Source organism: Bacillus sp. UNC125MFCrub1.1, from assembly GCF_000701305.1.
Taxonomy (GTDB): Bacteria; Bacillota; Bacilli; order Bacillales; family Bacillaceae; genus Bacillus; species Bacillus altitudinis.
The window spans coordinates 805082-1015297 of record NZ_JNIG01000009.1; the positions used below are offsets into that span (position 1 = coordinate 805082).

195 protein-coding genes, 4 tRNA genes, 1 rRNA gene, 1 pseudogene, 3 riboswitches and 1 other annotated feature (1 of these 205 running past the window's edge) are annotated in these 210216 nt (G+C 40.6%); of the genes and pseudogenes, 66 read left to right on the forward strand and 135 right to left on the reverse strand.

Going from position 1 to position 210216, the window contains the following annotated elements:
• Nucleotides 1-849 carry the 5' portion of a BglG family transcription antiterminator gene (locus tag N521_RS04335; protein WP_035389950.1) on the reverse strand. 1110 nt of this gene lie to the left of the window's left edge, so 849 of the gene's 1959 nt are visible here — the first part of the coding sequence; it begins with the start codon at nucleotides 847-849; the stop codon falls past the left edge of the window.
• Nucleotides 850-986: 137 nt separating this feature from the next.
• Here N521_RS04335 and N521_RS04340 point away from each other — a divergent pair, with 137 nt between their 5' ends.
• Nucleotides 987-1184: a hypothetical protein gene (locus N521_RS04340; protein WP_017358669.1), complete on the forward strand. Its 198-nt coding sequence runs from the start codon at nucleotides 987-989 to the stop codon at nucleotides 1182-1184.
• Nucleotides 1185-1231: 47 nt separating this feature from the next.
• Here N521_RS04340 and N521_RS04345 read toward each other — a convergent pair whose 3' ends face one another.
• From N521_RS04345 to N521_RS04370, 6 genes are all read right to left on the reverse strand, one after another.
• Complete coding sequence (locus N521_RS04345; protein WP_007497950.1) at nucleotides 1232-1657, reverse strand: YwqH-like family protein; 426 nt, start codon at nucleotides 1655-1657, stop codon at nucleotides 1232-1234.
• A 284-nt stretch (nucleotides 1658-1941) separates the two neighbouring features.
• Nucleotides 1942-2208 carry a YwqI/YxiC family protein gene (locus N521_RS04350; protein ID WP_008345634.1) on the reverse strand — a complete coding sequence of 89 codons (267 nt, stop codon included), beginning with the start codon at nucleotides 2206-2208 and terminating at the stop codon, nucleotides 1942-1944.
• Between the two features lie 37 nt (nucleotides 2209-2245).
• Nucleotides 2246-2671: a YwqH-like family protein gene (locus tag N521_RS04355; RefSeq protein ID WP_017358667.1), complete on the reverse strand. Its 426-nt coding sequence runs from the start codon at nucleotides 2669-2671 to the stop codon at nucleotides 2246-2248.
• 295 nt (nucleotides 2672-2966) lie between these two features.
• Nucleotides 2967-4373, reverse strand: coding sequence for a Na+/H+ antiporter NhaC (gene nhaC / locus N521_RS04360; protein ID WP_017358666.1), 1407 nt, complete (start codon nucleotides 4371-4373; stop codon nucleotides 2967-2969).
• 143 nt (nucleotides 4374-4516) lie between these two features.
• Nucleotides 4517-5938: an aspartate ammonia-lyase gene (gene aspA / locus N521_RS04365; protein WP_007497957.1), complete on the reverse strand. Its 1422-nt coding sequence runs from the start codon at nucleotides 5936-5938 to the stop codon at nucleotides 4517-4519.
• Between the two features lie 28 nt (nucleotides 5939-5966).
• A complete protein-coding gene (locus tag N521_RS04370; protein WP_017358664.1) occupies nucleotides 5967-6956 on the reverse strand; it encodes an asparaginase in 990 nt (329 codons plus the stop codon).
• A gap of 206 nt (nucleotides 6957-7162) precedes the next feature.
• Between N521_RS04370 and N521_RS04375 the strand changes: the two genes are divergently transcribed.
• The gene (locus tag N521_RS04375; RefSeq protein ID WP_008345648.1) at nucleotides 7163-7510 is read left to right on the forward strand and encodes a helix-turn-helix domain-containing protein; all 348 of its coding nucleotides are present in this window, start codon (nucleotides 7163-7165) and stop codon (nucleotides 7508-7510) included.
• A 253-nt stretch (nucleotides 7511-7763) separates the two neighbouring features.
• Here N521_RS04375 and N521_RS04380 read toward each other — a convergent pair whose 3' ends face one another.
• The 5 genes from N521_RS04380 to N521_RS04400 form a co-directional block, all read right to left on the reverse strand.
• On the reverse strand, nucleotides 7764-8219 hold the full coding sequence (locus N521_RS04380; RefSeq protein ID WP_017368337.1) for a helix-turn-helix domain-containing protein: 456 nt from the start codon (nucleotides 8217-8219) through the stop codon (nucleotides 7764-7766).
• A 105-nt stretch (nucleotides 8220-8324) separates the two neighbouring features.
• Nucleotides 8325-8843, reverse strand: coding sequence for a YfjD family protein (locus N521_RS04385; protein WP_035389953.1), 519 nt, complete (start codon nucleotides 8841-8843; stop codon nucleotides 8325-8327).
• 21 nt (nucleotides 8844-8864) lie between these two features.
• Nucleotides 8865-9623, reverse strand: a complete 759-nt coding sequence (locus tag N521_RS04390; protein WP_035389955.1) for a hypothetical protein — start codon at nucleotides 9621-9623, stop codon at nucleotides 8865-8867.
• 12 nt (nucleotides 9624-9635) lie between these two features.
• The gene (locus N521_RS04395) at nucleotides 9636-10832 is read right to left on the reverse strand and encodes a DUF6861 domain-containing protein (RefSeq protein WP_017358662.1); all 1197 of its coding nucleotides are present in this window, start codon (nucleotides 10830-10832) and stop codon (nucleotides 9636-9638) included.
• 4 nt (nucleotides 10833-10836) lie between these two features.
• On the reverse strand, nucleotides 10837-11160 hold the full coding sequence (locus N521_RS04400; protein WP_008345659.1) for a WXG100 family type VII secretion target: 324 nt from the start codon (nucleotides 11158-11160) through the stop codon (nucleotides 10837-10839).
• A gap of 226 nt (nucleotides 11161-11386) precedes the next feature.
• Between N521_RS04400 and pepT the strand changes: the two genes are divergently transcribed.
• Nucleotides 11387-12619, forward strand: coding sequence for a peptidase T (gene pepT / locus N521_RS04405; protein WP_008345662.1), 1233 nt, complete (start codon nucleotides 11387-11389; stop codon nucleotides 12617-12619).
• A 289-nt stretch (nucleotides 12620-12908) separates the two neighbouring features.
• Nucleotides 12909-13088, forward strand: a complete 180-nt coding sequence (locus tag N521_RS04410) for a hypothetical protein (protein WP_035389957.1) — start codon at nucleotides 12909-12911, stop codon at nucleotides 13086-13088.
• A 78-nt stretch (nucleotides 13089-13166) separates the two neighbouring features.
• On the opposite strand, the gene N521_RS04415 is transcribed toward N521_RS04410, so the two are convergent.
• Complete coding sequence (locus N521_RS04415) at nucleotides 13167-13844, reverse strand: DUF3298 and DUF4163 domain-containing protein (protein WP_017368341.1); 678 nt, start codon at nucleotides 13842-13844, stop codon at nucleotides 13167-13169.
• Between the two features lie 161 nt (nucleotides 13845-14005).
• Between N521_RS04415 and N521_RS04420 the strand changes: the two genes are divergently transcribed.
• The 5 genes from N521_RS04420 (at nucleotide 14006) to N521_RS04440 (ending at nucleotide 20158) form a co-directional block, all read left to right on the forward strand.
• Entirely contained in the window at nucleotides 14006-14863 is an 858-nt protein-coding gene (locus N521_RS04420) for a MurR/RpiR family transcriptional regulator (RefSeq protein WP_017368342.1), read from the forward strand.
• Between the two features lie 200 nt (nucleotides 14864-15063).
• On the forward strand, nucleotides 15064-15957 hold the full coding sequence (garR, locus tag N521_RS04425) for a 2-hydroxy-3-oxopropionate reductase (protein WP_035389960.1): 894 nt from the start codon (nucleotides 15064-15066) through the stop codon (nucleotides 15955-15957).
• Between the two features lie 6 nt (nucleotides 15958-15963).
• Entirely contained in the window at nucleotides 15964-17385 is a 1422-nt protein-coding gene (locus tag N521_RS04430; protein WP_035389962.1) for a four-carbon acid sugar kinase family protein, read from the forward strand.
• A gap of 50 nt (nucleotides 17386-17435) precedes the next feature.
• Nucleotides 17436-18755 carry a gluconate:H+ symporter gene (locus tag N521_RS04435; protein ID WP_035389964.1) on the forward strand — a complete coding sequence of 440 codons (1320 nt, stop codon included), beginning with the start codon at nucleotides 17436-17438 and terminating at the stop codon, nucleotides 18753-18755.
• A gap of 81 nt (nucleotides 18756-18836) precedes the next feature.
• A riboswitch (SAM riboswitch) is annotated at nucleotides 18837-18949 on the forward strand.
• A gap of 87 nt (nucleotides 18950-19036) precedes the next feature.
• Entirely contained in the window at nucleotides 19037-20158 is a 1122-nt protein-coding gene (locus N521_RS04440; RefSeq protein WP_035389966.1) for a 5-methyltetrahydropteroyltriglutamate--homocysteine S-methyltransferase, read from the forward strand.
• A 66-nt stretch (nucleotides 20159-20224) separates the two neighbouring features.
• On the opposite strand, the gene N521_RS04445 is transcribed toward N521_RS04440, so the two are convergent.
• The 13 genes from N521_RS04445 to N521_RS04505 form a co-directional block, all read right to left on the reverse strand.
• Nucleotides 20225-21169 (reverse strand): hypothetical protein, encoded by a 945-nt coding sequence (locus N521_RS04445; protein WP_008345681.1) that lies wholly within the window; start codon nucleotides 21167-21169, stop codon nucleotides 20225-20227.
• A 167-nt stretch (nucleotides 21170-21336) separates the two neighbouring features.
• Entirely contained in the window at nucleotides 21337-22014 is a 678-nt protein-coding gene (locus N521_RS04450) for an ATP-binding cassette domain-containing protein (RefSeq protein ID WP_035389967.1), read from the reverse strand.
• Between the two features lie 335 nt (nucleotides 22015-22349).
• Complete coding sequence (locus N521_RS04455) at nucleotides 22350-23768, reverse strand: aryl-phospho-beta-d-glucosidase (protein WP_035389968.1); 1419 nt, start codon at nucleotides 23766-23768, stop codon at nucleotides 22350-22352.
• Nucleotides 23740-25647, reverse strand: coding sequence for a beta-glucoside-specific PTS transporter subunit IIABC (locus N521_RS04460; RefSeq protein WP_035389969.1), 1908 nt, complete (start codon nucleotides 25645-25647; stop codon nucleotides 23740-23742). The genes N521_RS04455 and N521_RS04460 overlap by 29 nt, the downstream gene beginning before the upstream one ends.
• A 325-nt stretch (nucleotides 25648-25972) precedes the next feature.
• The gene (gene licT / locus N521_RS04465) at nucleotides 25973-26806 is read right to left on the reverse strand and encodes a BglG family transcription antiterminator LicT (RefSeq protein WP_017358647.1); all 834 of its coding nucleotides are present in this window, start codon (nucleotides 26804-26806) and stop codon (nucleotides 25973-25975) included.
• Nucleotides 26807-27030: 224 nt separating this feature from the next.
• Nucleotides 27031-27846, reverse strand: coding sequence for a YwqG family protein (locus N521_RS04470; RefSeq protein ID WP_035389971.1), 816 nt, complete (start codon nucleotides 27844-27846; stop codon nucleotides 27031-27033).
• 173 nt (nucleotides 27847-28019) lie between these two features.
• Complete coding sequence (locus N521_RS04475) at nucleotides 28020-28859, reverse strand: methyl-accepting chemotaxis protein (RefSeq protein WP_035389972.1); 840 nt, start codon at nucleotides 28857-28859, stop codon at nucleotides 28020-28022.
• 149 nt (nucleotides 28860-29008) lie between these two features.
• Nucleotides 29009-29743 carry an energy-coupling factor transporter transmembrane component T family protein gene (locus tag N521_RS04480; protein WP_024719222.1) on the reverse strand — a complete coding sequence of 245 codons (735 nt, stop codon included), beginning with the start codon at nucleotides 29741-29743 and terminating at the stop codon, nucleotides 29009-29011.
• The gene (locus tag N521_RS04485) at nucleotides 29733-31325 is read right to left on the reverse strand and encodes an ABC transporter ATP-binding protein (RefSeq protein ID WP_035389974.1); all 1593 of its coding nucleotides are present in this window, start codon (nucleotides 31323-31325) and stop codon (nucleotides 29733-29735) included. Before N521_RS04485 ends, N521_RS04480 begins: the two co-directional genes overlap by 11 nt.
• Nucleotides 31300-31899 carry an ECF transporter S component gene (locus N521_RS04490; RefSeq protein WP_019743666.1) on the reverse strand — a complete coding sequence of 200 codons (600 nt, stop codon included), beginning with the start codon at nucleotides 31897-31899 and terminating at the stop codon, nucleotides 31300-31302. Before N521_RS04490 ends, N521_RS04485 begins: the two co-directional genes overlap by 26 nt.
• Nucleotides 31896-32582, reverse strand: a complete 687-nt coding sequence (gene tenA / locus N521_RS04495; protein ID WP_035389976.1) for a thiaminase II — start codon at nucleotides 32580-32582, stop codon at nucleotides 31896-31898. The genes N521_RS04490 and tenA overlap by 4 nt, the downstream gene beginning before the upstream one ends.
• A gap of 87 nt (nucleotides 32583-32669) precedes the next feature.
• A riboswitch (TPP riboswitch) is annotated at nucleotides 32670-32773 on the reverse strand.
• 56 nt (nucleotides 32774-32829) lie between these two features.
• Nucleotides 32830-33957, reverse strand: a complete 1128-nt coding sequence (locus N521_RS04500) for a hypothetical protein (RefSeq protein WP_035389978.1) — start codon at nucleotides 33955-33957, stop codon at nucleotides 32830-32832.
• 141 nt (nucleotides 33958-34098) lie between these two features.
• Nucleotides 34099-34755 (reverse strand): type 1 glutamine amidotransferase domain-containing protein, encoded by a 657-nt coding sequence (locus N521_RS04505; protein ID WP_017358640.1) that lies wholly within the window; start codon nucleotides 34753-34755, stop codon nucleotides 34099-34101.
• A gap of 227 nt (nucleotides 34756-34982) precedes the next feature.
• Between N521_RS04505 and N521_RS19545 the strand changes: the two are divergent.
• Nucleotides 34983-35174 (forward strand): annotated as a pseudogene (locus N521_RS19545) (hypothetical protein); the annotation flags it as partial.
• Nucleotides 35175-35317: 143 nt separating this feature from the next.
• Here the strand turns inward: N521_RS19545 and N521_RS04510 are convergent.
• The 11 genes from N521_RS04510 to N521_RS04560 all read right to left on the reverse strand — a co-directional run bounded on the left by N521_RS04510 (nucleotide 35318) and on the right by N521_RS04560 (nucleotide 46001).
• On the reverse strand, nucleotides 35318-35689 hold the full coding sequence (locus N521_RS04510) for a DUF1304 domain-containing protein (RefSeq protein WP_007498006.1): 372 nt from the start codon (nucleotides 35687-35689) through the stop codon (nucleotides 35318-35320).
• Entirely contained in the window at nucleotides 35686-35949 is a 264-nt protein-coding gene (locus N521_RS04515; RefSeq protein WP_008345710.1) for an ORF6C domain-containing protein, read from the reverse strand. Before N521_RS04515 ends, N521_RS04510 begins: the two co-directional genes overlap by 4 nt.
• Nucleotides 35950-36156: 207 nt before the next feature.
• Nucleotides 36157-38538, reverse strand: a complete 2382-nt coding sequence (locus tag N521_RS04520) for an immune inhibitor A domain-containing protein (RefSeq protein ID WP_035389980.1) — start codon at nucleotides 38536-38538, stop codon at nucleotides 36157-36159.
• A 189-nt stretch (nucleotides 38539-38727) separates the two neighbouring features.
• Nucleotides 38728-39021, reverse strand: a complete 294-nt coding sequence (locus N521_RS04525) for a putative quinol monooxygenase (protein ID WP_017368359.1) — start codon at nucleotides 39019-39021, stop codon at nucleotides 38728-38730.
• Between the two features lie 25 nt (nucleotides 39022-39046).
• The gene (locus N521_RS04530) at nucleotides 39047-39685 is read right to left on the reverse strand and encodes a nitroreductase family protein (RefSeq protein ID WP_035389982.1); all 639 of its coding nucleotides are present in this window, start codon (nucleotides 39683-39685) and stop codon (nucleotides 39047-39049) included.
• Between the two features lie 13 nt (nucleotides 39686-39698).
• Entirely contained in the window at nucleotides 39699-40142 is a 444-nt protein-coding gene (locus N521_RS04535) for a MarR family winged helix-turn-helix transcriptional regulator (protein WP_045033720.1), read from the reverse strand.
• A gap of 547 nt (nucleotides 40143-40689) precedes the next feature.
• Nucleotides 40690-41991 carry a pyrimidine-nucleoside phosphorylase gene (locus N521_RS04540; protein ID WP_035389984.1) on the reverse strand — a complete coding sequence of 434 codons (1302 nt, stop codon included), beginning with the start codon at nucleotides 41989-41991 and terminating at the stop codon, nucleotides 40690-40692.
• 24 nt (nucleotides 41992-42015) lie between these two features.
• A complete protein-coding gene (locus tag N521_RS04545) occupies nucleotides 42016-43197 on the reverse strand; it encodes a NupC/NupG family nucleoside CNT transporter (RefSeq protein WP_017358632.1) in 1182 nt (393 codons plus the stop codon).
• A gap of 167 nt (nucleotides 43198-43364) precedes the next feature.
• Nucleotides 43365-44036 (reverse strand): deoxyribose-phosphate aldolase, encoded by a 672-nt coding sequence (gene deoC, locus N521_RS04550; protein ID WP_007498018.1) that lies wholly within the window; start codon nucleotides 44034-44036, stop codon nucleotides 43365-43367.
• An 84-nt stretch (nucleotides 44037-44120) separates the two neighbouring features.
• Nucleotides 44121-45065: a sugar-binding transcriptional regulator gene (locus N521_RS04555; protein WP_035389986.1), complete on the reverse strand. Its 945-nt coding sequence runs from the start codon at nucleotides 45063-45065 to the stop codon at nucleotides 44121-44123.
• A gap of 60 nt (nucleotides 45066-45125) precedes the next feature.
• Complete coding sequence (locus tag N521_RS04560) at nucleotides 45126-46001, reverse strand: aldose 1-epimerase family protein (protein WP_035389988.1); 876 nt, start codon at nucleotides 45999-46001, stop codon at nucleotides 45126-45128.
• Between the two features lie 239 nt (nucleotides 46002-46240).
• On the opposite strand from N521_RS04560, the gene N521_RS04565 reads away from it, so the two are divergent.
• Nucleotides 46241-48064: an acyltransferase family protein gene (locus N521_RS04565; RefSeq protein WP_035389990.1), complete on the forward strand. Its 1824-nt coding sequence runs from the start codon at nucleotides 46241-46243 to the stop codon at nucleotides 48062-48064.
• A 95-nt stretch (nucleotides 48065-48159) separates the two neighbouring features.
• Here the strand turns inward: N521_RS04565 and N521_RS04570 are convergent, their stop codons facing one another.
• From N521_RS04570 to N521_RS04580, 3 genes are all read right to left on the reverse strand, one after another.
• Complete coding sequence (locus N521_RS04570) at nucleotides 48160-49431, reverse strand: MFS transporter (RefSeq protein WP_035389992.1); 1272 nt, start codon at nucleotides 49429-49431, stop codon at nucleotides 48160-48162.
• 182 nt (nucleotides 49432-49613) lie between these two features.
• Nucleotides 49614-50711 (reverse strand): saccharopine dehydrogenase family protein, encoded by a 1098-nt coding sequence (locus N521_RS04575; RefSeq protein ID WP_017358626.1) that lies wholly within the window; start codon nucleotides 50709-50711, stop codon nucleotides 49614-49616.
• Nucleotides 50708-51415 (reverse strand): class I SAM-dependent methyltransferase, encoded by a 708-nt coding sequence (locus N521_RS04580; RefSeq protein WP_025208246.1) that lies wholly within the window; start codon nucleotides 51413-51415, stop codon nucleotides 50708-50710. Before N521_RS04580 ends, N521_RS04575 begins: the two co-directional genes overlap by 4 nt.
• Before the next feature lie 125 nt (nucleotides 51416-51540).
• On the opposite strand from N521_RS04580, the gene N521_RS04585 reads away from it, so the two are divergent.
• Nucleotides 51541-52548, forward strand: coding sequence for a helix-turn-helix transcriptional regulator (locus tag N521_RS04585; protein ID WP_017358624.1), 1008 nt, complete (start codon nucleotides 51541-51543; stop codon nucleotides 52546-52548).
• A gap of 35 nt (nucleotides 52549-52583) precedes the next feature.
• Here the strand turns inward: N521_RS04585 and yidA are convergent, their stop codons facing one another.
• Nucleotides 52584-53396, reverse strand: a complete 813-nt coding sequence (yidA, locus tag N521_RS04590) for a sugar-phosphatase (RefSeq protein WP_007498032.1) — start codon at nucleotides 53394-53396, stop codon at nucleotides 52584-52586.
• A gap of 311 nt (nucleotides 53397-53707) precedes the next feature.
• Here yidA and N521_RS04595 point away from each other — a divergent pair, with 311 nt between their 5' ends.
• On the forward strand, nucleotides 53708-54067 hold the full coding sequence (locus tag N521_RS04595) for a MerR family transcriptional regulator (RefSeq protein ID WP_035389995.1): 360 nt from the start codon (nucleotides 53708-53710) through the stop codon (nucleotides 54065-54067).
• A 144-nt stretch (nucleotides 54068-54211) separates the two neighbouring features.
• Entirely contained in the window at nucleotides 54212-55195 is a 984-nt protein-coding gene (locus N521_RS04600) for a Gfo/Idh/MocA family protein (protein ID WP_035389997.1), read from the forward strand.
• 40 nt (nucleotides 55196-55235) lie between these two features.
• Here the strand turns inward: N521_RS04600 and N521_RS04605 are convergent, their stop codons facing one another.
• Entirely contained in the window at nucleotides 55236-56750 is a 1515-nt protein-coding gene (locus N521_RS04605) for a methyl-accepting chemotaxis protein (RefSeq protein ID WP_017368371.1), read from the reverse strand.
• A 318-nt stretch (nucleotides 56751-57068) separates the two neighbouring features.
• Here N521_RS04605 and N521_RS04610 point away from each other — a divergent pair, with 318 nt between their 5' ends.
• A complete protein-coding gene (locus tag N521_RS04610) occupies nucleotides 57069-58406 on the forward strand; it encodes an amino acid permease (protein WP_017368372.1) in 1338 nt (445 codons plus the stop codon).
• 20 nt (nucleotides 58407-58426) lie between these two features.
• On the opposite strand, the gene N521_RS04615 is transcribed toward N521_RS04610, so the two are convergent.
• From N521_RS04615 to N521_RS04650, 8 genes are all read right to left on the reverse strand, one after another.
• Complete coding sequence (locus N521_RS04615) at nucleotides 58427-59527, reverse strand: DNA alkylation repair protein (protein WP_407974763.1); 1101 nt, start codon at nucleotides 59525-59527, stop codon at nucleotides 58427-58429.
• Nucleotides 59528-59635: 108 nt separating this feature from the next.
• Nucleotides 59636-60964, reverse strand: coding sequence for a GntP family permease (locus N521_RS04620; RefSeq protein ID WP_035390001.1), 1329 nt, complete (start codon nucleotides 60962-60964; stop codon nucleotides 59636-59638).
• A gap of 24 nt (nucleotides 60965-60988) precedes the next feature.
• Entirely contained in the window at nucleotides 60989-62533 is a 1545-nt protein-coding gene (gntK, locus tag N521_RS04625) for a gluconokinase (protein WP_035390003.1), read from the reverse strand.
• A 185-nt stretch (nucleotides 62534-62718) separates the two neighbouring features.
• Nucleotides 62719-63552 (reverse strand): MurR/RpiR family transcriptional regulator, encoded by an 834-nt coding sequence (locus N521_RS04630; protein ID WP_034646848.1) that lies wholly within the window; start codon nucleotides 63550-63552, stop codon nucleotides 62719-62721.
• A 116-nt stretch (nucleotides 63553-63668) separates the two neighbouring features.
• Nucleotides 63669-64604, reverse strand: a complete 936-nt coding sequence (locus tag N521_RS04635) for a nucleoside hydrolase (protein WP_017368375.1) — start codon at nucleotides 64602-64604, stop codon at nucleotides 63669-63671.
• A gap of 99 nt (nucleotides 64605-64703) precedes the next feature.
• Nucleotides 64704-65189: a hypothetical protein gene (locus tag N521_RS04640; protein WP_017368376.1), complete on the reverse strand. Its 486-nt coding sequence runs from the start codon at nucleotides 65187-65189 to the stop codon at nucleotides 64704-64706.
• Nucleotides 65190-65265: 76 nt separating this feature from the next.
• Nucleotides 65266-65748 (reverse strand): DUF1433 domain-containing protein, encoded by a 483-nt coding sequence (locus N521_RS04645; protein ID WP_008347335.1) that lies wholly within the window; start codon nucleotides 65746-65748, stop codon nucleotides 65266-65268.
• Between the two features lie 84 nt (nucleotides 65749-65832).
• Nucleotides 65833-66333, reverse strand: coding sequence for a DUF1433 domain-containing protein (locus N521_RS04650; protein ID WP_035390005.1), 501 nt, complete (start codon nucleotides 66331-66333; stop codon nucleotides 65833-65835).
• Between the two features lie 99 nt (nucleotides 66334-66432).
• Here N521_RS04650 and N521_RS04655 point away from each other — a divergent pair, with 99 nt between their 5' ends.
• From N521_RS04655 to N521_RS04665, 3 genes are all read left to right on the forward strand, one after another.
• Entirely contained in the window at nucleotides 66433-67926 is a 1494-nt protein-coding gene (locus N521_RS04655) for a lipase family protein (RefSeq protein WP_231493284.1), read from the forward strand.
• Between the two features lie 12 nt (nucleotides 67927-67938).
• Complete coding sequence (locus N521_RS04660; RefSeq protein ID WP_024720438.1) at nucleotides 67939-68349, forward strand: hypothetical protein; 411 nt, start codon at nucleotides 67939-67941, stop codon at nucleotides 68347-68349.
• 82 nt (nucleotides 68350-68431) lie between these two features.
• Complete coding sequence (locus N521_RS04665) at nucleotides 68432-70108, forward strand: hypothetical protein (RefSeq protein ID WP_035390010.1); 1677 nt, start codon at nucleotides 68432-68434, stop codon at nucleotides 70106-70108.
• A gap of 16 nt (nucleotides 70109-70124) precedes the next feature.
• On the opposite strand, the gene N521_RS04670 is transcribed toward N521_RS04665, so the two are convergent.
• Nucleotides 70125-71024: a LysR family transcriptional regulator gene (locus N521_RS04670; RefSeq protein WP_035390012.1), complete on the reverse strand. Its 900-nt coding sequence runs from the start codon at nucleotides 71022-71024 to the stop codon at nucleotides 70125-70127.
• A 171-nt stretch (nucleotides 71025-71195) separates the two neighbouring features.
• Here N521_RS04670 and N521_RS04675 point away from each other — a divergent pair, with 171 nt between their 5' ends.
• The 7 genes from N521_RS04675 to N521_RS04705 all read left to right on the forward strand — a co-directional run bounded on the left by N521_RS04675 (nucleotide 71196) and on the right by N521_RS04705 (nucleotide 80790).
• Nucleotides 71196-72191, forward strand: coding sequence for a LacI family DNA-binding transcriptional regulator (locus N521_RS04675; RefSeq protein ID WP_035390014.1), 996 nt, complete (start codon nucleotides 71196-71198; stop codon nucleotides 72189-72191).
• A gap of 172 nt (nucleotides 72192-72363) precedes the next feature.
• Nucleotides 72364-73629 (forward strand): galactooligosaccharide ABC transporter substrate-binding protein GanS, encoded by a 1266-nt coding sequence (locus N521_RS04680; protein WP_035390016.1) that lies wholly within the window; start codon nucleotides 72364-72366, stop codon nucleotides 73627-73629.
• A gap of 145 nt (nucleotides 73630-73774) precedes the next feature.
• A complete protein-coding gene (locus N521_RS04685; protein ID WP_035390018.1) occupies nucleotides 73775-75013 on the forward strand; it encodes a carbohydrate ABC transporter permease in 1239 nt (412 codons plus the stop codon).
• A 1-nt stretch (nucleotide 75014) separates the two neighbouring features.
• A complete protein-coding gene (locus N521_RS04690) occupies nucleotides 75015-75857 on the forward strand; it encodes a galactooligosaccharide ABC transporter permease GanQ (protein WP_035390020.1) in 843 nt (280 codons plus the stop codon).
• Between the two features lie 11 nt (nucleotides 75858-75868).
• Nucleotides 75869-77077, forward strand: a complete 1209-nt coding sequence (locus N521_RS04695; protein ID WP_035390022.1) for a glycoside hydrolase family 53 protein — start codon at nucleotides 75869-75871, stop codon at nucleotides 77075-77077.
• Between the two features lie 23 nt (nucleotides 77078-77100).
• Nucleotides 77101-79167 (forward strand): beta-galactosidase, encoded by a 2067-nt coding sequence (locus N521_RS04700; protein ID WP_035390024.1) that lies wholly within the window; start codon nucleotides 77101-77103, stop codon nucleotides 79165-79167.
• 294 nt (nucleotides 79168-79461) lie between these two features.
• Nucleotides 79462-80790: a CitMHS family transporter gene (locus N521_RS04705; RefSeq protein ID WP_035390026.1), complete on the forward strand. Its 1329-nt coding sequence runs from the start codon at nucleotides 79462-79464 to the stop codon at nucleotides 80788-80790.
• A gap of 45 nt (nucleotides 80791-80835) precedes the next feature.
• Here the strand turns inward: N521_RS04705 and N521_RS04710 are convergent, their stop codons facing one another.
• The 7 genes from N521_RS04710 to N521_RS04740 all read right to left on the reverse strand — a co-directional run bounded on the left by N521_RS04710 (nucleotide 80836) and on the right by N521_RS04740 (nucleotide 87598).
• On the reverse strand, nucleotides 80836-81264 hold the full coding sequence (locus tag N521_RS04710; protein ID WP_007497283.1) for a DUF4064 domain-containing protein: 429 nt from the start codon (nucleotides 81262-81264) through the stop codon (nucleotides 80836-80838).
• Nucleotides 81265-81290: 26 nt separating this feature from the next.
• Nucleotides 81291-82241, reverse strand: a complete 951-nt coding sequence (locus N521_RS04715) for an ABC transporter permease subunit (protein ID WP_035390029.1) — start codon at nucleotides 82239-82241, stop codon at nucleotides 81291-81293.
• Nucleotides 82238-83167, reverse strand: coding sequence for an ABC transporter ATP-binding protein (locus N521_RS04720; protein WP_035390031.1), 930 nt, complete (start codon nucleotides 83165-83167; stop codon nucleotides 82238-82240). Before N521_RS04720 ends, N521_RS04715 begins: the two co-directional genes overlap by 4 nt.
• Nucleotides 83168-83495: 328 nt before the next feature.
• Complete coding sequence (locus tag N521_RS04725; protein WP_017359922.1) at nucleotides 83496-83834, reverse strand: zinc ribbon domain-containing protein YjdM; 339 nt, start codon at nucleotides 83832-83834, stop codon at nucleotides 83496-83498.
• A 93-nt stretch (nucleotides 83835-83927) separates the two neighbouring features.
• On the reverse strand, nucleotides 83928-85067 hold the full coding sequence (locus tag N521_RS04730) for a glycerate kinase (protein ID WP_035390033.1): 1140 nt from the start codon (nucleotides 85065-85067) through the stop codon (nucleotides 83928-83930).
• A gap of 29 nt (nucleotides 85068-85096) precedes the next feature.
• Nucleotides 85097-86368 carry a GntP family permease gene (locus N521_RS04735; protein ID WP_035390035.1) on the reverse strand — a complete coding sequence of 424 codons (1272 nt, stop codon included), beginning with the start codon at nucleotides 86366-86368 and terminating at the stop codon, nucleotides 85097-85099.
• A 117-nt stretch (nucleotides 86369-86485) separates the two neighbouring features.
• A complete protein-coding gene (locus tag N521_RS04740; protein WP_035390037.1) occupies nucleotides 86486-87598 on the reverse strand; it encodes a CdaR family transcriptional regulator in 1113 nt (370 codons plus the stop codon).
• A gap of 160 nt (nucleotides 87599-87758) precedes the next feature.
• Between N521_RS04740 and N521_RS04745 the strand changes: the two genes are divergently transcribed.
• The 5 genes from N521_RS04745 (at nucleotide 87759) to N521_RS04770 (ending at nucleotide 94668) form a co-directional block, all read left to right on the forward strand.
• The gene (locus N521_RS04745; protein WP_008347371.1) at nucleotides 87759-88409 is read left to right on the forward strand and encodes a TetR/AcrR family transcriptional regulator; all 651 of its coding nucleotides are present in this window, start codon (nucleotides 87759-87761) and stop codon (nucleotides 88407-88409) included.
• Between the two features lie 69 nt (nucleotides 88410-88478).
• Nucleotides 88479-89732, forward strand: a complete 1254-nt coding sequence (locus tag N521_RS04750) for an MFS transporter (protein ID WP_035390039.1) — start codon at nucleotides 88479-88481, stop codon at nucleotides 89730-89732.
• Entirely contained in the window at nucleotides 89729-92056 is a 2328-nt protein-coding gene (locus tag N521_RS04755; RefSeq protein WP_035390041.1) for an FtsX-like permease family protein, read from the forward strand. Before N521_RS04750 ends, N521_RS04755 begins: the two co-directional genes overlap by 4 nt.
• A gap of 13 nt (nucleotides 92057-92069) precedes the next feature.
• Complete coding sequence (locus N521_RS04760; protein ID WP_008347378.1) at nucleotides 92070-92831, forward strand: ABC transporter ATP-binding protein; 762 nt, start codon at nucleotides 92070-92072, stop codon at nucleotides 92829-92831.
• 658 nt (nucleotides 92832-93489) lie between these two features.
• On the forward strand, nucleotides 93490-94668 hold the full coding sequence (locus tag N521_RS04770; protein WP_017368395.1) for a response regulator aspartate phosphatase: 1179 nt from the start codon (nucleotides 93490-93492) through the stop codon (nucleotides 94666-94668).
• A gap of 93 nt (nucleotides 94669-94761) precedes the next feature.
• Here N521_RS04770 and N521_RS04775 read toward each other — a convergent pair whose 3' ends face one another.
• From N521_RS04775 to N521_RS04795, 5 genes are all read right to left on the reverse strand, one after another.
• On the reverse strand, nucleotides 94762-95610 hold the full coding sequence (locus N521_RS04775; protein ID WP_008347382.1) for a PRD domain-containing protein: 849 nt from the start codon (nucleotides 95608-95610) through the stop codon (nucleotides 94762-94764).
• 31 nt (nucleotides 95611-95641) lie between these two features.
• On the reverse strand, nucleotides 95642-97108 hold the full coding sequence (locus N521_RS04780) for a glycoside hydrolase family 1 protein (RefSeq protein ID WP_035390043.1): 1467 nt from the start codon (nucleotides 97106-97108) through the stop codon (nucleotides 95642-95644).
• A gap of 4 nt (nucleotides 97109-97112) precedes the next feature.
• Nucleotides 97113-98972 carry a beta-glucoside-specific PTS transporter subunit IIABC gene (locus N521_RS04785; RefSeq protein WP_017368397.1) on the reverse strand — a complete coding sequence of 620 codons (1860 nt, stop codon included), beginning with the start codon at nucleotides 98970-98972 and terminating at the stop codon, nucleotides 97113-97115.
• 330 nt (nucleotides 98973-99302) lie between these two features.
• A complete protein-coding gene (locus N521_RS04790) occupies nucleotides 99303-100256 on the reverse strand; it encodes a hypothetical protein (protein WP_035390045.1) in 954 nt (317 codons plus the stop codon).
• Nucleotides 100257-100367: 111 nt separating this feature from the next.
• The gene (locus N521_RS04795) at nucleotides 100368-101261 is read right to left on the reverse strand and encodes a hypothetical protein (RefSeq protein ID WP_035390047.1); all 894 of its coding nucleotides are present in this window, start codon (nucleotides 101259-101261) and stop codon (nucleotides 100368-100370) included.
• Nucleotides 101262-101444: 183 nt separating this feature from the next.
• Here N521_RS04795 and N521_RS04800 point away from each other — a divergent pair, with 183 nt between their 5' ends.
• Together N521_RS04800 and N521_RS04805 are read left to right on the forward strand one after the other, a co-directional pair.
• Nucleotides 101445-101996: a PadR family transcriptional regulator gene (locus N521_RS04800; RefSeq protein WP_035390049.1), complete on the forward strand. Its 552-nt coding sequence runs from the start codon at nucleotides 101445-101447 to the stop codon at nucleotides 101994-101996.
• A 4-nt stretch (nucleotides 101997-102000) separates the two neighbouring features.
• Nucleotides 102001-102489 (forward strand): DUF4188 domain-containing protein, encoded by a 489-nt coding sequence (locus N521_RS04805; RefSeq protein WP_035390052.1) that lies wholly within the window; start codon nucleotides 102001-102003, stop codon nucleotides 102487-102489.
• Between the two features lie 10 nt (nucleotides 102490-102499).
• Here the strand turns inward: N521_RS04805 and N521_RS04810 are convergent, their stop codons facing one another.
• The gene (locus tag N521_RS04810; RefSeq protein ID WP_008347394.1) at nucleotides 102500-103123 is read right to left on the reverse strand and encodes an NUDIX hydrolase; all 624 of its coding nucleotides are present in this window, start codon (nucleotides 103121-103123) and stop codon (nucleotides 102500-102502) included.
• Nucleotides 103124-103293: 170 nt separating this feature from the next.
• Here N521_RS04810 and N521_RS04815 point away from each other — a divergent pair, with 170 nt between their 5' ends.
• Together N521_RS04815 and N521_RS04820 are read left to right on the forward strand one after the other, a co-directional pair.
• Entirely contained in the window at nucleotides 103294-103500 is a 207-nt protein-coding gene (locus tag N521_RS04815) for a helix-turn-helix transcriptional regulator (protein ID WP_008347396.1), read from the forward strand.
• Entirely contained in the window at nucleotides 103497-104177 is a 681-nt protein-coding gene (locus N521_RS04820) for a DUF3169 family protein (RefSeq protein WP_035390054.1), read from the forward strand. Before N521_RS04815 ends, N521_RS04820 begins: the two co-directional genes overlap by 4 nt.
• A gap of 47 nt (nucleotides 104178-104224) precedes the next feature.
• On the opposite strand, the gene N521_RS04825 is transcribed toward N521_RS04820, so the two are convergent.
• The gene (locus N521_RS04825) at nucleotides 104225-105571 is read right to left on the reverse strand and encodes an amino acid permease (RefSeq protein ID WP_035390056.1); all 1347 of its coding nucleotides are present in this window, start codon (nucleotides 105569-105571) and stop codon (nucleotides 104225-104227) included.
• Nucleotides 105572-105733: 162 nt separating this feature from the next.
• Nucleotides 105734-105813: riboswitch (glycine riboswitch) on the reverse strand.
• Nucleotides 105814-106089: 276 nt separating this feature from the next.
• Between N521_RS04825 and N521_RS04830 the strand changes: the two genes are divergently transcribed.
• The 3 genes from N521_RS04830 to N521_RS04840 all read left to right on the forward strand — a co-directional run bounded on the left by N521_RS04830 (nucleotide 106090) and on the right by N521_RS04840 (nucleotide 109857).
• Nucleotides 106090-107106 carry a LacI family DNA-binding transcriptional regulator gene (locus N521_RS04830; protein WP_035390058.1) on the forward strand — a complete coding sequence of 339 codons (1017 nt, stop codon included), beginning with the start codon at nucleotides 106090-106092 and terminating at the stop codon, nucleotides 107104-107106.
• A 648-nt stretch (nucleotides 107107-107754) separates the two neighbouring features.
• Nucleotides 107755-108936: an MFS transporter gene (locus N521_RS04835; RefSeq protein ID WP_035390060.1), complete on the forward strand. Its 1182-nt coding sequence runs from the start codon at nucleotides 107755-107757 to the stop codon at nucleotides 108934-108936.
• 18 nt (nucleotides 108937-108954) lie between these two features.
• Nucleotides 108955-109857: a shikimate 5-dehydrogenase gene (locus tag N521_RS04840; RefSeq protein WP_008344408.1), complete on the forward strand. Its 903-nt coding sequence runs from the start codon at nucleotides 108955-108957 to the stop codon at nucleotides 109855-109857.
• Nucleotides 109858-109904: 47 nt separating this feature from the next.
• Here the strand turns inward: N521_RS04840 and N521_RS04845 are convergent, their stop codons facing one another.
• The 5 genes from N521_RS04845 to N521_RS04870 all read right to left on the reverse strand — a co-directional run bounded on the left by N521_RS04845 (nucleotide 109905) and on the right by N521_RS04870 (nucleotide 116208).
• Nucleotides 109905-111098, reverse strand: coding sequence for an MFS transporter (locus tag N521_RS04845; RefSeq protein WP_035390062.1), 1194 nt, complete (start codon nucleotides 111096-111098; stop codon nucleotides 109905-109907).
• A 282-nt stretch (nucleotides 111099-111380) separates the two neighbouring features.
• On the reverse strand, nucleotides 111381-111857 hold the full coding sequence (locus N521_RS04850; RefSeq protein WP_035390064.1) for a YxiF family protein: 477 nt from the start codon (nucleotides 111855-111857) through the stop codon (nucleotides 111381-111383).
• An 862-nt stretch (nucleotides 111858-112719) separates the two neighbouring features.
• Entirely contained in the window at nucleotides 112720-113082 is a 363-nt protein-coding gene (locus N521_RS04860) for a hypothetical protein (protein ID WP_035390066.1), read from the reverse strand.
• 30 nt (nucleotides 113083-113112) lie between these two features.
• Entirely contained in the window at nucleotides 113113-114771 is a 1659-nt protein-coding gene (locus tag N521_RS04865; protein ID WP_080688195.1) for a ribonuclease YeeF family protein, read from the reverse strand.
• A 201-nt stretch (nucleotides 114772-114972) separates the two neighbouring features.
• Entirely contained in the window at nucleotides 114973-116208 is a 1236-nt protein-coding gene (locus tag N521_RS04870) for a TerD family protein (RefSeq protein ID WP_035390067.1), read from the reverse strand.
• Nucleotides 116209-116369: 161 nt separating this feature from the next.
• On the opposite strand from N521_RS04870, the gene N521_RS19640 reads away from it, so the two are divergent.
• Nucleotides 116370-116531: a hypothetical protein gene (locus N521_RS19640; RefSeq protein WP_100218327.1), complete on the forward strand. Its 162-nt coding sequence runs from the start codon at nucleotides 116370-116372 to the stop codon at nucleotides 116529-116531.
• 5 nt (nucleotides 116532-116536) lie between these two features.
• Here the strand turns inward: N521_RS19640 and N521_RS04875 are convergent, their stop codons facing one another.
• The 3 genes from N521_RS04875 to N521_RS04885 all read right to left on the reverse strand — a co-directional run bounded on the left by N521_RS04875 (nucleotide 116537) and on the right by N521_RS04885 (nucleotide 121039).
• Nucleotides 116537-117517 (reverse strand): restriction endonuclease, encoded by a 981-nt coding sequence (locus N521_RS04875; protein WP_035390068.1) that lies wholly within the window; start codon nucleotides 117515-117517, stop codon nucleotides 116537-116539.
• A gap of 174 nt (nucleotides 117518-117691) precedes the next feature.
• A complete protein-coding gene (gene bglA / locus N521_RS04880; RefSeq protein ID WP_144716461.1) occupies nucleotides 117692-119131 on the reverse strand; it encodes a 6-phospho-beta-glucosidase BglA in 1440 nt (479 codons plus the stop codon).
• A 9-nt stretch (nucleotides 119132-119140) separates the two neighbouring features.
• Complete coding sequence (locus N521_RS04885) at nucleotides 119141-121039, reverse strand: beta-glucoside-specific PTS transporter subunit IIABC (protein WP_035390071.1); 1899 nt, start codon at nucleotides 121037-121039, stop codon at nucleotides 119141-119143.
• Between the two features lie 155 nt (nucleotides 121040-121194).
• Here N521_RS04885 and N521_RS04890 point away from each other — a divergent pair, with 155 nt between their 5' ends.
• On the forward strand, nucleotides 121195-121905 hold the full coding sequence (locus tag N521_RS04890; protein WP_017368418.1) for a GntR family transcriptional regulator: 711 nt from the start codon (nucleotides 121195-121197) through the stop codon (nucleotides 121903-121905).
• A 39-nt stretch (nucleotides 121906-121944) separates the two neighbouring features.
• On the opposite strand, the gene N521_RS04895 is transcribed toward N521_RS04890, so the two are convergent.
• The gene (locus N521_RS04895) at nucleotides 121945-122508 is read right to left on the reverse strand and encodes an Imm64 family immunity protein (protein ID WP_035390073.1); all 564 of its coding nucleotides are present in this window, start codon (nucleotides 122506-122508) and stop codon (nucleotides 121945-121947) included.
• Nucleotides 122509-122760: 252 nt separating this feature from the next.
• Between N521_RS04895 and N521_RS04900 the strand changes: the two genes are divergently transcribed.
• Nucleotides 122761-123657 carry a PhzF family phenazine biosynthesis protein gene (locus N521_RS04900; protein WP_035390075.1) on the forward strand — a complete coding sequence of 299 codons (897 nt, stop codon included), beginning with the start codon at nucleotides 122761-122763 and terminating at the stop codon, nucleotides 123655-123657.
• A 39-nt stretch (nucleotides 123658-123696) separates the two neighbouring features.
• Here the strand turns inward: N521_RS04900 and N521_RS04905 are convergent, their stop codons facing one another.
• From N521_RS04905 to N521_RS04925, 5 genes are all read right to left on the reverse strand, one after another.
• Complete coding sequence (locus N521_RS04905; protein ID WP_035390077.1) at nucleotides 123697-124557, reverse strand: LysR family transcriptional regulator; 861 nt, start codon at nucleotides 124555-124557, stop codon at nucleotides 123697-123699.
• 114 nt (nucleotides 124558-124671) lie between these two features.
• Entirely contained in the window at nucleotides 124672-126015 is a 1344-nt protein-coding gene (locus N521_RS04910) for a TcaA 3rd/4th domain-containing protein (protein ID WP_008347442.1), read from the reverse strand.
• A 180-nt stretch (nucleotides 126016-126195) separates the two neighbouring features.
• Nucleotides 126196-126699 (reverse strand): LURP-one-related/scramblase family protein, encoded by a 504-nt coding sequence (locus N521_RS04915; protein ID WP_017359960.1) that lies wholly within the window; start codon nucleotides 126697-126699, stop codon nucleotides 126196-126198.
• A 106-nt stretch (nucleotides 126700-126805) separates the two neighbouring features.
• Nucleotides 126806-127147: a darcynin family protein gene (locus N521_RS04920; protein WP_008347446.1), complete on the reverse strand. Its 342-nt coding sequence runs from the start codon at nucleotides 127145-127147 to the stop codon at nucleotides 126806-126808.
• Nucleotides 127148-127218: 71 nt separating this feature from the next.
• Nucleotides 127219-127809 (reverse strand): Crp/Fnr family transcriptional regulator, encoded by a 591-nt coding sequence (locus N521_RS04925; protein ID WP_017359961.1) that lies wholly within the window; start codon nucleotides 127807-127809, stop codon nucleotides 127219-127221.
• Nucleotides 127810-127909: 100 nt separating this feature from the next.
• Here N521_RS04925 and N521_RS04930 point away from each other — a divergent pair, with 100 nt between their 5' ends.
• The gene (locus N521_RS04930) at nucleotides 127910-128158 is read left to right on the forward strand and encodes a hypothetical protein (RefSeq protein ID WP_017359962.1); all 249 of its coding nucleotides are present in this window, start codon (nucleotides 127910-127912) and stop codon (nucleotides 128156-128158) included.
• Between the two features lie 14 nt (nucleotides 128159-128172).
• The gene (locus N521_RS04935; RefSeq protein WP_035390080.1) at nucleotides 128173-128415 is read left to right on the forward strand and encodes a hypothetical protein; all 243 of its coding nucleotides are present in this window, start codon (nucleotides 128173-128175) and stop codon (nucleotides 128413-128415) included.
• A gap of 69 nt (nucleotides 128416-128484) precedes the next feature.
• Here N521_RS04935 and N521_RS04940 read toward each other — a convergent pair whose 3' ends face one another.
• From N521_RS04940 to N521_RS04980, 10 genes are all read right to left on the reverse strand, one after another.
• A complete protein-coding gene (locus N521_RS04940) occupies nucleotides 128485-129333 on the reverse strand; it encodes an MBL fold metallo-hydrolase (protein WP_007497345.1) in 849 nt (282 codons plus the stop codon).
• Nucleotides 129334-129402: 69 nt separating this feature from the next.
• A complete protein-coding gene (locus tag N521_RS04945) occupies nucleotides 129403-131232 on the reverse strand; it encodes a hypothetical protein (RefSeq protein WP_035390082.1) in 1830 nt (609 codons plus the stop codon).
• Nucleotides 131233-131467: 235 nt separating this feature from the next.
• Nucleotides 131468-133246, reverse strand: coding sequence for an HNH endonuclease (locus tag N521_RS04950; protein WP_035390084.1), 1779 nt, complete (start codon nucleotides 133244-133246; stop codon nucleotides 131468-131470).
• Between the two features lie 178 nt (nucleotides 133247-133424).
• A complete protein-coding gene (locus tag N521_RS04955) occupies nucleotides 133425-137123 on the reverse strand; it encodes an ATP-binding protein (RefSeq protein WP_035390086.1) in 3699 nt (1232 codons plus the stop codon).
• A gap of 64 nt (nucleotides 137124-137187) precedes the next feature.
• Nucleotides 137188-137667 (reverse strand): 23S rRNA (pseudouridine(1915)-N(3))-methyltransferase RlmH, encoded by a 480-nt coding sequence (rlmH, locus tag N521_RS04960; RefSeq protein ID WP_035390089.1) that lies wholly within the window; start codon nucleotides 137665-137667, stop codon nucleotides 137188-137190.
• An 80-nt stretch (nucleotides 137668-137747) separates the two neighbouring features.
• Nucleotides 137748-137918 carry a CxxH/CxxC protein gene (locus N521_RS19070; RefSeq protein ID WP_008360116.1) on the reverse strand — a complete coding sequence of 57 codons (171 nt, stop codon included), beginning with the start codon at nucleotides 137916-137918 and terminating at the stop codon, nucleotides 137748-137750.
• A gap of 164 nt (nucleotides 137919-138082) precedes the next feature.
• Nucleotides 138083-138910, reverse strand: coding sequence for an energy-coupling factor transporter transmembrane component T family protein (locus tag N521_RS04965; RefSeq protein WP_035390091.1), 828 nt, complete (start codon nucleotides 138908-138910; stop codon nucleotides 138083-138085).
• Complete coding sequence (locus tag N521_RS04970) at nucleotides 138901-140616, reverse strand: ABC transporter ATP-binding protein (RefSeq protein ID WP_035390093.1); 1716 nt, start codon at nucleotides 140614-140616, stop codon at nucleotides 138901-138903. The genes N521_RS04965 and N521_RS04970 overlap by 10 nt, the downstream gene beginning before the upstream one ends.
• A 19-nt stretch (nucleotides 140617-140635) precedes the next feature.
• Entirely contained in the window at nucleotides 140636-141193 is a 558-nt protein-coding gene (locus N521_RS04975) for an ECF-type riboflavin transporter substrate-binding protein (RefSeq protein WP_012011871.1), read from the reverse strand.
• 14 nt (nucleotides 141194-141207) lie between these two features.
• Entirely contained in the window at nucleotides 141208-142068 is an 861-nt protein-coding gene (locus tag N521_RS04980) for an SAM hydrolase/SAM-dependent halogenase family protein (protein WP_007497378.1), read from the reverse strand.
• Nucleotides 142069-142179: 111 nt separating this feature from the next.
• Nucleotides 142180-142450: a binding site (T-box leader), on the reverse strand.
• A gap of 192 nt (nucleotides 142451-142642) precedes the next feature.
• On the opposite strand from N521_RS04980, the gene N521_RS04985 reads away from it, so the two are divergent.
• On the forward strand, nucleotides 142643-143332 hold the full coding sequence (locus N521_RS04985) for an ABC transporter permease (protein ID WP_008347476.1): 690 nt from the start codon (nucleotides 142643-142645) through the stop codon (nucleotides 143330-143332).
• Nucleotides 143333-144214: an ABC transporter ATP-binding protein gene (locus N521_RS04990; RefSeq protein WP_035390097.1), complete on the forward strand. Its 882-nt coding sequence runs from the start codon at nucleotides 143333-143335 to the stop codon at nucleotides 144212-144214.
• Between the two features lie 39 nt (nucleotides 144215-144253).
• Here N521_RS04990 and N521_RS04995 read toward each other — a convergent pair whose 3' ends face one another.
• The 11 genes from N521_RS04995 to N521_RS05045 all read right to left on the reverse strand — a co-directional run bounded on the left by N521_RS04995 (nucleotide 144254) and on the right by N521_RS05045 (nucleotide 152388).
• On the reverse strand, nucleotides 144254-144718 hold the full coding sequence (locus N521_RS04995) for a GNAT family N-acetyltransferase (protein WP_035390099.1): 465 nt from the start codon (nucleotides 144716-144718) through the stop codon (nucleotides 144254-144256).
• A 68-nt stretch (nucleotides 144719-144786) separates the two neighbouring features.
• Nucleotides 144787-145974 carry a S1C family serine protease gene (locus tag N521_RS05000; protein WP_025208320.1) on the reverse strand — a complete coding sequence of 396 codons (1188 nt, stop codon included), beginning with the start codon at nucleotides 145972-145974 and terminating at the stop codon, nucleotides 144787-144789.
• An 81-nt stretch (nucleotides 145975-146055) separates the two neighbouring features.
• The gene (locus tag N521_RS05005) at nucleotides 146056-146850 is read right to left on the reverse strand and encodes an MBL fold metallo-hydrolase (RefSeq protein WP_007497388.1); all 795 of its coding nucleotides are present in this window, start codon (nucleotides 146848-146850) and stop codon (nucleotides 146056-146058) included.
• 6 nt (nucleotides 146851-146856) lie between these two features.
• Nucleotides 146857-147720, reverse strand: coding sequence for a two-component system regulatory protein YycI (locus tag N521_RS05010; RefSeq protein ID WP_024718467.1), 864 nt, complete (start codon nucleotides 147718-147720; stop codon nucleotides 146857-146859).
• Nucleotides 147707-149086: a two-component system activity regulator YycH gene (gene yycH / locus N521_RS05015; RefSeq protein WP_035390105.1), complete on the reverse strand. Its 1380-nt coding sequence runs from the start codon at nucleotides 149084-149086 to the stop codon at nucleotides 147707-147709. The genes N521_RS05010 and yycH overlap by 14 nt, the downstream gene beginning before the upstream one ends.
• Complete coding sequence (walK, locus tag N521_RS05020; protein WP_007497390.1) at nucleotides 149076-150914, reverse strand: cell wall metabolism sensor histidine kinase WalK; 1839 nt, start codon at nucleotides 150912-150914, stop codon at nucleotides 149076-149078. The genes yycH and walK overlap by 11 nt, the downstream gene beginning before the upstream one ends.
• A 7-nt stretch (nucleotides 150915-150921) precedes the next feature.
• A complete protein-coding gene (yycF, locus tag N521_RS05025) occupies nucleotides 150922-151629 on the reverse strand; it encodes a response regulator YycF (protein ID WP_017359978.1) in 708 nt (235 codons plus the stop codon).
• Between the two features lie 348 nt (nucleotides 151630-151977).
• Nucleotides 151978-152050, reverse strand: a tRNA-Phe gene (locus N521_RS05030).
• A 26-nt stretch (nucleotides 152051-152076) separates the two neighbouring features.
• Nucleotides 152077-152153: transfer RNA gene (locus N521_RS05035), tRNA-Asp, on the reverse strand.
• 81 nt (nucleotides 152154-152234) lie between these two features.
• A tRNA-Glu gene (locus N521_RS05040) sits at nucleotides 152235-152306 on the reverse strand.
• Between the two features lie 6 nt (nucleotides 152307-152312).
• Nucleotides 152313-152388: transfer RNA gene (locus tag N521_RS05045), tRNA-Lys, on the reverse strand.
• 334 nt (nucleotides 152389-152722) lie between these two features.
• On the opposite strand from N521_RS05045, the gene N521_RS05050 reads away from it, so the two are divergent.
• Complete coding sequence (locus N521_RS05050) at nucleotides 152723-153247, forward strand: peroxiredoxin family protein (RefSeq protein WP_008347497.1); 525 nt, start codon at nucleotides 152723-152725, stop codon at nucleotides 153245-153247.
• A 230-nt stretch (nucleotides 153248-153477) separates the two neighbouring features.
• On the opposite strand, the gene N521_RS05055 is transcribed toward N521_RS05050, so the two are convergent.
• The 4 genes from N521_RS05055 to N521_RS05070 all read right to left on the reverse strand — a co-directional run bounded on the left by N521_RS05055 (nucleotide 153478) and on the right by N521_RS05070 (nucleotide 157082).
• Complete coding sequence (locus tag N521_RS05055; protein ID WP_035390108.1) at nucleotides 153478-153687, reverse strand: hypothetical protein; 210 nt, start codon at nucleotides 153685-153687, stop codon at nucleotides 153478-153480.
• 15 nt (nucleotides 153688-153702) lie between these two features.
• Nucleotides 153703-154836 carry a DUF418 domain-containing protein gene (locus N521_RS05060; protein WP_035390110.1) on the reverse strand — a complete coding sequence of 378 codons (1134 nt, stop codon included), beginning with the start codon at nucleotides 154834-154836 and terminating at the stop codon, nucleotides 153703-153705.
• A gap of 131 nt (nucleotides 154837-154967) precedes the next feature.
• Nucleotides 154968-156263 carry an adenylosuccinate synthase gene (locus N521_RS05065; RefSeq protein ID WP_007497400.1) on the reverse strand — a complete coding sequence of 432 codons (1296 nt, stop codon included), beginning with the start codon at nucleotides 156261-156263 and terminating at the stop codon, nucleotides 154968-154970.
• A 216-nt stretch (nucleotides 156264-156479) separates the two neighbouring features.
• On the reverse strand, nucleotides 156480-157082 hold the full coding sequence (locus N521_RS05070; RefSeq protein WP_231493294.1) for a TetR/AcrR family transcriptional regulator: 603 nt from the start codon (nucleotides 157080-157082) through the stop codon (nucleotides 156480-156482).
• A 115-nt stretch (nucleotides 157083-157197) separates the two neighbouring features.
• Here N521_RS05070 and N521_RS05075 point away from each other — a divergent pair, with 115 nt between their 5' ends.
• Entirely contained in the window at nucleotides 157198-158403 is a 1206-nt protein-coding gene (locus N521_RS05075; RefSeq protein ID WP_035390114.1) for a cytochrome P450, read from the forward strand.
• Between the two features lie 33 nt (nucleotides 158404-158436).
• On the opposite strand, the gene N521_RS05080 is transcribed toward N521_RS05075, so the two are convergent.
• From N521_RS05080 to N521_RS05090, 3 genes are all read right to left on the reverse strand, one after another.
• Complete coding sequence (locus N521_RS05080; protein WP_008347509.1) at nucleotides 158437-158850, reverse strand: VOC family protein; 414 nt, start codon at nucleotides 158848-158850, stop codon at nucleotides 158437-158439.
• 131 nt (nucleotides 158851-158981) lie between these two features.
• Nucleotides 158982-160346, reverse strand: coding sequence for a replicative DNA helicase (gene dnaB / locus N521_RS05085; protein WP_003214779.1), 1365 nt, complete (start codon nucleotides 160344-160346; stop codon nucleotides 158982-158984).
• 282 nt (nucleotides 160347-160628) lie between these two features.
• Nucleotides 160629-161585, reverse strand: a complete 957-nt coding sequence (locus N521_RS05090; protein WP_035390116.1) for a DUF4885 family protein — start codon at nucleotides 161583-161585, stop codon at nucleotides 160629-160631.
• A 109-nt stretch (nucleotides 161586-161694) separates the two neighbouring features.
• Here N521_RS05090 and N521_RS05095 point away from each other — a divergent pair, with 109 nt between their 5' ends.
• The 7 genes from N521_RS05095 to N521_RS05120 all read left to right on the forward strand — a co-directional run bounded on the left by N521_RS05095 (nucleotide 161695) and on the right by N521_RS05120 (nucleotide 169108).
• Nucleotides 161695-162552 (forward strand): hypothetical protein, encoded by an 858-nt coding sequence (locus N521_RS05095; RefSeq protein WP_035390118.1) that lies wholly within the window; start codon nucleotides 161695-161697, stop codon nucleotides 162550-162552.
• 498 nt (nucleotides 162553-163050) lie between these two features.
• On the forward strand, nucleotides 163051-163932 hold the full coding sequence (locus tag N521_RS05100; RefSeq protein ID WP_035390120.1) for an alpha/beta hydrolase: 882 nt from the start codon (nucleotides 163051-163053) through the stop codon (nucleotides 163930-163932).
• A gap of 209 nt (nucleotides 163933-164141) precedes the next feature.
• Nucleotides 164142-165767 carry an ABC transporter substrate-binding protein gene (locus N521_RS05105; RefSeq protein ID WP_035390123.1) on the forward strand — a complete coding sequence of 542 codons (1626 nt, stop codon included), beginning with the start codon at nucleotides 164142-164144 and terminating at the stop codon, nucleotides 165765-165767.
• A gap of 98 nt (nucleotides 165768-165865) precedes the next feature.
• Nucleotides 165866-166831: an iron-hydroxamate ABC transporter substrate-binding protein gene (locus N521_RS05110; protein ID WP_035390125.1), complete on the forward strand. Its 966-nt coding sequence runs from the start codon at nucleotides 165866-165868 to the stop codon at nucleotides 166829-166831.
• Between the two features lie 89 nt (nucleotides 166832-166920).
• The gene (locus tag N521_RS05115) at nucleotides 166921-167709 is read left to right on the forward strand and encodes an alpha/beta hydrolase (RefSeq protein ID WP_035390127.1); all 789 of its coding nucleotides are present in this window, start codon (nucleotides 166921-166923) and stop codon (nucleotides 167707-167709) included.
• 18 nt (nucleotides 167710-167727) lie between these two features.
• Nucleotides 167728-167871 (forward strand): YycC family protein, encoded by a 144-nt coding sequence (locus N521_RS19080; protein ID WP_080987766.1) that lies wholly within the window; start codon nucleotides 167728-167730, stop codon nucleotides 167869-167871.
• 22 nt (nucleotides 167872-167893) lie between these two features.
• A complete protein-coding gene (locus N521_RS05120; RefSeq protein WP_035390129.1) occupies nucleotides 167894-169108 on the forward strand; it encodes a CynX/NimT family MFS transporter in 1215 nt (404 codons plus the stop codon).
• 40 nt (nucleotides 169109-169148) lie between these two features.
• Here N521_RS05120 and rplI read toward each other — a convergent pair whose 3' ends face one another.
• From rplI to N521_RS05135, 3 genes are read right to left on the reverse strand one after another with little or no spacing between them, the layout of a single operon-like run.
• Nucleotides 169149-169598 carry a 50S ribosomal protein L9 gene (rplI, locus tag N521_RS05125; protein ID WP_007497423.1) on the reverse strand — a complete coding sequence of 150 codons (450 nt, stop codon included), beginning with the start codon at nucleotides 169596-169598 and terminating at the stop codon, nucleotides 169149-169151.
• The gene (locus tag N521_RS05130; RefSeq protein ID WP_017359884.1) at nucleotides 169595-171574 is read right to left on the reverse strand and encodes a DHH family phosphoesterase; all 1980 of its coding nucleotides are present in this window, start codon (nucleotides 171572-171574) and stop codon (nucleotides 169595-169597) included. The genes rplI and N521_RS05130 overlap by 4 nt, the downstream gene beginning before the upstream one ends.
• 20 nt (nucleotides 171575-171594) lie before the next feature.
• Nucleotides 171595-172542: a YybS family protein gene (locus N521_RS05135; RefSeq protein WP_008347532.1), complete on the reverse strand. Its 948-nt coding sequence runs from the start codon at nucleotides 172540-172542 to the stop codon at nucleotides 171595-171597.
• A 303-nt stretch (nucleotides 172543-172845) separates the two neighbouring features.
• Here N521_RS05135 and N521_RS05140 point away from each other — a divergent pair, with 303 nt between their 5' ends.
• Complete coding sequence (locus N521_RS05140; protein ID WP_035390131.1) at nucleotides 172846-173775, forward strand: manganese-dependent inorganic pyrophosphatase; 930 nt, start codon at nucleotides 172846-172848, stop codon at nucleotides 173773-173775.
• 44 nt (nucleotides 173776-173819) lie between these two features.
• On the opposite strand, the gene N521_RS05145 is transcribed toward N521_RS05140, so the two are convergent.
• From N521_RS05145 to N521_RS05155, 3 genes are all read right to left on the reverse strand, one after another.
• A complete protein-coding gene (locus N521_RS05145) occupies nucleotides 173820-174677 on the reverse strand; it encodes an anti-sigma-V factor RsiV (RefSeq protein ID WP_035390133.1) in 858 nt (285 codons plus the stop codon).
• A complete protein-coding gene (locus N521_RS05150; protein ID WP_035390135.1) occupies nucleotides 174678-175172 on the reverse strand; it encodes an RNA polymerase sigma factor in 495 nt (164 codons plus the stop codon).
• A 151-nt stretch (nucleotides 175173-175323) separates the two neighbouring features.
• Nucleotides 175324-175980, reverse strand: a complete 657-nt coding sequence (locus tag N521_RS05155) for a hypothetical protein (RefSeq protein ID WP_035390137.1) — start codon at nucleotides 175978-175980, stop codon at nucleotides 175324-175326.
• Between the two features lie 196 nt (nucleotides 175981-176176).
• Here N521_RS05155 and katX point away from each other — a divergent pair, with 196 nt between their 5' ends.
• Nucleotides 176177-177676, forward strand: coding sequence for a catalase KatX (gene katX / locus N521_RS05160; RefSeq protein ID WP_230677060.1), 1500 nt, complete (start codon nucleotides 176177-176179; stop codon nucleotides 177674-177676).
• Between the two features lie 48 nt (nucleotides 177677-177724).
• Here the strand turns inward: katX and wrbA are convergent, their stop codons facing one another.
• From wrbA to N521_RS05210, 10 genes are all read right to left on the reverse strand, one after another.
• Nucleotides 177725-178348, reverse strand: a complete 624-nt coding sequence (gene wrbA / locus N521_RS05165) for an NAD(P)H:quinone oxidoreductase (protein WP_045034926.1) — start codon at nucleotides 178346-178348, stop codon at nucleotides 177725-177727.
• A gap of 59 nt (nucleotides 178349-178407) precedes the next feature.
• The gene (locus tag N521_RS05170) at nucleotides 178408-179019 is read right to left on the reverse strand and encodes an alpha/beta hydrolase (protein WP_026050184.1); all 612 of its coding nucleotides are present in this window, start codon (nucleotides 179017-179019) and stop codon (nucleotides 178408-178410) included.
• Nucleotides 179016-179987 (reverse strand): ring-cleaving dioxygenase, encoded by a 972-nt coding sequence (locus N521_RS05175; RefSeq protein WP_007497450.1) that lies wholly within the window; start codon nucleotides 179985-179987, stop codon nucleotides 179016-179018. Before N521_RS05175 ends, N521_RS05170 begins: the two co-directional genes overlap by 4 nt.
• 189 nt (nucleotides 179988-180176) lie before the next feature.
• A complete protein-coding gene (locus N521_RS05180; RefSeq protein WP_008347552.1) occupies nucleotides 180177-181694 on the reverse strand; it encodes an ABC transporter permease/substrate-binding protein in 1518 nt (505 codons plus the stop codon).
• Nucleotides 181687-182652 (reverse strand): ABC transporter ATP-binding protein, encoded by a 966-nt coding sequence (locus tag N521_RS05185; protein WP_035390142.1) that lies wholly within the window; start codon nucleotides 182650-182652, stop codon nucleotides 181687-181689. The genes N521_RS05180 and N521_RS05185 overlap by 8 nt, the downstream gene beginning before the upstream one ends.
• Before the next feature lie 199 nt (nucleotides 182653-182851).
• A complete protein-coding gene (rpsR, locus tag N521_RS05190) occupies nucleotides 182852-183091 on the reverse strand; it encodes a 30S ribosomal protein S18 (protein ID WP_008347556.1) in 240 nt (79 codons plus the stop codon).
• Between the two features lie 41 nt (nucleotides 183092-183132).
• Nucleotides 183133-183675, reverse strand: a complete 543-nt coding sequence (gene ssbA, locus N521_RS05195; protein WP_007497456.1) for a single-stranded DNA-binding protein SsbA — start codon at nucleotides 183673-183675, stop codon at nucleotides 183133-183135.
• A gap of 36 nt (nucleotides 183676-183711) precedes the next feature.
• Nucleotides 183712-183999 carry a 30S ribosomal protein S6 gene (gene rpsF / locus N521_RS05200; protein WP_008347557.1) on the reverse strand — a complete coding sequence of 96 codons (288 nt, stop codon included), beginning with the start codon at nucleotides 183997-183999 and terminating at the stop codon, nucleotides 183712-183714.
• Nucleotides 184000-184107: 108 nt separating this feature from the next.
• A complete protein-coding gene (gene ychF, locus N521_RS05205; RefSeq protein WP_007497458.1) occupies nucleotides 184108-185208 on the reverse strand; it encodes a redox-regulated ATPase YchF in 1101 nt (366 codons plus the stop codon).
• 215 nt (nucleotides 185209-185423) lie between these two features.
• Nucleotides 185424-185630: a DUF951 domain-containing protein gene (locus tag N521_RS05210; RefSeq protein WP_008347561.1), complete on the reverse strand. Its 207-nt coding sequence runs from the start codon at nucleotides 185628-185630 to the stop codon at nucleotides 185424-185426.
• A 294-nt stretch (nucleotides 185631-185924) separates the two neighbouring features.
• On the opposite strand from N521_RS05210, the gene N521_RS05215 reads away from it, so the two are divergent.
• A complete protein-coding gene (locus tag N521_RS05215) occupies nucleotides 185925-187244 on the forward strand; it encodes a hypothetical protein (protein ID WP_025208341.1) in 1320 nt (439 codons plus the stop codon).
• A gap of 15 nt (nucleotides 187245-187259) precedes the next feature.
• Nucleotides 187260-187670: a hypothetical protein gene (locus tag N521_RS05220; RefSeq protein ID WP_035390143.1), complete on the forward strand. Its 411-nt coding sequence runs from the start codon at nucleotides 187260-187262 to the stop codon at nucleotides 187668-187670.
• Between the two features lie 25 nt (nucleotides 187671-187695).
• Here N521_RS05220 and N521_RS05225 read toward each other — a convergent pair whose 3' ends face one another.
• The gene (locus N521_RS05225) at nucleotides 187696-188751 is read right to left on the reverse strand and encodes a YkvI family membrane protein (RefSeq protein WP_079919768.1); all 1056 of its coding nucleotides are present in this window, start codon (nucleotides 188749-188751) and stop codon (nucleotides 187696-187698) included.
• 72 nt (nucleotides 188752-188823) lie between these two features.
• Here N521_RS05225 and yyaC point away from each other — a divergent pair, with 72 nt between their 5' ends.
• Nucleotides 188824-189450 (forward strand): spore protease YyaC, encoded by a 627-nt coding sequence (gene yyaC / locus N521_RS05230; protein WP_008347570.1) that lies wholly within the window; start codon nucleotides 188824-188826, stop codon nucleotides 189448-189450.
• A 25-nt stretch (nucleotides 189451-189475) separates the two neighbouring features.
• Here yyaC and N521_RS05235 read toward each other — a convergent pair whose 3' ends face one another.
• From N521_RS05235 to rpmH, 11 genes are all read right to left on the reverse strand, one after another.
• Complete coding sequence (locus N521_RS05235) at nucleotides 189476-190330, reverse strand: ParB/RepB/Spo0J family partition protein (RefSeq protein WP_035390144.1); 855 nt, start codon at nucleotides 190328-190330, stop codon at nucleotides 189476-189478.
• Complete coding sequence (gene soj, locus N521_RS05240) at nucleotides 190323-191084, reverse strand: sporulation initiation inhibitor protein Soj (protein ID WP_008360890.1); 762 nt, start codon at nucleotides 191082-191084, stop codon at nucleotides 190323-190325. The genes N521_RS05235 and soj overlap by 8 nt, the downstream gene beginning before the upstream one ends.
• 235 nt (nucleotides 191085-191319) lie before the next feature.
• Nucleotides 191320-192153 (reverse strand): YiiX/YebB-like N1pC/P60 family cysteine hydrolase, encoded by an 834-nt coding sequence (locus N521_RS05245; protein ID WP_017359870.1) that lies wholly within the window; start codon nucleotides 192151-192153, stop codon nucleotides 191320-191322.
• A 129-nt stretch (nucleotides 192154-192282) separates the two neighbouring features.
• On the reverse strand, nucleotides 192283-193158 hold the full coding sequence (gene noc / locus N521_RS05250; protein WP_008347579.1) for a nucleoid occlusion protein: 876 nt from the start codon (nucleotides 193156-193158) through the stop codon (nucleotides 192283-192285).
• A gap of 105 nt (nucleotides 193159-193263) precedes the next feature.
• A complete protein-coding gene (gene rsmG, locus N521_RS05255) occupies nucleotides 193264-193983 on the reverse strand; it encodes a 16S rRNA (guanine(527)-N(7))-methyltransferase RsmG (RefSeq protein WP_007497477.1) in 720 nt (239 codons plus the stop codon).
• A 13-nt stretch (nucleotides 193984-193996) separates the two neighbouring features.
• Nucleotides 193997-195883, reverse strand: coding sequence for a tRNA uridine-5-carboxymethylaminomethyl(34) synthesis enzyme MnmG (gene mnmG / locus N521_RS05260; RefSeq protein WP_035390146.1), 1887 nt, complete (start codon nucleotides 195881-195883; stop codon nucleotides 193997-193999).
• 17 nt (nucleotides 195884-195900) lie between these two features.
• Nucleotides 195901-197280, reverse strand: coding sequence for a tRNA uridine-5-carboxymethylaminomethyl(34) synthesis GTPase MnmE (gene mnmE, locus N521_RS05265; RefSeq protein ID WP_008347587.1), 1380 nt, complete (start codon nucleotides 197278-197280; stop codon nucleotides 195901-195903).
• Between the two features lie 402 nt (nucleotides 197281-197682).
• Nucleotides 197683-198306, reverse strand: coding sequence for an RNA-binding cell elongation regulator Jag/EloR (gene jag / locus N521_RS05270; protein ID WP_035390148.1), 624 nt, complete (start codon nucleotides 198304-198306; stop codon nucleotides 197683-197685).
• Entirely contained in the window at nucleotides 198303-199085 is a 783-nt protein-coding gene (spoIIIJ, locus tag N521_RS05275; protein WP_089374159.1) for a YidC family membrane integrase SpoIIIJ, read from the reverse strand. Before spoIIIJ ends, jag begins: the two co-directional genes overlap by 4 nt.
• A gap of 158 nt (nucleotides 199086-199243) precedes the next feature.
• Entirely contained in the window at nucleotides 199244-199603 is a 360-nt protein-coding gene (gene rnpA / locus N521_RS05280; protein WP_035390150.1) for a ribonuclease P protein component, read from the reverse strand.
• Nucleotides 199604-199681: 78 nt separating this feature from the next.
• Nucleotides 199682-199816 (reverse strand): 50S ribosomal protein L34, encoded by a 135-nt coding sequence (gene rpmH, locus N521_RS19085; RefSeq protein WP_008360908.1) that lies wholly within the window; start codon nucleotides 199814-199816, stop codon nucleotides 199682-199684.
• A gap of 620 nt (nucleotides 199817-200436) precedes the next feature.
• Between rpmH and dnaA the strand changes: the two genes are divergently transcribed.
• The 8 genes from dnaA to N521_RS05320 form a co-directional block, all read left to right on the forward strand.
• Nucleotides 200437-201777, forward strand: coding sequence for a chromosomal replication initiator protein DnaA (dnaA, locus tag N521_RS05285; RefSeq protein ID WP_008347594.1), 1341 nt, complete (start codon nucleotides 200437-200439; stop codon nucleotides 201775-201777).
• A gap of 196 nt (nucleotides 201778-201973) precedes the next feature.
• Nucleotides 201974-203110: a DNA polymerase III subunit beta gene (gene dnaN, locus N521_RS05290; RefSeq protein WP_008347596.1), complete on the forward strand. Its 1137-nt coding sequence runs from the start codon at nucleotides 201974-201976 to the stop codon at nucleotides 203108-203110.
• A 150-nt stretch (nucleotides 203111-203260) separates the two neighbouring features.
• Nucleotides 203261-203476: a S4 domain-containing protein YaaA gene (yaaA, locus tag N521_RS05295; protein ID WP_008347598.1), complete on the forward strand. Its 216-nt coding sequence runs from the start codon at nucleotides 203261-203263 to the stop codon at nucleotides 203474-203476.
• Nucleotides 203477-203492: 16 nt separating this feature from the next.
• Entirely contained in the window at nucleotides 203493-204605 is a 1113-nt protein-coding gene (gene recF, locus N521_RS05300) for a DNA replication/repair protein RecF (protein ID WP_035390152.1), read from the forward strand.
• A gap of 17 nt (nucleotides 204606-204622) precedes the next feature.
• Nucleotides 204623-204868, forward strand: a complete 246-nt coding sequence (gene remB, locus N521_RS05305; protein WP_008360920.1) for an extracellular matrix regulator RemB — start codon at nucleotides 204623-204625, stop codon at nucleotides 204866-204868.
• 57 nt (nucleotides 204869-204925) lie between these two features.
• Nucleotides 204926-206842 (forward strand): DNA topoisomerase (ATP-hydrolyzing) subunit B, encoded by a 1917-nt coding sequence (gene gyrB, locus N521_RS05310; protein ID WP_024718422.1) that lies wholly within the window; start codon nucleotides 204926-204928, stop codon nucleotides 206840-206842.
• Nucleotides 206843-207075: 233 nt separating this feature from the next.
• On the forward strand, nucleotides 207076-209571 hold the full coding sequence (gene gyrA, locus N521_RS05315) for a DNA gyrase subunit A (protein WP_035390155.1): 2496 nt from the start codon (nucleotides 207076-207078) through the stop codon (nucleotides 209569-209571).
• 362 nt (nucleotides 209572-209933) lie between these two features.
• A 16S ribosomal RNA gene (locus N521_RS05320) occupies nucleotides 209934-210216 on the forward strand; the annotation flags it as partial.

Sequence of the window (210216 nt, forward strand, 5' to 3'; positions counted from 1 at the left end):
CATCATTTTTGCACCCATTAAATGAATCGCAATATAGGCCATTTCAGATAATGGAAAATCTATACCGAGTACGTGACGCATATCTTCTGCCATTTGCCTCGCCACTTGAAAAGCGGGCTGTGTTTGAATGTCTTTGAGTTCTCCTTCCGGCATCATCACCAATTTTTTCTCTTCAATTCGTTTGCACGCAATGGCGATATGTGTCACTAAGTTGCTTAAACCGATCTCTGAGACATGAAGGCCGCTTGCCTTTGTACGTGAACGCACCATATCTTGAATCAATTGATACGTTTCTTCAGGTAAAAGGGCAGGGTTCGGATGCTCCTGCTGAAACACATGCTCAGCTAGACAATACCTTAATTTCATTTCATCTCCAGTCAGCCTCAGTCCATATTTAGGTCGGTGTGCAACAGAGAGTCCATGTAAAGAAAATAGATGCTTGACTGCTTTCAGGTCATTTTTCACAGTAGATTCACTCACAAATAATTCCTCGGCCAATTCATCTAATTTCTTATAGTCTTCGGACAACAAAAGCCTTCTCAATAAATAAGAGATACGATCCTCAGGCTGATTTGGAATAACTTGATTCTTTTTTTCATTTCTTTCTCTCATTGAGTTTTTCAAAAAAGTACGAAATGCTCCATAATCTTCGACAGTCAATGTATACCCTGCTCCACGTTTCATATGAAGTGTTGCCCCATGTGCTTCTAATATTGATTTAAGCGCTTTCATATCTGTTCGAACTGTTCGTGATGTGACGCCTATCAGGCGTGCAATTTCTTCACCTGTCAGCTCCTGCTCTGCCTGCATTAACCGCCTCAACAGCTCCTCCTGACGTAGAGATAACATAGACTCCCCTCCCTTGGTCAATTACTTTTGCCTATCATCATAAACGAAAATAGAACTCTTTGCCCAGTTTTTCTTTCCGACCGGGAACTTTGTTATGGCTCAAACGTATGAATATGAAACAAGAGGAGGGATACATCATGTTTGTTATCATCATCATACTAGCTTCTTTAGGCGCCATTACCGCCCACATGTTTACACCAAAAGATAAGCGTTCATCTTCTAAGCATTCTGCACATCACAGTTCAACAACCAGTAACTATACTGATTCGTATACACATCACGCTTCTGATGCCTCCTGCGGTGGTGATTCAGGTGGTAGCGGCGGATGTGACTAAACCAAAAAAAACAGCCGCTTGTTCAGCCGGCTGTTTCGTTTATTTTATTAAAGAGCTTTCCAGCCCCGTTCAATTAAATGTTTGACATCCTTTGCAAAATCCTCGCCTTTTTCCATCACATCTTGGGCTCTTCCTGCAAAATTACTAGCGACAGCGAGTTCCATTTTTTTTAACTCAAAGTGCATAATTTTTTGGTCTATCTCCGTAATATAGGTTTCATACTCATTGTTCACAATGTCGTGCAGCACGTGATAGGCTTCTTTCCGATGACGGTGAAAGTCCGTTCCTCTCTCACCTTTCCATGACGAATCTAGAGCAGGCTTCTTGATTTCCTTTATGTCAGACTGCGCAAGATCTTGTTCTGTTCGAATATTACTTTTGGCTGTCTTTAACCGAGAGATCATTTCGTCAAATTCTGCACGTTTGTTTTCAATCCCCATATGCAGATGATGCAGCATCTCGGATAAACTCATGTCATCCACCTCTATTAGACCTCATAAGAAAGCACGGCGTCAGCGTTTTTGAAACCGGGCAGATCATCTGCTTTTTCCAGTCCTGACATTTCTATCGTTCGCTTTCATTAAGTATAGTATAAGGTGAAAAGCCTTAGGCTTAAATAGGGAAAAGGTGTCCTTTTAACATGGTGTTTGGAAGAAAAACGGAATAATCTAAGGTCATAAATCCCGAATTATATATGAGTCTTTACGACTATATTTTACATCGTACTCAGCTACGCTATCAATAAAACGATTGGGGCTTATGATTTTGCCGCAATCGCTTCATCCTGTTCTTTTAGCGTCTTCACATTTGAGCGTGTATCCTGAACGTTTTTGATTAAGGCTTCTTTAAAGCTTGAGACCATTTCGCCCACCTCTGCTTCACGTGCCGTCCATTTGGTTACAAATTCAAGGCTGTTTTCACCAGCTTTATCTGCTGCTTTTTTCATTGTTAAAGCTTCAACTGCTTGGGAGACTTCATCTAGTTTATCCATCACTGTTTGGTAGTTTAACTTAATTTGTCCCATTATGATATCCTCCAGATTGGTTCAGCATGAAGCTCGCTTACAAGCTGCTCCATGCTTTTGAGATCAAGCGTTTTGCGTCTTCTACTGCGTCTTCTCCTTTTTCAGCCAAACGTGCGGCATCTCCAGCTAAAGAGCTGGCAAAGGATAAAGCAGCCTGCTCTGCTTCTAGTGTACTGATTTTGAATTCGATTCGGCTCACGTAGCGTGGATATTTATCGCTTACGATCGTTTGCAGCGCATCATGCGCTTCATTTCGTTCTGATTTGAAATCTTGGCTCCGCTCCCCTTTCCAAGAGGCCCCAAGCTTTGGCTGCTTGATTTGTTTTAGGTCTGTTTCTGCGGCATCTTGTTCACGTTCAATCTTACTTTTTGCCTTTTTGAGTCGAGCAATTTTCTCTTCGATCTCTGCCTTTTTATTTGAAATGCCACCGTTAAGGGCAGACAGCATATCCGATAAGCTCATATGGGTTCCTCCTCCTGTCAAAAATAAAAACGCTGCTTAGAGTCCCTCTAAACGAGCGTAATGGTGAATCGCACTTTTTCCAATATTGTTATTATAAGGTTCAAAGACTCATGTTTGAATAGGGATTTGTGCCCTTTTTATGGTATAAATATGCTTTCAATCTGCTTCACACCACACCTTAAGCCCTCTTTTATAGGGGGTCAAAATACACAACCACCCTTCTGGAAACACACATAGTCTTACGGTCCTAGGACAAACAAAAGCCGCCCGGGGGAGGGGCGGCTTTTGCAGTGGCTTATGATGCCGATTCTTCTGAGTCTTGTTGATTTTTCACGTACCAAATGAATTTCCCTGTATATCCGTAGATGATGGCAAGACCAATGGCAACAAAGCTCAGCCACATAAATGGTAAATAAGAGAATGTCGAGACGCCTAGAATCCCTGCCATGTAAATTCCGTTATCTGACCATGGAACCATACCAGACGTAAGTGTTCCACCAACCTCAGAGTTTCTAGATAACACACGTCTGTCTAATTTTAATTTGTCATAGCTTTTTTCCATGATTTTTGGTGTAAGAATTAATGAGACATACATTGCACAACCAAAGATATTCGCAAAGAATGCTACTACAAGTGTAGACAGTGTCACATTTCCTGCATTGTGCAATTTTTTCTCGAATGTTGCGACGATCACTTTTAACACGCCTAAGTATTCAAGAACTCCACCAAAACCAAGTCCAAGAATAATGACCACTAGAGATCCTAACATATTGACAATACCGCCACGGTTCAACAGTGTATTTAAGAAATCTACATCTGAATTAATAGAGAAGCCGTTATAAGCTGTACCAAGCGCATCAGCTGGGTTCATTCCTTGGAATGCCATCGCCCAGACTGCCCCAAGCAGTGCACCAATTGCGATAACAGGCATTGACGGTTTTTTCAATACAAGTAATAGGACAACAATGACTGCCGGAATGATCATCCAAATATTAATCGTGAATGTATCCTGCAATGCTTGTTTCAAAAACTCTACTTTATCTTGATCAATATTTCTTCCACCATACATAAATCCAGTAATTGTAAACATAATAGCCGTAATAACAAAGGCCGGTATGGATAAAACCATCATGGCTCTTACATGCGCCAGCACGTCCACTTTTGAAAGAGAGGAAGCGAGCACAGTACTATCAGATAGAGGAGATAATTTATCACCAAAATAAGCGCCAGATAAAACAGCCCCAGCTACGATCGGTAATGGGATACCCAATCCTTCACCAATCGCAATCATCGCAATACCTGCCGTTCCAACTGTACCCCAAGACGTACCAGTAGCAACAGACATAATAGAACAGATAATCAGTGTAGCTAATAAGAAGATATTAGGATGAATAAATTCCAGTCCGTAATAAATTAACGTGGGTACAACACCGCCAGCAATCCATGTACCAACAAGTGCACCTACTGCAATTAAGATTAAAACAGCCTCTAATCCATTCGATATCCCTTTTGTGATCGCATTTTGAAGGTCTTTGTACGAATGCCCTAAACGAATTCCTAAAGCAATAACCATAAACCATGAGATGAACAATGCTAGCTGAATATCTAATTTGAAGTAAAGAGTGAATGATAAAACAATTGCTAAAAATAAGCCAAGTACAGACACGACTTCTAAAATAGACGGTAGACGTGGTGTTTTCATTTTGTTTCCTCCCTTTGTGCGTGCGTTAAGCGTTTTCAAAATATTGTGAAAAAAGTGTGTCAATTCGAAAGAAAGTGAATTGCCTGTTTTTCTCTTTTTCACAGGCAATTCAACATATTAATAAAATAAAATTTTTGATATTATCATCGCTCTAGGAGCTCTGCACCCGCAATGCCAGGCTTTGTCATCTCGTAAGGATTCAAAATAATATCAAGTTCTTCTTCTGTTAACACATCATTTTGCAGGCAAAGATCTCTGATCGATTGTCCTGTTAAAATGGCTTCTCTTGCGATTCTAGCCGCGGCTTCATAGCCTAAGTGAGGGTTTACCGCAGTAATGACACCTGCACTTTTTTCGACATATTCTTTCAAACGTTTTTCATTTGCTTCGATGTCCGCTAAACAGTGATCTGTGAATGAGCGGAATCCGTTATTCATTATACTAATAGATTGAAGCAAGTTAAAGACCAGAACAGGCTCCATCACATTTAACTCAAGCTGGCCTGCTTCAGAAGCAAGACAGATGGTGTGGTCGTTCCCAATGACCTGGAATGCGATTTGGTTAATGAGCTCTGCCATGACTGGATTGACTTTCCCAGGCATAATGGATGATCCCGGCTGACGGGCTGGCAATGCAATCTCAGCAAGACCTGCACGTGGGCCAGATGCCATTAAGCGAAGGTCATTCGCAATTTTAGACATGTTCATCATGCATACTTTTAAGGCAGCAGATACTTCTGTGTATGCATCTGTATTTTGCGTCGCATCGACGAGGTGCTCTGCGCCTACTAATGGCAGTCCAGAAATATCAGCAAGCTTCTTCACTACGATTTCGATGTAGCGAGGATCTGCATTGAGGCCTGTCCCAACAGCTGTCGCACCCATATTTACTTCATATAAATGCTGTTTTGATTGGTTGATTCGTTTAATATCACGGCTGAGCACACGGCTGTATGCTTCAAACTCTTGTCCTAAACGGATCGGAACAGCGTCTTGTAAATGAGTACGCCCCATTTTGATGACATGATCGAATTCTTTTGCTTTCTTTTGAAATACGTCCTGCATGGCCTGCATCGTCTCAAGTAAAATGTCTAACTGCTTGAGCACTGCAATATGGATCGCCGTTGGGAACGAATCATTTGTCGATTGTGACATGTTCACATGTGTGTTTGGACTTAAATGAATGTATTCGCCCTTTTGATGTCCCATGATCTCGAGGGCTCTGTTTCCAATGACTTCATTGGCATTCATATTCATAGACGTTCCTGCGCCGCCTTGAATCGGGTCTACGATGAAATATTCATGGAATTTGCCTTCAATGACTTCATCTGAAGCTTGAACGATCGCATTTCCAATTCCTTCATATAAACGTCCGACTTCCATGTTGGCTTGAGCTGCTGCTTTTTTGACAATGGCAAATGCTCGAATGAGTTCCTCATGCATGCGATATCCTGTAATCGGGAAATTCTCTTTTGCACGAAGCGTTTGAACACCATAATACACGTCTGCGGGAATTTCTTTTTCACCTAGAAAATCCTTCTCGTAACGATAAGTTGCTTGAACCATCTCGTATGACCTGCTTTCTATAGAATAGTTAAATCACTAAATCTTCTGCGATTGGCGTTTCCATAATCTTTTTCACTTCTCGTGGATCTGTTGTTTTACCTAATGCCCACATGAGCTTTGGCACGATGGCTTCTGTGTTCATGTTTCTTGAACGAGCAACCAGTTCTTGATTGATTTTACGTCCTACTTCATACACACTCATGTCTTCTCCTTCTTCGAGACACTGAGTGGTGATCACAACAGAAATGCCTTCTTCCAGCAATTCGTTGATTTTTTCTAAAAGGTTTCTTCCTTCGAAAGGAATTCCGCCGCTGCCGTAGCTTTCAATGACGACTCCTTTGTACAACCCTTTGATTGAATCTAAAAACTCAGGCTTCAGTCCTGGATGCAGTTTTAGTAAACAAACGTCTGTGTTCAAGGATGCATCTAATTTAAGCGGTTTCATTGATGATCTTTTTACTTTGCTATTGTATTCAATTTGATGATTTTCAATCGATGCAATATATGGGTAGTTAATACTTTCAAATGCATCGTAGCTTTTCGTTCTTAGTTTGATTGCGCGAGTTCCTTGAATGACTCTGCCATCAAACACGACGTATACGCCGCCAACACCGTCACATGCAAAACGAATCGCATCTGTAATGTTTTTCTTCGCATCTGTTTTCTTAAACGTAATTGGGATTTGTGATCCTGTAATGACAATTGGCTTATCAGGATTTTGCAGCATATACGATAGTGCTGCTGATGTATAGGCCATTGTGTCCGTACCATGCGTGACGACAAATCCGTCATATTGATCATAATTTTCATAAATGGCTGTTGCGATATCAACCCAGTATTCAGGCTGCATATTGGTACTATCTATACTCATTAGGGACTTTGTGTCCATTGTGTAGTCTGCATTAATTTCGTTTAAATAGCTTAAAAGGTCCTCAGCTTTAACACCTGGAGCTAAACCATTTTCACTTTCTACAGATGCAATCGTCCCACCAGTGGTTAAAAGCAATAATTTCTTCAACAGGTCCACCTCTTTCAGTAAAATTACTTCGTTTGTCACACATATTATAAGCCAGCTTGTGCTATTCTATAATATACGCTTTACGCGTACCTTCATTGCCATTATAGTCACATAACGCGAATTAATCAAGAAATTATTACGCATAACGCGTACACTCTTTGTCAAAATATGATATACTGTTGTTGTATATAAAGGAGCGTTCATGTATGATACTCGATCGTTTAACCACCCTTAGAAAAAAGAAAAAATGGTCTCTCCAGCATACGGCAGATCGCCTAGGTATCGCCAAAAGCACCTATGCCGGTTACGAATCTGGGTACCGACGACCTTCGCTTGAAGCAGTGAAACTGCTGGCTGATTTGTATGATACGTCCATTGATTTTTTACTTGGTAGAACGGACGAGCCAGAGATACAACGCAAAATCTCTGATATCAAAGTTGAACTCACGGAAGCAAAAGAAGGAACCATCCATGTAGACGGCGTTCCACTAACAGATGAAGAAATCAAACAGCTTGTTGCCTTTATTCGGGCGAAAAACACTCTGAAAGTATAAACAACACAAAAAAGAGAGGTCCCTGTCATAGAGGGACCTCTCAGATTGTTGACAAAGGGCTAAAATGAACTTTATTTTAGCCCTTTGTCTTCTTTTCAGCGTGATAGAAAACCTTTGCAGTCTAGGAAGGACGAGCATCGGCGCGGAGCGAATTTGACATTCGTGAGCACCGAAGCGCAGGACTGACACCGAATGCGAGGGTTTGTCTACACGCTGAGAGGTCCCTGTCATAGAGGGACCTCTCTTTTTCTGCTTACGACAGCTCACTTAATTCCTCTAACCGCCGCTTCGCTTCTTCTTTATTAAAGGAACTATAATAGCGATAATTCTCATCATCTAAGATGCGGTAATGCTGGCTTAGTACATTCTGCTGAAGACGAAACGTACCTTTTTTCACAGACGTCCGCCACCAAACCTTTCCGCCAATCGTACGTTCAACAGATAAATGCAATTCATCGTGTGCGACGACTTCCAAAATCTCAAGCGGATCATCCCCAAGTGTCCCTTTTAAAATGTCACTATCCCTGAATAATGCACATACGGCCGCAGATTGCGTCCAGTTGAGGCGAAGACGATTCTTTTCTACCTGCTGCAAATGCCGTTTGGATAGCCCAAGCACCTCAGCCATGCGGTCCTGTGTATAGTCTTTTTCTTTTCGAATTCGTGCCATTTGTTCTGTGACGAGGTCAATTACCATTTCTTTGTCCATCTCTCATCACCTCTTGATTGTTCAGTCTTTACTGACATCATACACGATTTCTTAAAAAAAGTGGCGTCTCACCTCATGGAATGATGGCGAAAACATCTATTGATTCTACTTTTCACCATGACCATGCTGCTGTTTCCAATTTTCTTGGGCAGTCTCATGTAAATATGGATAAATGTTTTGTTTCACCGTTTGCTCAAATACTTCTTCATCTAAAATACTGTACGCCGGAATCTTGATCAATTTCCCATCCATTTTCCGAATGAGCACATCCATGAACAGAAATCCCCTGATACTGTAACGATGCCTGCGCATATCTATAGATTGAATGTCTTGAAAAGGGATTGTTTGTTGCCGGTATAAAACAGCACCATTCTCTCCACGCTGAATGCGAAAAATCACATTTCCCTTCTTCGTAAAAGCCGGAAGAATCATCAAAAAAGAGATCCACCCATAGACAATGCCTAATAATCCGCCTAAAAATAAAAACAACGTATAATTCGATTCAAATGTAAGAGCTTCCGAAAATAACCAAATACCGATGATGCCAAATCCGCCCGTTGCTAAGAATGCCCATACTCTTAGAAAGGGTCTGCTCCTCACTTCTATTACTTCACTTGGATTCAAGCGTCATTCTCCTTTTCTCCATTAGAATATAGAACGTAATCCGTCTCTATGAGCCGTCTCTATCCGAAATTCATTTTCCTTCATGCCCGACACTAGCCAAGAATGCTTCTGCCCCGGAATAACAAATATCATGGACTCTACATCCGGCGTATTATTTTTATCATAAGTGACCTTCATCAAAGAATCCATTTTTCCTTTTCTGACCCTTACATCAGAAGCAAATGCCCGCACAAGCTCTTGGTTCTCTGCTTTATTTAGAAAAGAAGGGCAATCCTCATTCCCTTGACTGGCTTGTTCTAACAGCAGTTCAAATTCTTCCGCCTGCAAATTGATGACTGGTGTAAGGTGTTCACTCATGTGTATGTTCAAAAAGGTTGTCACTTTCTCCACAGTCTGCTGATCGTCTTTTAGTTTGTGAATCTGATGCACTTGTTGATCAAAAAGCGTATGGTGTGAATACACACCTGCCTGAGTCGTATGAAAGGACGTACTGACCTCTTCATCTAATGCACCAAACCTTGAAGCTTTCACGGTATGTGATGCATCGTTCATGGCTTGAATGAAATGCCGGTATTTTTCTTTATAACGGTATTGTCTATTTCGGAATTCCAGCACGTCTTTTGCCAGCAAAGAGCGACATGCAATTTCAAATAAAAATCCAAGACGTTCATCCTCTACATCTGGATAATAGGCTTCCTTTAAAGACATCCCTTGCTCAAAATAGCCTTCACTGTAAAAACTAAAGATGAGTTCCTCGATACTTAGACTTAGCTGATCCAACTTGATCTCTCCTTATCCAAAAGAAAATGCGCCCTTCAAGAAATCACCTGCACCTTTCAACAGCGAATCTGCGGTTTCTTTTGTTTTTTCTATTCCTTTATGTATCACCTGATTTGCTTGATCAATGGTGTCATTGACTGCTTTAACACCTTGACCTGCCAGTTCAAATGCTTTTTTTCCTTTATCGACAACCGCATGAATTGGGTCTTTTAATTTCACTGCGACCTGTTCTGCAAAACCAGAAGTAAGCTTGGCGACTTTTTCACCAATAAAGCCACCTACTGCTGATCCTATCGCACCGCCAACCACTGTTCCAATCGGTCCTGCAAAGCTTCCAAGAGCGCCGCCCACAACGGCACCTGCAACAGAACCGCCTGCAATAAAGACCGTATTATTCACTGCATTTCCAACAGCCTTTGCATTTTCACGCTTGAGAACTTCTGGCTGATCCCCAAATTCCGCATAGTTCTCCGCAATTTTCAGACCGCAGCCAACCGTTTCTGTTGCACCTGTGACGACCGTTGCAATGATAGCATTTCCTTTCGCAAACCTTGCACCATTTTTCAGAACAGACTTGATGCCAGCTGTGTCCTTCCAATTGATACTTCCTTTTGTGAAATCACGTACACTGTTCGTGAACGCCACTGTATCGCTAGGATAAAATTTTGTAAATTTCTTATGGACCAGGTCAGCCATCGACCAATTCGATCGTTTTAATAATTCTTTTTTGCTCAGCCAAATCCTTGCCAGCCGGTCAAATCTCGTACCTTCTACCCGTCCGGTCACATCAAGAAGGAGCTTTGAATGCTGCGCAGCATATCGGCCATTTTCTTTAATAAAAGTCGTCATTCCAAGCCCATAGTATTTTGCCTGCATCATCACAATACCAGCTAGGCTCGTGAGTGTACCATATTGATCATACAGACTGTACATTTTCCTTAAAATATCATCAGCTTCGACCATTTTATCCGTTGCATGACGAATGGCAATGTCGTCACTGCTCAATTTGCTCATTAAGGCTTGTCCAGAACCCCATGCATCTCCTACTCCAGAAAAACAGCTTCGATAACGGGGATCACAGCCTAGGATGAGGCCATCCAGTTCACTATGTAAATCGTGGTGCTTTGTTTCGATGGCCGAAAGCTCTCCTACAAAATCATTCGCCAGCCCTGTCAGCTGATCTGGATCTACTACAATGTCACGCGCCATCACATCATCTCCCTTCTCGGTTTCTTTCTCTCCGTTCTTCTCGCCTTTTTCGCTCAAGCTCTTCCATTCTGGCGATTTCAGCTTTACGTTCCTCGATTTTGACAGCAGCATCCCGCAGTTCCTGACTTGTTTCAAGCAAGTCCTTTTCAAATTGATCATAGCGTGTCACTGTTTCCTCAAAGCTTTGATCAAATTTATCTCTTGCTTCCCCTTGCCAGCCTGATCCAACTGCCTTCAGCCGATTCTCAAGTAGCTGCTTCGACTGCCGAATGCCATCAGCGGCTTCTTGGAACTTTTGAGCGAGTGCAAGTGTTTGACTAGAATCCAACTTTCGCACCCCTTTCTCCCAAATTAACGTACAAATGGATGATTTTATATGTCCTCATTATAAATAAAAAGACACCCAAAAAAATCACCCTAAAGAACCATTCAGCACATCGCAAAATAAAAGTAGGTCTTTTTCCTCTCTAATTGTCAGAGAAAGCCTTTCTTGTTATGAAGCGCATTCAAGACATGATAAAATGAACATATTCTACAAAAGGAGTGACGTATTGATGAAAGAGGAAATGATCCAGCGATTCACAAGTTATGTAAAAGTGGATACACAGTCTGATGCAGACATAGAGAGCTGCCCATCCACTGAAGGACAGCTGAACCTAGCAAGGCAGCTAGTTGAAGAGATGAAATCCATCGGCATTCAAGAAGTGACAATGGATGAAAACGGTTATGTCATGGGCACGATCCCATCTAACACAGACAAAGAAGTGCCAACCATTGGCTTCCTGGCTCATATCGACACAGCCACTGACTTCACTGGCAAGAACGTGAAACCGCAGATTCACGAGAACTATCAAGGCGGGGACATCACGTTAAACGAAGATCTACATATCGTATTATCTCCAGCACAGTTTCCAAATTTACAAAAATACCAAGGACATACGCTCATCACGACTGATGGCACGACCCTGCTCGGTGCAGATAACAAAGCTGGTATCGCAGAAATTATGACCGCCATGCATTACCTGATTGAGCATCCAGAAATCAAGCATGGAAAAATTCGTGTCGCCTTCACACCAGATGAAGAGATCGGCAGAGGACCTCACAAATTCGATGTTGATGCCTTTGGCGCTTCCTATGCTTATACGATTGACGGTGGCCCGCTAGGAGAGCTTCAATATGAAAGCTTCAACGCCGCAGGTGCAAAAGTATCAATTAAAGGAAACAACGTCCATCCAGGGACAGCAAAAGACAAAATGGTCAGTGCTGCAAAGATCGGCATGCTCTTTCACAACAAACTTCCTTCAGATGAATCTCCAGAATACACAGAAGGATACGAAGGCTTTTTCCATCTCACAAGATTTGTAGGAGAAGTAGAAGAAGCAGAGCTGCAATATATTATTCGTGATTTTGATAAAGAGAAATTCAACAAGCGCAAAGCACTATTTGAAAAAATCGCAAACGACTTAAAAGCAGTCTACGGCGAAAACAGCATCACCCTTAGCATTCAGGATCAATATTACAATATGAGAGAAAAAATTGAGCCAGTCAAACATATCGTAGACATCGCTCATGAAGCCATGGAAAACCGCTCAGTGACACCTGTCATTGAACCAATCCGCGGCGGTACAGATGGCTCACAGCTTTCATATAAAGGACTTCCAACGCCAAACATCTTTACTGGCGGGGAAAACTTCCATGGTAAATATGAATTCATCTCTGTAGAGAACATGCTGAAAGCGTCAGAAGTGATCGTGGAAATTGCACGTTTATTTGAAGAAAAAGCATAAACATGTTTACAACCGTTCCTGTTCGGGAACGGTTTTTTAATAAAAGTTTACAATTTTCTGAAACTTTTATGACACTTATTCGTACTAATAGAGACAACCCCAGAAAAATTCTTCTTGACGAGTGAAATAACTGGAAATATAATAGTTAAAAACGACCAGTATTTTAGACCTAAAAAAAGCACCTAGAATAAACCTTTAGAACTAAACGCTATTTGCTAACTATTTTCAGTTATAAACATCACTCACCCTGTCTACACTTAAAGAATAGGATGAATTGGAGGAATGTCATATGATGATTTTATTGATTATCGCTTCACTTTGCTGCTACTTACTATTCTCTTTCAAAAAAGATAACCGCACCCAAAAACGAAAAAGCACAGAGCTTTCGGAGTTTGAAATCTTTCGTATGCGCCGCCACTACAACGGCAAACGCCGTCACCCACTAAACGATGCACCCAAACAAGTATAAATGTAAAAGAAGAGCCTCATCACCAGGGGCTCTTTTTATGTATAAAAAAACGACCAAATTCATGGCCGTTTCTCTTGTTTATTTATACACCTTCGCAGGTACTTGAATCATAGGAATTCCTACATAGTACGGTGAAATTTCATATGGCTGGAAGACAACAGCGATTCCCTTTTTCGTGAAGTAGTACTGCGTGTCGTAGCCGATTTGAATATCGCTTTTTTTCAGATTCGCATAGAATTTACTTTTATGCTTCTTTGTGTAGTTATAGATATAATCTCTTACTTTTGTACGCTTTTTCTTTGTTTTTACCACATCTGTAAAGTACAGTTGCTTTGTTTTTTTCTTTGTTAACACATAGTTCATGCTCGTAACCATCGTATCCCCGTGCATGCTACCGTCATTCATGTAATCATAGTTTAGGATACTTAGTTTCTTCCCATTGTTAAATTTCGTTTTAAACGATCTCTCGTATGTGATCTTCCCAATGCCTTCTTTTTTCGCTTCGTCCTTTAAGAACAAATACGTAGAGTAGGAAAATGCAATATCTTCTTTTAAATCATGGTTGATGGTTTTCATATGCGCTTTACTAAGGTTTTTCACCTGTGCATATTTAAACGTTTTTTTCTTTTTATAATAGTGTGTGCTTACTTTTGCTTTTTTCACTTGTTTGGCATCCGCAGATCCAACTGGCGCAAACAATGAAACAATCAGCGAAAAAATGAGCAGGCTGATCGTTAGGCCTTTTTTCATTGTCATAGTAAAAACCCCCATTTTTGTCTATTACCAATTGAGTATACCATGACAAAAGAACCAAAAGAAGTGTTTTCTTCCATATTATTCTTTATTTTTCATGTGAGGTTTGTTTACCGTTTTCATAAGTTCCTGTATGCTTAAGATAGAATGTTAGATGAAGTGTGGTGTTTATCATAGAAGAGAATATTTTTAGTCATATCCGGACAACATTTCATAGTTTGTCCCCTACCCAGAAAAAGATTGCCAATTACATTTTACAAAACCCTCAGAAAGTTGTGCTTCATTCGATTAGTGCACTCGCTGCTGAATGCAACACAAGTGAAACGACGATCTTTCGTTTTCTGCGAAAAATTGGCTATGAGTCCTATCAAGTGTTTCGTGTCCATGTCGCGCAGGATATTGCGACCAATACGCCTCAATCCATATACGGTGAGATCGAAGCATCTGATAGTGTCGCAGATATTAAACATAAGGTCATAGAGTTAACAACCAACTCTATTCAGGATATGAAACATATTTTAGAAGACCAAGCTGTGACACAATTTATTGAGCAAATGAAACAGGCTCATAAAACCGTCTTCTTTGGAGCAGGTGCCTCCAGTTTTATTGCCGGAGATGCCTATCATAAGTTTCTCCAGCTTGGCTTTGAAGTGAGTCTATGCAGCGATCCTCATATGATGAATATGATTGCAACACATGCAACAGAACATGATTTTATCGTCGCGATCTCACATTCAGGGGAAAGTAGAGAAATCCTTGATGCCGTACAATTTGCAAAGGAAAAAGGTGCAACGGTCGCCTCGATTACGAGCTATCCGAAATCAGAGCTCGCCAAGAAATCCGACTTTCATCTGCTCAGTTCATCGAGAGAAACAACCTATCGTTCTGACTCAATGATTTCTCGTATTAATCAGCTTGTGATTATTGATGTTTTGTACGTCGCAGCTGTTTTAGAATTAGGATCAAATGCGATCGACAACGTCAAACGTTCTCGATTAGCTGTAGCTAAAAATAAAACATAATCGACAATAGACCGGAGCTGTTTCCGGTCTTTTTTTTGTGACTTTTCTCATATTTTCCGTTGACACATTCCTATTTCGTCATGTACATTAAATGAATAATAGTTTATTTCCTACTATTAAATTAAAAAGATAGTATATATACTAACAAAAAGAAAAGAAAGCGCTTTTTGTAAGGGGTTTCTAAATAGGAGGCGGACAAAATGGCAAAGCAAATTGGATTCATTGGATTAGGCATTATGGGGAAACCTATGGCACTCAATCTATTAAAAGCCGGTCATACTGTGACTGTTTTCGATATTCATACAGAAGCTGTTCTAGCATTAAAAGAAGTGGGCGCAAATGCCGCTGCATCAGCTGCTGAGGCAGCATCTGTAAGCGATATCATCATCACGATGCTTCCAAAAGGTGAGCATGTAGAAGCAGTCGTAGCAGGTGAACAAGGCATATTGGCTACAGCAAAACCTGGCACGATCATTATAGATATGAGCTCTATTTCACCTGTTACTTCTAGAGCTTTAGCGGCACTGGCAAAACAGCATCAGGTCGAATTTATCGATGCTCCTGTCAGTGGCGGAGAGCCAAAGGCGATAGACGGGACACTTGCGATTATGGCGGGCGGAGAAGAAGAGATCTTTGAACAAGTAAAGGATGTCCTCTATGCCATGGGCACAGATGTCGTATTAGTTGGTTCAAATGGAAGCGGGACAACCGCTAAGCTTGCGAATCAAATCATCGTCAACTTAAATATCGCTGCCATGTCCGAGGCACTCGTTCTTGCCGCTAAGTCTGGCATTGCGATTGATAAAATGTATGAAGCCATCCGAGGTGGACTGGCAGGAAGTGCTGTACTCGATGCGAAGGTTCCTCTCATTTTAGAACGAAACTTTGAGCCTGGCGGACGTATTGACATCAACTTAAAGGATTTAACCAATGTCATGGAAACTGCCCACGATATCGGCGTTCCTCTCCCGCTTTCTAGTCAGCTGCTAGAAATCTTCCACGCCCTCAAAGCGGACGGAAAGTCTGGACTTGATCACGGCGGGATCGTTCAATATTACGAAAAAATGGCTCATGTTGAAGTGAAGAAAGGATGAGGTTCTATGAAACAAAGCATTGAGTTATTAAATGCCATTCCGAAAGCGGATTCAGACCGCATTCAATCAGCATACGAACAAGCACTAAACCATTTCCACCATAAAGTGATTGTATTAGACGATGACCCAACAGGCATTCAAACCGTACACGGCGTCTCTGTTTTCACCGATTGGTCAGAGAAAAGCATTGAAGCTGGTTTTCTTGAAGACAGCCGTATGTTCTTTATCTTAACCAACTCTCGCAGTATGACAGAGAAAGAAACGGCGGTTCTTCATGAAACGATCGCATCAACGATTGTGAAAACGGCTGAACAGCTTGATCAAGATTTCATCATTGTCAGCCGGGGGGATTCCACCCTGCGTGGACATTTCCCACTGGAGACTGAAATTCTCAGAACGACCATTGAACAGCAAAGCTCCCGCCAATTTGACGGCGAAATTCTTCTTCCCTTTTTTAAAGAAGGCGGCCGCTTTACGATTGGCAATATTCACTACGTACAGGAAGGTCACGAATTAATTCCTGCTGGTGACACAGAATTTGCATTGGATCGTACATTCGGATTTCAATCTTCTCACCTCGGAGAATGGATCGAAGAGAAATCAAACGGATCGTTCACTAAGGAAAACACTACTTATATTTCTTTAGAAGATATCCGGGCTTTACGTATTGAACAAATCAAGGATCAGCTGATGACCGTGAAGGATTTTCAAAAAGTAGTTGTAAATGCAGTGGACTATGACGATGTCAAAGTCTTTGTCGTTGCCCTCATAGATGCTATCAAAGCAGGTCAGCACTTTCTATTTAGAAGTGCGGCAGCTCTCACAAAAGTGCTTGGCGGTGTTGAGGATCAAGCACTATTAACTAGACAAGACTTAATACAGGAAGAAAGCAGGCACGGTGGCCTCATCATGGTCGGTTCCCATGTCAAAAAAACAACCGAACAATTGCGAGCGCTGCAGCAAAATAAAGACATTGCATTTATTGAATTTGATACACACCTCGTGTTAGAACCTGAAGCATTTCAAGAGGAAATTGACCGCGTGATTCAACAAACTGAAAGGCTTTTAACAACCGGACAATCGGTTGCTGTTTATACAAGGAGAGAACGGCTTGATCTTGGAGACAATCGCCGAGAGGAAGAATTGAAACTCTCTGTTCAGATTAGTGATGCGGTGACAAGCATTGTCCAGCGCCTCTCCATTCGCCCTAAGTACCTCATTGCCAAAGGTGGAATCACCTCAAGCGATATTGGAACAAGAGGACTCAGCGTCAAACGTGCGACCGTCGCAGGTCAAATCAAACCAGGTATTCCCGTTTGGCAAACAGGAGAAGAAAGCAAATTCCCATTTATGTCTTATGTGATTTTCCCGGGAAATGTTGGCTCAAAGGATACGTTAAAAGAAGCAGTAGACATACTTGAAGGATAAAGCAGAGGGGGCGTTCACGCTCCCTTATGCAGCACAAAGGAGGAAAGATCATGTCGTTAGTTTTTATCGGACTTGGCGTTTTGTTATTACTTTTACTCATGGTTGTCTTTAAGTTAAACGCTTTCATTTCGTTGATTATTGTCTCTTTAATCGTTGCCGTTTTAGAAGGCATGTCACCACTTGAAGCGATTGCTTCAGTCGAAAAAGGGCTTGGAAGTACACTCGGCCATCTGGCGTTGGTTCTTGGCTTTGGAGCGATGCTTGGTAAATTGATGGCTGATTCTGGCGGTGCTCAGCGTATTGCCATGACACTCATCGACCGCTTTGGTATCGGGAAAATCCAATGGGCGACGATGCTGACTGGATTTGTTATCGGAATTGCTCTATTTTATGAAACCGGATTCATTATTCTTATTCCATTAGTCTTTACCATTGCTCAAGCCGCAAGACTTCCTGTGTTGTATGTGGGAATGCCGCTCGTCGCTGCACTCATTACAACACATGGCTTCCTCCCTCCTCACCCAGGGCCGACAGCCATTGCCAATGTATTTCAAGCCAACATGGGACAAACCTTATTGGTTGGAATTATTTTAGCCATTCCTGCTGTTTTAGTAGGCGGACTTCTGTTTACGAAACTATTTAAGAAAGACCAACTGCATGCACACATTCCAAAGGACTTGTTTAATCCAAAGGAATTGACAGAAGAGGAAATGCCAAGCTTCGGCATTAGTATTTTCACCGCTATTTTACCTGTATTGCTCATGACATTCAGAGCATGTTTAGAAATTTTCTTCCCGTCCTCCCCGCTGCTACCGGCAGCTGAGTTTTTAGGCGAGCCGGCGATTGCCCTATTAATCTCTGTGCTGCTTGCCATCTACACATTTGGTCTTGGCAGAGGAAAGAGCATGCAGGACGTCATGAAGTCGATTACAGATTCAATTGGCTCCATTGCGATGATTTTATTGATCATTGCAGGCGGCGGCGCCTTTAAACAGGTGCTCATTGACAGCGGTGTTGATCAATACATTGCAGGGATTATGCAAGGAAGCACACTGTCTCCTCTGCTCCTCACTTGGCTGATTGCAGCTGTCCTTCGTGTCTCTTTAGGGTCAGCAACTGTCGCGGGTCTCACAGCAGCTGGCATTTCTGCACCGCTAATTGGTTTGACGGGAGTTAGCCCCGAACTAATGGTGATTGCAACAGGCGCCGGCAGTATAACATTCTCTCATGTGAATGATGCAGGTTTCTGGATTTACAAAGAATACTTTAATTTGTCGATGGCTCAAACTTTTAAAACTTGGACATTGATGGTGACTGTTCTATCACTTGTTGGATTAGCCGGTGTTCTCGTCGCTGATTTGTTTATGTAGGAAAATAAATAGGAAAAACCATTGACTTTTTCTCGAAAAGATTGAATAATTGTGTTTATTAAGAAAATTGAATCAAAGGTAACCTTATTAAGAGTGGTGGAGGGACTGGCCCTGTGAAACCCGGCAACCGCTGTTCCTAGGAACAGAATGGTGCTAATTCCTTAAGCAAGCTGATGCTTGTTTGAAGATAAGGCAGAGATCTCACAGTATATGATGCTCTTCCTTATCCAAGGAAGAGCTTTTTTATTTGATTTATAACCTGAAGAAAGAAGGGATTCAGCATGACACAAGTACAAACCATTGGTAAGAAAACAACAAAGCCGCCATTTCGCGCAGATCAAGTAGGGAGTTTACTTCGTTCTGAACGCATCAAAGAAGCACGTAAGCAAAAGGCAGACGGTACACTGACAGCAGAACAGCTCAGACAAATTGAAAACGAAGAAATCACTCGTATTGTAGAGAAGCAAAAAGAAATTGGATTAGAGGTTGTCACAGATGGAGAATTCAGACGTGCATGGTGGCATTTTGACTTTCTAGAAGGGCTTGATGGGGTCGAAGGATTTGAAGCAGACCAAGGCATTCAATTCCACAATACGACGACAAAAGCGAGAGGCATCAAAGTAACAGGTAAGATTGATTTTACTGATCATCCAATGCTAGAGGATTATCGCTTCCTTCACAGCATCGCGGGTGATCATACGGCTAAAATGACGATTCCAAGTCCGAATATGCTCTTTTTCCGTGGAAAGCTTGAAGAAGGTGTGTACGACAGCTTAGATGATTTTCACCATGACGTGGCACAAGCTTATAAAAAAGCCATCCGTGCTTTTTATGATGCAGGCTGCCGTTACTTACAGCTAGATGATACAGCTTGGGCTGTGTTCTTTTCTGAAAAAGGACATGAACAAATCAAAGCTTTTGGCCGCGAGGAAGATGAACTGCGTGAATCGTTTGCGAAAACAATCAATGAAGCGGTTGCCGATCGACCAGAGGATTTGGTGATCACTATGCACATTTGCCGTGGTAACTTTAAATCGACGTGGGCAGCTGAAGGCGGATATGAAGCAGCAGCAGAAACGATTTTTGCGGGTCTCGATTTGGATGGTCTCTTCTTAGAATTCGACGATGACCGTTCTGGCGGATTCGAACCCCTTCGTTATGTGAAAAATCCAAACCTTCAAATCGTACTAGGTCTTGTCACTTCAAAGTATGGGGAACTTGAACCCGTTGATCAGATCAAAAGAAGAATCGAGGAAGCGGCACAATATGTGGACATCAACCAAATCTGTTTGAGCCCACAATGCGGATTCGCCTCAACAGAGGAAGGCAATTTGTTAACAGAAGAACAGCAATGGGAAAAGCTGCGTCATGTGATTGAGGTTGCGGATCAAGTGTGGAAATAACACATCTAGTTCTAAGCTCTCAAAGCCTAGGGGTTAAAAAAAGAACTGCCAATAAGCAGTTCTTTTTTAGTTACGTAATCTTGATACGATATTTTCTTGTGACAGTTCTTTCTTCATACGTTTTGTGATAATGTATCGCACAAACCATTTATTTAATAGAACCAAGACAAGTAGAAGTCCAACAGCTGTTCCGCCAATCCATAGAATGATCTCTCCCGGTAATTGTCCTAGCAGAAAAGCACCCAAGACAGCAATGAATAGTAACGCAACAATATACACTTTTAGGTTCATCTTATCTATACTACGATAGAATTGCTTGATCATATCCTTTGATGACATCCCATTTAAATACAAGGACAACAAATCTCGATTCAAAATACTAATCAGTGTATGCATCTGACCTCGATAAATAAAAGTAATCACCACAAATAAAATGATCTGAAATACGACAAGCAGTAAAAATGACAATTTTGAATTAGCAACTAGTTTCTCTAGCCCTTGCGCTTGATAGTATACAAAAACATCTTCTTCATCAAACATTCGATCAAATTGGTTCACAAATTCATAAATATCCTCGGTTTTATTTAAATTTACAATGAGTGTTCTAACACCGTCGTAGTTCTCACCAATCTTAATTTGATTACTTAGCTTTTTATACAGATCAGGTGATAAGTAACTGTAATCTTTTAAGAAATAGTTCCCTTCTCCTTTGTAGTAATCAATATTCGCTTTTAATGGTTCCACTTCACCATCAAAAACTTTTATTTTTTTACCTTTAAATCTTTCTGGAAGCAGGATAGTGTTTTCTTTTAGATCTCCTTCATAACTCACAGCCTCTTTTGTTGTCGGATTGAATGATAAAGCCGACAATATATCCGTTTCTCCATTTGCTTCAATAGATAACGAGACGTCATATTCATAGACAATGTCTTTGACATTCGGCATACGCTTAATTTTATCTGTATCGTACTGATACTCACCAGTTTTCGAATATCCATTAATTAAAACCATTGATAGACGATCATTAGTCAATACGTTTTTATAAATATTATCGGCAGAAATCAAGATAGTAAATATGGAAAAAAAGATTAACATCAGTAAAACAAAATTCAAAACAGCTAATTTTCTCAGGGTCGGTCGATGTTTCTTTTTTAAATACTCAAAGACGAATGTTGTTTTCATATGGATTGGTCCTTTTTATTCAAGTCTTCAAATCGAAGGACGACATCAGCATGTTGCACAACGGTATCAGAATGTGTAACGACTAAAATGGTCCTCGTTTTCTTCAATTCAGATAACATACCAAGCATCATCTGAATATTATCTTTATCAAGGTTATTTGTTGGTTCATCTAATAGAATCAATGAATAATCAAACAGCATGATTTTCAAAAAAGCCGCGCGTTGCCTTTCTCCCCCTGATAAGTTGCTTACTGTGACATCAATTTTCTCGCTCATTTTGAGCTTCGCAGCCTGTTCTTCTAATCTTTCATTTGAGATTTCTTGTTCGTTAATTAATGAGATAACGTGTAGATTTTCTCTGACAGTTAAAGACTCAATCAAGTTCAAATCCTGAAAAAAATAGGCGATTTTTTTGCGGTAATTATCAATCTGTTCTTGATTTGTAAAATCAATGGGCTGATTGAACAACGTCATCTTCCCAGTACTCGGTTTTTGAATCAATGCAATAATATTAATAAATGTCGTCTTCCCACTACCACTTTCTCCATGAAGGGCATAAAGGCCAGAGCCTTGAATATGTAAAGACAAATTTTTTAAGATGGTTGCATTCCCATATTGCAAGCTAAGATTGTCGACCTTTAAAATCGACGTATCTCCCTTATTATCTAAGTTCACTAGCCATCTCAATCCCCTCTAATAAATTAAGTGTGTGATTTCCATAAACACCTAATTCAAAATCATAATTTCTTTTAGATGTGCAATAACCCACATTGTTACTCTAGTTTGATCATTTTTTACATTAAGTTATAGCACAATAGATTCATATGTATCTTGATAATATTGTAATAACTTTATCAACCAAATATACTAATTTATTCATTATACTCACCTACAATATCATACTTCATCAAGGTTGTTAATAAATTGTCAGATGAGCTAGCTCGCTTAAATAAATCATAAAAAAACAAAACCACTCCTAGAATTGAGTGGTTTTGTTAGATCTTTATTCTTCATGCATCTAAATGATCACCATTTGTCGCAATCACTTGTTTATACCAATCAAAGCTTTTCTTTTTCTTTCGATCTAATGTACCGTTGCCTTCATTGTCACGGTCGACATAAATGAAGCCGTAGCGTTTTTTCATTTCAGCTGTTGATGCACTGACAAGGTCAATTGGGCCCCAGCTTGTATAGCCGATCAGATCAACGCCGTCTGCGATCGCTTCTCTTGCCTCAAGCAAATGACTTCTGAGGTAATCAATTCGGTAATCGTCTTGAATGGAGCCGTCTTCTTCTACTTGATCCACAGCACCCAATCCATTTTCTACGATAAACAATGGTTTTTGGTAGCGGTCATATAGTTGGTTTAGTGTTGTACGAAGTCCTTTTGGATCAATTTGCCAGCCCCAATCACTTGCTTCTAGATAAGGGTTTTTCACGCCTTCAAATAGGTTACCACCAGTAACTTGTCCAAGAACCTCTGGATCTGTGCTTGTCACAAAACTCATATAATAGCTGAAGCCAATATAGTCGACTGTATGGTTTCTTAGAATGTCTTCGTCACCGTCTTGGAATTCAATGTTGATGTTATTTTCCAGGAAATAACGTTTCATGTATCCAGGGTAATAGCCTCTTGCCTGTACATCTGAGAAGAACAATGTTTTACGATCTTGATCAATCGCAGCAAACATATCTTCAGGTCTTGAGCTGTACGGATATGTGGTCATCGCTGCAATCATACAACCGATTTTAGCATCTGGAATGATTTCGTGTCCTGCTTTAACAGCTAGAGCACTTGCAACAAATTGGTGATGCGCTGCTTGATATTGAATGCTTTTCTCGTCTTCGCCTTTTTCAAATACAAGGCCACCCCCTGTGAAAGGAGCATGTAACACAACGTTGATTTCATTAAAAGTCATCCAATATTTCACTTTATCTTTAAAGCGAGTGAACAATGTTTTAGCGTATGTTTCATAAAGACCCACAAGCTTACGGTTTCTCCATCCGCCGTAGTTTTTCACAAGTGCAAGTGGCATTTCATAGTGAGAGATCGTGACAACTGGCTCAATTCCATGCTTATGCAGTTCATCAAATACTTTTTCATAGAAAGCGAGGCCCGCTTCATTCGGTTCCGCATCGTCGCCATTTGGGAAAATACGTGGCCAAGAAATGGATAGTCTGAAGCACTTGAATCCCATTTCTGCAAACAGGGCAATATCTTCTTTATAGCGATGATAGAAGTCGATCGCATCATGATATAAGTTAAGGTCTTTCATTGATTCGTCAAATGGGTGCATAATACCGTGTGGTGATATATCGGCTGTCGACAAGCCTTTTCCATCTTTGTTATAAGCGCCTTCAATTTGGTTGGCGGCTACTGCGCCGCCCCATAAGAAACCTTTAGGAAATGTTTTTTCTAAATTCGTCATGTTGAATGCCCTCCTCATTTTCTTCTACACTGACTGTAAGCAATGTCTCTTTTACTGTAATCGCCCCATCTGTTTTCGCATCAACTTGTGCAAAATCATTTGTGTTGGTGACGATAATTGGCGTTGTTACATCATAGCCATCTTGCTGAATGCCCTTGATATCAAATTCAACTAGCAGATCTCCTGCTTGAACGAGATCACCTGACTGCACATGACTTGTGAAATGTTTACCGCCAAGTTTTACTGTATCAATCCCCACATGGATGAGAAGTTCTGTGCCTTGATCACTCTTTAAACCAATGGCATGTTTTGTTTGGAAAATGGTTTCAACTTTGCCGTTGAACGGTGCTACTACACGTCCAACTGTTGGGACAATGGCTGTTCCTTTACCCATGATTTCATTAGAGAATGTTGCATCATTTACTTGATTGAGCGGCTTTAGTTGACCTTCAAGCGGGCTTTGTACCACTTCATTTTGAAGCGCTACTGTGTCTTTCTTTTCTTCTGGTTTGTCTGCTTTTGTATCATCTTTCACTGGTACATCTTTGAATCCTAGAACAAGTGTCATGATGGTTGCTACAACAAAGCCGATCACTAATCCAATGATGGAGTAAACAAATGTCGGTCCAATGAACGTTGGGAGACCTGGGAGACCTGCTGATCCTGATATCACATATGACTTTACTTTGAAGATAGACATGAACACGCCGCCTGCTGCTGCACCAATGAGGGCTGCAAGGAACGGTTTTTTCAATCGCATGTTCACACCATACATAGCAGGTTCAGTAATACCCATTAATGCAGTGATACTTGTAGACATCGCCAATGATTTGAATGTTTTGTTTTTTGATCTTAAGAAGACACCGAATGCTGCGCCTGCTTGTGCCATATTCGCTACAAACATCATTGGAAGAATGAAGTCAAAACCGTTTAATGTAATGTTGTTGATCATGATTGGAAGTAGTGCATAGTGCATGCCCGTAATGATCAATGGTGACATAAATCCACCGATTAAGAGTCCGGCCAAAATACCTGCATGTTTGAACAATAAATCAATTCCACCTGAAAGACCATTTCCGATAATCCCACCAAGCGGTCCAACTGCGATGAGCATAACTGGTACCACGACAAGAAGTGTAACTGTTGGAACAAGAATGATTTTTAGTGATTTCGGACTATATTTTTCTGCGAATCTTTCCACATATGAGCCAAGCCAGATAGTGAGTAGAATTGGAATCACCGATGAAGAGTACACAACGGCAACCACTGGCAAGCCTAGAAATTCTGTATTTCCTGCACCTAGTAAAGCGGTGAGCTGCGGGTGCAGTGCGGCTGCTGCAATGGCAGCGGCGATATACTGATTTGTGCCAATTTTTTTGGCTACGCTTACAGCAAGCAGAATCGGTAAGAAGTAAAAGGCTCCGTCTCCGATAGCTGTTAAAATCGCATATGTGCTGCTTTTATCTGAGATCCATTGAAACGTCAGCATTAATGCCAAGATCCCTTTGATCATACCAGCTCCAGCGATGGCTGGAAGAATCGGTGTGAAGACACCAGAGATAAAATCGAAAAGTTTTGAAATCACATTTTGTTTTGATGATTCATCTGAATCGCCTGACTTTACATCTGTTGATAACCCAGAATCAGCAATCATTGCTTGATAGACGTTTGATACGTCGTTGCCAATAATGACATGGTATTGACCGCCGCTTTGATTCACGCCCATGACGCCGTCTGTTGATTGCAGCTTCTCTTTATCCGCTTTGCTTTCATCGTATAAGTTGAAGCGGAGCCTTGTCATACAGTGCGTGACATGCTTAACATTCTTTTCACCGCCGACAAGCTCTAGAACTTCTTTTGCTGTTTGTTTGTGGTTCATTGTGTTACCCTCCAATCGTTGATTTCATCTTGATATAGAAAAAACCTAAACATCCATTAATGCCCGAAAAATAGCGATTCAGACATTAATCGATATTTAGGTTTTGCCTGCTTAACCAGTAACAATCCTTCATAGCGATTGATCGTTATTCAATTTTATAAGCCTTTAGATACAAAAAAACCTAAATCATGCCTTATCAAAGATAGGGACAATGATTTAGGTTTTGCCTGCTTGACCAGTAACAATCCTAAAAGATTGTGGGTTATTGAGTTTATAGTTATAAATTAGCATGTTAATTTTGATATGTCAACGCTTTCTTTTTGATTTATTTTCTTTTTATGACTCGATCGATGTGCAAAGTTAAGTATAACATCTCATCTTCTATGAGACTTCGGTTGTATTCTTTTTGAACATAGTCATTAATTTTCTCCGCACATTGAAAAGCGGCTGTATTTTTTTCCTTTACCACTTCATACAGAAACTCATTTTGATTTTCCATTTGTGTTTCGTTAAACAGACGCTGTCCAAAAAACTTCAAATGCGTGACAAAACGGAAATAATTTAATGATTCTTCGTCCAAATCAATTTGGAAATGATACTTTACGATGTTCAAAATATCTTGAATCAGTTTTGTAATTTGAATGACATTCGGCATTTCCTCATTCAGTTCTGCATTGACAATATGCATCGCAATAAAGCCTGCTTCATCCTCGGGAAGATGGATGTTGAGCTTGTCCTGTATGATCCGAATCGCTTCTACACCACACATGAATTCCTCTTTGTACAGCCGTTTGATTTCCCAAAGCAAGGCATTTTTTATGTCCATTCCTTTTTGATGACGTTCAATAGCAAAGGTAATATGATCCGTTAATGTGACATAGATGCTGTCATTTAAATTTTTGTTAAGGGTCGTTCTCGCGTAATCGATAATTGCCTCACACACTTGCATATACTCGATCGGAATATCATAAAGCAGGGTTTTGAATTTTTCTGATATATCTTTATTTTGAATGGAAAATACTTTTTCGATACGTTCTTCGTCAATCGGGTCTCCGCTTTTCTTTTGAAACGCAATCCCTCTACCCATAATGACCAGCTCATGCTGCTCGTCATCATACGCACTGACCACATTATTGTTGATTACTTTCGAAATGATCAATTGATCCCCCCCAGTACATTCCGCTTTTTCGAGCATTTCATTGTTGATTGATATGTCATTTTATTATTATTTTCAAAAAAGAGGACTTTAAGATGATTTTACATTTTTTTTTGATACGGTCAACTAGAAAGAATGACATATTACCTCTCAGAAATGACGATTTAGGGGCAAAAAGACTAAAAATAGACAAAAAACACTCTTCAAAAAGAGTGTTTTTTACAAAATTAGGAGCAATCCCAGTTATAGACGACATTTTCGAAATGTTTTCGTTTGAGGTCTTCTGGTTTGATAAAAAAGTTAGCAATGCCGCAATCTCCCCACAACATGTCCACTTCATCATCTGAGTCAATTTGCAATAATAGCACAGTATGTTCTTGGTCTACATAGGTACGCGGGTCTTCTTGTGTAAAACCTGGGTATCCGCCTACTTTGTGGCCAAAGCCACTTGCTGTCTCATAAAATTCATCTAGTAAAGTATCTGCTTCATCACCATCAATACCAACAGCATCTTCGAGTAGATCCCAGCTTCGCTTTCCTGTGACTTTTTCAAAGCGGAAATCTTCTACACTGATCGTTTCGCTTGATAATTCACCTGTAATCGCGCCTTCCTTCGTAACTGGAAAATAAAAATCGTCAGGAATTTTCACGAATGAAAAATCAGTCAATAAGTCTTCTTCAGCTAAGAAAGGTTCCTCAATAAATTTGATCCGAAAATCTTTTTGCTCTGTTTTATGGTCAATATTCATCCCATAAAGATCATCATGTACAGAAATAAACACTTGCAAAAGTCCTGTTTCTGGGTAATCTTTCAGCTTTGGCAGCTGGCCGAAATTGATTTGTGCCAGCAGCTTCATAGGATGGCCTTCTCCATCAACGGGATATTCGTCGTTTTTTGGGAAATAAGGATCACCTGCTATTTTGCTGTCATATGGTCCTGTTTTTCCTTGTTTTATCTGTAATTGAATCAGTGGTTTTTCAGTTTGATCTAACAATGGACGGTAAGGCGCAAGTACTTCTTGTAGCTTTGCTGATTGTGTCAAGATGGGCTTCCTCCTTATGTATAGGTCTAATGATCAAAACAGGTCTCTCTTTTTCTATCATACAGAAGTGTAACTTCCCTGTCAGTGAAAAACCCGTCAATATCATGACAAAAAACTCACTTCAACACGTTAAAAAACCTCCGATATGGCTGGAGGTTTTGTGATTCGTTTATTTATTTCACTTGATAATTCACTAAGTCTGTTGCCAATGATTTCATCGTTTCGTTCGTTTCGTGCAGCCCCTCAATAATTTTTGTGAAAGTGCCAACGAGTTCTGCTTGATGTTCAGAAGAAGCCACGATTTGTGCTATTTCTTCTTCCATTCCTTTGATAGAGCCTTGCACATCTTTTAGCGCTGTTTCAATATCAGTCGTTGCCTGCTTCGCGTGAGTAGACAGCTTTCTCACTTCTGTAGCAACCACCCCAAAGCCTGCTCCTGCTTCACCGACTCTTGCAGCCTCAATGGATGCATTGAGTCCAAGTAAGTTCGTTTGATCAGAGATACCTTTGATGAGATTAGACACTTGGTTGATTTTAGAGGAATTTTCGACAGTGGTTTTTGTATTTTGTAGAATTTGTTCACTTGTCGCTTGTAGTTCCTCTGAATGTGCAGCCACTTGCTGTACCATCGCGACTAGTTTTTCGGAAGCATCGTTACTTTCCGTCATAATGTGTTCTAATCGTTGTTGATTCGTTTGGTCATATGCTACACAGAAGGCAGCGATTACTTGACCATTGTCATCTTTAATCGGGACGGCGACGATGTCCATAGGAATTCCGTACACCTCTTTAGGAATCTGGATAAATGATGGCTCTCTCCCATTTTTCAACATCGAAAAGTTTTGGAACCCGGGAGCTACAACGTCGCCTGCTTTAAACCCTAAGTCAATGTTCCCGTGCTGCTGATAATAAAGAACCTTCTCTTTCCCTAATACAGAAAAGGTTAGCTGCTCTCTCATAGCTAGTCCAACGATTGGTAAAGCGCCTATTATGTTATCAATTCTCTGTGACATTCGCTCACGTTCATCCTCTCTTTTTCTCAGTACACTCTCTTTATCGGTTCTTTATATGATCTATTACAGCCTGCAATGTGTACTAATATCAACCAAATGACCTAAGACATATAAAACAGCCACATTCCATCAAGAGAATGTGGCTGTTTTTAAAAGAAGAAGATGCATATCAACACACTAATGACGATGAAAAAAAGATACATGCAGTCGATCCATGAAGTGCTGATGACATGATAATACGTTCTCTCCCTCGTCCCTGTGAAGCCTCTTGCTTCCATCGCAATGGCTAGTCGTTCAGATTTCCGTACGCCTTGCGTGAAAAGAGGGAGTGCATAACGTATAAACGCTTTCCAACTGTTTTTTTGCTTGTAACCTCTAATTTTATGTGCAGCCTTCATTTGCTTCAATTCACTTTGAAACAACGGGATAAACCGGAAGCCTGCCAGCATCCCATATGCCCATTTGGGTGACATTCGGCATTGATGGATTAAGCTCATCATAAAGGCCGTCAAATCAGTTGTTGATGTAAAAAGGAGACCAAATGTCACAAACCCAAGCATTCTAAAAGAAATGGTCAGCCCATTTCTTAAACTCTCCTCTGTGATATGAAACCATGCCCATTTCCAAACTGTATGATCTCCCTTGCCAAAGGCCGCTATCATCCAAAACACGAGAATGAAAAAGAGCAGATAAGGTACAAGTCTGGTGATGAGGTATTTCAAATTCCAGCCGCCTAGGACAAGTCCAATTCCAAGTGCAAACAGCCAGATGATGAACGTCGTTTTAGGATCAGAAATCGCCATCAGACAGCACATCGCAAGGAGATGGGCGAGTAATTTCATGACTGGATTTACAGTGGATAGAAAGGAGTGATTACTTTGCAATCGTCATCACTTCCTTTCTTTCAGCCATATAGCGATAATGTAACGGCACTCTCAGCTCACAGGAAGTGAAAAGTTCCTGATGAGAAAATAAATCAAAAGGCGTACCATCATAAACATGCTCCCCTTGATGAAAAACAAGCACTTGATCAGCGCACTCATCAACGAGTTCCATATCATGTGTGACCATGATAATAGTGGTGCCTTGTCGTTGACGTTCTTTTAAACGCCGGATTAACTCCCTCGCCGTTTTCTCATCCTGCCCGAAGGTCGGCTCATCTAAAATGAGTACATCCTGATCAAAAAGAAGCATCGTGGCAACACTTAATCTTCTTTTTTGTCCTAAGCTTAAGGTGAAAGGATGCGCGTCTCTATGCTTCTCTAGACCGAACTCTGCCAATAGCTGATTCGTTTTTTCTTGCACCACAGACTCTGGCCAATTTCGCTGTCTCCCACCAAATGCGATTTCATCAAACACTGTGTCCTGTATAAATTGAAGTTCTGGATTTTGAAATACAAAGCCTGCTTTTTCATATAATGTTCGGTCAGACCACTTTTTCAGGTGTTTTCCTTTTAAAAAAATGTGACCTTTCTTTATTGGTTCTAAACGGATGACATGTTTAAGAAACGTACTTTTTCCGCTTCCATTTTCACCGATGATCGCAACCCAATCTCCTGCTTTTATATCAAGGTGCAGGTCATCTATAATGCTTTTTTTCCCGTAGCTTAATTGTAGATGATCTGTGCGAATGATTGTCTCTCGATTTGTTGATGTCTCATGACGTTCTTTTCTCGCCTCAAAGGTTTGCAAGAGTGTTTGACTCAGTGGATGAAACGGATCTTGTACGATAGTGGACCATTTCTCGGGAAATATTTTCGGACGCCAAATGCCGGCTTCTTTCATTTCTCCCTCAAATGTGTTCATCACGTCTTTTGGCGTTCCATCTGCTATAATACAGCCTTGAAGATCTAACAAGATCACCCGATCCATCCACTCGATGACACCGTCTAACACATGCTCCACAAAAATCATCGTCTGATTCTGTTCAGCCGAAAGCTGCTGAAGCAATTGAAATATCTCCATTCTTCCTGCTGGATCAAGCTGTGCAGTCGGTTCATCAAAGAACAGGACATCTGGCTCTAATGCTAGTAAACAAGCAAGCGCCAACCGCTGCTTCATTCCGCCAGATAAGGTATGAATATCTGTATTTGGGTCAACATCCAGCTGTACCTTTTTCATGAGATGTTGAATCATGTCATCCATTTGTTCTCGAGGGACAGATCGATTCTCTAAGCTAAACGCAATTTCTTCATTGACTCGGTGCATACAAAACTGCGAATCTGGGTCTTGAAACATGACACCAGTATGCCTTTGCCGCATCACTTCTCCCTGTACTTCAGCTTCCATATGCTCTGGAATAATACCAGCAAGCACAGAAATCAGCGTAGATTTCCCGCTTCCACTTGGTCCTAATATCAGCACCTTTTCCCCCTTTTGAATAGAAAGAGATACTTGATGAAGAACGGGATTCGCCTGTTCATAAAAACGGACAGTGAGATTACTGCACGCGAGAAATGAATCCATGCTGGTCACCCTTACTTCGTTTTTCTTTCATGATGGCATATTGATTCAGCACACCCGTTTTAGATAAAGCATCCACCACAACCTTTGCCAAGCAACCGCCGAGTAACATACCGCTGATGACTTGAGTGACAAGAGTCATGAGTAACACTTGAGGCGTGTAATAGCCGAATCCATTGGCAATGAGGCTATATGCCATTGCCCCTACTGCTGCAAAGGCACCAGACAACATGAGTGTCCACATGCGATATCGCTTATAGCCAAATAGAGCGAAGGCGATTTCTGCTCCAAGTCCTTGGCATACACCAATCAAAAGCGCAGAAAGACCGAAGTGGCTACCTGTCAGTAATTCCACGGCAGCGGCAGCTGTTTCTGCGATGAGGGCAGCTCCTGGCTTTTGGATAATGTAAGCAACGATTGGACTGGCAATGACCCAAATTCCGAACATGATGTTGCCTCCTGCTGGACCGACAAGGGCTGTAATCGGTAAATAAAGCGTCGACCACCCTAAATAGATAACTCCGCATGCCACTGATAAAATGACAGCGAGAACGACTTCTTTCATCTTCCATGTCATGAAGAATGCACCTCCATTTGGACAGGCCACTCTTCGACAGTAAAGGCCATGTCCCAGAATTTATACTCAAGCTGACAGCTTAAGATGAAGTGCTGTTTCATTTTCTTCTTTTCCTTCTCACTTGCTCCTTCCGCCCACTGATCAAGCCGTTTGCAAAGCTCCACTGTAACAGAGTCCGTTAACCCGCCATAAAACGTGATCCACTCATAGAATGGATGGGCAGGGTCGGGCTCAACATCTTTAAGCATTCGTTTGCCTATTTCCCAATAGGTCCAAGGGCAAGGGAGCAAAACCGCAATGATTTCTCCTAGCGTCCCTTCCTCGGCGACTTGCAGCATGTGATGAATATAGTGATGAGCACTTGGCGCCAAAGATGCACCTTGCAGTTCATCATAAGCGACACCTGCCACCCGGCAAAGGTTTTGATGAGGATGTGTCTCACTATCAAGGACAAAAGCCATTTGTTGATGGAAAAAGGTAATGTCCTCTCTGTCTGTACATCTGCTGATGGCTGCCGCATAAATTTTAATAAAGGCATTTAAATATTCTGCATCCTGTTTGACATAATGAATGATCTGTTCCTTTTCGAGTTCTCCTGCTGCAAGTCCTCTCACAAACGGATGCTGATAAATCGCTTCAAATAATGGTTCTGCTTCTTGCCTTAATTGCGTTGAAAATGTCATAAAAAAAGCCTCCTCTTTTTCAGTTGAATAAATGAAAAAGCCACCCCAAATGGAGCGGCCTTCTTATCGATTCAATCATGAATAAGACAAGGTCCTGCTCCACTTCCCTCCGCTAGTACAAACTAGATCAGGTTCAAAGGGTCCAAGATTTTCTCTTGTCTCAGTCATACATGACTCCCCTAGTGGACTTTTGTCATTTAATTATCTTTACTCTACACATGTGGCGATTTGATGTCAACCGCCGATCTTAATTCAATGTATTGATCGTTGGCAGCTTCTCAATCCCTGCTGCATAGTAGAAATTAAGGACACTGAAGAAATCAATTGGCTTTCCTGTCTTTAAATTAACAGCCAAAATATGATCGCCGTAATTTGTCAGGTCATCAATGTCTAAACGCCTTGGCGTTGTCTTTCCGAGAGTATCAACAAAGCTGCTATGGTAGTACTGCCCACTAGCAAACGATGATTCATGATACATAAATAATGTCTCCACATCTAAGTAGACAAGAATGGCCTCAGAGGAACTCGCGTATGGAGCAGAGTACGATACTGGTGCCGAAATACTTTTCACTTTTACACTGTCAACAGAATGCGTTCTCTGTTGATATTTTCCATCATATGAGAAATAAAATACACGCTCCCATTTATAATCGGCGGTCTTAGATTGTTTGTTATACACTTTTGTACCATTTGCGAAAACATCCCCATTGGCATACGAAGCAACAAAGTATTGCAATGTTGATGACAGGGATTCAGCACCTGTGAAATTTGGTGGGTTTTTTGCATTCACCTGTAATGTATATGAGTCTCCAAAGTCTCCACCGCTAGTAATACCAAACGCATAATCACCCGCTGGTAAATTGCTTAACGCAAGCAGACTGCCTGCCGGTTGAATCAGATCCGTTGGATAAGCTTGTCCTTCTTCATAATCAATAACAAATAACTGAACGAAATAATCAGCATTTGGAGAGGTAATCCTGCTGATGAGCGCCTGAGGGGACGATGTACTTAAGAACCATAAATCAACTGGATCTTCCTCGTTTAAAACTGCCGATTGATTAATGGCTAGTCCATCAATAGAGCGAACGGCAGACGTGCGCATCTTTCCATCTGCAGCCGCTTTTCGTTTAATACTTATTCCCTTTTTCTTATCTACTTTAAATGATTTTTTTACTTCCTTCTGTTGAACCGCAGTCCCTTTATCCTGCTTTTCAAACGACTCTTGCACTTGCTGAATGGCTTTTTCAGTCAGTGACGATACTTTTTCACTTGATTTTGGTGCATCTTCTGCTTTGATTGCTGGTGAAAATAAACCTGTTGTGACCAATAAAATAGACAGTAAGGCGGCGGTGATTTTGACATAAAATGCTCTCACAGGAACATCCCCTTTTCCCTAATTTGGGTTTTTTACCCTGTGATTATTTTACCATTTTTCTAATACTTGTTTTGGACTTTTTTAGGAAATTTTTATAACAAAAAACCAGCCGTATGAGTCACGACTGGTTTTTTTGATGATTTATGCAATGGTTTTGACAAATAAGCGTGCTGTTTCTGCACTTGATCCTGGATTTTGTCCAGTAATGATTTGTCCATCTACAACAGCGAATGGCGCAAATGCATCGCCTTTTTCAAATGCTGCCCCTTGCTCGCGAAGTTTTGTTTCCAATAAAAATGGAACTTTAGATGTCAGCTGAACAGCATCCTCTTCCTCATTTGTGAATCCTGTTATTTTCTTGCCGTCGATAAATGATTTTCCATCACGATCCTTCACATCAACAAAGGCAGAAACGCCATGGCAAACTGCCCCAACGGCTCCATTTTTGTCTGAAATCGCTAAGATCGCATCGGCAACCAATTGATTGGATGCAAAGTCGATCATTGGGCCATGTCCTCCAGCAAAGAAAATGCCATCATACTCAGCTGGGTTTACATCTGTCAGTGCCTTTGTGTCTTGAAGTAATTCATACACATCTTGATATTGTGCTGGAACTCCTTCAGGAATTGAATTTTTATCGATCGGTACTGTTCCACCTTTTATTGAAACGATTTGCACGTTGAGTCCATTTTCTTTAAAAATATGAAATGGCTCGGCCAATTCTTCTAGCCATAAGCCTGTTGGGTGTCCGTTCATTTCTGAGCTGCTTGTTGATACTAATAAAACGTTCTTGCTCAACTTTATCATCCTTTCTATTTATCATGTGGCTATTTTATATTTTGCACAATTAAATATCAAGCAATCAGACTTGGATACAACTCTTTATGTTATACCCGATTTTTTAAAAAATATAGCCTCACTTCAAATCTAATCATTCTGTCACATTCTATTGACAGGGAATTTCATGTAAAATTGTGATGAAATGATATAATATGAGAAACAATTGACAGACCTCTTGCGCTAGAGGGAATTTAAAAGGAGTGGAAAAAGAGATGAAAACCTATTCGATTGTGATGATTATCATCACGCTCTGTATCATATTGGCTGTCTTTTTAATGAATCTTACGGGCGTCATGTATGGAAAAATCATATTGGCTGTCGCTGTTGCCCTTTGTCTTACGTCCATTATTCGTTTGATGGGAATGCGTAAAAGATAAAAGCCGCCCTCTGGGGCGGCTTTACTGTGTAGACAAACCCTCGCATTCGGTGTCAGTCCTGCGCTTCGGTGCTCACCAATGTCAAATTCGCTCCGATGCTCGTCCTTCCTAAACTGCAAAGGTTTTCTATCACGCTGATAGGATTATATAGCCAGGATAAGTGCAATTAATGCAAGAAAAGCTGGTAACCCTTGTTTGATGATAATCGATTTATTAGACGTCACCCCGCCAAATACTGCTGCGATGAACACACAAAGAACGAAAAATAGCTGAATCATATATCCTACGGTATTCGAACCAAGAATGAGCCCCCAAATGAGTCCAGCAGCTAGAAAGCCATTGTATAGCCCTTGATTAGCAAACATCACTTTCACATTTGGATCCTTTTGTAAGTGTTCAGGCAGATTGAAAGATCTTTTCGCCATTTTTGATTCCATAAAAAACATTTCTAGTAACATGATGACAATGTGCTCTAAAGCGACAATTCCTACTAAAATCATTGCTAAAATATTCAATTTAGTGAATTCCTTTCTGATAGACGGTCTCGTATTTGTATTTTGTCCGTGTATAAATCAAAGTCTTGGATTAGCTCTAACGCCTCATGAAAACGACTTTGTGGAATGTCTTTCATTTTTCTTACACCAAATTCCTTTTTAATAAAAGCCATGATGGTATTAATATGAAGCTTACCGTGGCCATCATACTCTAAATGGCTGCAAAAAGTCTGCATCGTCCCTCGAATCACCTTTAATTGCTTGGCAGTGACACAACTCATTGGTAACGCTCATCCTTTCTTGGTTTTTTAACAACTAAAAAGAACATTGAATGAAAGAAAAACCTTCCAACCTCTATTATATAATGGTTTCATTCGGATATCAAAATAAAAAAGAACAAACATTCGATCAAAGACGCGTCATACGCTAAAAATCCATGTCTTAACGTATCAAAAAGCCGGATTCATGGATAGAATCCGGCTTTTTGTTTAGTTGCTTTTAGAAATTAATACCTTTCCAACAGAACGGTCCTTACTTTGTCCGACGACTTTAAAGGATAGGCCGTATGTTGGCACATCACGTCCTGCATCCGGGTTATTTGGATTCACATAGTTCTTTTTATCACTAAATGTACGCGTTGGGCGGATATAGCGATCCTCTAAGGTTAAGCCTGTTGTCGCTGTATAATCAATATTCAGCTTCGTGCTTGGATTCAAAGAGAATGCTGCATCATGTACTTGGAAACCTGTCGCTGCAATAGAGCCGTCACTCCATTTCAACACTTGTTGATCTGCATCTACGACTCCAAGGAAGCCGTTCCCTGGATGTTTTCCAACCCAGTTATCACTGTACGATTGATCGACGTACCACACGACCAAACCGTTATTATAGCTCATCAGACTTGCTCCTCGTTTGATATGCTTTAAGCCTTTATCGACATCAGCATAAGAGCGCCATTCTAGTAAATAATACTGAGCGGCATATTGTTTTCCATTAGATTGAGAGAATCCATTAAAAGTGAACGTGGACGTTCCCTCGGCATCATCTGACCACACTTTTGATCCATCTGCTGTAATCTTTAGATCATCTACAAATAAACCTGGCAGTGAATATCCTGCATCGGTTGTATAGCGGAATTGCAGATCGATCTTCTTCCCTGCATAAGCAGAAAGATCAAAGGATGCATCTACCCATCCATCTGATTTTCCATCGATGCCATTGCCTTCATTCGCTCCTGCCTCATTTCGATCATTCGTAATATTACCAGCAATGGTTGTCCATTTGTCTGTCCCAGTTTCACGAACTTCTACATACGCATAGTCATAATCTTCTTCGATATCGTACCATGCTTTAAACGTAAGCTCGGCTTTGCTTCCCTTCGACAAATCAATCCCAGATGTCGTCATGGTAGCATTCAAATTGTCACCTGTTCCGCTGAAGTATGAATATTGCCCTTGTGCAGGCTGAGTGACCACAATCTCTTTATTTGGCAAATCGACTCGAACCGCATCATGGTTGGTTCCTTTTGTTGCTGCTTCATCGATTAAAACTGTTTTGCTTTTTGTTAATGTCTTACCATCAATGGTTTTTCCAGAAAGCCAGTTGCCGCCATGCAAGTTTTGAAGCATTTCTTTTGCATATGGACTAAAACCTGTTGGTTCCGTACCAGGTACTTTACCTGCCCAGCTTCCGCTTGACATGATAGACCAATAAGAAACGGGCTCTCCTCTGCCTGTGTATTGTGTATCGTATTCATCAGGCAGACCAAGATCATGTCCAAATTCATGTGTGAACACACCTGCTGCGCCATCTTCAGGCTCAATCGTATAATCTAGAGCGCCTAACTTTCCGCCTTGACCCACTTCTGATTCAGTGTTTGGAATCTCAAATACATCACCAAGTGACCAGCGATGCGACCAAATCGCGTCAGAGCCAAGCTGTCCGCCGCCAGCTTCTTCACCTACGCCAGCGTGTACAACCATGAGGTGGTCAATGATACCGTCCGGCTCATTATAAACACCGTCCCCATCCATATCATAGCGGTCCCATTGATCATATTCACCAAGGTCAATGTTTGGATCCTTTGCCGCTGCTTCGAGGGCTTCTTTCACCAATTCGCGCGGTCTGCCGTCACTGCCTGATTCGTCTGGTACGTTCCCGCCATAATATGCTGCTTCATGCTTGGCTGTATACCATCCAGCTACTGTTCCACTAATCGTGTAGCTTCCACCGGACTGCTTTTCATAATACTGCTTCATAGATACTTTTCTTTTACCATCTGGACCAATGTAGCCATTTTTTCCGAAAAGCATATCTTGGTAGTGCTGCTGATCGTACTTGTCATAGTACATATCAGTCTCTTCTTTTTTAATACTATTATGCTTATAATCTTTAAAATCTACTAATAAGACCAAAACTTTATCATTACGGACGTCGCCTTTATATTTTTCCTTTTTCACCGGCTTTACTTGATTGCCTTCTTTTCCTTTATGCTTCTTTAACTTTTTCTTTTTGGCTAGTTTATTATGTACATTTTGTTTGTATTCTTTTAGGAATTCAGGTTCTTCTGTTAAGGTACTTGCGCTTTGTTTCATCGCTGCTTCTTCTTTTTTCTTTAGGTAGTTCTTTAATGCTTTTTGGGTTTCTGCCTCATTGGCATTCTTTTTGATCTTTCCTTGTTTTTTCAAGGCTTTGATGAGACGGTCTTCATTGACAACACTTGCGTCGAATGGAATACCTGAATAATGACCACCATCTGAGGATGTTGACTTTTCTGAGGTGTGGGCAGATAGAGGGGTGCTGAAAGCTGTCAATGTGCCTAAACTGAGGACAGCTGTTAGTGCGATGCTCGTCCATTTCCCTTTTTTCATATTGGTTCCTCCCTAATTTGGTAATAAATAATATCTAATTCTAGCATATTCCAATATACTTAAGTCGAAAAACATTTTATTTTCAGAAATTTTGTGGAAAATGCACAATACGAGATTGAAATAGGTGAAACGAATCGTCGAAAATAAAAGAACCCTAGGCTATAAATGCCTAGGGTGTTTGTTGTTTTTCTATGATAGCTGCTCTCCTTGATATGCAACAACATCAAGTGGAGCGGCTAAAAATTCTTTTGCCTTTGCGACGAAAGCTTGGAAATGTGCACTTGCATTATGGCTTTGAACCGCTGCTTCATCTTTCCACACTTCTACCATTAAAAAGGTGTTTTCTTTCTCTGTATCCTTGAAAAGCTTGTAGGACACATTGCCTTCTTCTTCCTGTGAAGCTTTCATTAAACCGTTGATTTCTTCTAGAAATACGTTTTCTTTCTCTGGATGAATGGTCATCCCTGCATGAATAATAATCATATGATCGTCTCCCTTTTTTTAAAAATTATTTCCACTCTGTGATGCGATCGATCGGTAAACGGTAAGAAGCATACCCTTCGTCAGCCGCTTTCCCAATGGATAGAAGCATAACTGGTACATAGCGCTCTTTATCCCAGCCGAATGTTTCAGCGATGACTTCTTTGTCATATCCGCCAATTGGGTTTGTATCATAGCCATGCGCACGAGCAGCAAGCATCAGCTGCATTGACACAAGTCCACCGTCAATTAAGATCGTTTCACGATTCACTTGCTCTGGAAGAGCTTCAAAATGTGCAGTTAATGCAGCAATTTGTCTTTCTTTTACTTCCTGCGGCATGTAGCCATTTTCTACTGCTTTTGAATAAATTTCTTCTAAGTATTCATTGTTTTTCATATCTGCAAACACAGCGATGACAGCTGATGATGTAGCTACTTGTGTTTGGTTGAATTTTGCGAGTGGTGCAAGCTTTTCTTTTCCTTCTGGGCTGTCAATGACCATGAAGCGCCAAGGCTGTGCATTCACTGATGATGGTGCTGTGGTTGCCTCTTCTAAAATCTCTGTCATTTCTTCTCTGCTAATTTTCACTGCTGGATCATAGTTACGAATTGAGCGGCGCCCTTTCATAATATCCATAAAATCGTTTGTTTTTAATGTTGTAGCCATGTGTAACACTCCTTTAGGTTGTTTGAATCTTTTCGATGTTTTGTTGTATACGGATGAGCACATCAGTGAGAAGCTTTCGTTCTTCATCACTTACGTTTTCAAGCATTTCTGAGATAAATCGTTCTTTTTCTTTTTTAGAAGCTTCGATTCTTGTTCTGCCTTCATCTGTCAGACGAACAAGCGTGACTCGATTATCTTCCGGCTTTCTTCTGCGCGTGACCATTCCTTTTGTTTCTAACTGTTTTAAGTGACGCGTCACAGCCGCACTATCAATATTTACTTTTTTCTGCAAATCGGATTGGCTGATTTCGTCGGCTTGGAATAACAGTGATAGTAACTCCAGTCTTGATTGGCTGATGCCCGTGCATGCTTCGAACTTCACACCCATCATACGGTTCACGCACTGCAAACGATATAATACCTCTGCTTCTTCAGAGCAAAATGCAGTCAATGCCATCCCCTCTTTTCTATTCAGATCAATTAGTTGATATATCAATCATTGACTCGTCAACTAATATACACCCATTGTTTCATGATTGCAAGAGGTTTGTTTCATAAAGTGAAATTTTTTATTTCAATTAAAAAAGACGAGCTTTTGCTCGTCTCAGACAGTAGACAAAGGGCTAAAATGTAGTTTATTTTAGCCCTTTGTCTTCTTTTCAGCGTGAAAGAAAACCTTTGCAGTCTAGGAAGGACGAGCAATGGAGCGGAACGAATTTGACATTCGTGAGCACCAGCGCGCAGGACTGACACCGAATGCGAGGGTTTGTCTTCACGCTGGGACGAGCTTTTGCTAGCCTTAAGAACTTGGTGTTGTTGTTGGTCCCACATAGTAGCTGATAAATCCAATGATCATCAAGACAACAAAAATAAAGAGAATGAGTTTGAGCATTCTCATGGTTTATCCCCTCCCACTCATCTAACTTATCATATCTAGAAGAAGCACTACCTAAAATTTACATAAAAAAAGACAAAAGCGATTCTTCACTTTTGTCTTTTTCACTTTATTCTGTAATCACTGTATGAATCAAAGTCGGAGCATCGGCATGGTCATCAATGCGGATGTTGTCATAAATTTTCTCCATGACATTCTCAACATCCTCACGATTTGCATGCAGCGTCACGAGAGATTCGCCTTTTTCTACACGATCGCCTACTTTTTTGTTAAGCATGATGCCAACAGATAGGTCGATATCGTCTTCTTTTGTTGCGCGTCCTGCTCCAAGAATCATCGCTGCAACACCAATTTCGTCTGCGACGATTTCAGCGATCACACCTGATTCTTTTGCCGGCACTTCGATTTGATAAGGTGCTTGTGGCAGTTTTTCCGGTTGATCTACAATCGAGCCGTCTCCACCTTGGTTTTCTAAAAATTCCTTGAATTTCTCAAGTGCTTTGCCGTTTTTCATGACTTCAATTAGCTTTTCTCTTGCTTCATCAAGTGTCTCTGCTTTTTTCGCAAGAACGACCATTTGACTTCCTAATGTGAGCACAAGCTCGTTTAAGTCTTCAGGGCCTTCGCCTTTAAGCGTGTCAATCGCCTCTTTCACTTCAAGGGAATTTCCAATCGCTAATCCTAGCGGCTGAGACATGTCTGAGATGACAGCCATCGTTTGTCTGCCAACATTATTTCCGATACGAACCATTGCTTTTGCAAGCTTCTCAGAGTCTTCAGGTGTTTTCATGAAAGCACCTGCACCTGTTTTCACATCTAATACGATTGCATCTGCGCCAGCAGCGATTTTCTTACTCATAATCGAGCTTGCAATGAGCGGGATGGAGTTAACAGTCCCTGTTACATCACGAAGGGCATACAGTTTTTTATCAGCAGGTGTCAGGTTGCCTGATTGTCCAATGACCGCTACTTTATGACGGTTCACCAGCTCGATGAACTCGTCTTTTGTAATTTCAACGTGGAAGCCTTTGACTGCCTCTAGCTTGTCGACTGTTCCACCCGTATGTCCAAGACCACGCCCAGACATTTTTGCAACAGGTACATCAAGTGCTGCAACAAGAGGAGCGAGTACAAGCGTTGTTGTATCGCCTACACCGCCTGTTGAATGCTTGTCTACTTTAATGCCGTCGATAGCAGACAGGTCAATTGTGTCCCCTGAGTTTGCCATAGCGAGTGTTAAATCTGCACGTTCTTGGTCCGTCATATCTTGGAAGAAAATCGCCATCGCCAAGGCGCTTGCTTGGTAGTCAGGAATTGTTCCGTCCGTATAACCTTTGACAAAGAAAGAAATTTCCTCTGAAGATAATTCTTTTCCGTCACGTTTTTTCGCAATGATATCTACCATTCTCATTGTTTTCACCATTCCTTTTTTAGTTTAGTAAATCAAACCGACAACGCCTGCTGTTAAGAAGCTGACGAGTGTTGCACCGAATAACAGCTTTAATCCAAAGCGTGCGACAACGTTTCCTTGTTTTTCATTTAAGCCTTTCACTGCTCCAGCAATGATACCGATAGACGAGAAGTTCGCAAATGACACAAGGAATACAGAAATGATCGCTTCTGTACGAGCAGTGAAATGAAGACCGTCGCCAGATAGAGCAAGCATCGCTACAAATTCGTTAGATACCATTTTAGTCGCCATAATACTTCCTGCTTGTACCGCTTCACTCCAAGGTACACCAACAAGGAAAGCAAATGGTGCAAACACATATCCAAGTACATCTTGGAAAGAAACACCGATGGCAGCTGTGAAAATACCATTAATCATCGCAATTAATGCAACAAATCCAATCAACATCGCAGCCACAACAATGGCTACTTTGAAACCATCCATAATGTATTCGCCGAGCATTTCGAAGAAAGATTGTCTTTCTTCTTCTACGACTTCAAGCATGTCTTCGTCTTTAGACACTTCATAAGGATTGATGATAGACGCAATAATAAATCCACCAAATAGGTTCAGCACAAGTGCTGTAACAACGTACTCCGGTTTAATCATTTGCATATACGCACCGACAATGGACATTGATACAGTCGACATCGCAGATGCACACAATGTATAAAGACGCTGTTGAGGTAATAATCCAAGCTGCTTCTTAATGGAAATGAACACTTCGGATTGACCTAAAATCGCTGACGCTACGGCGTTGTAAGATTCTAGTTTCCCCATTCCATTGACTTTACTAAGCAAATACCCAATTCCGCGTACGATCAGCGGAAGGATACGCCAATGCTGCAGGATACCAATCAAGGCAGAAATGAAGACGATCGGGAGCAAGACATTGATAAAGAAAGTTGACGCATTATCATTCATTAAACCACCAAATACGAAGTTGATCCCTTCACCAGCATAGCCTAGAAGCATTTGGAATCCTTTTGCAAAGCCCCCGACTAGGAAGTTCCCAACACCTGTATTGAGCAGAATATAACCTAAAATAAATTGCAGTACAATCATGACAATGACTGGACGGAATTTCACTCGCTTTTTCCCGTTACTTGCCAGCCATGCAATGGCGAGAATCACCAGCAAACCGATAATACCAATGACGTATTTCATGTTTTTCCTCCTTGAATGAATTCGTTTACATTAATGTGCTTGTATGGAACAAACCCTATTTCGCAAACAAATTGCGGAAGAAAATCCCAGAAATGAGATCCTTCCGCATATGACTTTTTCATCATCTAATGAGTCATGATTGTTATCCTACCATAGGATCGTATGAATTAATAGTCTTTAGAAGGAGCTGATTGATCCCCTTTAATAATGGAAACGCCTGCACTGGCACCAATACGGGTTGCGCCTGCAGCTGTCATCGCTTCTACGTCTTCTTTTGTTCTCACGCCGCCTGATGCTTTGACACCGATGTCAGGTCCAACTGTTTTACGCATTAATGCGATGTCCTCAGCTGTTGCACCGCCTGTACTAAATCCAGTCGATGTTTTGACGAAATCAGCGCCAGCTTTTACAGAAAGTTCACAAGCTCGTACTTTCTCTTCATCTGTGAGTAAACAAGTTTCAATGATGACTTTCACTAAGGCTTTACCTTTTGCTGCATCTACAACGGCACGAATATCTTGTTCAACTGCATCATATTCGCCATCTTTCAATGCCGCAATATTGATGACCATGTCCACTTCAGTTGCACCGTTTTCAATGGCATCCTTTGTTTCAAATGCTTTCACTGCTGTGGTGTTTGCACCCAACGGGAAACCGATAACTGTACATACATCAACGCCTGTTCCTTCTAGTTCTTTCGCCGCAAGAGATACCCAAGTTGGGTTCACACAAACGGAAGCAAATTGATATGTCTTTGCTTCTTCTAGTAACTGCATGATCGCAGCTTTAGATGTATCTGGTTTTAGTGCTGTATGATCAATGAGCTTTGCTATTGTCATGGTTCACACTTCCTTTTAATTATGATACTTTCATCATAAATGACTGTTGAACAATTGTAAACATAGTTATGAAATTTTGTTCATCTATTTTGTGACATTTAAAAGAGCTCTTGCTGTGTGCTGATCGATCATCAATACGTTCGCATATTTTCCTCTCAGCGCCCCGTGGATAGAAGCAACCTTTCGATGTCCACCAGCAACAAGAATGGAGCGCTCTTTTGTTCTCAAATCATCAAGCTCCACCCCGATTGTGCGATTGTTAATCGCTTGACTGCAAATGCGTCCTTCTTGATCATAAAAACGCGAACAGATATCTCCAACACTGGATGTCTTGAGTAGCGCCTTTTCTTCTTCACGGAAATAACCGAGTCTAAACAAAAGCGCCTCATCTCTTACCGTCCCAACAGTAAACACAGCGATATTTGCCTGTTTGCCCATTTCAATAATGCGCTGAATATGTCTGTCCTGTTCGACCATCTCTTTAACGGCGGCACTATCGAACACAACAGGCAGTGGCAAATAGCGTGGTGCCGTTTGAAAAGCTGATGCAAACAGCTGAATCGTTTCCGCAGAATATGTATTCACATGTGAATGGCTGATTCCACCTTTCAGCTGAACAACTTCTACCCCTTTTACCTGTTTAGGTTGCATCTTTTGAGCAATTTGATACATCGTGGTGCCCCAGCTCACTCCAACGATATCGCCGTCTTTCACCGTATTCTGAAGATAATCTGCACCAAACCGGCTCAAGTAATCCGTAATCGTTGGATAATCATCCTTTGGTGAAAATACCACATGAGCCTCGAGCAGATCATATTTTTCTTTCAGCAAGGAGGACAGCTCATTTAAATCCTCAAATGGGTCCATCACTGTAATTTGGACGTACCCTTTTTCCTTCGCATACTGAAGCAGACGAGACACCGTTGGCCTCGACAGGTCAAGCTGCTTGGCGATTTCCTGCTGACTGTAATCAGATAAGTAATAGAGCCTTGCTGCTTCAATACTTAATTGCTGTTTCTCCCGATCCATTCGTACGCCTCCTTTTTTCCTCTATCATAACAAATTGTTCAATTCACCATGCACAAATGTTCATTTAAAGAAAATGGTGTAGGTTGCGTGAAAGGTCTCTTGCTTCTCTAAGGTTTGAATGCCGAATTTCTCCTTATACTGCCCATTTGTCCCTTCCATATCAGCAATCCCATACCAAGGCTCAATACAAACAAAAGGAGCCATTGTTCCCTTTTCTTGATCATATGGAGACCAAATACCAACGAACGGAAAACCACTGAGATCGATCTCAACGCCGTGACCTGCTTGAGAAGTCAATGATACTTGATCAATATGACTAAAGATCATTGCATCGTTCTGAAAAAGTTCTGGGCGAAGTTGAATCGGCTCAAACTCAACACCTTTCTCCTTCTCTCTCACAAGTGAATCATGAAGTTCATATTGGACTGGATCATGTTCGGTGGAAGGTGCCAATGTGAGTGAATAATCAGCTGTCTGCTCGCCTTCAACAAGCGGGACATGAAATGCCGGATGCCCGCCAATCGAGAAATACATCGTGCCATCTCCTTCATGAACAATTTCCCAGGAAATCGTTAGTCCATTTTCCGACAGTGCATAACTGATGCGCGCTGTAAATTCATACGGATATTGTGACGTGTGACGGCCATTTGATTGATATTGAAAAACCACCTGATCTTTTGCTTCTTCAAATAGTTCAAAATCAACATCACGCAAAAATCCATGCTGCGAGAGTTGATACGTTTGATCGTCTATCTTGTATTGATCATCCTTCAACCGTCCGACAATCGGAAATAAGACGGGCGACACCCTGCCCCAATAAGCAGGGTCACCAGACCACATATATTGACGTCCACTTTCTTTATGAAGCACCTCTCTCACCTCGGCACCTCTCTCATTGATTTGAACCAATAACAGATCATTTTCAATCGTTCTCATTCAACACATCCCCTTTCCTTCTTCTTTTATTATGACAGGGATTTTCGGTTTGAGTATAAAAATAAGAATCCCTCAAGCCTTAGAAAGTTTCTTCATATAAAAAAATTTTAAAAAAGACAGAAATTCGCCAACAAAATGTAATGCTGATTCGTCTAATCTTATATAAAATAAAAGAATCGTTGTTCTTTTGGAGTGACAACAAAAAAGACGCGTTTGACATTGATGGGGGATTCTTTTTCATGAACAGCAAGGAAAACCGTTTACGTTACATATTAGGATTAGATGGGCTGAGAGCTGTTGCCGTATTGGCGGTCATTGCTTATCACTTACATATTGAACCCGCAAGCGGCGGGTTTCTTGGCGTTGATTTGTTTTTTGTGATTTCTGGTTACTTGATTACAACCATCTTGCTGCATAAGCAGGATTTGGGCTATCAAGAGCTTCTGCCTTTTTGGATGGGCCGCATCAGAAGGCTGCTTCCAGCTGCCTACATCATGATTTTTTTAATCGTCAGCTGGTGCGCCATTGCTGGTTCAAATGCATTAATGTCCATTCGTGGCGATGCCTTATCGTCCTTTTTTTATGTGAGTAACTGGTGGTATATTTTTCATCAGCTCTCTTACTTTGACAGCTTCAATGCTGTATCTCCACTAAAAAATTTATGGTCTTTGGCGATTGAAGAGCAATTTTATCTCATTTGGCCGGTACTGTTGATTGCTGGACTGAAATGGGTGAAAAATAGATCCCATCTTCCTATGATTACCTTTGGTCTGGCACTTGTTTCTGCTTTATGGATGGCCATTCTCTATTCACCGGATACTGACCCGAGCAGGATCTATTATGGAACAGACACACGTGCGTTTGCACTCCTCATCGGGTGCAGTCTTGCATTTGTCTGGCCCATGCACAGACTTTCCAGCAGAAAATTACTTCCTGTCGGCAGACGTATGTTACAAATAGCCGGATTCGGTTCGATGGTCATTTTCCTCTTATGTGTTTATGCAGTCGACGAATTTGACGGCTTTCTCTACCAAGGCGGTATGCTTTTATTCTGTGTGAATGCAGCGATCTTAATTGCGTGTGTCTGCCATCCTGCCAGTCTTATTGGGAAATGGCTGTCTTTTCAACCACTCGTTTGGCTCGGAAAGCGGTCTTATGGCATCTACTTATGGCATTATCCAATTATCGTGCTGACCACACCGGTCATTGAGATTGGACAGCCTTCCATGGGACGTGTCACATTGCAGCTCATCGCAATTCTACTCATATCAGAGGCTTCCTATCGTTTGATCGAACAGCCGATTCGTAAACTCGGGTTTAGACACTATTTTGCCTCTTGGTCGATTTGGAAAACAGGAATCAAGCAATGGTCTATGTCCAATAAAGTGTTTCTTGGGATTGCCGCAGTCCTTTTGATTTTATTTACCATTGGCATGTCTAGCTCGTCTCATACATCCCCACATGCCAAGGAAGTAACACAAATTAAGACAGCGCCCCAAAAGGCAGGCGGTCAGACAGAATCAAAAGTGAAGAAAAAGAAAGACAAACATGAGAAAAAAGCAGCAGATCAGAAGCAGTTTCACCAAATTCTTGCTATTGGTGATTCCGTCATGCTAGACATAGCGCCGAATCTTGAAAAAGCATATGCACAAATCACCATCGATGCAAAGGTTGGCAGACAAATGAACGAAGCCGTCAACATCGCTCCTCAGTATGCTTCATTTAATCAATCTAATGCCGCTGTTATTATTGAGCTTGGCACAAATGGTTATTTTACAGAGGGGACTTTGACCTCATTCATTCAACATTTCTCGAAGGCTCATATTTTTCTTGTGAACACTCGCGTTCCAAGATCTTGGGAAAATGATGTGAATGCAGTCATTGAGCGTGTGGCCAATCAACATCACAATGTGAGCTTAGTCGATTGGCATTCAGCCGCTACCGGACAGCCATCCTATTTTCAGCCAGATGGTGTTCACCTTTCCACAAAAGGCTCTGACACATTGACTGAGCTCATTAAAGCCAGTATCAAGAAAAAAGGAGATGTGTCCTCGGCATCATAAGAAGACTAGCATCCTGTGAAGAGAGATTCAAAAAAGACATGCTTTCCTATGATTGGAGGCATGTGTTTTTTGTGATGGATGAGCACGGAGCTGCATTATGTTTTACTTTTAAAAGACCAAACGATGACAGGGATGAGAATTAACGATAAAATTCCTCCGCTTAAAGATAATGTAGCATAACTCGTATTCGCCACGACCATTCCTGAAAGGGCACCGCCAGAAGCACCTGCTAACGCAACAAAAACATCGAGTGTTCCTTGGGTTTTTGCCCGGGTTGATGGTTCTGTAGCATCCACTATTTGAGCAGTACCACTAATTAAACCAAAGTTCCATCCCAATCCAAGTAAAGACAAAGCAATGATTAATAGAATCATTGAATCACTTGGTGCGAATGCTGCTAATAAACCAGCAAGTAACAATGTGATGCCCGACGCTATGCTCATAGCTGTTCGTCCTAGTTTATCTACAAGTACACCCGTGATAGGTGAAGGAAGATACATGGCCCCTATATGAAAACCAATCACAATGCCCACTTCGGCTAATCCATGACCATGATGCTGCATATGCACCGGTGTCATGGTCATGAGTGCCACCATGACAATTTGAGTTAAGATCATCACTGTGGCACCTACTGTAAGCCCTTTTTTATCTGTTTTTTTATCAGCAGCATCTGCTTTATTTCCATGCCCATGTTCTGCTTTGTAAGTTGCTATTCTTCGGGCAATGTCTAATGGATCAGGACGCAGCAGAATAAAAAGAACAAGACCAGCTACAATAAATGCTGCTGCTGATAAAATAAAAGGACCGGCAAGTGCTGGAACACCAATGGACACTGCAAATTTACCCATCACTTCAACTAAATTCGGACCTGCTACTGCTCCAAATGTTGTCATGACCATTGTTGTACTAATGGCAGTTGCACGCTGTTTAGAATTCGCTAAGTCCGTCCCCGCATAACGCGCTTGTAAGTTCGTGGATGTTCCTGCTCCGTAAATGAAGAGCGATGCAAATAATAAAATGACACTATTCATCATAGCTGCCAGCACAACGCCAATTGCTCCGAGCCCTCCAGCAACAAAACCTGTCGATAAACCGATGCGTCGTCCATAACGTTGCGAAAGCTTTCCTACAATGAAAGCTGACCCAGCTGACCCCAAAGTAAATAAAGCGATTGGGACTCCTGCATAGGCTTCAGTTCCAAGCATTTGTTGCGCTAAAATGGCACCTACCGTAATTCCTGCAGCTATTCCAGCCCCTCCAAATATTTGCGATAGACTGACAACGAACAATACTCGTTTATATAATTTTTTCAATTTTTGGGGTGAATCTATATAATTCTTCACTACATCTTTTTCTGTATCTAGCACTTGTAAACACCCACTTGAGATTTATTTGCCCAATGTAACCATTATATCAGCTCCGACTACCATCTTTGATTGCCTCTCGGCCATTTACATGGAGAGCAAGCGGTTGTTTTCGGATCATGAATAGAGCGCCCACATGACTGACCTGTACTTTTGAGCTGATGCGTATCTCTTGTCGTTTTCTTTTATGCCGTTAAAAGGCTGGCTCTCAATGCTAATGCGTGCTTTTCCTTCGTTTTTTGATCCACCAACGCAAAATCACCATTCTCATACGCTAATGAAAATAATTCTTCGATATGAAAGACACCTGCCTGAAACTGCCTGCTCAATACATGCAGTGCCGCAGCACTGGCGACTTGAGCCGTTGCTTGAGACTCATCGCGACCTTTTATTCCAAGCGCTGCTTGATGAATTTCGTTACCCTTCATTCCTACCGCTTCCACTTTCACTGCATATTGATCTGTACCCATTTGAGCAGATTGAATCAGTGAAATGGCTCGTTCCTTGATTTTCGGCATCGTGAGAAGGGACGTCATTCCGAGTTTCCTTGTGAGAGCAAATGCACGTGTCGCTACACCAGAATCAAAACAGAGCCTTGTTGTCACAGAAGGCACATGGAGCGTTGAAGGCAATGTTTGCTGGTCAGAGAAAGGGAATTGATAGGCTTGCCGCTTTCCAAGCGTTTTGCCAAAATCAATGCGTTTCCCTCCAGTAAAACTTTTGACTTTCTTTCGCTGATGATTCTTCGTTAGCTCATAATCCGTATGCACATGATCAAGCGTCCATTCAATAGCTGCTTTTCCATGCTGGTCACCTAGCCCAAGCATGATACTAATATCAATTTGCTCCACAGAGGTCAGAATAGATGCCGCCTTCGCTGCAAGCAAATTGGTGAGACCAGGTGCAAGACCTACGCTCAGCACAGCCGTTGCGTTCAATTGCTGTTGATGGACCTTTGCTAGCTTCTCAATATAGGCTCCTTTTGCCGAAATATCGAGATAATCAATACCTGACCGTAAGCATGTTTCAGCAAATGACGTGTCATCTTGATCCAGACACATGATTACGAGTTTCGTTTCATCCATCCAGTCCGTATCCATTGGTTGTCTGACATCTATCTGAAATGGACGTACACGCCCATTCGTTTGGCGTGCAAATTGTTCAGCCTTCTCATAACTTCGGCCAGCCGCAAAGACTTGCCCAGGATACACGTCACTTAATTGAAGACATATTTGCTGCCCCACATGTCCATAACCGCCTATCACCATCACTTTTGACCTCATTTTCCAACCGCCTTTCTATCGCCTCTTTTACAAACAATCCCTTTGATCATGCCCGCTTGAAAATAAGGTCTGATGTCTTGAAATCCTGCTTCGGTTAATTGTGCTGTCATCTTTTCTTCAGACACGGGATATGTTGTGACACCCAGCCTTTCTCGGAAGGACGTAAACACTTCCTTTCCCAAGCCTTGACGATTCATGAATAGAGAAAGCATATGAAGCTCCTGCTGAAATGTCGGCGTTTCCAGGTCTCCTTGAATAAACGCCAACACGAGAGGAGCACCTGGTTGAAGCCGGCGGGCGATCTCCTGTAAAAAGGTCAGCTGATCTTTTACAAAATGAATGACAAGCAAACTTACTGCTGCATCGTACGACTTTTCAACCGGCACTTTGTCTAAGGCCATTTCATACCATGTGACGCGATCTTGCATATGAAGCTGTGCCACTCTGCGCTTGGCCATCTCAAGCATGGTTGGAGATGGATCAACCCCTGTGATATGCCAGTCTTTATTTCTTTGAAGCATGTTGATAATCTCTTCGCCCCCACCTGCTCCGACTGTTAACATGCGAGAAGCCGCTCCCATTAATTCGATTTCTACTCTATCCACTGTCAGCTCATGCAAAAGATGATAGCCCGGTACTTTATGTGCAATTGTCGCTGCATAGGATTCAGCAACAGGATCATGCCAATGTTGATTTACACTCATATGTCTTCTCCTCCAGTTTCCGCTTTGCTTCGTTCCCTTTACACTAACGGTATGTTATCTTCATTGTAAGAAGATAGATGAGAAAAAACGATCCCTAAAAGTGGGGATATTGAGGAGGAGATCAAATGAACAATCCAGCCGCTCATTTTCAGCAGCTGAGAAAAAGCATTCGAGATGAACTTGCTGCTATCTGTGATTTTGATGCTGCCTGTATCACAACTATTGATCCAGCTACTCTCCTCTCGACGGGTTCTTTTACAGATGAACCGATTGAAGCCATACATAACGAGCTGTTTCAAAATGAATATTTAAAAAAAGATGTGCACCAGCATGAAGATCTAGCGAAAGGTCCTGTCCACGTTGCCAGTCTCGTCCAAAGCGGAGAATACCTCAATAGTGGTCGATACCAGCACATTTTGTTGCCTAACGGATGGGCAGATGAATTGCGGGCAGCCCTTGTGATTCAAGGTGAATGCTGGGGAATCGCCAGCCTTTATCGGAAAAAGGAGAAGGAACCTTTTCATGAACAAGATATACAAGCGGTTAGTCGCCAAACACCAGCACTCGCAGCCAAGCTGAGAGATGAACTTTTTAAAAGAAGAGAAACGGAAGAAGATGAAACGGCGGAACACCAAGGCTTCCTCATTCTTTCACACGATTACCATCTTCTTTATGGAAATGAAACCGGTCTTCATTGGCTCCACACCTTCCAAACCTTTGAGCAAATTCATGACGGTGCCATCATGCCCCGTCCGTTTAGAGCATTAGGTGCTAAGCTTTTATATGGCGGCGGTGACCAAACAGCGGTCAGCATCACCAGAATGCCGACAGGGCGTTTTCTCTCTCTTCAAGCATTTCGTTTAGCACAAGCAGCCGGGCAGGAAGAGGCTGTCATGATTCATATTAAACGAGCTCAAACAAGTGACATCCTTCCTTATATAGCGAAAACATATCGGCTAACAGAAAGAGAAATGAACGTCCTTGACTGCTTAATAAAAGGACAATCCACAAAAGAAATTGCCAGTACGTTATTTATCTCGCCTCATACGGTGCATGATCATGTAAAGGCGATGCTCGAAAAAACAAATTTGAACAGCAGACGTATGCTTGTTTACTTTTTCTCACACATATAAAAAAGCGGCTACCTCATTGGTAGACCGCTCTTTCTTTATTTTCCGATGACTCGCTCATGCAAGATATGTGCGACTCCTGCTTCGTTATTGGATTTTGTCACAACATCCGCAACTGCTTTGACATCTTCAATGGCATTTCCCATCGCAACGCCACAGCCCGCAAATTCTAGCATCGACACGTCGTTCCCATTGTCACCAATCGCCATCACTTCTTCACGAGAAATCCCCAGTTCATGCGCTAGAAGCTTCACGGCATTCCCTTTGCTCACATCAGGATGAAGAATTTCTAGGAAGAAATCTGTGCTTTTTACCATCATGTACTGATCCTTCACTTCAGATGGAATGGCTTGTATCGTCTTTTCCAAACGTTCTGGCTGATCAATATACATCATCTTCGGAAGTCTCATGGATGGGTCTGCCTCTTCGACAGGTAAATACTTAAGCGGCAATTTCGTTAAGTACGATTCAAGTACCGTGTATTCACTAATATCCCGATTTGGTGTGTATAGATGAGCTGAATCGAAATAATGCATAGGTGTATCCAGCTGACGGCTCAGTTCATATAAAGAAGTCAAATCATCATAGGATAAAGTTAATTCTGATACGACTTCATTTGTATGGCTGTTTTGTACAAGCGCTCCATTATAGGCGATGACATAATCCCCCTCTTGATCAAGCTGCAGCTCTTTTAAATAGCGATGCACCCCGCCAATCGGCCGGCCTGTACATAAAACAATTTTAACGCCTTCTGCCTTCGCCTGTTGAATGGCTTCAAACACCTCATCCGGCACCATATGCTGATCATTTAATAACGTACCATCCATATCAATTGCGACTAATTTATACATTCACTGCTCCCCTTTTCTCAGCAAAACATGCTGTCACTATTTTGAGTGATCATCTACATGATCACATGCTGTTCATCATACTATGTACCTATTTTAGCCTATCGTTTTTTTCTCACACTGTCTACTTGTTCATATCTGTAACAAAAAATCACTTCATCCTCATCTATTATAACCTATTCTATGAAATCCGCTGTGAATAGGACAGACCTGTCATTTTAACAGTATGAAAAGGAACAAATGTTCATCGGAGAATATTTTGAAACTAGCAAATCTAATTGTATGATGGATAGCAAAGAAAGGAGGTGCAGGGAATGATTACATTTACGAGAGGAAAATTGTCAAAAATATCTGGTGTACATATTGAAACCATTCGTTTTTATGAAAATGAGGGTGTGCTCCCCGAGCCTAAGAGAGCACATAACGGCTATCGTTTATATGATAAAAAATATGTACTCATGCTATCCTTTATCACTGAAGCAAGAAAGCTAGATTTCTCACTCAAAGAAATTCGAGAAATTATCACGTCACTATTCGAGAAACAGTCGAAAACAGAAGCGGAACAGCTGCTCGAACAAAAAGTAGAAGATATTCAAAAATCCATTCAAGAGTTAAAAAAGAGGAAGGCGGCCATTCAACTGTTAACGAAACAAACATTAGCTAACATTAGTTAATTGTAGAGGCTGCCAAAGATGTGCCGGTATTTTTTACTGGCACCCCTCTGCGCCTAGCTGTTAAGTACACGTTGTATGAAAACATCAGGTATACTAGAGACAGCTTGACGTGACATCAATCGTATGGAAGGGGTTATGAATAGAATGAGAATAGCAACCATTGGAACAGGTGTGATTGTTGAAGGTTTCCTCCAGGCAATTGAACAGCTTGAAGGTGCTTCTTGCCACGCTGTCTATTCAAGAAAGGAAGCTACGGCAAAGAAACTCGCAGATCAATTTGGGGTGCAAACGACTTATACGGATTTAACCGCTATGTTAGAAGATCCCCACATAGAAGCGGTATATATCGCATCACCCAATCGTTTACATAGCGAGCATGCCACGGCTGCATTGAAACACGGAAAACATGTGATTTGCGAAAAGCCTTTTACCTCTAATGTGAAAGAGCTAGAAGCCTTAATCGCTCTCGCAAAGGAAAAGCAGCTCTTCCTATTTGAAGCCATTACGACCGTTCATATGCCCAACTATCATTTAATCAAAAAACACCTTCATCAATTAGGCAGAATCAAACTCGTTCAATGTAACTACAGTCAATATTCAAGTAAATATAATCAGCTGCTCGCCGGGGAAACGCCGAATGTCTTTAACCCAGAGTTTTCTGGCGGTGCCCTCATGGATATTAACATTTACAATGTTCATTTCATTATGAATCTATTTGGTTCACCGAAAGACGTTCGTTACCAGGCCAACCGCCATCCAAACGGCATCGACACATCTGGTGTATTAACTTTTACTTACAATGATTTCATCGCCACAAGTGTTGGCAGCAAAGATACAAGCAGTATGAATTTCGCTTTGATTCAAGGGGAAAAAGGGTTCCTGCATGTGAAAAATGGTGCGAATGGCTGTGAGGAAGTGTTGCTGCATATAGGAGACCAAGTCACTTCACTCAATGCACAAACCAATTCAAACCGCCTGTTTTATGAAGCAGAAGCATTTCAGCATATCATTGAAACAGGAAATGTCGAAAAGTGTTATGAATGGCTTGATGACAGTCTTTCTGTCATGAAGGTTCTTGAAGACGCTAGGAAAGACGCCGGTATTGTTTTCCCAGCAGATCATGCTTAAATAAAAAACCGCCTTCTGATGAAAAGGCGGTTTTTTGACATTAGATACTCTTTGAATATGCCACCAGACGCTGAGACATATGATTCACTTCATCAACTGAAGCGTTCACTTGCTCTGTTAAAGCAGCCTGTGTTTGCGTAAGAGCTGTCATATTGGAGATATTTTCAAGAATTTGATCGATTTGTGTTTTCATTTCAGTTAAACTAGATTCGATATTTTCTGTCGCATTGGCACTATGAAGCGCTAGCTTACGCACTTCATCGGCAACGACTGAGAAACCGCGTCCCTGCTCGCCTGCTCTTGCTGCTTCAATCGCGGCATTCAAACCAAGCAGATTCGTTTGGTTTGCCACTTCTTTGATTAAGTCTGAAATGTTCTTCGTCTCATCTGCACTGTTTTTCGCCAGATTAGCAGCAGACGTTGACTGCTCTTGAGCGACAGCAAGCTCTTGTGCTTGGTTTGTCACAGAACTGATGCCAGATACCATCTCACTAATAGAACTTGAAAGCTGTTCTACTTGGGAAGCCATTTCATTGGCTGTTTTTTCTTTATTTTTTTCTAACGTAATATCACGAATCGTTCCTGCAACACGTAAAGGGACACCCTTCTCATCACGAATGGTTTCACCGCCCGCATGATACCAGCGGTACTCGCCATTTTTACTCTGCAATCTATAATCAATGTCAAATGGCGTGCGCCCAGAGTGGTCATTTAAGTGATCCGAAAAGGCTTGGAGAGCCGATTCTTTATCTTCAGGATGCAAACGATCACTCCAGCTACTCAACACGTTCGGGAAATCTTTTTCATCTGTAAAACCAAGCGTTTTTCTAAACTGTGGAGACCACCAGAATTCATTGTTTGGATTGACAGAATCGCCAGCCTCTACAACCATATCCCAAGGCGCTTCCACAAGCGCACGGTTGATCAAGTCATATCTTGTCACGAATGCTTGCAGCTCTTCTTCTTTCAATTTCTGATCATGAATATCAAAAAGAGCCCCTGCCACACGAAGAGGTACCCCATTTCGATCTCGAATCGTCGTTCCAGTTGCTTTGAACCAACGATACTCGCCATTTTTCAACTTCAGACGATATTCGATATCATACGGTGTACGGCCAGAATGATCCAATAAATGCGTAGAGAATGCATTCAAAGTGTATTCCTGCTCATCTGGATGAATTCGAGATGCCCAGCTGTCTAAGACATTCGGAAAATCGTTTTCATTTTGAAAACCTAGCATTTTGCGGAAATCATCTGTCCATGTGAATTCGTTTTTTGGATTCACAGGATCTCCTGCTACAACCGTCATATCCCATAGACCCACTTGAATCGCTTTTGTCACTAAATTCATACGCATATGAATATCTTCTTGCGCTTCTTGCATCTTTTGTAACGCTTCATTTATTTGAGCCACAGCTTCTATTGTTTGACTAGAAGAGAATGCAGCAGTATCAATTCTGGCTGAAAAATCTCCCTTCTCAATTCGTTCAACTAATTGACTGCTTTCACTAAGAAGGGCCCCCGACGATGAATCACTTGCTTTTCTCATAAACATCTTCAATAACTCCTTTCATTCTTCCATACTTTTTTGAAATATTTTACAGTTATAAATAATTCTTTATTAGGACTTTAGTAATACAAAAGATATATCGACAAAAACTGAAAATTGTTTATGTCAGAATTAAGGCAAATGATCATTTTTTCACGAAGTTTCAGATTTTGGGGATGGGTCATGGAAAGGATTTATGGAAGAAAACGGCTCATTTGATAGAATCAACCGCCTATTTTGTCTGAAAAATCTCTTTTTTTATATTGACACTGACCGCTCGAAAAAAGAAAATGGAACATAAGCATTTTAAAAAAGGAGAACGTCATGAGCGCGAATCAGGAACAACACGAATTAAAAAAGCTTTTATCGCCGCGTCATATTCGCATGATTGCGATGGGCGGGGTCATTGGTACAGGAATCTTTAAAGGAAGTGCCGATACAATCGGCTTAGCAGGTCCTGGAGTTATCTTTTCCTATGTATTTGCTGGATTGCTTCTTCTCATTGTCATGGCGGCTTTAGCTGAAATGGCCATCGTCTACCCGGGGAATAACCTTCGCGACCTCATACAGATTGCGCTTGGTCAACGTTTTTCATTTGTTGTCGGATGGGTTTACTGTTTTATGTGGCTCACTGTATGTGTCATTGAAATCATTGCAGCGGGGAGTTTGCTTCAATATTGGATGCCAAACGTACCATTATGGTCTTTATGTTTACTTTGCTCGCTCTTAGTCATCGGAATTAATTTAAATAATGTAAAATACTTTGGTGAAATTGAGTTTTGGTTCGCTGGAATGAAGATTTTCGTTATTATTGTGTTTATTATTCTCGGTGCTGCATTATTATTTGGAATCATTCCGAGTGAACAAAGCACGCCTGTTCTCACCAATTACCAAAACTTTGTCCCGAACGGATGGGGCGCTGTTTTTGCTTCATTATTAGTGGTGATCTTCTCATATGGAGGCTCTGAATTGATCGGGCTGACCATTACAGAAACAAAGGATGCAGAAAAGGTGTTACCTAGTGTTGTCAAAAGTATGATGTGGCGTATCATCTTGTTTTACACACTGCCGATTTTGATTATTTGCGGACTCATTCCTTGGAATCAAATTGATCCGAATAACAGTCCTTTTGTCCAAGTCTTTTCAGCAGCTGGCATGCAGGGTGCCTCTCACTTCATTAATTTCGTCTTAATTACAGCTGTTCTATCTGCCGCCAACTCTGGTATTTACGGTACGACGAGAATGATTCATTCTCTATCTAAATCAGACGGCGGTCCAAAAAAGCTGGCACAGGTCAACAAAAGAGGTGTACCTATTTTAAGTTTATGGGTGACCGTTCTGTTTCTTTTAATCGGAACATTCTTTGCTTACTTGTACCCAGATCAAATTTTCAGCTATATGCTGGCTATTCCTGGTTTTGCGGTTTCTCTTATTTGGATCAGCATCTGTCTGGCACATTTGAAACTGCGTCCAAGATATCCACAGGAGCCGTATTTCAAAGTTTGGTTATTTCCGTATTTCACTTTATTTGCTGGTCTTGTACTCAGTGTCAGTTTTGTTCTGTTCCTATTCAGACCAGAGAACTTACCTAGCTCGATTATCAGTATCGGTTTCTTAGCAGCCGCCATCATTGCTTCATTCTTAATGAAAAAGAAAGCTTAGAAACGCAAGCAAAGCCCGCCTCAATGGCGGGTTTTTTCATGAGCAGCTGCTGCGACTTCGAAATCAACAGACGCTTTTGGGATGCCGTTGATGATGATGGTTAATGTATGAATGCCCTCATAGTGCTTTCTCGTTGTCATATTTTGAAACGACTGTGACCGGACAAATTCTCTATGCAGCGCCGATCCTGTTTCAAATTCTGTGATTTTAAATACCTTTTGATTGCGTGTACCACGAGCTTTCACGTAATCAACGGCATACTCTACGCGCAGCTTTAATGGCTTATCTGCCTGAAGAATAAAATGAAAGGTCAGCTTCTCTCCAATACGAACGGGGTCTTGCGTCACCTTCAAATCCGTTACTTGGATAGACGGATCATCTCCATAGCCAAATAAAGCCATGATATCTGGATCGCCTTTTTTCAATAACGTACGGGATGCATGTTTGACAATCCAGTTTGTATGTTCATTGGTTCCATACCAGCTTTTGACCATTTGCTTCATGAGGTCTGGCTGAATTGCAGAAATATCATTTAAATGATTCGCTACACTTTTTTGCACATACTTGGCCGAATCTGACTTCAAATTTTCTAAAATGGGCAGCGTGACAGAAGGGTCCTTTTTCAGCGCAGGGACGGATAATCCCCACGGCAAACGAGGCCTGCATCCTTCACTAGCGAGACGGCGAATATGTTCATTTTGATCCTGTGACCACACAAGCATCTGCGCCAGCATTTTCTCTTGATCTCGAATGAGAAAAGGTCGAACGGCAAATTCAGCAGTGGAAAACGGTGTAAAGAATTCAAGTGCTTTGATCGAGATATCCCAATGGTCAACACCATATGTCTCGACGTAGTCTGGAAATACAAGCGCACTGAGCCCTGTAAAATGCGGTGCTGTCTGACGCAGTACATCGATTGCCTTCTCATAATCCTCAGGCAGACAGGCGTGCATCGATTCAGTTACTCTTCTCATTCGTCCTTTCAACTCGAGCTGCTCCCAATCCTCTTGAAACACGAGCTGCTGAAAGTGATCAGCATCAAATACAGTTGACGCTTGCGCAAGTTTTTCTGCTAAATGTTGAATAAATGGTTCATTATATACATGTTTTAAAGGTTCGATCATGTCCGCCTCCCATAGCTCAATATCATTATTTTATCCTAAATTGTCAAAAGCGGCATAACAACAAGCTAAAACAGCCCAATTCCGAAGGATTGAGCTGTTGTCCCGTTATATAAACATATTAATGATCATAATAAATGCAATGGCGCTAACGGAAATGATGGTCTCCATAGCCGTCCAAGTCAAGAACGTCTCTTTAATGGTCATACCAAAATACTCTTTGATCAGCCAAAAACCAGAGTCATTGACATGAGACAAAATCAGTGAACCCGCTCCTGTTGCTAAAACAAGCAGCTCTCTGCTCACATCCGGCATGGATGCAGCGATTGGGGCTACAATTCCGGCTGCTGTCATCATGGATACTGTAGCTGATCCTGTTGCCACACGAATAACCGCAGCAATCAGCCAGCTAAGTAAAATCGGTGAGATTGGGGAGTGTTTGGCTAAATCAGCAATATAATCCCCAACGCCTGAATCGATCAGTACATTATTGAACGCTCCGCCTGCACCAATCACAAGCAGAATGGAAGCGATCGGTCCCAAACAATCGTTACTGAATGACAGCACTCGGTCACGGCTCATCCCTTGTATAAAGCCAAGACTAAAGAAAGAATACACTGTCGCAATCAATAAAGCTGTTATGGGATCTCCAATGTACTTAAACATCTGATACCACATACTATCCTCTGGCAAAATAATGTCCGCCAACGTGGCAAGCAACATAAGAATGACCGGCACCAAAATGGTAAACATCGTATTCGCAAAACCAGGAAGCTTCCGATCAGCATGTCGTTCCGTGAATTGCTTTCTGAGCAGCTCTGGAACTGGTTTATGTATTCGCTTTCCAATCCACTTACCATACAACGGTCCAGCAATAATAGCTGTTGGCAAACCGACGATGATTGAAAAGAAAATCGTTTTCCCCACGTTGGCATGATAGATGCCTACTGCTGCCATGGCAGCTGGGTGAGGCGGGACTAGCCCATGCACAACAGACAAGCCTGCGATTAATGAAATCCCAATCGTCACGAGCGAAATGCCCGTTTCAATCGCAATGGTAAAGAGTAAGGGAATGAGAAGAACAAATCCGACCTGGAAAAAGACAGGTATCCCCACGATAAAGGCTACAAACATCATCGCCCAATGCACATTCTTCGTCCCAAAACGACTGATGAGTGTTTGAGCGATCCGCTCAGCGCCCCCTGACTCAGCCATCATTTTCCCAAGCATGGTCCCAAGCGCTAGCACTATCGCGAGTAACGATAACGTGTTCCCTAATCCCGTTTTAATCGATTGAATGATTTCCTGTAAATCCATTCCTGTAGCAAAGCCTACTAGCATAGAGGTAATGATCAAACTCACAAACGGATTCAACTTAGCGACTGTAATGAGAATGAGTAAAAGGACAATCGCCGCAATCATAATGAATAAAAGCATGTTCTCCCACCTTTTCCCCGATGTTTAACGATTTTGTTTTAATTGCAACGCACTAATGACATCAAATTCATCCTTCAGTTTGTCATAGAGACGCTCATATAAATAAAATAGCTCTATGTATGTTTCGTTGTTCTTCATATTTGGTTCATGGCGGGCAGAAATACGAATCCATTCCTGCACCTCTTCTATCTCTTCCATATGACCTAAACTATGAAGTGCAAGGACAGCCGCCCCAAGTGCGGAAGCCTCGTAGCTTTCTGGTACGAGCACTTCTCTGCCCATCGTATCGGCCAAAATCTGTCGCCATAGAGGGGATCTCGCAAATCCACCAGAAGCCCTGACATCCTTCGCTGGACCTGTTAAATCTCTTAGTGCCACACCGATCGAGAAAACACTCATAATGACGCCTTCTAACACGGCTCTAATAAAGTGCTCGCGCTTATGCTGAAGACTGATCCCGAAGAACGTGCCTCTTGCGTTTGGATTCCAATAAGGTGCACGCTCACCTGTTAAAAATGGTAGAAACAGCAGCCCTTCTGAGCCAGCTGGAACCTTTTCTGCAATATCAATCATTAGATCGTAAGGGTCTACACCTAGACGCTTTGCTACCTCCACCTCGGAAGACCCAAATTCATCCTTGAGCCATCTCAGCATAATTCCGCCGTTATTGGTCGGTCCTCCGACGACCCAATGCTTGTCCGTCAATGCATAGCAAAATGTTCTTGATTGCTCATCTGTAATTGGCTGATCTACGACTGTACGTACTGCACCACTTGTCCCAATCGTGACTGCTACCTCACCTTTGCCAATCGCACCAACACCAAGATTCGCTAATACACCGTCATTTGCACCCACAACAAATGGTGTATCTTCTTCAATGCCCATTCGCAGCGCAATTTCTGGCTGAAGACCACGCAGCTGATGCGTCGTTGGAACAAGTTCAGACAGCTGATTCACCTGAATTCCTGCAATGCGTAGTGCCTCCTCGTCCCATTGAAGCGTTTCCAATCGGAACAGTCCTGTTGCTGATGCAATTGAATAATCGACCACATACTGACCGAAGAAATGATAAAGAACATACTCTTTGATGGAAATGAATTTTGCTGCCTGATTGAAGACGTCAGGTGTCATTTCCTTGATCCATCGTATTTTTGAAAGCGGTGACATTGGATGGATCGGTGTTCCGGTTCTTTTATAAATTTGAAAGCCATCTAAGTCCGTTATGATTCGTTTCGCTTGTTCTGCACTTCTGTTATCAGCCCAAATGATACTGTTTGTTAATGCTTTTCCATTCTCATCCATGACGATTAACGAATGCATCGCCGTACTAATTCCCACACCTATGAGGTTTTTTGCATCAAATGCTGCTTTCGTCAAGGCGCCTCTTACACTCGCAATCACAGCATCTAAAATATGTTCAGGGTTCTGCTCAACCCATGCTGGCTGGGGGTGAATGAGGTCATAAGGAACAGAATGTTTTGATATGACTTTCCCCTGTGGTCCAAATAGAACCGCCTTTGTACTTGTTGTTCCAATATCCAAACCAATTACCGCCTGGTTTCCCTTCATCTGTATCACGCCCAATCATTGATTTGAAATAAAGTGTCGTGGTGCTGGTGTACCTGATAAATCCCATTATAGGAATATTTTTTTCGACATTCAACGATCAAAAAGAAAATAATTTTCATTTAAAACCTTAGAATCGTTACCACAACAGCATTTTTCACTAATAGAAAAATTTATTTTTGAAACCATTACACTCTTTTTTGAGAAATGGTTTCTCTCATTTGCTTTAAGTTTGTTAATGTTTCCTGCTGCCTTAAATGTGCAAGCGCAAAATATAGCACATCAATCACAGTAAGCTGGGCAAGCCTAGCAGACATCGCTTCCGTTCGGAAAGCCGTTTCTTGCGTTGATGTATACAGCGTGACATCTGCAAGCTGACTCAATGGAGAACGCTGATAGCTTGTAATGCCTATGGTTTTCGCTCCTTTTTCCTTGGCTGTTTTCATCGCATCCAGCAAATCCTTATTTCGACCAGAATGAGATATACCAAGCACTGTGCTCTTTTGATCAAGCAGACCTGCCGACATCGCTTGAAAGTGAGAATCTGTATGAACAATACAGTTGATGCCTGTTCTCATAAATTTGTGAAAAGCATCTGTGGCGATGAGGCCAGACCCACCGCTGCCATAAAACTCTAAGCGCTCTGCTTCATGGATTAATTGTACGGCTTTTTCTACATCTTCTGGATTCAACAATTGAAAACTATCCTTTAATGCAGTGATGTTCGCCTGAAATACCTTTTGCATAAAAACGGCAGTATCATCGTCAAGACTCATCTCTTCATCTACATAATCAGGCTTCGTTTGGTCTATTTCCTGGGCAATAGCAATCTTCAAATCTTGATACCCCTCAAATCCAAGCCTTTTACAAAGACGAAAAATCGTTGCCTCTGAGCTCGCTGTCTTTTTGGCAAGCTCGACAATCGACAAATGGATGATGTCGCGGGGCTCACTTGTAATGTGCTCAGCAATTGCTTTCAGTTTTGGCGGCAATCCTCTGCTTGCTGCCCTTATCTTATCCATACTACTTAAACTGACAGAAGCCAATTGACTTCACTCCTTCCTCATTCATGTGAGCGCATACATTTCCTCATGTTCCCATCTTATAAAAAAGAAGCCTGTTTGCACAGACTTCTTTTTTAAGAATTCAAGACTTTGATCATTAAATCAAAAAACCCTTCAGCATCTACATCCATACACACTTGAAGATTGCGATCTTTTCCCCATTGATGCTGAAAATCACATATCATTTGACCATCGCAGAACTCACTCTTCGTCTCCACTTCTACATGAAAAGCCTGTGTATTCACAAGTTGTTTATCAATTGCAAGACTTACAGCAAGCGGATCATGCATGGCACATGCCCACACCCCATTCCGCTCAAAATAGCGCTGGCGGTAAATGCTTGTGCTCTCTCTGATATAACTGGCTAACGTTTCATTTTGAATGGCATCAATTCTCTCATCCGTTAACAAGACCTGTCTCGTGACATCCAGCCCTACTTGAGTCAATGAAGGGAAACCAGCCTCCAGCACCAATTTCGCCGCTTCTGGATCTGCATATGTATTAAATTCCGCAACCGGTGTGACATTCCCCTGTTCCTGCACGACACCCCCCATAAAAATGACTTCTTTTACGTGATGAATCAGCTCAGGGCATTTTTTTACTGCAAGGGCTAAATTCGTTAACGGCCCTGTCAACACAAGCGTAACCTGCTTCGAATACTTCAGTACTTGGTCAATGATAAAATCAGGCGCAAAACCTTCATCTGCGGTCTTCTTAGGCCGGGCGTCCTTTAAAGCGCCGCCAATTCCATCCTCCCCATGCACCCGATGTTCATAATGAGGGGCTCTCAAAAGAGGCGTTACTGCACCTTTGATGACAGGGATTTCCTCTGCCTCAACCAGCTCAAGCACTTTACACGTATTCAATGTCGCCGCTTCAACAGACACATTCCCGCACACCGTTGTGATCCCCAACATATCAAACCGCTTACTTTTCACTGCAAGCAAAATACCAATCGCATCATCAATTCCAGTGTCTACATCCAAGATCAATTTCTTTTTATTTGCCATGTTTGAAAGCTCTCCCTTGTTTGTAAGTCTTGTTAGGGGAATGATAGCATATTATTTTGGTCATCGTTTTTGAAAGAACATACGGCTAACGGATATTTTTCACTCTTTTTCTCCAATGTCTCTAAGATACTGTTCTCGTTCCTCCTTAGTAAAACTTTTAAGGTAATTTTCTTTCACTTCCGGCTCATCTTTATATTCTTCCCAATCTATAAAGCGGTCTGATAAGTCAGGGTCATAACTCATTGAACCGATTTTTTTAGCTCTATATTGTAAAGAAGCTGAGAAACCGTACTTTTCCGGTTCATCATTTATATATCCTCTAATTACGATGTAGCCCATTGGATCAATAGTTACCCTCTTCTTAAACGTTATGGTCTTAATAAAGTGATGGATGTCTTCTTTGCGTAAACATTCTTCTATTTTAGGCTTCATTTTTTCTGCGAGCTCTTCTGCTTTTTCTTGATCACTCTTTGCTTTTACCACATCATTTGATTTACTTTGCTTATTGTGCTGAGTGACTAACGAAGTCACTGAGACAATGATGATAACGACCAAAACAGATACAAGTTTTAAAGTATTTTTCATACAACGCAACACTCCTTACAATCAAAACTTCTCATAATGATAATAAAAAAATAAAACAGGTGGGTAGACACCTGCTTCACTCTTTTTCTCCAATGTCCTTTAGATATTGCTCTCGTTCTTTTTCAGAGAGTCGTTTAAGATAGTTTTCCTTTAATTCTGGTTCATCTTTAAATTTATCCCAATCTTTAAAACGATATGACAACTCAGGATCATAACTCATTGAACCTATTTTTTTAGCTCTATATTGTAAAGAAGCTGAAAATCCGAACTTCTCCGGTTCATTATTTATATAGCCATCGATTATAATATCCCCCATAGGATTGATGGTCACATCTTTTTCAAACGTTATGGTTTTGATAAAGTGATGAATGTCTCTTTTATGTAAATGCTCTTCTATCTTAGGCTTCATCTTCTCTGCGAGTTCTTCTGCTTTTTCTTCATCGCTCTTCTCTTCCACTACATCATCCGACAGACTCTGATTAATGTACTCTACAATGAAAGCAGTTACTGAGATGATGACGACCACAATTAATATAGAAAATTTCATTGTATTTCTCATAAAAAATAAAAACTCCTTTATGAACCTTTAATCAATCTACCAATGAAATTGACACAAATAAAAACAGGTAAGTGAGTACCTGCTTTACTCTTTTTCTCCAATGTCCTTTAGATATTGCTCCCGTTCTTTTTCAGAGAGTCTGTTAAGGTAGTTTTCTTTTATCTCAGGCTCATCTTTATATTTATTCCAGTCTTTAAAACGATATGACAACTCTGGGGAAAAGCTCATAGAACCAATTTCATTAGATTTATGCATTAAAGATGCTGAGAAATAAAATTTTTCAGGATCATCATTTATATAACCATCAACTGTTACATATCCCATTGGACTAATGGATACCTTTTTTTTGAATGTTATTTTTTCTATAAAATGATAGATATCCTTTTTATGTAATCTTTCTTCTATTTTTGGTTTCATTTTCTCTGCGAACTCTTCTGCTTTTTCTTGATCACTTTTCTCTTTCACAACAGTTTCCCCTCCTGAATCATTCGATTTTTCTTTCTTATCTTGTTGGATAATAAGAGAAACTATTAGAATAATAACGGTAGTAAATAATATAATCACAACTTTGATTGTGTTTTTCATTAGATAAATCCACCTTTGTTAATCTAGAGGATTTTAATCCTCTTTTTATAGATATCTATCATACAATATCCTATAATATATAAGATAAATATTACAGGAGTGACAATTTTGTCTAAAACCGTAGCCCAAAACGAACTTTCTGCTAAAGACTATAATCTTATTTCCAATGCAGCTTATAAAATAGATTACTATAGAATTTCTAGTGAAATAGACATTAGTAAAAATAAGACCATGTATGTCATTGATTATAAAGAAACAACTAAAGGTCTTAATGCACTAACTATCGTTTCCGAAGAAGATTTTGATCGCTCCGATGGCGGCAAAGACCTCACCAAAATCAAAAACGCCGTCATCGCCTACCGCGGGTCAGAACCAATTGGCGCAGGCCAATATAAAGATACCATTAAAAAACATGGAAAAAAAGAGTCAGATGATCTTCTTTCTACCATTTTGACAAAGTTGCCTCCTTTTAGCCAGTCAGAGACGTCAAAGGAAGTGACGACGAAGATGACGACAGGGACAACGGCCTATACAAATGAGATTGTACAAGATTGGTTGATTTCAGATACGAAGTATTTGATTAAAAATATCCCTTTTGAACACGGTGCAGAGAATCAAATGGTGCAGGCGGACCGGTATGCGAAAGAGATCCATAAGAAAATGCCGAATGCGAAGATGTATGTGACAGGGCATTCACTTGGCGGGTCAAATGCTTCTTATGTTCTTGTCAAAAATGATTTTATTCAAGGCGGGGTCACCTTTGAGAATCCGAATATTTACCCAAATCTATCGGATGGTCTGCAAGCCAAAGCATTAAAAGGTGATTACCGTAGTAGATTAACAGAATATATCAATCTCAATGACGGGCTTTCTCTCTTAAATCGTCATACGACAGAAATCGGTCGTGTGAAAGTGATGTATGATGCCGCTTTACCTGAAGGCGTCGATTACACTGAGGACTCCTCAAAGGCCGTCCAATTTATGAAAAATCTCCTCAATCGGGCAATGAGTGTGAATCCTTCACTTGATGCGAATTTATTTCTTGAAGCCCTCGCCGGCAGCCATGGCTTAGACCGGTATTCCTTTTCGTCAGATGGCTCCGTTCAAACCATTGATGATATGTTGAGAAAAAACCCTTCTCTCACTGCCGCCATGTTACATCAATTGAGCCAATCAAATGTTCACCCGCAAAGTGTGGTAGCGATTTTAATCAAGTCGCATGTTCTTATGAACACAGGTCGTAAATTCTCCACATATGCCGAGCACCATATGCAGCAAATCATTCGTAAAATTGAGAAACTCGATGACAAAGTGGATCAATCGGTGGAACGCGTCCGTTCAAGATACAAACAAATTGTCGGTTTTGGTTCGTATGACCAGCTGACGGCTTCAGATGTGGATGCTGTGATTCGCCACTTAAAAACAGAGGGTCTTGAAAATGAGTTCTATTCGGTCAAAAAATATGATGCAGCGATTGATCATGCGATGGATATGAAAAGGTGGATGGATTCAATATCAGATGATATGAGCCAGCTAGGAAAACAATACCACGATGCAGATACAACCCTTGCCAAGAATATGGGGATTTCTTAAGGAGTACGACAAATGGAATTTTCAAAGAAACAACCAACAGACGCAGATCGTTTTTTACAGAGAGTGACAGATACGCATACATCTAGCTCCATCTTCTCTCAAGCAAACTTTAACACGGAAGATATGACACCAGCAGAGCTGGCTGCTTTGAAGGCAAAGATCAAAGAAGAACAGAAAACAGCGCTGATTAGAGCCATCCGGCATCAACTTCAAAATGAATTTGCAGAGGATCGTCAAGAAGCCAAAAAAATAGTAGATCTGATTGATGACCTTCTGATTAACGTGTACAAACATCAAAGGAACATCCAAACCCATATGTCAGGTGAAGCCATTGACGCGTTAATAGAGAAAATCGAAAAAAGACTCACATTTTTTGAGCTGAAAGAAGATGTTCAATCAGCCATTGATTCGATCGGCATTTAAATGAACCTTCCATCCGGTGAATCTTTTCCCCGTCTCACTCGTATATACTAAAAGAGTGATTGATTTGAAAGGAGATCTGTTTGTGGGATATATGTTGTTATTTTCGGTTGTGATCGGTCTTGTCCTGACCCTTTTGCTCACACCACTCAGGTTAATCGTTAGAAAGAAAGGGACTGAACAACAGGTGCCGCTTATGTGGATTGCGGGACTGGCACTGCTGTTTATCATCGGGATTTTCGGCTTCTACTACATCACCAATTTAGACCGCAACCCATCATCACTGTGGCTCATTGGACTTGTTGTGACAGCAGCAGGTGCCTTTTTATCAGTGGGATTGGAGCGGAAGATCAAGGGCGTTTTATTTCTCATATTATTGCTGCTCGGTGTTTATATGGCAACCGCTTTTCTATTCAATGCAAATGAGAAATTCGACGTGTCTAAAATGGAGCAAAAAGTCGAAATCAAAGCGTTCGATGAGACAGAAACACCTGCGAGTGTACCACCGCAATTTGCTCGCAATAAGATGAAGAAATCGTTCGGACAGGTGCCAAACACGAGTTACTACGAGCTTGGCAGCTTGCAAATTCAGAAGGTCAATGGTGAGTATGTGTATATCGCACCCGTCGAGTTCTCCGATTTCTTTAAATGGATTCGTTCTGGTAGCACACCGGGTTACTTTACATTAAGTGCGACCGACTCATCTGCCAATCCAAAGTTTGTGAAAACCGAGATGGTCTATACGCCTTCTTCCTATTTCAATAAGGAAATTGAGCGGCATATCCGTCTTCAGTATCCAGACTTGATTTTCTATGGAGACACGCAGCTAGAGATCAATGATGATGGCAAGCCTTATTACATCCAAACATTTGGAGATTTCATCTCTGCACGAAACGGGTTTAAAGCTTCAGGTGTGGTTGTTGTGGATGCCAAAACGGGTGAAACGAAGAAATATTCCTTAGACAAAGTACCAGCCTTTATTGATGGCGCTGTTTCGCCAGAGGCCGTCAGTCTGCAAAATAGTTACTTCGGCAACTATGTACATGGTTTCTGGAACAGTCTTTTTGGAAAATCAGATGTGAAGCTGCCTTCAGACGAGGGAACGGAAGCCAATGTAAGTCCGGTGTTTGATTCAAAAGGGGATATGTATTACTTCACAGATTTCACCAGTCCAAAAGAGGGCGTTGATTCCATGCTCGGGTATGCACTAACAAATGCCCGAACAGGAAAAGCCACGTATTATACGGGTAATCTTGAAGAATCCTACATGGATTCACAGGGAGCTTTGCAAATTATTGAGAAACGATTTATCGAGAAGAAATGGAAGGGCCGCATGCCGATTCTTTATAATTTCTACGGGGAAGCCAGCTGGCTTACACCTGTTCTCGATTCAAACGGGTTCCTGCAAAACTACTTTATTGTTTCGGCAGCCAATCCTGAGATCGCCGCATACGCTTCTACACCAAATGAAGCACTAAGAGCCTATAAAACTGCTCTTCAAAAAGGCGGCGGTACCGTCAATAGTTCATCAAAGCAAGAAAAGAAAGAGTCAACAGGCAAAGTGAAGAGGGTGTATAAGGAAAAGACCGGTGATTATACAACCGTCACCTTCTTACTAGACGATGGGAAAAACTACACCATGTCATCTGAAAAAGAGCCTCTTATTATTTATTTAAAAGAAGGCGATCAAGTCAACATGAAGTACACAGATACAGGTGAGATTTTCCTCCCAGTCGATGAAATCAACATCAAAGGATTATAAAAAAAAGACGTTTCTCCTACTGCGGAGAAGCGTCTTTTCTCTCTTTTCTCAACAACTCGACAAGCAATTCCTTATTTTTATTCCCACCTGTCATCGGGGATTCGACATAGGAAAATGTCCGTTTAAAGTCCATTCCCCTCACAGAAATGACAGCCAATTCCCCGCCAATGCTGCCCCGCTGGAGGACATATTTAGATAAAACAGATAGCCCCATTCCATGAATGACAGCTTCTTTTATCGCTTGATTGCTGCTAAATGTCACAAAAGTCCGCGCTTTCAGGCCATTTGATTTCAGGACGTGCTGTAAGTATTCTCCTGTCCCAGATCCTTCTTCTCTTGTGATCCATGTTTCATTTTGTAATTGATCAATGGTGACATCCTTTTTCTTTGCAAACGGATGGTCTAATGGGGCAACGATATACAGTTCATCCTCTAGGAACGTTTCTACAGAGAGTTCTTTGTCATTGGTTTGTCCTTCGATCAGTCCGATGTCGACATGGAACAACCGAACATGTCTGGCAATCGCCTCTGTATTATCAATGACCACCTCAATATCAACATGCGGATAGAGCTGATGAAATTCTGCCAAGATTTGCGGCAGTACATACTCCCCAATGGTAAAACTCGCTCCAATCATGAGCTTCCCTCGTGCCAGATGATGATGCTCATAAATATCCTGCTTCGCCTGTTCATATAAACGGATGATTTGTTTTGATCGATGGTACAGCATATCCCCAGTTGGTGTCACCGTTAATTGCTTTGGCGAACGATTAAGCAGAACGGTCTGAAATTCCTGCTCCAAATTCTTAATATGAAGACTGACACTCGGTTGAGAAATCCGCAGCTTCTGTGCTGCTTTTGTAAAGTTTTTCTCCTCCACAACTGTCACAAATGTCTTCAGTGCATCATAATACATCTGTCCCTCTCCTATCAGAAATCTTAATCCTACATCTTCAATACATATATCTTACTAATTCCTTTCCAACTCGTAAAGAACAGCCTAAACCAATCAATTTAATAAAAATATTTACTAATTTTTTTAAAGACTCTATACTGAAAGGAGATATTTTCTATAGGAGGTGCTGACTTGGCAGCTAAAATAAAGGACATTGCGGAAAAAGCCGGATTATCCATCGCCACCGTGTCTCGCGTACTGAACCAAGATCCCAACCTATCGGTTACGGATCAAACACGTGAGAGAGTATATGCGGCAGCAGAAGCTTTGTCCTATCAAAAAAAGACATTCAAACATTCACTTAAAAAAATAGCCTTTCTCTATTGGATGACCGAAAAAGAAGAGCTTGAAGATATTTATTTTAAATCCATTCGTCTAGGCATCGAGGAACTCACCAATACCAGAAGCTTAAATGTTACCGCTTACAACCCATCTGATGGTCTTCAATCGATTGATCCTTCTACAGAAGGCATCATCGCCATCGGTCGATTTAAAAAAACTGAGCTTGATCAATTATATGCGATCACAAAACATATCGTCTTTATTGATACATCACCAGATGAAGACCGCTTTGATTCTGTGAAACCAAACCTGAAACGAATTGTAGAAAAGATTATCGATTCTTTTATCGAAAAACAGCACACATCCATCGGATTTATTGGCGGGACAGATCTTGATCTCAATACAAATAGGCGGATTCCAGATATTCGTGAAACGACTTTCCGCCAGTACATGACAGCACACAACAAACTGGATGAACAATTGGTCTATATCGGTCACCACTTCTCTGTAGATGAAGGCTATTCATTGATGATGAAGGCGATCGACGAGCTCGGCGATCACCTGCCAACCGCTTTTTGTGTCGCAAGTGATCCTCTTGCGATAGGCTGTTTACAAGCATTAAATGAACGCGGTTTTTCTTTACCAAATCGAGTGAGTGTCTTTAGTATCAACGATATTCACGTCTCTCAATATGTGTCACCACCGCTCACAACTTATCACATCCATACCTCTTTACTTTGCGAAACAGCTGTCGATTTACTTTTAGAAAGACTGGTTGATGGCAGAACATTAACAAAAACCGTGCTGATTGCCTCAGAACCTGTCTTTCGGAAAAGCACGATATAAACAGCTGGAAGGCCTGCCGTATATGGTGGGCTTCTTTTCTCTTTATTTCAGTAAAAAATTTTACTTAATAAATTTAATAAAATGTGTTTACTTTTTTTACTCAAGTTGATATTCTCACATTAAGAAAGCGTTTTCTTATCATCTGTGAAAAAAGAACGAGAGGGGATTACGAATGAAAAAGGGAAAATGGGCGACATTATCGGCAGTCGTTGGTACTGCTGTGCTGCTGCTGTCAGCATGCGGACCAGGAGATGACAATTCAAGCGGTACACAGCCGGCATCTACAGGTACAAAGACCTTGCTAGTGTGGGAGGATGTCAAAAAGTCTGATGGGATTCAAGACGCCGTCAAAGAATTTGAAAAACAAAACGACGTGAAAGTCAAAGTAGTCGAAAAAGCATATGCCGACCAAATTGAAGCGCTTCGTCTTGATGGCGCAGCCGGCACTGGTCCAGATGTCATCACCATGCCTCACGACCAAATTGGATCAGCTGTCACAGAGGGATTGTTACAAGAAATCAAACCAGATGAAAAAGTGATCAATTCCTTCACAGACGAATCGATTCAATCACAAACGATAGATGGCAAGCTATATGGCCTGCCAAAATCCGTTGAAACCACTGTGCTTTTCTATAACAAAGACCTTGTGAAAAAGGCACCAACGACACTCGATGGCTGGTATGACCTTTCGAAAAAGCTGACAAAGGACGGGAAATACGGTTTTGTTGCGAAGTGGGATGAAATTTATTACGCAGAAAGTGTATTAGGCGGTTCAGGTGGCTATATTTTCAAACAGAAAAACGATGGTTCTTATGACGTCAATGATATTGGTCTTAATAACGATGGTGCCATCGAAGGCGGAAAATACATTCAGACATTCTTTAGCGAAGGACTTTTCCCGAAAGGCATCATTGGTGAGCAAGGAATCAATGTCCTCAATTCCTTATTCACTGAGAAAAAGGCAGCGGCTGTGATTTCTGGTCCATGGTCATTTGGTCCTTATAAAGAAGCGGGTATCGACTATGGCGTGACGGAACTGCCAACACTCCCTAACGGAAAACATATGAGCTCGTTCTTAGGTGTAAAGAGCTACAACGTCTCCTCTTATTCTAAAAATAAAGAACTTGCCGAGAAATTTGTTGAGTTTATCACGAACGAAAAAAATTCGAAAAAGCGCTTTGAAGTCACAGAGGAAATTCCACCAGTGAAAAAGCTGATGAAAGACCCAGTCATTACTGAAAACGCTAATGCGGATGCTGTTTCAAAGCAAACGAAATATGCCACGCTGACACCGAACAATCCAGAGATGGCAGAGGTGTGGAAGCCGATTGACAGCGCATTAGGGCTGATTGCGACTGGCCGTACCGATGTGAAAAAGGCATTTGATGATGCGGTCAAACAAATCGACTCGCAAATTAAAGCGAATCACTCCAAATAAACACCAAGCGCAGGTAGCTGTTCATCTGTCATGCTGCCTGCACTTGATCTAATTTCATATGAAGTAGGTGTTAGACGTGACGGGTAACCTTGAACTAGACCGCACACACATAGTGGAATCAAAGACACACCGGAGACGGGCGCTAATGTTCTCTCTTATACCCGGGATGGGGCAAATATACAACAAACAGTATGGCAAAGGGGCACTCTTTTTCCTGTTTGGCGTTTCTTTTCTAGTAGTGTTTTATGATTTATTCAATATTGGCTTCTGGGGGCTGTTCACACTTGGTACGATGCTGCCTCGTGACAACTCTGTTTTCCTTTTAGCAAAAGGAATTATTGCACTTTTAACAGCTGGATTTGGCATCGGTTTTTATGTACTCATGATACGAGATGCATTTATGAACGGAAAGAAACTTGATCAAGGGGTTCCGCTTCATTCCATCCGTGCTCAATACCATCAGCTCATCGACCAAGGCTTTCCTTACTTAATGAGCACTCCTGCTTTCTTTTTACTTCTATTCTCTGTTGTCTTTCCTATTATGTTCAGCTTTGCGCTGGCCTTTACAAACTATGATTTATACCACTCGCCTCCTGCCAATCTCATTGATTGGGTAGGCATCAAAAACTTTCAAAATATCTTTTCAATCGATATTTGGAGAGACACATTTATTGATGTACTGGGCTGGACGGTCGTATGGACGTTGGCTGCATCGACCCTTCAATGTGCTGTCGGCATTTTCCTAGCGGTTCTGCTCAATCAAAAAGATTTAAAAGGAAAACGGTTTTTCAGAACGATTTTGATTCTGCCGTGGGCTGTTCCAGGATTTGTGACCATTTTGGTGTTTGCTGGATTGTTTAACGACACGTTTGGTGCGATTAACAATACCCTTTTTGCATCGATTGGAATTGATCCAAAACCATGGCTGACAGATCCATTTTGGAGCAAAATCGCTCTTATTGCGATGCAGACTTGGCTTGGTTTTCCTTTTGTGTTCATTATGACAACCGGCGTTTTACAGGCCATTCCTGAAGATTTATACGAGGCTGCAACCATTGATGGGGCAAATTTCTTTCAGAAATTCCGTTCCATTACATTACCGCTTGTCCTCTATTCAATTGCACCTATATTAATCACGCAATATACGTTTAACTTTAACAACTTTAATATCATCTACTTATTTAATGGCGGAGGACCGCCTGTGGCTGGCTCAACTGCTGGGGGAACGGACATCTTGGTGTCTTGGATTTACAAACTGACGATGCAATCTTCTCAATATGCACTCGCTGCCGCTGTTACGATCTTACTGTCAATCTTCGTCATTGCCATTGCACTTTGGCAGTTTAAGAGAACGAATTCATTCAAAGAGGAGGACATGATGTGATATGGGATCAAAACAAAATAAGCTCATTCGCCTGAGTATCACTTATTTCATCCTTTTCATCGCCTCCGTATGTATTCTATATCCACTCCTTTGGACGCTCGGTGCTTCCTTTAATCCTGGGAATAGCCTGATGAGCACAAGCATGTTTCCGAAGAATCCAACGTTCAGCCACTTTACAGAACTCTTCTTCGGTCAGGGAGCACTTTATGCAAAATGGTATTGGAACTCAATGAAAATCAGTATTGCGACTATGCTCTTAACGTTGATCCTTGTTAGCTTTACAGGTTATGCCTTTTCTAGGTTCCGATTCAAAGGACGCAAGAATGGACTGATGCTCTTTTTGCTGCTGCAAATGATTCCTCAATTTTCAGCGCTGATTGCCATTTTTGTATTGGCTCAAATGCTTGGACTCATTAACAGCCACCTCGCATTGATTTTGATTTATGCAGGCGGACAAATCCCGATGAATACGTATTTAATGAAAGGTTATCTTGATGCGATTCCAAAGGATCTCGATGAATCAGCCAGAATGGATGGCGCAGGGCATTTCCGGATTTTCATCCAAATTATTATGCCACTTGCCAAGCCGATTTTAGCCGTTGTTGCCATCAACTCATTTACAGGACCGCTGGGTGATTTCATCATCTCCAGTGTCATTGTCCGTTCACCCGAAATGTATACGCTCCCAATCGGTCTATACAATCTTGTATCAGACAAAATGGGTGCCAGCTACACGACCTTTGCAGCCGGGGCTTTACTCATTGCGATTCCAGTTGCTTTATTGTTTCTTGTTTTACAAAAACAATTTGTATCCGGCCTCACACAAGGCGGGACAAAAGGATAAGGGGAGATTTGATGAAGAAATGGTTGCTTGTCACTGTTGTCGTTTTCTTTCTGATGGGGTTAGGTATTCTGCCTGAAGCAAAGGCTGATTCGATTTCGGTGAAACCGATCAATGGATTGCAAGGTGATTTCATCAAAGGAGCCGATATCTCCATGCTCGCAGAAGTGGAGCGAAGCGGCGGCAAATACTACAACCAAAACTGGCAGCAGGTTGATCCGCTCAAGCTATTAAAAGAGAAAGGTGTCAACTATGTGCGCATCAGACTCTGGAACCATCCATACGACAACCAAGGCCGGGCCTATAACGGGGGGACAAACGATTTAAATACCGCCATTGCTCTATCGAAACGTGCAAAAGCACAAAATATGAAAGTGCTGCTTGATTTTCACTACAGTGATTTCTGGACCGATCCCGGAAAACAGTTCAAACCGAAAGCTTGGACAAATTTCTCCCAAAGCGATTTAGAAAAAGCTGTTGGCACTTACACAAGCGATGTACTTAAAGCGATGAAAGCACAAAATGCCCTGCCAAATATGGTACAGGTCGGGAATGAATTGAATTCAGGTATGCTTTGGCCGAACGGAAAGAGCTGGGGTGAAGGCGGCGGTGAATTTGACCGGCTCGCTGCTTTGCTAAAAGCGGGAACAAATGCTGTCCGCTCTGTCGATTCAAACATCAAAGTCATGCTTCATCTTGCACATGGGGGGGACAATGGTGCATCTCGCTGGTGGTTTGATGAAATCACCAAACGAGGCGTTTCCTTCGATACGATCGGTTTATCTTACTACCCGTATTGGGACGGGGGATTTAGCGGTCTTACTACCAATATGAATGATATTAGCGCCCGCTATAACAAAGATGTCATCGTGGTAGAAACCGCCTACGGCTTTACAACAGCAAATGGTGACAACCTCGATAACTCATTTAACCAAGATTCAGTCAATACGGCCGGTTATCCAGCATCACCACAAGGGCAGGCATCTTTTATACGAGATCTATCAGAAAAAATTTCACAAGTGAAAAACAATCGCGGGAAAGGGTTCTTTTATTGGGAGCCGCTTTGGATTCCAGCAAAAGGTGCTCCGTGGTCTAGTCAATACGGGCTCGCTTATATTCAAACAACCGGGACAGTCGGGAATGCTTGGGAAAATCAGACCATGTTTGATTTCAACGGAAAAGCCCTGCCTTCTCTTGATGTATTTAAACAAATGACACCGTAATTAAACAGATAGGACGTGACAAAATGGGAAAGCGTTACCCACTCGTTCACCCAAATGTGAAAGGCTTTTTGCATGGTGGCGACTATAATCCTGATCAATGGCTCCATATGCCGGAGATCATTGACGAAGATTTTCGATTAATGAAGCTTGCACACTGTCAAACATTCTCTATCAATATTTTCGCTTGGAGCAAGCTCGAGCCAAAAGAAGGGGAATATGATTTTGCCTGGCTGGATGATATCATGGACCGCTTGGCAGCGCAGGGAGCTCACGCCATTCTCGCCACGCCAAGCGGAGCAAGACCTGCTTGGCTCTCGCAAACATATCCAGAAGTCTTACGCGTTGAAGCAAACCGCCAGCGCAACTTACACGGACTTCGCCATAATCATTGCTTCACCTCACCGGTTTATCGAGAAAAAACGAATACACTCAATCGTTTGCTTGCTGAACGCTACAAAGATCATCCAGCGCTGATCATGTGGCACATTTCAAATGAATACGGCGGTGAATGTCATTGTGATCTTTGCCAAGAAGCATTTAGAGACTATTTGAAAGACAAATACAACCATGACCTTGAAGCTTTGAATCAAGCATGGTGGACGGGATTTTGGAGCCACACCTTTACCGATTGGTCGCAAATCGAGTCACCAGCCCCTCATGGCGAGCACATGATTCATGGCATGAACCTAGATTGGAAGCGTTTTGTCACAGCGCAAACGATCAATTTTTATCAAAATGAAATTGAACCGCTGAGAGAATTAACACCTCATGTGCCAGTAACCACCAATTTTATGGGCGACTATCCGCATATGCGTCCATTCCTTGGACTGGATTATCATCAATTTGCAAAAGAAGTCGACGTGATCTCATGGGATAGCTATCCAGCATGGCATAGCGGCAGAGAAACCACTGCAGAATTAGCGTCAAACGTCGCCTTCGTTCATGATTTATATCGGTCATTAAAGGATGGTCAGCCGTTTCTTGTGATGGAAAGCACACCAAGCCTCGTGAACTGGCATGAAGTGAATAAGGTGAAGCATAAAGGAATGGCACACCTCTCTGCCATGCAGGCGATTGCCCACGGGTCCGACTCCGTCCTTTATTTCCAGTGGAGACAAGGCCGAGGCGCCTCTGAAAAATTCCATGGAGCCGTTGTGGATCATTCAGGACATGAACACACGCGTGTGTTTCAAGAAGTCGCTGATTTAGGAAAACAGCTGGAGCAGCTTCAGCCGATTGCGGGTACATCCGTTCAACCAGAGGTCGCCATCATATATGATTGGGAAAACCATTGGGCAATTGATGATGCGCAAGGCTTAAATAATACCAACAAACGCTATGTAGAGGCTTGCCAAACTCACTATCGCAGTTTCTGGAAAAAGGGCATCCCTGTTGATATTGTCGGGATGGAAAAGGATTTCTCATCCTATCGAGTGCTTGTTGGACCAATGCTCTACATGATCAAACCAGGTGTAGCAGAAAAGATCGAAGCATTTGTCAAAGAGGGCGGCATTTTTGTGGCAACATACTGGAGCGGCATGGTCGATGAAAACGACCTCTGTTTCCTTGGTGGTTTCCCCGGTCCTCTCCGTCATGTACTTGGTATTTGGGCAGAGGAAATCAACACATTAATGCCCGATGAACACGTCTTAATGACCACAGGAAATGGACGCACCTACCATGTCGGGCAATATTGCGAATCCATTCACCCAGAATCAGCCTCTGTGTTAGGGCATTTTGAGAATGGCTGCTATGAAGGACAGCCCGCCCTTACTGTCCGTCCATTTGGCAAAGGGAAAGCATACTATATGGCTTCTGAAAATGAGCAGGCGTTTTATGATGATTTTTACGAAGACCTTATCACAGGAATAGGCATACAACCGATCCTATCCTCTTCGATTCCAGAGGGCGTCAGTGTCCAGAAACGAACAGATGGATCGCAGGACTTTGTGTTTATGATGAATTTTACAGAACAGCAACAGAACATTTCACTAGATTCAGCGGAAAGCTATGAAAATTTGCTGACTGGACAGCATACATCTCAACAGTTACAACTGAATCCTTACGAATATGTTATTTTGAAAAAATAGTGTGAAAGAAGCGTCCATCCACAGGACGCTTTTTACTTTTAAGTGAATCTAAATACCTATAAAACATCTCCAGGCAGTAGATTATCAATAGAAGTATTATTTTTTATCTAAATTTTTTGACATATTGAACACCGCACCATGATTGGCCCCGCCATCCTTTTTTACCATTGTATAGGTATGAAAGCGGTTGCCTAATACTCACATTTTTGATACTCTTTTTTTCAATGCAAATGTGGGATTGCATTGGTAAAAAAACAAACAAATGTAAACGGTTTATTGTAGGGGGAGGGGCTTATGTTAACGTTTGTTGGATTGTTGATTATTTTAACGATTGTTGTTTTGCTGATTTGGGGGAAAGCAAGTCCAATTGTCGCCATGGTCATGGTGCCTTTAATAGGGGCGCTCATCGCAGGATTTGGTATCAATGACATTCAAACTTTCTTTGAACAAGGGATTATCAAAGTTTTGCCAGTGGCGACCATGTTTATCTTCGCCATTTTATTTTTTGGCATTTTACAAGATACAGGGTTCTTTGAACCTGTAATTAAAGCGTTAATCAAGCTGACAAAAGGGAATGTTGTCACAGTTGCGATGGGAACTGCCTTGATTGGAGTCATCGCACACTTAGACGGAGCAGGCGCTACAACCTTTTTATTAACTGTACCTGCACTACTTCCACTTTATAAAAAATTACATATGAGTCCTTATTTATTGCTATTGTTAATCGGGACGAGTGCTGGATTAACCAATATGATTCCATGGGCAGGCCCCACAGGACGGGCAGCAAGTGTTCTAAATATGGACCCATCTGAACTGTGGGTACCGCTTATTCCCATTCAGCTGATCGGGGTCGTGCTCGTATTAGGAATGGCATTCATTTTAGGAAAAAGAGAAGAAAAACGAATTCGGGTGAAAATCGCCGCAAATGAAGTAGCCGCTGTCCAATTAGAAGGCGCCGATTGGGATCGTGCCATTCAATCGATCAGCGAAACAGGCGATGCGTCTTTAAAGCGTTATCACTTAATGTGGGTCAACCTCATTCTATTTTTAGCTGTTGTTGTCCTTCTTGTGCTTAACGTGATTCCTGCTAGCTATATGTTTATGATTGGTCTTTCACTAGCACTTCTGATTAACTTTCCAAATGTGAATTTACAAATGGAGCGAATAAAGGCACATGCCCCAAGTGCACTAATGATGGCAGCTGTAATTTTCTCCGCAGGTTCTTTTTTAGGAATTCTTGAAGGAACGGGCATGCTAAAGGCGATTGCAGTGGACAGTATTCACATTTTGCCAGCTTTCTTACTGCCATTTTTACATATCATTGTGGGGATATTTGGGGTTCCTCTTGATATGCTGACAAGTACAGATGCCTATTATTATGCACTCTTGCCGATTGTCGAATCGATTACATCAGAGGTTGGTGTGTCAGGAACATCTGCGGCATACGCCATGATGATTGGAAATATCATCGGCACCTTTGTCAGCCCCCTTGCACCTGCTGTATGGCTTGCCATCGGTCTTGCAGGGGTCGATATGGGGAAACATATCCGCTACTCCTTCTTTTGGATGTGGGGGTTCAGTATCGTTTTACTCATCATCGCCAAACTGATTGGCATCATATAAAAAAGAAAGACATGCGCAAAATCAGCGCATGTCTTTTTCTTTGAATTATGAAGGATATTCACTCGTGTGAATGTCTGTTTTCGGTTTTCTAATCAGTGACATCAATCCAACGATTAGCAACAAGATCATTGGAACGAAAGCAAGACCTACAGTTCCAATTAAAAGAGTCACAGCCGAAACCAAGAAAAGAATACCAGAAAGCACGGCACGGCGGTCTGTTTTCAAGACAATCACACCAACAAGGGCTAAGACAGCCGCAATTGCGGAAACAACCATAAACTGAACGCCAAAGGCATGAACCGAAGCTTCAAGTGTTTCAACTGGCAAGGCGCTGCCTTCCTCTTGTAAAATTTCATTCATTTCTTCATAAAATGCTGGGTCCACAGAGAGCATCAATGCCCCAAAACCAACACCAATTACGTTGAGGACAATACTGATAATCCCCATAATTTTTTCACCTTTACGCTTAATCATTGATAGAAACCTCCTAAAAAGTTAAATTAACCTGTTTTTACTTCTCGCTTTTGGAAGACGATTAAAGCAACCGCCAAGAAGATAGCCCAATAAATGACTAGGACCGTTAGTGAGAAACCTAGGGACATGTCTTCGATAAAAGTAGGTGTTTCTGCGAAATACTGTGCAGGATCGTTGGCAAACAATAAATATTTCGCCCAATCAAAGAAGAACATCAAAATGCTTGTGATGGATGCTCCCACAACATAGGCTAATACACTAATCGCTATGGAAATGGCCTCACTTCTAAACACCGTTGAGATGGCAAAAGAAAGTGTCCCTAATACAACAAACATAGCACAATGCGCCAAATAATAAGAGACCATATTTGCAAACTGAGACCGTTCAATGACTTCACCATTTTGATAAGCCAAATACACATAATCATTGTTTAGTCCAAAGAATATCGCACCTAAGATAAAGGATAAGATAAATAGGACAGCGATCAAGAAAAGTGAATATAGTTGAACGGTAAAGTATTTAGACAAAAGAACCTTCAACCTGGATGGTGGACGAATCAATAATAATTTAATTGTACCATGCTTATATTCAGCCGAGACAATTGTGGCTGCAATAATAATCACAAATACACCGACCAGCTGAAGCAAATTAGCATTTGTTTCCACATAAGTCCATGCATTTTTACCGAATTGATCGGCTGGAGGTAAATCATGTTTGATTCGATACTCATTGATCGCTATTTCGGTTTCAAGGGATCTCTTATAAAAGCTTATATTATCCTCTTTCAATTCTTGCTTCTTTGCTTTATTGATTTCTTGCAACTCAGTTTTCCAATCACCGGATGCTTGATCTCCGTCATTTGTCTTAACAGCAAAAATCAACGTCGCAATCATACCTAAAACAAGAAGCCCAACCATAATCCAAGTACCCACACGATAACTGATTTTCATCCACTCGTTTTGAATGAGGCGAATCATACGTCTGCCTCCTTTTTACCTGTTAAGCTTAAGAACTTATCTTCTAAGGTTTGTTTTTCTATTTTGATTTCGTACAAATGAATAGAAGCCTCGCTCAAATGACGAATCAATTGTGGCATTTTCTCTTCTAGGATGGAGAAGAATAAGTACTGCTCCTCTTCTCTAACTGTGATGCCTTCCTCAAATGCTTTAATGAGCTTTTGAGTTTCTTCTAGCTCACTTGATGCTACTTTCATACGATAGTTGACCAAATCATCCTGCTTCGTCTCTGCACGCTGATCCTCAATCGCAATCAGCTTTCCTTTTTGGATAATGGCGAAACGATCACACATCAATTCCATTTCTGACATGAGGTGACTTGAAACAATGACAGCAAGCCCTTCTTCCTTTGCCAGCCTTCTCAAGTAATCTCGTATCATACGAATTCCCTCTGGATCTAGTCCATTGGTCGGCTCATCTAAGATTAGCAGTTTCGGTTTATGTATCAATGCCTGAGCAATCCCCAAACGCTGCTTCATTCCTAATGAAAACGTACGGACACGCTTATGTTTCACATGCTGCAAACTAACTAGTTCTAGCAGTTCATCAATTCGACCCTCATCCACTTTTCCATTCATTCTGGCAAAATGAACAAGGTTTTGCCTTGCCGTTAAATGATTATACATTTCTGGATTTTCAATAATTGCACCGACATCTTGGATGGCATGCTGATATGAAGTTTGAATACTATGACCATTAATCAGAATGTCACCGGATGTAATGGGAGAAAGACCGACCATCATGCGAATGGTTGTCGTTTTTCCTGCGCCATTCGGCCCTAAGAAGCCAAAGACTTCGCCCGCTTGGACAGAGAAACTCAAGTCTTGAACAATCTTTTTCCCGCGAATATGCCTAGATACATGTTGCAGTTCTAAAACGTTCGTCACGTTACCTCTCCTTCTTTGTCTAAGTATCATCTATCATCTATTTCCTGATAAACACCATGATCCGTCAAAAATAGAAGAACACTTCCATATGGTACAGCAATGCCCAAAAGTTGTGAAGGGGATTAGGCAAAATTTAGAGAATCATCTGCCTTTTTTAAGGTAGAGTTAAGAAAAGCGTGAATTTTTATAAGAAAAGAGGCTTGATTTTTTAAAAAAAGAATGATTTTCAATAGGTACATATGTATGAAATGATGTTTAAGATTATACCTTTCACCTATAAATATCGAAATAAAAAAGAGGCTGATGATCGACAGCCTCTTTTCATATATTATACTTTCTTCACAAACTCCGATTTTAACTTCATTGCGCCAAAGCTAGGAATTTTACAATCAATGTTATGATCGCCTTCGACTAAACGAATCCCTTTGACCTTCGTCCCTATTTTTAAAACCGAAGAAGAGCCTTTGACTTTTAAATCTTTAATCACAGTGACCGTGTCACCATCACTTAATAGATTTCCATTCGCATCTTTGACAACTAGCTGCTCCTCTGCCGCTTGTTCTTGTTCTAGCGACCACTCATGCGCACATTCTGGACAAATAAGCATGCTGCCATCCTCGTATGTATAGGTTGAACTGCACGATGGACAATTCGGTAGATTAGACATTTGTGTTTCCTCCAACTTTCTTTTTCATTTAGAACCATTTTACCACATTTCTATAGAAAGGAATGTGATAGAAAAGGAAACATTTTTCATCATTTACTTATCTCTTCCAAATGTCATGACAGCCGCAATATTCCTTGCTGTTCTCTCTACATGCACACTAGCATCATGCATGGCTTCAGCCAGAGTCGTGACGCCAGGAACAATACTAAAAAGTGCATCAATGCCATGATCATGTACGACTGCACTGTCTTTTGAGAGGGACCCAGCGATGCCAATAACAGGGAGTCCATATTGTTTCGCAGCTTTGGCTACACCGATTGGCGTTTTGCCGTAAATGGTTTGCTGATCAATCCGCCCTTCCCCTGTGATGACTAGGTCAGCGTCCTTTAGTATGTCAGTAAAATGGACGGCTTTCAGTACAATATCGATTCCCTTTTGCAGATCAGCCTGTAAAAAGCCTAATAAACTCGCACCCAGTCCTCCTGCCGCTCCTGCACCTGCCGCATCCCCAAAAGAGACATGAAGATGCTGCTTAGCCACTTGTGCAAAATGAGATAAATTCTTGTCCAACAGTTGAACCATTTCTGTATCTGCTCCCTTTTGAGGACCGAACACAGCAGACGCTCCTCTTTCACCCGTTAAAGGATTATCCACATCACACGCCACTTCCAGACGGACTGATCGCAATCTTGGATCCAGTCGAGATAGATCAATAGAAGCTAATTGATTCAGTGATCCACCGCCCGGCGTGAGATCTTGGCCTGCTTTATCGAGAAAAGAAGCACCTAAACCTTGCATCATGCCAACGCCACCATCATTTGTTGCGCTTCCGCCAAGCCCAATGATTAAATGCTTCGCTCCTTTATCCAGCGCTGCAAGCATTAATTCTCCTGTCCCTCTAGACGTCGTGAACAAGGGGTTCCGTTTTTCTGGCGGGACAAGATGTAATCCTGATGCTGCTGCCATCTCTATGACAGCTGTCTGTCCATCTCCCAACATACCAAAAAAGGCATCCACAGGTTTGCCAAGCGGGCCTGTGACCACTTGCTGGACAATGGTTCCGCCTGTCGCATCCACTAACGATTGAACTGTGCCTTCTCCTCCATCTGCCATTGGGATTTTCATATATTCTGCATGTGGCAAAATAGAGCGAAATCCTCGTTCAATGGCACATGCTGTCTCATAAGCAGATAAACTTTCTTTAAATGAATCTGGTGCGATCACAATTTTCATCCAAAAACCCCTCGTTTCTCATTAAGTCCTCAGCCGAACAGCTGGAAAATACCAAAGATAATGGTCGATACAACGGTTAATGTCAAACCAATTAACGATTCAAAGGGCATTAATTTCAACCGTTCTTTTATCTCCATTTGAACACTTCCTGCCGTTGCATGGAAAAAGCTTCCGTGCGGCATATGGTCGAGCACAGTTGCGCCAGCGTGAATCATAGCTGCGCCTGAAAGGGCAGATACACCAAGACCAATAAGAGTTCCGCTAAATACACCACTTGCAACTGCCGTCCCTGCAGTTGTCGAAGCTGTGGCTGCCGACATAAAAATTCCAGACGTTGGTGCAAGCAAGTAAGGAGGTAATCCCGAAGCGTCAAGCACCTGAATAAATACCTCTTTCATGGAAGAATTCGATACAATTCCAGCTAACGTTCCTGTCCCTAGTAACATAATCGCTACACCTGACATTTTATGCAGCCCTGACATCGCATAATCATTGAGAAACTTCCCTTTTTTCATGAAAAGAGCGCCAACAATTCCTCCTATTGGTAAGGCAATCATTGGATCAATATTTATTTGAAACAACGGTCTCAAGGCTAACAAGAGAATGGTCACAAGCGGGCCGACAAGCGCTTGTAAAAAACCAGGTACTTGAACCTCGCCTTGGTCAGCTCCCTCTTCCAGAACAGGTGTCCCTTTATTCGCAAGCTTTTTGGCTAATACATATGTGACGGCTATCCCGAAAATAGCCGGTATGACACCTGCCGCCATCAGGGAAGTAAGCGGTACACCAAAAGCATCAGAGGCTGCAATGGCATTCGGATTCGGTGACATGATATTCCCCGCCTTCCCTCCTCCAATCATCGCAAGTAAAATCCCCGTTTTAGAAAGTTTTGCACGCTTGGCAATGGCAAGTGCGATTGGTGCTACTGTAATGACTGCTACATCTACAAAAACACCCACCGTTGTTAAAATCATTGTTGCAAGTGCAAGTGCTAAAAGTGCCCTCGCCTCTCCAAGCTTTTTGACGATGGCCTCAGCAATAGATAATGCTGCACCCGACTCGATTAAAACCCCTGCCAGTACACCTGCCGCCATGATTCGAAGAACAGCCGGAATCATGTCCTTTGCGCCTTCCATCATGACGTTCACGGTCTGCACAATATCTACACCGCCAACCAAACCGCCAATAAATGCGCCTGCCAGCATGCCATAAGCAGGTGATACTTTTTTTAAAATGAGAACAATAGCGATCACAAGCGCAGTCAATGCGCCTAATGTACTTACTGTCACATCTCCACCCATTCTCCATCCCTCCTGATTGTCTTTTCTTAATTGTAAGCGTTTACTCATTGGGATCGAGTTGTGAATCTAAATGAACTTCTTTTATTTATTTCTCAATCTAGTTGTGCAAATGCACAATTAAGACAGTTGATTGTCCAATTGTGCTATGTACAGCTCCATCAACTGTTTCACATGACGAGGGTCTTTTCCGGTCAATGCCTGGATTTTATCTAAACGATATCGCAGTGTATTACGGTGAATAAATAGACGATCAACGATTCTTTGTAAATCCCCGCCCTCTTCAATGTAAACCTTTAACGTTTGAACGAGCTCCATTTCTTGTATCAGCGGATGATAAAAATCACTCCACCGTTTGCCCTCTTTGGCGGCTCTCGCTTTTATAAACAAGCTTTCAAGCTGATAAGATTCAAAAACATATATGCTTTCCTCTGGATGGAGCACCTTTCCTAACCGCAGGGCTTCTCTCGCATGCTGAAAGGACACCGGTAATTGACTCATGACCTCAGCGACAGTTCCTACACCCACTAGCACTTGTCCATCAACTGCACCTGCCATTGTTTGCTGCAGCTGTTCGATCACATGCTTGAGTTGATGGTCACATATGGGCTGTCTTAACAGGATTAATTCATGACGGAAGGTCATGCCTAGTAAATCATCCGCATTCTTATCGTAATGAATGGCATGCATCATTTTGTGTACAGTATCCTCGGACGATGGAATCGGCTGAAAAACAATAGCCATTCGCCGCTTGTCTAGATCCATTCCAAGCCAGTCAGCACGGTGCTTCAGCTGATGATCACCCATGTCAGACTCGGAGATGAGCTGATTCACAATTTCACTCTCTATTCGCTGCCGCCACTGGAAGCGTTCAAGTAGAAAAGACTGCTCTAATACGAGTTCAGCTGCCATTTTCACCAGCTCGGCATGATGACGAATGTCCTCTGGCTCACCCGTAATCCCAATGACACCAACGACTTGTTCGCGAAAGCAAATAGGCAGATTGATTCCAGGTCTCACGCCTTTTAAGCGGCGGGACGTCTCCTGATCAATCTCCACACTATCTCCGCTTGACAGCACTAGACGTGCTCCATCATGTTTTTGTCCAATCCTTTTTCGTTCACCAGACCCAATAATGACACCATCTGCATTCATGACATTGATGTTTTGATGTAAAATATGCATCGTACGTTCAACCATCTCTTGCGCCAATTCACTGGTTAAAAATTGCATTCAGCATCTCTCCTGAAGGGGTTTTCATTCAATGTATCATAGTGTCATTGCACAATAAATGCAAAGCTGAAAAAAACAGCCGTTGACAAAGATACGCCAAAAAGTGTTTAATCAAATCAAGGGACCGACCGACAGTCTAGTCAAAAGAAAGGATGGCTTTATGAGAACCGTTAAACATCCTGAGGAACGCAAAAATGACATCTTAAATGCAGCAGAGAAGCTTTTTTCAACCAAAGGCTATCAGCAAACCACAATTATTGACATCCTCAAAGCCGTTGGCATTGCAAAAGGCACATTCTATTATTACTTTACTTCCAAAGAAGAAGTGATGGATGCAATCATTGACCGGATCATAAAAGCAGATATCATCGAGGCAAAGCGTATTGCCGCTGATCCAGATATCTCAGTGGTCGATAAATTATTTCGCATCATCATGGCACAATCTCCTAAACAGGGCAGCCATAAAGAAGGCATGATCGAACAATTTCATCAGCCTGCTAATGCAGAGATGCATCAAAAAAGCTTGATCAAAGCCATTACAGAGCTATCACCCGTTTTAGCAGAAGTCATTCAGCAAGGTGTAGAAGAAGGGATATTTCAAACGGATTACCCACAAGAAACTGTCGAATTTCTCCTCGCTTCTGCACAGGTTATCTTTGATGAGGGACTTTTCCAATGGACCACAGCGGAAAGCATACAACGAGCTCTAGCATTTATTGCAATCCTTGAAGCCTCATTACATGCAGAAAAGGGAAGTTTCTCCTTCCTTCTCCAACGTTTAACTGGAGAACCGGAAGACAATAATCAGTGATTGGTCACCTCAATACCAATCCTGCATACATTATAGACTGACGGTCGGTCTAAAAGGAGAGTGATTTTCATGTCGTCATCAGCCAAAAATGGTTCCACCCACTTTATCTACCTCGTTCTCGGGCAAATTATTTCCGTTTTCGGGTCTTCCTTGATTCGTTTTGTTCTATCTTTACACGTCTTGGATATGACACATCGTGTTGATTTATATGCCCTGCTTTTTGCTTTATCCAATATCCCGCTCCTCCTTTCGCCATTAGCAGGAGCAATTGCTGACCGGTTTAACAGAAGAAATTTGATGATTTTATTCGATGTTCTTACTGGCATTATGATTCTGGCTTTTTATTTCTGGTTATTTTCAGGTCATGATTCACTTTATATGATTGGAGCCGTCATGATTCTCCTTGGTGTCATGAGTACATTTTATGCTCCTGCTGTGATGTCGAGTATTCCTCAGCTAGTGAAAGAAGAAAAATTAGAACAAGCAAATGGCATCGTGAATGGCGTGCAGGCCCTTTCAGGTGTTGTCGCTCCTATCATTGGCGGCGTTTTATACGGACTCATTGGGAGCCAGGTCATCATAGGTGCTAGTAGCATTGTATTTTTTCTATCAGCATGCATGCTTTTACGGTTAAATATCTCTTTCTCACCTAGCCCACTCGCAGAACCGATGACCAAAGTACTCTTGAAAGATATGAAACAAGGATTTTCCTATATCGGAAGCCAGCCATTTTTAAAAAGAGCCATGCTGCTTGCAGCGCTGCTAAATTTCATCCTCACACCATTTTTTATCGTTGGAGGTCCCATTATTTTAAGGGTCACAATGAAAAGCAGTGACATCATGTATGGAATAGGAATGGGCATCATTGAATTTGCCGTCATCGCAGGCGCCCTGCTAGTTGGGCTTGTAGCGAAACATTGGCGCATTCCTACTTTGTATCGCTGGCTGCTCGTCATCGCAGTCATTTTGCTGCCTGTTGCTTTTTCAACATCCAAGATGGCTCTTCAATTTGGGACATTTCCAGCCTATTTTCTCTTTTTAGCAGGGTGTCTCCCAATTGCCATGCTGCTCACCATGATTTCGATCGTTGTCATCTCACATGTGCAAAAGAAAACACCCAATGCTCAATTAGGAAAAGTCATGGCCAATCTGACAATGGTCTCTCAATGTGCTGCACCGCTCGGTCAAATGATGTACGGGTTCTTGTTCAACACTTTTTCCGCCAGCATGTATGTGACCGTGTTAATCGTCAGTGCCTTGATGTTTGCACTTGCCTTCCTTACAAAAAATATGCTTCGACATGAAGGAGAATCAGCCTCATGAGATTGACGTTTATCAAGAAAGACCTAACCCGCCACCGTCTCATTTCAATCGGCTTAACCCTTTGCATCATGATGACATCATTTTTAGCAACAAGCGCTGCGCAAATGACAGTCCAGTTGAATGGTTCCATTTCTGATTTACTCCAATCAGCCAAAGCACCAGACTTTGTCCAAATGCACGATGGGAGCTTAGATGAAAAAGCGGTCGATACATTTTCAAGTAAACAGTCGATGGTGAAGGCACATCAAATTGTTCCAATGATTCCGATCGAACATGTCAGCATCAAGTTCGGGCAGAAGCCTGCTCAAGCGGGTGTGATGGATCATTTATTTGTAAAGCAAAATCGCTATTTTGATTTCCTTTTAAACGAACGAAATGAAAAGCTCACTGTAAATAAAGGAGAAGTAGCAGTCCCTATTTATTTTCAACAAAAATACCATTTAAAGATTGGCGAAAGGTTACTCATTACAAAAGGCTCTCATCAATTCTCTTTTCAAATCAAAACGTTCTTACGAGATGCCCAAATGAATCCAAGTCTTGTCAGTTCAAAGAGATTTCTTCTGCATGATGCGGACTGGGCGGCACTGAATCAAGTGTTTCAAAAAAAGGAGTACTTAATTGAATTTTTATTGCATGATGCTGGTCAAGCAGATGCTTTTCAATCACTCTATCAATCATCTGAGCTGCCACAACAGGGGCCTGCTGTCACATTACCCCTGCTTCGCATGCTGAATGCCCTAACAGATGGTATGGTGATCGCCATTCTCCTTCTTGTCTGCTTTCTGCTCATTAGCATTTCTCTCCTCTCTCTTCGTCTCGCTATGACCGCCGCTATAGAAGAGGATGAACGTGAAATTGGAATCTTAAAAGTACTTGGAATCCCTTTATCAAAAATCAAACAATTATACGTTGGGAAATATGCTGTGCTTGCCTGTATAGGGTGTATAGCAGGATATTTAATGACGCTCATGTTTGGTGATTTGTTTACAGCCAATATTCAGCAATATATGGGGAATCGCCTCTCTTTTATTCATCAGGTGATCCCGCTTTTGGTGTCAATTTTGACGGCAATGATCGTCATCTCATTCAGCTATGCTGTCCTAAGGAGATTTGGACAAATATCAGCCGCTCAAGCCATTCAAGGCGGCATAAGCTCACCAAGCCATAAAAAACAAATTCCTATGCACCTCCAGAAAAACAGATTCCTCCCAGTAAATTTTTGGTTTGGTTTGAAAGATCTGTTCTCGCGAATAAAGATGTATTCAACAATTACTTGTATTATCGCGCTTTGTACATTTTTAATGTTGATGCCGATTCAGTTATGGTACACATTACAATCACCAGATTTCATCACATATCTTGGCTCTGGAAAAAGTGACCTTCGAATTGATATTCGGCAGGGAAATCATTTAGAGAAAAGTACAAATAAAATAGAGTCTATGATTAGCGAAGACCAAGACATTCAAACATCTGCCGTCTATGAAACAACTTCTCTACAAGCCAAAACAATGGAGAATACATTAGAAACGCTCTATTTAGAAACAGGTGATCTATCAGCATTCCCTCTCACCTATTTACAAGGAAGGGAACCGTTGAAGGAGGAAGAGATTGCTTTATCGGTGTTGAGTGCTGACTCACTTCAGAAAAAGATAGGCGGAAAAGTCACTCTCGCCACAAATGGGCAGCAAGTTCAAAAAATGGTTACCGGCATTTATCAAGACGTCACCAACGGAGGGAAAACTGCTAAAGCATTATCTCAGCCTTTTCCTCAATCATCCCTTTGGAAAACCATTCAAATACAATTAAAACAAGGAATAGATATGGCAGGAAAAAAAGCAGCACTTGAAACAAATATGTCTCCTGCAAAAGTGACAGATATGAAAGAATATGTGCATCAAACAATAGGAAGCACCGCATCTCTAGTAAAAGTGATTGCATTATTTTCAACCATCGCAGCTTTTGGAACAGCCAGCCTCATGTTAATGATGTTTCTACACATGTTAAGGGCGAAAGATTTAAATCGTACTCACTTGTTAAGGACGATTGGTTTTTCTCAAAAAGATTTAACCTATCAGTACTTAACAAGTTTTATCGTCGTTCTCTCTATTGGTGCCTTCATTGGAGCAATCGCTGTTCATACTATTGGTCCGGCGTTAATGAGTGCAGGCGGAGCATCATTAGGAGCATCCAGCCTTCAGTGGTTAGCCCCGAAATGGGTTTGGATCGTGTATCCTCTCCTGCTGTTTATGGTGAATGTAACTGTCATCTCGTGGTTATTGAAGTCCTTTTTTTCTAGTAAAATCAGCCGTCATACACTTTCATAAGGAGATGTTTCACATGGAACAATTAATTGAAGCGAAACAATTGTCTTTACAAATTGATTCATTAAAAGGACAAAAACAGACCATTCTTAGAAATATTCACTTATCAATTAAACGTGGAGAATTTGTCACCATTATGGGACCTTCAGGATGTGGAAAAACCTCTTTGCTTTATCAACTTAGCGGTATAGAGACATCCTCCAGAGGGGAAATCAAATATAAAGGTCAACTGCTATCAGAAATGACAGACAAACAGTTAACAGCTTTGCGCTTATCAGAGATGGGATTCGTCTTTCAACACAGCCACTTACTAAAAAACCTCAATCTATTTGATAACATCATTGCTGCAGCTTACTTAGCGAAGAAAATGCCGAGAAAAGAAGTCAATGAACGAGCAAAATATCTAATGGAGAAACTTGATATTGATCATTTAGCTGATAGATATTTATCAGAAGTATCAGGAGGACAGCTCCAAAGAGCCTCTATCTGTCGAGCTCTTATGAATGAACCAAACATTCTTTTTGCAGATGAGCCCACAGGTGCTCTTAATTCAAGAACCACAAAGGAAGTCATGGATATTTTTTCACAAATCAATTCTGAAGGAACAACTCTGCTTCTCGTCACCCATGATCCAAAAGTGGCCCTTTGCTCTGAAAGAATTTTGTTTATGAATGACGGTGAAATTTCAGCTCATTTAAATTTAGGAAAATACGATCGCTTCACCGCTGAGAAACGAGAGGCCTTGTTAAACAAGTGGTTACAAAACTTAGGGTTTTAATTGGTGTCAAACAGGCAGAAAGCTGCCTGTTTTATTTTTTCTTACACTCAAAGGAGTAATCCATAGTCAAACTATTTGTTTCTAGTATGATTTTGCCGTCTTCTTGTTGACAAGATTCTGTCAGCAACTCAATTTCTTTGCTATAAAAGTATCTCTTTGAGATATAAAGAGTGACTAAAACAAGTAAAAGCGTCGTCATCACAATTGTCATTTGCCAGTTTAACATTTGAAATCTTTTTTTCATTTCAACATCCTTTCTGAAAGGTCAACACTTGTCTCGGATTTTCACCTTTCTCAGTAACTACCAGTTTCTTTCCCAAAATCATCTAGCAACATCATAACTGATTTTCCCTTCTAGATCGACCTTTCATTGTTCTTCTCTCATAGCTAAAATAGCTTTATTTCATATATTCAGATGGTATTTTCGACCATAAACTTAAAACTAATAGTATCTATCACGTTTTTAGACTTCCAAAAAAAGATTTTACTCATTTGAATAAACAATCAATGATCATTACAATAACGTACATCTCATGACATAAGGTCCTTTTTATTACCTCCTGTCAATCACCTCTCTGAAACGATTATATTTTACCAAAAATTGTGATATCGTTTTTTATTGAAACAGGCGAAAGGATGTTAAAGAGGTGAAATTTCCATGACGATCATTTCAGCTGAACAGGTGGGGAACCGTTTAAATGATTGGCGAATTGCCATTCGTAAGCATGATGTACACAATGCAAAGACAATCTACACAGAATTAAAGGAATTACTTCAAGAGATGGAAGAGAATCAGGAGGTCTTGACCTACTATTCATTGCTAGAAGGCAAGTTTAAGCTCATGTTATATGAACGAAGGGGTAAAAAACTGAATGAACCGACAGTGCTAGAATACCCTTCTAAAACAAACGACTTAATTGAATACTATTTTTACCTATATAAAGCCCTTTACGCTTCATATAACAGAGACTATGCATCAGCCATCGGACTGTTTAAAATTGCTGAGAAAAAACTGCAAAACATTCCTGATGAAATAGAAGTAGCAGAATTCCATACGAAGGTCGCAAACCTATATATGATGCTTCGCCAAAGCCTGATTTCACTTCATTATATTCAGAATGCCATCGATATTTTCAAAGGTCATGATGGCTATGAAAGAAGACTGGCAGCAGCTTTTGTGATCGCAGCCACCAACTTCATGGATATTGGCGATTTCAAAAGAGCTGAGAATTACTACACAAAAGCATTACACATCTCAAATCAATTAAACGATCATTTTTTAGCATCACAGCTTTATCACAATATCAGTATTCTATATGCCGAAGTTGGAGAATCAAAAAAATGTATTGATGCCCTAGAAAAGGCTCTTAGTGATGATGACTACCTTTCATCTTGTTATTTCGAACACTCCATGTTTATGTTACTAAAAGAGCTACTCTCCATTGATGAAAAGTCGCAAGCTCTCTATTATTTTGAATTAGTCAAACAAAAACAAGAAATAGACAGAAACCCCATCTATACAGCAAAAATGAATTTTCTCTATCACCTATATTTCACTGAAGACATATCCAAAAAAGCTCAAACCTGTTTCGATGACATCAGTATTCTGAAAGAATTAAAGGATGTTGAAGGTGCCCGTGAATTAAGTGCACTAGCTGCCAAACACTTTGAAGAGCTGGGTTCAATTCACCAAGCATACCTCTTTTTGAAGGATGCCTATCAATTGGATCACACTACACTTAATTGGAGGAATTATGATGAAAAAAGTGAGTTTACTCATTTTCGCTTTAGCCATCGTTGTTTTCGGACAAACGGTGTCTTACAATTCGTTAAATGATACAAATCTTGGCCCAACAGAACGACCTATCGGAACATAAACCGATACAATACAAATAACCACTTGCCTCATTACAAGGCAAGTGGTCCACATTTATTTTAGTTCTTGATAAGAAATGAGGCGGTGAATATGTACCGCCAGATACGTAAGTTCGTCATTTGGAATAACAATACTATGCACCTGTTTAATATAATCTTTGATTTTGAAAGCTACATCCATCGCTTGAGGATACAAGTGTGCAATTTGTTCAAACAACTCATTTTCTTGATCTGATAATAATTTATTTGCGTAAAATCTTTCAACAAAGAATTTCACATGTGTAATAAATCGGCTGTAATGAATATTCTCTTGATCCATTTTCATATTCAACGTATAGCGGACGAGATTCACAATACTTCCGATCATCTTGGCATACTTCATGCCATCTTTAGAATCGGACTCTTCACCTAACGCATTAATTAAATGGAAAGCGATATTGGCCGCTTCTTCCTTTGGTAATTGTATGCCCAATGTATTGTTGACTAACTCAAGCGCATAATTACCTACTTCAAATTCTTCGGTATAGTAGTTTTTGATTTCCCAGTATACTCGATTTGTAATATTAATATTCTTCTTGTGCCGTTCTACTGCAAAATTCAAGTGGTCCATCAAGGTAAAATAGACACCAGAATTCAGACTTGAGTTTAAGCGTTTTTCAGCATATTGAACAATATGCTGAGTTAAATCGATAAACTCTTGTGGCATTGAATCTAATAGTTGGAGAAATTCCTTCGCTCTCATGTTATCGACAGACATAAACACTTGATCTGCCTTCTTTTCTTCAATCATTTGACCTGGTTTTTGTCCATAACCAATCCCACGGCCGAATAGAACCATCTCCTGTTGGTTCTGATCTTCAGCCAGAACCACACTCGAGTTTAAAACTTTTTTGATTTTAAACATCGTCATCACCTGTTTTCATGATTGTGGTTTTTCAATCAAGCGATTCACCATTTGTTTCAATGACCTTTTTGTACCAATAAAATGAGTCTTTACGAGAACGTTTTAATGTACCGTTTCCATCGTCATCTTGATCTACATGAATGAACCCGTATCGTTTTGACATCTGTGATGTACCTGCACTAATAATATCAATTGAGCCCCAGCTCGTATATCCGAAGAGGTCAACGCCTTCTTCCACCGCTTCTCTCATTTGGCGGAAATGCTCTTTGAAATAGTTAATACGATAATCATCGTGAATTGATCCATCACTTTCAACAACATCTTTTGCACCCATGCCGTTTTCTACAATGATCAGTGGTTTTTGATAACGATCATATAATTCTATTAAAGAAATTTTCAGACCAACCGGATCAATTTGCCATCCCCAATCAGTAGATGGAAGGTAAGGATTTTTGACCCCACGGATGGTATTTCCATCCGTTTTTTCTAATCCTTCATCAGCTGATTCAGTTAAAGACATATAGTAGCTGAACGAGATAAAATCTACTGTATTTTCTTTTAAAATAGAAAGATCATCTGATTCCATTTGGATATGAATGTTTTTTCTCTCAAGCATGTGCTTGATAAGCGGCGGGTATTCACCAAATACCTGAACATCTGCATAGAAATAGTTTTCTAAGTTTTGTTTCAATGCCCGCTCCACATCATTCGGATGACAAGTGTGCGGATACGTTGTTAATTTTGTCAGCATACACCCTACTTGACTGCCTTGTATGATGCGATGACAATCTGCTGTTACGAGTGCAGAGGCAATGAATTGATGATGGAGTGCTTGATAAACCGTCTCTTCCTCTTTCCCTTCTGGGCAGCGATCAGGAATAATTCCTGCTGTAATAAAAGAGTGGCGGTGAATACTATCTATTTCATTAAAGGTCAGCCAATATTTCACATCATGTTTATAGCGTGCAAAACATACATTGGCGAACTTAACAAAGAGATCAACGACTTTTCTTTCAACCCAGCCATTATATTTCACGCTCAGTGCTAACGGCATTTCATAATGTGACAGCGTCACAATCGGTTCTATGTTGTGTTTTTTCATTTCTGCAAATACACGATCGTAAAATTGGAGTCCTTTTTCATTTGGTTCGTTCTCTTCTCCAGTTGGGAAGATACGGCTCCATGCAATAGAAATGCGAAGAGTTTTAAAACCCATTTCAGCAAATAGAGCCAAATCCTCTTTATAGTGATGATAGAAATCAACACCTCTGCGTTTTGGATACTTTTTATCATCTGGGTCTTTCATCGCTCGATCTATATTTTCAGAAGTAACAGCTAGATGCCCTTCATAATCTTCTACACTCAAATTAGACCGGTACATCGCAATATCAGCAACAGATGGGCCCTTTCCATCTACATTCCAAGCGCCTTCTGCTTGGTTGGCGGCAATGGCGCCGCCCCATAAAAATCCTTTTGGAAAACCTTTTATTGTCGTCATATGTTTAGCCTCCTAATTGGGTGATAACCATCAATGTATCTTGGCGATTGACCTCTTGTAATGGCTGTACCTTAATATCATATTGATCTGTATTCGTGATGACAGCAAGCGTAACTGGATCGTATCCTGCTTCCATGATTTTTTCTACATCAAATTCAATGAGTAAATCCCCTGCTTGTACACGATCTCCTGCCTGCACTTTTGGATAAAAATACTGTCCTTCCAACTGTACAGTATCAATGCCAATGTGGAATAATACTTCCACCCCTTTGTCCGTTTTCATACCAAGTGCATGGTTTGTTTCGAACAGCAAGGTGACCTCACCATCTACTGGTGCATATAACGCTCCTTCTGAAGGAATAATGGCAATTCCGTCTCCCATGACCTTTGAAGAGAAAATATCATCTTTTACTTCAGCTAGAGAGATCATTTGACCAATCACAGGGCTTTTGAAAGTTTCCCCTGCTCCAATTTGTTCAGCAAATGCATCTTGATCATTTGTCTTTTCTTCTACTTTTTTATCCTTACCTAATACAAAAGCAGCGATAAAAGCAACAACGAAGGAAATGACAGCTCCAATGACAGCAAACATTAGATTTCGTGGAAGCTCATCTGATATAAACATCGACATACTTGCTAATCCAGGACCAACAAGTACAAAAGCTTGTATACCAACTAATCCAATGAAGATCCCGCCAACAAACGAACCAATCATGACACTTCCAAGTACGCGTTTATTTTGAAGTGTCACACCATACAAAGCAGGCTCTGTGATGCCAAAAAATGCTGAAATTCCTGCCGAAATAGCTGTTGATCTGAGTACCTTGTCTTTCGTGCGTAGTGCCACTGCGAAACATGCTCCACTTTCCGCAATATTATGCGCAAGTGATGCTGGTAAATAAAGTGCTTCTTTCCCGAGGTTCCCCATCGTTGTCACTGCATAAGGGACCATTGCTTTGTGCATGCCTGATGCAACCATAAACGGGAGTACCGCTGCTAAAATTGCAACAGCTACCCAGCCTACTGTATTAAACATCGCAAGAATAACGGATGAAAACCCTTGTCCTGCTGTAAAACCAAGTGGTCCTAATAACAGTAACGTAACGGGTACAGTAATGACTAATGACATCATTGGGACAAAGAAAATCCGAATTGGTTTTGGTGAAAATCGTGTGAAGAATTTTTCCATTTGAGCGTAAAGCAATACAGAAAGGATTGCTGGAAACACTTGATACGCATAAGCTATATTTTTTACGTCGAATGACATTAATTGCGCACCTTCAGTAAGCATGGCTGTCATGTTCGGAAGAAGGAGTGCACCGACTGCTGATAATGCGACCAGTGGGTTTACCTTTAGTTTATTTGCCGTTGTGACAGCGACTAGTAATGGCAGGAAGTATAGTGGTGCGTCACCCACCATGTTCAGTATTTGATAGGTTTGGCCTTTTGCATCCACCCATCCTAATAAAGAGAAGAGGAGAAGAAATGATTTTAAAATCCCTCCGCCTGCGATAGCCGGAACAAGCGGCTGGAAGACACCCACAATGAAATCTAATAGAACTGTGCCTGCTTTTCTTTTTTCTTTTGGCTGATTGGATGGCATGCTTTGCCCAGACGAGCTGCCGCCCATTAAATTTGTTACCTGTTGATACACTTCAATCACGTCATTCCCAATGACCACTTGGCATTGTCCTGACATTCTGACAGCTATGACACCTGGTGTTTTTTCTAATGCTGGTACATCTGCTTTTTTCTGATCAATTAGTGTGAAGCGAAGTCTTGTTGAGCAGTGTTCAAGGTGCGCAATGTTTTCTTTACCACCTACATGCTGTAAAACATCTTTGGCGACTTGTGTGTAATCCATTTTTTCTCCTCCTTTTCTCATACATGAGACCTATATTTTGGCAATAAAAAAAGGATCTAAAACGACAAATTAAAGAAATTCATCGTTTTTAGATCCTGCCTGCATGACCAGTCACATGTCTAATTTATTTATATTGGATTTGTTTTCAGTATATATTGATTATATGAAAGCGTCAACATTTATTTTTCTGAAATTTATTAAGGTCTATATACCCAAAATACTTTTCTTTATTTACTTAAAGCAACTCTTTTGTTCCTTCTATCATCAATCAACAAAATGTTTCTCCATAAAAAACCAGATAAGTTGATTCACTCATCTGGTTTAAGATGCCTATTTTCTCTTTTCTTCTGCTTTCTTTTTAAATGCTTTCGCTTGTTTTTCATATTCCTTTTTCGTGACAGCTTTTAACTCTACTGAATCGCCTGTCATGATATATGGTCTAGGGAGTTTTTTAAATTCCTGATACGTGAAAGCTTTTATCTCTATAGTACCGTTAGTCTTTTTAATTGGCAGTTTGATTGATTTTGCATCTCGATCAGTCGAACCTATAATGACACCTCGTTCAATTATAGGATCGTAGCTCATGTCTAAATAGTCTCCACCATCAGTTTCGCCCCCGACCTCTAATTTCATTTCTTTATATGGCTTACAACCATCTTCAGAAACAGTTGTTATTAGAAAAGAGCCGAGCCATCCATTCTCAATATGCATGCTTTCAACTTGTAAAAATAGTTGTTTGTCCTCTGCCGTATATAGAAAACCATATACCTTCGCCACTTTATCCCTGAAGTGTCTCATATTGTCATAAAATCTAGTTTCTGAAGTATCAACTAGATGTTGATGTCGAACTTGAAGTTTTTTGTGATACGAATCTAGCTTTTTTCGATTGATTGCTTTATATATTCTGCTTTTCTTATCACCTTGTTTTTTCACAGATAGGTCTTTACCGGACATTTGAACTTCGTATATGATTGTTTCTTTGCCTTGTTTGACTCGAAATTCATAACCGTTTTCCTTTGAACTCCCGGACACTACATATTGTTTTTTATATATTTTGGGATCCCACCATATTTCTTCTATATACTTTTCATTCAAATGCCCCGTTACTTTGCCTTTATTCTCAGATATCTCAAACCAGCTCATTTTATCCTTCGTTTTATACGCAAATGCATAGGCATGATTCAATGAATTCTTTTGTGCGATTGCTTGATATGCTGTCCAGCCGCCTCCACCTAAGACGAGTACTGCCAGGATAGACACGACCCACATTTTCAATTTACTCATAGGTACCTCCACTAATATATGATTTAAAATATCTTCATTATCCCTATTTATTCAACTAAATTCTGATCGCCCTGAAATGCCATTCACAACAATCATCTGTTCCAACACGATCTACTTTTGCCATTCTTTCGCCTTCTTTTTGAATGCTTCCGTTTGTTCTTGATATTCCTCTTTCGTGACCGCTTTAAATTCTATAATCCCGCCTGCCATTTTAAAAGGAAATTTAATGTATGTTGCGTCTCGGTCAGTTTCCCCTAAAATAAAACCCTTTTCAATTGCAGGATAAGTACTCAAATCAAACATTATCCCATCTGAAACTCCACCTGCTGTATGTTTCGTTTCTTTATAAGGTTCACCACCATCTCCTGGAACCTTTCTCATTAGAAAAGAACCTGCCCATTCAGACTGCATATACATTCGTTTTACCTTTAGAAATAGTTGGTATGAACCATCCTCTGCTGTATACAGATAACCATAAGCGCCTGTTACTTTCTTAATGAAGTTTCGTACATAATCATGAAATCTATTTTCCGTGTCATCCATCAGTTTCTCATATCGAGTATGAATGTCCTGTTGAACAGCACGTAGGTTTTTTTGATCAACTGCTTTGTATGTGATGCTGTGCTTTTCACCTTGTTTTTTCACAGAAAGATCTTTTTCGGCAAGGTGAACTTCATATGTGATCGTTACTTTCCCTTGCTTCACATAAAATTCGTAACCGTTTTCAATTGATTTTCCGGTTAATTGATATTTGTTGATAAATAGATTGGGATCATAATGCCTTTTCGGATTTTCCTCTAAAATGGTTTCATTCAGATGACCTGTTACTTTTCCATTTCTCTCCGTTACCTTCAACCAGTTCACACGATCATTTGTTTTATATGCAAAGGCGTAGGGGTGATTCAAACCACTCTTTTTTGCGATTGCTTGATATGCTATAAAGCCGCCTCCACCAATCATTAGTACCGCCAGAATAGTCATGATCCAGATTTTCGATTTACTCATATGTCCCCCTCCAAACTATGATCGTTCAATCTATATGAAGGATTCATCTCATTGATTAACAAATCAGCGATCTCTTCACCTCCTTTCTAGCATTTATTTTTTTCTCATACCTCTTGTATCTGCAGTTATACATCGTTTATTATATATCTAAATGATATATCTTTTAGATAGGTGTGTTGATCAATGAAAAAATACAATGATACGACGTATGCGATTTTGGGGATTTTAACGACAGATTGTAAGTCTGGGTATGAAGTGAAGCAATTAATTGATAGGAGCTTGCATCACTTTTGGAAAATTAGTTATGGACAAATTTATCCAGCTTTAAAGTTAATAGTCGAGGAAGGGCTTGCGAAGGTTTCACCCACTTCTACAACTGGCCGCTCAGACAAGCGGGAATATCACCTAACTGAAAAAGGGCTGGACACGTTGAGGCAATGGCTGGCACAGCCGCTCCATCAAGTACCATCAGAACGAAATGAGGTGTTATTAAAGTTATTTTTTGGTCAATATCTTTCGTTTGAGAAAAAATTGGTGCTTTTACAAGATTATGAGAGGCAGCTCCGTATCCGTTATGAGACATATGTTGCGATTGAACAAAACATTCAAGAGCTGTATCCAGATGAAGCTGATGCGAAGTATTGGCTATATACATTAGATTACGGAAAGAAAGTGGCGCAGGCTGGAATTGATTGGTGCGTGGAGACCTGTGAATCGATGAAGAAAGAAGGATGAACAAATGAAAAAAAATATACGTGCTGGCAGGTATACAACAGACAATTCTGAGCCGATTGTTGTGTTCATTATCGGAATGAGAATCAATAAACGCTGGGCTGTTCATCAATGGCTGCCAGTATTTAAGGCGATGCCGGGGATGATCAAAGAACTTTATACACATCAAGAAGAACTTGGTTTTCTCGGGACAGAAAATTACTTCGGTTTACGCACCACCACCATGATCCAATATTGGAAATCAACAGAGGACCTCCTTGCCTACGCCAAGATGGAGAAGCATTTGACTGCTTGGAAAGGATTCAACCAAAGAGCACGACATAATGACGCGGTCGGAATTTATCATGAAACGTATCAAATTCAAGCCGGCTCATATGAATCTATCTACGTGAACATGCCTTCATATGGATTGAGCCAAGCTAAAGCGCCCATCCTAATTGGAAAAGGGAAAGGAAAAGAAACCGCAAAAGAACGCCTTTCTACAACAAATTCCTAGAGCTGATTCTCTAGGAATTTCTTTTTGCAACCATCACAAAATGTTTTAATATGCGGGCAGTTAATCCCCAAATGGTGTAACGATCGTAATCATAAAACCACTCCTCAATCGAACGACTCCCCCAGCTGTATTTTTCACCATTCATGATTTTTTCATAAGGAAAGTCCTCTCCTGGTGTTGGCTGCACCGATACATGGTGTAAGTACGGTTCGTATTGGCTGAGCCATGATAGAGGCACAGTAAAGGTCTCCTCTACTTCTTCTTGATTAAAGGAATGTTTGACCTGCTGTTCATCAATAATCCCGACAAATGGATATACCACAAAGGATGGTGAGGCAATATAAGGACTGAGCTGTCCTAACACCTTGACCGATTCGGGCGGAATCCCTAGTTCTTCATATGTTTCCCGCAGTGCAGCTTCTTGTGCAGTTTCGCCGCCGTCGAGTTTGCCTCCTGGAAAGCTAATATCGCCAGGTTGTTTTCTCATCGTCAGTGATCGCACTTCAAATAAAACATGCCATTCCCCGTCTACTTGCACCAAAGGGACAAGGACTGCCGCTTTGAACGCTGTCTCTTCTCCGATAAATAATGGCTGTGATTGATGTAAGTCACTTTTTAATTGATCAATGAACATGGGCATCACCTATTTTCCGTTTCTCTTTTCTTTAGCGTATCATTGATTCCCTTTTGAATAAAGGCGATCTTTCTGACAATTATTTTTATCATTTTGAAAACTATACTTGTCAAAATGAATATAATACTTTACAATCAAGATAACATTTTGATCAGAGTTGAGGTGACAGAATGAAAAATCGGCTAAAAGAGCTGCGGGCACGTGATGGTTTAAACCAAACGGAGCTTGCGAAACGGGCAAAGGTTTCCCGCCAGACGATCAGCTTAATGGAACGAGATGAATTAATGCCGTCTCTCTTACTTGCTATGAGGCTTTCACGTATTTTTCAAGAACCCATTGAACATATTTTTCTATTCGAGGAGGATGAACTCACATGAAAACTGTATACAAAATGCTCTTAGGTGCTCTCCTTGGTTTTCTCGGTGCTTACTGTTTGCTGGCATCCGAATTTGAGCTGACACTTCTGCAAGCTGCATTTGAAGCGACTCTTGTCATCACTGGCTTGACAGTTCTATTCATCATTTATTGTTTTTCAGGCATTTCACGCATGAAGAAAAGAGTCTCTCTTTCGGTATCTGGTGATGAGGAGGATGAACTCGAGGTAAAACAGTATCGAACCTTTACTGATGTAACGTTAGCTAATACGGTGAGTACCATTTTATCGATTATTGCAATTGGAATTTCCATCGTAACCGAGCAGCCACCTTGGCTGATTCTCGCAAATGCTGCCTTATTTTTGATCACCGTCATTCTTTCTTATGTGTCGACCTCTGTCCTAAAGCTCGTCTATCCTAATCGTCACCTACCTAGTCCAACCGATAAAGATTATGGCAAAAAACTGCTCGCCATTTCTGATGAAGGCGAAAAGCATGTGATGCTCGATGGGCTTTTTCACACTTTTCAAATGATGAATATTTTATTGACCGGTGCCATGTTTATTTTGATTGTCTATTCTCTTGGCGCCAATCACTCTCAGCTCTTCTCCATCATCGTCGTTGGAATTGTTCTGATCATTCTTAATGCATACTATATGTTGAAGATTAGAAATCGTTAAATAAGCAAAAGCACAGCCATTTAAAAAGGCTGTGCTTTTTCCGTTCATTATGCTGAACGGCGTTTCTTTCGTGCATAAATCAAAAATAGGAACCCAAACCATACGGGTGTCAATAATAGTGCTGGCCGTGTTGCATCAGCGAAAAGCATGATGACAAGAATGGAAGCAAAAAGCACAAGAACCGCTATATTCACAAAAGGTGTAAATGGCGCTTTAAAGGTAGACGCCTTATGCAGTTCAGGACGTGTCTTCTTATATTTCAGATGGCATATTAAAATAATACTCCATACCCAAATGAAACAAATGGCACTGATCGTTGTCACAATACCAAAGGCTTGTTCAGGAATCAGCTTGCTTAAAAGAGCCCCTACTGACACCACAATTGTCGAAACAAACAGGGCATTACTTGGAACAGCATGCTTATTTAGTCGGCCAAAAGATGCCGGTCCTTGTTTTTGATGACTGAGATTATACAAAATTCGGCTCGTTGAGAACATACCGCTATTACAAGCAGACGCCGCAGATGTCAGGACGACAAAGTTGATGAGTCCCGCCGCTACTGGTATCCCAATGAGCCCAAAGGTTTTCACAAAAGGACTTTCTGATGCACTGAGTTCTGTCCATGGGTTGATGCATAGTAATACAAAAATCGCACCTACATAGAAAAAGAGAATTCTTAATGGAATTTTATTAATCGCAGACGGGATATTTTTTTGCGGATTCGCTGTTTCTGCTGCTGACACACCGACAAGTTCCACGCCCACATACGCAAAAATCACCATCTGGAATGACAATAAGAAGCCTGTCACACCATTTGGAAATAATCCGCCGTGTGACCACAGATTCGTTACCGTCACGGGTCCTGCATCTGTTTGAAAACCAATGATTAACAGGACAATTCCAACGCCAATCAACAGTAATATCGTAATCACTTTAATAAGTGCAAACCAAAATTCCATTTCTCCAAAAAGCTTCACCGTTAATAAATTAAATCCTAGCAAAATCAATAAACAAATAATAGCAGGAATCCACTGCGGAATATCAAACCAGTACTGCACATACACCCCGACCGCAATAACATCCGCCATCGCTGTCATAATCCAGCAAAACCAATACGTCCATCCTGTCACAAAGGAAGCCCATGGTCCAAGATAATCCTCTGCTATATCCGTTAAAGACTGATAGCCCGTCTTAGATAAGAGCAATTCTCCAAGTGCCCTCATGACAAAAAAGATGGCCATTCCGACAATTAAGTACGCAAAAATGATCGATGGTCCTGCCAATTGAATAGCCTTTCCAGACCCTAAAAATAGCCCAGTTCCAATCGTTCCGCCAATGGCAATTAATTGAACATGACGGTTTGATAAATCTCGCTTTAACTCTTGTTGTGCCAATTTCAACACCCTCCTACGACACGATCCTATACTGAAATAATGAACTCACAAAAAGTCCATAAAAAAAGAGATTGGATGCGCTCCAATCTCACGGTCATAAAAGAATAGCAAAATAGAGAAAAGCAATACACAGTATGATCCATGCATCACAAATACAATATTTCGTACTCTTCTGTCCTTTTGCCTGAGATTGTGAACCCTTCGGCGCCGCACATACATGCGGTCTCTCCAGAAGCTGCTCCTGCCATAGTGTGACCCACAGCAATCATAGCCTTCGATATTTACTTTAAATGTTGCTATTTCTGAATAATTTTATATTTTACGCCTCTAAAAGAAAGCTGTCAATGGTAATCTTTTAAGATGTTGTTTCCTCCTTATCTGAAGCTGATATGACATCACTTCATCAACACCCCTTGATTAAGGTATAATGAAACAAAGAATGTTCGGCTCGTTTGGTGGAGACATCCATCTTGATGATGAACCATAGTTAGGCAATCCAATGAAGTTGGTGAAGACAAATGAAAAAAATGAACAAACAGCGTGTGACATTACAAGAAGTCGCTCGGCATGCCGGTGTATCGACTTCAACGGCCTCACTCGTTGTTCGCAACAACCCTAGGATCTCTGAAGCCACCCGGAAAAAAGTGCTGCAATCCATGGAGGATTTGGGATACGTGTACGATCGCGTCGCTGCCAATATGCGGTCGAAAAGTTCAAATATTGTAGGTGTGATCGTCACGGATATTTCAAACACCTTTATTTCTGAATTTTTAATCGGTGTGCAAACCACACTTGAATCACTTGGCTATACCGTTTTACTTGGGACAACCTTTGATAGTGTAGATAAGCAGGAGCGGCTCATCTCCACAATGGTAGAGCACCGAGTGGGTGGAATCATCTTAAATCCAGCATCGAAAAGTTCGACACGAACGGTGAAACAGTTAAACAACATTCGCACACCAAAAGTATTGGCAAACCGTGAATTAGCAGATGTCCATTGTGATTATGTCGGCGTTGATTATGAACAAGGCACTTGGATGGCGGTCCGTCATCTTCTTCAAAAAGGGCATCGCCGCATCGCCTTCTTAGGTGGAATCAAATCCTCCTCAACTTGGATTGAACGGATGAAAGGGTTCAAAAGAGCCCATGATGATGAAGACATAACGATGGATGAATCTCTTATTATTGATATGGTGCCTACCCGTGAAGGCGGGAAAGAAGCTCTTGCCCAAGTGATTGACCTTCCCGAACCACCTACTGCTATTTTTTGCTTCAGTGATTTAGTGGCGTTTGGGGTGATTCAAGAATTGGCAGCGCGTGACATCAAGCCTGGTGAAGACATTGATGTAGTTGGGTTCGATAACATCCCTGAAGCGGAGATGTATCACCCGCCGCTCACCACAGTCTCATCATTTCCACGATCCATTGGAGTCAAAGCAGCCAACCTTTTGTATCATAAAATGAACGAGCAGGATGAAGAACTGCAGCGATTGATATTAAAGCCTCAACTTCATATTCGAGAAACCTCGACATGATCATGAAAAGGAGAATTGCAAAGCGATTCTCCTTTCAGATTGTTGACAAAGGGCTAAAATGAACTTTATTTTAGCCCTTTGTCTTCTTTTCAGCGTGATAGAAAACCTTTGCAGTCTAGGAAGGACGAGCACCGGAGCAGAGCGAATTTGACATTCGTGAGCACCGGAGCGCAGGACTGACAAAGAATGCGAGGGTTTGTCTACACGCTGAAAGGAGAATTGCAAAGCGATTCTCCTTTTTTTATTGAGCAAGTCAACTATTTCTTTATTACATTTTTCTTTTTTTAAATCGCAAAGTCATAAACTTGACACATTTTATACACAGGAGTATATTTATCTCGTTGCTTCTTTTAGTATATCGTTATACCTTTTGTGAACATATCGTTATTTATGATATCAACTACAGTTAAAGATGGATTTTTTGATTCTGATCAAATCGAGGAAGTCCATCAACTTATGATAACTGTTATTATTTTTAATTATTTAGTAGAACGATGTACTTATTTGAAGAACAGATGAATATTCATTATTTTTTCATCAATCACACAAGGGGTGTTGTGATGGACTTAATATTATTTACGTTTAAGGAAATAACAAAGGGTAACAAGAATTTGGCCCGAACAGGGTTTCAAATATAGGAGTGGGAACATGAAAAATCCATACATTAAATCATCACTTGGCATGTACTTAAACTATTTCATGCTAGGCATGATCAATATTATTGTGGCATCAAACATGGAAAGCTTATCTGAACGCTACCATGTAGATATTCCAAAAATCAGCTTGCTTGTATCAGCAATCGGTATCGGTAAATTAATTGCTCTCTTTTTCTCTGGCCGGCTGGCAGACAGCTGGGGGCGAAAACCTGTCATTATTACAGGTAACTTTCTCTACTTATTATTCTTAATTGGGATTCCAACGACGACCAATTATACATTGGCTTTCATTTTTGCCATTTCCGCAGGGATTGCAAACTCATTGCTTGATTCAGGGACATATCCTGCTTTGACAGAGTCATTTCCTAAAAAAGCAAGTTCAGCTTCTGTATTAGTGAAAGCGTCTGTATCAATTGGTGCGACTGTTCTTCCATTTATCTTGGCATTCCTTATTGCACATGACATCTTCTGGGGCTGGGCATTCTTTGGGCTAGGACTTCTTTATTTACTTGTAGGCATTTACTTGATCTTTATGCCGTTCCCAAATCATAAGCAAACGGCTTCTCATAACGATCTTCCCGTTCAAGAGCAAATGAAGGAAGAACCGAAAATGTTTGGTGAAGGTTTAGCTGTTGTACTTATGGGATTCACGTCTACTGCATTATTTGTCGTATGGCAAACTTGGCTTCCACAGCTCGGGTTGAAATTGATTGGGCTTGGCTCAGGACAAGCGACGCAGCTTCTTTCTTATTTTAGTATTGGTGCACTCGTATCTGTTCTATTGCTTTCAATCGTATTAGATAAATTCATTTCACCAATTATGGTCGCTATTATTTACCCAATCGGGGCATTCCTTGCCATGCTTTCACTATTTCAAATCGAAACATACGGCATTGTCATTGTTAGTACCTTTTTCTTAGGATTATTTACAGCCGGCATTTTCCAGTTGGCGATGAGTATTATGATGAAATTATTCCCTACAAACAAAGCAACGGCTTCATCATATGTCAACATTGCGGCAAGCTCAGCGTTTATCCTTGTTCCGCTGATTACAAGCGGACTCGTTAGCACGTACGATATTAAAATGACTTTATTCTTCGATATGATCATTGCGGTCATCAGCGTATTGTTAGCAGTCTTTGTTTTACGACGCATGAAAAAATTGTTTAGATAATTAAAGGAGATGTCAATCATGACAAACATACATGAACGTAATATTGATGGAAAAACAAAATTAGTCGGTCTTCTTGCAACACCAATCGGGCACAGCCTGTCACCACGGATGCACAACCTTGGCTATACACTAACAGGAATCAACTATGCTTACCTTGCTTTTGAGGTAGGAAATGATGAACTAGAAGCAGCAGTAAACGGGATGAAAGCGATGGGTGCAGCTGGATTTAACGTATCCATGCCGAACAAAATGAAAGTACTTGATTACTTAGATGAACTAGATGATTCTGCAAAATATACTCGCGCAAGCAACACAGTTGTGAACAAAGATGGCAAGCTGGTTGGTTACAACACAGATGGTCTTGGTTACGTAAGAAACTTAATTGAACACGGCGTTGAATTAGCTGGACAAAAGGTTACACTCGTTGGATCTGGCGGCGCTGCAACTCCGATTGCCATTCAGCTTGCACAATCAGGTATTCGTGAAATTAGTATTTTTGCTCGTAATGACCAATACTTTGTTCAAGCAGAAGAAAATGTAAATTACATCAACAACGAAATGAAATCATTCGGTGTCAAAGCGAATATCTTCCCACTTGAAGACAAAGACGCTTTCCGTCGTGAAGTAGCTGAAAGTGCGATCTTAGCAAACGGGACAAGCCTTGGCATGAAACCATTAGATGAGCTCAGCATTATTGACGATACCCTTGATGTATTACGCAAAGACTTAATCGTGACAGATGTCGTCTACAACCCGCAAAAAACAAAACTTCTTGCTCAAGCACAAGAAGCTGGTGCCAAAACGATTAACGGTCTTGGCATGATGCTATGGCAAGGTGCCCTTGCGTACAAACTGTTTACTGGCGAGGATATGCCAGTTGAACAAGTGAAACAAATTCTATTTGAAAATGACCGTTTCTAAACGAAACATAGAAAAAAGACGACCTCCGCTTTGGAAGTCGTCTTTTTTTATTCGTGTATCATAATCCGGCGATATCGATTGAGGATATACATCGCGCCGATGATCGCAACAACAGCGACACCCGCATCAAATATAAAGATTTGCAAAATCGTCGAGTGGGTTTCGATCAAACCAGTGACGACCGGAATCACAATGGCGGACACTCCGCCTGCTGTTGAGATAATTCCTGTCATCGTCCCTTTGTTTTTCCAGAAGAACTCAGCCATTACGGTTAACGTCAGCTGAAAGACACCAGCTGTTGAAAAGCCCAATACAAATGCATTGACGGTCCCGATGACTGGAGACTTCACGACCAATAGCACACAGATAGAGGCTAATGTAATAATCGGATAGAGTAGCAGCACGGTGACCGGACGAACAATACGGCGCAAAAGAAATGCGAGCAATAAGACAGACAGCAAACCACCCATGCTATAGTAACTAAGCAGCTTCACAGCACTGCCAGAAGCCATTCCCAATATTTCCTCACCGTACGTAGGCAGCCAAATTTGTGGCAAGGCGTACAGACCATTTGATGTAAAACTGATCACAATCAGTGCGACCCCTTCTCTCCAAAACGTAGGCTCTGATGAGAAGCGTGGAAGTCCATCATGCTCCGTCACCTGAACTTGCTCCACCTTGCGATGATTCGGAAATGGCAATGTCCACAACATCATCACATTCACTAAATAGATAAAAGCAGGTACAAAAAACGCAAATCCATAAAACAGATCATGCTCTGCTAAAAAGAAAATAGCGAGCGGCAGAATGGTCGCTCCAATCGAAATAAACGCCTTCACCATCACATTTGCAGATCCCGAGTTTTGAGGAAAAGCTTCCATTAAAGCCGGATACGTCCCTGCATCCATCGCCGAATTCGCCACCCCTGCCAAAATCGCAAACGCAAACGCGATTTGATAATTCGGAGACAATGGGATTCCAATGAGGAACACCGCCATCAGCACCCCCGAAACCAAAATGACCGGCTTTCGTCCAAAACGATCTGACAGTACGCCCGATAAACCATACGTGAGCACCCTGCCAATACCGAGTGCAGATATCATATAACTTATCCCCGCACTATTTGTATCTAATTGTTTGATCAAAAATGGCATATTAGAAGCCAAAATAATATTGACCATACCTAATAAAAAATAATTGATATAAAGACTAGAAGCCGTTCTCAAATACGGATTCCTCATGCTGACACACCCCTCAACACATTGCAATGAAGTGACAAATAATGGTTACGCTTACAAGATTCATGCGTGAGGAGAAACAGCTTTGCAACCTTCACGTACTTGAAACATCTCATCATTTCATACAGCTTACATGCCCTTCATTTATCAAGCATCTCTTCAAATTTTCACTAGCTCTTATTTTATATGAATGTGAAAGGTAATGATAGTGAATTGCTTAAATTTGAGGGAAATGGTGATAGAGAAAAATCCCTGTCATTTTTTGAAATGAAGCTTGATCTAAACTCACATCCCCCAAAAACTAAACTCATAAAAATATTCTGTACGCTCTATGCATAATCCAAAATGAAAATCCTCTGCTATTAAAATGAAATCTCCGTATCCACTTAAAAATTTGGTTTGCTCAAGAAGTTGATTTAAATGATGAAACACTTCATCCACATTCACTAAAAGCGCTTCAATTTCATGATCTCGGAAAAAAAGCAATCTCCCTTGTTTAGGAATCTCTTTTATCCTCCCGACCATTTCATTTAACATTTGTGTAGACTTTTCAATATGCTCTAGATAGTTGTCTCCATGTATTTGACTTTTATGTTCTCTCGATTGCAGGAAAGTAAATACCTTCTGACAAAAAAATTGATTCTCTTCGACCTCCAAAAAAGGGGGTTCTGGAAGTGTCATATAGCTTAATTCGTTTATTAAGTGCTTTCTTCTGCTTTTTCTTTTTAAGGTTTCGATTTTTGTTTTTCCTTTATTATTCATAGGAGCACCTCCACAAGGCGTATAAACATTGCTCTCTAGACATCTCCCCCTTGAAAATTCCACCAGGCTACACGGTGGAATGAACTGATTTCTAGATAACTATGCTTTTTTTCAAAATTTCCGGATATAAATCTAGGAAATCAATATAAATGGGGACTTTGTATAATTACATGTACGTAATAATGAATCTTATGTTGTTTAAAATCCCGAATAAATACATTCCTACTTACTCTTTTTACAATGTGACATTTTTCATCAGTGTAAATTAAATAATCTTGATCAGTATAAAACCAATCAAGATCTTATTTCATCATTAAATTTCAGCAATAACGGACTAATTTGAATGTATTTTTGAAATGAAATCTCGAAGAACTGTCTTTGCTGGTAGGTTCGCAGTAGTAGTCAACATTTGATTTATACGTTCTGTAATCTGAGGATGTTTCAGTACTATTTTTTTACCCTCTTCAATAGGATAACTTCTTAATGTATCAATACAAATCTCAAATAATTCCGCATCATTAGTATTCAGCAAATCCAATAAAATATGAAACTCATATTCATTGCACTCATTATCGAGACAGTACGCAATTTTTCGCTGCCACTCTATTAGTTTATTGAGTACCTGTTTTGATAGTTCTTCCCAATCGTTTAGGCTAAAATACAAGAGTATCTCACTTACTAGTATTTATCAGCGGATAAAATTTTATCCAGTTCTATATACATTTTTAATGCTCCAATGATGGTTCCACATATTTTTCTTTTTAAGCATTGTTTGGTTTTTATTCATTATAAGACCACCACCATAGAAACGGCAAAACAGAGAAGCACTAGCCTTATTAACCTCGTAGAAATACATACAGTTTTATTTCCACCAGTTAGATGTAATTTCTTTTAAATGAAATTCTATAAAATCTATCACTTTGCTATAGTCATCAGAGCTAAACTCCTGAATAGGATTGTCCCAATCTGTATTTTTAACTATTAGAACAAGATAGTTGCCATCTGAAGATAAATCGGGATACCAACCTAAGTCCAATGTTATTGATGATTTCTCATGATAAAGCTGTAACAAACTTTCAGTGAACATAAACCATCTTTCATCTTCTGTTTCTAACTTTCTAGGGTCAATTTCCCAAAAATGATTATAACGGACATTCCAACCTTCAGTTATCCTCAAGGGATGAATGTTTACTTCCGGAATATCAAGTTTCACATGCTTTCTCATCTTTATCCGACCTCTTTGTTAATTTTATAGTTATTTTATTCCTAATTTGTTTAAATACTTATTTAATCTATCACCAGCTATTGGATGACCGTGATACACATTACCACTCGTTAGTTCTCCTCTAATCCAACTAGTAGATTTTCCATTATCATAACCAACAACTTTACCAGTATCATAAATGAAGTAAAAATTATTATTGCCATTATCAATGATATGCCCTCTTTGAAGAGCTTCTTTTTCTATCACTTTATTATTTATTTCAGGTAGGTATTGAGCATTTCGTCTTCCGGTTTCACTAAAACGTTTCGCTTCTTCGGCAGTTCTAGCCTTTAAATGCTTATTATCATGATGAGAATATACTGCACTATTTATCTTTATTCTAAAATCTTTTCTACCATAATAACTTTTATGAGCAATTTCATCATGCCTTTTTGAAATATTAGGTATACCTGAACTCTTTACACCCATCTTCCCATGAAACCCTTTTGCCCCAAACGGCAAAAGCATCCCAAGCGCCGCATTCATACTCGCTTCCTGCTGTTCTTTCGAGACTTTATTTCCAAACATATCTCGACCCGTAATCGCTTCGCTGAAGCCGTTAGTTGCGGTGAGTCCATATAAGCCTTTTTGAGATGTTTTCAGGGCGTCAAAAGACTTCTGTGATGTCTTGTAAATGTCGACCGCTCTTACTGCGGCGGACGTGGCTTGAGTCGTTTTATAAACGGCTTTACCGCCTTTGAAAATGCGTCCTGCCCAACCGACGATCGGGATGTATCCTGCTGCTGCCATGCCGCCTGCGGCGACTCGCTGGCCTGCGGTGAGTTCTTCACCTGTGATCGGATCGACACCTGTTGCAGCACGTTTTGCATCGTTCACGCCTGTCAATTCATTGACAATATTTCCTCCGTAATCAAGAGCTTTTTCATACCACGGACGGTTGGCGAGCGCTTCTTGTTCCTTTGCGATCTTGCGGGCTTCTTCTTGATCTTTTTTGATTTTTAGATATTCAGAAGTTTGCTTCTCAATATCGCTTTTTGCCTTGTAGATTTCGCTATTTTGATACGCTTTCTTGTCAAAATTCATAGGCGAAATGGATTTTCCGTCATTTGTGGCATTGATCATTTCTGCGTACAATGCCATTGTAGCCTTCTCCTCAGTCTCTGACAAAGCATATTCATCTTTTAGATTTTGATCAAGTTCTATTAAATCTTTAACCGTTTTCTTGCGTTCATCTTCCGCATCTGCAATCTTTTCGTCAAAGGTTTTACTATCAAATACCTCCAGAGAAATGAGGTCATCAATATCTTGAAAAATCGTTTTGAGTGCCTTTTTTTGATCCTTTACAATGCTTTTGGCGTTTTTGATGCCCATATGTACAGCGTTGTCTAAAAAGTGTTCTTCTACAAAGGTATCGCCGCCAAAGTTTGTATCATCAAGCGTTCCAGAAACACCTTCATGAAAGGCTTTTTGTTTATCAATGAAGCTAATAAACATGTCCACATTTCCTGCGAGCTCTTTGTAGAAGCTTTTAATGTTATCGGCACCTTTTCCAGTGAAGTCGTCACCGAGGTTGGCAACACCTTGTAATGCCTTTTTTAAATCTATCATTTGTTCGCGGAGTTCCTGATAGTGTTTTGCCCTTGTATCCATGGCACTGGTTAGTGCTTTTGCATCAAGTATCTTGCCCAGAAGAAGCCACTCCCTCCATTATTGATCATAAAGTCTATTTTACCGTGACCTCCAAAACTGAAAAATAGGCTAAATGACATAAAAAATGGAATGGACTTTCTATTCAATTTACCCTCTCATTTGGATAAACGAGTTTATCCATTGTAGAGATATAGAAAAGGCCAGACAGTTCATTATACTCTGTCTAGCCACATGTTCACGTCACTTATAGTCATTGATTGGTCCTTTATCCATCAAAACATCAATTTCATTTGAAGACTTCATTTTTAATTTAGGTCTGCGCTCGGAATTCGGCTTGCTGTAAAGCTCTAGTGGACGGATGATCACGCCATCATTTGTGTTTTGAAGTATACCAGGAACACAAGAATAAATTCGATCATTGTCATTTGCATGTTTTGCATAAATCGTGACAGACGTTCCTTGATGATTATCGATACTCATAGACACTCTATATCTATAGAAAGAACCTGTTCCATTTGATTGAGCAGAGTAAACAACGGGTACCACCGCAAGGATATCATCATTTAACCTTAGTTTAATGACTTCTGTTTTCATTGATTCACGATCTCTACCGACATCTCCCATATGCTCAACAGCCCCGTTACCGTAACTTTTGAGAGCGGGAACACCTTTTGCGCCAAACATGGCCACATCTATTTGTTTTCCTGACTTCGTATAGATCAACGCGTAAATATCATAATCGGTACCAGACTCCCAAGATACTGTAGCCGTAATCTCTGGTGTTTTGTCAATGATGATCGGTTTATGACCTTTGTCTAGACTAATTTTACCTTGAACTTTCTCTAAGCTAATAGGTGCAGAGACTTTCTCTTTAGCGGCTGTGTTCATTGGAGCAGGCTCATTAATTTGTTTTTCAGAAACCATTTGAGGAGGTGTAGAAACATCCTGTTCATCAGGTTCAACCTCCACCCCATAAAGCTTGCATAGCCCTTCCAATCCAGAATCGAAGCCACGCCAGATGGATCGTGCTTTCGTTTCACTATTTCTTATGTATAGCTCTACTACGACAATACCCTTTTCATTTGTAAAGCTTACTGGTGTTAGGTATAGCACCTCATCACCTGTTCGAATTTCTGCTTGCAGATTCTTCACATGAGAAAAGCCGATTCCTCGATCCTCTGTTAGTGTAATAGCCATCTTTGTGATTCCGACAGGCACTTTGCTCATATCAAAATTCAATTGATGTCTTTTCAACTGATCTGATATCTCTGCTGGTAAAAGTGTCGCGACACCCGTAGTACTCTCCGGCTGATTGTAAAAAATAATGCCATTATCTCCTTGAACTAGATCTGAATCTGTTAAGAGAAACGCCGTTAAAGAAATATCAATTGCAGATGACACTTCATAACTGATGAATAATTGCCCCTTTGGAGAGTTTAGTACGGTATTGGCACCCATTTGCAGAGTTTGATTCATTTCAACAACTCCTATTCTTTATCTACCATTTATCGTTTTTATAGACCAATTATACCGAATTATGTGATAGAACCTATTAAAACCTTTACCTCTTTTCAACCTCTACAATGATATGAGACAATGCCAACTAAAACCGCACTACTCTAGAAGGGAGAACCATTGTGTATAAATTAATTATTCCTGCTGTTATGGTGGTATTCAGTCTGTGGATTCTTCTTCAATTATCAATGAACATCAATATCTTTCAGAATCCAATGAACTATTTTACCGTCATTACCCTCTTTTTTCTTTGTATTCAGGAGTTATTGAAACATAGACAATAAAAAGATCACTCAGGTACATACACTTTTTTCAGAGGTAATAAGGATCTTGTCTCAGCTGGCATATATTCATACCAATGTACAATAAGATTTACGAGCTCTTCTAAGTCCACTAGATGAACCTCATTATGTTTAGCAACAGCTTTGGCATTAGAGGTGAACCCACCAGTTGAAACGAATAAACTGTTAGCATTCATTGGATTCGCCCCTAATAATTGTTGTACCTCTGGAGAAGTGGCTGAGGATTCCCGGTGTTTTACTTGCACTTTGATCATGGGCTTTTCAAATCCAAATGCATCTTTATACGCTAATACATCCACACCACCGTCAGGACCTTTTGGACTCACACGGACATTGTATGACATTGCTTGTAGTAGACCCCCTACTAAATCTTGCATCTGCCAAGGATCCAATTTATCTACTTTATCTACAATCATAACAGTTGCTTTGCTAACTAAATCCTCAATAATTTCATCTTCTTCTGTTTCATCTACTTGTGCTGGAATCGAAGTAGGGTTTTTGAGTAAATGTTCAATCTCTTTTCCCCATTCGTCTACACGAAAAACCGTTGATATAGAACCGAGACTGTTTTTCGCTGATTGGCTAAGAGAATCTCGTTTCACTGCTATCGGTTCCCAATTCACTTGAATATGATTTGGATACATCTTATCCCCGGCTGCTTCATCAAAAAAATGAGGAGCAATTACTGTTCCTACTCGATACTCACGACTTTCTTTTATGTAAGTAATGATTCGATCACCCTTTTTAATTTCATTACTAAATCTCCATACCTGACTGACCCAGCTCTTTCTCGTAAAAGGTTTGTTCTCAGGAAATACTAAATCAGCCCGCTCAATCATCTCTTGTTTAGTTCGATATTGCTTTGGATTACCTAATTTAGGCCACCCTATCGATGCAATTCCATTCTTTTCCCAGATAGGAATTAACTCATTTTGGTCACCTGCACGAATCATCCACCATTTTGTCATTTACGATCTCCCCTATTCCATCTATTCACTATATTTTTCATTATCAAATATCACTCTCAATAAATTATAAGTCTTCTCGTTTGTTAACAAAAGGATATATGCACCATTTTAGTGAAACAACTCAAAAACCCGAACAAGCGCATTCCACGCTCATCCGGGCCAGTCATTTCTGTCTTACACTTCTTCACCATTCGTTGCAATGACGTTTTGGTACCAAGTAAATGAATCTTTTTTGAGTCTCTTCATTGAACCATTACCTTCGTTATCGCGGTCAACATAGATCATGCCGTAGCGTTTTTTCATTTCACCGGTTGTGAATGAAACGATATCAATGATGCCCCAAGGTGTGTAGCCGATGAGGTCCACACCGTCATATTCAATCGCTTTTTTCAGTGCTTGAATATGAGAAGCGAGATATTGAATTCGCTCTGGGTCATGAATAGAGCCGTCTTCTTCCACTTGATCAATGGCACCAAAGCCATTTTCCACAATGAATAGCGGGATTTGATAGCGATCGTAAAAACGATTCAATGTATATCTTAAGCCTGTCGGATCAATGGACCAGCCCCAGTCACTTGATTTGATATACGGATTTTCTACACCATGTGGCAGTGCTCCATTGACAATGTCTCCATTGTGATCAGATACCGCATCGCTTTTGACCGTTGTTGACATGTAGTAGCTAAAGCCAAGGTAATCTACTTTTCCTTTTCTTAAACTTTCTTCATCGCCTTCTTCAAATGGAATGTGATAGCCTTCGCGCTCAAATTCTTTTAATGCGTAGCTTGGATAGTAGCCACGCACCTGGACATCTGGGAAGAAATAGCGTTGTCTCATATATTCCTCTGCCAGCATGACATCCTCTGGGTTTGAGGAATATGGATAAATTGGCACGTGGGACACCATCGCTCCAATTTGAAAGGACGGATTGATCTCTTTGCCTTTTGCCACTGCCCATGCACTTGCAAGCAATTCATGATGGCCCGCTTGATACATGACTTCTTTGGCATTTTCGCCTTCTTTGACAGATACCCCTGAATTTGTCCAAAGGAACAACGGGTTGTTGACGTCCATTTTGTTATTGATTTCATTAAATGTCATCCAGTACGTGACCTTGTTCTTGTAACGATTGAAGCATACTTCCGCGAATTTCGCGAAATATTCAGCGACTTTTCTGCTTCGGAATCCGCCGTATTCTCTTGCCAAATGAAGGGGCATTTCAAAGTGAGACAACGTAATGACAGGCTCGATTCCATGTTTAATCAGTTCATCAAACACATCATCATAAAACTGTAAGCCTGCTTCATTCGGCTCTTCTTCATCTCCTTTAGGGAAAATTCGGCTCCAGCCGATCGATGTTCGCAAGCATTTTAATCCCATTTCAGCAAACATGGCGATATCTTCTTTGTAACGATGGTAGAAATCAATGGCTTCATGGTTTGGATAAAAAGTTCCTTCTTCTATCGTTTCCGTGATCTGTCTTGGAACACCATGAGCACCTGCTGTCATGACATCTACAACACTCGGCCCTTTGCCAGCTGCATTCCATCCACCTTCGAATTGATGAGCGGCTAATGCCCCGCCCCATAAGAAATCTTTTGGTAAAGTCATTATCTATTCCTCCTATTTCACAATTGTCATCATGACGTCAGTTGGCTGACATGTCGAACGTTCCTCTACAATCACATCTTCGTATGCTTGGGTATTGGTAATGATAACAGGTGTGATTGTTTGTAATCCTTTGCTTTCAATTGCTTCCTGATCAAATGTCATCAACAAGTCACCCTTTTTCACCTTGTCGCCTTCTTTGATATTGAGTGTAAATGCCGATCCATCTAGAGAGACCGTATCAATTCCTACATGAACAAGTAACTCTACACCAAATTCAGAACGCAGACCAATCGCATGTTTTGTTGGTGCAAGCATGACGACACTGCCGTCAAACGGTGCAAACAGTTTGTTATCGGTCGGATGAACGGCAAAGCCTTTCCCCATCGCACCAGAGCTAAATACGGCATCTGGTACTTCAGATAACGAAAGCACCTTTCCTGTAAGTGGAGCCGTAATCATTTCTTCATTGTTCATAGAAGCTTGTGTCGTTTCTCCGTCTTGATCTTTAACAGATGTTTCACCAGCTGGCTGGTCTACCGTATCTTCCCCATAACCGAACAATTGAATAAGCACAACTGGTAAAATCAGCGCAATGGCCACACCAATCAAAATACCAATAATAGACGTTGGATAATCTGCACTGATTCCGTTCACAATGGTCAGCGGGCCAGGCAGCCCTGCATATGCAAAGTAATAAGGCGTAAAGAAGCTGGCCACTACGGCACCGACCGCTCCAGAAATACACCCGAAAATAAACGGCTTTTTAAAACGTAAGGTGACACCGTAAATCGCAGGCTCCGTAATACCGAAGAATCCTGTGATTCCAGCTGAAACCCCTACTTTCCGTGTTTCCCGATTTCTTGCTTTTAAAATAACTCCCAACACCGCACCGACTTGAGCGATAACAGCGATGGTTTGATATGCCTGAAAGGAGTCACGTCCATATTGTTCAAAGTTCGCAAGTACCATTGGCGTGATGCCCCAGTGAACACCGAAAATCACGAGTACTTGCCAGAAACCGCCGATAATAGCCCCTGCCAGAGCTGGTACATTTTCAGCTAAGAAATTGTATCCGTTTGCAATCCCATTTGCACCTGCTGTCGAAAGAGGACCGATTAATAGAATGGTTAACGGAACCATGACGACCATACATAGAAATGGAACAAATAGCGGTTTGACAACCTCATGAATTCGTTTGTTTAAGAATTTTTCTACATAAGAAAGAATCCATACTAAGAAAAGCGGTGGCAAGACAGATGATGTATAAACCGTTTCAGATAACGCAATCCCTAAAAAGGTCACACCTTCCCCTGATGCTACACGTCCAGCAATCTCTGTCCAAGAAGGACTGACAAGCGCTGCTGTACAAGCAACCGCGATATACATATTCGTTTTAAAATGCTTGGCTGCAGTGATCGCAATAAAAATGGGCAAGAACGTAAACGGTGCCCAAGAAATAAAGCTAAACACTTCATAAGTGCCTGTTTTCGAGAAGCTTGGAAATATCAAATTTATTAAGATAAGTGCACCTTGCAAAATACCAGCTGCGGCTAAAATATACACAAATGGCGCAAACACAGCGGACATGGTCGCAATGACCCGATTCAGTATCGTTCCTTTGTTTTCATTCGACTGGTCATCATCCAACGTTTGGAGCTGAACAAGGTTGGAAAAATGCTCATATACCTCACCCACATGCTGACCGATCACAACCTGAAACTGACCACCGTTTTCCACCACTGTAATGACGCCAGGCATGGCGTTGACTGCTTCTTTTGCCTTTGGATTAGAACGCTTCAGCACCAAACGCAGCCTCGTGGCGCATCTTGCGGCACTCACCACATTTTCTTCTCCGCCAACTGCTTCTAAGATGTCTTCTGCAAGCTTTTGATAATCCCTCACTTTTGACATATAAAACCCCCCTTTACCACTACTAGTATATGTACATTATAATTATACCGGTACAATTTATCAATACATATATAATTTGAGTTTGCATATCAAAGAGAAATCGGGATGTGCTATAATACAAAGACAATAAATCGTGAAAACAAAGAGGAATGGCTATGTTAAAGTATCAACAAATTGCGAGCGATATTGAAAAATATATTGTCACACATGAGCTGCAGCAAGGAGACAAACTCCCTGTGCTTGAGACGCTCATGAATCAATTTGCTGTGAGCAAAAGTACAATTATCAAATCATTAGATTTACTCGAAAGAAAAGGGATTGTCTATCAGGTGAGGGGCAGCGGCATCTTTGTGAGAAGGCATAGGCGCAAAGGCTATATTAGCCTATTATCCAACCAAGGGTTTAAAAAAGATTTAGAGGAATTTCAACTGACATCAGAAGTTCTCACGTTAGATACCGTCAAACCGCCAGAAGAAGCTGCGCTGAATTTAAACATTGAACTAGATGAGGATGTTTTCTACCTTAAACGCATTCGTTACATCAATGGACAAACTTTATGTTTAGAAGAGTCCTATTACCGGAAAACCATTATTCCTTACCTCAACACAGAAATTGCAGCCGATTCTGTATTTAAATTTATTAGTGAAGGCCTTGGTCTTAAAGTGGGCTTTTCTGACATGTACCTGCAAGTTGGCAAACTAAACGAAACTGAAGCGAAGCACCTCGGACTTAAGCAAAATGATCCTGCTCTTCGCGTCGAAACCGTCTTTCATCTCACAAACGGCCAGCCCTTCGACTTCTCGAAAATCACATATAACTACATGCAATCCCAATTTTTTATTCAGGCGAATAATTATTATGGGTGATGGATGGAAAAAGCCTCCTGAGACATTCAGGAGGCTTTTCTACTGTTCTCTTTTAACCTTTAAATATTTCTTCCCTCTCTCTTGAGTAGTTAGCCCGTCAATGGCAGTATCACCATAAAAAGTGACTAAATAATCCCCTTTACCTATAAGAACAACTGGAAAAGCATGATGTTCTTGCAGACTCTTTTCAACATCATCTGGATGAAGCTCGACTTCCATTTCATGACCAATGAATGCATACTCGAACGTAAGAGTAGGATAAAGTTCTACAAGACACTGTACGATCTCCTGTTGAATACGAACGACATCATGTGAAACAACCTCTGTCCAATTTAAACACAGAACGAACCCAACAAAACCAGCTTCTTTTTGTATGTTCATGGTTGTATGTTTTAGACATGTTCCCGTCAATTCAAATTCTGTATAATAGGCTTCCAAGTAATTGTTTTTGATTTTATTCTCTTTTACATCATGTTCGATCCATGCTTCGCCATTAGCGTCTTGACTAAACTTTACTTTCGTTATTGAAATGCCTTTCTTTGTTAAATAGTCAATCAGTTGGTGGAAAGTGGTTGTTAAATGAATGTCATCATAGAATACCAATCCAATATTGATATATCCTCCTAAAGCGATGCTGACCCCCTCGCTTTCTTTTTGTTTTGTTCAAGCATACTACAAAAAGCAGATTCTCTTTGAACCTGCCTTTTGAACTATCATTATTTTTTTCAGCCTTACCGCCTAGTTGTTTGATATTACATGAACAATTCCAATTCATCACATTCAAAAGATTCATTTTACGAATGCATCATACAAACTTATGATGAACATAACAACATGTTTAGGAGGATTCGTCAGATGAAAGATATTAGGGTGTATCATGTCGATGCGTTTACAACTGAGAAATTTGGAGGTAATGCCGCTGGGGTGGTGTTGGATGCGGAATGGTTAACGGAGGATGAGATGCAGAATATCGCCAAGGAGTTGAACTTACCCGAGTCCGTTTTCTTGCTACCGGCACATGATGAGAAAGCCGATTATCGAGTGAAGTATTTCACTCCAACGGAAGAGGTCAATTTCTGCGGGCATGCGACGGTTGGGTTGACTTGGCTTTTAGCGACGGAGCTAGGGATGGCTAAAGAAAAATCAGGGGTGGTGTTAGAAACAAAGATTGGCCATGTTCCCGTTGTATGGCACGAAGAGAATGGCAAAGTTGTGGATGTGGAGATGACACAGGTCACGCCAAAGACGCGAGATTTTATCATCGATGTAGAAGAGCTTAGTGATATTCTCGGTATAAGCAGTGACAGGATTGATCCATCCTATCCTATAAAATTAGCAAACACCGGAAACTGGCATCTCCTTGTTCCGCTGAAACACCAGAATGACATTGATCAAGCGGCACCAAACTTAGCAGCTTTAGGGAAAATGAATAAAGCGCAGGGTATCACAACGACTCATCTTTATACGTTTCAATCCATAAAGGACTGTGATCTTTATACAAGGGATTTTGCACCTGGCATTGGTATACCCGAAGATCCTGTAACGGGAGCAGCCAACGGGGCATTGGCCGGATATCTGTATTTGGAAGGGATCATTTCTCAGCAAGAAACCACTCATCTACGCATTGCTCAAGGTGATGCAATCAGCAGACCAGGATTGCTTCGTATCACGGTCATTCCGAATGAAGCAAAGCCGGTCATTAAAGTAGCAGGTGCAGCGGTTATTACCATTCGCGGGGTGGTCACGCTATAAATTGATCAGCTTGAATAGAGACTCTCGTTCAAGCTGAATCTATTTAAAATGATCTTTGACTGCTTCAATCCATCTTTTAGTAGAAGGAGAGGCTGCGTTAAAAGATTTAAACGCCATATTGATTTCGCGATAAACACGGGTCTCAAGTGGAATTACGTTCGCATGAGGCACCTGAGACGGCAACATCAACTTCGGAATGATCGTGAGCCCAAGGCCTTCCTGAACCATAGAGATGAGCGTATTGTTGTCCCCAATCTCAAATAAAACATGGGGTTTTACGCCTCTTTCTTTTAATATTTTCTTAATGAGTTGATCACAGCCCGCTTTTGGCATAATAAATGGTTCATCTTGGAACAAAGCCACTTCCATCACCTTCTTTGTATGGAAACGATGACTCTCTTGCATGAGCACCACCAATTCATCTTGAAACAGTGGAACAGTTTCCAAATCTCTAGATGGCTGTGTTAAAAATCCAAGATCAACTGTGCCAGATGCGATCCACTCTTCAATCTCTTCATAGCCGCCTTCGTATAACTCCAATTGGATATTGGGATAACTTTTCGTAAAACGATGAATGAGCTGCGGAAGCATTTTTGAAGAAAAACTAGAAAACGTGCCGATCTTGATACTCCCCACTTCCATCCCTTGAATCAACGCCGCCTCCTGCTCAAGCAATGACGCATGATGAATGATTTGGCGAATATGGGGCATCACTCGCTCACCTGCATCTGTCAGCGACAGCCCGTTTCGATTCCGATGAAGCAGCACAATCCCAAGCTCTGACTCAAGCTTCGCCATATTATGACTCACCCCAGACTGCGTCAGCCCAAGCTTCTCTCCAGCTTTTGTAAAGCTGCCGCATTCGACAACTGTTTGAAATACTTTGTATGGGAATGTCATTCGTTTGCTCACCTCTTTTGCTTTCTGGCCATTAGTATTGGAACGCAGAAAGTACAATTTCCTTTTAAAAGAAATTGTACTTTCTGTAAAAATTATCTCATTTCTTTTGCTAAATTAAAAACTTGTTTTTTCTACCTCTGTGCTCGTCATATAATCATCACTATACGAGTAATCGTCTTCAACACTGCTAATTATCCATGATTTTTTATCTTCAATATATTCGAGAGTAAGCTCAACTTCTGAAAATCCTTCTTCGCTTTCACTGTCGACGTATTCAAGAACTTCTCTTTCTTTATCATGAAACTCTACTGGAATATGTATTAGATGTGATCCTCCACTTCCAATTTCATAGGTAGCCTTCGAAAAATCAATTCTTGTGCCTAGTGCCTTTCCCTCATAATAATTCTTTGAATCATACCCAGCAATCACTTCTATAAACTCTTTCTTAAGATTATCAGACACTTGTTTTAACTTATTTGCATCCTTAGAATTTTTAGCCTCGACCCTCTGCTTTGCGAAATCATTTATCACCTGTTTCATATTTTCTTTAAAAGCTTTATCAATGATTGGATTAGGTGTTAAATCATACTGATTTGTTGATCCTCCGAAAACAGAAGACGTATCTGTATCTTCTTCAACTTTCACTTCATATTCTTTGCTTTTGCCTTCTCCCCATGGGAATTTAGCCTTGCCTTGTAGAGTGATCCCTTCTTTCACAGGACCAAAAGTCGTACCTTCTTCTATTTTCTCTCCAGTTCCTTTTCCATTCACTACTATTTCTGTATTAGGTATCGATGATGAAACATCTACATTATTACCTGAAAAATTAAGACTGACTGTTTTTTCAAAAGAATCAGCATCAAAAAGAGTGAATTCCTCCTCATCATTTACTGTTGTATAATTAAATTTTTTTTCTCCTTTTATATCATATACACCTGGTCCGTAATAGCCCAGCATTTTAGAACTACTGTCTTTTAAGTTGATTTTTTCTCCATTAAAAGAAATTTCAGCACCCTTGGCGGCTTCCACTTCTACCTTATAAGCTCTCGCTTTAATCGTATATTTCTCTCTCCCTAAAAAACCTTTCTCTTTATCTATAAAGAATGGTCCCATAGACAAAAAGGCTTTTCCAAATAGACTCTCAGTAAATGTACTATCCTTACCGTCTGAATTATAATACTTTGCTTGATACTCTAATAACTCAACCTGATTTTCAAATTCTTTACTTTCATTTTTTAGATAGTTAATAATGCTTTCAGCATCATTTTTATCCCATGACATCTCTTTATTTTGAAGCTTCACTAATTTAACTAGGCCCTTTGCATCCCCATTTTCCACTTTTTCCTTAAATTCTTTTGCCAAATCTGCTGGATTTGCTGAACGTCCAGCTACCAAAAAGATAATAATAAATAACAGAACTACACTACTACCAATAATAAATAACGTCTTTTTTTTCATTTTCATACTCCTTAATCAATTTATTTGATTATTATAACACTAAAGTTAAATAATAGAGTATGACCCAAAAAATTCATAATATATGAATCATAAGAATTAGCAATTAAAACTCAATTTACAAAAACACCTCGAAAAGCTTTAAGCTCTTTGAGGTGTTTTATGGATGACTATATTCTTTTTCTAGTTAGTCGTCGTCGACGAAGACCTAGACGCCGCTTCATCCGCTTTCACACAATCAATCGCAACAACCAATGCAATCATCACAGGCTCCATCTCTTCTTTCAAAATATCCACCTTGTAGCTATCCCCCCAAGTAAACCATTCCTTCTTTACCTGGCCGATCACTTCGCCGCTTTGCAGCACTTGGAAATTCATATCCCACCAGTTCCCTTGTACTTCGATACCAGCAGCATCAATTGAATATTTTGCTTTGAAGAACGTAAACTCTTTTTTGATCGTCAATACCTCTTGCCCACCGACTTCTACTAAAAACTTTGGTAAAAAGCTAAACATTTTCTTCGTAATTACAGCGATGATGTCTCGTTCTGTATTCAAAATGGTGAACGTCTTTGGCACCTTCATAAAGCTGCCTTCGACCACATATACATCATTCTCCTGTTGATCTTTTACGGTAAACCTACCGCTCAGACTAAATACTTTCTGTTTCATATAAAGTTGTTTCATATGTACCTCCGATTAAGTTCAAAAATTTATCCGAATCTTACCTTACCCCTGATTATACCAAAAAATAGAATGTGCAAAAAACCACCTGATAGTAGGTGGTTTTCGATTACTGATCCATTTTCAGAGATTCTTTTTCATATGTTTGAAAAGCATCTTCCATTCCCATGATGACCTCTTTAATTTTGACATAACCACTTGTGTAAGGAATAGAATCTCTAATCTCTTCCCACATAAAATGATAGAACTTCAGGTCATCCGTTTCACACATCACAAAATCTGTGTAATCCTTACCTGGAAGAGCTTCAGCATCAAAAAAGCGCACCGTCACATGTTCCTCATATTTCTGCATCAATTCTTGCAGCGAAGCCGCATGGGTTCTGCGCTCCTCTCGTGGTAAAGCAAGCCAAGATGGATAGAACTCTAATAAAACAACCATCATATATTTCATCATCAAGCCCCTCGATTCTTCTATGATGTGATGATTGTACGCCAGATCTAGAGAATGTGCATTAACATAGGTTAATGTTCAGCAGGATGCAGCAGCCTGCTCAGCGAAACTGGAGAAATACCGATATATGAGGCAATATGATATTGAGCGATACGTTGATGTAACCCGGGATATTTCAATAAAAACGCCTGATATCGCTCAATGGCTGGCAAATAGAGCAGTTCCCTCTCACGCTCTTCCTTTCTCGTATACAGCCTTTCTACACTCACCCGAACAAACCGCTCCCACATATGACTGCTGTCCATCAATATTTGAAGTAGATCATACGGAATTTCAATCACGATAGAATCCTCCATCGCTTCAATCGAATAAGGAGAAGGCTGCCCGTTGATCATACTTGCATAAGAAGTAGCAAAATCATCTTCCAACGTAAAAGCCACGTTGTACTCCCTTCCATCCGGTAACAAATAGAAGAGACGGAAGAGACCTGTTATGCAGAAGTAGGCATGCTTCACTGGATCGCCAGCCTTGATCATGCATGTACCTGCTTTTAATTGTTTAATCGTTGTTCCATCTTTGAAGACTTGCCAATGATTTTGTTCAATTGGATATTTCGATATTTTGGTTTTGAACGTGTCGTATGGGTTAGTTATTTTGTCCATCTGTAAGTAACCTCTCTATTAATAGAAGAATTGATAAAAAATGGTGTCAGAAAATACTCAGGTTATAATGGAAATATAAGCGAAGATGAGGGGAGAAACAATGAAAAAAATCACTTTTTTTGACTGGACCATCCATTTACAAGCGGACTTAACAGCGATTACAGATCATTATGAAAAGAAAATGGTCATTTTAGAATCATCAATTGAATTAAACGGTGTGATCTGGATGGATGACAACAACGAGCTACAAATCAAACCTACTTGGGATTGTGTCATTTCAATTGATCCAACCAACAAATCTCTGACAATCCGGCAAACAAAAGAAGTATTCGGAGATGTGTACGAATGAAAATAGGAGGAACTATGAAGAAAACCGCTTTTTATGATTGGACGATTCACTATCCTGAACATGTAACAGCCGTCAAAGATGATACAGAAAAGAAAATGGTCTTTCTAGAACAGACTGTTGAATTTAAAGGAATTATTCGTATTGATGAGAATGATGAACTGCAAATAAAACCCACTTGGGATTGTGTCATTATTATGAATGCAAAACAGATGTCTGTCACAGTTCGTGATGCAGAAGACTTTGTAGGTTTACCATAGAAATAAAAAAGTCTCGTTTGAGGAAAATCACTCAAATGAGACTTTTTCTGTTTTAGTCACCATAATTATTTAATAACCATTTACAAAATAAGCGATTGTCTCTAACTCATCTTCTTTTAGCTCTCTGTTCACATGTGTTTGATATTCACTCTTGATTCTCTCCTGATCTCCACCATAAAGATCCGTGTATTTCGCCATCATTCGAAGCTTATCTGTTTCCTGACGAAACTCCTCTTTTGTCCATGGTCTTTGGTGTGAAGGAATATACGTTTCAGCATCAAATGCATCTAACTCATCTAAAAGACGCAAGATTTCTTTTACCGTATAATGTACTTTTTCAGCATACATTTTCGGATAAATGCAATCAGCAAGAAACAGGATTTTTTCCTCTTTCACATACACGATCACTGAATCTGCGGCATGATCGCCTCCAACATGCTGCACAACACAAGTGACCCCGCCAAGATCAATCTCCATCCGACGATCAAACGTCACATCCGGTAAAACGACCTGAATCTCTCGATGATTCTTATATTCTTCTTTGATGGCCTTCGCGCAAAAATCAATCTCCGTTCCTTCCCTCACCCGCTCATCAATCGCCTCATCTGACCAAGAAAACGGAAGAAGCTTCTCCATTTCCTTTCTGGTTTTTGCCGAAGCAATTGCAACCGAATCAGGAAGCGCAGGCAGACCAAAAATATGATCCCAATGCCAATGAGTGAGGACCACCATATCCGGCGTGGCGTTCTCTTGTTTTAAGGTCTTTTGGATAAAATAGTTCGCATGATCTTCTGAATTACCGGCATCGATCATTAATGTTTTGTTATCGCCTTCGACCATGCCTAGGATGGGGCGGTCGGTGAGTGATACTGGTGTGATGTAGGAGAAGGTTTTGCCTATTTTTTTGATTGTGTGCATGGTGTGCCTGCTTTCTAATATTTTTAAGTTTTATCCCCGTTGAATTGTTATGCGCTACTTAATCAAATATTATTTCTTTAACAAATGTTTGGCTAACTTTCGATCTTCTTTATCCTTTGTCTTCACAGCAATATGTTCAATCAATTCTCTTGTGGCCGCTTGCTGAGAATACGAAGGAGACCATTCTTTTAATACACTTAAAGCATGATACTGTAAATTTCCATCATCTGATCTAAGTGCAGCTTGAATCAATGGCAATCCTACACCGTCGTGTGCATATAAATCTTGCACAATATATTGTAGACAAGCCACTTCATCATCTGAGAGGTTAGATAACGATAAATGTGTTTCTGAAAATTTACAAAGCTCTCTAATATGCTGGTGATGATTTGTGTCCATCACAGCAAAGTATATTTCACTATTTGCCGGATCTTTCTCAAGTAAAGCAAATAGATGCTCAATCACATCTAAACGATAAAAGAGAGCGATTTCAAGTGCTTGGGAGCTAAAACCCTGTTGTAACGAATCGATTGCAAGCTTTGGCCATCTACTGTCATTGATAAACGGTTGAACAGCTTCCTGGATAGCCTTATAATCGTCCTGTTTCCATGAAGCATTCAATCGGTCGTCCCAAATCTCTTGTTCATCATTTAAAAACTCATTTATTTTCAATATTGGATAAAAGTCCTCAATTGCTTGGCAGTGCTTATGAGCATGGTGAATAAATCGGCAGAGAACTGAGCTTGCATTTGAATACTCATCGATTCCGTAGATAGAAACCTCATCTTCTAATAATGCTTGAATGATGAGACTCGCTCCATCGTATAATTCTTTGGAAATTTCATCTTCTGATAAAGCTGTTTCCAGATCACCATTAAGAGCACAAGTATAAGCTAAGTATTCATTCATGATTGTATTTTCGCAGCCCTTTGTTAGGAGCCATCGTTTTATTTCTGGCGTCGATGCTTCCAATTGCTCAACAGCCGAAATCTTCCCCCATCCATCGACGGACTTTGCAAGACGCCAAACATGTTCGTTTCCTTGAATTGTGCCATTCTTCAATGCAATCACGACATAAGAAGTAAATTCTTCATGCATACCTATTGTGAATAAAAGCTCTTTGTATTTTTCACAGTTTGTACATCTCAGTATCATGACTGCAAATTTGACGACCTCCCGATGTGCCGCATGTTCAAGAAGCCATAACGCTTCTTGCTGTACACGGGATTCATCCCATTGTGTTTGCTGAAATCGTTCAATTAGCTCACTGTTGCGACTCGCCATATTGTTAGAAATGATTTTTTCATATGTTTTTTTTCTAGTTTCGTTTGTAGGATGATTCAGTTGTATTTCAAAAAGCTTCAATAGTTTCTTCACATAAAAAGGAGCAGGTGGTTCATCTACATAATAATCAGATAAACCGGGAGCCAATCGTGGTTCATTTTCGTCAAATAAAAAGTCTTCATCTGGTAAACGGTCGTCTACTATTTTATGATGTGATTGAATTTGTTGTTGAATAAAGGGGACGATTCTCTCTTTATGATCCCATGGTAGAAGGTCTATCTTCATTGATTCATCTAAAACCGTTTCATGATCTACCTTCACCATACAACGAAATCGTACATACCCACCAAGTTTAACGGACACCTTGTGTTTTGTACCATCTTGAAGTTCCAATATCCCTGACAATTTTGAATAAGGGATCATATGAGTCAATAAACTTTTTCGTTGTTTTTTATCAACTGTCACACCATCAATGATTAGTTGCTCTTCTTTTATTTGGTTTGTAATTTCTATAGAATGCCCTTTATATTCAATTTTCCATGTTTTATTTATTTCTATTTCTACGTCTTTTATTACGTTACGCATTTCTCGTTTAAAGTCGCCTTTGAAACCCATGGATGTCTCCTTTTTTCTATTTATCTATGTTACTCTGCGTTATGAGTAACTATATTTCCTAAATTATAGGATATAGGAATCAATAACTCTCCATAACCTTCAAATATAAAAATTTGGAGGAAAATAGCCCTACAAAGTTCCATTCAATTTTTTATTGTCTCTAAACTAAGAAGTGATTGCGGGAATTGCATATCCTCATGAAAATTAATTCTTCTCCATTAAGAATCTGTGCAATTTATTTGTAGCATTTTACTAACTTATTTGTATTATAATCATTTATATACCAATCAATTGACTCTAAATATTCTCTTATATCTTCTAATTCTAAATCAATTTTTAATTCCTTTAAATTAGAAGATAGAACTCTAAAAAGAAGATCTAATTGATAAGAATAAATTTTTAATAAACCTAATTCATTTTCTATTAAATTATTGTAGTAATCTATTTTATTTATTAAGAAGTTCTCTATATCAACTTTATTATTTGTAAATGGAGTTATATTAAGTGTTGAACATAGATAATGGTAATTTAACTTATTATTTGCTTTAGTACTAGCTAAAATCGCTCTATAAAGATTGATTATTTCAGTTTTATTTGTACATACATATCTACTTATTGAATAAAATAATTGTATTTCATTTACTAAACTTACAAGTTGAGTTGCGTTAACAATGTACATTGAAGAAAAATATCTATGTTCACCATCACTGTAATAATTACCAACTTGTATATTATTAATTTTTTCTTTCTTTTCAAATATTCTTTTTGATTTTACAGTACTATTTTCGCGAATTATTTTCGGTAACAATTCTCTAGTTAGCCACTTATAAGTATGTTTAACAGTCCAGTAATCTTTAACCCCATACTCTTTTGATAAATTCATGTCATTCCATAGTAACCATACATAATTTGAGGGAGCCAAACTATAATAGTTATCTATAAAACTATGTATTATACATTTATGACCTTTATTGTAATTTTCATCATCTTCCTTAATGTAAACTTTCAGCATATTATCTCCGGAAGCATCAAATATGTGCCATTTAGAGCTTCCTTTCTCGTAATCATGTTCACTAGAAAACTCGAGAATTTCCTTCCAAAGGTTCATATTCACTTTTATTAAGTGGTATTTAGATAAATCATAGTGATTAGGAAAAAAGTCTTTACAGTCAATAATCTCTTCTAGTTCTATTATTGCCTCTATATATGCTGAAATAAATTTATCAATAACAATACAAAGATTAAAAACCTCTTCATAACTCAAGTTGAATCTTGAATTTCCTAATTGAACAATATAATTATTTTCATCTAATTTTGCTACAATATATCGTCTCATTTCAAAATGTATGGGTGTGTTATTTCCAGGATATAATTCGCTTAATATTTCTTTATGTCCCAAACTGATATTAGTCCCTCGAATATAAAAACTATTAAAGGTAAATAAACATGAACCTCTATTTTCATTTATAACTGGAAGATAGCCTTCTAAGATCACGCTTTTATTTTTATACTTTAAAAACTTTCCATCAGTTGAAAAATTTTTAATATCTGCTTCCCCAAAATCTGCCATGTGATTATTTAGACGGTCTGCATATTCTTCCGTTGTAATTTTCCCTTCATTTAATTGCTTCCTAATAACTTCGAGGCTAAGTGCATATTTTGCTTCTTCTTCGAATTTCTTAATATGTTTTTTTACTTCTTTTATTTTTCCTTTTGCCCGGCGCAATAATCGTGAAGAGATCTCTTCTGGCAAATCGTTATTTCTTTTATCATTATTACACTTATGATGAGCTGGTCTTAAATTTTCTAAACCATTAAAATCAAAATCCAAAGTTAGCTTAAAATCATTTATTACTTTTTTTACTTTTTTATTATCTTTAAATGTTGCTTCAGGTATTATATGGTCTACTTGTAAATCTGAATAATTGAATAAATCCTCCAAACATATAGTGCAGCGTCTTTGATGAGCTTGCCAAAGAGCGTATCTAACTTCTGGTTTATCTTTTAAGGCCAATAGTATCTCCCTTTCTGTAATAAAAACATTACAATTTTATGAAAACTAATAGTGAATTTATCCCTTTATATACTTTTCAAATTTCCTCCTCACTATCACTTATGAAGATTCTCCCACATATTATCTAAATGAAGGTTATTACCTATTTGAGTTTATTTATAAAAATTTAATTTCTAAATTAATAATCTTCCATATATTCTTTTATTTTAACTTTTTTTATTCTTTCTTTATAACCTTCAATATTCTCTTGAATCCATCTTTTATGTCGCAAAAGTTTGATGCCTGTTAGGCTTTTATCAATAAGTTTCAATAACTCAATTTTCTCTTCTAATACCGGAACTTCACTTCCACTCCAAGATTCAACGGGCGGGAAGAATGGTATTTTGCAAAACAAGTCAATTGAATCGTTGCTTTCCAATAAATGAACTAGATATTTCACCTTGTTTTCTTTATCGAAACTAGCTATAGCATAGAACAACAACCTAATATTCTCTTCATCAAAGCTCCATAAAGAAATTTTCCCTCTTAACCACGAATCGCGTCTTTCAATAGTTACTTCTTCCTTTGGGCCTAATAATAAATTTTTTATTATCGATACTGTATCAAAAAAGGTATATTTCGACTGATTAAATAAAAAAGAGATTACTCTATCAATTAATATATTCCAATTATCCCCTTCCCATATAAAAGACAGATCAATATCTCTTAAGGTTTTATTTTGACTTTTTAATGTTTGTTCCAGAAAGTGTTCTATTACATTTATTTCAAAATCAATAAATTGTTTTAAGATTAATAAATTCCTATCTATATTAGTGTCAATTTCTAATAATTTGAGGTAAGCACTTTTTAATGTATTTAAATCATTTCGAAATAAGAAAAATAACTCCTTATTAATTTCAGAGAATGGATTAAATAACCTGTTTAAAGTTCTTTGAATAATGATATCTTTATGTCTCAATATGCTTTTAGTCACATTCACAAATACATCTTCATCAATTTCTAAATAGCTTTTTAAAAAGTCCAAATCTATTAGATATCCAGTCACTTCTATTTGCTCTTCATTAAAGTAATCATATATTTTATTAAGATTATCTAAATTAGGTTTTTCCTCAGATATAACTCTAAGAAAACAATACATCCAATAACTTTTCCCATAGAATTTATTTTCATTTAATAACATTACTATGTCATTATCATCTATCGTACATCTTAATTTATTTATAATTGGAATTGGATTTAAATTCACATGGTAATTTCGAGAAATGTACGTTCTAATGATGTTCACCATTAGATCCTCTTTAGCATTTTCTAAAAGAGTACTGAAGTTATTAAAAATTGGATATATTTCATTATGGAAAATTTCATTTTCTACAACACTATCTAAAATTTGAAAAACACCATTGATTTCTGTAGTATCGAACCCTTTTGCCATATCAACTAACATTTGTTTTTTTTTCAATTCTCTTTCTCGATAATCAGGTCCAAAAATATCTTGTGCTAATATTTTATAAACCTTATATTTTTCAGGATTTAATTTATTTCTTAGATAACTCTCTAATTCTAAGTCTTGTTTTAATAAAAAATCACTTATCCTATTTAATATAATACTTTCTTTTAATGTTACTTCTGATAAACTTTCTATAAGTTTTGAGATAAATTTAATATCTTGTATTAAAATATCCTTATTTATTTTTCCTGATTCCTGACTTCCGAATCCAAAAAGTACCTTGCTTACTTCTTCCTCATTTTGGTTATATAAATCGCTTAATTTGCTCCATGCAATTTCTCTAATTTCAAGAACATCTGGAGTACACTTTAAAGTCATGTCATAAAACTCTACAGTTTTTCTATCTGACATTTCAGTAATATGATGACTGAACTTCAAAAAATAATCAATTATCTTAATCAATAGCATTTCAAAAACAATTGATTTTTCTTGTTCATAATAAGTTATTAGTAAATTAATTAAATCTTTTTGTATGATGAAATTTTGTCTTTCAGAAATTTCTTTGAAGCCAAAAGCTTGCGTTAAAACAGAATAAACAGCAGAAAATTCAGTGGGCTTTTTCTGTAGATAATTCATTATTAACTCTAGCGATTCATTATAATACTCAGTTTGACTGAAGTTAGAAAGTGTAGAAAGAGTTTCTGAAGTGTTAGAGTTTTGCTTAGAGATATCATAATTTATTTGGTTATCCTCTTCCTTAGACAGTTGATCAATATCCTCTTGTATATAAACTAGAGTTTCTACTTCTAATGCAAACCAAAAAGTGTATAAAAAATCTTCTAACTTATCATCTGATTTTTCTTTTAAATCATGATAGACTTTTATGATTTCTTCTTTTATTAATTCATAATTTTCTTTTTGATAATAATATGAAAAAACACCATTTAAGTTTTCAATAATTCTGTTTTTTAGTTTCGGAAAATATATTCCTATCAATTCTGAATATTTTAAGAGATTTTTATCAAAAATCGCTAGATAAAAAATATATGTACTCAAGATTTGGTCAGATACTTTAGCTACTTCTCCCTCATAGATATCTAGTATTTCCATTGAATGTAGCTTTTCAGTCATTCTTAGAAAATCATTTTTTTCTAAATTTGCTAATTGAGCCATTAAAATTAAATTTTCATCATCCTTAAGATTTACAACTGTTAAAAAGCTATATATAGCAGCAGTTCTTAGAAGCCCACTATTTTCTAGTTCGCTTTCAAAATCTTTTTTTATACCTTTGTAATACTCTTCCACTAGCTCTGTAACGTTAGCTATACTTTCTAAAGTATTTTCTCTTATTGCAGTCTCGCAGGCCATAATAGCTAACCTAGCATTTCCTTTAGAAATCTTACATATTCTCTCTATATATAAATGATTTTTTATATCATATTCTTCTTTACATAAAGTTTCGATATCTTTATCTTGTAAGATTTCAATTTTAATTAAATGATTATTAAGTTTTGATATCTTTTCTAAAATCTTTCTTTCTGCATACTCTCTTACAGACACAATTAATCTGAAATCAATTCCTTCTTCTTCTAAACCTAAATAATCTAATATTAAATTTAACTGAGTAAGTTGGTTAACATCGTCAATAAACAATAAATATTTTCCAGGATTGCTAAAGTGTAATTTTAAGTCTGAATACAAATTTTGACCATTATTTCTAAGACATTTAATTTCATATTCAAGGTTATTTTCTTTATATCTTCTAAGACATTCTAAAGCTAGTCTAGTTTTCCCAACTCCTGGTTTTCCAGACAATATAGTGATTTGGCTCCTATTTATCGATTCTATAATTAAATCTATTTCTGATTCTCTTGCATACAAAGCTGTATTTAGTGTCGTTGCTAATTTACCTCGATTATAAGCTTTCACAAAATCATCAATATCTAAAATTTGCTCTGTATCTAAAGTTATATTTAAAAAATCAGATGCTATTGAAGGAAAATCGAAAATTTTAAAAGAAATAGAATCAATAGTTAGTAACTCTAGTCTTATATTATAGCTACTAACTTTTGTAGTTAACTTACTAATTTCTTCTGTAGAAAGCCTTCCTGTACAGCAACAGATAATTTTTTCAATTTCATTAATTGGAATATTTGTTTTTGATTTATCCAAACATTTTTCCAAATCATCTTCAAACTTCTTATAAAGATTACTTTTTTGAACAGTGTATTCGATAAAAATATATTTATTTTCTACTGTTTTTATTAATGTGTCTGGTGTTCCAGTTTTCGTATTATTGTTTCCTATAACAGATCCAATAGAATAGACTTCCCCATTGATTATCTTAGAAAAATAAACATCCATCATTTTTTGAAACTCTCCACCATTTAATTCATGAATTTTATTTTGAATTTCATTTAATTTAGACAATTACTTTCCCTCTATTCTAATCATTTATTATTTTGTATATTCGATTTTAAATACAAAAAACTGCTCACTTATGATATGGCTCCCCCCGCACAATCCGAAACGCCCGATAAATCTGCTCCACCAACACCAATCTCATCAACTGATGCGGGAACGTCATTTTCGAAAACGACAGTTTCTCATTCGCACGCTGCATGACAGCATCACTTAATCCAAGGGATCCCCCTATGACAAAACACACTTTGCTTTTTCCGTATGTTGCCAGCTTATCTATTGTATCGGCTAATTCTTCGGAACTTTTCATTTTTCCTTCGATGGCGAGGGCGATGACGTGGGCGTCTGGGTTGATTTTGCTTAGGATGCGTTCGCCTTCTTTGTCTTTGATGATTTTCATGTCTTGCTCGCTGAGATTCTCGGGTGCTTTTTCGTCTGCGAGCTCAATGATCTCGATTTTTGCGTATGCTTGTAATCGTTTTGTGTATTCGGCTATGCCTTGCTTTAAATATTTCTCTTTTAATTTTCCTACTGTGATAATTGATATATTCACAGGTCATCCCCACCTTAAGAACAAGTTATTCATATAAGTTATCAACAATTGTGGATAAAATTTGTGTATTTTGTGTCCGATCATTCGTTCCCCACTATATATATTGCAGGTTCATCGCACAATTCACAGGTTGTGGATAAGCTGTGTGTATGTTCGATTTTTCTGAATTCTGGCGGTGTTTCGTGATCATCTATGTACATGTCTAGTACGGTTTCTATATGTTCTGCACAAGCATAAAGTGATTTGTTCATAAGTTTCTAATTCCTCCAATATGTTGTCTGGTTATTCACAAGTATTTCGCTCATTGTTCAATATAACCGATTTATTCACATGTTAATAGTCTTTTACCATTTTCCACACCTTTTATCCACAAACCAAATAAAAAAGCCTCCACTCCTGTGAAGGCTTCCTTCTATCAAAACGGATTGTAAAATCTCGTTCCTCTAACAAATGTAATCACTAGCGACACGATCAATACCACACCAACAAACAATAACGCCGCATAATCTGCTTTTTGAAAGTCTTTCGCCGTAAACCATGTGCGCTTTTTATGCTTTCCAAACCCGCGCAGTTCCATCGCATTGCTGATCGTTTCAATCCGCTCTAGGCTGGAGAAAATCAACGGCATCACAATAGACAGCGCATTTTTAATCCGTTTTCCCAGTTTTTCATTCTTTGATAAATCAATGCCTCTTGCTTGCTGAGAAATGGCAATCGTGCGAAAATCACGCTGAATATCTGGAATATAGCGCAAAGCAATCGCTACCGCATAGGAAATCCGGTAGCTGACCCCAATTCGGCTGAGCGATGAGGCGAATTCGCTTGGATTTGTTGTCACGATAAATAAAAGCGCCGCTGGCATCACGGTCACGTATTTCAGTGTAATGTTCAATTGATAGAAAAGCTGTTCAAGTGTGACATTGTACCAGCCTGCAATATGAAACAGCTCGTGCTTCGCTCCATAGATGGCGACACCTTGCTGAGGCGCAAAGACGTAAATGGCGATGTTATTGATGACAAGAAAAATCGCCAAGACGATCACCACGAAGGAGATATCACGAAATCGCACATTCGACAGTTGAAAGAACACGATACTGGCAACTAGCATAAACACTAAAACGCCTGTATCATACGTGAGCATCGCTGCGGATGACCAGAGGATAAAGCAAATGAGTTTGGTTGCCCCTGTCAGCCGGTGAATCGGCGACGGGCGATCGATATAGGACAGCATGTCTACAGCCATGTCATTCGTTCCTTTCTGTCAACCTTAATGAAGCGATCCACGAGTTCATTTGGATTTGGCCAATCTGCTTTCAGCGCCAGTTCATACAGCGACGTTTCCTTTAAGCTCGCCTTTTGAACAAGCAGCTGATCTGTCAGTACTTTAGCTGGTGTATCATCTGCGATTTTTTCTCCATCTGAAATGACGATGGTTCTTGTTGTGTATTCGAGCATGAGATGCATATCATGGGTGATCATCAAGATCGTGACGCCCTGCTGATTTAATTGCTCTAAAAATGTCATCATTTCTGTGTAATGTCTAAAATCTTGACCGGCCGTTGGCTCATCTAAAATGATGATTTCTGGCTCTAACACAAGAATGGATGCAATGGTGACGCGTTTTTTCTGTCCAAAACTGAGTGCTGAGATCGGCCAATTTCGAAATGGATACAGCCCGCACACTTTTAAAACCCGCTCTACACGAGCCTTGATGTCGTCTTCCTTTACGCCCCTTAAAACAAGACCTAGTGCGACTTCATCAAAAATCATTTGTTTAGAAATCATTTGATTTGGGTTTTGCATGACGACACCGATTCGTTCGGAGCGCTGTTTGATGGTGTCTCCTGTGATGTCATCGCCATTTAAAAGGATTGTCCCTTTTGTTGGCTTTTCAAATGCACAAAGCACCTTGGATAGTGTCGTCTTGCCTGCGCCATTGGCACCGGCGATGCTGATCATTTCTCCTTTTTTGACGGTAAAAGAGATGTTGTTCAGTGTGTTTGGTCTTGTCGGATAATCAAAACTCAGCTCGCGCACTTCTAGTAAATCGGGCGCTGCATTCTGCTCGACTGACGGCTCAGATGCTTCCATCCATTGCTCGATTTTCTCTTTTGCCTCGTCATTTAAGGTGAGATGCTGTAAATCAGCGATCTGATCTCCTGCTTCAATCTGAATGCCCGCATATTTCATCGCTCTCACATATAAAGGCTCACGTAAATACGCCGCTTCTAATACATTTGAGGCGAGCAATTCATCTGGTGTCATATCCGCTGCAATCGTGCCGTCATTGACAACGATGATGCGGTCGACATGGCGGAAGAGGACGTCTTCCAATCGATGTTCCACCATCACGACCGTTTTTTTCGTTTCTTTTTGCAGACGGTCAATGAGATCGATCACTTCTTTGCCTGTTGCGGGATCAAGGCTTGCCAGTGGTTCATCGAATAGCAAAATATCAACATCGTTGACAAGTACGCCTGCGATGGCGACACGTTGTTTTTGACCGCCTGACAGCTCATGTACGGACGATGCGAGTTTGCCGTCTACCTCTGTTAATTTTGCCGCTTTTTCGACACGTGTTTTCATTTCTTTGCGTGTGACTTGATCATTTTCAAGTGTAAATGCGATGTCTTCTCCTACGGTTAGCCCGATAAATTGTCCATCAGGGTCTTGCAGTACCGTCCCGACGAGCTGTGAGAGGGAGAAAATGTTCTCTTTCTCTGCATTTTTCCCGCCGATGTGAAGACTTCCTTCCATAGAACCTTTATAAGACGCAGGAACTAGCCCATTGATACAATGGGCTAGTGTGCTTTTTCCCGATCCAGACGGGCCTGCGATGAGGACTTTTTCTCCTTCATAGATGGTCAGGTTGATATCTTTCAATGTTGGTTCTGCCTGACTGCGATACTTGAATCCGAAATGTTCGAATTGAATCATCGGTTTCTTCATTTATGTGTTCCACCTTGCTTCATGATGTTTCTTTCGATAGACTGCCGCTTTTGCTTCTTGTTTTCGCATAAGCCGCAATGATGATGGTGCCTAGTACACCGACTGTGATGATGTTTGAGATTCCTGCTACGATTCCTTGAACAAACACTTTATTTGCAGGTTCTGCATAGATCACAATGTCGAGTACCGGCGCAATGACAAACCAGCCTAATGCTTGTGCGCCGGCTTGGACGGCGTTGAAGAGCGTGATTTTTTTCCAGCCAAAGTCGCCCTCTTCTACTTTTAAACGGTTCGAAATGAAGCCGATCAATAAACCAACAACACCCGAAACGATAATCCAGCTCCACCAAGGTCCAAATGTGGTGGCATCTTTAATGAGATGACCAATAAATCCAATCAATGCGCCTGCAACAGGACCAAATAGCACGGCCATTAACGCAAGGAACGCGTACGATGTTTCAATTTGTGTATTCGGAATCCCAGTTGGAATGGAGACGAAGCGTCCTAAAATGACAAAGACGGCTGCGCCAATTCCGATGGCAACGACAGTTTTCGTTGAAAGTTGTTTACCTGCCATGATGTTTCCTCCTCTTATTCGTATATAATGCGCGGAGCTTTGCGAATCGAAAGGCGCCAGCCTGTGCCTGTACCGATGTTATAAGCCTTTGCAAATGACCCTTGATTGATCGCCACGCCTAAATGATCGAGTGAATTGACATATACGAGTGGTTCGCCTACCTTTAAATCGGCAAAAGATCGTCCATAGGTCATGATATTTTTATACACATTTTTTGGCCCGTTGGCAATGGTAACTTCTATTGCATCCCCATAATTGATTGAAAGCTGTTCAAATAACGTATGATGAATGTTTGTCCATAGGTTTCCGAACCGCACATCTAAAATATCAATCGTCCCTGTGATCACTTCTTCTTCCGCATAAGCTTGTACGACTGGAAGGTGAATAATGTCCTCTATATTCGCCTTTGGCCCGACCTCTTCAAAAGAAATCACACCTGAAGCAATTCTCGCGCCTGTATAGGCGTAAATGTCTCTACCATGGAAAGTATGTGATTTTCCTGACTTCGGCAGACGGTTGATGGTTTCATCTAAATACCGAGCCTCCACGATACCAATATCCTGTGCGACATGCGTAAGTGTCCCATTATCAGGTGTGATGATGTAGTGTGAGCTTGTTGTTTTGACGACGAGGCTCTTTCGCTCTGATCCAACGCCTGGATCAACAACGGAGACAAATACCGTTTCTTCCGGCCAATATGTGACCGTCTGAAGCAAGCGATAAGACGCTTCCCAAATGTCGTATTGGGGAATGTTGTGAGTTAAATCAAAAATGCGGATGCCGCTGCTCACTGTATTGGCTACGCCGTACATTGCGCTGACCGCTCCATCATCAATACCGAAATCTGATTGTAAAACCAATGCATGTTCACTCATGTTAATCTCCCTTTCATTTGAAAAAATGGTAGTGGTGTTTCACGTGGAACATTTGAACATTTGTATGAAAAAAAGTGGACAATAAAAAATACCCCATCCTTATCTATGAATCATAAGGACGAGGTATTTGTCTCGTGGTACCACCTTTATTTACTGTTTGCTCGCGCTAAACAGCCTCTACAAGTACAAAGCTCCAATTTGGCTCATATACTGTGGTTTTGATAACGAGTACCAACTCTCGTCGTCACCTACTAATATCATGGATATGTTCAGCACGAGGCTCAGAGACCATTTTTCGAATCATTATTTTTGCTTCTTTTCAGCTACCGAAGCTCTCTGTGGAAAAATTGATGATTGTACTTTCTCTCGTCATTGCCTGTTTAACTATCTTGAATTAAAGCTATCATACATGATGTTTTTTGATAAATCAAGATATTTTTCTGAACATTTTTAAAAATGAGTTAACTGTTCTGGAAGAGTCTTCTTTTTTATAAAATTTAAGCAAATGTTAAAGAGCGAGATATGGTGTCTTTCTTTTCTAGGGGTATAATAAAGATGAAGGGAGGTACAGTGTGTGTGGACCATCTGTATGAATGAATTTAAGCAGCTCTTCAAAAGCACAAAATCCATCTTAACTATTGTTATTATTTTCATTTTATCTACTTTTGTATCAAGTCTTCCATTTATAGCTGCTTATCAAGGGAAGTGGGAACAGGCAAAGGACCCTTATTCCATTGGGAATGAACTAGTGATTTCGTTATTTGGTTTCTTCCTTATTTTTTTATTATCTCATGATATTTTGAGCCGCGAAATTCATTTGAAAACCATTCGTTTTCTCGTCAGCAAAACGACCCGTTTAAACATTGTCATCGGGAAATATCTTGGGCTGATGCTGTTTTGGCTCAGTTGCATTATGACCACATATATATTAAATATGGTGATTTCACATCGTTTTCTGTTCTCTGATGCCTTAAAAATATTAACGTTTATCAGTGTCGGCATCTCCTGTGCTTTGTTTTTGTCCATGCTCTTTCCAACACCACAGAAATCGATGTTTGTTGGCATGTTGTTTTCCTTTCTATTTCCAATCATGAGCATGATGTCTGTTCTTTCTTCAGAACGGTTGATTCACTGGTTCCAATACGTGACGCCTTATTATTATGCGCGCTGGAGTGAACCGCTGACCTATGTGCTGATGAATGCCGCATTGACTGTTGTCTTACTCGTTGGAACGGCACTACTGTTTCAGAGGAGGGATGTCTAAGTGCTTCACACAAAAGGGCTGACAAAAAAATATCGGACAAAAGTCGCAATAAATCATATTGATCTTGATATCCATCAAGGGGATATCTTCGGCCTCATTGGACCGAAGGGTGCTGGTAAGACGACCTTTTTTAATATCATTACAGGGATCTCCCGCCCCACCTCTGGCACATTTATCATGATGAACATGACGTCGTTAAAAAAAGTACGTCATCATATCGGTGTTCTGCCTGAATATACAGATTTATATGAAGGGCTGACTGCTATTGAGCATATTGCCTATTTATCGAAAATTACGGGTACTCGCCAGAAAACGAGCTATTATGAAGAATTACTCGAATTTGTTGGCTTACATCGTTATCATCAAGAGAAAGTCGGTGCCTTTACACCTGGGATGAAGAAGCGGCTCGGAATGGCTCAGGCCATCGCTCATCAGCCTGACTTTATTTTACTTGATGAGCCTTTTGCGGATATTGATGCAGATTCTATCTTACATATCCAGCGGGTGATTGAATCGTTAAAATTTGAAGGAAAAACTGTCTTTTTAACAGCAGACGAGCCAAGGTTCACCCAGCCTATTTGTACCAAAACAGCTTTCATATCTGAAGGAAAAATCGTGTCCTCAAGTACTCATCCTCAAGAGAAAACCATCACGTCCTCAACCATTCGTGCCACCTTCAAGCATGCATGGATTGATGATGAGGTGAAGCCTGTTCTCACGCAGTACTTACAAAGTGTGGGAACAGACCTTGTGATCAGAGATGACGAGACCTCATTGTTGATTCGTTCAGAAGCTCAAGTCCCAGCCATCATCCGTGCGTTTGTGAAATGCAAAGTCGATCTATACCGAGTCACGGCGCAAGATGCCATGATGTCCACATAAAAAAGTACCGTACGCTCGCCGCACGGTACTTCTCTTTTTTTATAAAGGCTTGCTCATGTAAATCCCAGTCTCAGCAAACCCCGTTTTCTCATAAAGTGAGCGGGCGATTTGATTATGGGCAAAGACATGCAGCGATAGTTTTTTCACACCTAATGACTTTGCCTGCTCTTCTAATGCAGTCATGGCCTGTTTTGCCAAGCCTTTTCCTCGATACGCTTCAAACAAAATAAAATTATAAATAAAGCCTTCATGTTGGGGATGATCTGGATCATAGCAAAGCCATACCCATCCGATGGCTTCTTCTCCATGTAAGATGTTCCACAACTCATGATCCTCTGTCTGAAGGCCTTCAGGAAGCAACCGGTCAAATTGTTCCTCTGCGTTCTTTTGCGCTTCTTCCTGACCCCACGTCCCTGCGAGTACCTTTTCTTCTGCGTACCGCTTAATAGCCTTCTCTATCAAGACGTCATAATCCGTTTGTGACATTGGCTGTAATGTGACCAATCGTATCTCCCCCTTTCCTTTATCATATGCCGGGCATATAAAAAAAGCCAGTCCCTTATAGGAACTGGCTAGCCACCGAACCGATCGGTTTGGGAGAGTTTGATCTCGACTGATTTTTTCTTTCCGCTTCGGTAAAATTGCACCTTTACCTTGTCGCCTACTTTCTTTTGATAAAGATATTTACGCAGATCGACGATATTTTGTACTTCCTTGCCGTCAAACGACGTCACGACATCCAGCTCTTTTAACCCTGCTTTCCCTGCTGGAGACAAAGGCTCGACACTCATCACGACGACTCCGGTTGTGACCTTTGATGGCAGCTTTAACGTTTCCTGCCAATGATAGCTCGCAATATCTGCTAGTGATTTCATCCCAACACCAAGGTACGGACGCTTCACCTCTCCATAGCGCTCTAAATCCTCTATGACAGGGATCACCAGATTCGCAGGAATAGACAGCCCAATCCCTTCCACCTCTGACTCAGCAATCTTCATTGAATTGATGCCGATTACTTTGCCGTCCATATTAATCAAGGCTCCGCCGCTGTTCCCAGGATTAATGGCGGCATCCGTTTGCAAAACTTCCGCATTCCAATCCGTCTGTCCATCCCCATTAGAATCAACAGGGATCGCACGCTCCGTTCCAGAAATCACACCTTGTGTGACGGAGCCAGCAAATTCAAGGCCTAATGGATTTCCAATGGCGATGACAGGCTCACCTGGTTTGACATGGTCTGAATTGCCGAAGGCGGCGGTTTTCTTGATCTTATCACTTTTGACCGTGAGTACCGCTAAATCCATAAGCTGATCACTGCCGACAAGATTTGCCCCGATCCTTGTCCCGTCCTGAAGGCTCACTTCAAGCTGGTTTGCGCCTTTGATGACATGATGGTTGGTCACAATATAAAAGGTGTCACCCTTTTTTTTATAAATCACACCTGACCCGCTGCCTGCTTCACCGCCTTCTTCCCAAAAGCTCGACTTTTGAATGTTAATGACGCCGACAACCGTATCCGACATACTCGATACCACTTTTGTGACCGCATCATTCACGTTCACATTGACGGTCTTTAAAGGGCCATCTGATGCCTGTTGATCTCCAGCTGACTGCCAGCCAAAGGGGCTGCCGCTTTGTCCAGACACATAGGGGAAAAAGAATCCCATTAAAAAAGCTCCTACCAATACACCGATCAGACCAGATAGGAAATATCCTTTTCTGCTTCGTCTCGGCTTCCACTCTACATCGCGATAATCCACTATGTTTCCTTCCTTTCAGTGAATAGATGATGTATATAGTGTTGGTAAGAAGCTCTTATCTTAATCATACGATTGTAAAAATCATACGGCGCAAAGCGGGGTTGCTTTTTTCGGGTCCGTATCATATAAATCAAAGCCGTCCCCTACAACAAAGCCCTTCATTTCAAGCGTCTGCTGGACCGCCATACGGGCTAAGTCCTTCATGTTGTTGTCTTGACTCAAGTGGGCCAAATAAATGCGTGAGGTGGCGTCTCCAATCACGTCTGTCATAGCAAGAGCTGCATCTTCATTGGATACGTGTCCGACATCGCTCAAAATTCTGCGTTTAATACTCCATGGGTAGCGCCCCATTTGCAGCATGCCGACATCATGGTTGCTCTCAAATACGAACGTATTGGCTGATTTAATAATCCCCTTCATCCGGTCACTCACATAGCCTGTATCCGTCATAAGGGCAAGTTTACGCCCGCCATAATGGAATACGTAAAACATGGGCTCTGCCGCATCATGTGATACGCCAAATGATTCAACATCGAGTCCGCCGAATGATTGAACCGTCTCCATATCAAAGTGGAATTTCTGCTCCGTATCCACTTTCCCTATATGTGACTCCATCGCCTTCCATGTTTTCGCATTTGCATAGACAGGAAGCTTGTACTTTCTTGCCATCACACCGAGTCCTTTAATATGATCTGAGTGCTCGTGTGTGACAAAAATTCCGTCCAAGTCTTCTGGCTTTCGGTCGATTTGACCAAGCAGCTCTACCATCTGTTTGCCGCTTAAGCCCGCATCTACTAAAAAAGCATGCTCGTCTGTTTCTAAATAAAAAGCGTTCCCCGTACTTCCGCTCGCTAGTACACTGAACTGCAAGCTCATGTTCTCTCACTCCAATGAAGATTTGTCTTCTTTCTCTATATGATCAAGGGTTGAGCCATCAATGGCATTGATCAAATATTCTTCCTCTGTCTTTTTCTTTGAACCAGTTGCCACGCCTTCAATCTCTACTCGCCATACAGGAACCATGACTTGAGTGCTTGCACCTGGGTATTGCGTGTAGTAGCCAAGCTCCACTTTTTTCACTGTCGTGTTTTGGCTCAGCATATTTTGTGTATATAAGTCCTTCACCGTTTCAAGCGCTGGGACAAGGGTTTCTTTTCTCACTTCATTAATCGATGTCACCATCGACTGCCGATACGAGACGACCTCGTTTTGATCGTTCACATCCAATGTGATCTTCCCGATGGTTTCGGTGTCATCAAGACCTTCTTGGAAGATGTATTTTCCTTTATACGTTTGGAAAAAGACGATTTCACCTGTTTCTTCATCGATGCTCCAGAGCTTATAATTCTTGCCATCCAGCAAACGCTGGCTCACAAGATTGGTCGCTGCTGTTTTCATATCTTTTTTCGGCAATGCAACTGGTTTATTGAAGGTCATTTCAAGCAGGGTGACAGGATCATCTTTCTCGGTTTTCGGGAATGTGCTTTTCGTCTTTTGATCAGCTAATCCGTCGACATCCTTTTTCGTATATTGCTTTTTCTCAGCTGTAATGCGGTATCCAATCTTCGCTTCATCTGATAGATTGCCATATTTGATTCCGTCTGCCTTCATTTCTTCCAGCGTATCTGTTTTTTCGATAATCGCAAAATGATCGGTCGATCGCTTTTCAAAGTATTGAAAACCTAGAAAGATATCGAGAACGAGAAAGGCTAGGATAAAGATCGTTTTGGTCTTATTCCACTCCATGATTCTCGCTCCCCTCTGTCAGCAAATCATTCGTTAAAATGACGGTTTTTCCGTTATATTTCATACACCATACTGGCTCTAGCCAGACAAACATCGCTTGATCTTGATCTGATGCCGTGGATGTCGCTTGATAGGCAGGGAAAATCTGTTCAATTTTCTCTAAATCATCATACTTCGTCTGCTTGATGATCAAGTTTTTCAGCTCTGTCCCATTCATCAGTTTGACCTGTTCACTCTGACTCGCTTTGTTGCCGAGAATGTAGTTTGGACGCTTATAACTCAAGATGTCATCATTCGCCCATTGTACTTCAAGTGATGTCATACCAAATGGATGCTTTGTGCTGTTGACGATCGGCAGTCCATCCATAAACATATTAAAGGACAGCTGCTGGTTGCTGTTAATGCCGAAGTATTGATAATTATCGGTAAAACTTCCGGTATCATTGAAATATTTCACGCTTCGCTTGATCAAATCTCCCGTTTGGAATACGGTACTAGAATTGATATTACGATGCTGATATTGGATGCGGTGGTCTTTTTGATTTGCTTCAAGACGACTCGTTCCATCCGTATACACCGTCCGGTTTAAATTAGATTCCTCCCCAACTAGACTTGGGTCTGTAAACAAAGCGTCCTTGAATTTGCTTGTCTTAATCGTTTCGATAAAGAACATTTTCGCTTCAAGCTGCTTTTGCTTCTGCGGCAGAAGGAACTCTCGTTTTGAATTCGTAGAGAAAGTATATAGATCATAGCGCGGCATCTCGTTTTGAGCGGCTGCAATACTATCCATCAGATTACGATAGTTGGCTGATTCAATCGTCAGCTCAAGCACCGTTTCCTTGCTGTATGAAACCAAATAGACTTTCTTATTGGCCTTATCCGGCTGAGCGAACGGCACAATCATCCGGTCAAATGAGTTGTATTCAATGGATTTATTCGGCCATTTAAACAGCGCTTGGAAAATATCAATTGGAATCGGATCATTGAACACAAGATCCAATGTTTTGCCTTGCCCCTCGCGTCCATAGAAGAAATTCTTAAATTTCTGCTCGGAATATTGGTCCGACACATCGGCAATCTCTTTGACATCCCACAGGCTCACATCATTCCAAAAGTTTTGGAAGAGTTCCTTTTGATCCACTTTGAAATGCTCTCCATTGGAATGGATGAACATCTCACGCGGTTTCACGACATCAATGAGACTCCGAGGCTCGTCGCTTGAAATCTTCTTCGTTTCCACGACCTGTGTACCGGCATCCGCCTGATCCTGCATGACGGGCTGGAACATCCAAATATTCCACGTAAACACAAGACTGATCGCAATTAGGATTGTCAATATAATGGTTTTAAAGGTCTCACGCTTCATCCCAATCATCCTCTTGTTCTTCATTGTACGGAAGGGTAAAGGTTACCGTTGTTCCTTTTCCTTCAATGCTGTCAGCCCAAATATCTCCGCCATGAGCCTGAACCATTTCTTTTGCAATCGCAAGACCTAGGCCGGTTCCGCCAAGTTTTCTTGTTCTTGCCTTATCCACTCGATAAAAACGTTCAAAGATTTTATCCATATCCTTCTTCGGAATACCGATTCCTTCATCTTTGACACTGAATAACACAAGACCTTGCTCCTCATCCAAATCGACAGTGAACGTAATGTGTCCACCCTCTGGCGAGTATTTCATAGCATTGGAAATGATATTATCGAGCACCTGAGTGATTTTATCTTGATCAATTTCCACATATATTTCACGCTGCGGCAAGTTGCGGATGAAATCGACATGCTGCTCCTTCGTCATTTCAAAACGATCAATGACGAGCGAGATAAACCTGATAAAATTCGTCCACTCACGATTGAATTGATAATCCTTGCTGTCGAACTTAGACAGCTGGAGCAGGTCATTCACAAGTCTAATCATGCGCTCTGTTTCATTTTGCGTGACACTGAGGAACCTTGGCGCAAGCTCTTTATCACCAATCGCACCTTCAGCGAGTGCCTCAAGATAGCTTCGCATCGTCGTAAGCGGTGTGCGCAGCTCATGCGATACGTTCGCCACGAATTCACGACGTTCCGCATCAATTTTTTCCTGCTCGGTTACGTCATAAATGACCGCGATCAAGCCATCAATCTTCCCATGCTCTTTCTGAATCACTGAGAAATTGACACGCAAAACAGACAGTTGATCTTCACGTTCAATTTCTAGCAGCATGGAGTCTTGATTTTCGACTAAATCTTCAAATGTATGAGTTTCTTCTAAGCCAAGCAAGGATGTGATCGGCATCTCTAGAGCTGTTTCACGTGAAACATTCAAAAGCTCTAGTGCCGGGCTGTTTAATAGAATAATGGCCCCGTTTTGATTCGTGGCAATGACGCCATCGGTCATATAGGCGATAACAGAAGAAAGCTTTTTCCTCTCACCCTCTGTCATCAGCTGCGCTTCCTCCAGCTCTCTCGTCAGATGGTTAAATGTCGTTGCTAGTTGACCAATCTCATCATGTCCATACTTTCGGACCTTTCTGGAAAAGTTCCCTTTGGCGAGCTCGATCGCTTGCTTTCTCATATCCGAAATTGGGTGTGTAATGGTTCTGAATATGAATATACCAAGTAGAGCGGTCGTCCCAAGTGCGATGAGTGTACCCGTCGCCAAAATGGTGTTGATCGTTCGCATTTGGTTAAAAACACTTTCCATGGATGAGACCACATAAATGACACCAACAGTTTCTTGGTTCTCATTTTTCACGGCTGTTGCTGATATGCGGACTCGTTTATTCGATTCTGGGTCATAGAATTTTTTCTCGTAGTCTTTGCCAACCGCAAAAATACGGCTAATGATTTGATCTGTGATTTTCTTCCCGGCAATCTCTTGACTGCCGTTATTCACAGAGGCAATGACTTCTCTGCTTTCATCAATATAGCTGACTTCAGAAATTTCATTAGACTCATCTTTGTTGTTAAAATCGTTTAAGATCTTTTGAGCATCCTCTTTTAATTCTGCCTTGCTTTTCGATGAATCTTGTTCCAGGTAATACGATAACGAGTAGATTCGCTGATTCAAGGAATTATCATATGAATTAATTAAGGACTGCTCTAGCTGCTTCACAAAGTACACGCCAATAATCTGCATGGCGACAATGATCAGCAGCACATAAATCAAGGTCAATTTAAAGTGAATCGAGCGAAAAAAACCTACTTTACTCATAAGAATCTTAGTCCTGCTCTGGGTTTCTTAAATAGTAGCCGACGCCTCGTCTTGTTACGATCCAGCTCGGGTGGCTAGGGTTGTCTTCAATTTTTTCACGAAGACGGCGGACTGTCACGTCTACTGTACGGACATCTCCAAAGTAATCGTAGCCCCAAACCGTTTGCAGTAAGTGCTCACGTGTCATGACTTGTCCAATATGTTTCGCTAAGTAATGAAGCAATTCGAACTCACGATGCGTTAATTCAATCGTTTCGTCACGCTTAGACACGACATACGCATCTGGGTAGATCACAAGTGAACCAATCTCGATATCATTTGATTCAGATTCTTCCTCTGATTGCGGAGCAGCCGTCTGTCTTCTTAAATTTGCTTTTACACGTGCAAGCAGCTCGCGTGTACTGAATGGCTTTGTGACATAATCGTCCGCGCCAAGCTCAAGACCAATGACTTTATCGATTTCAGAGTCTTTTGCTGTCAGCATGATAATCGGCATATCATATTTCTTTCTCACTTCACGGCATACTTCAACGCCATCTTTGTTCGGCAGCATAATGTCGAGCAAAATGATGTCTGGCTTAATTTCTTCTACCATTTCAAGGGCTTCATTTCCGTCATACGCACAATGAACCTCGTAGCCCTCTTTTCTTAAGTTAAATTCCAATATATCCGCAATCGGCTTTTCATCATCTACGACAAGAATCTTTTTTTCCATTGTGATTTCCTCCTGCATTTTTAGCATCTATGTCATTCCATTTTGCATGTCTCATTACGCCTTTTTCATTTACGAAAAAAAAGGCTCACTGTCTATTATAACGTTTTAAGAGGCAAAGATAAAAATAATAACGGCTTTCTTTGCTAGTAAACGTTGGATAGAAGAACTTCACCCAAAAGATTTGATGACTTTTTCCTTTTTTATTGAAACTTTTCCAGTCACCAAACGTCTATATACATGTAACGTCTTCTTCTTATGGAGCCGGGCCCTACCTAGGTCCGGCTTCTCCCTTTTTATGCCTTCTTTTCATAATAAAAACGCACCTGCGATTGCAGATGCGTTTGGAAGTGGCTCGGGACGGAATCGAACCGCCGACACACGGATTTTCAGTCCGTTGCTCTACCAACTGAGCTACCGAGCCATCATCAAAAGATGAATATGTATAAATGGCGGTCCGGACGGGACTCGAACCCGCGACCTCCTGCGTGACAGGCAGGCATTCTAACCAACTGAACTACCGGACCTCAGTAACTTGCCCGAAAAAGCAATCGTGGTGCTCCTTCAAGCAAGTGAGGAAAAATTAGCTTAACGCTAAAGTAAATCAATGACCCGTACGGGATTCGAACCCGTGTTACCGCCGTGAAAGGGCGGTGTCTTAACCGCTTGACCAACGGGCCAAAACATGGTGAGCCATGAAGGACTCGAACCTTCGACCCTCTGATTAAAAGTCAGATGCTCTACCAACTGAGCTAATGGCTCTCGGTTTGTGAAAAGTAATTCTGAAGAAGTTGTACTGCGTCAAACCAATCGCTTTAAAAAAGCTGGAACATCGCATCCTAACAAGTTTCAGAGACCTTTGCAACAACGAGATTTATAATATCATAGAGTAATTACATATGGCAATACGTTTTTCGACATTTTTTTAAAAAAAGTGTCGGATTTGATATCTTCTGTTAAACCGCCTAATCCTGCAAGCGCCTTCATTCAATCAATGGCTACTGCCCAATCCAGCACACAGAAACGTTTGATTCCGACCAATATTGGTTATACAAGAAACAAACAGCATGGTGATTGAAAAAGGAGGAAGCATAGGATGAGTTCATTTAAATTAGGAGATAAAATGCCCGATTTTTCACTGCCAACAGTGCAGGGCGATCACATTGAGTTTTACAAACATTTAGAGGAGCATCAAAGCTGGCACCTCCTCGTTTTCTTTAGAGGATCATGGTGCCCAGTATGTGTCGAGGAATTAAAAGAGCTGGAAAAACAGCAATCCTATTTTCAAGAAAAGGATATTCACTTAATGACGATTTCAACGGATAACCCTGAAGACTTGAAAGAATTTGCAGACAAAGAGGGACTTTCTTTCCCCATCATGTCTGACCAAAACCTCACATCATTGAAAGCCTATGAAGTCTTCTATCACGGGGAAGATGCCCCATACGAAGACCACGGGGTGCACGGAGAACCTGCCTATTTCTTATTAAATGAAAAAGGCCAAGTCCTCTATCAGCAAAGACAAACAAGTCCATTTGGCAGACCACATGCCAACGAACTGCGCAAAATCATTCAATACATTCGTAAAAATTTAAAAGGCCAATATAAAAGCCTAAAATAAAAAAGAAGCTCTCGTCAGAGGGCTTCTTCAATTGATGACAAAGGGATAAAATGAACTTTATTTTATCCCTTTATCTTCTTTTCAGCGTAGTTGAAAACCTTTGAAGTCTAGGAAAGACGAGTACCGGCGCGGAGCGAATTTGACATTCGTGAGCACCGGCACGCAGGACTGACAACGAATGCGAGGGTTTGTCTACACGCTGAGAAGCCCTCGTCAGAGGGCTTCTTTTTTTATGAATGTTTTTTATTGTATAGCCAATCTGCGGTGAAAAACACAAGGAGACCTGTCATTAAAATCACAAAAGTGACGGGTGGTCTGTCATCTTGGAAAAACGCATACAACGCATGTCCTCCTAATGCTAGAAGATAAAAAACAAACGCCGATCCTGCTGCTTTTTGTGCATTGGCTTGTTCTCTTTTCGTCGTTTTTTTGAAAAACATTGTATCTATTCCCCTTTAAGATGCTTTCTTCATTGTCACCCGGCGAAGTGCCTGTGATCGGATATACTCCATTGGTCCAATCCGCCAGACGTTTAAGCAAAGGGCTGAAATGGCAATTTGCAGAAGTGAAATGAACAGCCATGACAAGACGATAAGGGGGGCGTTGATTTGCCCGCCAAGACCCAATCCCCAGCTATAAAAAAGAAGCGAGCAGATGACATTTTGCAGGATATAGCAGCTAAGCGCCATTTTTCCTACATATTCAAACCAAGTCCACATGAACCATGATTCCGTCCGTTCTAAAAGCTTCGCCACAACAGCAATATAGAATATAGAGAGGAATGGTGAAAACACATAACGCACCACAAATTCTACTATGTCATTTGGTACGAAGACGAGCGCATTCAGCGGCAGTCCAATCCACAAACCCATTCTGAATAATGTTTTCCGCAGAGTTTGCCCACGCTCATTTGCATAAAATACACCGGCTCTCATCATCCGCACACCTAATAAAAACAAAAAGGTATTCATTGGGATAATAAAGATTGCTTCTTCTCGATACATCAAAAAGTGCTGTACTCGGTCTTGAACTTGAGATATCCATGTCTCCGGCAGTTGTTCTTCGTACGCTGGTTCACTGCTCCCGTCATAGGATTCAGTTTCCAATTCAGAGAAAGAAAATACAACGAGAAAAGCCGTCACCAACAAATGAATGACACCCGAGACAATCATGCCTTTTTTGATGCGCCGACTTCCTCCACGGACAATAAACGCCACAAGCAAACCCGTGACGGCGTAACTCATGAGCACATCATATTCCATCACTAGCGCAAAATGGACAAAGCCTTCAATCAATAAGAACAAAAGAATCCATAAATATGTACCCGGCCAAGTCGTATTTTTTCTTTTCGCCTGCTGGTATTTCAGCTCTAGCCCTACACCAAACATGATCGTAAGCAGCGATAGCATTTTGCCATAAACGAACATAGAGACAAGACTTTCAAGAAAACTGCCATTTTCATATTCATCCGCAATCTGATCTGTCGCAAAGGTATCCCCTGCGTACGCAAAAAACCAGACATTTGTACCCAATGTGCCTAATATCGCAAAACCTCGTAAAATATCTAATAATCGTATTCTTTCTTTCACTAGAACGCTCCTTCCCTTTTATACAGTTATCACATTTTGGTAATGACAGGAAGAGCGTTCCGTAGAAATTAAGGAATATTTAAACAAAAAAACACCAGTAAAATGTGTGATTTTACTGGTGTCTGATCAGTCTATAATGATGGACGGTACACGCTGCGGACAACGTTCGTTTGGGAACGGTCTGGTCCGACTGAGAAAATAGAAAGTGGAATACCTGTTAATTGTGAAATGCGCTCTAAGTAATGACGGGCATTTGCAGGCAGTTCACTTAAATTCTTCACGCCTGTAATATCCTCTGTCCAACCTGGCATTTCTTCGTAGACAGGTTCACATTTCGCTAATTCATTTAGACTTGCTGGGAATTCTTCAGTGATTTCTCCGTTCAATTTATAAGCAACACAGATTTTCAATTTCTCAATCCCTGTCAGTACATCGATGGAGTTAAGAGATAAATCTGTAATTCCACTCACACGGCGTGCATGACGGACAACAACACTGTCAAACCAACCAACACGGCGCGGGCGGCCAGTTGTCGTACCGTATTCACGGCCAACTTCACGGATTTGATCGCCAATTTCATCATGGAGTTCTGTCGGGAATGGGCCATCACCTACACGAGTTGTGTAAGCTTTTGATACGCCGACCACATGTTGAATTTTCGTAGGACCTACACCAGAACCAATCGTCACGCCTCCAGCCACTGGGTTAGATGACGTCACGAACGGATATGTCCCTTGATCGATATCAAGCATAACGCCTTGTGCCCCTTCAAAAAGAACACGGCGGCCTTCATCTAGAGCATCGTTCAATACAACAGATGTGTCCACAACATATTTTTTCACTTGCTGACCATATTCATAATACTCATCTAAAATATCTTCAATTTTGAAGCCTTCTGTGTCGTACATTTTCTCTAAAAGACGATTTTTCTCTTCTAGATTACGGGCAAGCTTCTCTTCAAATACTTCACGATCTAATAAATCTGCGATACGGATTCCTACGCGGGCAGCTTTGTCCATATAAGCTGGTCCGATTCCTTTTTTCGTCGTACCGATCTTGTTAGCCCCTTTCCGCTCTTCTTCTACCTCGTCCAATTTTAAGTGATAAGGCAGAATGACATGGGCTCTATTGCTGATTCTGAGGTTATCTGTACTCACATTCCGTTCGTGAAGATACGCAAGCTCAGTGACCAACGCTTTAGGATCAACCACCATTCCATTACCGATGACACAAGTTTTCTCTTTGTAAAAAATACCGGATGGAATGAGGTGTAGCTTGTAAGTCACTCCATCAAATTTGATTGTGTGACCTGCATTGTTTCCCCCTTGATAACGGGCAATCACCTCTGCATTTTCTGAAAGGAAATCGGTAATTTTCCCTTTCCCTTCGTCACCCCACTGCGTACCTACTACGACTACTGAAGACATATCGTGCACCTCCGTTAACCTTTCAAAACGTTATCTCTTTCAAACACATTTATTTTATCAATGGACAATGAAAAAGTCAACGTGAAATCCGAACATTAATATCTTGAAATCAAATTTTGTTCGTTTTACATGTGAGGAAAAGCGCTTTAATTGCTCATTCTACGCTTGAACAAGAAGATTTCGATCAAAATTACTGTTTTTCTCATTTCCGTTTGTTCAGTGATTTTCAATCAATTGAATCATCGAACTTGCCATAAAGTCGGGTGAGTATGGTCTACCTTTTCTCAGCCACCACTCAGCTGTTCCAACATAAGCAGAAATGACAAATTGCTTCTGCATCTCGAGAGGAACGTGTTGTGGATCAGGTGTTGAACCTGTGACTTCTTCTAGCCCTAAAGTAAAGCTTTCTTCAAAAAAAGCACTGGCCGTCTGATGAATATTAAGCTCTCTTCCCCTTTTCAAGAGAATCTGATACTCCTCTTCATGTTCCTGCAAATGCTGATAAAAGCGGTAAATATACACATATGCTGCATGATCGCTCTTCCACTCATTTTCATGTACAGGAGCAAAAATAGCCGTTTTCATGACATCAAACATCTCATCCATGACCTGCTGAGCCAAGTCAAACTTATCCTCATAATGCTGATAAAAGGTGGTGCGATGGATTCCTGCCTTGTTCGTCAAATCTTGTACAGAAATCTTCCCCCATTCCTTCTCCTTTAATAACTGAAATAACGCTTTTCTTAATTGTTGCTTTGATTCAGTTGCGCGCTTATCCCCTCTGTAGCAGTCCGCCACAAGCCGCTCTCCCCTTCCCATTTTCTTCAACAGATTTCGCCTTTCTGTTGGTTGAATCCTTTCTCCTGATGAATTACCTTAAATCTAACACAGTGAAAAAAAGGAATCATCTGACAACCCATAAGGAGTGATGATCATGGAAACAACAACACCTAGTGCCGTTCAGAAAGCGTTATTAAGAGGGAAAAATAAGCAGGACCCGTATCACCCATTTGATTGGTACGCCAAAATGCGTCAAGAATCCCCTGTTCATTTCGATGAACACAGCCAAACATGGAGTGTCTTCACCTATGAAGAAGCAAAGCGCGTCACCATCGATAAAGATACCTTTTCTAGTCAACCTCCTCAAGACCACCGGAAACATTCACTGATGAAAACAATGGTCATGATGGACCCGCCAAAACATACACGAATCCGTTCCATTGTGAGCAAAGCCTTTACACCCCGGGTGATGAAATTGTGGGAACCACGCATTCAAGAGTTAATGGATGATCTCATTGGACAAATAGAAGGTAAGGAAGAGATTGATCTTGTTCAAGACATCTCCTATCCGCTTCCTGTGATAGTCATTGCAGAGCTTTTAGGTGTGCCAACAGAACATAAACAATCCTTTAAAGAATGGTCCGATATTCTCGTCAGCATGCCTAAAAGTGAACATGAAAAAGATGTCGTTGAATGGCAAAAAACACGGGATCAAAGCGAAGCGGACATGATGGCGTTTTTTGCTGACATCATTGAAGAGAAGCGGCAGAACCTTAGTGAGGATTTGATTTCGCTTTTAATCCAAGCGGAGGAAGATGGAGATAAGCTGTCCGCAGACGAATTAATTCCTTTCTGCAATCTTCTCCTGTTAGCAGGCAACGAAACAACCACCAACCTGATCTCCAATATGATCTTTAGTTTGTTAGAAAATCCGGGGTCGTATGAAGCGCTCGCTCAATCATCTGACCTCATTCCTCGAGCTGTGGAGGAGGCTGTCCGTTTTCGTGCCCCTGCGCCTACCATTGTCCGGTATGTCACAGAAGACACCGAACTTGGAGGAAAAGTCTTGAAAAAGGGAGACAGTGTGATTGTCTTTCTTGCTTCTGCGAACCGGGATGAGCGTCAATTTCCAAACGCACATGAGTACGATATACACCGGCACCCTAATCACCATATTGGCTTTGGCCACGGCATTCATTTCTGCCTAGGCGCACCACTTGCTCGCCTGGAAGCCTGCACTGCCATCAAAGCCATACAGTCACGATATGAATCACTAGAGCTTCTCTCGTACGTCCCAATGACAAGCAGCGGTATGTATGGACTAAAAGCACTGAAGCTCCGTGTCACGTCTCGTTCCTAACAATCTGAGACTCCCACGAGATGGGAGTCTTTCTTAATCAGGTGTAATTCCTTCTGTATTCATGAGCACCACTCGATATCCATCTGGATCTTCAATCGTCACGCCTCCTCGATCCCAGTACGGGTTCGTAGAGGTGACATGCCGTCCACCAAATGCGATCAGTCTCTTTTTCATCTGCTGAAATTCTTCTTCATTCGGAATATAGAATACAAGCAGCTGCTCTGGGTGGGGAACAGGCAAGCTTTCGTCTTCTTCATGTTTGGTGATTTCCAGATGAACATGCTGGTGAGGAAGCCCAAGCATGACCCCATCATACCCTTCATGCTGATCAAATGAGCCAATTCGTTTCAGCCCTAAACCTTCTTCATAAAAAGAAACAACCTCTTTCATGTTGACGGTCGGACGTGCGATGCGTAATTGAGCGGCTTCGAATTGTTGAAACTTCATCAGTCATCACTCCTTTTCTCTCCCTTTAGTATACGCTCTCTTTTTCTCCCACTCCTCCTCATTTCGACTGTTTTTCAGTCATTCTTTCGATGTAGATGGATCAAAAAAAGCCCAGCTTCTTGAGCTGGGCTTTAAGCACCGGGCGGAACACCCGCATCGTCAAATCTTCTTTCTAAGTTGACGAATTTGTTATATTCTTTCACGAAAGCCAGTGATACCGTTCCAACTGGACCGTTACGCTGTTTCGCAATAATAATTTCAATAATGTTCTTATTCTCTGATTCTTTGTCATAGTAATCATCACGATAAAGGAACGCCACAATATCGGCATCCTGCTCAATACTTCCTGATTCACGAATATCAGACATCATCGGACGTTTATCCTGACGCTGCTCTACCCCACGAGAAAGCTGTGATAAGGCAATGACCGGCACTTCAAGTTCTCTTGCTAGTGACTTTAAAGCCCTAGAAATTTCAGATACCTCTTGCTGACGGTTATCGCTTGATCGTCCACTCCCTTGGATGAGCTGTAAGTAATCAATCAGGATCATGCCAAGTCCGTTTTCTTGCTTCAAACGGCGGCATTTCGAGCGAATTTCACTGACTCTAATGCCAGGTGTATCATCAATGAAAATCCCACTGTTTGATAGCGAACCCATCGCCATTGTCAACTTACCCCAGTCCTCTTCTGTGAGATTACCGGTTCTTAGGTTTTGTGCATTGATATTTCCCTCGGCACAAAGCATACGCATGACCAGCTGCTCAGCGCCCATCTCTAAACTAAAGATGGCGACACTTTCATCTGTCTTGGTCGCAACGTTTTGTGCAATATTTAACGCGAAGGCTGTTTTCCCTACGGACGGACGAGCCGCTACAATAATCAAGTCATTTCGCTGGAAGCCAGCTGTCATCCGGTCAAGCTCTGAGAAACCCGTTGGAATCCCAGTGATATCACCTTTTCGATTATGAAGCTGTTCAATATTATCATATGTCTGAACAAGAACGTCTTTAATGTTTTGGAAAGCTCCTGAGTTTTTACGCTGAGCCACTTCCATAATGGTTTTTTCAGCATCACTCAATAGATCTTCTACTTCATCCTCACGCGTATATCCATCCTGTGCAATGGTTGTCGCTGTACGGATCAGACGTCTTAAAATAGATTTTTCTTCCACAATTTTTGCATAATATTCAATGTTTGCGGCAGTTGGGACAGAGTTCGCAATATCTGTTAAATACGAAATCCCGCCTACCTCTTCTAGTAAGTCTGTATTGGCAAGTTCTGATGTCACCGTGACAAGGTCAACCGGTTCCCCTCTATCACCAAGTACAAGCATCGCATTGTAAATCTTTTGATGCGACATTCTATAGAAATCCTCTGGAATTAATACTTCAGAAGCGAGCGTTAGCGCAGATGGTTCTAAAAAAACAGCACCTAATACGGCCTGCTCGGCTTCTATATTTTGCGGCGGCAGCCGGTCATCGAGAAGTTCCGTCATGCCAAGCACCGTCCTTTCATAAAAAAATACGCTACTCATCATTTTAACATTTTCATCAATAAAAAAGTGAAAAACATCAACTATAGTCAAAATTACCATGTCGATGTTTTGTTGAACAGCGAAACAACACACTTCAAATAGAAAAGACTCTGTAACATAAATTGTTATAGAGTCCTTTGTATCGCTAATGGAATTTGTAGCTGTTGTTCACACATGTGATCGATACTCCAACATGGCATGAACACGCACATGATCAAATATTGAAAATATCAGGTGCGTTTTTTAATCTATCGTTTTCTTAACTCCGTAATTCACCTTTTGTCCAATGTCATATAAAGACCCGTTTTCATACCCAATAGATAACACCAAATCGGGAATAGAATCATACCCGTTCTTCGCTAGATCAAAGAGCTGTGCACCATAATGTGATGCAGCAATGCGGGCATTTTCTGCTGTGTATGGGTTTTTCAGAAGTTCTTCTTTGTAGATATCAAAAATGTTCGCTCCGGTATCCGTTACAAATTGACCGTTTACAATGCTTAAATCTTTTAAGTCGTAGCCTGTCACCGTTTTGATTTGATTGACAAGGTGGAACTTTGCAAGTGAATTCGGCGTGAATTGAGTCGAATCATCATTTCTACTTTTCATAATATGAAAAAATAGTTCTCTTGTATTGTTGCTTGTATTCAATATGTCTTCTATTTGTTTGGCTAGGGTTTCGTCTGTTGTTCCACTCACCACTAATTTAAAATGATTGGGGTCAATGGTAAAAGTTAAATTGGCGTTTTTAGGAATATTCAAACCATTGGTAGAAAACAAAGCTTGCAGTTGTTCGTTCACCTTCTGACGATTTAATAGTTTCTTTTCTACACTTTCTTGGGTAGGATCGTACCGTTTTTCATTACGGAAGGCGGCATCATTAGAATTATAATGTCCTCCTGTTCCATTATTAGCCCAACCAATCTCAATAGAGTAAGCCGCTTCTCTTTCCGATTTGGTTAAATCACTTCTGAAATAAGGGGAGTGTTGATTTCGATACTTATCGTATATATGACCATGAGGATCTTTAAATCGTTTATTTTGTTCATTTATTTTTTCGTATTTTTCATCTAATATTTTCATTCGTCTATCAGATTCGGTCATCACTTCGTTTGTACTTTTAATAGCTGATTGACCTTTAGAGTCTATTTGGTTCAAATTGTTCGAAGAACTGGCTGTGTATGACGTATTAATATTCATTTTGATTCTCCTTTTTTAAGAAAATAGTGATTATTAAATATATCGGCATTTCAGTTAAAATTTGTTAGTTTGATGTCGATATAGTAATTATTACAAGGAGGGTTAATATATGACAAATACTATCTTTAAACGTTTATTATTACCAGCATTATTATTGGCGCTTGTTACTAGTTTTTTCGCACCAACGTCAGCAGAAGCAGCAATTACGGGGAATAACAGTCCTAACACTGCAAGTTCAATGGGATATTGGAAAAATAGTCGTTCAGACACGACAATCTTACCTGAAGGTGAAAATGAAGCGTATTATCAGTTTACGATCAATAAAGGTGAAAGAGTTTATGTCAGAAGTTCGTATAATAAGCAATATACTGGGATGAAAATCGAGGTGTATAATTCGAAAAATTCCGACGGGAGGTCTAGAGTCATTAATCCTGACTCAGTAACACCCTTTATTTTTGCAAATACTGGTGACGTGACTTCAACTTCAGAAACTTATTTTGTGAAAGTAACCCGTGGTACATATACCGGAGACATGTATTTTTCTGTTTCCATTCAAGATCGTATCAAATCTGGAAATGGGACATTCAATTTTACGGGGACGGCTACAAACTTGGGGAATTCTTCTTTAAATTTTTTAGGGGTTGATTCTTCTGTCATTACAATGGATTTAACGAACAATTCTTCTATTCCTAAAAGTGCAATTGTCAAATCGATTACGACAACTAGCACTCAAACACCCAACCAAGGGAATGTCACACACAAACTAATGGCTAGTGATAGTAACATTTGGTATCAATCACTTTTCTCCTCTGCAACAAGTGGTTCTTATCGTATATCTCTGGATGATCAATTAAGAGTCGCTCAAAAATGGAGCTTTAAGTACAACGCAAAAGCTACCGCGAGATCTACTATGAGCAATGTCAAAGCCGATATCCGTTACGAATATGATGTCACAGATGGATTTTAAGTGAATGATGTTAACAGATATGTACACCAATTGATCAAAAAGTAAGGGCACATCCCTTACTTTTTTTATTGCCTCATTTTTGATGTTATATGTTATTTCGCCACTTTTAAAACAGCCCCTCCTCTTTCAACACGCTCTCTAGCAGAACCCCGACTGACCATTTCATTTTGTTATGAATGAAAATGTTAAAAAGAAGAGTAGTGTATTTTTGTATGAAAGGACGGTGCTTGGTATGGCGGAACTTCTCGATGACCGGCTGCCGACGCAAAATATAGAAGCAGAGCAGGCCGCATCAATGAATTGGGCGAAATTAACATTTACATAACTTTATGAACATTTGACTTTATAATTAATAACTATTATTATTTGGTTTGCTCACATGATAATTGAGAATCATTTTCATTTGAAGTTTTCAAGTAATACTCTCATCCAACCAATATTCACAAGTCTGCTTTTATCACCATATGAGGATCATTTTGAGGAAGGGAATTTTTATATATGTTGAAACACCCTGAAGGAATGGGTACTGAGAATTCACTTTTCGGAGAAAGCCGCCCCTTTTTTATACCTGGGACGGAGCAACTGGATATCACAGCACACCCATACAGACTTTTTATATTTAAACCGAATGCTACTCCTCCAGCGGCTGGTTTTCCAGTCATGTACGTACTTGATGGAAATTCGCTTTTTGGCACAATGGTCGAAGCCATTCGTTTACAGTCAAGAAGACCTGAAAAAACAGGAATCATACCTGCAATCATTGTTGGAATTGGCTATCAAACAGAAGAATCCTATCATCCGCTTAGGCATTATGATCTCACTCTTACCGCCCCTGATGCTTCCATTGGGAGGAAAAGAAAGGACTTCTCCAACCATACATATGGCGGCGCTTCTACTTTCTTTTCTTTTTTAGAAATGACGGTAAAGCCCTATATCGAACAACGCTTTCCGATCAACCAAAGTCGTCAAACACTGTTTGGGCATTCTCTTGGCGGTCTTTTTGTATTACACACACTATTTGAGCACCCTGATGCTTATCAGACATATATTGCAGGGAGCCCTTCTATCCACTGGAACAAAAAATTATTTCTAGAAAAAGAACACCAATTCACCAACTATATACGTCAGGTGCCTATGGATGTCAGGCTGCTTGTAGGTGTAGGTGAGTTAGAAAAACATCATCCATGTCAAATGAATGATCATGCCAATTCACTAGCAAATCGTATGTTGCCTTTATCGTCATACGGCTTGCATACTGCCTATCACGAGTTCCCTGAAGAAGGACATACGTCCGTTTTGCCGGTGCTGATGAATTATGCTTTTCGTTTTGCACTCTATCATGATGATCCTTTAACAACCACAGACATGAAAAAAAGCTAGTGAACACACGAAATATAGTGATCTATCTCAAAAGATTGCCCTTATCACAGGCGCAGGACGGACAACGAATGCAAGTATTTCTCTATACCCTACGCACCCTGATCTCCATCAGGGTGCTTTTTTGACAGAATAAACACACCATTTTCCAGCTCTTTCTGATACAATTCAATTGAGAATATTTATCAATTAATAAGAGATCAGGTGGTTTTATGGGAAACAATCATCAATTATGTACAAAGGTAAATGCTGAACAATGCATTTATCGATTAACATATACTGAAAAAATAAATAATGCAGATCTTCCACATACGGAGCAGCAGTTTTCAGATACTTTCTGCCTCCTCTTTAACATAAGCGGCAGCGGTTTACTTACATTGAATGATCAAAGATGGCGATTGAAAAATCTGACACTCTATACGATGATGCCTGGGGAAACATTTATGTTGAAAACAGAGCCACATCAAAAACACGAGCTCTATCTGTTTCGCTTTCAGATGTACACGCCACAAGGTCAAAGCATAGAAGAAGTATCAACTGAACAAGCCCAATCTTTACTGAATGTATGGCAATTTATCGATATTAGCTCGATTGAACACATTCATTCTTTACTGTCCGACATGACAACAGAATGGCAAAAACCTGAATCCATTAGCTTTTTTAGAAGCCAAACCCTTTTTCAACAGCTCATCCTGCAGCTTTTCACACTGCATAAAGAAGACATTTGTGACACAACACACGCCCTTTTCAAAACAAAACAATATATCGATCAACATTCCGAAGAACCTCTCAGCCTTACAAGTCTATCTCATATGGCTGGTATCAGCGCCAATCATTACAGCGAGTTATTTAAAAAGCATTTTGATGTGAGTGTCACTGATTATATCACCAAGAAAAGACTGGCTAGAGCCAAACAGTTCATGGCAAAAGGTCATGCAAAGCTCAAAGACATTGCACAGGACATCGGCTATCAAGACCCCTATTACTTTAGCCGCATCTTTAAGAAAAAAACGGGTATCACTCCTTCTGCTTATATGAAAAGCCGTCAACGGAAAATGGCTGCCTATGGCCATTCCATACTCGGGCAGCTCACACCTATTCATATCATCCCATATGCTGCCCCTCTTCACCCTAAATGGACAGCACATGATTTTGAGCATTATGCAGAAGAAATTCCGATTCATCTGAGTGCACATCGTATCAACGAACACGCTGAAGCCAATTTACAGCAATTGAAGGAAGCACAACCTGAGCTGATCATTGCCAATGATCATGTGACAGAGGAAGAAAAACAAGCGTTGAAAACCATCTGTCCTGTTCACTTTGTTCCATTCACACAATTGGATTGGCGCGCTCAATTCAGACAAACAGCTCTGTTCTTAAACGAAACGAGGGAAGCAGAAGAATGGCTGCTTCATTACGAAGAACTCGTCATTCAAGCGAAAAAGGCATGCCTTATTGATCATCCACCAAGAACCGTCCTGCCTCTTCGTATCTTTCAAGATCAGCTCTACTTATCTGTCAATCGCACCATGTCAGAAGTAATTTTTCATGACATTGGCCTTCTGCCAGCTTTTCAGAATGATGGCCAGCTCATCGAAAAAAAAATCAGCATTCACTCTATACAGCAGTTAGACCCAGATGCCATCTTCCTTTTGTTGCATAAAGAACCAAAAACCATTGCTTTTTATCAAAAGTTAAAGCAACAGGAGGCTTGGCAAAATCTCAAGGCTGTGACGCAACAAGCTGTCTATCCACTCGCTTCTGACCCTTGGCGTGAATACACAGCAGCCAGTCATCAACGAGTCATTCAGGACCTTTTATCTTTTTTTCCGTAAAAAGTCCATCACTAGACAGATCATTGTCTATGGATAAAAGGACGAATGACTACTACAATCTTTAATTGAGAACAATTATCAGTTAAAGGAGAAAATAAATGAAAAAATGGTTCGCATTGCTTATCCTTTGTTTCATGACGATCACCGCAGCAGCCTGTGGTGCTGCAGAAAATAAACCGGCTTCAAACACAACCAAAAGCAAGTCAGCTGAAGCAGCAGAAACAAACATCAAATATTTAGATCAAACGTACAAACTCAAAACACCAGTGAAAAGAGTCGTCATTGCTGGAAGCCTAGAATCGATGGAAGATGCAAAACTACTTGGTATCGAGCCTATTGGTGCTTCTACTGTCGGCGGCAATTTCCCGGAATTATTTAAAGACATTACAGCAAAAACAGAAGGCATTGGGGAAAAAACAGAACCGAACCTAGAAAAAATCTTAAAACTAAAACCAGACGTGATACTCGGATCAACCAAGTTCCCGCCTGCAACAATTAAAAAAATAGATAAAGTTCAAACGACGATCCCAGTATCACATGTCTCTTCCGACTGGAAAAGCAACCTTTTATTACTCGGTGAACTGACTGGAAAAAGTGAAGAAGCGAAAAGCATCATTTCTGATTATCAGAAAGATCTCAAACAAGCGAAAGAAACCCTGAAAGACAAAAGCAACAACAAAACAGCTGTCATTTTACGCATTAGACAGGGCGACCTGTACGTGTACCCTGAAGACGTATACTTCAACTCTACTTTATATGGGGACTTAGGATTTACAGCACCAAGTGATATCAAAAAAGCCAAAGCACAAGCAATGATTTCATTGGAACGCCTAGGTGAACTCAATCCTGATTATATCTTTGTTCAATTCTCCCAAGAGGAAAACTCATCGAATCCAAATGCATTGAAGGACTTAGAGGGAAATAAAATTTGGAACAGCCTAAAAGCTGTGAAAAATGGACACATCAATGAAAATGTCGTTGATCCTATGCTTCAGGGAGGAACAGCACTAAGCAAAACCACCTTCCTTGATCAGGCTGTCAAATGGCTAGATCAAACCAACTAAAAAGATGCGCATCTTGACAAAGGGCTAAACATTTTAGTCCTTTGTTCTTCTTTTCAGCGGAGCTTGAAAACTTGAAGGAGAGAATACACATGAACGGAACGTTTCTATATGACGAATTGAACGGGCGGCAGCTTGATATTTACCTTCCACCGGACACCTCTATTGATGTTCCAGCTGTCTTTGTACAAGATGGCTCTTCTTTGTTTAGAACCCACCTGCTAGAGATCGAAAGCATGATTGAAGCCAAAACCATCTCGCCAATCATCATCGTCGGTATACACCCCTTCAATCGACTTGACGAATATACACCATGGAAAGCATCATCACTGCATTCTGGATTCCCTGACTTTAAAGGTGAGGCACAGACATATGTGTCATTTTTAGCAAATGACTTGCTTCCATATATCAAAAGAGAATACCCAGTTAAACAGACCGGTCATGAACATAGCCACGTAGGTGCTTCATTAGGTGGACTCTTTGCTATTTATACCTTATTCATGTACCCTGACCTTTTTAAAAACATCGCGTCCCTCTCCGGGTCATTTTGGTATCCAGATTTTCTATCGTTTGCTAAACAACAAAGCATTCAGTCTGTGGACCACCTTGTCTATTTGTCTGTAGGCAGTGAAGAAGGGAAAGGCAAAACATCTGCCCAACAGCACATGCCTTTATTCAACAAACAACTCCATGATCTTTTATTACAGAAAGGGATGCAGGAACGAAAGCTTCACTTTCACATTGAACAAGGAGAGGGCCACCATCTGAAACAATTTCAAAAAAATTTCTTATCGGCCATCAAGTGGTTTTATAAAAGAAAACCCAAATTTTTTATCAGCAAGTCACAAAGTCGATATGGTATATTGGAACGTATAGATTGAAAGAGGAGGGATTTGCGCATGAGACCTTTACAAATCTCAGCCGATACCGCACAAAAGCTTGCTGTATCACTCAATGTACCGTTAGAGCAAATCATGCATATGCCGCAGCACATCTTATTAGCTAAATTAGCGGAGCTTGAACAGAAGAAAGATCGTCCTTAAAGAAATAAAGGAGTTTACATTCATGGAACAACAACTAGAAAAATCAACATTTCATCCTCGCAGTACAGGGCAAACCATTTTGCTGATTGCTGGGATTTTACTCATTGCCTTTAACCTGAGGCCAGCCATTACGTCTGTTGGTCCTGTGATCGGTGCCATTCGTTCTGATTTACAGCTTTCAAATGGACTGGCTGGTTTCCTCACGACATTACCACTGCTCTCATTCGCATTGCTATCTCCCATTGCACCTAAAATCGGAAAACGTCTTGGGAATGAACGAACACTTTGGCTTGGGCTTGCTGTCCTGCTCTTTGGGATTGTCATTCGTTCATTTGGCAGCATCACCTTTTTAATGATGGGAACGGCGCTAGTAGGCGTCGGGATTGCGATTTGTAATGTGCTTTTACCTGGACTTGTGAAACATAAATTCCCTGCACATGCTGGATTAATGACAAGCGTGTATACGACATCGATGTCCGTTTTTGCTGCACTTGCATCTGGTGTCAGTGTTCCGCTCAGTCATGCGATGCCTGGGGGCTGGAATACATCATTCCTTGTCTGGGCCGGACTTGCCCTTCTTGCGATGATGGTGTGGGCGCCGCAGCTTCTTCATCAGAACACAGCGGCTGTCAAAAGCATTTCGCTCAAAGAGCAGCCAATATGGCGTTCACGTGTCGCTTGGCAGGTGACCTTTTTTATGGGCTTGCAATCATTCCTTTTCTACAGCAGTATCGCATGGTTTCCTGATATTTTAACATCACATGGCATGAACTTAGCGACAGCGGGATGGATGCTGTCCATTATGCAGTTCACTGGTCTGCCATCGACCTTCTTAACGCCCGTTTTTGCAGAAAAATTAAAAACGCAAAGACCGCTTGTCGTCGGCCTTGTCCTTGTGTATTTACTCGGCATGATTGGTCTCCTTCTCGGAGGGTCGACGCCTATTCTTGTCATCTCTGTGCTATTCATCGGCGTCGGACAAGGGGCCAGTATCAGTCTTGCCCTCACATTTATTGGATTAAGAACAACCAATATGGAACAAGCAGCTGCCCTCTCTGGAATGGCGCAGTCACTCGGTTATTTATTAGCCGCTGTTGGTCCATTCATGATCGGTATCCTTTTTGATGTGACACATACATGGACGCCATCCATTATCATCTTTATCATCGTCCTATTTTTCATGTTTATATCCGGTATGCGTGCTGGACGAAGCGTCTATATTTCAGATCCATCATAAACAAAGAACCCGCCTCACGAGGAGACGGGTTCTTTTCTGTTTATGCTTGTTCTGTGACGTGCACTTTTAATGTTGCTTGTACTTCTGGGTGAAGCTTCACCGGTACATTTGTGTATCCTAGCGCACGGATGGCATCATTCAACTCGATTTTACGCTTATCGAGTTTGATTTGATGTTCTTTTTGCAATTTATCAGCGATTTGTTTGCTTGTAATCGATCCAAATAGACGACCGCCTTCACCTGATTTAGCAGTGAGTTCCACTGTCAGCGCCTCAAGTGTTTCTTTTAATTGTTTCGCTTGCTCAAGCTCTTGGATGGCATTCTTTTTCTCTTTGTTTTTCTGCCCTTCCAATGCACTTAGGTTCGTTGGAGTTGCTTCAACAGCTAACCCTTGTTTGATGAGAAAGTTGTGAGCGTATCCGTCTGCTACATTTTTGACTTCGCCTTTTTTCCCTTTGCCTTTTACGTCTTTTAGAAAGATGACTTTCATCTTTGAACCCCTCCTTCGAAATATTCATCTATGGCAGCTTTTAACTTCTCTACCGCTTCTTCAATGGTTATACCATAAATCTGGGTCGCAGCGTTAGTCAAATGACCGCCGCCATCTAATGCTTCCATAATGATTTGAACGTTGATATCCCCTAACGATCTTGCACTAATACAGACCGTATCGTCATCTCGCCTTGCGACAGCAAATGATGCTTCAACCTCACTCATCGACAAGAGAGAATCAGCCGTCTGTGCAATCGTAATTTGATCATAATACTCAGATCTGTCAGACGGCAAGGAAGCAATCGCTACCTGATTTTGATACAGCTCTGTATGCTGAATGAGCTTTGCCCGTTTGATGTAATGATCGACTGTTTCTTTCAAAAACTTTTGCACAAGGACAGGATCTGCCCCTTTTGCACGAAGGTAGGATGCTGCATCGAACGTTCTTGACCCCGTTCTGAGGGAGAAACTCTTCGTATCCACGATGATCCCAGCAAGAAGTGCTGTGGCTTCAATCATGTTAATTCGCAATTTCTTCGGCTGATACTCTAACAGCTCTGTCACAAGTTCTGCTGTAGATGAAGCATACGGCTCCATATAGACAAGTAAAGGATCACGGATAAATTCCTCACCACGTCTATGGTGGTCAATGACAACGACGTTTTCAATCTTATTTAGCAGTCGTTCTTCCATCACAAGGGACGGTTTATGTGTATCTACGACCACAAGCAATGTGTCATCCTTTGCAAGCTCCATCGCTTCCTCAGGCGTGATAAAACGGGACCAAAGTTCTTCATAATTCTTAATTTCACTAATTAAGCGTTGAACGCTATCCCCAATCTGGTTGGCATCAATGACGATGTAACCTTCTTTTCCATTCGCTTGAGCAACCTTTAAAATCCCGATCGAGGCACCGATAGAGTCCATGTCGGGGAACTTATGCCCCATGATCATGACATTACCGCTTTCAGATACAATTTCTTTTAAAGCATGTGAAATGACCCGTGCGCGTACTCGTGTCCGTTTTTCCATCGGATTGGTTTTTCCACCGTAGAATTTCACTTTCCCATTCGGCTGTTTAATCGCTACCTGATCCCCGCCTCGTCCGAGGGCAAGGTCAAGACTCGACTGCGCAAGTGCGCCAAGTTCTTTTAAAGAAGGAACAGACGCACCGATTCCAATACTAAGGGTAAGTGTGGCGCTATGTGCCCCTGTTTTCTCACGAACCTCGTCTAAAATGGAAAACTTCGATGCTTCAAGCTCTGCTAATATGCTCTCGTTTAATACAGCCATAAATCGTTCAGATGAAATTCTTTTTAAGAAAATGCCGTATTCTTGTGCCCAATTGTTTAACAGCGATGTGACTTCACTATTTATCGCGCTACGCACCTGATCATCAAGACCCTGCGTCACATCATCATAATTGTCTAAAAAGATATAAGATAACACCGTTCGTTCATTTTCATACTGTCTTTCAATCTGCACTTGTTCCGTGACATCAAAGAAATATAAAAGGCGCTCTGACCGTTTAATAATGACTTTGAATTTCCGGTCATTCAGCGTCACATTTTCTGTCTCAACCTCTTGTTTAATAAGAGGCACAATGGATTCAAATGTATCATACAAGGATCTGCCGACAAGTGTGCTTTCATGGAAGCACGAAGCGAGAAATGGATTGGTCCATTCGATATAATACTGGTCATTAAACAGCATAATACCAATTGGCATCTCCATTAATGCTTCTTCTCCAACCTTTTTGACTCGATAGGATAATGTTGAAATATATGAATCAATCTCTTTTTGTACCTGCGTATCTGCCCACTTTAAAAAGTAGAGCACACCCGCAAGGACTAAAAGACCAACCGCTCCTATGATCCAATTAAAATAAAGGTTGAGGAGGACTGTGATCACCGCAAGAACAATTAACGCGAAGATCGGATACTTGATGACAGGTTTTCGATAGAAGCTTGGCACTGATATCAACTCCTCAACATTCAGAGTGAATTATTTGTTTTTACTTTTTCTCTTAAATCAAAGCCTATGTCAGCAATCCCTATAATACGCACAATCACACCGATTGGCGGAAAGAGAATCGTCAATACAACGGCAAAAATGGGTACCACTTTTGAGATGTTTTTTTCGTGGCAATAATAGAAGATAAAAGAAAAGCCCTGAATAAGCACCAGTATAAATAAAATTTGAAAAGCACTCGTTTGCACGAGCGATAAAAAGCTGCCTTTCTCCGGCTGAATCAGCATCAAAAGCAGTGTGAGTAAATAATACCATACCATGCTTTTTGGCAGTCGCATATCCTTAAATTTCTTAAGAGCTGGCATGTCTGGAACAAACCGTTTGATCAACGGCCGCACAAACCAATGATTGACGAAAGACATCAGCGTGACAAAAATCAAAAGCGCTACAGGTAAAGAATTTAATGCCGTATCCTGCATCTCTCTAAACTGCTTGAGTTGTTTTGCTATGTCCTGATCAGAAGCGCCTGATTGTTTTAAGGTACTCTCTACCATCGGCATGATTTGGTCAATTGATTCCTTTGCGACACCCAGTATATCTACTTGAAACAGCTGGACACTGACAACAAAGTAAATGAGAAAACTGAATAAGTAGATCAGCGCACCCGTAATAATAGCCTGACCTGGCTGCCTCCTGCTGTAGAAAACACCCATACCTACTCCAACAGCAATCAGCATTGGCGCACTTAACAGCCCATTAATAGACCCAATTAAAAAGCTGATCACTATGCCAATAGCGCCAGCCGCAATTCCTTTTTTCAAGCCATGCCTGATTGTATAGAGAATGATCGGAATCGGAGCAGCCATGAAGAAAATAATGGCTAAAAGTGGCACATACAAATAAAACAGCGTCATGACCGCAAAAATACTGATCATGATAGCGCCTTCTACTAACGCTTTTGTTTGTTTCACACCTTCACCTCAATCCAATCATTTTTCTATATCTTGCTCAATGTGTACTTCTATGTATACGTACGATGTACGCTCCGTCATATCTTGACCCAACGTTTATTTTACCATAGCCGCAAATCGCAAGTAAAATGCAGGCTATCTCAAGAGCGTTTCACGTGGAACAACTTAGATCGTCTTGTACATGCAACTTTTCAGACAGCATGTTACAATTTTTTAGATTATTCTTAGCTATAAACCCTGAATTCAAGGTCAAAAGCTGTTAGAATAGAAACATCATCAATAAAAGTAAGAAGGAGAATTCACATGGGAAAAACACTCGTATTCGGACACAAAAACCCTGACACAGACACGATTTGCTCTGCTATCGCTTACGCTGATCTGAAAAACAAAATTGGCGTTCAAGCAGAAGCTGTCAGACTTGGAGAAATCAATGGAGAAACACAATACGCATTAGATTTCTTTAAACAAGAAGCACCTCGTTTCATTGAAACGGCTGCAAACGAAACAAAACAAGTCATTCTTGTCGATCATAACGAATTCCAACAAAGTGTAAGCGATATTGATCAAGTACAAGTGACAGAGGTCATTGACCATCACCGTATTGCCAACTTTGAAACAAGTGAACCTCTTTACTATCGTGCTGAGCCAGTTGGCTGCACAGCAACGATCTTAAACAAAATGTACAAAGAGCACCAAGTCACAATTGAAAAAGAAATCGCTGGTTTGCTTTTGTCTGCGATCATTTCTGATTCCTTGCTATTCAAATCCCCAACATGCACACAGCAGGATGTTGATGCTGCGCATGAGCTGGCAAAAATCGCAGGAGTAGACCCTGACGTATATGGTTTAGATATGCTGAAAGCAGGAGCTGACCTAAGCCAAAAAACAGTTCAAGAATTAATCACACTGGATGCAAAAGAATTTGCACTAGGTAACAGCAAAGTCGAAATTGCACAAGTTAATACAGTTGATATCGCTGAAGTAACAGCAAGACAAGCTGACATCGAAGCAAAAATCAATGAAGTCATCGCAGCGAAAGGTCTTGATCTATTTGTTTTAGTGATCACAGACATTCTAGAAAATGACTCTCTTGCGCTTGCCCTTGGTACTGAAGCAGCAAAAGTAGAAAAAGCATTCAATGTCACACTTGAAAACAACACTGCTTTACTAAAAGGTGTTGTATCAAGAAAGAAACAAGTCGTGCCTGCACTAACAGACGCACTTTCTTCATAAACATAAAAAGACTGCTGACATCTTCAGCAGTCTTTTTTCTTCTTTTAATGAATGTACATATCGCTGACGAGAATATCCTTTAGCACGCTTGTTGGAATCGTGAATTCAACTACACCCATGTAACCAGGCGCCACATCATATTCGTTGAAGGAAATCACCAGTTTGCCTTTTGAATTGATATAGAAACTTTGATCTGGCTGAATCTTCTTAAACGGATCAACCGTATCTTGCTTCGTCATCCAGTAAATCTTATTTGAATCCTCTTTCATCTGTTTCTTCATTTGTTCTTTAATATTTTCACTAATCACATCAATATAACGGTCATCTTTAAACAGACTTGGTAATGTAATGAGTACATGGTTTTTCTTATCCACCGTATCATATGTCATTTCCTCTGCCGCAGAAGCCTGAGTCGTCACCTTGTATCGACCTAGTGAAAGAATTTGATCATTATTTGTTCTTACTTCATATCCGCTCTCTACACTCAAATGACCATTTTTATAACCCTTTGTTTCCTTTTCAAAATCTTGATACAGCTTTTTGTTTTCAGCTAAATATTTTTGATTCAGGTTGTCTTGTAATTTTCCGTCCCCAAGCCCTGAAACGTGTGGTGTTTTGAGATCAATATTTGTTCCCTGATCGCTCTTTTTAAATTCTGTGAACGTCACGACTTTCACAAGCTCTCCAATGACGGGTACTTCTGAAATCGCTCTTGCTGCCTGCGGACTGACATTTACAGTGGTGACAAATAAAGCAGCCGCAGCAACAAGTCCGATCGTCCATTTCTGAAAATGAGGTTGCTTGTTTTTTCGTTTTAATGTCCGTTCAACCATAGCATCGTATTCCGGGGGAATAGGGATTTCTAGATATTCTTCTTTTAACTGTTCCAAATGCTTATCCATTTATATTTCCTCCTGCGATAATTCTACTTTTAAAAGCCGCAACGCCTTATATAATCTTGTTTTAATGGTGTTTTCATTTTCTCCAAGAATATGAGCAATGTCCTCTAGCTTTAAATCCTCAAAGAATCTTAATATAATGATGGCCCGATACATCTCCGGCAAATCTTCTATCGCCCGTCTGACATCTTGATCCTCATAGACATCCGATTCACCCTGCGATAAAAATTCAAGCGTGTCATCCTCTGTCACTTGCACACGCTTCTTCTTTCGTAAAAAGTCGAGGGCAGCGTTTACAACGATTTTATAAAACCAGCTATGCATCTTGGTCGCATCCTCTAATCGGTGAACAGATTTGAGTGCTTTATGAATCGCCTCTTGAACGACATCCATCGCATCTTCTGGGTTTTTGACATAGCTATAGGACAATCGATAAAAACTGTGTTTATGCTCCATTACGTAATCCGCAAATTGATCATCAATCTTTCGTTTCTTCATTTTACAAAGAGCTCCTTTATCTTAAATGCGCATCTGTTATTTCTTACATTGGATAGACGCGCACCTGTTAAAAATAGTTTGCGCTCCATTATTTTTTTAACATGTCATCCCATTTACGTTTCTATACAAAAAGAGCGAACCTGTGGCGGGTTCACTCTTTTAGAGTAGTTATTTTTTGATAAACAAATGGTTTGAGTGGTGATAGCGGATGAATGATGGACACTCCTGTTTCCTGCTCCACCTGCTTTGCAGCGTGAACCATCGAGAGCTGCATCACACATATATCTCCATGCTGCTTCACAGATCGCCTTAACTGTTCCATAATTCGCTCATGGTAGGCTTGTATATCACCGTTCAAGCAAAGATGAAAGACATCCTCTAGCACAACCACTTCTGCCTTTAACTGCTTTCCCCGCTCTTTTACATATGAAGACAGTCGCTTCATCGTTCCTTCTACTGTATCTGGGTTTGAAAACACCAGCTGAAGCGGACCCTCTCGCTCACAAATCTGCTCAAATAACGGCTCATCTATCGGAACAATTGGTTGTTTGAACAGGTGCTGCTGCTCCCCCAAAGCCGCAATGTATTGTGTACACGTTAATAAAACAAGATCAGCCTCTGCTTCTTGCATGAGTCTGTTGATCGCATAGGTTTGCTGCTGCTCAAGATCAAATGCAGGATCTTGTTTGGCTCGTTCCATAAAGGATGAATCGACGATGTGATGCAGATCAAATCCTGTGCCATAGAAAGCGTCGTCAATGTAAGAAATATTAGATGGATGTGCGTGAAGGCAGTGTAATCGAATCATTAAGTCCGCTCCTCATAAAAGTTTTCACTCATTATATCAATCCTTGTATGAAATAGGGAGCAACATGACCATATTGTTAGGGAGATATTGAAGGAGGGATTCTACCTTGAAAGAAGATCAACAGCCTGTATCATCTTCAGAGTCAGAAGAAACCTTGACGAATCGCCAAGGTCATCCGGTAACAGATAATCAAAACATGAGAACCGTTGGGAATAGAGGGCCGACTACGCTTGAAAACTACGATTTCCTAGAGAAAATCAGTCATTTTGATCGTGAACGCATCCCTGAACGTGTCGTTCACGCACGAGGTGCCGGCGCACACGGATACTTTGAAGCCTACGGTACATTCGGTGACGAACCCATTTCCACTTATACAAGAGCCAAATTATTTCAAGAGAAAGGAAAAAAGACCCCTGTCTTCGTTCGATTCTCTTCTGTTATTCACGGCGGACATTCACCAGAAACTTTACGCGATCCGCGGGGATTTGCGATCAAATTTTATACAGAAGACGGCAACTGGGATCTCGTTGGGAACAACCTCAAAATTTTCTTTATTCGAGATGCTTTGAAATTCCCTGATTTGGTTCATGCCTTTAAGCCTGATCCTGTCACAAATCGTCAGGATGGCGAGCGCATTTTTGATTTCGTTTCACAATCACCTGAAGCAACACATATGGTGACATTTCTCTTCTCACCATGGGGCATTCCCGCCACATACCGGCACATGCAAGGCTCTGGCGTCCATGCCTATAAATGGGTGAATCATGAAGGAAAAGCAGTACTGGTCAAATATCACTTTGAACCAAAGCAAGGAATTCGCAACCTGACACAAGAACAAGCCCAAGCCATTCAAGGGGAAAACTTTAATCATGCCACACAGGATTTATATGAAGCCATTGAACAAGGGGATCATCCTGAATGGGAAGTATACGCGCAAATCATGGAAGATGACACCCACCCCCATCTAGACTTTGATCCACTCGATCCGACAAAGCTCTGGTACAAGGATGACTATCCATGGAAACCGATCGGACGAATGGTGCTAAACAAAAATCCAGAAAATTATTTTGCAGAAGTGGAACAGGTTGCCTTTGGGACGGGGGTTCTTGTAGACGGATTAGATTTCTCAGATGATAAATTGCTGCAAGGGCGTACCTTCTCTTACTCTGATACGCAGCGATATCGTGTCGGGCCAAATTATTTACAGCTGCCGATCAATGCACCGAAAAAGCATGTTGCCACCAATCAGCGAGATGGGCAAATGGAATATCATGTGGATCAAGGAAAAGGACAAAACCCCCATGTGAATTATGAACCGTCCATTCTCGGAGGATTAAAAGAAGCACAGCAAGATGGAAAGGATCATACGCCTTTTGTAGAGGGTGAAGTCAAACGAGAAGCCATTGACCGCCCGAACAATTTCGGACAAGCGGGAGAAACTTATCGTCGCTTCAATGATTGGGAGCGTGAGGAACTGATTAAAAACTTAGTCAACACCTTAGCTACCTGCCAAAAAGACATCCAAGACCAAATGATCGAAAACTTTACAAAAGCTGATCCTGATTACGGAAAACGTGTGGCCGATGGCTTAAAAGCCTTCAAACAAGAGGAGCCAAGCGGACCCATTGGATCAACAGGCGCGGCACAGGCTGTCAACGATGCGATCAACAACAGCACACCTTCAGATCCTTATTAATGAAAAAAGAATGCAGCGGAGTGGCTGCATTCTTTTTGTATACATCTATTAAGCGTTTTGACCTTTTTTGATCCATTCTGCTACATTGACTGTACGTTTCGCCTGATGTTTTGCGGCTGCTTCTGCATCCTCTTGGATCTTTCCATTTTGGTCAACAGTCACACTCACACCGTAAGGGTTACCCCCTGCGCCGTATAGGGAATCATCCGTGTATCCAGGAGCGGCAATAATGGCTCCCCAGTGGAACATCGTTGTATACAGGCTCAGAACTGTCTGCTCCTGTCCGCCATTTGGGTTTTGTGCAGATGTCATCGCACTCACTGCTTTGTTTGCTAGTTTCCCTTGGAACCATAAACCGCCTGTTGTGTCTAAGAATTGCTTCATTTGAGCCGGTAAGTTACCGAAACGTGTCGGCATGCTGAAAATAATGGCATCTGCCCACTCTAAGTCACTTAACTGAACCTCAGGGACATCTTTTGTTTCATCTAAATGTGCTTTCCATGCTGGATTTGATGCAACAACTGCTTCTGGTGCCAATTCAGGAACCTTTAAAATTTTGACTTCAGCACCAGCTTCTTTCGCTCCAGCCTCAGCCCATTTTGCCATCTGATAGTTTGTACCTGTTGAACTATAATAAATAATCGCTAGTTTTACGTTTTCCACTTGTTCCATCTCCTTTTGTTTGGTTTGCCCAAATAGCTTCTGTAAAAATCCCACCTGTATTCCCCACCTTATTTAAATTGACGACGATACCACAATGCCGCAGCATCGACTTCTTCTCTCGTTAGCTGATGTCCACGATTTTCCCAATGAAGCGTTACGGATGCTCCCGCCTCCTGAAGCAGTTGCTCCAGTTCCTGAGATTCCTCAGGACGACACATTGGGTCATTTTCACCAGCTGCTATAAAGACTTGTTTCCCCGCTAATGAAGGTAATGAAACCCCTCGTCTTGGGACCATTGGATGATGCAGGATCGCTCCTTTCAGCGCATCTCCGTAATGGAATAACAGACTTCCAGCAATATTCGCCCCGTTTGAATAGCCGATGGCTACCACATTGTGACGATCAAATCCATACTTATCTGCTGCTTCCCCGATAAATGTATATAATTCCTCTGTACGCTCAATTAAATCTTGCTCATCAAAAACACCCTCTGCCAAACGCCTGAAAAAACGCGGCATGCCGTTTTCTGATACATTTCCTCTCACACTAAGAATAGATGCTTCAGGATCTACCACTTCTGCAAGCGGCAATAAGTCTTGCTCTGTCCCGCCAGTTCCATGCAGCATGAGAAGGACAGGTTTTTGTTCATTCTTTCCTTTTTGAAAAAGATGCTTCATCATGAATCTCCTTTCCCTTTGATTTCTCTTACCTCAATCGGCAGCACGATTTGTTCAATTTGACTACGCTGCGCCTCATATTGCGGTGGCAGTTTCAACGCTTCACCCATCGTTTCCACAGATTCATCATGTGCAAACCCTGGAGGATCGGTCGCAATCTCAAATAATATGCCGCCAAGCTCTCTAAAATAAATCGCATTGAAATAATTTCGATCTTGCACAGGCGTCACTTGATATCCGCTTTGCGCAACATGTCTTTGCCAATCCAATTGATCCTGATCATCTGTTGCTCTCCACGCAATATGATGTACAACACCCACGCCCATACGTCCTCGTGCAACAGGTGTCTTGTTCACATCAATGACATTACCGATTTCTCCAAACGAACGGAATCTCACATAATCTCCTTCTGTGCCGACTTTTTCAAGTCCCATCGTTTGCTCTAGCAGCTGCATCGTTTGCTCAGGCTGTGAAGTTAATAAAACAGCTCCGCCAAACCCTTTAATTGCTACTTCTGGTGTCACCCCATTAAATGTCCAGTCATTCTGTTTTCCTTCTTCACGCTCTACAAGTTCTATCAATAAACCGTGCGGATCTTCAAAAGAGAGAAAGGCCTCACCAAAGCGTTCAATCATTTCATAAGAAACGTCAAACTGCTCAAGCCGTTCCTTCCAAAAAGAGAAGGCACCGGTCGGTACGACATATGTTGTCACACCTACTTGACCTGCTCCAATTTGTCCCTTTTGTGCACCTGGCCAAGGGAAAAACGTAATAATGGTACCTGGAGAACCTCCTTCATTTCCAAAATATAAATGATATGTGCCTGGATCATCAAAATTGACGGTCTTTTTCACGAGACGCAGACCTAAAACACCTGCATAAAAATCAACGTTCTCCTGAGGATGACCAACAATTGCTGTGATATGGTGAATTCCTTCTGTTTTCTTCACTTCTAATGACCTCCTCTTCATGACGTAACATGTCCCTACTCATTATGTCTTGACTGACGCTTTTATATTATCTCGAATTCGAGATATATGACCAAAAAATATATTTATCTCGAATTAAGGATATTCTTTTTTGAAATAGATGTCAATGATTTTTGTTTTTTTCTTTTCAAAAGCAGGCCGCTTTGTTATAGCAGACCTGCTTTCCCTTGATTATTGAAGCAATTTTTTCTTTTTTAAATAGGCTTCGGCTACTTGAAATGCATCTTTCCCCTTCACATTGACTTCGTAATTCATTTCTCTCATCTCATCATCTGTGATTTGACCAGCGAGCTTGTTGAGAGAGGCCTCAATCTCAGGATACTCTTTTAATGTCTCCTGTCTTAGCAAGGGCGCTCCTTGATAGGGCGGGAAAACATGCTTGTCATCATCAAGCACCTTCAACTTGTATTGTCTCAATTCACTGTCTGTCGAATACGCATCGACCAACTGAATATTCCCTTTTTGAATGGCTCGATATCGAAGTTTCGGTTCCATCGTGACCACATCGTCGAAAGAAAACTGATAAGCTTTTTGAATGCCTAAATATCCATCCTGACGATCAGAAAACTCTAAAGTAAAGCCAGCACGTATACGATTCTTGATTTGACCCAGATCTGAAATCTTTGATAAATCATATTGATCCGCTAGTGATTGAGGCACGGCTAAAGCATATGTATTGTTATAAGCCATCGGCTGAAGAAGCTGAAGCTGAAAGGATGACGCCAAACCTTGGCGCGCTTGCTCATACACTTTTTCCTTATCCGTGCTTTTCGCTGTTTCTTTCAGAAATTCAGAAATCGCTGTCCCTGTAAATTCAGGATAGATGTCAATATCACCAGACCGCAGTGCTTGAAAAACAAAGGACGTCTTACCAAGACCAGGCTTAAGATTGACTTGGATATCTGTATCCTGCTCAATTAAAAGCTTATACATAGAGATCAAAATTTCAGGCTCTGACCCCAGCTTCCCTCCAATGGTGATCTCTTTCTTTTCTTGTTGAAACAGCAATGGGGCAGCGACAACTGCTCCTGCTATTACAGCAAAGACCGTCACAGAGATCACGGTTTTTTTAAAGGAGATTTTCTCAAGTGTCCGCAAAACCACATCAAATAATAGCGCAAGTAATGCAGCTGGAATAGCACCAATGATGATCAACGACATATCATTCCGATCAATTCCAAGCAGAATCAGACTCCCTAATCCGCCTGCCCCAATAAGAGCTGCAAGAGTGGCTGTCCCTACAATAAGAACCATCCCTGTTCGGATACCTGCCATGATCACAGGCATAGCAAGAGGGAGTTCTACTTTTAATAAGCGTTTGCGGTGATTCATCCCCATAGCGAGCGCCGCTTCTCGGAGCGACGGATCGACCTCACGAATGCCTGTATATGTGTTTCTTAAAATAGGAAGAAGAGCATAGACGACAAGAGCGATAATTGCGGGCACTTGACCAATCCCAACGAGAGGAATCAGCAGTCCAAGCAGCGCCAAAGACGGAATTGTCTGCAAGACAGCCGTCACCCCAATGATCCACTCTGCTATCTTAGGGACTCTCGTTAAATAAATCCCTAAAGGAATGGCAATCAAAATCGCTAGAAATAACGCAATGAAGGAAATTTGAATATGCTCAAGTAAGGCGTGTCCGAGCTGATCTTTTCGAGCCCATAGCACACTGGTCCATTCATTCATGTGTCTCGCCCCTCTCAGCAGAAGTACCGGCTAAATACTGAATCACCGCTTGACGAGTGATGAGTCCGATCCGTTCCCCATCCTTCTCAACAACAAGTTCTTCATGCTCTGCCAGCCGAGATAGAACCTCTTCCAGCGTCGCATGGATGGAGACCGCCTCATCGCCTAACAGATCATCTTGAGGCATGGGCTGAGAAATAGTTGTCAGCTCAAATGCTTGATGGTCTACATGACGGGCAGCTCCTGAAACAAACTCCCGCACAAATGGATTCACTGGATGCTGAATCAATTCCTCTGGGCGTCCAACCTGCACCACTTTTCCTTCATTCATCACACATATCCGATCTCCAAGCTTCATGGCTTCCTGCATATCATGTGTCACAAAAACGATGGTCTTTTGAATACGGCGCTGTAACTCAAGCAGATCATCTTGTAATTTCTCTCTCGTCAGTGGATCTAACGCACTAAAAGGTTCATCCATCAGGACAATCTCAGGATCAGCAGCAAGTGCCCGTGCTACGCCGACTCGCTGCTGCTGTCCTCCTGAAAGCTCTGCTGGCTTTCGATGTCGATAGGTAGTAGGCTCAAGCCCCACCATGAACATCAACTCATCAACACGCTGATTCGTCTCAGTCCGCTTCCATTGTTTCAGCTCTGGCACTATAGCAATATTCTCTTCTATGGTCATATGAGGGAACAGCGCTATTTGCTGAAGCACATAACCAATATCCCAGCGCAGCTCATAAATATCATAATCGCTGATGGTTCGACCCTTTATGTAAATCTCACCTTCTGTAGAAGAGATGAGACGATTGATCATTTTCAAAGTCGTCGTTTTCCCGCTTCCACTAGGTCCAATCAATACAAAAAATTCACCTTTCTGAATCTCCAAATCAACAGATTGAACGGCATAGCGGTCATCAGAAAACTGCATCGATACATTCTTAAATTCAATCATCTTCCCACGCCCTGACTGCAAGTATATTTTAAAATACCAATATGACAGATTAACCTAGTATTTGTATAGAACAAACTGTCACGTTGACTCTCTTTTTACATACTTCCCCTAGTTAGACTGCCAGAAACGGCTTTCTCATAAAAGTGAGACAAATAAAAAAAGCGAAGAGCTCAAGGCCCTTCGCTTTTAAGTCAACGACTTACTCACCAGTAACGTATGGAAGTAATGCCATTTGACGTGATTTTTTAATCGCTAATGTCAATTTACGTTGATACTTAGCGCTAGTTCCTGTTACACGACGAGGTAAAATTTTACCACGCTCAGAAACAAACTTTCTAAGAAGATCAACATCTTTGTAATCGATGTGCGTGATTCCGTTAGAAGTAAAGAAACATACTTTACGACGTTTCGCACGACCGCCTCTGCGTCCACCTGCCATTTGTTTTCACACCTTTCCTTTGGTCATTTTTTTCAGATCAATTAGAATGGCAAATCATCATCGGAGATGTCAATCGGTTTACCATCATTCGCAAATGGGTCATCATTGAAGCTATTTCCCTGATTACGATTTTGGTTATTTTGATTGCCATATGGATTTTGACTTGGTTCATTTCCAAATGGATTCTGATCATTTTGGCTACCGCCATAATACTGGCCTCCGCTATTGCCACCGCCGCTGTATCCACCTGAACCAGCACCGCCGCTTTTAGGCTCAAGAAATTGAACACTTTCAGCTTGAACTTCTGTCACGAAGACACGCTGTCCTTGCTGGTTTTCATAGTTTCTTGTCTGCAAGCGACCGTCTACACCGGCAAGACTTCCTTTTTTCAAGAAATTAGCCACGTTCTCAGCTTGTCTTCTCCAAGTAACACAGTTAATGAAATCGGCTTCACGCTCTCCAGATTGATTCGTAAACGTACGATTCACAGCTAGAGTAAACGTGGCTACAGCCGCACCATTAGGCGTGTAGCGAAGCTCAGGGTCTTTTGTTAGTCTTCCGACCAATACAACACGGTTTAGCATATTGAAAGACCACCTTTAAATATATATTTCAATGATTTATTCTTCTTCTTTAACAACAATGTGGCGAATGATATCGTCACTGATCTTAGCTAAGCGGTCAAATTCTTGAACTGCTGCAGCGTCAGATTGAACGTTTACGATTTGGTAGAAGCCTTCACGGAAATCGTTGATTTCGTATGCAAGACGACGTTTACCCCAATCCTTTGTTCCAGTGATCTCCGCACCGTTAGAAGTTAACACGTTATTAAAACGGTCGATAACTGCTTTTTTAGCCTCATCGTCAACTGTTGGGCGGATGATGTACATAACTTCGTACTTTCTCATCTGATTGCACCTCCTTTTGGTCTAAGCGGCCCTATACGGGCAAGGAGCAATAAATTATATTACTCACAATTGTATATTATAACAAATTACTTGGCCTATGACAAGAACCTATACGTTAAAACGGAAATGAATGACGTCTCCATCTTTCACTATATATTCTTTACCTTCTAAACGAACTTTTCCTGCTTCTTTTGCAGCAGACATACTTCCGCCAGCTAGTAAATCTTCATAAGCAACCGTTTCAGCACGAATAAATCCACGCTCGAAGTCCGTATGAATGATTCCAGCACATTCCGGCGCCTTCATTCCTTTTTTAAATGTCCAAGCACGTACTTCTTGCTCACCTGCTGTGAAATACGTAGCTAAACCTAGAAGTGAATAAGACGCTTTAATCAACTGATCTAGACCTGATTCTTTAATGCCAAGCTCTTCAAGGAACATTTGCTTCTCTTCTCCTTCAAGCTCTGCAATTTCAGACTCAATCTTCGCACAAACGACGATGACTTCAGCGTTTTCGCCAGATGCAAACTCACGAATTTGCTGTACATATTCGTTTCCGTCCTGATCTGCTACTTCGTCCTCACTCACATTTGCTACATACAGAATAGGTTTTGACGTGAGTAAATGAAGTTGCTTCACAAGCTTCTGCTGCTCATCTGTAAATTCAACCGATCTTGCAGATTTTCCAGCTTCAAATGCGTCCTTCAGCTTTTCCAAAATATCAAATTCAGCTACCGCTTCCTTATCTTTTTGTTTCGCTAGCTTACTCACACGAGTTAAACGCTTTTCAACCGTTTCTAGATCAGCCAAAATCAATTCTAAATTAATCGTTTCAATATCTGACACTGGGTCAACCTTACCTGACACATGTGTAATGTTATCATCAGCAAATGCTCTCACCACGTGACAGATTGCATCTACTTGACGAATGTGAGAAAGGAATTTATTCCCTAAACCTTCTCCTTTAGATGCACCTTTCACAATACCAGCAATATCAGTGAATTCGAAAGCAGTCGGAACTGTCTTTTTTGGCTGCACTAATTCTGTCAGTTTTTGCAAACGCTCGTCTGGAACTTCTACAATTCCGACGTTTGGATCAATGGTACAGAACGGATAGTTAGCAGACTCCGCTCCAGCCTGTGTAATTGCATTAAATAGCGTTGACTTCCCGACGTTAGGTAAACCAACAATACCAGCTGTTAAAGCCATTCTTTCATCTCCTCTATATGAAACGTGCTCGTTATACTGCGTAATATGAACCTAGAGCAATTATAAGTAGGTTTACATGAAAAGACAAGCTAACCATCATGCATTTTCAATAGAAGAAACATTACCAAAAAGACTAAATCGGAGCTTTAAAATAAGAAATTGCATCTGTTTCTCTGAACAAAAGACAAATTTCATCAAAAAAGCATGAGGCCTACTTAAGCAGTTGGCTCCTCATGCTTGACGAGAATTTTCTTCATTTTTCGTTCAAAATCTCTTCTTGGGATCATCACGCTGTGCCCGCACCCTTCGCATTTAATACGAATATCCATGCCCAAACGAATGACTTTCCACCGATTGGCACCACATGGATGGGGTTTTTTCATTTCAACGACGTCATGTAACCCAAATGCTTTGTCTGCCATCAGCATTCACCTCTCTTGCTCACTTCATTAAATCTATTGTACAAAAAAATGCCGATAGAGAGCAATGCACAAAATAAAGAGCCGCTGTCATGTATCAATCCCGTTCTTTTTTATAGAAAAAACCCTTCTTTTAGATCATTTTATTTGTGACCAATAGTTACTTAAACTCCGCTTTTTTTCAATATTGTCACAAACACTGTAGGTCAAAAGGTTTTTATTGGTAGAACGCTGTGGTTTTTCCATATTTTTTGATTTATGATATCTGCATAAATGTTATGTGAGGGAGCAGGTACGATGGTCAATCGAAAGGATAGATTAACCGACAAAGATTATAAAATCATATCCGATCACGCTGGAAACGCAGAGAATTACCAGCAGAACCATACGATAGAAGTAGGTCAGCATACGCTCACTGTCAACGATTTTCTAAAAATAGATCATCAATTATATGGTTTAACGATGCAGCAGGAACAGTCAGATGAGTTCATTGTCGCGTTTCACTGTCCTCTGCCAAAACAAATGACGGTGACATCGACACAAGATGTTCAAACGGCTACCCAATCATTGTTAAAAACGGATTATGCCTACCCCATTGAAAGAAAATCCTTAGCCGGGAAACAAGATCATGTCTTTTTTAAAGGGAAGGAATACATCAAGGACGTCTGTCAGAAGCACCCGAATGCAACCATCTATCTCACTGGACAAGCGCTTGCCGGTGCTGTTTGTGCTTACATTGCGACAGAACAGCCAGCTGTCAAAAAAGCCATCACATTCGATAGCCCAAATATATGGAGCAGCCTGGCACCTTCCATTCAGCAAAAAGCAGTAGAAGGAAAATATAACCATGTTCTCACGGAATATATTCAACCCAATCATTATGTAGGATTACTCAATCGCCATGATCATGGAGTTGGACAAGTCAAGTACACCGTACCGCCCCGGGAGCAGGGATCGGTCCAAGAATCCATAAAATATAAACCAAGAGAAATTGACACCTTTTTAAGATCAGCTTTTGCATCAATGAATATAGAGTGGAACGAATCGTTTGATACAAATGCATTTTTAGCTCTCGTTTCAGGAGAATTTAAAGTAAATGGGTATTCATTCCATTCGAATGGAACCGCTCGTATTTTAGATGAACAGCTTGATCACAATACAAGTTTTACAGCGATGCTTTTACAAGAAATCCATTCAGGCCGTGCATATGCACAAAGCGGGCTTGAAATTATCATAAAATCCCATTTACTAAAAAATTCATCTTATGATCTACAAAGTATTATTGAACATGAAGTACACACTGTATTTGAGAAAATAGATGGAATTGATGATAGTGTAAAAGATGCCGTCCATCATGTAAAACAAGAACTGAAAGGACTTGTCGGCTTCGGTCACTATGATTTATTAACCCATAGCGATGTAGAAGCACTGTTAGAGGAAGTAAGGATGGAGCAGCCGCAATCAACCTTTTATTCTCATGAAAAACAACTGAATGCCTTGTACACCTTGAGAGACTACGAACAAGAACTTTCCACCCTTTCAAGACATATGTACACAATGGGTGATGACTATGCCAAGGCAGATAGACGCCTTGCGATGCAAATGGGTATTCGTTAAGAAAGGAGTCGACATATGATCAATCAAAATAAACCTCCTAGTGACGCCCAGCGTTTCTTGCAAAATGTGAGTGCCCGCCGCTCCATGTCTGTATTCGAAAGTCAATCTGCACCACAAACACAATCGCAATCACCTGAAGAAATTGCCGCTATTCAGGCCATGCGCAGAGAAGGACAACGAAAAGATTTAAAGCGATTGCTGAAAATGCGGCTTCACGATGAATTGGCAAACACACGCATGCACTTGGAGTACCAATTGTCCAAAACCGAAGACATGATAAACCAGACAACCATTGTCAAACAGCACGTATCCCAGCATTTAAAGGGACAAGCCATCTCAGAAATAGAGGAACGCATGCAGCGTCTCCAGCACATGCCTGTATATGACGATATCAAGGAAGCGATTGATTCCATTCGGATAAAATAAGCACTTCTCTTTGAAAGAGAGGTGTTTATTTTATTTTATCAGTATAATTTTTAGAACGGAAAAATATCTTTTTACTTAAAATCGGATACAGCATTAAACAGACAAGCAAATAAAGATTGAGCAAGCTGTAAATCGGATACAAGAAAGCAATCAAATCAGCAAATCCAAGAGAGGTTAAAGGTGCCATCAAAAGGAGCATGATGAATACAATGAACCAGCGGGGCATTCGTACAAAAGAGAGCATGCGGCTGGATAAACCAAATAATCCCGCAGCAGTTGTTGTATAAATCGCTAAACAAAGAACAATGGTCATAAACACAAACAATGATGTTGGTGCCCCCTCTAATACTGTAAACAAAGGAATCCCTTCTGCTGAAAGACTCCCAGAAATATCAACTAGTATTTCGTTATACACATAAGAAATGACACCAAAAATCAAACCGCTTAATATACTCGCAACTTTGGCCTCTCCAAGCCCCTTCATTTCTTTCCCCACTGAAGATAGCACCGCCACAACAGATAATATATTCAAAGAAGCAAAGACGATACTGGCAGGCCAATTGTATTGCTGGCCAAAATCAATTCTCCACATATGATCATGATTCATATAATAAAAAACAAACGCATAGATGAGCCCCGCCACCAAAATTGGTATAATGAAGGCATTCACAGATAAGAGCCCTTTCACATCCCAGAAAAAAATCATAAATGAGAATAAACAAAATGCACCGATTCCAACCCAAAATGGCACATGATACATCTCAAGTGTCACCCCGCCACCGGCAATCATGACTGTTGTTGTCGTGAATAGATAAAGAACAATTAAAATATCATACACCTTGGCCAGCCAAGGACCTACAAGACGCTCTAACACCGGCACAAAATGATCGGCACGCACCTCATAACTGATTTTTAACACCACATAGGTAGACAGCATAAACATGAGCGTAAACAGTAGAATGGCTAGTCCGCTATCAAGGCCAAAAAACTGCCAAATTTCTTGACCGGAGGCATATCCCGCTCCTATCAAGCTTCCTAAAATTAAAAGCGTCCACCTTGAACCAGCCTTCCACACAATCATCACCTCATAGGTATAGAATTAAGCTTGTTTCCGTATACTGTTACTAACTACTATGACAAGGAAGTGAGACCTATGAATAGCAAGAACGGTCTTTTTTTAAGAAATAGGGTGAAAGAATACGTGTCCCATACGGATACAAATGCCATTCAGCAGCTTAAAAGTATTTTATTCTCGCATCTTCAGAAAGCAGGAAAAAGACCCGTTGCCATCGTCTGCATAGGAACAGACCGCTCAACCGGTGACTCTCTAGGTCCACTTGTAGGAACAAAGCTTTCAGGTCTGGATTTAAAAAAGCTGCATGTATACGGCACCCTCTCTGACCCAGTGCATGCGGTCAATTTAAAGGAAAAGCTCGCTGAAATTGAACAAGCTCATAAACATCCATTTATCGTAGCCGTTGATGCCTGTTTAGGGAGAGTGAAAAGTGTAGGATCGTTTCAAATTGGAGAAGGACCGTTAAAGCCCGGTGCAGGTGTGCAAAAAGAGCTGCCAGAAGTAGGTAATATTCATATTAATGGAATCGTCAACGTGAGCGGTTTTATGGAATACTTCGTTCTCCAAAACACACGTCTTCATCTTGTAATGTCTATGGCCAATACACTTTCTGAAAGTCTATCCCACATTGATCAAATGGATTGGACGAGAGAAAAAAGCCGTTCTCTTTTCACCCCTATTCAAAATATCACGGGAAGAATATAAAAAAGACCATCTCATATCAAGATGGTCATTCCGATGATTCTCTCGTAGAAAGCAATTCAAGGATTCTTTCTAAATCTTCATTTGAGAGAAATTCAATCTCAATTTTCCCTTTTTTCTTCTGTTTCTTGATCGTCACTGAAGTACCAAAGTAATTTTGTAAGAAAGATTCTCTTTCTTTCAACATGCGATCCTTTGGTGCTTCTTTTTTCTTTGTTTCACGTGGAACATTTTCATTTAATTGCTGAACAAGTTTCTCAACCTGACGGACATTCAATCCTTCGTCCACGACCTTCTTTACTAATGGCGCCAGCTTCTTTTTGTTTTTCAAACTAAGCAGCGTGCGTCCATGTCCCATGGATAATGTTCCATCCGCAATCAGCTTTTGTACTTCATCTGGTAATGTTAATAGACGAAGGTGGTTCGCAATATGCGGTCTGCTTTTTCCTAACCGCTTGGCTAATTCCTCTTGAGTCACACTTAAGTGATCTAGTAAGGAGGCATAGGCTTCCGCTTCCTCTAATGGAGATAAATCCTCGCGCTGTAAGTTTTCTAAAAGAGCGATCTCCCTCATCAGTGTTTCTGAAAATTCCCTGACGATCGCAGGAATCGTTGTCAAACCAGCTTGTTGTGCTGCACGGAAACGGCGTTCTCCCGCGACAATGTCATATCCCTTAATGGACTTACGAACAATAATCGGCTGTAAAACACCGTGCTGCTGAATCGATTCCTTGAGATCAGACAATGCATCATCATCAAACGTTTTCCTTGGCTGATAAGGGTTCGGACGCAAATCCTTCAACTTAATTTCTTCGACAGTTTCTTCATTGGCATCCACATTGTTAAATAGCGCATTAATACCCTTTCCAAGACCTTTAGCCATTCGCATCCACTTCCTTTGCTAAGTCTAAATAGACATCTGCACCTCTTGAACGTGGATCATACAAGATAATAGGTTTCCCATGACTAGGCGCTTCACTTAGTCTCACATTTCTCGGAATCACGGTCTGATAGACTTTATCTCTAAAGTATTTTTTTACTTCTTCGATGACTTGGATTCCAAGATTTGTTCTTGCATCCAGCATTGTCAGTAAGACACCTTCAATGGCAAGGTCGGTATTTAGATGTTTCTGCACAAGACGAACCGTATTCAACAATTGACTCAATCCTTCAAGCGCATAATATTCACACTGAACCGGTATTAAAACAGAATCGGATGCAGTTAACGCATTAATCGTCAGTAATCCAAGCGATGGCGGGCAGTCAATAATCATATAATCATAATTTTGCTTCACAGATTCAAGTGCTCTTTTCAGCCTCACTTCACGTGAGATCGTAGGCACAAGCTCAATTTCCGCCCCTGCAAGCTGTATCGTCGCAGGAATGACATCAAGATTTTCGACCTCTGTCGTCTTAATCACATCAAGTACATCTGCATCGTCTACTAAAATATCGTACACGCACTTCTCTACGTCGGCCTTCTCAATCCCAATACCACTCGTGGCATTTCCCTGCGGATCAATATCAACTAACAACACTCGTTTTCCTATGTATGCTAAACACGCACCCAAATTAACAGAAGTTGTCGTCTTCCCAACGCCGCCCTTCTGGTTGGTAATCGCTATGATTTTCCCCACGATGTCACCCACTTTCAACTTAACAAGTTTCTCATTCATTCATACTTCCTATTCTATCAAAAAAAGTATGAAACGTTTGCTTTTTTTGTTCCCCCATTATAAATTCGTGAATGAATCTGTGTTTCCGTACATGAATAGATGCATAAAAATACGCTTTAAAGATATATTAATATATCTTTTGAAGAAAATAACGAGACAAAAAACCCCCACTTTCATAAAAGTGAGGGAGATACAATCAAAAGTTTAGCCCGCCAATTTTTCGGCCTTCACTTACAATGACTTTAGGTGTCACTGTTTTATAGTTCTTCTTTTTCAAAAACCCATAGGGTGCTTTAATGGTAAATGTGGCATGTCCAACAGCGTCCCCGGTTTTCGCATAAGCCTGCCATACAATCTTTGAACAATAAGTAGGGTCCAAGGATTGAATAGACATAGTGATCGAATATCGAGCCTTCGGATGGTCTTTCACGTAATCGTGCGCCCAATCCCCAGCTAAATCTGCCTTTTCCTGATGATTAATCCGAATCACCTTTGTATTGGCACTATAGCGAAACCAGCTTTGAATGGAATCAATATTTGGATGCTGCCGGAACCCAGGAATAGATGCATAGCTTTTCTCATTAATGACGATGCCTGCATGACCAATTAAACCATTCAAAGCACCAGTGCTCGTCACCAATATATCCCCTTTTTGAGGCATAATATCGGTTCCAGGATACGGTTTACCAAAAAGATGGCGAATGGTATTCGGCCTTTCATCTGTTACCATTTCATCCTGTTTGTTTTGCCGTAAGCCATAGTTCTCCAAATCATCATCAGCTGTGATCACATCGATCGCATCGTCCTGAGACGCTTGCTCTTGATTTAATTGTTGAACCGTTACATCTGTCGAAACCACACCTTGTTTCTTCAGAGCACTGAGTTCTTCTTTTGTAATCGTTTCTTCCGCTGAATGAGTATCATGATTCGTTGACGTGCTCACAGCAAACACAGTCGTTTCATTTGAAAAAAGAGAAAAAGAGATTAGTAAATAACAGATAATAGCAAAAATAGTCTTTTTCATTTTCATTGGTTATATGTCACCTCCCTTCTACTATGAAAATCATATTTTACCAATTAATTAATAATAAGTAAATATCATGAATTTAAAGGATGGAAAGACAAAAAAAGCTGACGAGTAATGCTCATCAGCTTTTTTCTATTTAGGAATGCGAATGGTTAATTGGATATATTCCTCAAATTCTTCTTCCTCGGTATTTATTTTAAGTCCGCTATCTTCTACCATATGGAGAGACTGACGAATGGTATTCATCGCAATTCGCGTATCTCGGCTAAACGCCTTACGTTTCGGCTTCGGTTTGCGATCTGTTTTTTGTTCAAGCATCTTCACTACACGCTCTTCAGTCTGTTTCACATTCAGCTGCTTTTCGATGATTTCCTGCAACAGCGTGATTTGTAATTCTGGAAGCTTTAAAGGTACAAGTGAACGGGCATGCCTCTCAGAGATTTTTTTCTCCAAAATGGCTTGCTGTACCTCTTCAGGCAACTTTAAAAGTCTTAGTTTGTTTGCAACAGTCGATTGTCCCTTACCTAAACGCTGAGCAAGCGCTTCTTGCGTTAAATCATGAAGCTCTAAAAGACGTGCATAAGCATGAGCCTCTTCAATTGCAGACAGCTCTTCTCTTTGCAAATTTTCAATCAATGCCACAGATGCCGTTTCCGTATCAGTAAAATCTTTTATAATAGCGGGGATTTTCTCCCATTGAAGAGTTTGTACCGCTCTCCAACGTCTTTCGCCGGCGATCAGTTCATATTTTCCTTCTTCTTCTGTTGGTCTAACAACAATCGGTTGAATAATGCCATGGGTATGAATGGTTGTGGCCAGCTCTTGTATCTTTTCTTCTGAAAAAATGGTGCGTGGCTGAAAACGGTTAGGCATAATTGTGTCGACCGGGAGCTCCTGTATCTCTTCCTTTAATGTATCATGCTCAGCAATCTCTGCCTCTATTTCGGTATCACGCTCAGGTTGTTCTTTGTCACCAAGCCCGAAGAAGCGTGAGAGTGAATGCTTCATGAACCTACACCACCTTTAAAAACTACCTTTTTATAATTCTATTTTCTCATGTTTTTTCCTTCTGTAAAATCATAAATATTGAAGAAAAACCGACCTTTTACATGATCAACCTTCTATTGGTGATTTATTAGGTGTTCCTGGTTTTCTAGGATATTTTTTTGGTGTTTGTTTTTTCTTTTCAATGACAATGATGTTCCGTTCGCTTTCTTCTAAAGGAAGAACAAAGGAATGCTTTTCAACAACCTCTCCTCCGAGGACAGTGACAGCTTTTTTTCCTGCTTGCATCTCTTCATCTGCAGCAGATGCTTTTAATGCAACAAACAATCCTTCCTTTTTCACAAGAGGCAGGCATAGTTCGCTCAAGACAGATAAGCGCGCAACTGCTCTAGCAGTGACAAGGTCATAGCTTTCACGTTGATCTTTACGTTGTCCAAAGGTCTCCGCACGATCATGATAAAAAGTAGTATCTTGTAAGTTTAACCCTTTTGCTAACTCATTGAGAAACGTAATGCGTTTCTGGAGAGAATCAACAATGGTCACATGTAGATGAGGGAAACAAATTTTAAGAGGAATGCTTGGAAAACCAGCACCAGCTCCAATATCACAAATTGTTGTCACATTGTGAAAATCAATAAAAAATGCTGCTGATATCGAGTCATAAAAATGCTTTAAATATACTTCTTCCTTTTCTGTAATGGACGTTAAATTCATCTTCTCGTTCCATTCTACAAGCATATGGAAGTAAGTTTCAAATTGTTCAAGCTGCACTGGAGAAAGAGTGATCCCTTTCTCCTCTAGTGCTGCTGTAAATTGTTCAATGTTCATGCCGACATCCTTTCTACTCTGCTATCTTCGCAATACGTCCCTGCTCCAAATACACTAAAAGGATAGAAATATCAGCAGGGTTAACGCCTGAAATACGAGAAGCCTGTGCAACAGAAAGCGGTCGGACTTCTTTTAGCTTTTGCTTCGCTTCAGTTGCAATCCCTTTGATGGCATCATAATCGATTCGATCCGGAATCTTTTTGTTTTCCATCTTTTTCAGCTTTTCAACTTGTTGGAGCGACTTTTCGATATAACCTTCATATTTAATTTGAATCTCTACCTGTTCACACACATCAGCAGGAAGCGATGTGTCAGCAGGAGCTAGTTTCACAACAGATTCATAGTTCATCTCTGGGCGCTTCATCAGATCACTAGCGCGAATACCGTCCTTCAATTCACTTCCACCAAGTGAACGAATATATTCCTGTGTCTCTACTGTAGGTTTAATAATGACAGAATATAAACGTTTTTTCTCTGCTTCAATGGCCTCTTTTTTCTGTGTGAATGCTTGGAATCTCTCTTCAGAAATTAAACCAATGTTATATCCAAGTTCCGTTAATCTTAAATCAGCATTGTCATGACGCAGAAGTAAGCGGTACTCTGCACGAGAAGTTAAAAGACGGTAAGGTTCATTTGTACCCTTCGTGACAAGATCATCAATGAGAACACCGATATATGCATCAGATCGGCTTAAAATGACTTCTTCTTTACCCAATGCTTTTCTTCCTGCATTGATACCTGCCATAATTCCTTGACCTGCAGCTTCCTCATAACCAGAGGTACCATTGATTTGGCCAGCTGTATATAATCCAGAAATTTTCTTCGTCTCAAGTGTCGGCCACAATTGTGTAGGCACAATCGCATCATACTCAATGGCATAACCCGCTCGCATCATTTGTACATTTTCAAGCCCTGGAATGGTTGACAGCATTCGCTGCTGTACATCCTCTGGCAGACTTGTAGATAAACCTTGAACATACACTTCTTGCGTATTACGGCCTTCTGGCTCTAAGAAAATTTGATGTCTCGGTTTATCATTAAAACGAACCACCTTATCCTCAATAGACGGGCAGTATCTAGGACCTGTTCCTTTAATCATACCTGAATACATAGGAGAACGGTGAAGATTCTCATCAATAATTTGATGAGTCTCTAAACTCGTGTATGTTAACCAGCATGGTAATTGATCTGTAATATATTCCACAGTTTCATAAGAAAACGCACGTGGTACATCGTCACCTGGTTGAATTTCCGTCTTACTATAATCAATCGAGTGGCTGTTTACTCGAGGTGGTGTCCCAGTTTTAAAGCGAACCAAATCGAATCCTAATTCTGCTAGATGATCCGATAATTTAATGGAAGGCTGCTGATTATTAGGACCGCTTGAATAAGAAAGATCCCCTAAAATAATGCGGCCTTTTAAGAAAGTACCAGTCGTTAGGACAACAGACTTCGCGCGATAATTTGCACCTGTTTGAGTCACAACACCTTTACATTCATCATCTTCTACAATTAAATGGTCTACCATCCCTTGCAGCATTGTTAAGTTTGGTTCATTTTCCATTGTTTTTTTCATTTCGTGCTGATATTGAAACTTATCTGCTTGCGCTCTTAACGCACGGACAGCAGGTCCCTTCCCAGTATTCAGCATACGCATTTGAATATGTGTCTTATCTATATTTCGTGCCATTTCTCCGCCTAGCGCATCAATTTCTCTGACGACAATCCCTTTAGCGGGACCTCCTACGGACGGATTACATGGCATAAAAGCAACCATATCGAGATTGATGGTCAATACAAGTGTTTTGGCGCCCTGTCTTGCAGAAGCAAGAGCAGCCTCAACACCAGCATGACCGGCACCGACGACGATTACATCATATTGGCCAGCTTCATAACCCATTTCTTTTGTTCCTCCCTTTACTTTCCTAAACAGAATTGAGAGAATAACTGATCAATTAAGCTTTCATGAACAGCATCCCCAATAATTTCACCTAGCTGCTCCCAACAGCGTGTTAAATCTATTTGAACAATGTCGATCGGTACATCCATTTCAATTCCTTCTAGAGCATCTTCAATCGATTGTTTTGCTTCTTGAAGGAGCGCAATATGCCTAGTATTGCTCACATACGTTAAATCTCCACTTTCAATTGAGCCTGTGAAGAATAAAGATTGAATGGCCATTTCAAGCTCATCAATCCCTTTTTCTTGTAATAAAGATGTTGTAACAACCGGACGATCCTTCGCTAACTCTTTTACCTTTTCTACATCAAGTTTAGGCTCAAGATCTGTCTTATTGACAATCACAATAATATCCATACCTGAGACAGCCTCAAATAGCTTAATATCTTCCTCAGATAACTCTTCACTATAATTGAGCACAAGTAAAATCAGGTCAGCTTCTTTTAAGACCTGTCTTGATCGCTCGACCCCAATACGCTCAACAATGTCTTCAGTCTCACGTATACCCGCAGTATCTACTAAACGGAGCGGTACTCCTCTTACATTCACATATTCCTCGATGACATCTCTGGTTGTTCCAGGAATATCGGTCACAATCGCCTTTGTTTCCTGAACAAGACTATTTAATAAGGAAGACTTCCCAACATTTGGCCTTCCAATAATAACAGTAGATAAGCCCTCACGTAGGATTTTCCCCTGCTGTGAAGTCGTTAGAAGCGATTCAATTTCCTTTTTCACAGATGTCGCCTTTTCAACTAATACTCGATGTGTCATTTCTTCCACATCGTCATACTCTGGATAATCAATATTCACTTCTACATGGGCAAGTGTCTCCAATATCTCACCACGAAGACGTTTAATCAAACCGGAGAGACGTCCCTCCATTTGAGTCATTGCGACATTCATCGCACGGTCAGTTTTTGCACGAATCAAGTCCATTACGGCTTCTGCTTGTGACAAGTCGATTCTTCCATTTAGGAAAGCACGTTTTGTAAACTCACCTGGCTCCGCTAATCTCGCTCCTTCTTTTAAAGCAAGCTGCAAGACTTTATTGACCGTGACAATTCCGCCATGGCAGTTGATCTCAATAACGTCTTCTCTCGTAAATGTTTTTGGCGCTCTTAATACAGACACCATGACCTCTTCTATCACTTGCTCGGTATTTGAATCTACAATATGACCATAATGAATGGTATGAGAATCCACTGATACAAGTTTTTTTTCCTTAGGCCCCTTATACATGCGATCAGCAATCTGAACTGCATCAGGCCCGCTTAAACGTATAATGGCAATTGCCCCTTCACCCATTGGTGTAGAAATTGCTGCAATTGTATCCACCGCTCATTCACCTCTTTCTCTATTCAATAGACAGTCTTATATCTATTAAATGGACGTTGTCCATCTCTATATCAAAAACGCTTAATCCAAAATTTAAAGATACCACAAATGCATGCGAAGCGAAAGTAGCCCACATTTAATTATCCACAGTTTTGCACCCTGTCTATTTTAACACTTAACTTATCCACATGTGAATAACGACGTTCTAAACTTGTCTTCACATCTTACACCTAAATCCAATAAATTAAAACGTCCTTCTCCCTTTGCAACTAAGGGAAAATGACGTTTTCGATTTAAATAACACACTAACTTTTTAGAAATAAAGGATTAATCTACTATTAAAAGGTAATTTTTCAATAAAAAAAGACTAAAATCCAGCTTTGCTGAATCTTAGCCTTTCTGTTATTTTTTATACATCACCACAACATGACGCTTGCTGCCTGTATCTTCGGATGCCGTGGCAAGTTCTTTAGAAAATGCTGCAATCGTATCATGAACGACTTTTCGTTCATTCGAAGGCATCGGTTCTAAATGAACCTTTCTCTTCGTTTTTAAAACACGATTTGCCGTTTTGATTGCGTATTGTTCAAGTGCTTCTTGTCGTTTCTTCCTATAATCTCCAATATCAATTGTAATATGATGATATTGATCAGAATAACGATTAAACACTAACTGCACCAAGGTTTCTAAAGAGTACAGTGTTTGTCCTCTTTTTCCAATCATTAATGAAGTTTTGTCTCCATCAATGTGAAAAGAGATCTTTTTCGTTTCTTTTTTCGAAACAATGTTTGCTTTAGGATCAATTGATTTAACAATTTTATCTAAATACTGTGTTGCTAATTTGAGCGCATCTCGCTTTTCTACTAACTTGACAACAGCTTGTCTTTTACCAAATAATCCTAAAAACCCTTTATTTCCTTCATCTACTATTGTGATATCCACTTCTTCTTGTAGTAGTTGAATTTGTTTCAGTCCGGAATCTACTGCTTCTTCGACTGTGCGACCGACAGCAGTTATTTCCTTCATTTTTTGTTCCCGCCAGCTTTTTCTTTTGTATCAACTTTTACTTGAGGTGTTTTAATGACCAACGTTTGAATGATCATGAAAATGTTACCTACAACCCAGTACAGTGAAAGTGCCGCTGGGAAACTGATTGCAAATACAATGATCATAATTGGCATCACCCAAAGCATAATCGCCATTTGAGGGTTGTCCGAAGGATTTCCAGCCATCATTAGCTTCTGCTGAATAAAAGTAGCTACACCTGCAATAATCGGTAGCAGGAATAATGGATCTGGACTGCCTAAGTCAAACCATAAGAAAGTATGCTTCTTGATTTCAGCTGTTCTCATGATCGCATGATAAAAACCAATTAAGATTGGCATTTGAATTAAGATTGGGAAACACCCTGCTAATGGATTTACACCATTCTTTTGGAAAAGAGCCATTGTTTCCTGTTGAAGCTGCTGCTGTGTTTTTTGATCTTTTGAGCTATATTTTTCACGAAGCTTCTTTAGTTCTGGCTGAAGTGCTTGCATTGCTTTTGTACTTCTTAACTGTTTAATCATTAATGGTAAAATGAGCAAACGAATCAAAAGAGTTACAATAATAATCGCTACACCATAGTTTTCACCAGTTAAGTTTGCCATGTAAGTGATTAATTGAGATAGCGGGTATACAATGTAAGAATTCCAGAATCCCTTACTATCTGATGTGATTGGTTCATTGATTTGTGTACATCCTGCCAATAGAACCAACACGCCAATCAAGCTAAATATTAGTAATAATCGCCTTTTCAACAAGATTCCTCCCATTACTTCAAACTTTATTTAAGTTGGAATTGATTACGAAAGTGACTCACCTAATCAGTATGGTAACATTTTTTCATTACAAAGTGGTGGTTTCATTTTAATTCACTAGATGAAGGAAGCGCTTTTAAAAATTGATTCAACGAAAGTTTCTATTACGAAGACTTTTTCGGTTGTTGTTGATAAACAGCGGATTTTCTAAATAAATGCTGGAGAGACTTCTTTGTTTCTTCAAAGGTCAATTCGCTTGCTGGTTTTCGTGCGATAACAATGTAGTCTTTTTCTTGCTTTAGCTTATGACCTTCCTCTAAGAACACCTGACGGATCAATCGTTTAATCCGGTTTCTTATCACTGCATTACCTATCTTCTTACTGACAGACAATCCTAAACGCAGTTCTTCTTGATCTGGTTGGTCCAGCTGATAAATGACGAATTGGCGATTAGCCATTGATTGACCTTTTTTGAACACTGTTTGAAACTCTTCATTTTTTTTTAGCCTGTTTCGCTTCTTCATGTTTTCTTCCACTCCGATAAAAACTGACAATTCATTTACGATTTTATGTAAAAAAGACCACTGACATTATTCAGTGGCCTAAGCTGATAATTTTTTTCTACCTTTGCTGCGGCGTCGCTTTAAAACTAGACGTCCGTTTTTAGAACTCATACGGCTGCGGAAGCCATGAACTTTACTACGCTTACGGTTATTTGGTTGAAACGTTCTTTTCATTTATGACACCTCCCTGAGGAATAGCTGTTTAAGACAGTCTAACTCATTATATTTGTGTAACCCATCGATTGTCAATATCAATGATAAAACTCTTATTATCAACCTTATAAGCATAACACAAGTTATCAAGTGAAGAAACCTTCTTTTTTAGTTTCCAGCATTTTATTCTTTTTTTCCTTCAAAAAAACCTTCAAAACAAGGTTGTGGATATTTTTCCGGCATATTTTGACTATCCACATCCATTATCGACATTTTTTTCACACAAATAACCTATGTGGATAATTATTTTTCAACAGGATGTAAAGTGTGTGGATAAGTTTGTGACACCCATTGCACCATCTTGTTTATTTTGATATTATATTTGTGTTTTAACTCTTAATTACTTATCTGGCCTATTTATCTTATCCACAATTTGTGGATAACCTGTGGAAAGTTATTACACAGCTTGTTGAATTGTTTATCCACAACCTGTGTAATTTGTCGAAAAGACGTTTTTCTACTATATTAATTGTTTTCAACAAAGTATGTGCACGAATGGTGATGACCATTTGCTCTTTTTCGTGTTCTATAACAGTTTGATACTGGTCATTTTAAAAAGAAAAGGAGGGGGGAGAAGCCTTATGGAAAATATTTTGGATCTGTGGAATAAAGCACTTCAAAAAATAGAGACAAAATTGAGCAAACCTAGTTTTGAAACATGGATGAAGTCCACTAAAGCCCATTCTCTTCAAGGAGATACGCTGACTATTACTGCACCTAATGAATTTGCAAGAGACTGGCTCGAGTCAAGATACCTTCACTTAATTGCAGATACCATCTATGAACTGACAGGCGAAGAGCTCAGCATCAAATTTATTATTCCTCAAAATCAGGACGAAGAGGAAGCCATGCCAAAATCTCCAATCAAAAAAATGTCGAAAGAAGAACCCGTTGAAATTCCACAAAATATGCTGAATCCAAAATATACATTTGATACTTTTGTTATTGGTTCAGGCAACCGTTTTGCTCATGCCGCTTCACTTGCAGTCGCAGAAGCACCAGCAAAAGCATATAACCCGCTTTTTATTTATGGGGGCGTTGGTTTAGGAAAGACTCACTTAATGCATGCGATCGGTCATTACGTCATCGACCATAATCCATCAGCCAAAGTGGTCTATCTATCATCTGAAAAATTTACAAATGAATTTATCAACTCAATCCGGGACAACAAAGCAGTCGATTTCCGTAATCGCTATCGGAATGTAGATGTGCTTTTGATAGATGATATTCAATTTTTAGCAGGAAAAGAACAAACACAAGAAGAGTTTTTCCATACATTCAACACACTTCACGAAGAAAGTAAGCAAATCGTCATTTCTAGTGACCGTCCGCCAAAGGAAATTCCGACACTTGAAGACAGATTACGCTCTCGATTCGAATGGGGCTTAATTACAGACATTACCCCGCCAGATCTAGAAACGCGTATTGCGATCTTACGTAAAAAAGCAAAAGCAGAAGGTTTAGACATTCCGAATGAAGTCATGCTTTATATTGCCAATCAAATCGACAGCAACATTCGGGAACTGGAAGGTGCTTTGATTCGTGTTGTTGCTTACTCTTCTTTAATCAATAAAGACATCAATGCTGATCTAGCAGCTGAAGCCCTAAAGGACATCATTCCTTCATCGAAACCTAAGGTGATTACAATTAAAGATATTCAAAGAATTGTAGGGCAGCAATTTAATATTCGATTAGAAGATTTCAAAGCGAAGAAACGTACGAAATCAGTTGCTTATCCAAGACAAATTGCGATGTATCTCTCTAGAGAAATGACAGATTCCTCTCTACCTAAAATCGGAGAAGAATTTGGCGGACGAGATCATACGACCGTCATTCATGCTCATGAGAAAATTTCAAAATTAATCGTTGAAGATGAACAGCTTCAGCAGCATGTCAAAGAGATCAAAGAACAACTAAAATAATCAAGCTGATAAGATAAGTACGGGAAAATGTGAATAACTAGAGCATAGTCATACACAGTCTGTCCACATGTGGATAGGCTGTCTTTCCTTTCTTTCTACTGACTTATCCACATATTCACAAGCCCTACTAGTACTTCTACGATTTTTATTAAATAAATATATATACATGTCATTAAGAAAAATTAGGAGGACCACTATGAAATTCACGATTCAAAAAGATCGTCTTGTTGAAAGTGTCCAAGATGTATTAAAGGCCGTATCCTCTAGAACAACGATTCCTATTTTGACAGGGATTAAAATTGTTGCATCTGACGAAGGGGTTTCTCTCACAGGGAGCGATTCTGATATCTCAATCGAATCTTTTATTCCTCAAAGAGATGGAGATTTAGAAGTCATTACAATTGATCGACCAGGAAGTATTGTGCTGCAAGCCCGCTTCTTTAGCGAAATCGTTAAGAAACTGCCTATGTCTACTGTCGAAATTGAGGTAGAACAAAATCATCTGACCATCATCCGCTCTGGTTCAGCAGAATTTAATTTAAACGGCTTAGATGCTGAAGAATATCCGCATCTGCCACAAATTGAAGAGCATCATGCTTTTCAAATTCCAACAGATTTGCTTAAAAACCTTATCCGTCAAACGGTTTTCGCAGTGTCCACCTCAGAAACACGACCTATCTTGACAGGTGTAAACTGGAAGGTTGAAAAAGGTGAATTAATATGCACAGCAACGGATAGTCATCGTCTTGCTTTAAGAAAAGCGAAGTTGGATATTAACGAGGAAAGCTCGTACAATGTGGTCATTCCTGGAAAGAGTTTAACAGAGCTAAGTAAAATTCTTGATGATGGACAAGATCTTGTGAGCATCGTCATTACGGAGACACAGGTTCTCTTTAAAGCACAGAACGTGCTGTTCTTCTCAAGATTGCTGGATGGTAATTACCCAGATACAGCTCGCCTCATTCCGCAAGAAAGTAAAACGGATGTAGTGGTGAATACGAAAGAATTCCTTCAAGCGATTGATCGCGCGTCACTTTTAGCAAGAGAAGGGCGTAACAACGTTGTGAAGCTTTCTGCTGATCCTGCGCAAAGCCTTGAAATTTCTTCTAATTCGCCTGAAATCGGTAAAGTAGTTGAAACGGTGCAAGCAGATGACATTAAAGGGGAGGATCTCAAAATCTCTTTCAGTCCGAAATATATGCTTGATGCTTTAAAAGTATTAGAGGGAACAGAGATTCATGTCAGTTTCACTGGCGCAATGAGACCATTCCTATTACGCACGCCAAATGATGATTCCATTTTGCAATTGATTCTTCCAGTTAGAACGTATTAATTTGGTCTAAAATGGCTGCTGTGTGAGCGCACAGCAGCTTTTTTCCTCATTTCCTCAGCTTTCTTTCATCCCAGTTCGCTTTCCCCCTTTCCTTCTTGTCTTGTTTTTTAGTACAATTAGATATTAGTGATATTGAAAGAGGTCGATACAATGCCTAATCTGATAACGATTGAAACAGAAATGATTACATTAGGGCAGTTTTTGAAATTAGCCGAAGTCATTCAATCTGGTGGAATGGCGAAGTGGTTTTTAAGTGAACATGAGGTGTTCATCAATCAAGAGCCAGATAATAGACGGGGACGCAAATTATACCCAGGTGATGTTGTCGAGATAGAAGGTCACGGCACATTTCAAGTTGTGAATTAGAAACGGGTGACAATACATGTACATTCAAAGTCTGGCGTTAACTTCATACCGAAACTATGAACACACCGAGCTTCAATTCGACAATAAGGTGAATGTGATGATTGGTGAGAACGCCCAAGGTAAAACGAACCTGATGGAAGCGATCTATGTATTGTCGATGGCAAAGTCTCATCGTACGTCAAATGATAAAGAACTTATCCGATGGGACGAAGACTATGCTAAAATAGAAGGTAGAGTCATCAAAAAAAATGGTCCACTCCCCATGCAGCTCGTGATCTCAAAAAAAGGAAAAAAGGGCAAGGTCAATCACATTGAACAACAGAAACTCAGTCATTATGTTGGTGCCTTGAACACCATCATGTTTGCACCAGAGGATCTCAACCTTGTGAAAGGTAGCCCGCAAATCCGCAGAAGATTCCTCGACATGGAGATTGGACAAGTGTCTGCTGTCTACTTGCATGATTTATCGCTCTATCAAAAAATCCTCACTCAGCGAAATCATTACTTGAAACAATTGCAAACAAGAAAGCAAACGGATCAAGCGATGCTGGAGATTTTAACAGAGCAGTTGATTGATGCGGCAGCGAAGGTTGTCAAAAGACGACTGACTTTTACGAAACAACTCGAAAAATGGGCGCAGCCGCTGCATTTTGGGATTTCAAGAGAGCTGGAAACGCTCACGCTCCAATACCAGACGGCCATAGAGGTATCAGAAGCGTCAGACTTGTCGAAAATAAAAAATAGCTATGAAGAATCGTTTCAGAAACTAAGAGACAGAGAAATAGACCGAGGGGTGACGCTATGGGGGCCTCACAGAGATGATCTTCTTTTCTTTGTGAATGGTCGGGATGTTCAGACATATGGCTCTCAAGGGCAGCAAAGAACAACAGCTCTTTCACTAAAGCTGGCAGAAATTGATCTGATTCATGAAGAAATCGGTGAATACCCAATTCTTCTACTCGATGATGTTTTATCTGAACTTGATGATTACAGACAGTCTCATTTGCTCCATACCATTCAGGGACGTGTACAGACCTTTGTCACCACTACGAGTGTTGAAGGCATCGACCACGCCACCCTGAAAGAAGCGGAAATTTTCAGAGTAGCCAGTGGAAAAGTAATTGACTGATAAATGAGGTGTGAGTCTTGTATATTCATTTAGGTGATGATTGTGTTGTTTCTACACGAGAGATTGTCGCAATTGTTGATTACAAAATGAGGTCATCTTCTGTTGTAGAGGAATTTCTTCAAAAACAAGAAGAACAAATCATTTCGTTGTCACAAGGGACACCCAAATCCATCGTCGTCACAACTGAATCCGTGTATTACTCTCCTCTTTCCTCAAGCACGCTCAAAAAACGTGCTTCATTTGTGATTGAAATTGAAGTCTAAAAGCTCAATTCATATAAATATATCGTTTAAGAAAAGTGTAGGTGAATGTACGTGGCAATGGAACAGCAACATAATAGTTATGATGAAAATCAGATACAGGTGCTCGAAGGACTAGAAGCGGTTAGAAAACGTCCAGGAATGTACATTGGGTCAACCAGTGCAAAAGGACTTCACCATCTTGTATGGGAAATTGTCGACAACAGTATTGATGAGGCTTTAGCTGGTTATTGTACAGACATTACAGTGCAAATTGAAAAAGATAATAGCATCACAGTGAAAGATAACGGCCGCGGAATTCCTGTTGGGATTCACGAAAAAATGGGACGTCCTGCTGTAGAAGTCATTATGACGGTTCTTCACGCTGGTGGTAAATTTGACGGCAGCGGTTATAAAGTATCTGGCGGTCTGCATGGTGTAGGGGCATCTGTTGTTAATGCGTTATCTACGACCTTAGACGTGACTGTATACCGTGATGGAAAAATTCATTATCAACAATTCAAACGCGGTGTTCCAGTTGGAGATTTAGAGATCATTGGTGAAACAGATGTAACAGGGACAACCACTCATTTTGTGCCAGATCCAGAAATTTTCACTGAAACCATTGAATTTGATTACGACACACTTGCTAACCGTGTACGTGAGTTAGCTTTCTTAACAAAAGGCGTCAACATCATCATTGAAGACTTACGTGAAGGAAAAGAGCGAAGAAACGAATACTGCTATGAAGGCGGTATTAAGAGCTATGTAGAACATTTGAATCGCTCGAAGGAAGTCGTTCATGAAGAACCAGTTTACATCGAGGGTGAAAAAGACGGAATCACAGTTGAAGTTGCACTGCAATACAACGATTCCTATACAAGCAATATTTATTCTTTCGCCAACAACATCAACACATATGAAGGCGGAACACACGAAGCTGGCTTTAAAACCGGTCTGACGCGTGTCATCAATGATTATGCTCGTAAAAATGGCGTATTCAAAGATGGTGACTCGAATTTGAGCGGTGAAGATGTACGAGAAGGCTTAACAGCCATTATCTCTATCAAACATCCAGACCCTCAATTCGAAGGACAAACGAAGACAAAGCTCGGTAACTCAGAAGCAAGAACCATTACCGACTCCCTCTTCTCCGAAGCACTTGAGAAATTCCTCTTAGAGAACCCTGATGCTGCAAAGAAAATTGTGGAGAAAGGTGTGATGGCAGCTCGTGCAAGAATGGCTGCCAAAAAGGCACGTGAGCTGACAAGACGTAAAAGTGCACTGGAAGTCTCTAGCTTGCCTGGGAAACTGGCAGACTGTTCTTCTAAAGATCCTTCCATCTCTGAGCTTTATATCGTAGAGGGAGATTCTGCGGGCGGATCTGCTAAGCAAGGTCGTGATCGACATTTCCAAGCGATCTTACCGTTAAGAGGGAAGATCCTAAACGTTGAAAAAGCCCGACTAGATAAAATTTTATCTAACAACGAGGTTCGTTCAATGATTACAGCGCTAGGGACTGGAATCGGAGAAGACTTCACTTTAGAGAAAGCACGTTATCACAAAATTGTGATCATGACTGATGCTGATGTTGATGGAGCGCATATTCGGACGCTACTCCTAACATTCTTCTATCGCTACATGCGTGAAATCATTGAAAACGGTTATGTGTATATCGCACAGCCGCCTTTATATAAAGTGCAGCAAGGAAAACGTGTTGAATACGTGTATAACGATAAACAGCTAGATGAACTGTTAAAAACACTGCCTCAAACACCGAAACCTGGACTTCAGCGTTATAAAGGTCTTGGAGAGATGAATGCTACTCAGCTTTGGGAAACAACAATGGATCCTGATGCGAGAACACTTCTTCAAGTTACACTTGAGGATGCAATCGATGCTGATGAGACTTTTGAAATGCTAATGGGAGATAAAGTAGAGCCGAGACGTAACTTTATCGAAGAAAATGCACAATACGTAAAAAATCTTGATATTTAGATAGGTATCCCCCTTGAGAGCAACCTTATTTCTTGTTTGGAATAAGGTTGTTTTTCAAGAAACAGGGGCGTGAAACGAATGTCCTGGTTTTCTGCGTTTCGTTGATTTTCTAGTAAATAAATGTGTATAAAGGCAAGATTATTGATATAATGGAGAATAGTCTTGTGAAGATAAATACATATTTTACTCCCACATAATTTATTTCATGTGATACGTAAAGGGAGGTTCTTATAGTGAGTGAACAACATACACCAAATGTACGCGAAGTGAATATTAGCCATGAAATGCGTACGTCCTTTTTAGATTATGCAATGAGTGTTATTGTTTCGCGTGCATTACCAGATGTGCGAGACGGATTGAAGCCCGTGCATCGAAGAATTTTGTATGCGATGAATGACCTAGGTATGACAAGTGATAAACCATTTAAGAAATCTGCTCGTATCGTTGGGGAAGTTATCGGTAAGTACCACCCTCACGGTGATAGCGCTGTATATGAAGCGATGGTTCGGATGGCGCAAGATTTCAACTATCGTAATATGCTGGTTGAAGGGCACGGGAACTTTGGTTCTGTCGATGGAGACGGTGCAGCAGCCATGCGTTATACCGAGGCACGTCTTTCTAAAATTTCGATGGAGATCCTGCGTGATATCACAAAGGACACCATTGATTATCAAGATAACTACGATGGCAGCGAAAGAGAGCCAGTCGTTATGCCTGCTAGGTTCCCGAACTTATTAGTGAACGGGGCAACTGGAATTGCTGTAGGGATGGCAACGAATATCCCGCCTCACCAACTGGGTGAAGTGATTGATGGGGTATTGGCAATTAGTCAAAATCCTGAAATGACGACACAGGAACTAATGGACATCATTCCAGGTCCAGACTTCCCAACTGCGGGACAAATCATTGGCCGAAGCGGTATTCGTAAAGCGTATGAAACAGGACGCGGCTCTATTACATTACGTGCAAAGTCAAATATCGAAGAAACATCTAGTGGTAAGCAGCGCATTATCATCAATGAGATTCCTTACCAGGTTAACAAAGCTCGTTTGATCGAAAAAATCGCTGATCTTGTCCGTGATAAAAAGATTGATGGCATTACAGATCTTCGTGATGAATCTGACCGTAATGGAATGAGAATCGTCATTGAACTACGAAGAGACGCAAACGTCCATGTTCTATTAAACAATCTTTATAAACAAACGACACTTCAAACGTCTTTCGGTATTAACTTGCTTGCACTTGTTGATGGACAGCCGAAAGTGTTGTCTCTCAAACAATGTCTCGAATATTACCTTGAGCATCAGAAAGTGATCATTCGTCGAAGAACGGCGTATGAATTGCGTAAAGCAGAAGCAAGAGCTCATATTTTAGAAGGCTTAAGAATTGCGCTTGATCACTTAGATGAGGTCATTGCCTTAATTAGAGGCTCTCAAACTGCTGAAATTGCAAGAAATGGTTTGATGGAAAACTATAGCTTGTCTGAAAAACAAGCACAGGCCATTCTCGATATGCGACTCCAGCGTTTGACTGGTTTAGAAAGAGAGAAAATAGAAGATGAATACAAAGGGCTTGTTGAATTGATTGCTGAATTAAAAGCCATTTTAGCAGACAATGAGAAAGTTCTAGAAATCATTAGAGAAGAATTAACAGAAATCAAAGAACGCTTCAATGATACGCGCCGCACAGAAATTGTGACAGCGGGTATAGAAACAATTGAAGACGAAGATTTGATTCCTGTTGAAAATATTGTGATCACACTGACTCATAATGGTTATATTAAGCGCCTGCCTGCATCAACATACCGCAGTCAAAAAAGAGGCGGTAAAGGTGTACAAGGAATGGGAACCAACGAAGATGATTTCGTTGAACAGCTGATCTCAACATCTACGCACGATACGATTCTCTTCTTCTCTAATAAAGGGAAGGTCTATCGAGCGAAGGGCTATGAGATCCCTGAATTCGGACGAACAGCGAAAGGGATTCCGATTATTAACCTTCTTGAAGTAGAAAAGGGAGAGTGGATAAACGCCATTATTCCAGTCAGCGAATTTGATGAAGATTCGTATCTCTTCTTTACAACAAGACACGGTGTATCGAAACGAACGTCATTGTCTCAATTTGCAAACATCCGTAACAACGGTTTGATTGCACTCAGCCTGCGTGATGAAGATGAATTGATGGCTGTTCGTTTAACCAATGGTGAAAAACAAATCATCATCGGAACGAAAAAAGGAATGCTCATTCGTTTCGACGAGACAGATGTTCGTGAAATGGGACGTACAGCAGCTGGAGTTAAAGGGATCACACTTTCTGAAGATGACATCGTCGTTGGAATGGAAATCCTTGAGCCAGATGCAAATGTATTGATCGTAACGGAAAAAGGTTATGGTAAATTAACGCCTGAAAAAGAATATCGTGTCCAAAGCCGTGGTGGTAAAGGTCTGAAAACGTGCAAGATCACTGACAACAACGGTCCGCTTGTTGCGGTGAAGGCGACTAACGCTGAAGCTGAAGAAGACTTGATGATTATTACAGGCAGTGGTGTCATCATCCGTATGGCTGTTTCAGATATCTCCACAACTGGCCGAGTCACTCAAGGTGTCCGCCTGATCCGTCTAGGTGATGATGAACATGTCGCTACAGTGGCATTAGTAGAACAATCACCAGAAGACGATGAAGAGAATAGTGAAGAAAACGTAGAGTCAGATCAAGAGCAATCAGAGTAAAAATAAAGCCGGTTTTTCACCGGCTTTATTTTTTTATGAAAAAACATGATTTTTTTTGAAATTAATAATGCTTTTTTCATAGATATGTGTTAATCTTTCAAAGGAGCAAAAAGAGGCTCTATTTTTTATCTCTTTTACAACAAAACTTCTTAAAAAAATAAAATGTTTTTCAAGAAAAATGTTGACTGTTGATAGAGATATATGATATATTTAAGTGGTCGCTTTGAGAGAGTGACAAACAAGTTCTTTGAAAACTAAACAAGACAAAACGTACCTGTTAATTCGAGTTTTTATAAAAAATCCTATGATATTTCATAGGTAGTCAGTCAAACTGGCGAAAAACAAAACTTCGGTTTTGAACTTTTTCGGAGAGTTTGATCCTGGCTCAGGACGAACGCTGGCGGCGTGCCTAATACATGCAAGTCGAGCGGACAGAAGGGAGCTTGCTCCCGGATGTTAGCGGCGGACGGGTGAGTAACACGTGGGTAACCTGCCTGTAAGACTGGGATAACTCCGGGAAACCGGAGCTAATACCGGATAGTTCCTTGAACCGCATGGTTCAAGGATGAAAGACGGTTTCGGCTGTCACTTACAGATGGACCCGCGGCGCATTAGCTAGTTGGTGAGGTAACGGCTCACCAAGGC

What these genes read in the sequence shown, in the direction of transcription:
- N521_RS04340 (WP_017358669.1), top strand. Translation starts at nt 987, where the DNA reads ATGTTTGTTATCATCATCATACTAGCTTCTTTAGGCGCCATTACCGCC.
- N521_RS04345 (WP_007497950.1), bottom strand. Translation starts at nt 1,657, where the DNA reads ATGAGTTTATCCGAGATGCTGCATCATCTGCATATGGGGATTGAAAAC.
- N521_RS04350 (WP_008345634.1), bottom strand. Translation starts at nt 2,208, where the DNA reads ATGGGACAAATTAAGTTAAACTACCAAACAGTGATGGATAAACTAGAT.
- N521_RS04355 (WP_017358667.1), bottom strand. Translation starts at nt 2,671, where the DNA reads ATGAGCTTATCGGATATGCTGTCTGCCCTTAACGGTGGCATTTCAAAT.
- nhaC (WP_017358666.1), bottom strand. Translation starts at nt 4,373, where the DNA reads ATGAAAACACCACGTCTACCGTCTATTTTAGAAGTCGTGTCTGTACTT.
- aspA (WP_007497957.1), bottom strand. Translation starts at nt 5,938, where the DNA reads ATGGTTCAAGCAACTTATCGTTACGAGAAGGATTTTCTAGGTGAAAAA.
- N521_RS04375 (WP_008345648.1), top strand. Translation starts at nt 7,163, where the DNA reads ATGATACTCGATCGTTTAACCACCCTTAGAAAAAAGAAAAAATGGTCT.
- N521_RS04380 (WP_017368337.1), bottom strand. Translation starts at nt 8,219, where the DNA reads ATGGACAAAGAAATGGTAATTGACCTCGTCACAGAACAAATGGCACGA.
- N521_RS04395 (WP_017358662.1), bottom strand. Translation starts at nt 10,832, where the DNA reads ATGGCGCGTGACATTGTAGTAGATCCAGATCAGCTGACAGGGCTGGCG.
- pepT (WP_008345662.1), top strand. Translation starts at nt 11,387, where the DNA reads ATGAAAGAGGAAATGATCCAGCGATTCACAAGTTATGTAAAAGTGGAT.
- N521_RS04410 (WP_035389957.1), top strand. Translation starts at nt 12,909, where the DNA reads ATGATGATTTTATTGATTATCGCTTCACTTTGCTGCTACTTACTATTC.
- N521_RS04415 (WP_017368341.1), bottom strand. Translation starts at nt 13,844, where the DNA reads ATGACAATGAAAAAAGGCCTAACGATCAGCCTGCTCATTTTTTCGCTG.
- garR (WP_035389960.1), top strand. Translation starts at nt 15,064, where the DNA reads ATGGCAAAGCAAATTGGATTCATTGGATTAGGCATTATGGGGAAACCT.
- N521_RS04430 (WP_035389962.1), top strand. Translation starts at nt 15,964, where the DNA reads ATGAAACAAAGCATTGAGTTATTAAATGCCATTCCGAAAGCGGATTCA.
- N521_RS04435 (WP_035389964.1), top strand. Translation starts at nt 17,436, where the DNA reads ATGTCGTTAGTTTTTATCGGACTTGGCGTTTTGTTATTACTTTTACTC.
- N521_RS04440 (WP_035389966.1), top strand. Translation starts at nt 19,037, where the DNA reads ATGACACAAGTACAAACCATTGGTAAGAAAACAACAAAGCCGCCATTT.
- N521_RS04445 (WP_008345681.1), bottom strand. Translation starts at nt 21,169, where the DNA reads ATGGTTTTAATTAATGGATATTCGAAAACTGGTGAGTATCAGTACGAT.
- N521_RS04455 (WP_035389968.1), bottom strand. Translation starts at nt 23,768, where the DNA reads ATGACGAATTTAGAAAAAACATTTCCTAAAGGTTTCTTATGGGGCGGC.
- N521_RS04460 (WP_035389969.1), bottom strand. Translation starts at nt 25,647, where the DNA reads ATGAACCACAAACAAACAGCAAAAGAAGTTCTAGAGCTTGTCGGCGGT.
- N521_RS04475 (WP_035389972.1), bottom strand. Translation starts at nt 28,859, where the DNA reads ATGTCACAGAGAATTGATAACATAATAGGCGCTTTACCAATCGTTGGA.
- N521_RS04485 (WP_035389974.1), bottom strand. Translation starts at nt 31,325, where the DNA reads ATGGATTCATTTCTCGCGTGCAGTAATCTCACTGTCCGTTTTTATGAA.
- N521_RS04490 (WP_019743666.1), bottom strand. Translation starts at nt 31,899, where the DNA reads ATGACATGGAAGATGAAAGAAGTCGTTCTCGCTGTCATTTTATCAGTG.
- tenA (WP_035389976.1), bottom strand. Translation starts at nt 32,582, where the DNA reads ATGACATTTTCAACGCAATTAAGGCAAGAAGCAGAACCATTATTTGAA.
- N521_RS04515 (WP_008345710.1), bottom strand. Translation starts at nt 35,949, where the DNA reads ATGAGTTGTGTCACTGCCAAGCAATTAAAGGTGATTCGAGGGACGATG.
- N521_RS04520 (WP_035389980.1), bottom strand. Translation starts at nt 38,538, where the DNA reads ATGAAAAAAGGGAAATGGACGAGCATCGCACTAACAGCTGTCCTCAGT.
- N521_RS04525 (WP_017368359.1), bottom strand. Translation starts at nt 39,021, where the DNA reads ATGATTATTATTCATGCAGGGATGACCATTCATCCAGAGAAAGAAAAC.
- N521_RS04530 (WP_035389982.1), bottom strand. Translation starts at nt 39,685, where the DNA reads ATGGCTACAACATTAAAAACAAACGATTTTATGGATATTATGAAAGGG.
- N521_RS04535 (WP_045033720.1), bottom strand. Translation starts at nt 40,142, where the DNA reads ATGGCATTGACTGCATTTTGCTCTGAAGAAGCAGAGGTATTATATCGT.
- N521_RS04540 (WP_035389984.1), bottom strand. Translation starts at nt 41,991, where the DNA reads ATGAGAATGGTAGATATCATTGCGAAAAAACGTGACGGAAAAGAATTA.
- N521_RS04545 (WP_017358632.1), bottom strand. Translation starts at nt 43,197, where the DNA reads ATGAAATACGTCATTGGTATTATCGGTTTGCTGGTGATTCTCGCCATT.
- deoC (WP_007498018.1), bottom strand. Translation starts at nt 44,036, where the DNA reads ATGACAATAGCAAAGCTCATTGATCATACAGCACTAAAACCAGATACA.
- N521_RS04555 (WP_035389986.1), bottom strand. Translation starts at nt 45,065, where the DNA reads ATGGATCGGGAGAAACAGCAATTAAGTATTGAAGCAGCAAGGCTCTAT.
- N521_RS04560 (WP_035389988.1), bottom strand. Translation starts at nt 46,001, where the DNA reads ATGAGAACGATTGAAAATGATCTGTTATTGGTTCAAATCAATGAGAGA.
- N521_RS04565 (WP_035389990.1), top strand. Translation starts at nt 46,241, where the DNA reads ATGAACAGCAAGGAAAACCGTTTACGTTACATATTAGGATTAGATGGG.
- N521_RS04575 (WP_017358626.1), bottom strand. Translation starts at nt 50,711, where the DNA reads ATGAGGTCAAAAGTGATGGTGATAGGCGGTTATGGACATGTGGGGCAG.
- N521_RS04580 (WP_025208246.1), bottom strand. Translation starts at nt 51,415, where the DNA reads ATGAGTGTAAATCAACATTGGCATGATCCTGTTGCTGAATCCTATGCA.
- N521_RS04585 (WP_017358624.1), top strand. Translation starts at nt 51,541, where the DNA reads ATGAACAATCCAGCCGCTCATTTTCAGCAGCTGAGAAAAAGCATTCGA.
- yidA (WP_007498032.1), bottom strand. Translation starts at nt 53,396, where the DNA reads ATGTATAAATTAGTCGCAATTGATATGGATGGTACGTTATTAAATGAT.
- N521_RS04595 (WP_035389995.1), top strand. Translation starts at nt 53,708, where the DNA reads ATGATTACATTTACGAGAGGAAAATTGTCAAAAATATCTGGTGTACAT.
- N521_RS04600 (WP_035389997.1), top strand. Translation starts at nt 54,212, where the DNA reads ATGAGAATAGCAACCATTGGAACAGGTGTGATTGTTGAAGGTTTCCTC.
- N521_RS04605 (WP_017368371.1), bottom strand. Translation starts at nt 56,750, where the DNA reads ATGTTTATGAGAAAAGCAAGTGATTCATCGTCGGGGGCCCTTCTTAGT.
- N521_RS04610 (WP_017368372.1), top strand. Translation starts at nt 57,069, where the DNA reads ATGAGCGCGAATCAGGAACAACACGAATTAAAAAAGCTTTTATCGCCG.
- N521_RS04620 (WP_035390001.1), bottom strand. Translation starts at nt 60,964, where the DNA reads ATGCTTTTATTCATTATGATTGCGGCGATTGTCCTTTTACTCATTCTC.
- gntK (WP_035390003.1), bottom strand. Translation starts at nt 62,533, where the DNA reads ATGAAGGGAAACCAGGCGGTAATTGGTTTGGATATTGGAACAACAAGT.
- N521_RS04630 (WP_034646848.1), bottom strand. Translation starts at nt 63,552, where the DNA reads ATGGATAAGATAAGGGCAGCAAGCAGAGGATTGCCGCCAAAACTGAAA.
- N521_RS04635 (WP_017368375.1), bottom strand. Translation starts at nt 64,604, where the DNA reads ATGGCAAATAAAAAGAAATTGATCTTGGATGTAGACACTGGAATTGAT.
- N521_RS04640 (WP_017368376.1), bottom strand. Translation starts at nt 65,189, where the DNA reads ATGAAAAATACTTTAAAACTTGTATCTGTTTTGGTCGTTATCATCATT.
- N521_RS04645 (WP_008347335.1), bottom strand. Translation starts at nt 65,748, where the DNA reads ATGAGAAATACAATGAAATTTTCTATATTAATTGTGGTCGTCATCATC.
- N521_RS04650 (WP_035390005.1), bottom strand. Translation starts at nt 66,333, where the DNA reads ATGAAAAACACAATCAAAGTTGTGATTATATTATTTACTACCGTTATT.
- N521_RS04660 (WP_024720438.1), top strand. Translation starts at nt 67,939, where the DNA reads ATGGAATTTTCAAAGAAACAACCAACAGACGCAGATCGTTTTTTACAG.
- N521_RS04670 (WP_035390012.1), bottom strand. Translation starts at nt 71,024, where the DNA reads ATGTATTATGATGCACTGAAGACATTTGTGACAGTTGTGGAGGAGAAA.
- N521_RS04680 (WP_035390016.1), top strand. Translation starts at nt 72,364, where the DNA reads ATGAAAAAGGGAAAATGGGCGACATTATCGGCAGTCGTTGGTACTGCT.
- N521_RS04685 (WP_035390018.1), top strand. Translation starts at nt 73,775, where the DNA reads ATGTTCTCTCTTATACCCGGGATGGGGCAAATATACAACAAACAGTAT.
- N521_RS04690 (WP_035390020.1), top strand. Translation starts at nt 75,015, where the DNA reads ATGGGATCAAAACAAAATAAGCTCATTCGCCTGAGTATCACTTATTTC.
- N521_RS04695 (WP_035390022.1), top strand. Translation starts at nt 75,869, where the DNA reads ATGAAGAAATGGTTGCTTGTCACTGTTGTCGTTTTCTTTCTGATGGGG.
- N521_RS04700 (WP_035390024.1), top strand. Translation starts at nt 77,101, where the DNA reads ATGGGAAAGCGTTACCCACTCGTTCACCCAAATGTGAAAGGCTTTTTG.
- N521_RS04705 (WP_035390026.1), top strand. Translation starts at nt 79,462, where the DNA reads ATGTTAACGTTTGTTGGATTGTTGATTATTTTAACGATTGTTGTTTTG.
- N521_RS04710 (WP_007497283.1), bottom strand. Translation starts at nt 81,264, where the DNA reads ATGATTAAGCGTAAAGGTGAAAAAATTATGGGGATTATCAGTATTGTC.
- N521_RS04715 (WP_035390029.1), bottom strand. Translation starts at nt 82,241, where the DNA reads ATGATTCGCCTCATTCAAAACGAGTGGATGAAAATCAGTTATCGTGTG.
- N521_RS04725 (WP_017359922.1), bottom strand. Translation starts at nt 83,834, where the DNA reads ATGTCTAATCTACCGAATTGTCCATCGTGCAGTTCAACCTATACATAC.
- N521_RS04730 (WP_035390033.1), bottom strand. Translation starts at nt 85,067, where the DNA reads ATGAAAATTGTGATCGCACCAGATTCATTTAAAGAAAGTTTATCTGCT.
- N521_RS04735 (WP_035390035.1), bottom strand. Translation starts at nt 86,368, where the DNA reads ATGGGTGGAGATGTGACAGTAAGTACATTAGGCGCATTGACTGCGCTT.
- N521_RS04740 (WP_035390037.1), bottom strand. Translation starts at nt 87,598, where the DNA reads ATGCAATTTTTAACCAGTGAATTGGCGCAAGAGATGGTTGAACGTACG.
- N521_RS04745 (WP_008347371.1), top strand. Translation starts at nt 87,759, where the DNA reads ATGAGAACCGTTAAACATCCTGAGGAACGCAAAAATGACATCTTAAAT.
- N521_RS04750 (WP_035390039.1), top strand. Translation starts at nt 88,479, where the DNA reads ATGTCGTCATCAGCCAAAAATGGTTCCACCCACTTTATCTACCTCGTT.
- N521_RS04755 (WP_035390041.1), top strand. Translation starts at nt 89,729, where the DNA reads ATGAGATTGACGTTTATCAAGAAAGACCTAACCCGCCACCGTCTCATT.
- N521_RS04760 (WP_008347378.1), top strand. Translation starts at nt 92,070, where the DNA reads ATGGAACAATTAATTGAAGCGAAACAATTGTCTTTACAAATTGATTCA.
- N521_RS04770 (WP_017368395.1), top strand. Translation starts at nt 93,490, where the DNA reads ATGACGATCATTTCAGCTGAACAGGTGGGGAACCGTTTAAATGATTGG.
- N521_RS04775 (WP_008347382.1), bottom strand. Translation starts at nt 95,610, where the DNA reads ATGTTTAAAATCAAAAAAGTTTTAAACTCGAGTGTGGTTCTGGCTGAA.
- N521_RS04780 (WP_035390043.1), bottom strand. Translation starts at nt 97,108, where the DNA reads ATGACGACAATAAAAGGTTTTCCAAAAGGATTTTTATGGGGCGGCGCC.
- N521_RS04785 (WP_017368397.1), bottom strand. Translation starts at nt 98,972, where the DNA reads ATGGATTACACACAAGTCGCCAAAGATGTTTTACAGCATGTAGGTGGT.
- N521_RS04790 (WP_035390045.1), bottom strand. Translation starts at nt 100,256, where the DNA reads ATGAGTAAATTGAAAATGTGGGTCGTGTCTATCCTGGCAGTACTCGTC.
- N521_RS04795 (WP_035390047.1), bottom strand. Translation starts at nt 101,261, where the DNA reads ATGAGTAAATCGAAAATCTGGATCATGACTATTCTGGCGGTACTAATG.
- N521_RS04800 (WP_035390049.1), top strand. Translation starts at nt 101,445, where the DNA reads ATGAAAAAATACAATGATACGACGTATGCGATTTTGGGGATTTTAACG.
- N521_RS04805 (WP_035390052.1), top strand. Translation starts at nt 102,001, where the DNA reads ATGAAAAAAAATATACGTGCTGGCAGGTATACAACAGACAATTCTGAG.
- N521_RS04810 (WP_008347394.1), bottom strand. Translation starts at nt 103,123, where the DNA reads ATGTTCATTGATCAATTAAAAAGTGACTTACATCAATCACAGCCATTA.
- N521_RS04815 (WP_008347396.1), top strand. Translation starts at nt 103,294, where the DNA reads ATGAAAAATCGGCTAAAAGAGCTGCGGGCACGTGATGGTTTAAACCAA.
- N521_RS04820 (WP_035390054.1), top strand. Translation starts at nt 103,497, where the DNA reads ATGAAAACTGTATACAAAATGCTCTTAGGTGCTCTCCTTGGTTTTCTC.
- N521_RS04830 (WP_035390058.1), top strand. Translation starts at nt 106,090, where the DNA reads ATGAAAAAAATGAACAAACAGCGTGTGACATTACAAGAAGTCGCTCGG.
- N521_RS04835 (WP_035390060.1), top strand. Translation starts at nt 107,755, where the DNA reads ATGAAAAATCCATACATTAAATCATCACTTGGCATGTACTTAAACTAT.
- N521_RS04840 (WP_008344408.1), top strand. Translation starts at nt 108,955, where the DNA reads ATGACAAACATACATGAACGTAATATTGATGGAAAAACAAAATTAGTC.
- N521_RS04845 (WP_035390062.1), bottom strand. Translation starts at nt 111,098, where the DNA reads ATGAGGAATCCGTATTTGAGAACGGCTTCTAGTCTTTATATCAATTAT.
- N521_RS04850 (WP_035390064.1), bottom strand. Translation starts at nt 111,857, where the DNA reads ATGAATAATAAAGGAAAAACAAAAATCGAAACCTTAAAAAGAAAAAGC.
- N521_RS04860 (WP_035390066.1), bottom strand. Translation starts at nt 113,082, where the DNA reads ATGAGAAAGCATGTGAAACTTGATATTCCGGAAGTAAACATTCATCCC.
- N521_RS04870 (WP_035390067.1), bottom strand. Translation starts at nt 116,208, where the DNA reads ATGAATCAAACTCTGCAAATGGGTGCCAATACCGTACTAAACTCTCCA.
- N521_RS04875 (WP_035390068.1), bottom strand. Translation starts at nt 117,517, where the DNA reads ATGACAAAATGGTGGATGATTCGTGCAGGTGACCAAAATGAGTTAATT.
- N521_RS04885 (WP_035390071.1), bottom strand. Translation starts at nt 121,039, where the DNA reads ATGTCAAAAGTGAGGGATTATCAAAAGCTTGCAGAAGACATCTTAGAA.
- N521_RS04890 (WP_017368418.1), top strand. Translation starts at nt 121,195, where the DNA reads ATGTTAAAGTATCAACAAATTGCGAGCGATATTGAAAAATATATTGTC.
- N521_RS04900 (WP_035390075.1), top strand. Translation starts at nt 122,761, where the DNA reads ATGAAAGATATTAGGGTGTATCATGTCGATGCGTTTACAACTGAGAAA.
- N521_RS04905 (WP_035390077.1), bottom strand. Translation starts at nt 124,557, where the DNA reads ATGACATTCCCATACAAAGTATTTCAAACAGTTGTCGAATGCGGCAGC.
- N521_RS04910 (WP_008347442.1), bottom strand. Translation starts at nt 126,015, where the DNA reads ATGAAAAAAAAGACGTTATTTATTATTGGTAGTAGTGTAGTTCTGTTA.
- N521_RS04915 (WP_017359960.1), bottom strand. Translation starts at nt 126,699, where the DNA reads ATGAAACAACTTTATATGAAACAGAAAGTATTTAGTCTGAGCGGTAGG.
- N521_RS04920 (WP_008347446.1), bottom strand. Translation starts at nt 127,147, where the DNA reads ATGAAATATATGATGGTTGTTTTATTAGAGTTCTATCCATCTTGGCTT.
- N521_RS04925 (WP_017359961.1), bottom strand. Translation starts at nt 127,809, where the DNA reads ATGGACAAAATAACTAACCCATACGACACGTTCAAAACCAAAATATCG.
- N521_RS04930 (WP_017359962.1), top strand. Translation starts at nt 127,910, where the DNA reads ATGAAAAAAATCACTTTTTTTGACTGGACCATCCATTTACAAGCGGAC.
- N521_RS04935 (WP_035390080.1), top strand. Translation starts at nt 128,173, where the DNA reads ATGAAGAAAACCGCTTTTTATGATTGGACGATTCACTATCCTGAACAT.
- N521_RS04940 (WP_007497345.1), bottom strand. Translation starts at nt 129,333, where the DNA reads ATGCACACAATCAAAAAAATAGGCAAAACCTTCTCCTACATCACACCA.
- N521_RS04945 (WP_035390082.1), bottom strand. Translation starts at nt 131,232, where the DNA reads ATGGGTTTCAAAGGCGACTTTAAACGAGAAATGCGTAACGTAATAAAA.
- N521_RS19070 (WP_008360116.1), bottom strand. Translation starts at nt 137,918, where the DNA reads ATGAACAAATCACTTTATGCTTGTGCAGAACATATAGAAACCGTACTA.
- N521_RS04965 (WP_035390091.1), bottom strand. Translation starts at nt 138,910, where the DNA reads ATGGCTGTAGACATGCTGTCCTATATCGATCGCCCGTCGCCGATTCAC.
- N521_RS04970 (WP_035390093.1), bottom strand. Translation starts at nt 140,616, where the DNA reads ATGAAGAAACCGATGATTCAATTCGAACATTTCGGATTCAAGTATCGC.
- N521_RS04975 (WP_012011871.1), bottom strand. Translation starts at nt 141,193, where the DNA reads ATGGCAGGTAAACAACTTTCAACGAAAACTGTCGTTGCCATCGGAATT.
- N521_RS04980 (WP_007497378.1), bottom strand. Translation starts at nt 142,068, where the DNA reads ATGAGTGAACATGCATTGGTTTTACAATCAGATTTCGGTATTGATGAT.
- N521_RS05005 (WP_007497388.1), bottom strand. Translation starts at nt 146,850, where the DNA reads ATGAGCTTGCAGTTCAGTGTACTAGCGAGCGGAAGTACGGGGAACGCT.
- N521_RS05010 (WP_024718467.1), bottom strand. Translation starts at nt 147,720, where the DNA reads ATGGAGTGGAATAAGACCAAAACGATCTTTATCCTAGCCTTTCTCGTT.
- yycH (WP_035390105.1), bottom strand. Translation starts at nt 149,086, where the DNA reads ATGAAGCGTGAGACCTTTAAAACCATTATATTGACAATCCTAATTGCG.
- walK (WP_007497390.1), bottom strand. Translation starts at nt 150,914, where the DNA reads ATGAGTAAAGTAGGTTTTTTTCGCTCGATTCACTTTAAATTGACCTTG.
- yycF (WP_017359978.1), bottom strand. Translation starts at nt 151,629, where the DNA reads ATGGAAAAAAAGATTCTTGTCGTAGATGATGAAAAGCCGATTGCGGAT.
- N521_RS05050 (WP_008347497.1), top strand. Translation starts at nt 152,723, where the DNA reads ATGAGTTCATTTAAATTAGGAGATAAAATGCCCGATTTTTCACTGCCA.
- N521_RS05055 (WP_035390108.1), bottom strand. Translation starts at nt 153,687, where the DNA reads ATGTTTTTCAAAAAAACGACGAAAAGAGAACAAGCCAATGCACAAAAA.
- N521_RS05065 (WP_007497400.1), bottom strand. Translation starts at nt 156,263, where the DNA reads ATGTCTTCAGTAGTCGTAGTAGGTACGCAGTGGGGTGACGAAGGGAAA.
- N521_RS05070 (WP_231493294.1), bottom strand. Translation starts at nt 157,082, where the DNA reads ATGGGAAGGGGAGAGCGGCTTGTGGCGGACTGCTACAGAGGGGATAAG.
- N521_RS05075 (WP_035390114.1), top strand. Translation starts at nt 157,198, where the DNA reads ATGGAAACAACAACACCTAGTGCCGTTCAGAAAGCGTTATTAAGAGGG.
- N521_RS05080 (WP_008347509.1), bottom strand. Translation starts at nt 158,850, where the DNA reads ATGAAGTTTCAACAATTCGAAGCCGCTCAATTACGCATCGCACGTCCG.
- dnaB (WP_003214779.1), bottom strand. Translation starts at nt 160,346, where the DNA reads ATGACGGAACTTCTCGATGACCGGCTGCCGCCGCAAAATATAGAAGCC.
- N521_RS05090 (WP_035390116.1), bottom strand. Translation starts at nt 161,585, where the DNA reads ATGAATATTAATACGTCATACACAGCCAGTTCTTCGAACAATTTGAAC.
- N521_RS05095 (WP_035390118.1), top strand. Translation starts at nt 161,695, where the DNA reads ATGACAAATACTATCTTTAAACGTTTATTATTACCAGCATTATTATTG.
- N521_RS05100 (WP_035390120.1), top strand. Translation starts at nt 163,051, where the DNA reads ATGTTGAAACACCCTGAAGGAATGGGTACTGAGAATTCACTTTTCGGA.
- N521_RS05105 (WP_035390123.1), top strand. Translation starts at nt 164,142, where the DNA reads ATGGGAAACAATCATCAATTATGTACAAAGGTAAATGCTGAACAATGC.
- N521_RS05110 (WP_035390125.1), top strand. Translation starts at nt 165,866, where the DNA reads ATGAAAAAATGGTTCGCATTGCTTATCCTTTGTTTCATGACGATCACC.
- N521_RS05115 (WP_035390127.1), top strand. Translation starts at nt 166,921, where the DNA reads ATGAACGGAACGTTTCTATATGACGAATTGAACGGGCGGCAGCTTGAT.
- N521_RS19080 (WP_080987766.1), top strand. Translation starts at nt 167,728, where the DNA reads ATGAGACCTTTACAAATCTCAGCCGATACCGCACAAAAGCTTGCTGTA.
- N521_RS05120 (WP_035390129.1), top strand. Translation starts at nt 167,894, where the DNA reads ATGGAACAACAACTAGAAAAATCAACATTTCATCCTCGCAGTACAGGG.
- rplI (WP_007497423.1), bottom strand. Translation starts at nt 169,598, where the DNA reads ATGAAAGTCATCTTTCTAAAAGACGTAAAAGGCAAAGGGAAAAAAGGC.
- N521_RS05140 (WP_035390131.1), top strand. Translation starts at nt 172,846, where the DNA reads ATGGGAAAAACACTCGTATTCGGACACAAAAACCCTGACACAGACACG.
- N521_RS05145 (WP_035390133.1), bottom strand. Translation starts at nt 174,677, where the DNA reads ATGGATAAGCATTTGGAACAGTTAAAAGAAGAATATCTAGAAATCCCT.
- N521_RS05150 (WP_035390135.1), bottom strand. Translation starts at nt 175,172, where the DNA reads ATGAAGAAACGAAAGATTGATGATCAATTTGCGGATTACGTAATGGAG.
- N521_RS05155 (WP_035390137.1), bottom strand. Translation starts at nt 175,980, where the DNA reads ATGATTCGATTACACTGCCTTCACGCACATCCATCTAATATTTCTTAC.
- katX (WP_230677060.1), top strand. Translation starts at nt 176,177, where the DNA reads ATGAGAACCGTTGGGAATAGAGGGCCGACTACGCTTGAAAACTACGAT.
- wrbA (WP_045034926.1), bottom strand. Translation starts at nt 178,348, where the DNA reads ATGGAACAAGTGGAAAACGTAAAACTAGCGATTATTTATTATAGTTCA.
- N521_RS05170 (WP_026050184.1), bottom strand. Translation starts at nt 179,019, where the DNA reads ATGATGAAGCATCTTTTTCAAAAAGGAAAGAATGAACAAAAACCTGTC.
- N521_RS05175 (WP_007497450.1), bottom strand. Translation starts at nt 179,987, where the DNA reads ATGAAGAGGAGGTCATTAGAAGTGAAGAAAACAGAAGGAATTCACCAT.
- N521_RS05180 (WP_008347552.1), bottom strand. Translation starts at nt 181,694, where the DNA reads ATGAATGAATGGACCAGTGTGCTATGGGCTCGAAAAGATCAGCTCGGA.
- N521_RS05185 (WP_035390142.1), bottom strand. Translation starts at nt 182,652, where the DNA reads ATGATTGAATTTAAGAATGTATCGATGCAGTTTTCTGATGACCGCTAT.
- rpsR (WP_008347556.1), bottom strand. Translation starts at nt 183,091, where the DNA reads ATGGCAGGTGGACGCAGAGGCGGTCGTGCGAAACGTCGTAAAGTATGT.
- ssbA (WP_007497456.1), bottom strand. Translation starts at nt 183,675, where the DNA reads ATGCTAAACCGTGTTGTATTGGTCGGAAGACTAACAAAAGACCCTGAG.
- rpsF (WP_008347557.1), bottom strand. Translation starts at nt 183,999, where the DNA reads ATGAGAAAGTACGAAGTTATGTACATCATCCGCCCAACAGTTGACGAT.
- ychF (WP_007497458.1), bottom strand. Translation starts at nt 185,208, where the DNA reads ATGGCTTTAACAGCTGGTATTGTTGGTTTACCTAACGTCGGGAAGTCA.
- N521_RS05210 (WP_008347561.1), bottom strand. Translation starts at nt 185,630, where the DNA reads ATGGCAGACAAAGCATTTGGGTTACATGACGTCGTTGAAATGAAAAAA.
- N521_RS05215 (WP_025208341.1), top strand. Translation starts at nt 185,925, where the DNA reads ATGGTCAATCGAAAGGATAGATTAACCGACAAAGATTATAAAATCATA.
- N521_RS05220 (WP_035390143.1), top strand. Translation starts at nt 187,260, where the DNA reads ATGATCAATCAAAATAAACCTCCTAGTGACGCCCAGCGTTTCTTGCAA.
- N521_RS05225 (WP_079919768.1), bottom strand. Translation starts at nt 188,751, where the DNA reads ATGATTGTGTGGAAGGCTGGTTCAAGGTGGACGCTTTTAATTTTAGGA.
- yyaC (WP_008347570.1), top strand. Translation starts at nt 188,824, where the DNA reads ATGAATAGCAAGAACGGTCTTTTTTTAAGAAATAGGGTGAAAGAATAC.
- N521_RS05235 (WP_035390144.1), bottom strand. Translation starts at nt 190,330, where the DNA reads ATGGCTAAAGGTCTTGGAAAGGGTATTAATGCGCTATTTAACAATGTG.
- N521_RS05245 (WP_017359870.1), bottom strand. Translation starts at nt 192,153, where the DNA reads ATGAAAATGAAAAAGACTATTTTTGCTATTATCTGTTATTTACTAATC.
- noc (WP_008347579.1), bottom strand. Translation starts at nt 193,158, where the DNA reads ATGAAGCATTCACTCTCACGCTTCTTCGGGCTTGGTGACAAAGAACAA.
- rsmG (WP_007497477.1), bottom strand. Translation starts at nt 193,983, where the DNA reads ATGAACATTGAACAATTTACAGCAGCACTAGAGGAGAAAGGGATCACT.
- mnmG (WP_035390146.1), bottom strand. Translation starts at nt 195,883, where the DNA reads ATGGGTTATGAAGCTGGCCAATATGATGTAATCGTCGTCGGTGCCGGT.
- jag (WP_035390148.1), bottom strand. Translation starts at nt 198,306, where the DNA reads ATGAAGGAAATAACTGCTGTCGGTCGCACAGTCGAAGAAGCAGTAGAT.
- rnpA (WP_035390150.1), bottom strand. Translation starts at nt 199,603, where the DNA reads ATGAAGAAGCGAAACAGGCTAAAAAAAAATGAAGAGTTTCAAACAGTG.
- rpmH (WP_008360908.1), bottom strand. Translation starts at nt 199,816, where the DNA reads ATGAAAAGAACGTTTCAACCAAATAACCGTAAGCGTAGTAAAGTTCAT.
- dnaA (WP_008347594.1), top strand. Translation starts at nt 200,437, where the DNA reads ATGGAAAATATTTTGGATCTGTGGAATAAAGCACTTCAAAAAATAGAG.
- dnaN (WP_008347596.1), top strand. Translation starts at nt 201,974, where the DNA reads ATGAAATTCACGATTCAAAAAGATCGTCTTGTTGAAAGTGTCCAAGAT.
- yaaA (WP_008347598.1), top strand. Translation starts at nt 203,261, where the DNA reads ATGCCTAATCTGATAACGATTGAAACAGAAATGATTACATTAGGGCAG.
- recF (WP_035390152.1), top strand. Translation starts at nt 203,493, where the DNA reads ATGTACATTCAAAGTCTGGCGTTAACTTCATACCGAAACTATGAACAC.
- gyrB (WP_024718422.1), top strand. Translation starts at nt 204,926, where the DNA reads ATGGAACAGCAACATAATAGTTATGATGAAAATCAGATACAGGTGCTC.